Annotated in this window: 226 protein-coding genes, 8 tRNA genes and 6 pseudogenes (2 of these 240 only partly in view); 97 read left to right on the forward strand and 143 right to left on the reverse strand. The window is 49.9% G+C overall.

What is annotated here, in order from left to right; all coding sequences use genetic code 11:
- From F384_RS09080 to flhB, 4 genes are all read right to left on the reverse strand, one after another.
- On the reverse strand, positions 1 to 296 hold the start of the coding sequence (locus tag F384_RS09080) for an MFS transporter (RefSeq protein ID WP_046481197.1). The gene continues 1,288 nt to the left of window position 1, outside the view; 296 of the gene's 1,584 nt are visible here — the first part of the coding sequence; the start codon lies at positions 294 to 296; the stop codon falls past the left edge of the window.
- A 261-nt stretch (positions 297 to 557) separates the two neighbouring features.
- Positions 558 to 950, reverse strand: coding sequence for a flagellar protein FlhE (gene flhE / locus F384_RS09085; protein WP_046481198.1), 393 nt, complete (start codon positions 948 to 950; stop codon positions 558 to 560).
- The gene (gene flhA, locus F384_RS09090) at positions 950 to 3,028 is read right to left on the reverse strand and encodes a flagellar biosynthesis protein FlhA (protein WP_046481199.1); all 2,079 of its coding nucleotides are present in this window, start codon (positions 3,026 to 3,028) and stop codon (positions 950 to 952) included. The genes flhE and flhA overlap by 1 nt, the downstream gene beginning before the upstream one ends.
- Entirely contained in the window at positions 3,021 to 4,175 is a 1,155-nt protein-coding gene (gene flhB / locus F384_RS09095) for a flagellar biosynthesis protein FlhB (protein WP_046497969.1), read from the reverse strand. The genes flhA and flhB overlap by 8 nt, the downstream gene beginning before the upstream one ends.
- Positions 4,176 to 4,745: 570 nt before the next feature.
- Between flhB and F384_RS09100 the strand changes: the two genes are divergently transcribed.
- From F384_RS09100 to F384_RS09115, 4 genes are all read left to right on the forward strand, one after another.
- Positions 4,746 to 5,315: a fimbrial protein gene (locus F384_RS09100; RefSeq protein ID WP_162200238.1), complete on the forward strand. Its 570-nt coding sequence runs from the start codon at positions 4,746 to 4,748 to the stop codon at positions 5,313 to 5,315.
- A gap of 78 nt (positions 5,316 to 5,393) precedes the next feature.
- On the forward strand, positions 5,394 to 6,092 hold the full coding sequence (locus F384_RS09105) for a molecular chaperone (RefSeq protein ID WP_052746908.1): 699 nt from the start codon (positions 5,394 to 5,396) through the stop codon (positions 6,090 to 6,092).
- Between the two features lie 80 nt (positions 6,093 to 6,172).
- The gene (locus F384_RS09110; RefSeq protein WP_226991636.1) at positions 6,173 to 8,635 is read left to right on the forward strand and encodes a fimbria/pilus outer membrane usher protein; all 2,463 of its coding nucleotides are present in this window, start codon (positions 6,173 to 6,175) and stop codon (positions 8,633 to 8,635) included.
- A gap of 7 nt (positions 8,636 to 8,642) precedes the next feature.
- Positions 8,643 to 9,806 carry a fimbrial protein gene (locus F384_RS09115; RefSeq protein ID WP_046481202.1) on the forward strand — a complete coding sequence of 388 codons (1,164 nt, stop codon included), beginning with the start codon at positions 8,643 to 8,645 and terminating at the stop codon, positions 9,804 to 9,806.
- 39 nt (positions 9,807 to 9,845) lie between these two features.
- On the opposite strand, the gene cheZ is transcribed toward F384_RS09115, so the two are convergent.
- The 11 genes from cheZ to F384_RS09170 form a co-directional block, all read right to left on the reverse strand.
- Positions 9,846 to 10,490 (reverse strand): protein phosphatase CheZ, encoded by a 645-nt coding sequence (gene cheZ / locus F384_RS09120; protein WP_046481203.1) that lies wholly within the window; start codon positions 10,488 to 10,490, stop codon positions 9,846 to 9,848.
- A gap of 10 nt (positions 10,491 to 10,500) precedes the next feature.
- The gene (cheY, locus tag F384_RS09125) at positions 10,501 to 10,890 is read right to left on the reverse strand and encodes a chemotaxis response regulator CheY (RefSeq protein WP_042318379.1); all 390 of its coding nucleotides are present in this window, start codon (positions 10,888 to 10,890) and stop codon (positions 10,501 to 10,503) included.
- A 17-nt stretch (positions 10,891 to 10,907) separates the two neighbouring features.
- Positions 10,908 to 11,957 carry a protein-glutamate methylesterase/protein glutamine deamidase gene (gene cheB, locus F384_RS09130; protein WP_046481204.1) on the reverse strand — a complete coding sequence of 350 codons (1,050 nt, stop codon included), beginning with the start codon at positions 11,955 to 11,957 and terminating at the stop codon, positions 10,908 to 10,910.
- Positions 11,954 to 12,820, reverse strand: a complete 867-nt coding sequence (gene cheR / locus F384_RS09135) for a protein-glutamate O-methyltransferase CheR (RefSeq protein WP_046481205.1) — start codon at positions 12,818 to 12,820, stop codon at positions 11,954 to 11,956. The genes cheB and cheR overlap by 4 nt, the downstream gene beginning before the upstream one ends.
- A 19-nt stretch (positions 12,821 to 12,839) precedes the next feature.
- The gene (gene tap, locus F384_RS09140; protein ID WP_046481206.1) at positions 12,840 to 14,441 is read right to left on the reverse strand and encodes a methyl-accepting chemotaxis protein IV; all 1,602 of its coding nucleotides are present in this window, start codon (positions 14,439 to 14,441) and stop codon (positions 12,840 to 12,842) included.
- Positions 14,442 to 14,485: 44 nt separating this feature from the next.
- Positions 14,486 to 16,147 (reverse strand): methyl-accepting chemotaxis protein II, encoded by a 1,662-nt coding sequence (tar, locus tag F384_RS09145; protein WP_046481207.1) that lies wholly within the window; start codon positions 16,145 to 16,147, stop codon positions 14,486 to 14,488.
- Between the two features lie 81 nt (positions 16,148 to 16,228).
- Entirely contained in the window at positions 16,229 to 17,191 is a 963-nt protein-coding gene (locus tag F384_RS09150; protein ID WP_193388315.1) for a spore coat protein U domain-containing protein, read from the reverse strand.
- Positions 17,188 to 19,542, reverse strand: a complete 2,355-nt coding sequence (locus F384_RS09155) for a fimbria/pilus outer membrane usher protein (RefSeq protein ID WP_226991658.1) — start codon at positions 19,540 to 19,542, stop codon at positions 17,188 to 17,190. The genes F384_RS09150 and F384_RS09155 overlap by 4 nt, the downstream gene beginning before the upstream one ends.
- 11 nt (positions 19,543 to 19,553) lie before the next feature.
- Complete coding sequence (locus F384_RS09160; protein WP_413541464.1) at positions 19,554 to 20,309, reverse strand: molecular chaperone; 756 nt, start codon at positions 20,307 to 20,309, stop codon at positions 19,554 to 19,556.
- A gap of 16 nt (positions 20,310 to 20,325) precedes the next feature.
- A complete protein-coding gene (locus F384_RS09165) occupies positions 20,326 to 20,805 on the reverse strand; it encodes a spore coat U domain-containing protein (protein WP_226991659.1) in 480 nt (159 codons plus the stop codon).
- A gap of 76 nt (positions 20,806 to 20,881) precedes the next feature.
- Entirely contained in the window at positions 20,882 to 21,451 is a 570-nt protein-coding gene (locus F384_RS09170) for a spore coat U domain-containing protein (protein ID WP_046481210.1), read from the reverse strand.
- A 422-nt stretch (positions 21,452 to 21,873) separates the two neighbouring features.
- Between F384_RS09170 and F384_RS09175 the strand changes: the two genes are divergently transcribed.
- Positions 21,874 to 23,139 (forward strand): dicarboxylate/amino acid:cation symporter, encoded by a 1,266-nt coding sequence (locus F384_RS09175; protein WP_046481211.1) that lies wholly within the window; start codon positions 21,874 to 21,876, stop codon positions 23,137 to 23,139.
- Positions 23,140 to 23,245: 106 nt separating this feature from the next.
- Here the strand turns inward: F384_RS09175 and cheW are convergent, their stop codons facing one another.
- From cheW to flhD, 6 genes are all read right to left on the reverse strand, one after another.
- Positions 23,246 to 23,749, reverse strand: a complete 504-nt coding sequence (gene cheW, locus F384_RS09180; RefSeq protein WP_046481212.1) for a chemotaxis protein CheW — start codon at positions 23,747 to 23,749, stop codon at positions 23,246 to 23,248.
- 21 nt (positions 23,750 to 23,770) lie between these two features.
- Positions 23,771 to 25,792, reverse strand: a complete 2,022-nt coding sequence (gene cheA, locus F384_RS09185; protein WP_046481213.1) for a chemotaxis protein CheA — start codon at positions 25,790 to 25,792, stop codon at positions 23,771 to 23,773.
- A 4-nt stretch (positions 25,793 to 25,796) separates the two neighbouring features.
- Positions 25,797 to 26,726 carry a flagellar motor protein MotB gene (gene motB / locus F384_RS09190; RefSeq protein ID WP_046481214.1) on the reverse strand — a complete coding sequence of 310 codons (930 nt, stop codon included), beginning with the start codon at positions 26,724 to 26,726 and terminating at the stop codon, positions 25,797 to 25,799.
- Positions 26,723 to 27,616 carry a flagellar motor stator protein MotA gene (gene motA / locus F384_RS09195; RefSeq protein ID WP_046481215.1) on the reverse strand — a complete coding sequence of 298 codons (894 nt, stop codon included), beginning with the start codon at positions 27,614 to 27,616 and terminating at the stop codon, positions 26,723 to 26,725. Before motA ends, motB begins: the two co-directional genes overlap by 4 nt.
- A gap of 125 nt (positions 27,617 to 27,741) precedes the next feature.
- Entirely contained in the window at positions 27,742 to 28,320 is a 579-nt protein-coding gene (gene flhC / locus F384_RS09200; RefSeq protein ID WP_046497981.1) for a flagellar transcriptional regulator FlhC, read from the reverse strand.
- Between the two features lie 2 nt (positions 28,321 to 28,322).
- Positions 28,323 to 28,673, reverse strand: coding sequence for a flagellar transcriptional regulator FlhD (gene flhD / locus F384_RS09205; protein WP_042318359.1), 351 nt, complete (start codon positions 28,671 to 28,673; stop codon positions 28,323 to 28,325).
- Between the two features lie 795 nt (positions 28,674 to 29,468).
- On the opposite strand from flhD, the gene uspC reads away from it, so the two are divergent.
- Positions 29,469 to 29,897 carry a universal stress protein UspC gene (gene uspC, locus F384_RS09210; protein WP_046481216.1) on the forward strand — a complete coding sequence of 143 codons (429 nt, stop codon included), beginning with the start codon at positions 29,469 to 29,471 and terminating at the stop codon, positions 29,895 to 29,897.
- A 19-nt stretch (positions 29,898 to 29,916) separates the two neighbouring features.
- Here uspC and otsA read toward each other — a convergent pair whose 3' ends face one another.
- The 6 genes from otsA to F384_RS09240 form a co-directional block, all read right to left on the reverse strand.
- Positions 29,917 to 31,338 carry an alpha,alpha-trehalose-phosphate synthase gene (otsA, locus tag F384_RS09215; RefSeq protein ID WP_046481217.1) on the reverse strand — a complete coding sequence of 474 codons (1,422 nt, stop codon included), beginning with the start codon at positions 31,336 to 31,338 and terminating at the stop codon, positions 29,917 to 29,919.
- Complete coding sequence (gene otsB / locus F384_RS09220; protein WP_046481218.1) at positions 31,313 to 32,113, reverse strand: trehalose-phosphatase; 801 nt, start codon at positions 32,111 to 32,113, stop codon at positions 31,313 to 31,315. Before otsB ends, otsA begins: the two co-directional genes overlap by 26 nt.
- A gap of 165 nt (positions 32,114 to 32,278) precedes the next feature.
- Complete coding sequence (gene araH / locus F384_RS09225) at positions 32,279 to 33,271, reverse strand: arabinose ABC transporter permease AraH (protein ID WP_043000324.1); 993 nt, start codon at positions 33,269 to 33,271, stop codon at positions 32,279 to 32,281.
- A 14-nt stretch (positions 33,272 to 33,285) separates the two neighbouring features.
- Entirely contained in the window at positions 33,286 to 34,800 is a 1,515-nt protein-coding gene (gene araG / locus F384_RS09230) for an arabinose ABC transporter ATP-binding protein AraG (RefSeq protein ID WP_046481219.1), read from the reverse strand.
- Positions 34,801 to 34,885: 85 nt separating this feature from the next.
- Positions 34,886 to 35,875, reverse strand: coding sequence for an arabinose ABC transporter substrate-binding protein AraF (araF, locus tag F384_RS09235; RefSeq protein ID WP_046481220.1), 990 nt, complete (start codon positions 35,873 to 35,875; stop codon positions 34,886 to 34,888).
- Between the two features lie 319 nt (positions 35,876 to 36,194).
- A complete protein-coding gene (locus F384_RS09240) occupies positions 36,195 to 36,752 on the reverse strand; it encodes a DJ-1/PfpI family protein (RefSeq protein ID WP_046481221.1) in 558 nt (185 codons plus the stop codon).
- 517 nt (positions 36,753 to 37,269) lie between these two features.
- On the opposite strand from F384_RS09240, the gene F384_RS09245 reads away from it, so the two are divergent.
- A complete protein-coding gene (locus F384_RS09245) occupies positions 37,270 to 37,773 on the forward strand; it encodes a non-heme ferritin-like protein (RefSeq protein ID WP_046481222.1) in 504 nt (167 codons plus the stop codon).
- 128 nt (positions 37,774 to 37,901) lie between these two features.
- Here the strand turns inward: F384_RS09245 and yecJ are convergent, their stop codons facing one another.
- Both yecJ and azuC read right to left on the reverse strand, forming a co-directional pair.
- Positions 37,902 to 38,153, reverse strand: coding sequence for a DUF2766 family protein YecJ (gene yecJ, locus F384_RS09250; protein ID WP_046481223.1), 252 nt, complete (start codon positions 38,151 to 38,153; stop codon positions 37,902 to 37,904).
- Positions 38,154 to 38,274: 121 nt separating this feature from the next.
- Entirely contained in the window at positions 38,275 to 38,358 is an 84-nt protein-coding gene (azuC, locus tag F384_RS29820) for a stress response protein AzuC (RefSeq protein ID WP_014229869.1), read from the reverse strand.
- 219 nt (positions 38,359 to 38,577) lie between these two features.
- On the opposite strand from azuC, the gene F384_RS09255 reads away from it, so the two are divergent.
- The gene (locus F384_RS09255) at positions 38,578 to 39,996 is read left to right on the forward strand and encodes an MFS transporter (RefSeq protein WP_046481224.1); all 1,419 of its coding nucleotides are present in this window, start codon (positions 38,578 to 38,580) and stop codon (positions 39,994 to 39,996) included.
- A 47-nt stretch (positions 39,997 to 40,043) separates the two neighbouring features.
- Here F384_RS09255 and F384_RS09260 read toward each other — a convergent pair whose 3' ends face one another.
- Positions 40,044 to 40,682 carry an RpiB/LacA/LacB family sugar-phosphate isomerase gene (locus tag F384_RS09260; RefSeq protein WP_046481225.1) on the reverse strand — a complete coding sequence of 213 codons (639 nt, stop codon included), beginning with the start codon at positions 40,680 to 40,682 and terminating at the stop codon, positions 40,044 to 40,046.
- A gap of 262 nt (positions 40,683 to 40,944) precedes the next feature.
- Between F384_RS09260 and yecR the strand changes: the two genes are divergently transcribed.
- Together yecR and ftnA are read left to right on the forward strand one after the other, a co-directional pair.
- Positions 40,945 to 41,280, forward strand: coding sequence for a YecR family lipoprotein (yecR, locus tag F384_RS09265; RefSeq protein ID WP_046481226.1), 336 nt, complete (start codon positions 40,945 to 40,947; stop codon positions 41,278 to 41,280).
- Positions 41,281 to 41,462: 182 nt separating this feature from the next.
- The gene (ftnA, locus tag F384_RS09270) at positions 41,463 to 41,960 is read left to right on the forward strand and encodes a non-heme ferritin (protein WP_046481227.1); all 498 of its coding nucleotides are present in this window, start codon (positions 41,463 to 41,465) and stop codon (positions 41,958 to 41,960) included.
- A 33-nt stretch (positions 41,961 to 41,993) separates the two neighbouring features.
- On the opposite strand, the gene F384_RS09275 is transcribed toward ftnA, so the two are convergent.
- Positions 41,994 to 42,233 (reverse strand): YecH family metal-binding protein, encoded by a 240-nt coding sequence (locus F384_RS09275; protein ID WP_046481228.1) that lies wholly within the window; start codon positions 42,231 to 42,233, stop codon positions 41,994 to 41,996.
- Positions 42,234 to 42,485: 252 nt separating this feature from the next.
- Between F384_RS09275 and tyrP the strand changes: the two genes are divergently transcribed.
- The gene (tyrP, locus tag F384_RS09280) at positions 42,486 to 43,637 is read left to right on the forward strand and encodes a tyrosine transporter TyrP (protein ID WP_046497982.1); all 1,152 of its coding nucleotides are present in this window, start codon (positions 42,486 to 42,488) and stop codon (positions 43,635 to 43,637) included.
- A 48-nt stretch (positions 43,638 to 43,685) separates the two neighbouring features.
- Here tyrP and F384_RS09285 read toward each other — a convergent pair whose 3' ends face one another.
- The 4 genes from F384_RS09285 to F384_RS30745 all read right to left on the reverse strand — a co-directional run bounded on the left by F384_RS09285 (position 43,686) and on the right by F384_RS30745 (position 46,289).
- Positions 43,686 to 44,351 carry a YecA family protein gene (locus F384_RS09285; protein WP_046497985.1) on the reverse strand — a complete coding sequence of 222 codons (666 nt, stop codon included), beginning with the start codon at positions 44,349 to 44,351 and terminating at the stop codon, positions 43,686 to 43,688.
- A gap of 115 nt (positions 44,352 to 44,466) precedes the next feature.
- Positions 44,467 to 44,931: a hypothetical protein gene (locus F384_RS09290; RefSeq protein ID WP_052746910.1), complete on the reverse strand. Its 465-nt coding sequence runs from the start codon at positions 44,929 to 44,931 to the stop codon at positions 44,467 to 44,469.
- A complete protein-coding gene (locus tag F384_RS09295; protein WP_162200239.1) occupies positions 44,928 to 45,701 on the reverse strand; it encodes a winged helix-turn-helix domain-containing protein in 774 nt (257 codons plus the stop codon). Before F384_RS09295 ends, F384_RS09290 begins: the two co-directional genes overlap by 4 nt.
- A gap of 75 nt (positions 45,702 to 45,776) precedes the next feature.
- Positions 45,777 to 46,289 carry a LuxR C-terminal-related transcriptional regulator gene (locus F384_RS30745; RefSeq protein ID WP_046481230.1) on the reverse strand — a complete coding sequence of 171 codons (513 nt, stop codon included), beginning with the start codon at positions 46,287 to 46,289 and terminating at the stop codon, positions 45,777 to 45,779.
- A gap of 1,389 nt (positions 46,290 to 47,678) precedes the next feature.
- Between F384_RS30745 and F384_RS09310 the strand changes: the two genes are divergently transcribed.
- Complete coding sequence (locus F384_RS09310; RefSeq protein ID WP_046481232.1) at positions 47,679 to 48,041, forward strand: RidA family protein; 363 nt, start codon at positions 47,679 to 47,681, stop codon at positions 48,039 to 48,041.
- A 109-nt stretch (positions 48,042 to 48,150) separates the two neighbouring features.
- Here the strand turns inward: F384_RS09310 and F384_RS09315 are convergent, their stop codons facing one another.
- The 9 genes from F384_RS09315 to uvrY all read right to left on the reverse strand — a co-directional run bounded on the left by F384_RS09315 (position 48,151) and on the right by uvrY (position 54,538).
- Positions 48,151 to 48,777, reverse strand: a complete 627-nt coding sequence (locus F384_RS09315; RefSeq protein WP_046481233.1) for a LysE family translocator — start codon at positions 48,775 to 48,777, stop codon at positions 48,151 to 48,153.
- A gap of 85 nt (positions 48,778 to 48,862) precedes the next feature.
- A complete protein-coding gene (locus F384_RS09320; RefSeq protein WP_046481234.1) occupies positions 48,863 to 49,669 on the reverse strand; it encodes an AraC family transcriptional regulator in 807 nt (268 codons plus the stop codon).
- A 130-nt stretch (positions 49,670 to 49,799) separates the two neighbouring features.
- Positions 49,800 to 50,714, reverse strand: coding sequence for an alpha/beta hydrolase fold domain-containing protein (locus F384_RS09325; protein ID WP_046481235.1), 915 nt, complete (start codon positions 50,712 to 50,714; stop codon positions 49,800 to 49,802).
- Between the two features lie 285 nt (positions 50,715 to 50,999).
- Positions 51,000 to 51,086 (reverse strand) — tRNA-Leu (locus F384_RS09330).
- A gap of 12 nt (positions 51,087 to 51,098) precedes the next feature.
- Positions 51,099 to 51,172: transfer RNA gene (locus tag F384_RS09335), tRNA-Cys, on the reverse strand.
- A 49-nt stretch (positions 51,173 to 51,221) separates the two neighbouring features.
- Positions 51,222 to 51,297 (reverse strand) — tRNA-Gly (locus tag F384_RS09340).
- 150 nt (positions 51,298 to 51,447) lie between these two features.
- Complete coding sequence (gene pgsA / locus F384_RS09345; RefSeq protein ID WP_042318323.1) at positions 51,448 to 51,996, reverse strand: CDP-diacylglycerol--glycerol-3-phosphate 3-phosphatidyltransferase; 549 nt, start codon at positions 51,994 to 51,996, stop codon at positions 51,448 to 51,450.
- 56 nt (positions 51,997 to 52,052) lie between these two features.
- On the reverse strand, positions 52,053 to 53,885 hold the full coding sequence (gene uvrC / locus F384_RS09350; RefSeq protein ID WP_046481236.1) for an excinuclease ABC subunit UvrC: 1,833 nt from the start codon (positions 53,883 to 53,885) through the stop codon (positions 52,053 to 52,055).
- A complete protein-coding gene (gene uvrY / locus F384_RS09355) occupies positions 53,882 to 54,538 on the reverse strand; it encodes a UvrY/SirA/GacA family response regulator transcription factor (protein WP_042318319.1) in 657 nt (218 codons plus the stop codon). Before uvrY ends, uvrC begins: the two co-directional genes overlap by 4 nt.
- Before the next feature lie 460 nt (positions 54,539 to 54,998).
- Here uvrY and F384_RS09360 point away from each other — a divergent pair, with 460 nt between their 5' ends.
- Positions 54,999 to 55,223 carry a DUF2594 family protein gene (locus F384_RS09360; RefSeq protein WP_042318315.1) on the forward strand — a complete coding sequence of 75 codons (225 nt, stop codon included), beginning with the start codon at positions 54,999 to 55,001 and terminating at the stop codon, positions 55,221 to 55,223.
- A 66-nt stretch (positions 55,224 to 55,289) separates the two neighbouring features.
- Here the strand turns inward: F384_RS09360 and sdiA are convergent, their stop codons facing one another.
- From sdiA to F384_RS09400, 8 genes are all read right to left on the reverse strand, one after another.
- Positions 55,290 to 56,012, reverse strand: a complete 723-nt coding sequence (sdiA, locus tag F384_RS09365; protein ID WP_046481237.1) for a transcriptional regulator SdiA — start codon at positions 56,010 to 56,012, stop codon at positions 55,290 to 55,292.
- Positions 56,013 to 56,246: 234 nt separating this feature from the next.
- Positions 56,247 to 56,999: an L-cystine ABC transporter ATP-binding protein TcyN gene (gene tcyN / locus F384_RS09370; RefSeq protein WP_042318311.1), complete on the reverse strand. Its 753-nt coding sequence runs from the start codon at positions 56,997 to 56,999 to the stop codon at positions 56,247 to 56,249.
- The gene (gene tcyL, locus F384_RS09375) at positions 56,996 to 57,664 is read right to left on the reverse strand and encodes a cystine ABC transporter permease (protein ID WP_042318310.1); all 669 of its coding nucleotides are present in this window, start codon (positions 57,662 to 57,664) and stop codon (positions 56,996 to 56,998) included. Before tcyL ends, tcyN begins: the two co-directional genes overlap by 4 nt.
- A 15-nt stretch (positions 57,665 to 57,679) precedes the next feature.
- Positions 57,680 to 58,666: a D-cysteine desulfhydrase gene (gene dcyD / locus F384_RS09380; RefSeq protein ID WP_046481238.1), complete on the reverse strand. Its 987-nt coding sequence runs from the start codon at positions 58,664 to 58,666 to the stop codon at positions 57,680 to 57,682.
- A 168-nt stretch (positions 58,667 to 58,834) separates the two neighbouring features.
- Positions 58,835 to 59,635 carry a cystine ABC transporter substrate-binding protein gene (gene tcyJ / locus F384_RS09385; RefSeq protein ID WP_046481239.1) on the reverse strand — a complete coding sequence of 267 codons (801 nt, stop codon included), beginning with the start codon at positions 59,633 to 59,635 and terminating at the stop codon, positions 58,835 to 58,837.
- 87 nt (positions 59,636 to 59,722) lie between these two features.
- The gene (gene fliZ / locus F384_RS09390; protein WP_046481240.1) at positions 59,723 to 60,274 is read right to left on the reverse strand and encodes a flagella biosynthesis regulatory protein FliZ; all 552 of its coding nucleotides are present in this window, start codon (positions 60,272 to 60,274) and stop codon (positions 59,723 to 59,725) included.
- Between the two features lie 59 nt (positions 60,275 to 60,333).
- On the reverse strand, positions 60,334 to 61,053 hold the full coding sequence (locus F384_RS09395; RefSeq protein WP_042318303.1) for an RNA polymerase sigma factor FliA: 720 nt from the start codon (positions 61,051 to 61,053) through the stop codon (positions 60,334 to 60,336).
- A gap of 162 nt (positions 61,054 to 61,215) precedes the next feature.
- Positions 61,216 to 62,544, reverse strand: coding sequence for a FliC/FljB family flagellin (locus F384_RS09400; protein WP_046481241.1), 1,329 nt, complete (start codon positions 62,542 to 62,544; stop codon positions 61,216 to 61,218).
- A 309-nt stretch (positions 62,545 to 62,853) separates the two neighbouring features.
- Between F384_RS09400 and fliD the strand changes: the two genes are divergently transcribed.
- The 4 genes from fliD to amyA all read left to right on the forward strand — a co-directional run bounded on the left by fliD (position 62,854) and on the right by amyA (position 66,617).
- Entirely contained in the window at positions 62,854 to 64,272 is a 1,419-nt protein-coding gene (gene fliD, locus F384_RS09405) for a flagellar filament capping protein FliD (RefSeq protein WP_046481242.1), read from the forward strand.
- Positions 64,273 to 64,282: 10 nt separating this feature from the next.
- Positions 64,283 to 64,690, forward strand: a complete 408-nt coding sequence (gene fliS / locus F384_RS09410) for a flagellar export chaperone FliS (protein ID WP_046481243.1) — start codon at positions 64,283 to 64,285, stop codon at positions 64,688 to 64,690.
- A complete protein-coding gene (gene fliT, locus F384_RS09415; RefSeq protein ID WP_046481244.1) occupies positions 64,690 to 65,058 on the forward strand; it encodes a flagella biosynthesis regulatory protein FliT in 369 nt (122 codons plus the stop codon). Before fliS ends, fliT begins: the two co-directional genes overlap by 1 nt.
- 68 nt (positions 65,059 to 65,126) lie before the next feature.
- Positions 65,127 to 66,617 carry an alpha-amylase gene (gene amyA, locus F384_RS09420; protein ID WP_046481245.1) on the forward strand — a complete coding sequence of 497 codons (1,491 nt, stop codon included), beginning with the start codon at positions 65,127 to 65,129 and terminating at the stop codon, positions 66,615 to 66,617.
- 36 nt (positions 66,618 to 66,653) lie between these two features.
- Here the strand turns inward: amyA and yedD are convergent, their stop codons facing one another.
- A complete protein-coding gene (gene yedD, locus F384_RS09425) occupies positions 66,654 to 67,067 on the reverse strand; it encodes a lipoprotein YedD (protein ID WP_046481246.1) in 414 nt (137 codons plus the stop codon).
- 185 nt (positions 67,068 to 67,252) lie between these two features.
- Here yedD and yedE point away from each other — a divergent pair, with 185 nt between their 5' ends.
- The 4 genes and pseudogenes from yedE to F384_RS30215 all read left to right on the forward strand — a co-directional run.
- On the forward strand, positions 67,253 to 68,458 hold the full coding sequence (yedE, locus tag F384_RS09430) for a selenium metabolism membrane protein YedE/FdhT (RefSeq protein WP_046481247.1): 1,206 nt from the start codon (positions 67,253 to 67,255) through the stop codon (positions 68,456 to 68,458).
- Positions 68,455 to 68,688 carry a sulfurtransferase-like selenium metabolism protein YedF gene (gene yedF, locus F384_RS09435; protein WP_046481248.1) on the forward strand — a complete coding sequence of 78 codons (234 nt, stop codon included), beginning with the start codon at positions 68,455 to 68,457 and terminating at the stop codon, positions 68,686 to 68,688. Before yedE ends, yedF begins: the two co-directional genes overlap by 4 nt.
- A 530-nt stretch (positions 68,689 to 69,218) precedes the next feature.
- Positions 69,219 to 71,084 carry an acyltransferase family protein gene (locus F384_RS27910; RefSeq protein WP_052746912.1) on the forward strand — a complete coding sequence of 622 codons (1,866 nt, stop codon included), beginning with the start codon at positions 69,219 to 69,221 and terminating at the stop codon, positions 71,082 to 71,084.
- 240 nt (positions 71,085 to 71,324) lie between these two features.
- Positions 71,325 to 71,758, forward strand: a pseudogene (locus F384_RS30215) (integrase); the annotation flags it as partial.
- Positions 71,759 to 71,784: 26 nt separating this feature from the next.
- Here F384_RS30215 and fliE read toward each other — a convergent pair.
- Positions 71,785 to 72,099 carry a flagellar hook-basal body complex protein FliE gene (fliE, locus tag F384_RS09445; RefSeq protein ID WP_043000291.1) on the reverse strand — a complete coding sequence of 105 codons (315 nt, stop codon included), beginning with the start codon at positions 72,097 to 72,099 and terminating at the stop codon, positions 71,785 to 71,787.
- Positions 72,100 to 72,315: 216 nt separating this feature from the next.
- Between fliE and fliF the strand changes: the two genes are divergently transcribed.
- The 14 genes from fliF (at position 72,316) to rcsA (ending at position 83,817) form a co-directional block, all read left to right on the forward strand.
- Positions 72,316 to 74,010 (forward strand): flagellar basal-body MS-ring/collar protein FliF, encoded by a 1,695-nt coding sequence (fliF, locus tag F384_RS09450; RefSeq protein WP_046481249.1) that lies wholly within the window; start codon positions 72,316 to 72,318, stop codon positions 74,008 to 74,010.
- Positions 74,003 to 75,001, forward strand: coding sequence for a flagellar motor switch protein FliG (gene fliG / locus F384_RS09455; protein WP_046481250.1), 999 nt, complete (start codon positions 74,003 to 74,005; stop codon positions 74,999 to 75,001). The genes fliF and fliG overlap by 8 nt, the downstream gene beginning before the upstream one ends.
- Complete coding sequence (gene fliH / locus F384_RS09460; RefSeq protein ID WP_046481251.1) at positions 74,994 to 75,698, forward strand: flagellar assembly protein FliH; 705 nt, start codon at positions 74,994 to 74,996, stop codon at positions 75,696 to 75,698. The genes fliG and fliH overlap by 8 nt, the downstream gene beginning before the upstream one ends.
- The gene (fliI, locus tag F384_RS09465) at positions 75,698 to 77,068 is read left to right on the forward strand and encodes a flagellar protein export ATPase FliI (RefSeq protein WP_046481252.1); all 1,371 of its coding nucleotides are present in this window, start codon (positions 75,698 to 75,700) and stop codon (positions 77,066 to 77,068) included. The genes fliH and fliI overlap by 1 nt, the downstream gene beginning before the upstream one ends.
- Before the next feature lie 21 nt (positions 77,069 to 77,089).
- Positions 77,090 to 77,533: a flagellar export protein FliJ gene (fliJ, locus tag F384_RS09470; protein ID WP_046481253.1), complete on the forward strand. Its 444-nt coding sequence runs from the start codon at positions 77,090 to 77,092 to the stop codon at positions 77,531 to 77,533.
- A complete protein-coding gene (gene fliK / locus F384_RS09475) occupies positions 77,530 to 78,729 on the forward strand; it encodes a flagellar hook length control protein FliK (RefSeq protein ID WP_046481254.1) in 1,200 nt (399 codons plus the stop codon). The genes fliJ and fliK overlap by 4 nt, the downstream gene beginning before the upstream one ends.
- A 104-nt stretch (positions 78,730 to 78,833) precedes the next feature.
- Positions 78,834 to 79,298, forward strand: a complete 465-nt coding sequence (gene fliL / locus F384_RS09480) for a flagellar basal body-associated protein FliL (RefSeq protein WP_046481255.1) — start codon at positions 78,834 to 78,836, stop codon at positions 79,296 to 79,298.
- Positions 79,299 to 79,302: 4 nt separating this feature from the next.
- Positions 79,303 to 80,307, forward strand: a complete 1,005-nt coding sequence (gene fliM / locus F384_RS09485) for a flagellar motor switch protein FliM (RefSeq protein ID WP_042318275.1) — start codon at positions 79,303 to 79,305, stop codon at positions 80,305 to 80,307.
- Positions 80,304 to 80,717, forward strand: coding sequence for a flagellar motor switch protein FliN (fliN, locus tag F384_RS09490; protein ID WP_042318274.1), 414 nt, complete (start codon positions 80,304 to 80,306; stop codon positions 80,715 to 80,717). Before fliM ends, fliN begins: the two co-directional genes overlap by 4 nt.
- 2 nt (positions 80,718 to 80,719) lie before the next feature.
- Entirely contained in the window at positions 80,720 to 81,094 is a 375-nt protein-coding gene (gene fliO / locus F384_RS09495; protein ID WP_046481256.1) for a flagellar biosynthetic protein FliO, read from the forward strand.
- On the forward strand, positions 81,094 to 81,831 hold the full coding sequence (fliP, locus tag F384_RS09500; RefSeq protein ID WP_046481257.1) for a flagellar type III secretion system pore protein FliP: 738 nt from the start codon (positions 81,094 to 81,096) through the stop codon (positions 81,829 to 81,831). The genes fliO and fliP overlap by 1 nt, the downstream gene beginning before the upstream one ends.
- 9 nt (positions 81,832 to 81,840) lie before the next feature.
- Entirely contained in the window at positions 81,841 to 82,110 is a 270-nt protein-coding gene (gene fliQ, locus F384_RS09505) for a flagellar biosynthesis protein FliQ (RefSeq protein WP_042318268.1), read from the forward strand.
- Between the two features lie 8 nt (positions 82,111 to 82,118).
- Entirely contained in the window at positions 82,119 to 82,913 is a 795-nt protein-coding gene (gene fliR, locus F384_RS09510) for a flagellar biosynthetic protein FliR (RefSeq protein ID WP_046481258.1), read from the forward strand.
- A gap of 280 nt (positions 82,914 to 83,193) precedes the next feature.
- Entirely contained in the window at positions 83,194 to 83,817 is a 624-nt protein-coding gene (rcsA, locus tag F384_RS09515; RefSeq protein ID WP_046481259.1) for a transcriptional regulator RcsA, read from the forward strand.
- 55 nt (positions 83,818 to 83,872) lie between these two features.
- Here the strand turns inward: rcsA and dsrB are convergent, their stop codons facing one another.
- Complete coding sequence (dsrB, locus tag F384_RS09520; RefSeq protein WP_046481260.1) at positions 83,873 to 84,061, reverse strand: protein DsrB; 189 nt, start codon at positions 84,059 to 84,061, stop codon at positions 83,873 to 83,875.
- 129 nt (positions 84,062 to 84,190) lie between these two features.
- On the opposite strand from dsrB, the gene yodD reads away from it, so the two are divergent.
- Both yodD and F384_RS09530 read left to right on the forward strand, forming a co-directional pair.
- A complete protein-coding gene (gene yodD, locus F384_RS09525) occupies positions 84,191 to 84,418 on the forward strand; it encodes a YodD family peroxide/acid resistance protein (RefSeq protein ID WP_042318260.1) in 228 nt (75 codons plus the stop codon).
- Positions 84,419 to 84,707: 289 nt separating this feature from the next.
- Entirely contained in the window at positions 84,708 to 85,523 is an 816-nt protein-coding gene (locus F384_RS09530) for a mannosyl-3-phosphoglycerate phosphatase-related protein (protein WP_046481261.1), read from the forward strand.
- Here the strand turns inward: F384_RS09530 and dgcQ are convergent.
- The 3 genes from dgcQ to F384_RS09540 form a co-directional block, all read right to left on the reverse strand.
- Positions 85,520 to 87,214: a cellulose biosynthesis regulator diguanylate cyclase DgcQ gene (gene dgcQ / locus F384_RS09535; protein WP_052746913.1), complete on the reverse strand. Its 1,695-nt coding sequence runs from the start codon at positions 87,212 to 87,214 to the stop codon at positions 85,520 to 85,522. The genes F384_RS09530 and dgcQ overlap by 4 nt on opposite strands.
- 129 nt (positions 87,215 to 87,343) lie before the next feature.
- A complete protein-coding gene (locus tag F384_RS27915; RefSeq protein WP_052746914.1) occupies positions 87,344 to 87,520 on the reverse strand; it encodes a YodC family protein in 177 nt (58 codons plus the stop codon).
- 75 nt (positions 87,521 to 87,595) lie between these two features.
- The gene (locus F384_RS09540) at positions 87,596 to 88,513 is read right to left on the reverse strand and encodes a DUF808 family protein (RefSeq protein WP_193388321.1); all 918 of its coding nucleotides are present in this window, start codon (positions 88,511 to 88,513) and stop codon (positions 87,596 to 87,598) included.
- Between the two features lie 171 nt (positions 88,514 to 88,684).
- On the opposite strand from F384_RS09540, the gene yedA reads away from it, so the two are divergent.
- On the forward strand, positions 88,685 to 89,605 hold the full coding sequence (gene yedA / locus F384_RS09545) for a drug/metabolite exporter YedA (RefSeq protein WP_046481263.1): 921 nt from the start codon (positions 88,685 to 88,687) through the stop codon (positions 89,603 to 89,605).
- On the opposite strand, the gene F384_RS09550 is transcribed toward yedA, so the two are convergent.
- Genes F384_RS09550 through drpB form a run of 4 tightly spaced genes read right to left on the reverse strand, consistent with a single transcriptional unit; the run spans position 89,597 to position 92,549 of the window.
- Positions 89,597 to 90,064 carry a very short patch repair endonuclease gene (locus F384_RS09550; protein WP_046481264.1) on the reverse strand — a complete coding sequence of 156 codons (468 nt, stop codon included), beginning with the start codon at positions 90,062 to 90,064 and terminating at the stop codon, positions 89,597 to 89,599. The two genes, yedA and F384_RS09550, sit on opposite strands and share 9 nt — an antisense overlap.
- Complete coding sequence (locus F384_RS09555; protein ID WP_046481265.1) at positions 90,045 to 91,478, reverse strand: DNA cytosine methyltransferase; 1,434 nt, start codon at positions 91,476 to 91,478, stop codon at positions 90,045 to 90,047. The genes F384_RS09550 and F384_RS09555 overlap by 20 nt, the downstream gene beginning before the upstream one ends.
- Positions 91,479 to 91,528: 50 nt before the next feature.
- Complete coding sequence (locus F384_RS09560) at positions 91,529 to 92,227, reverse strand: phosphohydrolase (protein WP_046481266.1); 699 nt, start codon at positions 92,225 to 92,227, stop codon at positions 91,529 to 91,531.
- A 52-nt stretch (positions 92,228 to 92,279) separates the two neighbouring features.
- Positions 92,280 to 92,549 carry a cell division protein DrpB gene (gene drpB, locus F384_RS09565; RefSeq protein ID WP_046481267.1) on the reverse strand — a complete coding sequence of 90 codons (270 nt, stop codon included), beginning with the start codon at positions 92,547 to 92,549 and terminating at the stop codon, positions 92,280 to 92,282.
- A gap of 644 nt (positions 92,550 to 93,193) precedes the next feature.
- Here drpB and ompC point away from each other — a divergent pair.
- The 4 genes from ompC (at position 93,194) to F384_RS09590 (ending at position 99,561) form a co-directional block, all read left to right on the forward strand.
- Positions 93,194 to 94,381 carry a porin OmpC gene (ompC, locus tag F384_RS09570; protein ID WP_046481268.1) on the forward strand — a complete coding sequence of 396 codons (1,188 nt, stop codon included), beginning with the start codon at positions 93,194 to 93,196 and terminating at the stop codon, positions 94,379 to 94,381.
- Between the two features lie 591 nt (positions 94,382 to 94,972).
- On the forward strand, positions 94,973 to 97,816 hold the full coding sequence (locus F384_RS09575) for an autotransporter outer membrane beta-barrel domain-containing protein (RefSeq protein WP_046481269.1): 2,844 nt from the start codon (positions 94,973 to 94,975) through the stop codon (positions 97,814 to 97,816).
- A 7-nt stretch (positions 97,817 to 97,823) separates the two neighbouring features.
- Positions 97,824 to 98,063: a DinI family protein gene (locus F384_RS09580; protein ID WP_046497999.1), complete on the forward strand. Its 240-nt coding sequence runs from the start codon at positions 97,824 to 97,826 to the stop codon at positions 98,061 to 98,063.
- Positions 98,064 to 98,440: 377 nt separating this feature from the next.
- Positions 98,441 to 99,561 (forward strand): IS3-like element ISSen4 family transposase gene (locus F384_RS09590; RefSeq protein WP_096147877.1). Its coding sequence is split into 2 segments (ribosomal slippage): positions 98,441 to 98,699 and positions 98,699 to 99,561, totalling 1,122 coding nucleotides; the frame shifts between segments, so codons are not numbered across the junction.
- Here F384_RS09590 and F384_RS30750 read toward each other — a convergent pair.
- Positions 99,554 to 100,525, reverse strand: a complete 972-nt coding sequence (locus tag F384_RS30750) for an acyltransferase family protein (protein ID WP_046481270.1) — start codon at positions 100,523 to 100,525, stop codon at positions 99,554 to 99,556. The genes F384_RS09590 and F384_RS30750 overlap by 8 nt on opposite strands.
- Before the next feature lie 197 nt (positions 100,526 to 100,722).
- Positions 100,723 to 100,878, reverse strand: coding sequence for a tail fiber assembly protein (locus F384_RS30335; RefSeq protein ID WP_080949921.1), 156 nt, complete (start codon positions 100,876 to 100,878; stop codon positions 100,723 to 100,725).
- Here F384_RS30335 and F384_RS30680 point away from each other — a divergent pair.
- Positions 100,819 to 101,328: pseudogene (locus tag F384_RS30680) on the forward strand (tyrosine-type recombinase/integrase); the annotation flags it as partial. The gene F384_RS30335 and the pseudogene F384_RS30680 sit on opposite strands and share 60 nt — an antisense overlap.
- Positions 101,329 to 101,432: 104 nt before the next feature.
- Here the strand turns inward: F384_RS30680 and F384_RS09600 are convergent.
- Positions 101,433 to 101,522: transfer RNA gene (locus F384_RS09600), tRNA-Ser, on the reverse strand.
- Positions 101,523 to 101,615: 93 nt separating this feature from the next.
- Here F384_RS09600 and mtfA point away from each other — a divergent pair.
- The 7 genes from mtfA (at position 101,616) to F384_RS09630 (ending at position 109,371) form a co-directional block, all read left to right on the forward strand.
- Positions 101,616 to 102,413 (forward strand): DgsA anti-repressor MtfA, encoded by a 798-nt coding sequence (mtfA, locus tag F384_RS09605; protein WP_046481271.1) that lies wholly within the window; start codon positions 101,616 to 101,618, stop codon positions 102,411 to 102,413.
- A 100-nt stretch (positions 102,414 to 102,513) separates the two neighbouring features.
- Positions 102,514 to 102,589 (forward strand) — tRNA-Asn (locus F384_RS09610).
- Between the two features lie 161 nt (positions 102,590 to 102,750).
- Positions 102,751 to 104,013 (forward strand): tyrosine-type recombinase/integrase, encoded by a 1,263-nt coding sequence (locus tag F384_RS09615; protein ID WP_046481272.1) that lies wholly within the window; start codon positions 102,751 to 102,753, stop codon positions 104,011 to 104,013.
- Between the two features lie 498 nt (positions 104,014 to 104,511).
- The gene (locus F384_RS09620; protein ID WP_046481273.1) at positions 104,512 to 105,555 is read left to right on the forward strand and encodes a nucleotidyltransferase; all 1,044 of its coding nucleotides are present in this window, start codon (positions 104,512 to 104,514) and stop codon (positions 105,553 to 105,555) included.
- Entirely contained in the window at positions 105,552 to 107,288 is a 1,737-nt protein-coding gene (locus F384_RS09625; RefSeq protein WP_046481274.1) for a ThiF family adenylyltransferase, read from the forward strand. The genes F384_RS09620 and F384_RS09625 overlap by 4 nt, the downstream gene beginning before the upstream one ends.
- On the forward strand, positions 107,281 to 107,751 hold the full coding sequence (locus F384_RS28710) for a Mov34/MPN/PAD-1 family protein (protein WP_075212272.1): 471 nt from the start codon (positions 107,281 to 107,283) through the stop codon (positions 107,749 to 107,751). Before F384_RS09625 ends, F384_RS28710 begins: the two co-directional genes overlap by 8 nt.
- 27 nt (positions 107,752 to 107,778) lie before the next feature.
- Complete coding sequence (locus F384_RS09630; protein WP_046481275.1) at positions 107,779 to 109,371, forward strand: SAVED domain-containing protein; 1,593 nt, start codon at positions 107,779 to 107,781, stop codon at positions 109,369 to 109,371.
- A 122-nt stretch (positions 109,372 to 109,493) separates the two neighbouring features.
- Here the strand turns inward: F384_RS09630 and mobH are convergent, their stop codons facing one another.
- From mobH to F384_RS09650, 4 genes are all read right to left on the reverse strand, one after another.
- A complete protein-coding gene (mobH, locus tag F384_RS09635) occupies positions 109,494 to 111,308 on the reverse strand; it encodes a MobH family relaxase (protein ID WP_065366073.1) in 1,815 nt (604 codons plus the stop codon).
- A 12-nt stretch (positions 111,309 to 111,320) separates the two neighbouring features.
- Positions 111,321 to 111,533 (reverse strand): toxin-antitoxin system HicB family antitoxin, encoded by a 213-nt coding sequence (locus F384_RS09640; RefSeq protein WP_046481276.1) that lies wholly within the window; start codon positions 111,531 to 111,533, stop codon positions 111,321 to 111,323.
- 57 nt (positions 111,534 to 111,590) lie between these two features.
- Entirely contained in the window at positions 111,591 to 112,220 is a 630-nt protein-coding gene (locus F384_RS09645) for a ParA family protein (protein ID WP_046481277.1), read from the reverse strand.
- Between the two features lie 317 nt (positions 112,221 to 112,537).
- Positions 112,538 to 113,020, reverse strand: a complete 483-nt coding sequence (locus F384_RS09650) for a JAB domain-containing protein (RefSeq protein WP_046481278.1) — start codon at positions 113,018 to 113,020, stop codon at positions 112,538 to 112,540.
- Between the two features lie 271 nt (positions 113,021 to 113,291).
- Here F384_RS09650 and F384_RS09655 point away from each other — a divergent pair, with 271 nt between their 5' ends.
- Complete coding sequence (locus tag F384_RS09655; protein WP_046481279.1) at positions 113,292 to 113,633, forward strand: DUF3742 family protein; 342 nt, start codon at positions 113,292 to 113,294, stop codon at positions 113,631 to 113,633.
- A 4-nt stretch (positions 113,634 to 113,637) separates the two neighbouring features.
- Here F384_RS09655 and F384_RS09660 read toward each other — a convergent pair whose 3' ends face one another.
- Genes F384_RS09660 through F384_RS09680 form a run of 5 tightly spaced genes read right to left on the reverse strand, consistent with a single transcriptional unit; the run spans position 113,638 to position 118,182 of the window.
- Positions 113,638 to 115,134 carry a conjugal transfer protein TraG N-terminal domain-containing protein gene (locus F384_RS09660; RefSeq protein WP_046481280.1) on the reverse strand — a complete coding sequence of 499 codons (1,497 nt, stop codon included), beginning with the start codon at positions 115,132 to 115,134 and terminating at the stop codon, positions 113,638 to 113,640.
- Positions 115,131 to 115,448 carry a hypothetical protein gene (locus F384_RS09665; RefSeq protein WP_046481281.1) on the reverse strand — a complete coding sequence of 106 codons (318 nt, stop codon included), beginning with the start codon at positions 115,446 to 115,448 and terminating at the stop codon, positions 115,131 to 115,133. The genes F384_RS09660 and F384_RS09665 overlap by 4 nt, the downstream gene beginning before the upstream one ends.
- A gap of 2 nt (positions 115,449 to 115,450) precedes the next feature.
- A complete protein-coding gene (locus F384_RS09670) occupies positions 115,451 to 116,809 on the reverse strand; it encodes an integrating conjugative element protein (RefSeq protein WP_077259946.1) in 1,359 nt (452 codons plus the stop codon).
- A 33-nt stretch (positions 116,810 to 116,842) separates the two neighbouring features.
- Positions 116,843 to 117,772, reverse strand: coding sequence for a TIGR03756 family integrating conjugative element protein (locus F384_RS09675; protein WP_046481282.1), 930 nt, complete (start codon positions 117,770 to 117,772; stop codon positions 116,843 to 116,845).
- Positions 117,769 to 118,182: a TIGR03757 family integrating conjugative element protein gene (locus tag F384_RS09680; RefSeq protein ID WP_046481283.1), complete on the reverse strand. Its 414-nt coding sequence runs from the start codon at positions 118,180 to 118,182 to the stop codon at positions 117,769 to 117,771. The genes F384_RS09675 and F384_RS09680 overlap by 4 nt, the downstream gene beginning before the upstream one ends.
- 28 nt (positions 118,183 to 118,210) lie before the next feature.
- On the opposite strand from F384_RS09680, the gene F384_RS09685 reads away from it, so the two are divergent.
- Both F384_RS09685 and F384_RS27920 read left to right on the forward strand, forming a co-directional pair.
- A complete protein-coding gene (locus tag F384_RS09685; RefSeq protein WP_148675904.1) occupies positions 118,211 to 118,444 on the forward strand; it encodes a hypothetical protein in 234 nt (77 codons plus the stop codon).
- Between the two features lie 346 nt (positions 118,445 to 118,790).
- Positions 118,791 to 119,342, forward strand: coding sequence for a hypothetical protein (locus tag F384_RS27920; protein ID WP_049106081.1), 552 nt, complete (start codon positions 118,791 to 118,793; stop codon positions 119,340 to 119,342).
- Between the two features lie 108 nt (positions 119,343 to 119,450).
- On the opposite strand, the gene F384_RS09695 is transcribed toward F384_RS27920, so the two are convergent.
- The 19 genes from F384_RS09695 to F384_RS09785 form a co-directional block, all read right to left on the reverse strand.
- Positions 119,451 to 119,639, reverse strand: a complete 189-nt coding sequence (locus tag F384_RS09695; protein WP_046481285.1) for a hypothetical protein — start codon at positions 119,637 to 119,639, stop codon at positions 119,451 to 119,453.
- A gap of 265 nt (positions 119,640 to 119,904) precedes the next feature.
- Positions 119,905 to 121,062, reverse strand: coding sequence for a hypothetical protein (locus F384_RS09700; protein WP_046481286.1), 1,158 nt, complete (start codon positions 121,060 to 121,062; stop codon positions 119,905 to 119,907).
- A complete protein-coding gene (locus tag F384_RS09705; protein ID WP_046481287.1) occupies positions 121,052 to 121,978 on the reverse strand; it encodes a hypothetical protein in 927 nt (308 codons plus the stop codon). The genes F384_RS09700 and F384_RS09705 overlap by 11 nt, the downstream gene beginning before the upstream one ends.
- 194 nt (positions 121,979 to 122,172) lie before the next feature.
- Positions 122,173 to 124,875, reverse strand: coding sequence for a conjugative transfer ATPase (locus tag F384_RS09710; RefSeq protein ID WP_046481288.1), 2,703 nt, complete (start codon positions 124,873 to 124,875; stop codon positions 122,173 to 122,175).
- On the reverse strand, positions 124,875 to 125,276 hold the full coding sequence (locus tag F384_RS09715) for a TIGR03751 family conjugal transfer lipoprotein (protein ID WP_046481289.1): 402 nt from the start codon (positions 125,274 to 125,276) through the stop codon (positions 124,875 to 124,877). Before F384_RS09715 ends, F384_RS09710 begins: the two co-directional genes overlap by 1 nt.
- On the reverse strand, positions 125,276 to 126,697 hold the full coding sequence (locus F384_RS09720; RefSeq protein WP_046481290.1) for a TIGR03752 family integrating conjugative element protein: 1,422 nt from the start codon (positions 126,695 to 126,697) through the stop codon (positions 125,276 to 125,278). The genes F384_RS09715 and F384_RS09720 overlap by 1 nt, the downstream gene beginning before the upstream one ends.
- Positions 126,697 to 127,527 (reverse strand): TIGR03749 family integrating conjugative element protein, encoded by an 831-nt coding sequence (locus tag F384_RS09725; protein ID WP_046481291.1) that lies wholly within the window; start codon positions 127,525 to 127,527, stop codon positions 126,697 to 126,699. The genes F384_RS09720 and F384_RS09725 overlap by 1 nt, the downstream gene beginning before the upstream one ends.
- Positions 127,524 to 128,165, reverse strand: coding sequence for a PFL_4703 family integrating conjugative element protein (locus F384_RS09730; protein WP_046481292.1), 642 nt, complete (start codon positions 128,163 to 128,165; stop codon positions 127,524 to 127,526). The genes F384_RS09725 and F384_RS09730 overlap by 4 nt, the downstream gene beginning before the upstream one ends.
- Positions 128,162 to 128,521, reverse strand: a complete 360-nt coding sequence (locus F384_RS09735) for a TIGR03750 family conjugal transfer protein (RefSeq protein ID WP_046481293.1) — start codon at positions 128,519 to 128,521, stop codon at positions 128,162 to 128,164. Before F384_RS09735 ends, F384_RS09730 begins: the two co-directional genes overlap by 4 nt.
- Positions 128,521 to 128,859, reverse strand: a complete 339-nt coding sequence (locus F384_RS09740; protein WP_046481294.1) for a TIGR03745 family integrating conjugative element membrane protein — start codon at positions 128,857 to 128,859, stop codon at positions 128,521 to 128,523. The genes F384_RS09735 and F384_RS09740 overlap by 1 nt, the downstream gene beginning before the upstream one ends.
- 27 nt (positions 128,860 to 128,886) lie before the next feature.
- Positions 128,887 to 129,105 carry a TIGR03758 family integrating conjugative element protein gene (locus tag F384_RS09745; protein WP_226991637.1) on the reverse strand — a complete coding sequence of 73 codons (219 nt, stop codon included), beginning with the start codon at positions 129,103 to 129,105 and terminating at the stop codon, positions 128,887 to 128,889.
- Between the two features lie 11 nt (positions 129,106 to 129,116).
- Positions 129,117 to 129,428, reverse strand: a complete 312-nt coding sequence (locus F384_RS09750) for an RAQPRD family integrative conjugative element protein (protein ID WP_226991638.1) — start codon at positions 129,426 to 129,428, stop codon at positions 129,117 to 129,119.
- Positions 129,429 to 129,571: 143 nt separating this feature from the next.
- Positions 129,572 to 130,273 (reverse strand): TIGR03747 family integrating conjugative element membrane protein, encoded by a 702-nt coding sequence (locus F384_RS09755; protein WP_046481296.1) that lies wholly within the window; start codon positions 130,271 to 130,273, stop codon positions 129,572 to 129,574.
- Positions 130,266 to 132,377, reverse strand: a complete 2,112-nt coding sequence (gene traD, locus F384_RS09760; RefSeq protein ID WP_046481297.1) for a type IV conjugative transfer system coupling protein TraD — start codon at positions 132,375 to 132,377, stop codon at positions 130,266 to 130,268. Before traD ends, F384_RS09755 begins: the two co-directional genes overlap by 8 nt.
- Positions 132,374 to 132,862 (reverse strand): integrating conjugative element protein, encoded by a 489-nt coding sequence (locus tag F384_RS09765; protein ID WP_046481298.1) that lies wholly within the window; start codon positions 132,860 to 132,862, stop codon positions 132,374 to 132,376. Before F384_RS09765 ends, traD begins: the two co-directional genes overlap by 4 nt.
- 26 nt (positions 132,863 to 132,888) lie before the next feature.
- Positions 132,889 to 133,419, reverse strand: coding sequence for a transglycosylase SLT domain-containing protein (locus F384_RS09770; RefSeq protein ID WP_046481299.1), 531 nt, complete (start codon positions 133,417 to 133,419; stop codon positions 132,889 to 132,891).
- Positions 133,395 to 134,078 carry a TIGR03759 family integrating conjugative element protein gene (locus tag F384_RS09775; protein WP_077259939.1) on the reverse strand — a complete coding sequence of 228 codons (684 nt, stop codon included), beginning with the start codon at positions 134,076 to 134,078 and terminating at the stop codon, positions 133,395 to 133,397. Before F384_RS09775 ends, F384_RS09770 begins: the two co-directional genes overlap by 25 nt.
- Before the next feature lie 10 nt (positions 134,079 to 134,088).
- Positions 134,089 to 134,577: a hypothetical protein gene (locus tag F384_RS28715; protein ID WP_075212271.1), complete on the reverse strand. Its 489-nt coding sequence runs from the start codon at positions 134,575 to 134,577 to the stop codon at positions 134,089 to 134,091.
- 133 nt (positions 134,578 to 134,710) lie between these two features.
- Complete coding sequence (locus F384_RS09785) at positions 134,711 to 134,995, reverse strand: hypothetical protein (RefSeq protein WP_046481300.1); 285 nt, start codon at positions 134,993 to 134,995, stop codon at positions 134,711 to 134,713.
- Positions 134,996 to 135,328: 333 nt separating this feature from the next.
- On the opposite strand from F384_RS09785, the gene F384_RS09790 reads away from it, so the two are divergent.
- Positions 135,329 to 136,342, forward strand: coding sequence for a DUF4917 family protein (locus F384_RS09790; protein ID WP_046481301.1), 1,014 nt, complete (start codon positions 135,329 to 135,331; stop codon positions 136,340 to 136,342).
- Between the two features lie 292 nt (positions 136,343 to 136,634).
- Here the strand turns inward: F384_RS09790 and F384_RS09795 are convergent, their stop codons facing one another.
- From F384_RS09795 to F384_RS09895, 21 genes are all read right to left on the reverse strand, one after another.
- Positions 136,635 to 138,437 (reverse strand): DNA topoisomerase III, encoded by a 1,803-nt coding sequence (locus F384_RS09795; RefSeq protein ID WP_046481302.1) that lies wholly within the window; start codon positions 138,435 to 138,437, stop codon positions 136,635 to 136,637.
- 159 nt (positions 138,438 to 138,596) lie between these two features.
- Positions 138,597 to 138,770 (reverse strand): hypothetical protein, encoded by a 174-nt coding sequence (locus F384_RS09800; RefSeq protein WP_155403988.1) that lies wholly within the window; start codon positions 138,768 to 138,770, stop codon positions 138,597 to 138,599.
- Positions 138,771 to 138,932: 162 nt separating this feature from the next.
- Positions 138,933 to 141,167, reverse strand: coding sequence for a DEAD/DEAH box helicase (locus F384_RS09805; protein ID WP_306463071.1), 2,235 nt, complete (start codon positions 141,165 to 141,167; stop codon positions 138,933 to 138,935).
- Between the two features lie 85 nt (positions 141,168 to 141,252).
- A complete protein-coding gene (locus F384_RS09810) occupies positions 141,253 to 141,516 on the reverse strand; it encodes a hypothetical protein (protein ID WP_148675902.1) in 264 nt (87 codons plus the stop codon).
- A gap of 88 nt (positions 141,517 to 141,604) precedes the next feature.
- Positions 141,605 to 141,907 (reverse strand): hypothetical protein, encoded by a 303-nt coding sequence (locus tag F384_RS09815; protein WP_049106072.1) that lies wholly within the window; start codon positions 141,905 to 141,907, stop codon positions 141,605 to 141,607.
- A gap of 15 nt (positions 141,908 to 141,922) precedes the next feature.
- Positions 141,923 to 142,189, reverse strand: a complete 267-nt coding sequence (locus F384_RS09820; RefSeq protein WP_046481306.1) for a hypothetical protein — start codon at positions 142,187 to 142,189, stop codon at positions 141,923 to 141,925.
- Positions 142,190 to 142,233: 44 nt separating this feature from the next.
- Positions 142,234 to 143,337: a DUF6094 domain-containing protein gene (locus tag F384_RS09825; RefSeq protein WP_046481307.1), complete on the reverse strand. Its 1,104-nt coding sequence runs from the start codon at positions 143,335 to 143,337 to the stop codon at positions 142,234 to 142,236.
- A gap of 70 nt (positions 143,338 to 143,407) precedes the next feature.
- Entirely contained in the window at positions 143,408 to 144,022 is a 615-nt protein-coding gene (locus F384_RS09830; RefSeq protein WP_046481308.1) for a hypothetical protein, read from the reverse strand.
- 71 nt (positions 144,023 to 144,093) lie between these two features.
- Entirely contained in the window at positions 144,094 to 144,792 is a 699-nt protein-coding gene (locus F384_RS09835; RefSeq protein WP_162200240.1) for a DUF3275 family protein, read from the reverse strand.
- Positions 144,793 to 144,819: 27 nt separating this feature from the next.
- Positions 144,820 to 145,233, reverse strand: a complete 414-nt coding sequence (locus F384_RS09840) for a DUF3577 domain-containing protein (protein ID WP_046481310.1) — start codon at positions 145,231 to 145,233, stop codon at positions 144,820 to 144,822.
- A gap of 365 nt (positions 145,234 to 145,598) precedes the next feature.
- Positions 145,599 to 145,967 carry a DUF3085 domain-containing protein gene (locus F384_RS09845; RefSeq protein WP_049106069.1) on the reverse strand — a complete coding sequence of 123 codons (369 nt, stop codon included), beginning with the start codon at positions 145,965 to 145,967 and terminating at the stop codon, positions 145,599 to 145,601.
- A gap of 21 nt (positions 145,968 to 145,988) precedes the next feature.
- Positions 145,989 to 146,210: a hypothetical protein gene (locus tag F384_RS09850; RefSeq protein WP_046481311.1), complete on the reverse strand. Its 222-nt coding sequence runs from the start codon at positions 146,208 to 146,210 to the stop codon at positions 145,989 to 145,991.
- A 217-nt stretch (positions 146,211 to 146,427) separates the two neighbouring features.
- On the reverse strand, positions 146,428 to 147,435 hold the full coding sequence (locus F384_RS09855) for a phosphoadenosine phosphosulfate reductase family protein (RefSeq protein ID WP_046481312.1): 1,008 nt from the start codon (positions 147,433 to 147,435) through the stop codon (positions 146,428 to 146,430).
- A 145-nt stretch (positions 147,436 to 147,580) separates the two neighbouring features.
- Positions 147,581 to 147,979: a single-stranded DNA-binding protein gene (gene ssb, locus F384_RS09860; RefSeq protein WP_046481313.1), complete on the reverse strand. Its 399-nt coding sequence runs from the start codon at positions 147,977 to 147,979 to the stop codon at positions 147,581 to 147,583.
- Positions 147,980 to 147,999: 20 nt separating this feature from the next.
- Positions 148,000 to 148,491 carry a DUF3158 family protein gene (locus F384_RS09865; RefSeq protein WP_049106066.1) on the reverse strand — a complete coding sequence of 164 codons (492 nt, stop codon included), beginning with the start codon at positions 148,489 to 148,491 and terminating at the stop codon, positions 148,000 to 148,002.
- Positions 148,472 to 149,290 (reverse strand): PFL_4669 family integrating conjugative element protein, encoded by an 819-nt coding sequence (locus F384_RS09870; protein ID WP_046481314.1) that lies wholly within the window; start codon positions 149,288 to 149,290, stop codon positions 148,472 to 148,474. The genes F384_RS09865 and F384_RS09870 overlap by 20 nt, the downstream gene beginning before the upstream one ends.
- A gap of 292 nt (positions 149,291 to 149,582) precedes the next feature.
- On the reverse strand, positions 149,583 to 149,795 hold the full coding sequence (locus tag F384_RS09875) for a TraR/DksA family transcriptional regulator (protein ID WP_046498025.1): 213 nt from the start codon (positions 149,793 to 149,795) through the stop codon (positions 149,583 to 149,585).
- The gene (locus F384_RS09880; protein ID WP_077259937.1) at positions 149,785 to 150,369 is read right to left on the reverse strand and encodes a DUF2857 domain-containing protein; all 585 of its coding nucleotides are present in this window, start codon (positions 150,367 to 150,369) and stop codon (positions 149,785 to 149,787) included. Before F384_RS09880 ends, F384_RS09875 begins: the two co-directional genes overlap by 11 nt.
- Positions 150,366 to 151,835, reverse strand: a complete 1,470-nt coding sequence (locus F384_RS09885) for a ParB family protein (protein ID WP_052746915.1) — start codon at positions 151,833 to 151,835, stop codon at positions 150,366 to 150,368. The genes F384_RS09880 and F384_RS09885 overlap by 4 nt, the downstream gene beginning before the upstream one ends.
- A gap of 40 nt (positions 151,836 to 151,875) precedes the next feature.
- On the reverse strand, positions 151,876 to 152,061 hold the full coding sequence (locus F384_RS09890) for an AlpA family transcriptional regulator (protein ID WP_046481316.1): 186 nt from the start codon (positions 152,059 to 152,061) through the stop codon (positions 151,876 to 151,878).
- A 109-nt stretch (positions 152,062 to 152,170) separates the two neighbouring features.
- Positions 152,171 to 153,067, reverse strand: coding sequence for a hypothetical protein (locus F384_RS09895; protein ID WP_046481317.1), 897 nt, complete (start codon positions 153,065 to 153,067; stop codon positions 152,171 to 152,173).
- 594 nt (positions 153,068 to 153,661) lie between these two features.
- On the opposite strand from F384_RS09895, the gene F384_RS09900 reads away from it, so the two are divergent.
- From F384_RS09900 to F384_RS09910, 3 genes are all read left to right on the forward strand, one after another.
- A complete protein-coding gene (locus F384_RS09900) occupies positions 153,662 to 155,245 on the forward strand; it encodes a GMC family oxidoreductase (protein WP_046481318.1) in 1,584 nt (527 codons plus the stop codon).
- 17 nt (positions 155,246 to 155,262) lie between these two features.
- A complete protein-coding gene (locus F384_RS09905) occupies positions 155,263 to 156,696 on the forward strand; it encodes an aldehyde dehydrogenase family protein (protein WP_046498027.1) in 1,434 nt (477 codons plus the stop codon).
- Positions 156,697 to 156,771: 75 nt separating this feature from the next.
- Entirely contained in the window at positions 156,772 to 158,184 is a 1,413-nt protein-coding gene (locus F384_RS09910; RefSeq protein WP_046481319.1) for a sugar porter family MFS transporter, read from the forward strand.
- 51 nt (positions 158,185 to 158,235) lie between these two features.
- Here the strand turns inward: F384_RS09910 and F384_RS09915 are convergent, their stop codons facing one another.
- From F384_RS09915 to yidA, 13 genes and pseudogenes are all read right to left on the reverse strand, one after another.
- On the reverse strand, positions 158,236 to 159,015 hold the full coding sequence (locus F384_RS09915; protein WP_226991639.1) for a YdcF family protein: 780 nt from the start codon (positions 159,013 to 159,015) through the stop codon (positions 158,236 to 158,238).
- Positions 159,016 to 159,082: 67 nt separating this feature from the next.
- Positions 159,083 to 161,089, reverse strand: coding sequence for a transketolase (tkt, locus tag F384_RS09920; RefSeq protein WP_046498029.1), 2,007 nt, complete (start codon positions 161,087 to 161,089; stop codon positions 159,083 to 159,085).
- An 18-nt stretch (positions 161,090 to 161,107) separates the two neighbouring features.
- Entirely contained in the window at positions 161,108 to 162,058 is a 951-nt protein-coding gene (gene tal, locus F384_RS09925) for a transaldolase (RefSeq protein WP_046481321.1), read from the reverse strand.
- Between the two features lie 64 nt (positions 162,059 to 162,122).
- A complete protein-coding gene (gene deoC, locus F384_RS09930; RefSeq protein WP_046481322.1) occupies positions 162,123 to 162,866 on the reverse strand; it encodes a deoxyribose-phosphate aldolase in 744 nt (247 codons plus the stop codon).
- A 211-nt stretch (positions 162,867 to 163,077) separates the two neighbouring features.
- A complete protein-coding gene (locus F384_RS09935) occupies positions 163,078 to 163,896 on the reverse strand; it encodes a GntR family transcriptional regulator (protein ID WP_046481323.1) in 819 nt (272 codons plus the stop codon).
- Positions 163,897 to 164,017: 121 nt separating this feature from the next.
- A pseudogene (gene adhP, locus F384_RS09940) lies at positions 164,018 to 165,027 on the reverse strand (alcohol dehydrogenase AdhP).
- 81 nt (positions 165,028 to 165,108) lie between these two features.
- On the reverse strand, positions 165,109 to 167,538 hold the full coding sequence (locus F384_RS09950; protein ID WP_046498031.1) for a glycyl radical protein: 2,430 nt from the start codon (positions 167,536 to 167,538) through the stop codon (positions 165,109 to 165,111).
- Between the two features lie 19 nt (positions 167,539 to 167,557).
- Positions 167,558 to 168,388 (reverse strand): glycyl-radical enzyme activating protein, encoded by an 831-nt coding sequence (locus F384_RS09955; protein ID WP_046498033.1) that lies wholly within the window; start codon positions 168,386 to 168,388, stop codon positions 167,558 to 167,560.
- A 30-nt stretch (positions 168,389 to 168,418) separates the two neighbouring features.
- Positions 168,419 to 169,318 carry a PTS system mannose/fructose/sorbose family transporter subunit IID gene (locus F384_RS09960; protein WP_200056031.1) on the reverse strand — a complete coding sequence of 300 codons (900 nt, stop codon included), beginning with the start codon at positions 169,316 to 169,318 and terminating at the stop codon, positions 168,419 to 168,421.
- Between the two features lie 2 nt (positions 169,319 to 169,320).
- On the reverse strand, positions 169,321 to 170,160 hold the full coding sequence (locus F384_RS09965; protein ID WP_046481326.1) for a PTS sugar transporter subunit IIC: 840 nt from the start codon (positions 170,158 to 170,160) through the stop codon (positions 169,321 to 169,323).
- Positions 170,161 to 170,184: 24 nt separating this feature from the next.
- Entirely contained in the window at positions 170,185 to 170,679 is a 495-nt protein-coding gene (locus F384_RS09970) for a PTS system mannose/fructose/N-acetylgalactosamine-transporter subunit IIB (RefSeq protein ID WP_046481327.1), read from the reverse strand.
- A 13-nt stretch (positions 170,680 to 170,692) separates the two neighbouring features.
- Positions 170,693 to 171,139, reverse strand: a complete 447-nt coding sequence (locus F384_RS09975) for a PTS sugar transporter subunit IIA (RefSeq protein WP_046481328.1) — start codon at positions 171,137 to 171,139, stop codon at positions 170,693 to 170,695.
- 358 nt (positions 171,140 to 171,497) lie between these two features.
- Positions 171,498 to 172,331, reverse strand: coding sequence for a sugar-phosphatase (gene yidA, locus F384_RS09980; RefSeq protein ID WP_046481329.1), 834 nt, complete (start codon positions 172,329 to 172,331; stop codon positions 171,498 to 171,500).
- 147 nt (positions 172,332 to 172,478) lie between these two features.
- Here yidA and F384_RS09985 point away from each other — a divergent pair, with 147 nt between their 5' ends.
- The 3 genes from F384_RS09985 to F384_RS09995 all read left to right on the forward strand — a co-directional run bounded on the left by F384_RS09985 (position 172,479) and on the right by F384_RS09995 (position 176,149).
- Positions 172,479 to 174,038: an acyl CoA:acetate/3-ketoacid CoA transferase gene (locus F384_RS09985; RefSeq protein WP_046481330.1), complete on the forward strand. Its 1,560-nt coding sequence runs from the start codon at positions 172,479 to 172,481 to the stop codon at positions 174,036 to 174,038.
- 1 nt (position 174,039) lies between these two features.
- Positions 174,040 to 174,795 (forward strand): enoyl-CoA hydratase/isomerase family protein, encoded by a 756-nt coding sequence (locus tag F384_RS09990; protein ID WP_046481331.1) that lies wholly within the window; start codon positions 174,040 to 174,042, stop codon positions 174,793 to 174,795.
- Positions 174,796 to 174,871: 76 nt separating this feature from the next.
- Complete coding sequence (locus F384_RS09995) at positions 174,872 to 176,149, forward strand: MFS transporter (protein WP_046481332.1); 1,278 nt, start codon at positions 174,872 to 174,874, stop codon at positions 176,147 to 176,149.
- A gap of 371 nt (positions 176,150 to 176,520) precedes the next feature.
- Here F384_RS09995 and F384_RS10000 read toward each other — a convergent pair whose 3' ends face one another.
- Positions 176,521 to 177,582, reverse strand: coding sequence for a glycoside hydrolase family 88 protein (locus tag F384_RS10000; protein WP_046481333.1), 1,062 nt, complete (start codon positions 177,580 to 177,582; stop codon positions 176,521 to 176,523).
- A gap of 187 nt (positions 177,583 to 177,769) precedes the next feature.
- On the opposite strand from F384_RS10000, the gene F384_RS10005 reads away from it, so the two are divergent.
- Together F384_RS10005 and F384_RS27925 are read left to right on the forward strand one after the other, a co-directional pair.
- Positions 177,770 to 178,534: a GntR family transcriptional regulator gene (locus tag F384_RS10005; protein ID WP_046481334.1), complete on the forward strand. Its 765-nt coding sequence runs from the start codon at positions 177,770 to 177,772 to the stop codon at positions 178,532 to 178,534.
- Positions 178,527 to 179,384 carry an HAD-IIB family hydrolase gene (locus tag F384_RS27925; RefSeq protein ID WP_049106042.1) on the forward strand — a complete coding sequence of 286 codons (858 nt, stop codon included), beginning with the start codon at positions 178,527 to 178,529 and terminating at the stop codon, positions 179,382 to 179,384. The genes F384_RS10005 and F384_RS27925 overlap by 8 nt, the downstream gene beginning before the upstream one ends.
- Positions 179,385 to 179,559: 175 nt before the next feature.
- On the opposite strand, the gene F384_RS28720 is transcribed toward F384_RS27925, so the two are convergent.
- The 4 genes from F384_RS28720 to nac form a co-directional block, all read right to left on the reverse strand.
- A complete protein-coding gene (locus F384_RS28720) occupies positions 179,560 to 179,781 on the reverse strand; it encodes a helix-turn-helix domain-containing protein (protein ID WP_052746916.1) in 222 nt (73 codons plus the stop codon).
- Complete coding sequence (locus F384_RS10015; RefSeq protein ID WP_046481335.1) at positions 179,778 to 180,239, reverse strand: hypothetical protein; 462 nt, start codon at positions 180,237 to 180,239, stop codon at positions 179,778 to 179,780. The genes F384_RS28720 and F384_RS10015 overlap by 4 nt, the downstream gene beginning before the upstream one ends.
- A gap of 687 nt (positions 180,240 to 180,926) precedes the next feature.
- The gene (gene cbl / locus F384_RS10020) at positions 180,927 to 181,877 is read right to left on the reverse strand and encodes an HTH-type transcriptional regulator Cbl (RefSeq protein ID WP_046481336.1); all 951 of its coding nucleotides are present in this window, start codon (positions 181,875 to 181,877) and stop codon (positions 180,927 to 180,929) included.
- Between the two features lie 101 nt (positions 181,878 to 181,978).
- A complete protein-coding gene (gene nac / locus F384_RS10025) occupies positions 181,979 to 182,896 on the reverse strand; it encodes a nitrogen assimilation transcriptional regulator NAC (protein ID WP_046498039.1) in 918 nt (305 codons plus the stop codon).
- A gap of 327 nt (positions 182,897 to 183,223) precedes the next feature.
- Here nac and F384_RS10030 point away from each other — a divergent pair.
- Positions 183,224 to 183,299, forward strand: a tRNA-Asn gene (locus F384_RS10030).
- A gap of 56 nt (positions 183,300 to 183,355) precedes the next feature.
- Here F384_RS10030 and F384_RS10035 read toward each other — a convergent pair.
- The 3 genes from F384_RS10035 to F384_RS10045 all read right to left on the reverse strand — a co-directional run bounded on the left by F384_RS10035 (position 183,356) and on the right by F384_RS10045 (position 186,532).
- Positions 183,356 to 184,810 (reverse strand): AMP nucleosidase, encoded by a 1,455-nt coding sequence (locus F384_RS10035; RefSeq protein WP_046481337.1) that lies wholly within the window; start codon positions 184,808 to 184,810, stop codon positions 183,356 to 183,358.
- A 115-nt stretch (positions 184,811 to 184,925) separates the two neighbouring features.
- A complete protein-coding gene (shiA, locus tag F384_RS10040; RefSeq protein ID WP_046481338.1) occupies positions 184,926 to 186,242 on the reverse strand; it encodes a shikimate transporter in 1,317 nt (438 codons plus the stop codon).
- Positions 186,243 to 186,456: 214 nt separating this feature from the next.
- Positions 186,457 to 186,532: transfer RNA gene (locus F384_RS10045), tRNA-Asn, on the reverse strand.
- A gap of 193 nt (positions 186,533 to 186,725) precedes the next feature.
- On the opposite strand from F384_RS10045, the gene F384_RS10050 reads away from it, so the two are divergent.
- From F384_RS10050 to F384_RS30755, 4 genes and pseudogenes are all read left to right on the forward strand, one after another.
- Positions 186,726 to 188,180, forward strand: coding sequence for an EmmdR/YeeO family multidrug/toxin efflux MATE transporter (locus tag F384_RS10050; protein WP_046481339.1), 1,455 nt, complete (start codon positions 186,726 to 186,728; stop codon positions 188,178 to 188,180).
- 99 nt (positions 188,181 to 188,279) lie between these two features.
- Positions 188,280 to 188,355: transfer RNA gene (locus F384_RS10055), tRNA-Asn, on the forward strand.
- 161 nt (positions 188,356 to 188,516) lie between these two features.
- Complete coding sequence (locus tag F384_RS10060) at positions 188,517 to 189,770, forward strand: tyrosine-type recombinase/integrase (RefSeq protein WP_046481340.1); 1,254 nt, start codon at positions 188,517 to 188,519, stop codon at positions 189,768 to 189,770.
- A gap of 197 nt (positions 189,771 to 189,967) precedes the next feature.
- Positions 189,968 to 190,236: pseudogene (locus F384_RS30755) on the forward strand (IS66 family transposase); the annotation flags it as partial.
- A gap of 115 nt (positions 190,237 to 190,351) precedes the next feature.
- On the opposite strand, the gene F384_RS30685 reads toward F384_RS30755, so the two are convergent.
- The 3 genes from F384_RS30685 to F384_RS10075 are packed head-to-tail and all read right to left on the reverse strand — an operon-like array spanning position 190,352 to position 192,904.
- Complete coding sequence (locus F384_RS30685; protein WP_046481341.1) at positions 190,352 to 190,789, reverse strand: hypothetical protein; 438 nt, start codon at positions 190,787 to 190,789, stop codon at positions 190,352 to 190,354.
- 49 nt (positions 190,790 to 190,838) lie between these two features.
- A complete protein-coding gene (locus F384_RS10070; protein ID WP_046481342.1) occupies positions 190,839 to 192,227 on the reverse strand; it encodes a sensor histidine kinase in 1,389 nt (462 codons plus the stop codon).
- Positions 192,227 to 192,904, reverse strand: a complete 678-nt coding sequence (locus F384_RS10075; RefSeq protein ID WP_046481343.1) for a response regulator transcription factor — start codon at positions 192,902 to 192,904, stop codon at positions 192,227 to 192,229. Before F384_RS10075 ends, F384_RS10070 begins: the two co-directional genes overlap by 1 nt.
- A gap of 205 nt (positions 192,905 to 193,109) precedes the next feature.
- On the opposite strand from F384_RS10075, the gene F384_RS10080 reads away from it, so the two are divergent.
- The 6 genes and pseudogenes from F384_RS10080 (at position 193,110) to F384_RS10105 (ending at position 196,469) form a co-directional block, all read left to right on the forward strand.
- A complete protein-coding gene (locus tag F384_RS10080; RefSeq protein ID WP_046481344.1) occupies positions 193,110 to 193,946 on the forward strand; it encodes a MipA/OmpV family protein in 837 nt (278 codons plus the stop codon).
- 173 nt (positions 193,947 to 194,119) lie between these two features.
- The gene (locus tag F384_RS30345; protein WP_046481345.1) at positions 194,120 to 194,308 is read left to right on the forward strand and encodes a hypothetical protein; all 189 of its coding nucleotides are present in this window, start codon (positions 194,120 to 194,122) and stop codon (positions 194,306 to 194,308) included.
- A gap of 100 nt (positions 194,309 to 194,408) precedes the next feature.
- Positions 194,409 to 195,321: pseudogene (locus F384_RS28725) on the forward strand (hypothetical protein).
- Positions 195,322 to 195,474: 153 nt separating this feature from the next.
- Positions 195,475 to 195,669, forward strand: coding sequence for an AlpA family transcriptional regulator (locus tag F384_RS10095; RefSeq protein ID WP_039359985.1), 195 nt, complete (start codon positions 195,475 to 195,477; stop codon positions 195,667 to 195,669).
- A 16-nt stretch (positions 195,670 to 195,685) separates the two neighbouring features.
- Positions 195,686 to 196,270, forward strand: coding sequence for a DUF2857 domain-containing protein (locus F384_RS10100; protein WP_046481347.1), 585 nt, complete (start codon positions 195,686 to 195,688; stop codon positions 196,268 to 196,270).
- Positions 196,260 to 196,469 carry a TraR/DksA family transcriptional regulator gene (locus tag F384_RS10105; RefSeq protein WP_046481348.1) on the forward strand — a complete coding sequence of 70 codons (210 nt, stop codon included), beginning with the start codon at positions 196,260 to 196,262 and terminating at the stop codon, positions 196,467 to 196,469. The genes F384_RS10100 and F384_RS10105 overlap by 11 nt, the downstream gene beginning before the upstream one ends.
- 333 nt (positions 196,470 to 196,802) lie before the next feature.
- Here F384_RS10105 and F384_RS10110 read toward each other — a convergent pair whose 3' ends face one another.
- Positions 196,803 to 199,310 (reverse strand): DEAD/DEAH box helicase family protein, encoded by a 2,508-nt coding sequence (locus tag F384_RS10110; RefSeq protein ID WP_226991640.1) that lies wholly within the window; start codon positions 199,308 to 199,310, stop codon positions 196,803 to 196,805.
- A gap of 588 nt (positions 199,311 to 199,898) precedes the next feature.
- Here F384_RS10110 and F384_RS10115 point away from each other — a divergent pair.
- The 16 genes from F384_RS10115 to F384_RS10195 all read left to right on the forward strand — a co-directional run bounded on the left by F384_RS10115 (position 199,899) and on the right by F384_RS10195 (position 214,686).
- Entirely contained in the window at positions 199,899 to 200,120 is a 222-nt protein-coding gene (locus F384_RS10115; protein WP_046481350.1) for a hypothetical protein, read from the forward strand.
- 80 nt (positions 200,121 to 200,200) lie between these two features.
- Complete coding sequence (locus F384_RS10120) at positions 200,201 to 200,866, forward strand: lytic transglycosylase domain-containing protein (protein WP_046481351.1); 666 nt, start codon at positions 200,201 to 200,203, stop codon at positions 200,864 to 200,866.
- Positions 200,863 to 201,144 (forward strand): TrbC/VirB2 family protein, encoded by a 282-nt coding sequence (locus F384_RS10125; protein WP_155403989.1) that lies wholly within the window; start codon positions 200,863 to 200,865, stop codon positions 201,142 to 201,144. Before F384_RS10120 ends, F384_RS10125 begins: the two co-directional genes overlap by 4 nt.
- An 8-nt stretch (positions 201,145 to 201,152) precedes the next feature.
- Positions 201,153 to 203,900: a VirB3 family type IV secretion system protein gene (locus F384_RS10130; RefSeq protein ID WP_046481353.1), complete on the forward strand. Its 2,748-nt coding sequence runs from the start codon at positions 201,153 to 201,155 to the stop codon at positions 203,898 to 203,900.
- Between the two features lie 23 nt (positions 203,901 to 203,923).
- Positions 203,924 to 204,640 (forward strand): type IV secretion system protein, encoded by a 717-nt coding sequence (locus F384_RS10135; protein WP_046481354.1) that lies wholly within the window; start codon positions 203,924 to 203,926, stop codon positions 204,638 to 204,640.
- Positions 204,641 to 204,650: 10 nt separating this feature from the next.
- Complete coding sequence (locus F384_RS10140) at positions 204,651 to 204,875, forward strand: EexN family lipoprotein (protein ID WP_046481355.1); 225 nt, start codon at positions 204,651 to 204,653, stop codon at positions 204,873 to 204,875.
- A gap of 11 nt (positions 204,876 to 204,886) precedes the next feature.
- The gene (locus F384_RS10145) at positions 204,887 to 205,927 is read left to right on the forward strand and encodes a type IV secretion system protein (protein ID WP_046481356.1); all 1,041 of its coding nucleotides are present in this window, start codon (positions 204,887 to 204,889) and stop codon (positions 205,925 to 205,927) included.
- An 87-nt stretch (positions 205,928 to 206,014) separates the two neighbouring features.
- The gene (locus F384_RS30165) at positions 206,015 to 206,155 is read left to right on the forward strand and encodes a hypothetical protein (RefSeq protein WP_046481357.1); all 141 of its coding nucleotides are present in this window, start codon (positions 206,015 to 206,017) and stop codon (positions 206,153 to 206,155) included.
- Complete coding sequence (locus F384_RS10155) at positions 206,148 to 206,831, forward strand: virB8 family protein (protein ID WP_046481358.1); 684 nt, start codon at positions 206,148 to 206,150, stop codon at positions 206,829 to 206,831. The genes F384_RS30165 and F384_RS10155 overlap by 8 nt, the downstream gene beginning before the upstream one ends.
- Positions 206,828 to 207,721, forward strand: a complete 894-nt coding sequence (gene virB9, locus F384_RS10160) for a P-type conjugative transfer protein VirB9 (RefSeq protein ID WP_413541465.1) — start codon at positions 206,828 to 206,830, stop codon at positions 207,719 to 207,721. Before F384_RS10155 ends, virB9 begins: the two co-directional genes overlap by 4 nt.
- On the forward strand, positions 207,718 to 208,950 hold the full coding sequence (gene virB10, locus F384_RS10165; RefSeq protein ID WP_046481360.1) for a VirB10/TraB/TrbI family type IV secretion system protein: 1,233 nt from the start codon (positions 207,718 to 207,720) through the stop codon (positions 208,948 to 208,950). Before virB9 ends, virB10 begins: the two co-directional genes overlap by 4 nt.
- Positions 208,940 to 209,956, forward strand: coding sequence for a P-type DNA transfer ATPase VirB11 (virB11, locus tag F384_RS10170; RefSeq protein WP_046481361.1), 1,017 nt, complete (start codon positions 208,940 to 208,942; stop codon positions 209,954 to 209,956). Before virB10 ends, virB11 begins: the two co-directional genes overlap by 11 nt.
- A 43-nt stretch (positions 209,957 to 209,999) precedes the next feature.
- Entirely contained in the window at positions 210,000 to 210,302 is a 303-nt protein-coding gene (locus F384_RS10175; RefSeq protein ID WP_046481362.1) for a hypothetical protein, read from the forward strand.
- Between the two features lie 793 nt (positions 210,303 to 211,095).
- The gene (locus F384_RS10185) at positions 211,096 to 212,832 is read left to right on the forward strand and encodes a type IV secretory system conjugative DNA transfer family protein (protein ID WP_046481364.1); all 1,737 of its coding nucleotides are present in this window, start codon (positions 211,096 to 211,098) and stop codon (positions 212,830 to 212,832) included.
- Positions 212,833 to 212,840: 8 nt separating this feature from the next.
- Positions 212,841 to 213,644, forward strand: coding sequence for a MobC family replication-relaxation protein (gene mobC, locus F384_RS10190; protein WP_046481365.1), 804 nt, complete (start codon positions 212,841 to 212,843; stop codon positions 213,642 to 213,644).
- On the forward strand, positions 213,637 to 214,686 hold the full coding sequence (locus tag F384_RS10195; RefSeq protein WP_046481366.1) for a DNA-methyltransferase: 1,050 nt from the start codon (positions 213,637 to 213,639) through the stop codon (positions 214,684 to 214,686). Before mobC ends, F384_RS10195 begins: the two co-directional genes overlap by 8 nt.
- Positions 214,687 to 215,411: 725 nt before the next feature.
- Here F384_RS10195 and F384_RS28735 read toward each other — a convergent pair.
- Positions 215,412 to 216,324, reverse strand: a pseudogene (locus F384_RS28735) (IS5 family transposase).
- A 201-nt stretch (positions 216,325 to 216,525) separates the two neighbouring features.
- Here F384_RS28735 and F384_RS10215 point away from each other — a divergent pair.
- The 3 genes from F384_RS10215 (at position 216,526) to F384_RS10230 (ending at position 222,237) form a co-directional block, all read left to right on the forward strand.
- Positions 216,526 to 217,572, forward strand: coding sequence for a hypothetical protein (locus F384_RS10215; protein ID WP_046498041.1), 1,047 nt, complete (start codon positions 216,526 to 216,528; stop codon positions 217,570 to 217,572).
- Between the two features lie 970 nt (positions 217,573 to 218,542).
- Positions 218,543 to 220,576, forward strand: a complete 2,034-nt coding sequence (locus F384_RS10225) for an ATP-dependent nuclease (RefSeq protein ID WP_046481370.1) — start codon at positions 218,543 to 218,545, stop codon at positions 220,574 to 220,576.
- Positions 220,573 to 222,237: a UvrD-helicase domain-containing protein gene (locus F384_RS10230; RefSeq protein WP_046481371.1), complete on the forward strand. Its 1,665-nt coding sequence runs from the start codon at positions 220,573 to 220,575 to the stop codon at positions 222,235 to 222,237. Before F384_RS10225 ends, F384_RS10230 begins: the two co-directional genes overlap by 4 nt.
- Before the next feature lie 340 nt (positions 222,238 to 222,577).
- On the opposite strand, the gene F384_RS10235 is transcribed toward F384_RS10230, so the two are convergent.
- Positions 222,578 to 223,522 (reverse strand): ArdC family protein, encoded by a 945-nt coding sequence (locus F384_RS10235; RefSeq protein WP_046481372.1) that lies wholly within the window; start codon positions 223,520 to 223,522, stop codon positions 222,578 to 222,580.
- Positions 223,523 to 223,775: 253 nt separating this feature from the next.
- Here F384_RS10235 and F384_RS28740 point away from each other — a divergent pair, with 253 nt between their 5' ends.
- The 5 genes from F384_RS28740 to F384_RS10255 all read left to right on the forward strand — a co-directional run bounded on the left by F384_RS28740 (position 223,776) and on the right by F384_RS10255 (position 228,987).
- Complete coding sequence (locus F384_RS28740) at positions 223,776 to 223,988, forward strand: JAB domain-containing protein (protein WP_226991662.1); 213 nt, start codon at positions 223,776 to 223,778, stop codon at positions 223,986 to 223,988.
- A gap of 550 nt (positions 223,989 to 224,538) precedes the next feature.
- Positions 224,539 to 225,534: a restriction endonuclease gene (locus F384_RS10240; RefSeq protein WP_046481373.1), complete on the forward strand. Its 996-nt coding sequence runs from the start codon at positions 224,539 to 224,541 to the stop codon at positions 225,532 to 225,534.
- Positions 225,531 to 226,619 (forward strand): ABC-three component system protein, encoded by a 1,089-nt coding sequence (locus F384_RS10245; RefSeq protein ID WP_046481374.1) that lies wholly within the window; start codon positions 225,531 to 225,533, stop codon positions 226,617 to 226,619. The genes F384_RS10240 and F384_RS10245 overlap by 4 nt, the downstream gene beginning before the upstream one ends.
- Positions 226,604 to 227,110, forward strand: a complete 507-nt coding sequence (locus F384_RS10250) for an ABC-three component system middle component 2 (protein WP_226991641.1) — start codon at positions 226,604 to 226,606, stop codon at positions 227,108 to 227,110. Before F384_RS10245 ends, F384_RS10250 begins: the two co-directional genes overlap by 16 nt.
- On the forward strand, positions 227,107 to 228,987 hold the full coding sequence (locus tag F384_RS10255) for an AAA family ATPase (protein ID WP_046481376.1): 1,881 nt from the start codon (positions 227,107 to 227,109) through the stop codon (positions 228,985 to 228,987). The genes F384_RS10250 and F384_RS10255 overlap by 4 nt, the downstream gene beginning before the upstream one ends.
- Before the next feature lie 424 nt (positions 228,988 to 229,411).
- Here F384_RS10255 and F384_RS10260 read toward each other — a convergent pair.
- Together F384_RS10260 and F384_RS10270 are read right to left on the reverse strand one after the other, a co-directional pair.
- Positions 229,412 to 230,532, reverse strand: a protein-coding gene (locus tag F384_RS10260; protein ID WP_096147877.1) for an IS3-like element ISSen4 family transposase whose coding sequence is annotated in 2 segments (ribosomal slippage) — positions 229,412 to 230,274 and positions 230,274 to 230,532 — 1,122 coding nt in all. Because the reading frame shifts where the segments join, the coding sequence is not laid out codon by codon here.
- Positions 230,533 to 230,565: 33 nt separating this feature from the next.
- A protein-coding gene (locus F384_RS10270) for a nuclease-related domain-containing protein (protein ID WP_046481377.1) crosses the window boundary here: on the reverse strand, positions 230,566 to 230,686 show its end. The gene runs 1,943 nt beyond the window's last position; 121 of the gene's 2,064 nt are visible here — the last part of the coding sequence; its start codon lies off the right edge, out of view; the stop codon is at positions 230,566 to 230,568.

Here is a 230,686-nt window from a genome sequence, read left to right on the forward strand (position 1 = left end):
GAGTAGCTGAATACGCACGGGATCCCCAACAAGATAAAGAATTTACGCCGCCCAAAACGCTTGCCGAACCAGGTGGAGCCGAAGTTATCGGTCAAAAAGCCCATCAGCGGACTGACGACGGCATCCAGCACCCTTGCCGCGGCAAAGATAAAGGTCGCTTCGATGGGAGAAAGCCCGCAGAAGGTGGTATAGAAATAGAGCAGCCAGGCCGCCGTGAGCGCCGTAGTACCTGCACCCAGGAAATCGCCTGAGCCATAGGCGAAATAATTCACCAATCCAATTTTACGTGTCTTCATTACCGTTAACCCTGCAAATGGTTGGGAGACTCCCTGCGGTGGCTGCGCCAAAGGGAGTACTTACACGGCTACAGTAGAAGCTTACAAAGTGGGATACCTTTTCGTTTTTGCCATCGGTGAGAGTGAAATGGCAAAAACACAAAGAGACCGGCAACACGTGTCACCGATTTATAAAACAGCGTTTCTTTTCAATCAAAAGATAGGATTAAAAATGCGAGTCAGGCAGCAATTTAGCCTGCTGCCTGATGAGGGGAATAACCGTTACTGATAGTTCACAATCACCTGATTGCTCTGGACTTTTAATGCGGGAATTAAACGACCGCCACCGGGAACCTCCCAGATGAAACGCAGCGGTTCAACGGCGGGCACGTTGCTGAACGCCAGCGTGGTACCGCTCTGCCCCTCTATCTCCACGCAGCGGGATTGCGAACATAAGCGCACCCGCAAGCCAGCAGGCGTTGGGCCATTCAGCTCATAACGCCAGGCGACCAGCGTCATCAGGCCAGAGACGGGCTGGCTGGATGAAAGCGGCGCCGACGAGGCCGACACCCCGCGATGATTCAGGGTTATGCCGATACTGCTGGCCTGCCACGCCCCTTCCCCGGCAGCCTGTACCGTCAGCGGGAAGAGTAGTAGCCACAAAAGTTTGCGCATTATTTACCTCCAATGGTCGCCGTCATGCGGATGTTACGGTTATCGGACAACTCCATGTTCGACAGCACCACCAGTTGCGGCAAACTGCGGCGCAGGAAACGCGACAGCAACGGACGCAACGCATGGTTAACCAACAGCACCGGCGGCGCACCCAGCATCTCCTGACGGGACAGCGCCTCCTGGGTTTGTGCCAGCAACCGGTCGGCAAGACCCGGCTCCAGTCCGCCGCCGCCCTGTAGCGCCTGCAACAACAGACGTTCCAGCGCGGTGTCGAGGCCAATCACACTCACTTCATGGTTGCCCGGGAACCACTGCTGGGTAATAGCGCGCCCCAGCGCCACGCGAACCACCGCCGTGAGCTCATGCGGATCGCTCTGCAATGGCGCATGTTCCGCCAGCGTTTCCAGAATGGTGCGCATATCGCGAATCGGCACTTTTTCATCCAGCAGATTCTGCAACACTTTATGCAGCGTGGTCAGAGTCACCACGCCTGGCACTAAATCTTCGGTCAGCTTCGGCATTTCCTGCGACACGCGATCCAGCAGTTGCTGCGCTTCCTGGCGACCGAACAGCTCAGACGCGTACTGGCCAATCAGGTGGTTCAGATGGGTAGCGACCACGGTACTGGCTTCCACCACGGTAAAGCCCTGAATCTGCGCCTGCTCTTTTAAGGCGCTTTCAATCCAGATAGCGTCCAGACCAAATGCCGGATCCACCGTCTGCTCACCCGGTAATGTACCGGCCGCCGTACCAGGGTTGATCGCCAGCCAGCGTCCCGGATAGGCGTCGCCGCTGCCAATCTCCACCCCTTTCATCAGAATGCGGTAATGCGCCGGTTGCAGATCCATATTGTCGCGGATGTGCACCACCGGCGGCAGAAACCCCATGTCCTGGGCGAACTTTTTACGGATGCTGCGGATACGGCCCAGCAATTCGCCATCCTGCTGAAAATCGACCATCGGGATCAGGCGATAGCCCACTTCCATGCCGAGAGAGTCTTCCAGTTGCACATCGTTCCAGGTCGCTTCCACCACCGAGTTATTTTCCGGAACTTTAATTTGCTGCGGCTCGGCAGGCGCCTTCTGTTCGCGTCCCCGGATCCACCAGGCCAGTCCCAGCAGCGCGGCGGTAAACATCAGGAAGACAAGGTTTGGCATGCCCGGCACCAGACCCAGCAGACCCAGCACCGCTGCACTGAGCAACATCACTCTGGGGTTACTGAACAACTGCCCGACCATCTGCTCACCGACGTCCTGATCGGTACTGACGCGGGTGACGATGACGCCCGCCGCAGTGGAGATCACCAGCGCCGGGATCTGCGCCACCAGGCCATCACCGATGGTCAGCAGGGTATAGCTTTCCGCCGCATGTCCCATGCTCATACCGTGTTGCAGCACGCCCACCAGCAGACCGCCCACGACGTTGATCACCATAATCAGAATACCGGCGATGGCGTCACCGCGAACAAACTTACTCGCACCGTCCATCGACCCGTAAAAGTCAGCTTCCTGAGTCACCTCAGAACGACGCTTTTTCGCTTCCTCTTCGCCGATAAGACCGGCGTTAAGGTCGGCGTCAATCGCCATCTGTTTACCCGGCATCCCGTCAAGGACAAAGCGCGCGCCCACTTCGGCGATACGTCCGGCGCCTTTGGTGATGACCATGAAGTTGATGATGACGAGGATAACGAACACCACGATACCGATAGCGAAGTTACCGCCAACCAGGAAGTGGCCGAACGCTTCAACCACCTTCCCCGCCGCCGCCGCACCGGTGTGCCCTTCCATCAGAATGATACGGGTAGAGGCGACGTTCAACGCCAGACGCAGTAGCGTGGTGAACAGCAGAATGGTCGGAAACGCGGCGAACTCCAGCGTACGCTGGGTGAACATCGCCACCAACAGCACCATAATCGACAGCGCGATGTTAAAGGTAAACAGCAGGTCAAGGATGAACGCCGGCAGCGGCAGGACCATCATCGACAGGATCAGCAGGATGAGGATCGGCCCGGCAAGGATCTGCCACTGCGTGTTTTTTATGTTGTTGGGCAGGCGCAGCATCGCGACCAGATTAGCCATCAGTAGTCTTCTCGTTCATAAAATCCAGGGCTTCAGGCACCGGAAGATTTGCAGGTTGTGGTGGACGTTCCCCACCGGCGAGTCGCCAGCGTTTAAGCTGCCAGACCCAGGCCAGCACTTCCGCGACAGCGGCGTACAGTTGCCCCGGGATCTGCTGACCAATCTCAGCATGGCGATAAAGCGCACGCGCCAGCGGCGGCGCTTCAAGCGTGGGAATTTTGTTCTCGGCACCGATCTCACGAATGCGCAGCGCCACCAGTCCGGCCCCTTTCGCCACCACTTTCGGCGCGCTCATTTTGTTCTCGTCGTACTGCAGCGCCACTGAATAGTGAGTAGGGTTGGTAACGATGACATCGGCGTTGGGGACATCACTCATCATGCGCCGACTCGCCGCCTGGCGCTGCATCTGTCGGATGCGCCCCTTCACGTGCGGGTCGCCTTCGTTCTGTTTAAACTCGTCGCGGATATCCTGGCGTGACATGCGCAGTTTTTTCAGATGGCTCATGATCTGGAAAATCACGTCGAATCCGACCATCGGGATCACGCCCAGCACCACCAGCAGTGCACACAGCCCGACGAGATCCATCGCGTTGCCCATCGCCGTACGCGGGGACTCCGCCATCAAACGCATCATCTCCGGCCAGTTGTGCCACAGATACAGCGCCGTCACGCTGCCCACCAGCGTGGACTTCAGAATCGCTTTCAGCAGTTCCGCCCCCGTCTGCGCCGAGAACATACGCTTGATGCCAGGCAGTGGGTTGAGCTTGGAAAATTTGGGTTGCAGCGATTTACCGCTAAAGACAAGACCACCGAGCATCACCGGCGAGATCAGCGCAACGATCACCACGCCGGTTATCAACGGCAGCAGCGCGATCATCGCTTCTTTAATCAGCAATATGATTTGCCCGAGGATCAGATTGGGGTCATTGACCATGCTGTGGTCAAAGCGCAGTCCCGCTGACAGCATACCCGACAGCCGTCTGGCCAACGACTCGCCGCCAATCCAGATAATGCAAACGCCCACCAGCAAAATCAGCAGTGACGTCAGTTCTCTGGAACGGGGGATCTGCCCTTCTTCCCGCGCTTTTTCAAGTCGGTGGGGGGTGGGGGCTTCTGTTTTGTCGTCGCTCTCGCTTTCGTCCGCCACGGCCTGCATCTGTGAAGATTTACGATAGGCTCATTTTGCCCTTCCCGTCGCGAAGCAATGCGAGGAATAGAGGGGGGATTTCCTGCTTATTAGAAGATTTGACTCGGTGTCTAACGCTTTTAATGATTTATTAAATTTCATTTAATTTTATCATTCCTGGAATAGTCTTTTTTCCGACAAAAATAGAGCAACCATTTACGCATCAGTAAACAAAAAAACCAAATATTGCAAAGAAACACACACATTCCTCTTCCGTTCATTATTTTAATCACACTTTCACACACATAAATTAACATAAATACCCCAACAAAATAAATGCATTTATATAAATAATAATAACCACTTCAACAATGCGTTTTTAATATATTTAAAAACATTTATTTACCCCTCACAAAATACTATCCTGAGTTACAGAGAGTAGCCCATGGCTATTAACTCAATCGAGCGAAATGTAAATATACTATTTAAAACAGTAACCATTTAAAATATACATTGAATTTTTGCATGTATTTTTCACTCGTTTGATATGTTTTTATTTATTACAAGAATCGCTAACAACTCATGGAGGATATGATGCATTTAAATAAATCGTTAAGTGCCTTAGCACTGTTAACTCTCACCTCAACTTCAGCGTGGGCAGATGAAGGTCCTTCGGGTATCATTCATTTTACCGGTGATATTATTAACCCAAGCTGCAAAATTGTCGGAGAAGGTGGCACCACAGATAGCACGGTAAAACTCGGTTCTTACCCGCCCTCAACATTTTCCGCTATGGGCGAAAAATCGACCAACATGAAATTCGTTCTTACCCTTATAGACTGCCCTGTCGCCACCGATGGTTTAGATCAAATCCAGCTGACTTTCTCAGGTGATACAGTCCCGGGAGAGGATGACGTGTTGGCGCTTGATGCAACATCAACAGCCGCTGGCGTTGGGATCTCAGTCGTTAGCGAAAATGACAAGACGCTGAACCTCAATATGAAGGGAGAAGAAGGCCAGTTGTTCATTCCACTCATGACTTCTGCCGGCAATATAACAACAAATTTATTCGCCCGCTTTCAGTCGATTGTCGCCACTCCAGCAGAGATCACCCCTGGGACCGCAAGCAGTCAAATGATCGTCAACATTGTCTATCACTGATCTTTTGCCGTAATTCGCCCGATGAAGCATAACCTGTTTTGATATACAGGTTATGCTTCCTGCAAATGAAGAAAATATATGCGAACTTTGCTGTTTATCTGTTTGGTGGCATTGACATTATCTGGTGTGCAGTCGCAAGCCGTGGCTGGCGGCATTCAACTTGGTCGCACACGTGTTATTTATGATGCCAATAAGAAGGAGGCTGCACTTCCAATAACCAACGATGAGAAAGAGTTGCCGTGGCTAATTCAGTCGTGGGTTACGAATACCGATGGTAATTCGCGTGGGCCCTTTATCATCACGCCGCCGCTTTTTCGCCTTGATCCGCAATCAGAACAGAATTTACGCATTATGTGGGCGGGAACACCCCTCCCCACGGAAACAGAATCACTCTATTTTCTCGATATCCGAATGATACCTGCCGTAGATAAAGCCAGTGAGGACAAAAATACCCTGCGGATCATCTATAAAACGCGCATTAAGCTGTTCTATCGCCCCAGGGGATTGAGAGGCACCCCAGACTCAGCCTGCCAGAGTTTACGCTTTCAGCGTATTGGTGATCGGCTACAAGTTACCAACAACAGTCTTTTTTACAGCGTATTCGATTCCCTCACGCTGGGGATCAGCAAAGTACGCGCCGCAGATATGGTGGCCCCTAAGGCCAGCGTAACGTTATCGCTTCCCTCCCCGGCAACCGGGCAAACGGTGTCCTGGAGATGCATTAACGACTACGGAGGCCCTTCCGCCAAATACACGGCAAAACTGGATAAGGCATAGCACTGTCTATGGTGAGATCCCATTTCTGCCACCGCTGGTGCAGCAGCATACAGATCGCTTGTATAAGTGGTTTGCTACTGTTGGGTTCAGATACTCTGTATGCCCGCGATTTTTACTTCGCGCCCAACTCGCTGGAGGGAGGGGAAAATGCGCCGCAGGCCGCCGATCTGGCAATTTTCTCCAACCCCAAGGCCCAACTTCCTGGCAGCTACCCGACACAGGTTCTGCTTAACGAACACAAGGTTCAAAGCCTCACCCTCAGCTACATCAACGCTGATGATGGAAGCCTGGCTCCCCTGCTGACGCCAGCCATGCTGCGGCAATGGGGGGTGAAGGTTGATGATTACCCGGAACTGGCGAAAGAGCCCGCTGGTGAACAGCTGAAAAAAAACATTGGTGACTACATCCCGGATGCCAGCGCCCATTTTGATTTTAAACAGCAGACATTGCATCTCAGCATGCCGCAGGTCGCTGTCAGCGCCGTCAGCGCGGGGTATGTCGATCCCTCACGTTGGGATGCCGGCATACCGGTTGCCTTCAGCGATTACTCCTTCAGCGGTCAGCAGGATTTAGCCTCAGATCAGGATAAGAATCAGGATCGTAACCAATATCTGAACCTGCGCAGCGGCATAAATCTTGGCGGCTGGCGATTGCGCAACTATGGTACCTGGTCGAATTCATCCGCGAATCAGGGGTGGCAAACAATTAGCAACTGGTTACAGCATGATATTCAGACGCTGAAAGCCCAGTTTGTGGCAGGCGAAAGCAGTACTCGTGGTGAAGTGTTCGACAGCATTCAGTACAGTGGAGTCAACATTGCCTCAGATGATGAGATGCTCCCCGGCAGTGAGCGCGGGTATGCACCGGTGATCCGCGGCAGCGCTAATTCCAATGCGGTTGTCACCGTCAAGCAGAATGGCTACATCATTTATCAACAAAACGTTGCACCTGGCGCATTTGAAATCAGCGATTTGTACGCCTCCACCAACAGCAGTGATTTAGAGATAACTGTAAAAGAATCTGACGGTTCCGAGCACACGACCACCCAGGCATTTTCCAGCATTGCGCTTATGCAGCGCCCTCATCGTCTGCGATTTGAGGCCACCGTTGGCCGCTATCGCGCCGATAGCAGCAGCAATGACAAGCAGCCTGAATTCATGCAGGGCAGCGCCATTTACGGTTTAAATAACCGCCTTACCGCTTTTGGCGGCATCATCGCTGCGGAAAATTATAATGCCATCGATAGCGGACTGGGCGTCAGTCTTGGCAGTCTGGGCGCCCTCTCAGCCGATGTCACCTTCGCGCGAACAAAACTCGATAATGGCGAAACCGACGCCGGGCAATCCTGGAGAGTCCTCTACTCTTCAAATATCGCCCTGACCGGTACCCAGTTCTCACTGGCCAATTATCGCTATTCGAGCCAGGGATTTTACAACTTTGCCGACGCCAATCATCGCTACACAGAGGAGGACGACATCAATTATTACGATCACAAACGTAACCGTATCCAGCTAAATGTCAGCCAACCGTTAGGAAGTGGTGGCTTCTATTTCAATGGCTATCGGCAAAACTACTGGCAAAACGCTCGTACTGAACACAGCCTTTCTGCCGGAATGAATTATTCCCTGATGGGGATCAACTATAATATGTCTCTTACCTGGAGCCAAACCGGGACAAGCCCTGATGATCGTACCGTTTACCTTGGAATTAACATTCCGCTCAGCCGCTGGCTACCCGGCAGTTGGGCCTCGTACAGCCTCACCAATAGCCAGCATGGGGCGACCTCGCAAAACATCGGATTAAACGGTTCCCTGCTTGAGGACGACAGCCTTAGCTATTCACTACAGCAGAGCCACAGTAATCAATCCCCCGCCGACAGCAGCAGTTTGTACGCAACCTGGTATGCGCAATATGCCAGGCTGAACACGGGATATTACAGCGCTTCTGATGGCTCGCGGCAACTCAGCTATGGTGCTAACGGCGCGCTGGTTATTCACCCGCATGGCGTAACATTGTCACAACCACTGGGCGATCAGTTTGCCGTTGTTAATACCGATGACACGCCGGGCATTCACTTTCAGAACCAGCGAGGGGTCAGCACAGACTGGTTTGGCAACGCCGTCATCCCTTCTCTGACGGCCTATCAGGAAAACCGTATTGGCCTGGATACCACGCTGATGCCTGATGATGTCGACAGCAGCACCAGCGCATTAACGGTAGTTCCATCACGCAATGCCGCCGTACAAGCGCATTTTAGCGCTCGCAAAGGTTACCGGGTGTTGCTCACGCTGATACAGCCAGAAGGAAAACCTGTTCCGTTCGGCGCAATGGCAACCTCTGCGGACGGATTGATGAATGGCATTGTCGATGACCAGGGTGTCGTCTATTTATCCGGCGTCAATGAAGCCACCTCACTCAACGTCAAATGGGGTAATCAGCGCCAGCAACGCTGTACCGCCACCGTGCCAGCCCCTGCAGAAAGTTCCAATAATGCACCTTCCGGTATCAAAAGCATCACCGCCGTTTGTCGTCAGGGAGAATAAAAACACAATGATAACCTCACCGCATCACCCCTCTTTTAGTGTCTCACAGTACTGGCCGCTTCTGGTCCTCTTACTGCTGTTTTGCCAGCCACTCTGGCAAAACAAAGCCATCGCAGCGGGCTATATCTATAGCGGTTGCTTCCCGGCAAGCACTCATTACAGTGGGAGCATAAATGCTGAACTTTCCCCCAGCGATAATGCCGCAGGTCATACCATCACCGGGCAGTTCAATTACGAATTACCCGGAGACGCCGTTGTCGCACAATGCAGTAGCTGTACCGGCGTGTCGGCCAATACCAACGAGGTCATTAGCAGCTATGCCGCTACCTCGTTACCGGCAGGGGCTGCCAGTGGTTTCGGTAAACTGACGGATAAAATAAGTATCAAAGTCAGCTATTTTAGTGACACGATGACTGGAGGAAATGTCCAAAGTTCAATACAGAATTATCCTACTGAATTTCCCACCGTATCCATTTCTGAGCCGGTAGACGGCGACGAGAATACGCAATCACTGTGTGCTAAAAGCCCAGTCGCAGGTGTGCCCCAGCGGCAGTTTAAGTGGAATAAAACAGCGGCAAGTTTGTATATTGTTTCGCCTATACTCGGAGAAGAGGTGATCCCCCTGACAACGATATTAAGAACCTATGTTTGCATTGCCAGCACGAATATAGAGTGCCCCTTCGAAAAAGCGGCGTTTGCTTCGGATATTTCACTCTCCGGCGTCATTAGCGCCCCACTCGGTTGTGTCATAAATCAGGGTTCAAAAATCGATGTCGAGTTTGGCACCCTTGCCAGCTCGAATTTTACCGCCCAGGGCCATCCGCCCAGCGGATACACCTTAAGAGACGTGGATATCCAGTTCCACTGCGATAAACCTGCCGTTAGTAACAGTGACAAAATAAGACTGTCATTCTCCTCGGATCAGGGCGTCAGCGACACCGGTACGGGGTTCATTGCCAAAATGATTGGTCGGGATGACATCGGCGTTCGAATGTATGACGCAGATAATCAGAACGTGACGCTGGATGGGACGACCGAATTACCAATCACCCTGGATGACAACGGTGATGGCAGAATAAAAATGACAGCCGCCCCGGTAGCAACCACAGGCAGTAAACCCGCCCCCGGCAAGTTTGAAGGCAACGTCACTGTGAAGATGAATATCCGTTAGAGACCTGGAACAGATAATGGCCCATACGGGCCATTATGCTTAGAACCCTAAGCTGTCCAGCAAGTCGTCCACCTGGTCCTGGCTGGCGACCACACCGGCTTTACTGGTATCAACCTGCGGCCCATTCAGCAGGCTGTCGCTTTCACGTTTAGGTCGACCGCCCTGCTCCGGAATGTTTTCCAGCAGCACCATCAGTAATTGACGTTCAATCTCCTGAATCACATCCATCATGCGCTTGATAACCTGACCGGTCAGATCCTGGAAATCCTGCGCCATCATGATGTCGAGCAATTGCGCATTGGTGAAGCTGGTATGTCCGGGCACATCGCCGAGGTATTTGCGCGTATCCGTCACCAGTTCGCGGGCGTCAGAGAGCTCAATCGGGTTTTCGAACCACTCGTCCCAGCGCTTGCTCAGCGCCTTTGCCCCTTTCTCCATTTCATCCTGATGCGGCTGGGAGGCTTCAACGCTGTTCAGGGCGCGTTCAGCCGCCTGCGCGGTCATCTGTACCACATAGTCCAGACGGTCGCGGGCATCGGGAATGGCTTCTGCCGCTTCAGCAATGGCCTGGTCCAGTCCCAGTTCGCGCAGGCTGTCACGCAGCATGCGGGTCAGGCTACCAATGCGGGCAATGATATCCCCGGCAGAATGTTCATCTACGGGTTTAATCGATGGTTGCATCATGGTCAGCCCCTTACATGCCCAGTTTCTCAAAGATTTTATTAAGTTTTTCTTCCAGCGTCGCTGCCGTGAACGGTTTCACCACGTAGCCGCTGGCACCGGCCTGCGCCGCGGCAATGATGTTCTCTTTCTTCGCTTCTGCCGTCACCATCAGCACCGGCAGTGAAGACATCCCGCCGTCCGCGCGAATGGTTTTCAGTAACTCGAGACCGTCGATGTTCGGCATGTTCCAGTCAGAAATCACAAAGCCAAACCCACCTGCCTGCAGTTTATTCAACGCATCCGCGCCATCTTCGGCCTCTTCCACGTTGTTAAATCCCAGCTCCTTAAGCAGGTTACGCACGATGCGACGCATGGTGGAAAAGTCATCCACAACCAAAAATTTAAGCTCTTTATCCGCCATAAAAAATTACTCCTGATTCAAATACGTATTGCCTGTCCGGCACTGATTTTCGCCAACATCTGCTGGCTTACCTGACTAAGATCGACCACTTCGCTGACGCCACCCATATTGATGGCTTCGCGCGGCATGCCGAACACCACACAACTTGCTTCATTTTGCGCAATCGTCCAGGCGCCCGCCTGGTGCATCGCTAACATTCCGGCAGCGCCGTCGTTGCCCATCCCCGTCAGGATCACCCCAACGGCGTTGCGCCCCGCATGAATCGCGACCGAATGAAACAGCACATCCACCGACGGCCGGTGCCGGTTAACCGGCGGACCGTCATGAATTTTGATTTGATAGTTTGCCCCGCTGCGCGCCAGCTCCATATGCTTGTCGCCCGGCGCAATGTAGGCATGGCCCGGCAGAACGCGCTCGCCGTCCTCCGCCTCTTTCACGGCTATCTGACATAGTTTGTTCAGACGCTCAGCGAAGGAACGGGTAAAGCCTGGCGGCATATGCTGCGTAATAATGACCGCCGGACTGGAGAGCGGCAGCGGCTGCAGCACATGGCGAATGGCCTCGGTGCCGCCCGTCGAGGCACCAATGGCAATCAGCTTTTCCGAGCTGAGCAGCGGTCCCGCCTTTAAGGTCACCGGTGCCTCAAGCGGTTTATGGGCCGTCAGACGCGCGCGGGACGCCGTACGCACTTTCTCCGCAATCATCTCGCTGTAGGCCAGCATCCCTTCACGGATCCCTAACTGCGGCTTGGTGACAAAATCAATAGCCCCCAGTTCCAGCGCCCGCAGCGTCACTTCCGATCCTTTCCCCGTCAGCGACGACACCATCACCACCGGCATCGGACGCAGTCGCATCAGCTTTTCGAGAAAATCGAGGCCGTCCATCCGCGGCATTTCGACGTCCAGCGTCAACACGTCAGGGTTATATTTCTTGATCAAGTCCCGGGCAACGAGCGGATCGGGCGCGGTTGCCACCATCTCCATATCGCTATGGCTATTAATAATTTCAGTCATGATTTGGCGCATCAATGCAGAATCATCGACCGATAACACCCTGATTTTACTCATGCTTTACCCTTACTCAGCGCATATACCGTTTGCCCGCGCAGGCTAAAGTCGCGCACGAGGTTACTAAAATTCTCTGAATGCCCGGCAAACAGCAGACCATCAGGCTTAAGAAGAGGAACAAAACGGCGCAGGATGTCCTGCTGCGTCGTTTTATCGAAGTAGATCATCACATTGCGACAAAAGATGGCGTCGAATGGCCCCGGCACGTTGTACTGCTTATCGAGCAGATTAATGCCGGAAAACTCAACATGACTTGCCAGTTCCTGACGCACGCGCACCAGCCCATCATGAGGACCCGTTCCGCGCATGAAATAGCGCTGAAGTTGCTGTGGCGACAGGGTCTTCAGTTCGTCCAGACGATAAATTCCGCTGCGGGCCTTTTCCAGCACTTCGGTGTCGATATCGCTGGCAAACACCTTCCAGCGCCCCGGCGCCATACCCAGCGTATCAGCCAGCGTAATGGCGATACTGTATGGCTCCTCCCCGGTCGATGCCGCGGCGCTCCAGACACGGTATTCGCCGCTGTGGCGACGGGCGCTTTCCGCCAGCACCGGAAAGTGGTGCCCTTCTCGGAAGAAGGCCGTCAGGTTGGTGGTCAACGAGTTGATAAAAGCCTGCCACTCTGCGCTGTTTTGATCCGCTTCCAGTACGCTGAGATAGTGACCAAAATCTTCCAGCCCCAGCGTACGCAGTCGACGAACCAGGCGGTTGTAAACCATATCCCGCTTGTGGTCCGCCAGTACGATCCCCGCGCGCTGGTAGATTAATTGACATATCCGACGAAAGTGCGCGTCAGACAGCGCAAGGCGCTGGGTCATCTGTAACAATAATGACGTTTGCCCGTTGGGCAGAGATGATGTCATAGCGCCTTCTCAATCACATTCAGGATACAACGGGCACAGCCTGCGGCGGTGCCGATTCTTGGTGTGTTACAACGTGTTCTTCCAGTTTGAATACCGCCACACGGGCTGACAGCGTGTCGGCCTGATGCGCGAGTTGGTCGGTCGCGGCGGCGGCTTCTTCCACCAGTGCGGCGTTCTGTTGCGTCACCTGGTCCATCTGCGTGACCGCCTGCGCCACCTGCTCAATCCCTCTGCGCTGTTCGTCTGACGCCGAGGCAATCTCGCCCATGATGTCGTTGACCCGCGTCACCGAGCTCACGATTTCCGTCATGGTGTGTGCCGCGGTGTTAACGAGCTGCGATCCCTGGTGGACGCGATTCACCGACTCTTCAATCAATCCTTTAATCTCTTTCGCCGCCTGTGCGCTGCGGCTCGCCAGGTTACGGACTTCTCCGGCAACCACCGCAAAGCCACGCCCCTGTTCGCCGGCCCGCGCCGCTTCAACCGCCGCGTTCAGCGCCAGAATATTGGTCTGGAAGGCAATGCCGTCGATCACCCCGATGATGTCGCCAATCTTTTGCGAACTGGCAGCAATCGCCTGCATCGTACTGGCGACCTTCGTGGCCTGATCGCCACCGGTTTTCGCGGTGTCAGCCGCGCTTTTTGCGAGCCCGGAAGCCTGGCGCGCGTTGTCGGCGTTCTGACCGACAGTAGCGGTCAACTGCTCCATGCTGGCCGCCGTCTGCGCCAGCGACGCCGCCTGCTGCTCGGTGCGAGAGGAGAGATCGTTATTGCCCATCGCAATTTCGGAAATCCCGGTGTGCATCGCCAGACTGCCCTGACGCACGTCGCTAACGGTTTCCCGCAGCGCCTGCTGCATCGCCTTAAGGCTGGCGAAGATTGCCGAAATCTCATTACGCCCGTAGACCGCAATCGGACGCGCCAGGTTACCCTCGGCAATGCTGTCAAAATGACTGCCAATAATCGCCAGCGGCTGGACGATCATTTTGCGTGACCAGAGCAGCGCGCCGGTGGTTAACAGCGCGGCAATAATCACCATGCTGATAAAGATCGCCGCCGACATGTGATAGTTGTTTTTGCTCTGTTGCCCCGCCACCACCAGCACATGATTAATGTTCTGCTGCCAGGCGTTAAAATTAACGTCAAAGGCGTCCTGCGAAGCCTGTACCGGCGCGGTCAGAAAATCTGACAGCTGGTTGTTCTCAAGCCAGGTGGCCTGATGCTCCAGATCGCTGTGCCACTGGGTGAAGCTTTTTTCCGTTGCGTCCTGCAAGGCTTTTCCCTGCGGGGTATTCACCTCTATCGCCCTGAAGCTGTTAAACAGCGTGCCGGATTGCGCCAGGCTGTCGCGCGCGATGACCATCAGACTTTTGATGTCATCGGGCGGATAGCTCAGCGCCGTTAACGTTCCGGCCTTGTTCAGGGCGGTACTCGCCTGTAATAAAACGGCGCGCGTTTGCGCCAGCGCCGCGCGTTGCTGATTACTCTGCTCGACCTGATTCAGGCTCTGAAAACCGTCCCGAAATGCCCAGAAAGACAAGCCATTACTGCCAATCTGCAATACACCGCAGAGGATCAAAATCAAAAACAGCGTGGTCGAGATTCGAATACGATTAAACATCAACGCTCCCATCAGGCGGCAACGGCCGCAGTGTTAAAGTTCGGTCAAAATGTTTCCCAGTTAGTATCGTGCTCCATGCTTAACGAGGGCTTCTGCGCCGTGCGAGACGCGTCTGCAGAAGTCCGTTCTTCTTTGGTTTTTACCGCAAAGGGACGCGCGGCAAGACGAAATGCAGACACCGCCATCGTCAGACGGCTGGCCTGTTCTTCCAGCGCAGCGGCAGCGGCGGCAGATTCCTGCACCAGCGAGGCGTTTTGCTGCGTTACGCGGTCCATTTCAGAAACCGCCAGCGCCACCTGATCGATGCCACGACTTTGTTCATCAGAGGCCGAGGCAATTTCGCCCATAATGTCGGTCACGCGGGTCACTGCATTGACGATATCGTTCATGGTGTCGCCCGCGCTCTCGACCAGTACGGAGCCGGTATCCACGCGCGAGACAGAATCTTCAATCAGCGCTTTGATCTCTTTTGCCGCCTGCGCACTGCGACTGGCCAGGTTACGGACTTCGCCCGCTACCACCGCAAAGCCACGCCCCTGCTCGCCCGCCCGCGCGGCTTCCACCGCCGCGTTCAGCGCCAGGATGTTGGTCTGGAAAGCAATACCGTCGATGACGCTGATAATGTCGGCAATCTTCTTCGAGCTGCCGGCGATTTCGTGCATCGTCTTGACGACGTTATCCACGACTTTACCGCCGTGCTGCGCGGTTTCCGACGCGCTCTGCGCCAGTTGCGACGCCTGACGGGCATTGTCGGCGTTCTGTTTCACCGTCGCGGTCAACTCTTCCATGCTGGCTGCCGTCTCTTCCAGCGCCGACGCCTGTTGTTCGGTTCGCGACGAGAGATCGGTGTTACCGGTGGCGATTTCCGTCGTGCCGGAGTAAATAGCATCCGATCCTTCACGCACCTGGGTCACCGTCTCCACCAGCGAGCGCTGCATGTGATCGACGCTGCCAGCCAGTTCGCCAATCTCATTACGTCCGGCGACGGTCAGGGTGTTGGTCAGATTGCCGCCAGCGATTTCACGAATATGCGCGATGACCCTGGCAAGCGGGTTGAGCAGGGTATGACGAATGCCGTACCACACCACCACCAGGATCAGCACCAGCACCACCGCCAGGATGGCGAGTTGCCACTGCGCAAACTGGTAATCGCGTGCGCTTTCATCAAACGCCTGGCGATAGAGTTTTTCGCTGACGCTGGCGTACTTGCTCTTCGCGTCGCCAAGGCCGTTTTGCATCCCCTGCGTGGGCTGTGCGAAAAAGGCATCCATGTTGCCGTTTTCCAGGAACTGCACCAGTTCGGTTAAGCCAGCAAAATATTTCTGGTATTTTTCGTCCACATTACTGCTGACCTCCGCCATCTCCGGCAGAGGATCGATAGATTTAAACCTGGCGTAATGTTCTGCCGCCTGGGCAAGCGACGCTTTCGCGCCCTTCAGCAAGTCAGTTTTTGCGCTGCTCTGCTGGTTGTTCGCGTCCATCATCATGCGCGCAGAGGAACGGCTGAGGTTGATACGTGTTTGCAGCATCAGATCCCATGTCGAGGTCAGTTCACTTTGCTGTTGGCGTAGATCGTTGGAAATAACAAAACTTTTTTGATTCTGCTGTAAAGACGAAAACAGCAAACCACCAGATACAAGCTGTAGCAGTGCGAAAACCCCCAGCACCATCATCAGCATTGTGACAACGCGGATACGGTTAAACATAAGGCACCTTCCTGAAAACGAGTTATCAACGTTATCGGCACCCTTGATAAGAACTTTACGTTTGCGAAAGGGAAATCCAGCTCAGAAGGCGATATCCACCACCACCGTGTCGGTGTACGTCCCGGCGGGAGGTGTGGACTGGTTGGGCAACACGCTGGCGGTGTAGTTGTAGGTTCGTAGCAGACCATCGCTACTGGTGGAGGATGAGGCGCTGCTGGCCCAGCGCTCCGTGCCGACGCTCCCCCAGCGGTTGGTGGTACTCGCTTTGTAAATTTCGTAGCTCAGGCGATTGTTGCCGCTCGCCATATTGCGCACATTGCCGTTGGCGTAACTGCCGTTATTAATCCCTACCGTGTAGGTGCTGCCCTTGGTGCAGGTAATAGAAACCGCCTGCGAAATGGCGGGAAAGTTTTTAACCAGCGGCGCACTGCCGAAATTGACGTTCGGCGCGTTGATGGTGATGCAGTCATTAGTCACCGTCAGGTTAAGCTGCATGGTGGTCGCGACCGTATTAGTTTGCGTGGTGACGCACAGCCCCAGCGCGCCCACCTGACAGATGTTGTAATAAACGTTGAAATTGAGCGTCACCTGATACGGCCCGGCACTGACGTTCTGTCCGGTGCTGGTGCGAAAGAAAAGCGGTAACGTAAAGCGCGTGGAACCTAACAGCGCTAACAGCGTACTGCCACTCCAGGTGTAGCTGCCGCCGATGGCGATTTCGCTGTTGCTGGCGCAGCCAGACTGACCGCACAGTCGCACCGGCACCGCGTCCGTCACTGTCAAATTATCCGTGCGCTTGAGACTGGCTCGAGTGCCTGTTGACACCGTCGCCCCGGTATAGGTCAGCGTCACCGTATCGTTATTCAGTAGCCCCAGCACCACGTCGCATTGCACCAGCAGATTGGCGCTGGTCGCCTGTTCCGTACTGTTGACGGTAAACGAAGAGACGCTGCCAAATGCCCCCGTCGTGGTGTTTACGGTACAGGCCGCCCACGCTCCTGGCGCTGCCATCAGCAGTAACAACAACAGCGCGCGCACGATCATCCGGCCCTCTGACGGCAGACCAGCGGCCCGTAGGTCTGGAGCTTATGTTCAGGATTGGCCGTCAGCGTAAAGTGGGTTTCGCAGCGCTTTCCCTCTGGCGTGACAACCCGCAGTGGATTCACCTCGTCGAGATTCTCCAGCCAGACGATCCCATCGTAGCCAACCACGGCAGGTGATTTATGATCGCGCATGACCTGGCTTGCCACCGGCAGCGCATGTCCGTTTTCATCATGCAAAATGACGCTTGCTACCCGCTCCTGCTCCATCGGGAAATCGACCAGGAATCCACTCTGACGACGCAGCGCCACTTTACGTTCGGTCTCCTTCAGGCGGGTATCGGCAGGCAGATTGAGCGTGTTAATGCTGTAACTCGCCGGGTAGTAGGCGGAGACGCCGCTTATCAGTAAATAGCCCCGATCGTTGGTGTGACCAACCGGCTGATTTTCGTAGTTGACCGGGACATCAGGATGCCCGTCGGTGCTGACCAGCACAAAGGCATCGTTGATTTTATTAGCGGCAAACAGTTGGTTTTCCATGAGGACCAGCGATCCCATCGCCTCGCCCCACCAGGTCATGGCGTCGCTTTCGCCGTAGGCTCCGCCCTGTAATTCGATATTTCGATTACGCCAGCCCAGCGTCGCCTGCTGATAATCCCGCGCCTGAGACTGGCGCGCCCATGCCAGATTCCAGCTAAACCCGCCGTCAGTCGGCATTGAGTGATTGTAATTGATACGCTGGGTCTGACCGGCATCCGGCGTTTTCTCCATCGACACCGCCGCGCTGTCCCGCTCGCCCAGCGGGATCTGCACCGACATCGCCAGCGTCCAGTCGCCCTGTTGATTGTCGCGACTGGCAGACAGATAAAGACTGCTGCTTCCCCACAGATTCCGGCTCCAGGAGAGATTCAGCAGTTCTGTTTTTTGCGAGTCAAAACTGCGGATCCCAATCCACGCCGCGCCTATATTGCCAAACGCCCCCATGTTGAACGTCAGCGAGTACTGATCGCTGCGCTGGCTTAGCGAGGCCAGCGGCTGATTGTCGTTATCCACCAGCGGGGACTGATCGTACAGCGCCAGATTGCCAAAACCGCGCTCACGGCGGGAGTGCTGGGTGGCCACGCTAAATTCGGCGGTACTGTACTGATAACCCCAGTTAATCTGATTGCCGCTTTTACCGCGCATCCGGCTTTCCGTCCAGGCACCATTGACCACGCCAAGTCGCCCCAGCTTGACCAGCGATCCCACGCCGCCCAGCGCCAGTTCTTCCGCTCCCTCGTCGTGGCTTTCAAGCGTCAGATAATCGTTCACCCCGTAACGGTAGCTTGCGCTACCGACCGTCGGACCGTAGTCAAAATTGTCGACGCCGTAATTGCGGCGCAGGCTGCCCAGGGTAACCGCGCCGTCGCTGACGCCTGTTTTGAGCAGATTACTGGCGACATAAAACGGTAACGTCGTGCTCACCTGACGGCCCAGGGCGTCGCGGGTCACCAGCACCGCATCACCGGCACCATTAATGTAGGGCAGATTGGTGAGGGTAAACGGCCCCGGCTGAAGCTCTGTTGAACCGGCCCGGTAACCGTTGATGAACAGATCCACCGCCGTGGGCACCGCCGCTTCACCGGAGAATTCCGGCAAAGGCCAGGTCACCAGATCCGGGCGCAACGAGAAGTCGCGCCCCCACGACACGCCGCCTACCCGCACGCTGTTACTCCAGCTCAGGGCGTCGCTTATCACATCGCCCACCCGCCATTGCGTGGCATCTGCCTCATGGGTTGCGGTGAACACGGTATCGTAGCGCACGTATCCGTCCTGCTGATTGTCATCCCCGGTGAGATTTTGCCGCACGTAGCCCGTTGATGAGAGCGACCCCACATCGTTAAAAACGCGCAACTCGTGCCAGATGGAGGCCTGGCTGTCGCCGTTTTGCGAGTGACTGCTGTAGAAGTCGTAATTGAGCAGCGCCCCGCGGCCGTTGCGCGCCTCGTTTACTGTGGCTTCGCCGCCAAATGACGTGGCGCGTTCGGGTAGCCAGTCCTGCGGTACGCTCAGCAGCAGGCGCTGCCCGCTGCTGTCATACTGCGTGGTGACCTGTGGTAAGCGCGAGACATTCACCTCGCCCTGCGGAAGGTTTTCGCCAGGAAGCCCGGCCTGCTGGAGATCATCGCGGCTGACGTAGAACTCCCCCGCCCGCTGTATCACCGGCACCACGCGCTGCGTGTCGTAATGGTTTACGATCAGCGCCAGATGAAAAACCGCTTGTTGATCGATGGCGCGGGCATCGGGTGGCGGCGGGAGCGCATCATCCCCCGACTCCGCGCGACAGATCCCGCTGGTGATAAGAAAGGTCGTCATCAGTAAGCCGCTTAGTGGGCGGGACCAGACAACCATTTGCCACCCTGTGCGTTGATTGCAGCACTTACGTTGTCCGGATGGCTGGCCCCGGCGGGAAGCGGCCAGCGGCGCGTGCTGCCTGGCAGGACATAGCCCAGTAGGCCTTGTGCCATCGTGTGCTGCGCGCCGCCCTGACGCAACATCACTTTGCTTAACCGGACGTGCACATTGTTGTCATTACGCACTTCCAGTTGCGGCTGTCCGTCGGCGCGCACCACCCGCCAGCGCAATTTCGCGGTATCTACCCGTGCATGGTGTTCCCCCTGCGCCCAGGTCTGAATTCCCTGGCCGTAGACAAACAGCGGCAGCGAATAGCGCATTTGCACCTTCAGCCCCATTTGTGGTTTATCGCCGCTGTCGGGTTGCGGGATCTCATCAACGATAATACGGTAAGCCTGCTCAACGCCGGTGGGAACGGCTGACTGTTTAATCAGTCGAATCAGCTGTTTACTGCCCTTTTCGATACGGACAATCGGCGGGCTGGCGACCACATCCTGCTGTGGCTGGTAGCGTTCAAAACCCTCATCCTGCCGCCAGCGAACAATTCGCACCTGCATCGTCGTTGGGGCATCGCCCTGATTCTGGATCCACAATTCGGTGGCGTTGGTATCCGCTGCCAGCCAGGGATCGATCGGCCACAGCAGGATAGTTGCGGCACTGTTTGCTCCGGCTGAAACCAGCGCTGCCGTGAGGCCAAACAGCAGTCCCAAAGACGCTCGCATGTGCATATCACTTCTCCCTTCGCTACCATGACAGAGTCACCGTAAGCTGATCTGAATAGTTACCTGCGGGGCTAAACCCCGTCAGCGTTGCCGCACCAAACAGCGGTAACGCGATATTATTGCTGTCGGTGTAGACGACGGAGACCGGCTGATTCACGCCAATTTCACTGTTCGCCGCCAGCGATGACGAACTGTAGAGTCGATAGGCCACCCGCTCCGTTCCCCCTGAGCGTTGCATATTGCGCACCGAGGTATAGTTGCGCCCGCTGTCAATCGTCATGCTCAGCGCCACGCCCGGCGTGCAGGCCAGCGCCAGAGCGGCATTGGGGACAAATTGCGCGCTCACCTGTCGGTTTTCTACGCCGCTATAGGTGCCGAAGTTCAGGGTTCCCAGCGCCGCGCCGCTGCCGGTGGTCACCGAGCAGCCCGGCGTGATGGTGGCGTTCAGTTGAAAGGACTGCGTAGTGACGGCCATGACCGGCACCGCAGCCAGACCGAACATCGCCAGAAAAAGGCGTAGCCGTCCCCCGCCTCCGCACGGGAAGCTCACTGTGAGGATCCTCATTACATGGGACGGATCAGTAGATGACGCTGACGTTAATCGTATCGGTGTAGGTACCCGGCACCACGGTGACGCTATTTCCGCCGCCCTGGATCCGGCCATACAATGTGTAGTTGTCGACCCCGGCCGTCGTTGAGGCTTTCGGTATTGGGGTGTTATTGCTGACAACGTTGTTAAAGCCGCTGTCGCTATAGAGGCTGTAGGCCACGCCCTGGGTGGTATTGGCGGCATTGACGAGGTAACGGGCTGGCGTTCCCGGCGTGCCAACAACCGTGCCGGGCGCTGACGAGTTGGTATTACCGGTGATTTGCACGGTGTAGTCCGTGGTGGTGCACTGAATACCGAAACTGTTTCCGCCCGCGGCCCCCGTCAACTGTGTGGTGAGTTCCGAAAACGTGGCAGGATGGGTGCCGAAATCCAGCGTACCAAAGTTAATGCCGTTCTGGCTGGGAGAACCATTGATCAGGCAACCGTTGGTTAAGGTCAACGTCGCCCCGACCGTCCCGCTGCTGGTCACCGCTATTGCCGAAGGCAGTGGCAGAAGGAAAATGCCAGCCATACCCAGGAACCGGGATAATCTGTTCATCAAACACCTCCGAAAAATCGCCACGTTTAACGAAAGTCACGACTCGCATGGCGAGAAAGGTCACGCAGACCGGTAAAACAAACTGATAATCAGAAATTTAGTTTACGGATGAGAAAACAACCACTGCCGTCAGGTTTCATCCTACGAACGGGTGATTGACGGATAAAGCGCTTACATATCAATTCATTAACATTATTTGCATTCTGTTTTCCTCGCTATTTGAGAGGATATATTCCTTCTTATGCGATCCAGTTCACAAAATCGCCCTGATTAGAACATAACAAAATGAGTAAATATTAAAAAATAGTTGTAACCCCCGGTGAATTACGCCAGGTTAACCAGGTAATGATTCAGCGTCGTTAAATACATAAAACATATGTGTCGCTGATAAAAATGGTTAAATTCAGCCCGAGGGATTTTTAGTGGCAAATGCAAATAAGCTCACGATATTTATCGTGATTTTCATGCTGGCAGGTATTGTGTCAGGTGCGGTTATTCACTCGTATACCTCCGAAAGCGTTATTGCCGCCTGGTCGGATAACATCACCCTTCTCACCGACATCTTCTTACGTCTGATTAAAATGGTTATCGCCCCGCTGGTGTTCAGCACCCTGACCGTGGGCATTATGCGTCTTGGCGAGACGTCCACCATCGGGCGTGTGGGCGGCAAAGCGATGATCTGGTTCATTAGCTCCTCCATCCTCTCCATTCTGGTGGGGTTGTTTATTGTTACCCTGGAACAACCCGGCAGCGGACTCAATCTGGCTATCCCGAAAGAAGCGGTGGATACCGGCCTCGCCGTCGGCGGGATGAGCCTGAAAGGCTTCCTGTCGCATACCATTCCCACCAGCATTGCCGGCGCGATGGCCAATAACGAAATTTTGCAGATCGTGGTGTTCTCGATGTTCTTCGGGATTGGCGGCGCGTCGCTGGGCGAAAAATTCAATGCCCCACTGGTAGCCGCGCTGGACGTGGTTTCCCACATTATGCTGAAAGTGACCGGCTACGTAATGTACGTTGCGCCGCTGGCGATTTTTGCCGCCATCTCCTCGGTGATTGCCACCGAAGGGTTAGGCATTTTGCTCAATTATGCCTCGTTCATTGGCGGCTATTACGTTGCTATTCTGATGACCTGTCTGGTATTGCTGGCGGTGGGGTATCTGGTACTGAAAAAAGAGGTGTTTCAGCTGGTCAGTATGCTCAAGGATCCGGTACTGGTGGCTTTTACCACCAGCAGTTCTGAAGCGGCCTATCCGAAAACGCTGGAACAACTGACTCAGTTTGGCTGCTCGCGCAACATCGTCTCTTTCGTGCTGCCCATTGGCTACTCCTTCAACCTGGTCGGTTCAATGGTCTACTGCTCTTTTGCCTCAATGTTTATCGCCCAGGCCTACAATATCCACCTGTCGTTTGCCGAGATTAGCGTCCTGATGCTCACGCTGATGCTGGCGTCAAAAGGGATTGCCGGCGTTCCGCGCTCTGCGCTGGTCGTGCTGGCGGCAACCATTCCGAGCTTCAACATTCCGGTCGCCGGGATTTTATTGCTGATGGGCATCGACCATTTTCTCGACATGGGTCGTTCCGCGATTAACGTGTTAGGCAACGGCATTGCCACGGCGATGCTGGCACAAAATGAAGGTTTGCTGGAAGAGCGTAAAGAAGAAGCATCGCAGCAGGTCGAAGCATAACGGAGGCGGTAATTGCCGGATGGCGGTGTAAACACCTTATCCGGCCTACAACACATTCAAATTCAAACTGTAGGCCGGATAAGCATAGCGCCATCCGGCGGTCAGTTTATGCAACGTGAGAAGCGGCCATATCCAACAGCGCCATTTCGTCACTGTTCAACAGTTTCTCAATGTTCACCAGGATCAGCATCCGGTCGCCCAGCGCGCCAAGTCCGGTCAGATATTCTGTTGACAGCGTCACGGCAAATTCCGGTGCCGGGCGGATTTGCTCCGCGGTCAGCGACAGCACATCAGACACGCCATCCACCACGATCCCCACCACGCGCTGTCCCAGATTAAGCACAATCACCACGGTGTTCTCGTTGTAGTCGACATCGCCCTGGCAGAACTTCACGCGCAGATCGACAATCGGCACAATCACACCACGCAGGTTCGTTACCCCTTTGATAAAGGAAGGCGTGTTGGCAATGCGCGTCACCTGATCGTAACCACGGATCTCCTGCACTTTCAGGATGTCGATGCCGTACTCTTCCTCTCCCAGCGTAAACACCAGGAATTCCTGACCTGACGGCTCGCCGGCCAGTTTGCTTACATTAGTCATACCGGTCATATTTTACCCTTTCTTACTCAATCAGGCGGCGGTGATCGCCATACGTTGTTCGCGATTTAAACCCTGCAGGGCGGAGACATCCACAATCAGTGCGACGCTGCCATCGCCCAGAATCGTGGCGGCTGAGATACCCGGCACTTTGCGATAATTGCTCTCCAGGTTTTTTACCACTACCTGGTGCTGACCAATCAACTGATCGACCAGCAGGGCGTAACGGCGACCGCCGCTTTGCAGGATCACCACAATGCCCTGGGTGGCCTCGGTTTTCGCCCCTTCCACTTCAAAGACTTTCCACAGCTCGACCAGCGGCAGATATTCGCCGCGCACTTCCAGCACGCGCTCGCCCCCGGCCAACGGGTGCAGATCATCATCGCGCGGCTGCAGGGATTCCATCACCGCATTCAGCGGCAGAATAAAGACTTCGCCGGCGACGCGCACGGACATGCCGTCGAGGATCGCCAGCGTCAGCGGCAGCAAAATACGGATGGTGGTGCCGGTTCCCTGTTTCGACTGGATTTCAACGTGGCCGCCCATCTCCTGGATGTTACGTTTCACCACGTCCATGCCCACGCCGCGTCCGGAAACGTCAGTCACCTGCTCGGCGGTCGAGAAGCCTGGTGCAAAAATCAGCATCCCCACTTCGTCGTCGGTCATGTTTTCATTGACCGCCATTCCCTGGGAAATGGCCTTCGCCAGAATGCGTTCGCGGTTCAGTCCGGCCCCGTCATCGGTCACTTCGATGCAGATATTGCCGCCCTGATGCTCCGCCGACAAAGTCAGATTGCCCACCACATTCTTACCGGATTCCATGCGTTTTTCCGGCAGTTCGATACCGTGGTCAAGGCTGTTACGCACCAGGTGAGTTAACGGATCGATGATCCGTTCAATCAGACTCTTGTCGAGTTCTGTGGAGCTGCCGACCAGCGTCAGTTCGACCTGCTTGCCGAGTTTACCCGCCAGATCGCGCACCAGACGCGGGAAGCGGCTGAACACATACTCCATCGGCATCATACGAATCGACATCACCGATTCCTGCAGATCGCGGGCGTTACGTTGTAACTGACCCATGCTGGTGATGAGATCGCCGTGATTCACCGGGTCGAGTTCATTCGAACGCTGTGCCAGCATTGACTGGGTGATCACCAGTTCGCCGACCAGGTTGATAAGCTGGTCGACCTTCTCCACCGCCACACGAATGCTGGTGGATTCACTGACGCGCGCCGGTTTTTCCCGCTCCGCGCGCCCGGTTTGCCCGTCACCCGCCACCGCGCTCACCGCAGGAACCGCGGCGACAGGTTGTTCGACGGCAGCCAGGTCAGCCACTTCCGCCTGCGCCACAGGCGCCGTTTCTGTCGCCACTTTCTCAAAGGCAATCTGATCGGCTTCAATCACAAAGCACAGCACGGCAATGATGTCGTCCTCTGCAATGTCGCCGTCAAGCGTTGCCGCAAGGCTGTCTGCGCCTTTGACCACATCAGATAAGGTGGTCAGATTACCCAGTTCTTCTTCCAGCAGGGCCACTTCAGTGTCCTTCAGACGTGAGAGGACAATGCGCAACTTCTCTTCCTGGGCTGTAACAACCTCTTCGGGCGTCGTGTTGTCAACCACGCTCAGTCGGGCATTCGCCACCACCGTTGGCGCGGTTTCGCCTTTCGCTTCCAGCGCTAACTGGCGTAATGCCGTGCAGATGTATTCGAAGCTGGCGGCGTCCGGCTCTTCCGAACTTTTATAGGCATCGAGCTGTTCCTGCATAATATCTTTCGTTTCCAAAAACAGGTTGATAATGGCGGTATTGAGCTGCATCTCACCGCGACGCGCCTCATCCAGCAGGTTCTCCATCAGATGGGTGGTTTCCTGCAAGACGGTAAAGCCGAACGTGCCAGCTCCCCCTTTGATGGAGTGCGCTGCACGAAATATGGCATTCAGTTGCTCGGAATCCGGCGCTTCGGGCACCAGATCGAGCAGATGTTGCTCCATGTCAGCCAACAACTCGTCAGCTTCATCAAAAAAGGTCTGATAAAAATCGCTTATATCCATGCTCACGCTATCACCTCGGATTGGCTGGTGGCGATGTGGGAACGCTTACCTGCGGACTGGCCTCAGGCTGTTGTAATACACTTACCGGCTCGTTCTGGCTTTCAGCGTTTTCATGCAAAATGGCCTGCTCGGACTGTTTGTTCAGCACCAACAGACTGATTCGGCGGTTGATGGCGTCATCCGGACCGCGATCGCTCATACGCATCGTGGCGGCCATGCCCACCACCCGTAATACTTTTCCGTCATCCAGACCGCCCTGCACCAGCTCGCGCCGCGACGCATTGGCGCGATCGGCTGAAAGTTCCCAGTTGCTGTAGCCCTTTTCACCGCTCGCGTAAGGGAAATCGTCGGTATGTCCGGACAGGCTGATACGGTTCGGAATGCCATTGAGTACTGGCGCGATCGCCCGCAGGATGTCGCGCATGTAAGGCTCAACCTCGGCGCTGCCGGTCTTAAACATCGGGCGATTCTGGCTGTCAATAATCTGAATACGAAGCCCTTCCTGCACCAGATCAATCTTCAGGTGCGGACGCAGCGCCCGCAGCTTAGGATCCGATTCGATGAGCTGATCGAGGTCGCCGCGCAGTTTGCTCAGGCGATTTTGTTCCATACGTTTTTTCAGTTCATCGATGTCTGGCTGCTTGTTCACTTCGCCCTGTTGCTGGGTAAAGTCATCGCCACCGCCGGGAATCGCACTCTGACTGTTGGAAATTCGATTCCCTCCCGTCACCGCCGTCGCCAGCGGAGTACGGAAGTATTCGGCAATCTGAATCAGTTCTTTAGGGCTGGAGATGGAAATGAGCCACATCACCAGAAAAAAGGCCATCATGGCGGTCATAAAGTCAGCGTAAGCAATCTTCCACGATCCGTGTGCGCCGCCGCCATGTCCCTTATGTTTGCGTCGTTTAACGACGACGATAGGATGAGACCGATTCTTCATGCGCCCTCAGTCGTCGTCTGCTGCTGCTGGTTCGGGTTTTTCACTGCACGAACATGCTCTTCCAGTTCAAGGAACGACGGGCGCTCGCTGGAATACAGTGTTTTACGCCCAAACTCGACGGCGATCGGCGGGGCGTAGCCGTTCAGATTCGACAGTAACGTGATCTTCACGCACTGCATCATTTTGCTGGTTTCCGCACTCTTCTGACGCAGGACGCTGGCGAGCGGTGAAATAAAGCCGTAGGCCAGCAGAATACCGAGGAAGGTACCGACCATCGCGTGGGCTATCAGTGAACCCAGCTCTGCCGCGGGGCGATCGGCTGACGCGAGCGCATGTACGACCCCCATCACCGCGGCAACAATACCAAACGCCGGCAGCGAATCCCCCATCAGTGCCAGGCTGTTGGCTGGCACTTCTGATTCGCTTTCGTGCGTTTCAATCTCTTCGTCCATCAGCGCTTCGATCTCGAAGGTATTCATGTTGCCGCTGATGATCAGGCGCAGGTAATCGACGATGAACTCCAGCATCACCGAGTCGGCAAGGATTCGTGGATAGCTGGCAAAAATTTCGCTCTCTTTCGGGTTCTCGATATCGCGTTCAAGCGAGAACATCCCCTGCTGGCGGGACTTAGCCATCAGACGATAGAGCAGCGCCAGCAGATCCATATACATCGCTTTGGTGTATTTCGAACGGCGAAACAGTAACGGCAGCGCTTTCAGCGTCCCCTTGATGGCTTTACCGTTGTTGCCCACGATAAATGCCCCTATTCCCGCGCCGCCGATGATGACAAATTCAGCCGGTTGATAGAGTGCCCCCAGGTTTCCGCCGGTCATCACGTAACCACCGAAAACTGTACCAATAACCACCAGGTAACCTAATAAGATAAGCACGACATCATCCTTCCGCTGTTGACTATGACAGGACGTACAGTCGGGGCGTTAACACGTTGGCGAGGCAAAAAAAAGCAGCGGTAATTGCTTACCGCTGCTGGAGTGTTCCGTCCACACCGTATCGGTTAAACAGCCTGTTCGATCTGTTCATCCAGCAGTTGTGGAATAATATCGGCAGCATCCTGGGAAAGTTTACGTCTTTTTACCGCACGGGAAGGCGGCTGGCATAAACTGCAGGCAAAACTACCCGCCGGTTGGTGAGCATGGGTAATAAAATTACCGCCACAGCAGTTGCAGCTCGATAACTGAAGCAGTCCGCTTTCGACAAAACGCACCAGCGTCCACGCGCGAGTCAACGCCAGCAGTGGCCCCTGTTCACCCTGCGGACACTGCTCAAGGTACAGCCGATACGCCTTAATCACCGCATCAACGCCACTGCACAGACCCGTTTTTAGCAAGAACTGCCAGGCATTACAGAACATGGAAGCATGAATGTTTTGCTCCCAGGTCATAAACCAGTCAGTGGAAAACGGCAGCATACCTTTCGGCGGCGGGCTACCACGAAGTTCTTTGTAGAGCTTGATGAGGCGACCGCGGCTTAACTGCGTTTCGCTTTCCAGCATTTGCAAACGGGCACCCAGTGTGATCAATTCCATTGCTAACTGGATATCACGAGCTTCCTGAACAATGCTTTTTTCACTCATCATCAGGCCCTTTTCTTACGCGCGGTTTCATCAGCCTGATTGACATCACTTAACAGACGAGTGGACAGCATGATACCGGTGTGAATTTGCTGGAGATCGTCTACTCTGGAATCCTGAGTCAGACGCGTAATGGTTTGATGACTGTCGAAACGGAAATGACACACAAGCTGATTCGTTTCTGCCAGTTTTACCATCTGCGGAAGGGTCAGCGCCCCCAGTGAGACCGCCATTTCCTCATTGATCCCGAGGCGAAACATGGCGGACGCTTTGTCCTGAACGATTAGACGCTGTGCAAGGAGTAAATATGACAAGTTAATGTCATAAATGTGTTTCAGCAACTCGGATGTATGCATTATTCCCATCCAGAATAACCAACTTTTATTTTTATGCGGTAAAACCGCACCCCGTGATGTCGCCGGGAATTCCCGGTAAAAAAAAGCAAATAGGTCAAACACATACCGTTACTCAGGCGCAAAAAATATGGACACACGCGTCACGCTGGGCCCTTGCCAGGTTGTAACGCGAGCACATGATTTCTTACAAATGCCTAAGATTTTTCCTAATTCGACGCAACTGTACTCGTGACACCCGAGACATACAACAAAGCCACGCTGCGAATTTAGAAAATATGTGACGCACATCACATAAATTAACTTAATCGTTAACATAAATCCATCAGTTGAGCTTTTATTTTGCGGGTAAATTAACCAGTGAAACGCCACTTTATCCTCGCGGGTATTAAATCAAACGCCTGACACGGCGGAGGACATTAGGTTACTGACGTGAAAGTTACTTAATGGAAATAATTGAAATGAATCAATTTCATTTCGAACCGAAATTAGTTTTTATCCTTTTCAAACAACGCGTTAATTGTTACTCATTTTTCATCAACCAACTGTACTTATCATTGCATTGCAATTAATCACCAATGTGAATTTGTAAAACCGAATATTGATTAACTCAGTGATTTAATTTAAGTCAACCGATTTGGTTAACACTTTTGGTTATTCCTTAGATCCACTTATAAGGAATATTAATGAATAATTATGATAGTCTTCACATTATTGTCATATTGAAGCATTGCAGTTGTAAGCGAATCGGAGTAATGCTGAAGAACCACCTCATATTCTTGCAATAAGGAGCGAGTTATGAGCTACACACACATTCTTGTTGCCGTGGCGGTGACTCCGGAAAGCCAACAACTCCTGGCAAAAGCCGTCTCCATTGCCCGTCCCGTTAACGCCCGGATAAGCCTTATCACCCTCGCCTCCGACCCTGAGTTATACAACCAATTTGCCGCCCCTATGCTGGAAGATTTACGCGCGGTGATGCATGAAGAAACGAATGATTTTCTTGAAAAACTGGGGAAAGAAGCAGGTTACCCGATCGCACAGACCTTCATTACCTATGGCGAATTAAGCGAGCATATTCTGGACGTCTGCCGCAAGCACGATGTGGACTTGGTCATCTGCGGTAACCACAACCACAGCTTCTTTTCGCGAGCGTCCTGCTCGGCGAAAAGTGTGGTGAGTTCAAGCCAGGTTGACGTTCTGCTGGTCCCGCTTGAAGGGGATTAATGCCCCCTTAAGAGGTCGCTCAGGCAAGCTTTGGAAACGTCGCAACGTTGCGTGGCTGAAGAGTTTCAGCCCTGCGTGGGGTGAGCGTCTTTAGATCGCTGATAAACTGCTCCTGCCAGTGATTGATGTCGTTTTTCACAATCACTTCCAGCATCTCAGCATGACGCGACATTCGCTCGGCCAGCGGCATTGTGAGTGCGCGATCCAGCGCCGCCGCCACTTCATCGCGATCGTACGGGTTGACTATCAGCGCAGAAGTCAGCTCATTGGCCGCACCGGCGAATTGCGACAGCACCAGAACGCCTGGATTGGCGGGATCCTGGGCGGCAACGAACTCTTTCGCCACCAGATTCATGCCGTCGCGCAGCGGCGTGACCAGTCCCACATCCGATGCGCGGTAGACTTTCATTAGCAGTTTACGTTCAAAATGCTGGTTAAGATAAAACAGCGGCGTCCAGCCTAACTGCCCGTATTTGCCGTTAATGCGTCCGGCTTCCGTCTCAAGCTGATGACGGATATCCTGATACGCCTGCACTTCGCCACGCGAAGTGGGCGCAATCTGCGTATAACGAATTTTCCCGTGATGCTGAGGGAATTTCTCCAGCAGCGCCTCATAGGCCTGAAAACGCTCCGGAAGCCCTTTTGAGTAATCGAGTCGCTCAACGGAAAAGATATTCTTCAGGGTCTTTAACTCAGCCTTGAGCTGAGCCAGTTTCGGCGGCAGCGGCCCCGACGCCTGGCGGGCAATTTCCTGCGGTTCAATGCCGATAGGATAGACCGCCGTGTGAAAGTGTTTCCCCCACGCCGTGTGGTTGTGCGTGTCGCAGGAACTGACTCTTGTCAGGCTGGAGAGGCCGTCGAGGAAAGCCTGGCGGTCGTTTTCGGTTTGAAAACCCAGCAGATCAAAATCGCACATCTGCTCAAGGAGGATCTCTGATGACGGCAAGGCATTGAAAATCTCCGGCGTGGGAAAGGGAATATGCAGGAAAAATCCGATCCGGTTGTTCACGCCGCGCTTACGCAGTTCGCTGGCAAATGGCAGCAGGTGATAATCATGGATCCAGAGGATATCATCGTCTTTTAGCAGCGGCAGCAGCTTGTCTGCCAGTTGCGCATTCACACGCTGGTAGCCTTCCCAGGCAGTACGCTGGAAGTTTACCAGGTCAAGCCGGTAGTGAAAGGCTGGCCATAACACCGCGTTAGAGAACTGGTTGTAATACTCGTCGTGATCCTTCTCGCTCAGGTTAAACGATGCCCAGGTGATGTTGCCCCGGGTGACCTTTTTTAATGGCTTATCCTCGTTACCCAGTTCGCCACTCCAACCGAACCAAAGCCCCCCAGCCGCTTTCAACGCCCCCAATATCCCAACGGCCAGGCCGCCTGCACTGGTTTTGTTATCCGGAGGCGCTATTCGATTAGATACTACGACTAAACGACTCATTGCCATCTCTCCTGTCATTCATGTTTTTTTCTTGTTGTGCCGCGTAAACAGACTCCAGCCAGCGCCAGACATCTGGCACCCCGGCTAATCGCCATTGCGCCTGTGTCTCCCCCTCTCCGACTTTCACTGAAATGCCACCCGCCTTGTTCACGACACCAAACCCCGTCTCATCGGTCAGATCGTCACCCAGAAAAACAGGGACCCGCCCGGCAAACGGCGCTTCCCGCATAAACGCGGCGATGGCTTCACCTTTGTTAGTGCCTTTCGGCTTAATTTCGACAACACACTTCCCCTGCTGAAGCGCGAGCTGCGGCCAGGTTTGCGTGATACGCAACGCCAGTGCCTGCAGCGCGGCTTCATGCTCTGGCGCCTGTCGGTAATGCAGCGCAAACGCCATTCCTTTGGTCTCAATCTCTGTTCCCGGCAGCTGCGCCAGCGCCGTATGTAACTGCACGCTGATATCGCGTTCTATTGCCGAAGGGAGGTGCACGATATGCATTTTCCCATTGATGTCACGGCGTTCAGCCCCATGCACGCCTGCCAGCGGAAAGCGCCATGGGTGAGCCAACGCGTCAAGTTCAACCATTGAGCGCCCTGAAATCAATGCCAGAGCCCCTGCGTTGCATTCTGCAAGATGATGGAGCATCTGAAGGATCGTGGGAGGAATCACCACCTGGTCTGGATGCGGCTTGAGCTCCGCAAGGGTTCCATCGAGATCAAAAAAATAAGCATAGTGCACGGACTGTTCAGGGGTTACGGTTAACGGTTCTGTCACCCGATACTCCTCCTTATTGTCATGTATGAACCGCGCGGATCGCGCCTCATAAGCAACAATAAGTATAGACAGTGTGACAGTGCTCGCCATTTGGAAAGACAATTGCCAGCCGGGGTAGCGGCTGGCAAAGGAGAGGAACTAGACTAAAAAGTTGGGCTTTTTTTATCAGACTGTACGCTTCGCTTTTTGTTTGTAACGGTCGAAGATCACTGCGGCCAGCAGGATCAGACCGCGCACGACGTACTGGGCGAAAGGCGAAATGTTCAGCAGGTTCATGGCATTCTCCACGGTGCCCAGAATCAGGACACCCGCCACCACATATGAGATTTTTCCGATGCCGCCCTTCAGGGAAACGCCCCCTAACACGCAGGCAGAGATAACAATCAGCTCATAGCCAATGGAGGTCATCGGCTGCCCGCTTGTCATACGCGAGGCGAGGATAATCCCGGCTGCCGCAGAGACCAGTCCGGAGAGCACGAAAATAATGATTTTGGTACGTACCACCGGCACCCCAGCCAGACGCGCCGCCTCTTCGTTACCCCCAATCGCCAGCGTGTTGCGCCCGAAGGTGGTTTTGTTTAACAGCAAGCCAAAGATGATCAGGCAGCCCACCGTGAGCCAGATCGGTGCCGGTAAGCCGAACCAGTTGGCATAGCCGAGAGTAAAGAAGCGCTCGTCTTCAATCCCCACCGCTTTACCGTCGGAAATGATATACGCCAGGCCACGGACGATTTGCATCGTTGCCAGCGTGGTGATCAGGGCGTTGATTTTCAGTTGTGCAATCACGAAGCCGTTGACCAGTCCGCACAGCACTCCCAGCAGCAGGCCCGCCCCCACGCCGATCCACAGGCTTTCGGTCATATTGATGACCACCGCCGTGGTCACCCCGGCACAGGCGATCACCGACGCCACGGACAGGTCGAAATCCCCTGACGCCAGGCAGAACAACATGCCGCAGGCCACCATCCCGGACATGGAGATCGCCAGCCCCAGCCCTTTCATATTGATGAATGTCGCGAAGTTTGGCACAAAAATGGCGCAGGCCAGGAACAGGACGGCGAACACCACCAACATGCCATACTGGTCCCAGATACGTCCCAGGCTAAAAGGTGACGGCGACTTTGGCGCGCCCGATCCGGAAGTAGTTACGGAAGACATCATTCTCTCCTTTCTCAGGCGACAGCCTGGCTGACTTTAGGCATCGCGAGGCTCAGCGCCTGTCGCTCATCCGCCTGTTCGTGAAGTAATTCCCCGGCAATCTCTCCTTCCCGCATCACCACAATGCGGTCAGCCACGCCGAGGACTTCCGGCAGGTCACTGGAGGCGAACAGCACGGCAACGCCGCGCGCAGCCAGGGCATAGATAACGTTATAAATTTCATGCTTCGCACCAACGTCAATCCCGCGCGTCGGTTCGTCGAGTAAAATCACCTTCATCTCTTCCGACAGCCAGCGGCCGAGAATCGCCTTTTGCTGGTTACCGCCGGAGAGATTCATGATGAGCTGTTCGGCACCGGGCGTTTTGATGTTCAGCGAGCGAATGTGATGGTCGGCATTGGTCTCCTCCCATCCGTTGTTGATCACACATCCGCCCAGCACATGCTTACGCCGGGCGCTGATGTTGATGTTGTCGCGTACCGAATGTACCGGGATGATCCCCTCCGCTTTTCGGTCTTCCGGGCACAGCATCATTCCTGCCGCGATGGCATTCGCCGGCTTGCGAATATCAACGGGTTTTTCGTCGATATAGACCTGCCCTTCGCTGATGCGGGTGCCGCCAAACAGGCCTTTCATCAACTCACTGCGCCCCGCTCCCACCAGTCCAAACAGCCCGACAATTTCGCCACTGCGTACCGTGAGGCTGATGGGCGTGCGCACGCCCGGCGCTTTTACTTCATGCAGACGCAGGCGTTCTGCGCCATAGGGACGTGACTGCCAGCCGTAGATATCGCCCAGATCGCGCCCTACCATTGCCTGCACCAGCGCATCGTGGTTGACCTGCTGCATATCGGTAAAGGTTTTCACGTAGCGGCCATCTTTAAACACGGTAATCGCATCGCTGAGGGCGAAGATTTCCTCCATGCGGTGCGAGACATACAGAATGACCCGCCCTTCTTTACGCAGTTCGCGGATCACCCGAAACAGGTTCTCTATCTCTCTTGCGGAGAGCGAACTGGTCGGTTCGTCGAAGGCGATGATCTTGGCGTTACGCGCCAGCGCTTTGGCGATCTCCACCATCTGCCACTGACCGATCGAGAGATACTTCAGGGGGGTTGCGGGGTCGATATCCATCCCCAAATGTTTAAGTTGCAGACCCGCTTCATAATTGAGCAGTGTGCGGTTCACAATGCCGCCTTTGTGCGGAAGCTGACCGAGGTAGATATTCTCGGCAACGGTCATCTCTGGCACGAGATGCAATTCCTGGTAAATGATGGCAACGCCGGCATTCAGCGCGGCGGTGGTATCCGCGAAGCTCATTTCCTGCTCGCGAATCGCCAAAGAGCCCGTGGTTGGCGCATAGTTACCGCTGAGAATTTTTAAGAGTGTTGATTTCCCGGCGCCATTTTCACCCATCAGCGCATGCACCTGACCGGCGTAACAGTCAAAACTGATATCCGTAAGCGCTTTAACGCCGGGGAAGGTTTTACCAATGCCGCGAAATGAGAGATACGGGGTAGACTGTTGCATAACGTCTCCGTGAGTCAGTATCGTTCTAACCGGTTGCCGGATGGCAGCATGAGCGATGCCACCCGGCCTTTCACTTGCTGTCGTCTTACTTGCCGCCTAACCCTTTTTTCGCCAGCTCTTCTTTAAAGTTGTCACGGGTGATCAGCACCACGTCAGTCACTTCGGTGAATGCAGGTGGCTCAGCGCCTTTGGTCACCCAGTTGTAGAGCATTTCACTGGATTTATAACCGTGCACGTCCGGGCTTGGCAGCAGTGAGCCGAAGAAGCCGGTCGCCTGCGCTTTTGACAGTTCGCTCACTGCGTCAACGCCGTTGATACCCACGCCGATTACGTCCGCCGCTTTAAAGCCCTGACCTTCAGTGGCGCGCACGCCGCCCAGCACGGTGTTATCGTTCATACCGACAATCAGCCAGTGTTTCACTTCAGGGTGCTGAACCAGCATGGAGTTGGCGGCATCAAATGCGCCTGGGATATCGTTAGATTTGGTTGGGACCTGGTAGATCTGTTTTTCCGGGAAGCCTGCAGCTTTCAGCGCTTCCATCGAACCGGAAGTACGACGACGTGCGGTATCCAGTTCGTTAGCCGTAATCGCCATCACCGCGCTCTCTTTAACGTCCCAGCCGCGTTTCTGCATCTCTTTATACAGTTCCTGGCCCTGACGTTCGCCGATTTTGGTCGCCGCCATCATCACCAGCGGGACCGTATCCATCGGTTTGCCTTTGGCGTTAACGAACTGATCGTCCACGGCGATCACTTTCATGTCGTAGCCGCGTGCTTTAGCAACAATGGCGGAACCCAGTTTCGGGTCCGGGGTGCAAATCACAAACCCCTTCGCCCCACTTGCCGCCAGGCTGTCAATCGCATTCAGGGTCTTCTCGCCGTCCGGCACCGCAATTTTAATCACTTCAAAGCCCAGATCTTTCCCGGCTTTATCGGCAAATTTCCACTCTGTCTGGAACCAGGGTTCTTCCGGTTGTTTCACCAGAAAACCCAGTTTCATCGATTCTGCCATAGCGGATTGTGACATAACGGCGGCCAGACCGATGGCTGCCAGCGCTTTAGTGAATTTGTGCATGGTTAACTCCAGCTTTAGCGTCATTTTATGTAGAGTAATATTCAACGACTCAGTGTAATTCAGACGAAAAACAAGGCATTACCAAATGGACTCATGATAAATGCCAGTTCTGGAATAGTTGTAGCGGGAAATTGATTCTCCATAGGAGAGCGGCATCACACCGCAGAATTACAGTAATTGCGTACATAAATTCAGCGGAAAATGACATAAGAAAGAGGGGAATTGTCAGACAAATGAAAAGTGGAGTAGCACATTAATCCATAAGGTCAGCTCGCAAATCCTTGTTCCCGAATCACACCTGTGTTCGGGAACAAACGGATTACCACGGATAATAGATATGCTCGGCGTGATCGCGGACCGGTTTGTCATCGCCCAATAAACGGGCTGACAGCGTCAGGGCAAAATCAAAAATATGGCCTAATCCTTTACCGCTCAGGAGATTACCGTCCTCCACCACTGGCGCATCGATATAGACTCCGTCGGTCACCGTTTCATAGAGATCGCCTGAACAGACATAACGACGCCCCTTCAGTAAGCCGTTGCCGCCTAGCACGCGTGCAGCTGCTGAGCAAATAGGGCAAATTAATTTCCCGGCGGCATCATGACGCGAGATAAATTCGACAACCTGTGGATTCGCCGCAAGGTTCACACTTCCCTGTGGTCCCCCCGGCAACACCACCGCGTCATACAGGCTCTCCCGCTGCCCCGCCAGGGTGTAATCGGCCACCATTGGAACATCGTGGTAACTCACCACGGCGCGAGACGCCTCGCAGGCCAGTGTGTCAACATCGATATTCAGACGACGCAAGATATCAATGGTGACGATCGCTTCCGCTTCTTCGAAACCCGATGCCAGTAAGACTGCCACTCTTTTCATTCACCGTTCCTCATTTATTACATACTGATAACACCGAAAATGACGAATTAATCATTCGGTTATAATTAAATGGATGTCACTGCTCTGATTTTCCGCAAAAGATAAGCTGGACTATTTCAGCCAAAACGGTTTCACAGGATTATTATCGCGGCAGGGACGGTAGAAATTATCAATATTCTTATATTACCATGCGAAACCATTCTATTTTGTGACTTAAAACATCATTTCAAAACCAACAAATCATTTTCAAACCTTTAAAATCAATCAGATATATAATTTCACATTATGGTTACTAACGACACCTTGATGTATTACCTCCAGTAATATGTAAAAAAACATAAACAATGCCATTTAAGGATTTTCTTATTTCACTTATGCAGGTATGCTTATTTTCGATTCGCAACGAAATTGACTCTTCGATCACATAATGGACCGGCAGAATGGATTTATTCTGCTAACAGTAAGTTGTGCACACTCGTTTTGCACATCCCTTCTATCAGGAAATAAGGATATTGATATGGCTGCAGTTGGAATGGTTCACAAACTCAACAATCAAATGAATCTTGAGTTTTATGCTTCCAATCTCTACCTCCATCTGAGTGAGTGGTGTTCCGAACACCGTCTGATGGGTACTGCGACTTTCTTGCGTACTCAAGCTCAGAGTAACGTCACCCACATGATGCGCGTGTTTAACTTCATGAAAAATGCCGGGGCGAATCCGGTCGTTAAAGCCATCGACGTACCGGGCGAGGATTTACATTCGCTGGAAGAGCTGTTTCAGAAAACGATGGATGATTATGAACAGCGCGCCAGCACGCTTTCGCAGCTGACTGACGAAGCTGAAGCCTTGAATGATGCTCCAACCCTCGATTTTCTCCACGATCTGGAAAAAGAACAGCAGCAAGATGGACTGTTGTTGCAAACTATTCTTGATGAAGTGCGTAGCGCCAAACGCGCAGGCCTGTGCCCGGCACAGACCGATCAGCACGTCCTCAACGTGGTCAATTACCAACAGCATTAATTGACCACGTCATTGGCCTGCGTTTCACTCCCCTGCAGGCCAATTCGCAAAGCCCTTTCAGCCCGATGCCTCCCACTTTGGGGAGGTATCGCAAAAAGTATTTCTAAAATATAAAACAACGGTTTATTTTAGTGAGATTCGCCCTGCGGCGTGAACTTCAGTTCGATCAGCGCGATCGCTTTCTGGATAGCGCGCAACGTGACGGGATCGGCAGCAGCGGGATGCGTTGAAAAATCAATATTTTTCAGTTGGCTGGTCATTTTTTCACGAACTTCGACGGGCGCGATGACGTCGAGAACATCGAGGATTTGTTTGATGACAAGCTGGCAGGCGACAACGTCAGAGACCAGTTCCTGATCGGCATTCAGCGGTTGGGACATAGTAGGCGTTCCTGATAGTGTTGAAAGGCCGTCATAGTACCGATTCAGACGCCGAAACGATAGCCAGACCTGACAACGCAAATGACAGGCATAAAAAAACCTGCCGAAGCAGGTTTTTTTATCAGAACATAGCGCCTGGCGGTACGTCTTTGAAAGTTTTGCAATAATTTTCAAACATGCTTTTCAGGATTTTGCGCAGTTTCAGTTTCATGGCATGACTCCAGATATCTTGTTATGCAGGTGTTATTGTCTATGCGCACATAATATGACCGTCATCACAAAAATCAACTATTTTGTGATGAATATCACCTTTTAAAATTAACATATTCTTTGCTTTTTTATCTGTTTAGCTGATAAATCAGTTATCTACATCATTATCGGCTCCGGTAAAATTTTATAATTATTTTTGAATGGCAAGTACAACATGCAAGAAGATCGGATCATAGAAAGCAAACGCGGTATCTCTCCTGCCGCCCTGCTCGTCGCCGGGGCATTCTTTATGGAGTTTATTGACGGCACGGTGATCGCGACCGCCCTGCCCGATATGGCTAAAAGTTTCGGTGTTCAGGCGGTTGATTTAAACATAGGGATCAGCGCCTATCTGATTACCCTGGCGGTTCTCATCCCGGCCAGCGGTTGGATAGCCGACCGTTTCGGCGCACGTAAAATCTTCACGCTTGCCCTCGCCATTTTCACCCTCGCGTCAGTGTTGTGCGGTCTTTCCACAACGCTGGAGAGTTTCCTGGCGATGCGTATCCTGCAGGGCGTGGGGGGCGCGCTGATGGTTCCGGTGGGTCGTTTAGCGGTATTGCGCACCACGCCAAAGCATCAGTTGATTACGGCTATCGCCACCTTAACCTGGCCTGCGCTGGTTGCACCCATCATTGGTCCACCGCTCGGCGGCTTTATTACCAGCTATGCCAGCTGGCGCTGGATCTTCTTTATTAACGTGCCGCTGGGTCTGCTGGCGATCGCACTGGCGCTGCGATTTATTCCCAATATTCGCGATGACGAGCGACGTCCCTTCGATCTTCCTGGTTTCGTTGCTACCGCCATCGCGATGGTCAGCCTGGTCTATGCGATGGAGCTGCTGGGCGCGCAACATCCCGAAAGTGGTTTGACGATAGCCCTGCTGGCGCTTGGCGTGGGGACATTTGCCTTTTGCCTGCGCCATTTCCAGCGAGTCGAGCATCCGATGATTCGCCTCGACGCCATGCAGGTGCCGACGTTTCGCGTCACGATGTACGGAGGCTCGCTGTTCCGTGCGTCTATCAGCGCCGTGCCTTTTCTTTTGCCGCTCATGTTTCAGGTGGGATTTGGCATGAATGCCTTTCAGGCCGGTTCGCTGGTACTGGCGGTGTTTGTCGGCAATCTGACCATTAAGCCCGCGACCACGCCGCTTATCCGCTGGTTAGGCTTTAAAAAGCTGCTGCTGATTAACGGGGCGCTCAATGTGCTGTCGCTGCTTGCCTGCGCGCTGATCACCCCTGACACTCCCGTCTGGCTTATTCTACTGGTGCTGTACCTTGGCGGCGTGTTCCGTTCGATTCAGTTTACCGGCATCAGCACGCTGGCTTTTTCAGACGTCCCTTCCGCCCAAATGAGTTATGCCAATACCCTGTTCAGCACCGCGACGCAACTGGCCGTTGGGTTAGGGATTTCGCTGGGTGCAATCGGTATTCGCATTGGCGCGAATGTGAGTGAATGGCTGGGGATGAGCACAATTCCTGGCATCAGCTTTCGTCTGGCGTTTGTGGCCATCGCGCTTGTTTGCCTGATTGGCATGGTGGATACATTACGACTGACGAAAAATGCGGGAAGCGCGGTGTCTGCAAGGAAATGATATGTGAAGCCGGAAGCGCATCGCGCCATCCGGCTTTTCAGCAAAACTTAGCCGAGAATTTCGCGAACGAATGCTTCAATCTCTTTGCTCTGACCATTTTCAAAGAAGCACTGCTGGAAACGTTGACCGGATACCGCCGTCTTCACCAGTTCCGGATCGATCGCGTGCAGCGTATCAAGATAGTTGTCTTTAACAACTGCCGCTTTAACCTGGTTGAGGATCCCGGCGTTACGCACCTGCGGTTCTTTACGCTCTGGCGGATACCCTTCGCCGTTACGACCCGTAAAGGCTTTCTCAAAGATAAAGCGCACGTTCAGTTCCGCTCCCCAGCCAAATCCTTTCGCAAATGGCAGAGATAGCGCATTACCGTTGTTAATTTGCGCAAACAGGAACGCATCCGCCGGATCGATGCAGTAGCCGCACACCACCCCCGGATGAATATTCAGCGACATCAGCGCCCCCTGACCCGTACCGCAGCCGGTCACGACGAAATCAACCGCTTTTGAATTCAGCAGAATGCTGGCCATGATGCCAAGATGGATGTAGGTCAGGTGGTGGTCATTCTCGTCGCTCATCCCGACGTTGAATACCGGAAAGCCCTTTTCATCCGCAACCGCTTTAAGTTCGCGGTGAATGATGGCGTTTTTGCCCGCCTGGCTATTTTCCATCATCAATGCAATTTTCATTCTGTCTTCTCCTGAATGCGATGCGGGAAGCCCCGCCTTGAGTCAATCACGATACCGCACAGTACTACTTAGCAAACCATCTTTCAAATTTTGTGAAAAATGGTTTTAAAAATAAGGAGCCGTTTCACATTTTCGTCCACTGACCGCAAAACGTCACCTCCGTCGTGTGGATTAGTCGTTGCTGATCTATAAGTTATTCAGGCCATTGAAACGCCGATACGTGAATTAGGATAGCGTATCACCGAACATTCAGAGCGATACCATGAAGACTCTTTCTATTGCCCTCACACTGATACTCCTGACGGGATGTACGATCAACAGACAAGCGCAGGTGAGTGATGTCAGCGCGACAACCGGCGTGGTACGGTTGAACTACGATCAGGCAATATTGCAAAACGCCCATACCGATAGCTATTTCGCCCAGAGCACCGCCACGCGTGCGTGTCAGCAATTAGGCTATGCCAGCGCCCAGTCTTTCGGTCAGCCTGTCAGCACCTGTAGCGTTTATGCCGGATCGCTGTGCATGAACACCAAAATCACACTTTCCTGGCAGTGTCAGGGCGTCGCCATTTCACCTACGACGACGCATTATTATTAATTTACGGGCCAGTATTGGCTGGCCTGATTTATCACTCGCTGATTATTTTATAGCGCAAATGCGTTTTATTCCCATTCGTATTTTTAATAATTAAATTTATTATTTTACCTTTTGCAAATAATTAAATAACAAATTATAGTGACGCCACATCAACATATTTATAAATTACGTGGAGCGAAGCCATGCTGAAAACAGAAATGATCGACAAACTGAATGAGCAAATGAACCTGGAATTATATTCCTCCCTGCTCTATCAGCAGATGAGTGCCTGGTGCAGCTACCACAGCTTTGAAGGGGCCGCCGCGTTTCTGCGTCGTCACGCGCAGGAAGAGATGACCCACATGCAGCGCCTGTTCGACTATCTGACCGATACCGGCAGCCTGCCACGCATTAATACCGTGTCATCGCCTTTTGCTGAATATGCATCGCTGGATGAATTATTCCGTGTGACCTACGAACACGAACAGTTGATCACCAAAAAAATTAACGAACTGGCGCATGCCGCGATGACCAGCCAGGATTATCCGACCTTTAATTTCCTGCAATGGTATGTTGCCGAACAGCATGAAGAAGAGAAATTGTTTAAATCGGTGATTGATAAATTAACGCTGGCCGGGAAAAGTGGCGAAGGTTTGTATTTCATTGATAAAGAGCTGTCGACGCTCGACACCGCAAATTAATCGTCAACGGTGAGGAACGTCCTCACCGTTTTCTTAATGACGGCAGATCTTACTTTCGTGCGTAGAGAAACCGTCATCCCGAGCAATAAACTTCCCTTTCGCCGCCAGAAATGCCACCAGTTCACCCGCCGTCATGTCCGACGCTGAGCAAGTATGAAAACGCGCCGTTTCACCAAACCGGGTCTTAATCGCGGCTTCCAGGCTCGCCGTAGAATAGTGCTCGCCTGATTCAATCATCATATTCAACACTTCGTGACCGTGAACAGAATCCATCATTCCTCCTCAATAAAGTGCGTAGCCTACGGCGATACGCAATCCGCTGCTTTGCGCTAACGCAGGTTGCAGCCACTCAGCATTGTAAATATTAGTGTACAGTCGATGTAACGGTCATTTGACGAAAATAACGTTTTGCCTTACCCTGCGCCGCAGATCTAACCGTTATTTCTCTCTGGGATAGTGTAAAGCGTGAAGAATAGAACTCTGGGAAGTGTTTTCATCGTGGCGGGCACCACGATTGGCGCAGGGATGTTGGCGATGCCTCTGGCTGCTGCCGGGGTCGGTTTTGGCGTCACTTTTGCGTTATTGATTGGGCTGTGGGCGCTGATGTGCTACACCGCGCTGTTGCTGCTTGAAGTATATCAGCACGTCCCCGCAGACACTGGACTTGGCACGCTGGCAAAACGCTACCTGGGACGCTACGGTCAGTGGGTAACCGGCTTCAGTATGATGTTCCTGATGTACGCGCTGACGGCTGCCTATATCAGCGGCGCGGGGGAGTTGCTTGCCTCCAGTATCAGCGACTGGACCGGGGCACAGATGTCGCCCACAACAGGCGTCCTGCTGTTCACCTTTGTTGCCGGCGGCGTCGTCTGTGTGGGCACCTCACTGGTCGATCTGTTTAACCGTTTTCTGTTCAGCGCCAAAATCATCTTCCTGGTCGTGATGCTGGCGCTGTTGATGCCGCACATTCATAAAGTCAATCTCCTGACCCTGCCGCTTGAGCAGGGGCTGGCGCTTTCGGCTATCCCGGTTATCTTTACCTCTTTTGGCTTTCACGGCAGCGTTCCCAGTATTGTGAGCTATATGGAAGGTAACATTCGCAAACTGCGATGGGTATTTATCACCGGCAGTGCGATTCCGTTAGTGGCCTACATTTTCTGGCAACTGGCGACGCTCGGCAGCATCGACTCCACGACGTTTATGGGTCTGCTGGCAAATCATGCCGGGCTGAATGGTTTGCTACAGGCGCTGCGGGAAGTTGTTGCCTCGCCGCACGTTGAGCTGGCGGTGCACCTTTTTGCTGACTTAGCGCTGGCGACCTCCTTCCTCGGCGTTGCCCTGGGGCTGTTCGATTATCTGGCCGATCTGTTTCAGCGCCGCAATACGGTGCCTGGCCGGATGCAAACGGGCGCGATTACCTTTCTGCCGCCGCTGGCCTTCGCCCTCTTCTATCCGCGTGGTTTTGTGATGGCGCTGGGCTATGCCGGCGTCGCACTGGCGGTGCTGGCGCTGATCATCCCTTCACTGCTGGCATGGCAGAGTCGCAAACAGGATCCACAGGCGGGCTACCGCGTACGGGGCGGGCGTCCCGCCTTAGCACTGGTGTTTATGTGTGGCATTGTGGTGATAGGCGTGCAGTTTCTGATAGCCGCCGGACGACTGCCCGAAGTGGGATAAGATCATGGAGTGAACAGAAAAGGGGCTAGCGCCCCTTTTCTGTTCATATTAGTGCAGACAGCACTGCTTATATTTTTTACCACTTCCACACGGACACGGATCGTTGCGACCCACTTTCACTTCCGCTTTCACCGGCACTTGTATCGGCGTTTCCTGCGGATGTGCCATCCAGTAAGCGTGGAGATCCAGCGCAGCGAGGCGTATCGCCTCAACGCTCTCTTCAAATGCTTCCGGGGTCAGTTTCTCAACCACCTCGAAATTCTCTTCTGTGCCATGCAGCGCAATGGCGTCCAGGGCCGGTTTCAGGGTGTCAGGTAACGCAGACCAGTCGGAAAGCGCAACGCCGCGCATGTAGCCAAAGCACCACTCTTCCACAATGGTAATTTCACGCCCTTCAATTTCGCGCAGACCAAACAGCGGCTCAAACTGTTCCGGGAAATCATTCAGCCGGTCAGCGGTGTCCGCCATATGCTGGAAAGCGAGATTCATAAAGCGCGTCATCTCTTTTTCAGAGGACCAGCGCGGCACATATTGCGCCCCACCCCATACGGCAACCAGCCACTGCTCTGGCTCAATTTCACGTGGTGAACTGAGTACAGCCGTCAGCAGCCCATCCAGTTCTGCCACGTCCAGAATGGCATGTTCGGTGTTGTACTTGGTCAGTACATCATCCAGCCACTCCAGTTCACTTTCGTTCAACGGTCCCGTTTTCATCATGCTTGTCCTCGGTAAACACTCTCTCCAGCGGCTATCTTACATGGCGAGCGAGGAAACGGATACTGATTGCCGCGGGATCCGTTAAGGCTGTAAGTGATCCTTAATCCAGATATCATTTCTTTCTACAAAACAGATACGGCACATTGGCGTTTGAAAAAACATACGCGGACTGGTATTCATCCACGGTCAGAGTCAATTCGCCTCCTGTCTTCAGATAAAATTGGGATAACATCTTTTCGAGCTTTTCATCATTAACGGTATCGGAAAAGGTTTTGACAATGCGTACCGTATGTAAAATCCGCGTCCTGAACTGCTGGGTATAGTTAAAATAGACCAGCCGATTCACGTTAACACTGGTCTCCCCATCGACTTTTCCCGTAATGACAGCCAGCCCCTCCTTCTTATGCATCTGAAAGGAAACGGTACCAACAAAACGTGCATCATTAACATTCCAGTCTGCATCACCAATACACTCCAGGTATGAAGGTTTTAAAAGCAGGTAAAACAGAAAAATCCCGGAAAGTACCGTGGTACTGAAAAACACAATCAGGAGCAAGGCCGCTGTATTTTTATTCATTGGCTTAAGTTCCAGAAAAAATGAGATGAACAAAATGCCTCGGTGTCAGACCGAACATCTTTATTACAGACAAATACCGCAGTACGTCCCGTTTTAGAGTAGCCTGTAAGAAAGACATAGTTGTTATTTTGGCAAAAATGCGGGTGCTTTTTTATTAACGCATAGTAATTATCAGTGACTGGCTGCGTCACCTCATAATAGGCATAACAACCATTGTCTGCCTTTTTATCCATGGACATCGCCACAAAATTCTCAAAGGGCATTTTCAATCGATTCTGATACATAAACATGCAATTTATTACCGTCACAACAAAGAAAAAACCTGCTCCGATACTTAACCCACGAGATTTTTTTGTTGGCGTCTTTTCGGACAATGCATTTTCGCTGACCGTCGTCTTTATTGACGGACGTTCAGAAACGGCAATATTCTGGAGAGGAAGCGGTTCAACCACAATGGTTGATGACAATGTTAACCCTTGCCGTGAAATGGTTTTTACCATGTTTCTTGGTAAACCTATCTCTTCCAGTGCCTTACGCAGTGTTAAAATAGTCTGGTAAAACGTATTTGGCATGGTCACAACGTCACGCTCTTTCCAGCCTTCGGTTACCAACTCCTTTTGCGTGATAACCACACCCTGATTCAGGATCAGATAAAGGAAACATGTTGCGGCGGGCTGCTGTAAATAAACAACAGCGCCAGTCAATTGATTTTTCAGGCTTCGGGTCTGCGGATTGAACTCAACCGTTCCATTTATTAAATACAATTTCATCGCAATGTCGCCCCTGAGCATTATGCCCTGGTGATGTCGCATTAGAGATTCAGGATAATCGTTAATGCGTAAAATCTAAGACAGAAAAGTGATATTACATTCACAGGTATATTTAGCTCTGAATGCACACCAGTTACGCATAACTTGCAGAAACAATGGAATATTTTTCATGTTCATTTTCCGCAATGCTCTTAACTGGCTATTGCTGACCGCTCCCTCGCTGAGCAGCATGGTTCGTGCTATTGCCCTTTTTCCCAGTCCCGCCAGATAATATTCAATGATTACTCGTTCCCTTTTCGACAATGACCGTGTATGCAACGGGATTCGTTTATTCAGCTTGATCTGGTCCAGTACGTGAAAGTAATCCGTCAAAGGCGCGTTTCTGGTCAATGAGTAGCAACGTATCTGTGTAAAATGAGTTAACGTATCTGATGAACCCGCACGGAGGCATTCTGCTCGGTTTGTAATATACACAGTCCCTCCTCCCGGATCAAAAACGACAATATCAGGTGAGTTATCAAGACCGGTAAAGAACAGTATTTGCTGCAAGCCGGTAATAAAATACTGGTCATATGAAAATATATGCATTGTGCATCACTCCATTCGTAATAACGACATCTTAATGCTTAAAAGTGCATACGGAATATATCAATTGTACGTCACCAGGATATTGGCTTTCCAGGAAACCGGTCCGCTATCATTATGATCATCTGAAGTGATGGGACTGGACTGGATATAACTCGCCGTAAACATGGTCTGGCTAATGGATGTATAAAGTGGTATCGACCCCGCGCCATGACATACCTGACCATGACTTCCTGTACTGTTTCGGTTGCTTCGTCAATGTAGATCCGGTTGCCGCTGTACTTCAGTTGAATAGCAAGCCCGCCAACCGAATTTCTGCCACCCTCATACAGAATGACGTTCTTGTGTACTTATGTTGCCACCCGCCAGCCTGTCTCTACAGAGACTGGCGGCCATATTCGCGGTAACGTTAATGGTGTCATCCTCACCGGTGGTATGCGGACTGAACAGTGCAGTAATTGCAGATGCCGTCAGCAACCTTTTATTTATTACCGTTTTTACAGGCATAGTCGATTCCTTTCGCATAGAGTGACACGTCTGAAATTTTATTTTGAGAATAGATAAGCCAAGCAACAGAGACACTTCCTGTTCTTGTTACATTGATTATTGCTGTAGATATCTTAAATTGTCATTTTAAATAGCCTTAAACGACCTTAAATGAGAAATATCAGCAATCTCATGAAAAAGTGAAGTTCTTCAACCTCATGATTTAAAAGGGTATACTTCTGTAATATTAAGTCATCAATACACAAAACCATGACAAACAAGTGACAGAAAAAGCTTTCATGACTGCTAATTTAAGCCTGTTTGAGAAGACATTTAACACAATAAGCAGTAAAATACGCGGTCTGACACAAAACAATAACACAGAAAGAGCATAAATATTTACCCTGTTTTAATAACCTGATGCCAGTATCATTCCGTTTTCCGCTTTTTTACACGGCAAACCCCGTAGTCACCCCCGTTTACATAATGATGATTATTGCACGCTATAATAAGAACCAGAGGGTTACATTGCAGGATCTGATCATGCAAACCTGAGATATCATGTTTTCTGCCATTGCGTCAGAATAAGATTCAAGGCAGTGCTACAGGCAATTAAAAGCTTAAATTTGTTACTTTTACTTAACACAGAACTTGCTTGCTAAAATAAATTAATTCTACTTCATTAGCAAAATCAAGAATGCAAGGTCAGGCTTAACGAAATGACAGTCGTCTGGTCGCGTTCTCAATAAAAACACTGCCGTATTCATAAAGCACAACAACGACATGCGTTAGTCACCTTACTTTTTACTTTTCCGGCCTGAAATACTCCTTTATTACTACAATGCGTGAAGATAGTATGATGACAGAAAATAACCATGTAAATTTTAAGGATAATGGAGGTGCATTATGGCGAAAATAACCAGGTATGACATCAATGAAGACTGGGCACATGCCGGAATGGTTGAAGCTGGCGGGCTTGTCTTTGTGAGTTACTGTGTCGGAAATATCGGGCAACCCATTGAGGCACAAATCAATGGCGCTTTTGATAATCTGAGTGAAAGGCTCAACACTATCGGCCTGACGCTGGAGTCAGTCGTGAAAATTGACGCCCTGTTCCGCGACGTGTGGGATATTCCCGTCATGGAGAAAGTCATGAAACAACGATTCAACGGTCAATTTCCTGCCAGAAAATCCATTCAGACTGAATTTGCCCATCGCGGCGGAGCATCAGGAATGCTGTTTCAACTTGACGCCATTGCTTGCCGATAATATTCACCATCGTATTACAGACCGTTCTTGCGGCGTGATGAACGATCGCCCCGCAAGAACAGATCCCTACGAATACACTGCCCACAGAAATAGCACGTCATTGACATGACTATCCCAGGCCGCGTTGCGTTAAAAATAAATTCACTGCCAGACTCACGAAACTGCACGAAAACAAGATCCGTAATCCCGACAAAATTGTGGGATGATTAACTACTTTACTGCGCATAAAGGATGAAAAAATACCATAAAGCATAAATACGAGCAGCGTCATTAACATGAATATCAGGCTCAATATCAGCATGTCCGTTGCGGGTGTAATTGACGATGTTTGAATAAACTGGGGTAAGAAGGCCAAAAAGAAAAGTGACAGCTTAGGATTAAGTAGATTGATGAATATCGCATGCAGGATCACTTTCACACCTGACTGAGAAACGTCGCAGTCATCGGGTTGTAACGTCGATTTCTCCTTTATGATATTCCACGCCATGTACAACAACCACAAGACTCCGGCATATTTGATGACAGTGAATGCCATTTCACTGGAGTAGAATATGGCGGCTAATCCCGTGATAGCGGCCAACATATGCGGAATGATCCCCAGAGTACACCCCACGGCGGCCATCAGACTCAATGTTGCACCACGCGATAATCCCATCGCAATAGTGTAAATGGCCCCCGTTCCCGGTGAAATAACCACAATTATTGAGGTTAATAAAAATTCGATACTGATTGGCATAGCATTATCTCTGATAGACACATAACAGGAGCAGTCAGTGTTTATCAGGACAGGCTTACCGATCTTGTAATAAATTGCAGTACCGTTAATCAATCATAGCGGAGCGATATTGCCCTGGCGTTATGCCAGTCTGTTTCTGAAACGCACGAATGAGGTGGCTCTGATCGGAAAAACCCGTCATCAACGCAACATCAACCGTTCTCTTGCCCTGCGATAAGAGTTTTTTTGCCAGACGGACCCGGGACTGTAAAAGATAAGCATGTGGGGTTATCCCCACCTCTCTGGAAAAACGGCGAATGAGCTGGAATCGGGTGACGTCACACAGGCTGGCTAGCCCAGTCAACGTAATGTTTTCTCCCGGAGCATCATCGATGAACTCTTTGACAAGCCGTACCGTCGGAGAATGCGGGATACGCTGTGCACCAGAAAGAGTGTGGTGTTGCCCGGCTTGCATCAGACAGCACATGATCGTCTCTTCAATCGCCATGCTGTCAGGATCTGCGGCAGCCGATTGGCTAAAAAACTGTCGAATCATCAGGCCAAGAGTGGGATCGTTAGCCACAGGCTTCAGGGTCAGATTATCTGCCGGTAAGTCAGTATTCCATTCCTTTATAAAGGTGTCGGGATTGATATAGAGCATATGCCAGCCCCGGGGACCTGAGGTTGGGATCCCGTCGTGAATCTCGCCGGGATTGACCATAATGACATCCCCTGTCACTGCATTCACATTGCCGATACTACTCCATGAGCGTTGGCTACCCTGGATGAAGACCCCGATGCCATATTGATCATGTGAGTGGCGCGGGAAAGTACGCTCTGAATATAACGACAGTATTTCAACATCAGGTACCACACAGCGGTGCTGCTTTACCTGGTGAACTTCTTTTCTCATGGTCGTTCTCTCATGGCAACGGATGCAGGGAATCATCGATTCTTTTTCAAGATACCCTCTACTGAGACAGACGACCAATTTTTTAGGCTTTACCGCAAACCCATGCTTACCCGGTTTCCCTAAGCACTAGCTATAGCGCCTCAGGCGACTGAGAATGAATAAAGGATGCGATTCGTCTTATCGCATGGGTTGCTTCCGGTATTTTCCCTGCGGATGACTGGAAGACGTGCCACAAACCATCCCAGACTTCCATTTGAACGTTAACGCCAGCCGCTTTCGCCTTCTTCGCCAGGCGAGTCGAGTCATCGAGAAGTAATTCATCGCTTCCCGTCTGTATCAGAAGAGAGGGAAGTCCTGTCAGATCGCCATAAAGGGGGGAGACCAGCGGATTCAATGTTTCAGCATCAGCGCAGTAGTACGCGACGGTTTGCCGCAAATCCTCAATAAAGAGCATCGGGTCCTTCTTCGCGCAAGAAAAAATACTGTCACCTGATAAGGTGTAATCAAGCATAGGAGAAAGCAAGAAACCGGCGTGCGGCAACGGATAATGTTCTTTTTTCAGTAGCAGGAGCAGAGATAGAGCCAGGCCACCGCCGCTTGAGTCACCGCCTGGAATGATATCTTCAGGCCGATACGCCTGCTTTAATAGCCACTGCCAGGCATATTTTGCATCCATCAGACCGGCAGGAAATGGATTTTCAGGGGCTAGTGAATAATTGAGCGTGAGCGCATTCACTTTCGAATAATGGACAATATGACCAACCAGTTTCCTGTGCGTAATACTTGATCCCAGCGAGTTGCCCCCGCCATGAAGATACAGGATGACTTTACGACTTTCTGCCTGCGAATGTCGCACCCACTCGGCTGAAATCCCCTCTTCAGCGATCGTTTCTATGCTGACATTTTCGGGTAACGGAGCATTCACTGCCCCTTCTTCCCATATTCTTCTTTGCTCATGAAGCGGTGTGTTAAGCACAAAATCGATATTGCTCGCGTAATCCCTGAAAAGTTCTTCTCTTTTGCGCTTTGCTTCGTTGCTTAACATTATTTCGCCTCACTGAGTATTGACAGACAGGCGAGCAGTATACCGAATGCGATAATATCCTCGTCAGACTTTATGTTGAGACCTTATTAAGGAACCGATGGGCTCCCATTGAACTCAGCAATCGAGGTAAATCGGTTTATATTTCTCTTTATTCCGTTATTTTGCCCGGACAATCATCTGAGCAGGCTCATCATTGCTGCAGAACACGAATTTCAGGCACAAAAAAACCACCCGGAGGTGGTTTCACGACACTGCTTATTGCTTTGATTATTCTGCTTTTTCCCATGGTACCCGGAGCGGGACTTGAACCCGCACAGCGCGAACGCCGAGGGATTTTAAATCCCTTGTGTCTACCGATTCCACCATCCGGGCTCGGGAAGAAAGTGGAGGCGCGTTCCGGAGTCGAACCGGACTAGACGGATTTGCAATCCGCTACATAACCGCTTTGCTAACGCGCCTTAAATCTTTGTCTTGCGGCTGACACCCGCAACGGCCGATGTCATAAACTGGAGCGGGAAACGAGACTCGAACTCGCGACCCCGACCTTGGCAAGGTCGTGCTCTACCAACTGAGCTATTCCCGCATCATCAAGCAAATCGTTAATCACTTGATTTTACTATCGTCTGGCAATCTGTGCTGCCGTTCGATGCGTTGCATTCTACTTACCTGACGCAATGAGTCAACGATATTTTACGCCACGCAGGCTCGTTTGCTGAAATTTACGGCGAAACGATCACTGATCAAGCAAATCCCCGCGCGCGGCGTTCAGATACTGGAACATTGACCACAGTGTCAGGACTGCCGCGACGAAGAACAGCGCAATACCCGCGTACTCTACCCAAATATTCGGACGCCACAACAGCCAGGCCAGCGCCGCCATTTGCGAGGTGGTTTTGACTTTGCCTATCCAGGAGACCGCCACGCTGCTGCGCTTACCCAGTTCCGCCATCCATTCGCGCAGTGCAGAGATGATAATTTCACGGGCGATCATTGTGGCCGCAGGGAGTGTCACCCACCAACTGTGATAGTGCTCGGTCACCAGTACCATCGCAATCGCCACCAGCACTTTATCTGCGACCGGATCGAGAAACGCGCCAAAACGCGTACTCTGATTCCAGCGACGCGCCAGAAAACCATCAAACCAGTCGGTCACGGCAGCGATACAGAAGATCAGCGCGGCAACGAACGGTGCCCAGGTGAATGGCAGATAAAACACCACGACAAAGAATGGGATAAGTATGACGCGAAACAGCGTAAGCAACGTTGGAATATTAAATTGCATAGTGACGGGTAACTATCTGTTGTCAGAGAATTTACCCCTATGTTGCTACAGCGGACTCAATGTTTCAACGACCAGAAGATCTTTTCTGCCAGACCTTGCGAAATACCCGGCACTTTTGCAATTTCTTCAACGCTGGCGTTACGTAATCCTTGCAAACCACCCATATATTTCAACAACATTTGACGACGCTTCGGCCCGACGCCTTCGATGGTCTCCAGCGTACTGGTGTTTTTCACCTTTGCCCGTTTTTTGCGGTGACCGCCAATAGCATGATCGTGCGACTCATCGCGGATATGCTGGATCACATGCAGCGCAGGCGAATCCGGCGGCAGGCTGAACCCCTCACCTTCCGGTTCAAAGAACAGGGTTTCCAGACCGGCTTTACGGTCAGTCCCTTTCGCAACCCCCAGCAGCAAAGGGTGATTTTTATCCCAGGGAACATCCAGTTCAGCGAAAACAGCCTTCGCCTGCCCCAGTTGCCCTTTTCCGCCATCAATCAGGATCACATCCGGAATCTTACTTTCTTCAATGGCTTTACCATAACGGCGACGCAGTACCTGATTCATTGCCGCATAGTCATCACCCGGCGTGATGCCGGTGATATTGTAGCGACGGTATTCCGCACGCAGCGGCCCGTTCGCATCAAAGACTACGCAGGATGCAACCGTCTGCTCGCCCATGGTGTGGCTGATATCGAAACATTCCATCCGTTTAACCGCCGGCAACTTCAACACGGTTGCCAGGGCGGTCAGACGTTGAGTAATGGTCGACTGCTGCAAGAGTTTCGTGGTCAGTGCCGTGGCGGCATTGGTCCGCGCCAGTTTAAGATAGCGCGCGCGATCGCCACGGGGCTTGGTCTGCACATTGATGCGACGCCCTGCCAGTTCAGAGAGAGAATCCGCCAGCAGCGTTTTGTCGGCCAGATTGAAATCCAGCAGGATCTCGCCCGGCAATGTGCGCATCTGGCTGCCCTGGAGGTAAAATTGCCCAACAAAGGTTTCAACCACTTCGCCCAGTTCAGTTCCTCCCGGCACTTTCGGGAAATAACTGCGGCTCCCCAGCACTTTACCCTGGCGGATAAAGAGCACGTGTACACAGGCCATCCCGGCATCAAACGCGACGCCGATCACATCCAGATCGTCGCCCGCATTGGAGACGAACTGTTTCTCCGTTACCCGCCGCACGGCCTGAATCTGATCACGTATACGTGCGGCCTCTTCGAATGCCAGGTTTTGACTGGCCTTCTCCATCCGCGCGATCAGTTGGGTTAACACCTGGTCATCTTTGCCGGACAAAAACAGCCGGACGTAGTCAACCTGCTGCGTGTACTCTTCTTCACTCACCAGGCCTTCAACGCAGGGGCCAAGGCAACGACCTATCTGATATTGCAGACACGGACGCGAGCGATTGCGATAAACGCTGTTTTCACACTGGCGGACCGGGAAAATCTTCTGCAACAGCGCCAGCGTTTCACGGACGGCATAGCCGTTGGGAAACGGGCCAAAATATTCACCACGGGTATGTTTCGCGCCACGGTGCATCGCCAGTCGAGGATGGGTATCCGCGCTGAGAAAGATAAATGGGTAGGATTTGTCATCGCGCAGTAGCACGTTGTAACGCGGCTGATACAGCTTGATGTAGTTGTGCTCAAGCAGCAACGCTTCCGTTTCGGTATGCGTCACCGTCACATCGATTTGCTGAATGAGCGCAACCAGCGCTTCGGTTTTACGCGAAGCCAGGTTGCTGCGGAAATAGCTGGAAAGCCGTTTTTTCAGGTCTTTCGCTTTACCCACATAAATAACCGTACCGCCGGCATCATACATACGATAAACGCCGGGTTGACTGGTGACGGTTTTTAGAAACGCTTTCGCGTCAAACTGATCGCTCACTGGCTTGTTAACGTCTCCGCATTACACAGGCCATGGCGAATTGCCAGGTGAGTCAGCTCAACATCACCATGAATGTTAAGTTTACTAAACATACGATAGCGATAACTGTTCACCGTTTTAGGACTGAGATTCAACTGCTCCGAAATCTCATTAACCTTCTGACCTTTGGTGATCATCAGCATAATCTGCAATTCGCGCTCAGACAAACTGGCAAACGGAGTTTCCGTTTTTTCTGGTTCAATCTGGCTTAATGCCATTTGCTGTGCGATGTCAGAAGCAATGTATCGCTGTCCGGAATAAACCGAACGGATGGCATTCACCACTTCCTGAGGTGCAGCCCCCTTACTCAGGTAACCTGCGGCTCCGGCCTGCATCACTTTTGCCGGCAACGGGTTTTCCGTGTGGACGGTCAACATAATCACTTTAATATCGGCAGTCGAACGCGCAATTTTGCGCGTGGCTTCGAGGCCACCAATACCGGGCATGTTCATGTCCATCAACACAACGTCGACGGCGTTGGCGCGGCACCATTTCACGGCATCCTCACCGCAACCGGCTTCACCAACAACTTTTATGCCCTTTATATCTTCAAGAATGCGTCGTATCCCTGCGCGCACCAGTTCGTGGTCATCAACAAGAAGAACGTTGATCAAAGGAATATCTCCAGAATAGGGATAACGCTACTGATAGTGGATCCCCACTATATTAGCGGGTTTTATCTCAACTTTGAAACGTAAAAAACGTCCAGTTCCCGATTTTGCTCCCGTTTCTGGAAATTAGTCTATACGTTTTGTGGATACTTTTGCTCAGAACAGCCTGTTGCTCATGCTATTTCGGAAACGAGGTTTCACAATAGTGACAAAAACTCGCTATCCCCGGTCTAAATGCTAAATAGACGGGTAAGTTTGTAACAATAATTAACGAGTAAAATACTCGAAATAAACAATGAATGAAGAAAATATAGCCTTCTCATGTTGTTGTTTAATTTAACTGCGCTGGTGTGATTTCCGATCAAAAAACAACCACTGCTATTTTATCCTCAGCTTATGGTATACTCCGCGGCCTTAACATTTACCATCGCACATTTTTACTGAAACATTACGAGGAAAATAAATGAGTACGCCTGATTTTTCCACAGCCGAGAATAATCAAGAACTGGCTAACGAAGTCACCTGCCTGAAGGCACTGTTAACGCTGATGCTGCAAGCCATGGGCCAGGCCGACGCAGGCCGCGTGATTCTAAAAATGGAAAAACAGATCGCGCTGGTCGAAGACGACGCACAGGCTGCAGTATTTTCCAGCACGGTTAAGCAAATTAAACAAGCTTACCGCCAGTAAAACAAAACCGGCTGAGAGCATCGCTTTCAGCCGGTTTATCGTCTGCCACGCAGAACGCTCATGGTTTCAGATAAGACCCGTCGCCGCGGCATAGCACGCAATCTGCGTCTTATTAGGGGCGTTGAACTTCTTCTGCATATTCTTCTGGTGAAAGTTAACGGTGTTTTCTGATATCGACAGAATCATTGCGATTTCAGAAGAGGTCTTCCCTTCCGCCGTCCATTTCAGAATCTCTTTTTCCCGTTTGCTAAAGCGCATTTCCGGCGCCATTACCATCTCATCTTCGAGTCGGGAAAGTACCGTTAAGCTTTCGCGAACCAGCAACTGCAGCTTCAGTTCCACCTCATCACCCGCAAACGGCGTATTACGCAGACTCGACCGCGAGACCGAAAGAAAGCCCAGCGCGCGGTTCGGCAACATCAGACACTGCGTGACCCCTTTGCGTAATCCGTGCGTACGAGCGGCATCCCACATCGTCTGCGCATCACTGAATAAGGCGTCACTCCAGGGAAGATGCCCCTGAATGAAGTTTTCCGGCTTCAGCACCGGATCAATCGCGAAATAATTTTCCGCCTGATATTGCGAAACCCATGCTTCGGGATAAGTGGTATGGAGGGAAATTTTAGGGCGGGTAAACGGAACCGGATGTCTGACACACAGCGCGTAATAATCAAATTCCAGCAATTGTGTCTGCTGCTGTAATTCGTTATAGACGTCCTCTGCGCTTGTCATTTCGTGAAAGCGTAACAACATCGTCCGTCGCCAGGTAAAGAAATCTAAATCCTGCATACTCAGTATTCGCGCCCTTGAGAGTGATAATCATTTTGAATGTGAGAAATAACCTATCACATAAAATAAGGTAGATGTATAAAATATCGGTCAGGAAGCCAATTACTTGAGTGTTGTTTCAATAGGCGTATTTCGCCCAGGGAAATGAACTCATAGTCATGCGTATGATATTAATATTTATGCATGCCCACTCGCCCGAAATGGGATAATCCCGGGCGAGTGGCAGCAAACGGATTATTGCAGTAGAAACTTCTCAAGAAACTGACGCGTTCTCGGCTGCTGTGGATTAGCAAATAGCGCTTTGGCAGGCCCCTGTTCCACAATTCGCCCCTGATCCATAAATATCGCCCGGTCCGCGACATCGCGGGCAAAGCTCATTTCATGGGTCACAATCACCATGGTGCGTTTTTCCTGCGCCAGTTGACGGATAGTGCTCAGCACCTCGCCCACCAGCTCAGGATCAAGCGCAGAGGTCGGTTCATCGAACAGAATCACTTCCGGTCGCATTGCCAGCGCCCTGGCAATCGCCACACGCTGCTGTTGTCCGCCGGACAAGCGCCGCGGATAGCTGGTCTCCTTCCCGGCCAGCCCCACCTTCGCCAGCAGTTCCCGCGCCCGCGCCATCGCCTCCTCTTTGCCTTCACCCTTCACGATAACCGGACCTTCAATGATGTTCTCCAGCACTGTGCGGTGGGGAAAGAGATTGAAGCTCTGGAACACGAAGCCAACATGCTGACGCAACTGGCGGATGAGCGTTCGTTGCTGACTCAGCGAACGCGCCGTATCAATGGTGATGTCACCCACGGTGATCGTGCCCGCTTCTGGTTGTTCCAGCAGATTAATACTGCGCAACAGCGTCGTTTTTCCCGACCCGCTGGGACCGATAATCGCGACCACCTCCCCTGCCTGTACTTGCAAGTCGATACCGTGCAGCACCGTCTGACCATGGAATTTCTTGACCAGGTTTTTTACGTCGATCGCGCTCATTTCGGCTCTCTCTCCTGGCGGTTCAGTTGATTTTCAAAGTAGTTCTGCAACGAAGACAGTACGGTTGCCATGATCCAGTAGATCAGCGATGCCGCCAGATACATGGTAAATACCTCCAGCGTGCGCGAGGTAATCAACTGCGCCTGACGGAACAGTTCTGGCACCTGAATGGTTGCCGCAAGCGACGTGTCTTTCACCAGACTGATAAAACTGTTACTCAGCGGCGGCAGCGCCACCCGGGCAGCCTGCGGCAAAATGGCGCGACGCATCGTCTGCCACGGCGTCATCCCGATACTGGCGGCCGCTTCCCACTGCCCTTTATCAATCGACGAAATCGCCGCACGCAGGGTTTCAGCCGCATAGGCCGCCGTATTGAGCGACAGGCCAATCATCGCCGACGGAACCGGATCCAGTTCAATACCAAACTGCGGCAGACCGTAGTAGATCATGAACAGTTGAGCAATCAACGGCGTACCGCGAAAAATGGAGATATAAAAGCGCGCCAGCCAACGCAGGGGTAACAGCGGCGACAGGCGCATCAGCGCGAGGATAAACCCCAGCAGCAGGCCGAAGAACATCCCGCCAATACTGAGTTGCAGCGTAAACACCGCCCCTTTGAGCAGATACGGCAGGGAATCAATAACCAGTTGGATACTTTCTTGCATGAGCTTATCCGAAAATTACACGTGTGGATGGTAGGCAAACAGCGCGGGCGCCCCACCTGTATGGATAAAGAGGACTGGGCCTTCGTCTTTAAAGCGTTTCTGGCTGATTCCGTCAATCAACCCGGCCATCGCTTTTCCGGTATAGACCGGATCGAGAAGGATCCCTTCCAGACGCGCCAGCAACTTCACCGCTTCCATCCCTTCTTCATTTGGCGTGCCGTACCCGGGCGCAAAGTAGTCATCCCACAACAGAATCTCCGCCGCCGCAGTCAGTTCCAGTTCGCTGGCGATAGCCTGTTGCAGCGCCACCACTTTCGGTTTTTGATCGGCTACGCTGCGCGAAACGGTTACGCCAATCAGGTCCACATCCGGCATCAGTTGTTCCAGACCAATCGCCAGCCCGGCGTGCGTTCCCGCGCTGCCGGAGGCCACCACCACCGAAGAGAGTTGCACCGCGCCTTCACACTGTTGAGCAATCTCCAGCGCGCTTTCGACATAACCTAATGCCCCCAACGCGTTCGAACCGCCAACCGGTATGATGTAGGGACGAAAACCCTGCGCTTCGACGCGGGTGGCCAGCTCCTGCAACTGCGCGTCCGGCTGGTTTAGCGCATCGCACATTTCAACCTGCACGTTGAACAGATCCAGCAGTAGCCGGTTGCCGTTGGTGAGATAGTTTTCCGCCGTGGTGCCAATGGGGTTTTCCAGCAGCGCCACGCAGTGCAGTCCCAGCTTCGCCGCAACCGCCGCCGTCTGGCGCACGTGGTTAGACTGAATCGCCCCTGCGGTGATCAGCGTATCAGCGCCTTCGCGCAGTGCATCTGCGGCCAGGAACTCCAGCTTGCGCAGCTTATTACCGCCCATCGCCATCGGTGTCACATCATCGCGTTTGATGAAAATATCCCGTCCCAGATAGTCAGAAAAACGCGGCAGGTACTCAAGCGGCGTCGGCGCGCCGATAAATTCCAGACGCGGAAAGCGTGTCAGGTTGTGCAGTGGCATAACGCCTCCTGGTGTTGATTCATCGTCTTTCAGGTTGCGAGCGCGTTGGCTGCAACCCGAAATCCATGAAGTATTCGTTGTTGTGATGTTCTTTTTTATTATGCACGTTCAAACGCATGAAATAAAAAAGGCGCTGATTAAAGCGCCTTTTTTTTTGTCACTATCAGACTATTTCGTTACATCCGCGCCAAACCACTTCTCAGAAAGCGCCTTCAGCGAGCCATCCTTCTGCATTTCGGCGATGGCAGCATCCACCGCTTTCAGCAGGTCTTCGTTGCCTTTACGCAGCGCAACGCCGGACTCCTGACGGGAGAATGCTTCACCGGTGACCGCCAGCGTATCTTTAGTCTTTTTAACCAGATCTAACGCTGCCAGACGATCTACCAGAATCGCATCGATACGACCAACGCGCAGATCCTGATATTTCGTCGGATCATCATCATAAGTCCGAATGTCGACGCCCTGTACGTTCTGACGCAGCCATTCTTCATAGTTGGTTCCCAGACCCACGCCAACTTTCTTATCTTTCAGATCGGCGGCGGTTTTAATCGCGCCTTCATTGCCTTTTTTCACCAGCGCCTGGATACCGGAAACGGTATACGGGGTAGAGAAATCATATTTCTTCTTACGCTCATCGGATATGGTGACCTGATTGACAACCACATCGATGCGTTTAGAGTCCAGAGAGGCCAGCATCCCGTCCCATTTGGTCGGTTTCAGCGTCGCTTTCACGCCCAGATGCTTTGCCAGCTCTTCGGCAAATTCCACTTCAAAGCCGGTCAATTTACCGTCATCGCCCTGGAAACTGAATGGCGGATAGGTGCCTTCCAGCCCCACCAGCAGCGTTCCGCGCTCTTTGACCTTCTTCAGCAGGCCTTCATCTGCAAACGTTTTTGCGCTCATTCCCGCGACAAGAGCCACTGCCATCACGCCCATCAGCGCCTGGCGTCCCAGAAGTGCTAATTTCATATTTACCCCGAATGTTGTTATGAATGCCCGTAGTGTAGAGCGTTTATCGATAACGACATAAACCACTCTGCTACATCTTATTCATTTTTAATATATATCAGAAGTCATCCGGAGGGAGGATTTCTGTTGCTGTTCGGGATAAGCATGCGCTTTGTATTGCGCGTACTTACGCAGCGCAATGCGATAGTTGTTGGTGCTGGTCTCTGGCAGCCACGGCGCCAGGTTTTCATCAAGGTAACCCTCCTGGAGCAGATCGTGAGAAATCTTCTGCTCGCTAAGATGATTGCCGAGACGGCGCAAACGAACAACATACTCGCGCACGGTCCCGTGGCTCATTTCGGTCTGTTCAAACAGAAATTGTTTAAAGCCAATGATGTCGAAGAAATCACTTTGCGTCTTGCAGTGTAAATCACCGCAGAAACGACAGAGCGCCACCCACTCTTTCTGCTCCTGCTGCCAGGCGGCTTCATCCATGAGCGTGTCGAGGCGGGAGATAGCGATTTTGTTAACGATCTGCCCTTTGCGCACCAGCGTGATGCGATCCAGTAACTTATGGCAATGGGCGCAATGCGTCTGGCTGTGTTTAAAGTCTTTGAGGTAGCGGCTTAGAGGCCGTCTTTTTGATTGCTGCACCGTCATGAGAACTCCTGGTAGTCAATACGTTGTGCGGCATTTTTCAGCGCCGACAACGTCGTTCGCTATAACTTACCCAGTTTTGTGCGTAACCGTTTTATGGCCTGACTGTGCAACTGGCTGACCCGTGACTCCCCGACATCCAGGACGGCGCCAATCTCTTTGAGATTGAGTTCTTCCTGGTAATAGAGCGTAAGCACCAGTTGTTCGCGTTCCGGAAGTGCTTCAATGGCATCCATCACGCGCTGGCGCAAATTGCTCTCAAGGAGCTGTTGTAACGGGTTTTCCTGCTGGTGTTCTTCTGTCACCAGCTCGATACTATCGCCATGCTCTTCCCGCCACTCGTCATAGGAGAAGAGTTGGCTGTTGTTGGTATCAAGCAACATCTGACGATATTCTTCTACAGGAATCGCCAGCCGCTCCGCCACCTCAGTTTCCGTCGCGTTGCGCCCTAATTCCTGTTCCAGTTGCCCCATCGCCTGTGCCACTTCGCGGGCATTACGCCGGACACTACGCGGCACCCAGTCACGGCTGCGTAGTTCATCCAGCATCGCCCCACGAATACGCTGCACTGCGTAAGTGGTAAATGCCGTTCCTTGCAGAGCGTCATATCGGTCAACTGCATTCAATAACCCGATACCGCCCGCCTGTAGCAGATCGTCCAGTTCAACGCTCGCGGGCAAACGCACCTGCAGGCGCAACGCTTCGTGACGCACCAGCGGTACATAACGCTGCCACAGCGAGTGTTTATCCATTACACCTTCAGCGGTATACAGTGAATTCACGATAAACAGCCCTGCGTTAAATGAGTTATCGGCATGATTATCCGTTTCTGCAGGGGTTTTAATCGGGTGAATAGTGGGTGAAATGAGGGGTTATTTAGGGGTTACCGGTAAAGCCAGAACGAAAAAACCCCGCCGGAGCGGGGTTTGTGCAAGAAGCGTAAATTAACGCAGCAGAGACAGCATGGTCTGCGGAACCTGGTTGGCCTGGGCCAGTACAGAAGAGCCAGCCTGCTGCAGGATCTGCGCGCGAGACATGTTGGACACCTCGGTCGCGTAGTCAGAATCCTGAATACGGCTACGGGCATCGGTCAGGTTGTTAACGGTGTTGTTCAGGTTAGTGATGGTAGACTCGAAACGGTTCTGGGAAGCACCCAGGATACTACGCTGAGTATCAACCGCTTTCAGCGCGGCATCAATATCAGCCAGCGGGCTACCGTCAGTTTTGCCGTCAGAATCAACGGTACCGTTCAGTACGTCAAAACCTTTCGCTGCAACGGTACGCAGGTTGCCGTTAACAACAGAGCCAGGAATAGCTTCCGCGTCTTTAAGAGCAGCAGCTTTAGCAGATTCTGTAGCACTAACTTTCGCTGCATCGACAACTGATGTTGATGCCTCGGTCAGAGCCAACAGTGCTGTATCTGCAGCGGTTTTATCAGCAGCATCAGCACCAGTAGCATAGCCTGTTCTAATTAAACCAAGGTTAGTGGCATCAATAGATTGTGTAGAATCTAAGCCTAATTTCTTGGTCAAAGTTGCAACTGCAGCAGTTTCTTCTGCAGATCCTGCTGTAGTGGCAGCAACTGCACTCAATTCAGCAGATGCGTCTGTAATTGCCTTTGTACCCAGTTTAGTCAGTGCTGCAGTATTATCAGTAGCGAAGGTAGTGGCATATTTTGTGTTGTAAGCTTCCGTTGCGGTAGCTACGCTCTCGTCAATATTGATAGTAGTACTGGAAGTACCACCCGCACCTGCAGTCGCCAGGTTCCAACCAGCGCTTGAGCCGATCTGAATGCTGATCTGCTCGCCGTCTTTAGAGCCGACCTGGAAGTCATAACCCTGATCGGTACCAGTACGGTTATCCAGAACTTTGATACCGTTAAAGTCAGTTTGTTTGGTGACGCGGTTGATCTCTTCCATACGCTGGTTAACTTCAGACTGGATGGAGTCGATATCGGATGCGGAGTTGGAGCTGTTCTGCGCCTGAACGGTCAGGTCACGAACACGCTGCAGGTTGTTGTTGATTTCGCTCAGCGCGCCTTCAGCGGTCTGAGACAGAGAGATACCGTCGTTGGCGTTACGTGCAGCAACGGTCAGACCGTTGATGTTAGAGGTGAAACGGTTGGCGATTGCCTGGCCAGCGGCGTCGTCTTTAGCGCTGTTGATACGCAGACCAGAAGACAAACGCTCAATAGCGGTACCCAGAGCAGACTGAGATTTGTTCAGGTTGTTCTGCGTCATCAGCGACAGGCTGTTAGTATTGATTACTGCCATAATTGAGTTTCCTTCATAAAGTGTTTAGTTTCAGGCCTCTGGCCCACGGCTCCTGCGCCGTTATCCTGATTATCGACACCCTCAAACGAACCTTTAGCAATTTTTATCACTCTTTTTTTGCCGCTTTTTTATCACCTGAACAATTTCAAATAAGTCTTCATCCCTGTCTCTGGCTTATTTTACCGAGAAGCAGAATACCTTCCTAAAAAGCCTCTTTATTGTGCAATTGCCATCGCTATCTTTTCGCTAAACTTCTCGCGTTAAGTGCCGATACCCTCTCCATTGGTTCTTATTCAAAAGGAAAATGTAATGGCGAGTGTTAGTTCTCTTGGCGTCGGTTCGAATCTGGATCTGAGTGCTCTGCTGGATAAATTAAATGCCGCAGAACAGCAAAGACTCACACCGTTAACCACTCAACAGACGTCTTATAAAGCACAGCTGACGGCCTGGGGCGTGGTAAAAAGCGCACTGCAAAAAGTGCAGACGGCATCTGATGCATTGGTCAAAGCGGATAAGATCGCAACCACTGCGGTAACCAGTAAAAACACCGCCTTTAGCGCCACTGTGGATGGTGGCGTGCCAGCTGGGAATTACACGGTTGAAGTTCTCAAGATGGCGCAGTCACAGACGCTGACATCCCAGGAATTCTCCAGCAATAAAGATAAAATTGGCGGCACAACGGGATCGGACTCTCGCACCATTACCATTAGCCAGCCGGGTCAGAAAGAACCGATGACCGTCACGTTAACTGACGATCAAACCTCGCTGACCGGGATTCGCGACGCAATTAATAAGCAAAATGGCAGCGTCACCGCCACGATTATCAAAGCAGATGACGACTCTTATTATTTGTCACTGACATCCAAAGAGACGGGTGTGAGTAATGCCATGACGGTGACAGTGACGGGTGACGATACTCTGAAGCAGAAACTGGCTTATGATCCGACCGCAACGTCTGGTAATGGGTTAAAGCAGACGGTTCAGGCATCCGATGCCGAAGTAAAAATTAACGATATCACCATCACGCGCAGCAGCAATACGATCAAAGATGCGCCGGAAGGCCTGACGCTGACGCTGCTGAAAGAAACAGAAGCCGATAAGCCAGAACAGCTCACAGTTACCCGTGATAACACGGCAATGAAAACGGCGATTCAGTCTTTTGTTGATGCCTATAACTCATTGCAAACGACCATTTCGTCACAAACGAAATACACTGCCGTCGATCAGGGCAGTGACAGCCAGGATTCAAGCAATGGCGATCTGATGGGCGACGGCACGCTGCGCAACATTCAGACGCGCCTGCGTTCCATGGTGATTAGCGCGCAGCCTTCTGACTACGCCACGCTGTCATCCATGGGGATCACCCAGGATATCAACGGTAAACTGACCGTTGACAGCACTAAACTGGATAAGGCGCTGAATGATAAACCAGGTAGCGTGACTGAGTTCTTTGTCGGTGACGGTGAAAAAACCGGATTCGGCGTACAAACCAGCGCCCTGCTGAAACAATTTTTGGCCGATGACGGCGCGGTTCAGAGCGCAACGGACGGTATCAACAATTCGCTGAAAAAATTAAAAACGCGCATTGATGACACCACGCTCAGCATCAATAACACCATCGAGCGTTATAAAAAGCAGTTTACGCAACTCGATACGCTGGTAAACAAGCTGAACAATACCGGTAGTTATTTGAGCCAACAATTTACCGCTATGTCTTCATCGTCGTAAGGATTTTTGCATGTATAGCCGTGCAGGTATTAGCGCCTATGCGCAAATCGAAGTGGAGAGCGCCGTAATGAGCGCCTCCCCTTATCAACTAGTAAACATGCTTTTTGATGGCGCGCTCAGCGCCTTAAAAAAAGCGCTGATCTTGCTTGAACAGGGCGATATTCCCGGTAAGGGAAAAGCACTGACCAAAGCCATTAATATTATTTCGAATGGTTTACAGTCCGGACTTGATCGCAGTGTCAATCAGGAATTATGCGACAACCTCGATAACCTGTATGACTATATGACTCGCCGTTTATTACAGGCAAACTTGCACAATGACGCGTCAGCCATCCTCGAAGTTCATGCCCTACTGAGCAATATTTCAGAAGCATGGAAAGAAATTGATCCGTCTTCAAAAGCACAGGATATAAAATAATGAGCGCTTCCTTTTCATCCTTGCAGCAGTGGCTATTACTTCGTTCTGTGAGCCAGCAAATGCTCAGGCTGGCGAGTGAAAACAAATGGGATGAATTGGTCGAAGGAGAGATGGAGTATATTCGCCTGGTCGAGTCTCTGGCTCAAGACCCAAACCCGCCAGGCGATCCGTCGACGCAAAGCCAGATCAGAGAGTTGCTCCACACAATTATCGATAATGAGAACGAAGTTAAGCGATTGCTGAACATTCGGATGGACGAGTTAAAAGTGCTTATCCAAAACGGAAACCAGCAAAAAACGTTGACCTCTACCTACAGCAATCTTTCTGGCATGCTGCTGGTGCCCGACGCCCCCACTGCCCCGCAATAATTCCCGCTACGTTGGCAAAAATCTTCCATACTCCAGAGGTCGTCTAAAAGACTTCTGGAGCACGGAAGATGAAAAACCCCACCTTACTGCAGTTCTTCCACTGGTATTACCCCGACGGCGGCAAACTCTGGCAGGAAGTGACAGAGCGTGCAGATAGCCTCAACGATATCGGTGTCAATATGGTCTGGCTGCCACCCGCTTATAAAGGCGCGTCAGGCGGGTATTCCGTCGGCTATGACTCTTACGATCTGTTTGATCTCGGCGAGTTCGATCAAAAAGGCACCCTTGCGACCAAATATGGTGATAAGGCCCAACTGCTGGCGGCTGTCGACGCGCTGAAGAAAAACGACATCGCGGTGCTGCTCGACGTGGTGGTGAATCACAAAATGGGGGCGGACGAGAAAGAGGCCATCCGCGTACAGCGGGTCAACGAAGAGGATCGCACGCAGATTGCTGATGAGATCATCGAATGCGAAGGCTGGACGCGTTACACCTTCCCGGCGCGCGGCGGCCAGTACTCTCAGTTCATCTGGGATTTTAAATGCTTTAGCGGCATCGACCACATCGAAAACCCTCACGAAGACGGTATCTTTAAGATAGTCAACGACTACACCGGCGAGGGCTGGAACGACCAGGTCGATGACGAGCTGGGCAATTTCGATTACCTGATGGGCGAAAATATCGACTTTCGTAATCACGCCGTCACCGAGGAGATTAAATACTGGGCGCGCTGGGTGATGGAACAAACCCAGTGTGACGGCTTTCGCCTCGATGCGGTCAAGCACATTCCGGCCTGGTTCTATAAAGAGTGGATTGAGCATGTTCAGGAGGTGGCGCCAAAGCCGCTGTTTATCGTCGCCGAATACTGGTCGCACGAAGTGGATAAGCTGCAAACCTATATCGAACAGGTGGAAGGCAAAACGATGCTGTTCGACGCCCCGTTACAGCTTAATTTTCATGAGGCGTCGCGCCAGGGCCGTGATTACGACATGAGCCAGATCTTCAGCGGTACGCTGGTGGAAGTCGATCCGTTTCACGCCGTCACGCTGGTCGCCAATCACGACACCCAACCGTTACAGGCGCTGGAGGCGCCGGTTGAAGCGTGGTTTAAACCCCTGGCCTATGCGCTCATCCTGCTGCGGGAAAATGGCGTACCGTCGGTTTTCTATCCCGATCTCTATGGCGCACATTATGAGGATACCGGGGGCGACGGGGAAACCTATACGATCGACATGCCAGTCATTGAGCAACTCGACGAACTTATTCTTGCCCGCCAGCGTTTCGCCCACGGTATTCAGACGCTCTGGTTTGATCATCCCAACTGCATTGCGTTTAGCCGCAGCGGGACGGACGACGATCCCGGTTGCGTGGTGGTGTTATCCAATGGCGACGACGGCGAAAAGACGCTTGCGCTGGGCGCAAACTACGGCAATAAAACCTGGCGAGATTTTCTCGGCAACCGGAGCGAAAGCGTGGTCACCGATGAAAACGGCGACGCCACGTTTTACTGCAACGCCGGCAGCGTCAGCGTATGGGTTATTGAAGAGGTGATCGCGTGAAGCGCCCCGACAGGAATGGCTGTCGGGGACAACACATTACGGTAGTGGCGACGGCAGCGGGGATTTCTCCAGCGCAGCGGCACATTCCACCGTTGGACGATCCACGCGTCGCAAGGTCATCCCGTCATATTCCAGGGTGTTCCCTTCCCGTTCGATCTCATAAAGTTCACGTTTGACCGTCACGTTAGTTAAGTCACCGGACAGCATTGTCAGCTTACCCGGCAGCGCAATCACCCTCTGCCACTGGCGGCAGTCGAGCGTATCGCCCTCTTTGGTCACCACCAGACTGGCAATCGCTTCCGGGCTCACCAGTTTGCGTTGCGGTCCGTCAGTTTGCCAGTACCCTTCCAGCCCTGCGGGCGCTGGCGTTCTGACGACATCATTGTAATTTTCCACCTCGGCGCATCCCGCTAACATCAGTAACGCCCCAACGATTACACATTTTTTCATCATTCATCCTGCATGCGAAGAAAAGAGGATTGTGGCATTAAAGCCCTGCTGTCGCCAGCCTTTCACTGTGCCAGCAGAACTTTGATCCATTTGGGATTACCGCTTAATAGTACCAGGCAAAATTGCCGCAGTGGTGTACTATCCGCATTCTTGTATCACACCTTCTGAGTTCAGAGGCAAAGCACATGTCATGGCAACAATTCAAACAAGCCTGGTTAATTAAATTCTGGGCACCTGTCCCCGCGGTCATCGCAGCAGGTATTCTCTCCACTTACTATTTCGGCATCACCGGCACCTTCTGGGCCGTCACGGGTGAATTTACCCGCTGGGGCGGACAAATCCTGCAACTGTTTGGCGTCCATGCGGAAGAATGGGGCTACTACAAGCTGATCCATCTGGAAGGCACCCCGCTCACCCGCATCGACGGGATGATGATCCTCGGTATGTTCGGCGGTTGTTTCGCGGCAGCGTTATGGGCCAATAACGTCAAACTACGCGTTCCACGCAGCCGCATCCGCATTATGCAGGCGGTAGTGGGCGGGATTATCGCCGGGTTCGGCGCGCGTCTGGCGATGGGTTGCAACCTGGCGGCGTTCTTTACCGGTATTCCTCAGTTCTCCCTGCACGCCTGGTTCTTTGCCCTGGCAACCGCCATCGGTTCGTGGTTTGGCGCGCGATTCACCCTGCTGCCGATGTTCCGCATCCCGGTTAAAATGCAGAAAGTCTCCGCTGCGTCGCCGCTGACGCAAAAGCCGGATCAGGCGCGCCGCCGTTTCCGTCTCGGCATGCTGGTGTTTATCGGTATGGTAGGCTGGGCGCTACTGACCGCCATGAACCAGCCGAAACTGGGCCTGGCGATGCTGTTCGGCGTGGGCTTTGGTCTGTTAATCGAGCGCGCACAAATTTGCTTCACCTCCGCTTTTCGCGATCTGTGGATAACCGGACGCACCCATATGGCAAAAGCGATCATCTTCGGGATGGGCGTCAGCGCGATCGGTATTTTCAGCTACGTGCAGCTTGGCGTGGAAGCCAAAATCATGTGGGCGGGCCCGAATGCGGTGATAGGCGGACTGCTGTTTGGTTTTGGTATCGTGCTGGCTGGCGGGTGTGAAACCGGCTGGATGTATCGCGCGGTGGAAGGCCAGGTACACTACTGGTGGGTGGGGCTCGGTAACGTCATCGGCTCAACGATTCTGGCTTACTACTGGGATGACTTTGCCCCTGCGCTTGCCACCAACTGGGATAAAATCAACCTGCTCAACACCTTCGGTCCGCTCGGCGGCCTGCTGGTGACCTATCTGCTGCTGTTTGCCGCATTGATGTTCATCATCGGCTGGGAAAAACGCTTCTTCCGTCGCGCCGGGCTGACCCCTGCTAAGGAATCCGCATGAAACAAATTGTTCCTGATTATCGCCTTGATATGGTCGGTGAACCCTGCCCTTACCCTGCCGTGGCAACGCTGGAAGCGATGCCACAACTGCAGAAAGGGGAAATACTGGAAGTGGTCAGCGACTGTCCACAGTCCATCAACAACATTCCGCTGGATGCGCGCAACCACGGCTACACCGTGCTGGATATTCAGCAGGACGGGCCGACGATCCGCTATCTGATTCAGAAGTAATCTCCTAACTCCCGTTGCATTCGGCAGCGGGCGAGGCGTTGTATCCGGATACTGTATTCTGGGATACGTGCCTGGACAACCCGCCATTGATACACACGCGTCGAGATGGCTGCCACTAGTATAATATTTAAGCCACAGTGGCAGCCATGTCTGGTCTCTCGTGTTTACCTATGGTTGGTTCGAATGGGAGAAGGAAGGCGACAAGAGAAAGCCGTATCGTATACATCTATCCTATGGCCAGATGATGTTCGAGAAGCTACGAGTGGATGGATATGACAGGATATTGGTGAAAAGGAACCACATAAAGAGCGTATACAACCATCAATGAGAGCAATCAGCATATTGCCCTGACATGACTACATGTAACACGTCGATTACTACTCAAAATGGACTGTATGCATGACCAGCGTTTCATAATTCATTGTTAATCAAGTGCTGATCAGAGTCATCCGAGGTGCTAGAATCCAGCGTAACTTTGCCAAGCGCGTCGAATGTTATGATATGCGCATTAATTAAAGTAAGAGAGATCCATGCAATTCAGAAAAGACATAAATGGACTAAGAGCATTAGCAGTTATTGGCGTAATACTATTTCACTTTGATAAAAATTGGCTACCGGGTGGATTTGCCGGCGTAGATGTTTTCTTTGTCATTTCAGGTTTTTTGATGACTAAAATAATACTCACCGGTCTTGATTCTGATTCATTTAGCATATGGAAATTTTATTTAGCCAGGGCTAAACGTATTATTCCCGCTCTATGTGCAACATGCATTATATGTCTGTTTGTTGGATGGTGCATTCTTTTGCCAAAGGATTACGCTGAGCTTGCTGCAAACGCTGTCAGTAGCATATTGTTTTTTTCTAATTATTGGTACGCATCACAAACAGGTTATTTCGACACATCATCACTGGATAATATATTACTGCACACATGGTCTCTTTCCGCAGAATGGCAATTCTATTTGGTGTATCCTTTAGCTTTGTCATGCATATATTATTTTTTAGGGGGGAAGTTAACACGCAGGGCTATATACATTGGCGTGATTATTTCACTTGGTTTGTCAATTTACAGAACACCAATTAATCCTACAGACTCTTACTTCACACTGGCAACACGTGCGTGGGAAATGTTGGCTGGTGGATTGGCATTTACCATTAGTGAGGCTGGAATTATTAAAAGGGGGTCGAGGAGTTCTCAGTTATGCGAGATAGTAGGCCTTATGATGATTGCTTCGAGTTATCTTCTTTTCAAAGAAGATACTTTGTGGCCTGGTTATAACGCTATGCTTCCGGTATTAGGAACGTTACTTGTTATCGTTGCATCAAGAAATGAATCCATAGTTACTTCAAATATTGCATTTCAATTAATCGGCAAGATTTCTTATTCCATATATCTTATACACTGGCCTTTAATTGTATTCTCCAGAAAAATAAATTTAGATATCAATCCATTTTTATATTTTTTCTTAACAGTAGTAATCGCATCTGTAATCTATTTCACGGCAGAAAAAAATAATAAACTATCATTAACAAATATATCTATTTTCACATTTGCATTACTTGGATCTTACTATGTCAAAAATACAAATGGTGCTGAACAAAGAGTTCCTGAAGAATTAAGACTTACCAAAGAGCAGTTCCAGCGCGTTTATTATGGCGGTTACGGTTATAAAGCAAATGAGCCATATCTTTCTCATGCTGATAAAGGTGTTGATTTTATAATATTTGGGGATTCGTTTGCAGCTCAATATGCAAAGTCTATTGATGATAAAAAAATAAAATCTGTAAATATGTTTTTTCATGGATGTCCAATAATGCCTAATTACAGTAGATTTAAGGACAATAAAGAAGATAAAAATTGCTCAAAGGCTTACGGAATACTGCTTGATGTTTTTCAGAAATATAAAGATGCTGATGTTATATTCGCGTCTGCGTGGGATAAATATAAAGACTCACTCATCAAGCGGGGAGGTAATCATGCAGAAAAACTATCCATGGAGAATTTTTATAACATTTGGATTGATGAAATAAAAAATATTATCAAAACTGGAGGCGACCGACATTACTACATTATCGGCGTACCCATGTCAACAAACCCAAATTCTTATGGTTGTTTGGCTCAAAACATTTTACCGGGTTACGCTTTGTTTGGAAATTGTAGTGCTACCATTTCAAAATCAAAAATTGAAATAAACGATAGAATAAAACATGCCTTCGCAGAAGATAGAAACGTCACTTTCATAGATCCAAACGAAGCGCTATGTGAAGACGATAAATGTCTTGTCACTATTGAAAAGTCACCAATTTATATAGACGGTTCTCATTTATCTGTATTTGGTTCTAAGATTGTGTTTGATAGTGTATATGACACAATATCAAATAATAGCGCCAACTAAATTTAATAGCGCACCAAAACACGGTGCGCTCCTTATATTTTATCAGACAAAATACCCTTTCATGTTAATTCGACCAACTACTGGTAACGAACTAAACGAAATTACTACTTGCGCCAGAAACTAACAGCATCAATCCTGCCCCCTGTATTTGATTAGTTAGCATTTCACTTGCATAAGTGTTGAGTGACATTACCACCAACAGTTAATACATATTCAAACCCACTAAACGAACGCAATAATATAGATGTGCTGAAGAACCAGGCTGAAATGACCAGGTTGGGAGAGCAGTATCAGGTTGAGGCGAAGTTGCGTGAATACGGTCGTACTGATGTGCACCCATGCACGTTCGTGTTCAACCCGCAGATCGTATTGCGTAATGGCCGGGCCAGGCATCATTACGCAATGGGGTTGTTCAATCAGTTATGGGAGGCGGCAATGCGACGCGCCGGGATTCGCTATCGCAGGGCATACTAATCCAGGCACACGTATGCATGCTGGTCATTGACTGTGGGTGCTAACCCAAACTTTATCGCTAAGCAAATGGGCCACACCGACGCGCAAATGGTTTACCGGGTGTACGAATCATGGATGGCTGAAAATAACTCTTCCTCAACCAGGAATTGAGTGAGTTTGCCCCATCCATGCCCCACGCAGTAGGATCGGATGGGTATTAATCATAAATATCATTAGGTTAGATAACCTAAACCTGCATGCTCATCACTTCCTGATAGGCCGATACCAGTTTGTTACGCACCTGGATCCCCATCTGCATAGAAACTGAGGCTTTTTGCATATCGGTCATCACATCGTTAAGCGCAATCCCCGGTTCACCCAGCGTGAATTTTTCCGCCTGCACGCGGGCGGCGGTTTGCGTATCGCTGATGCGGTCCAGCGCCGCGTGCAGTTGACCGGCAAAACTCACGGTCGGCTGCGGCAGTGTCTCCTGCGCCCGGGCGCTCATTGCCGTGGCCTGGAGCTGGCTGATGACCCCTTCAATCCCCTGTATCGCTGACATGATAATCCTCTGGATGGTTTTCTACGCAGCAGAGATTACCAGTTTGTCAATAAGATAAAGGCGCTAAATAACGCTATAAAACCCCGGTTTTTACCGCATAGAAAAAAACGAAACCGCAAATAATGAGACCGTCAATTTTTCGATTTTGCTGACCCGGGAGTGAGTCTTGTTCCACTTTGCAAATAAAGCCGTCCACGAACAGTCACGAGGTGCGAGATGAACGCGACTGCATCGGCTGCAACCCAATCTAAACCTCTCGAGTGGCTTAATCGCCTGCGTGCGAATCCCAAAATTCCTCTGATTGTTGCGGGCTCTGCTGCCGTCGCCATTATTGTGGCGATGGTGCTGTGGGCCAAAGCGCCTGATTACCGCACGTTGTTCAGCAATTTATCCGATCAGGATGGCGGGGCTATCGTCACCCAACTGACCCAGATGAATATCCCGTACCGCTTCTCGGAAGGCAGCGGTGCGATTGAAGTTCCGGCCGAAAAAGTCCATGAACTGCGCCTGCGTCTGGCGCAACAAGGGCTGCCGAAAGGCGGTGCGGTGGGCTTTGAACTGTTGGATCAGGAAAAGTTCGGCATCAGCCAGTTTAGCGAGCAGGTGAACTACCAGCGGGCGCTGGAAGGCGAACTGGCGCGTACTATCGAAACGCTTGGACCGGTTAAACGCGCTCGCGTGCATCTGGCGATGCCCAAGCCGTCTCTGTTCGTGCGTGAACAGAAATCCCCTTCTGCCTCGGTGACCGTCAATCTGGAACCGGGACGTGCGCTGGATGAAGGGCAAATCAGCGCCGTCGTACACCTCGTTTCCAGCGCGGTAGCGGGTCTGCCGCCGGGTAATGTGACGCTGGTCGATCAGGCCGGCCATCTGCTCACTCAGTCAAACACCAACAGCCGCGATCTGAATGATGCTCAGCTGAAATACGCCAGCGACGTGGAAGGCCGCGTCCAGCGCCGTATCGAATCCATCCTGTCGCCGATTGTCGGTAACGGGAATGTCCATGCGCAGGTGACCGCGCAGTTGGATTTCGCCAATAAAGAGCAGACGGAAGAGCAGTATCGACCAAACGGCGATGCCTCTCAGGCCGTGCTGCGCTCGCGGCAACTGAACGAAAGCGAACAAATTGGCTCAGGTCTGCCTGGCGGCGTGCCGGGTGCGCTGTCCAACCAGCCTGCGCCTGCGAATACGGCGCCAATCACCGCGCCCCCGGCGAATCAGCAAAATGCACAGAATGCGCAAAACGGGCAGAACACACAGCAGCAGGCAACCACCAGCGCCAGTGCCGGTCCGCGCAATACTCAGCGTAACGAAACCAGCAACTATGAAGTTGACCGCACCATCCGCCACACAAAAATGAACGTCGGCGACGTACAGCGTTTGTCCGTCGCGGTGGTCGTGAACTACAAAACGTTGCCGGATGGCAAACCGCTGCCGCTTACCGCCGATCAAATGAAGCAGATTGAAGATTTGACCCGCGAAGCAATGGGCTTCTCGGATAAGCGCGGCGACACCCTGAACGTGGTCAATTCACCGTTCAGCGCCACGGATGACAACGCGGGCGAACTGCCGTTCTGGAAACAGCAGCTGTTTATCGAACAATTGATCTCTGCCGGTCGCTGGTTACTGGTGCTGTTGGTGGCGTGGATCCTGTGGCGTAAAGCGATTCGTCCGCAGCTGACACGTCGTGCTGAAGAGGTGAAAGCCCTGCAGGAACGCGAGCAGATCCGTCAGGAAACCGAAGAAGCCGTTGAAGTTCGCCTCAGTAAAGATGAGCAGACTCAGCAGCGTCGGGCGAATCAGCGTCTGGGCGCAGAAGTGATGAGCCAGCGCATTCGCGAAATGTCAGATAACGATCCGCGCGTCGTGGCGCTGGTCATTCGCCAGTGGATGAATAACGATCATGAGTAATGCTCTTTCCGGTACCGATAAAAGCGTCATCCTGCTGATGACCATTGGCGAAGATCGCGCGGCGGAGGTGTTCAAACACCTCTCCCAGCGCGAAGTACAAACGCTGAGTGCGGCAATGGCAAACGTCCGCCAGATCTCCAACAAACAACTGACCGACGTGCTGGCGGAGTTTGAGCTTGAAGCCGAGCAGTTTGCCGCCCTGAACATCAACGCCAATGAATATCTGCGTTCGGTGCTGGTGAAAGCGCTGGGCGAAGAACGAGCCTCCAGCCTGCTGGAAGACATTCTCGAAACCCGCGATACCGCCAGCGGCATTGAAACGCTCAACTTTATGGAGCCACAAAGCGCCGCCGACCTTATCCGCGACGAGCACCCGCAGATTATCGCCACTATCCTCGTGCACCTCAAACGCGGTCAGGCGGCGGATATTCTGGCGCTGTTCGACGAACGTCTGCGTCACGATGTCATGCTGCGTATCGCCACCTTTGGCGGCGTACAGCCCGCCGCGCTGGCGGAACTGACCGAAGTGCTCAACGGACTGCTCGACGGCCAGAACCTCAAGCGCAGCAAAATGGGCGGCGTAAGAACGGCGGCAGAAATTATCAACCTGATGAAAACGCAGCAGGAAGAAGCGGTTATCTCTGCCGTGCGCGAATTCGACGGCGAGCTGGCGCAAAAAATTATCGACGAGATGTTCCTGTTCGAAAACCTGGTGGATGTGGACGACCGCAGTATCCAGCGTTTGCTGCAGGAAGTGGATTCCGAGTCGTTGCTGATCGCCCTGAAAGGTGCGGAGCAGCCGCTGCGCGAGAAGTTCCTGCGCAACATGTCGCAACGTGCGGCAGACATCCTGCGCGACGACCTCGCCAACCGTGGCCCGGTGCGTTTGTCGCAGGTGGAAAACGAGCAGAAGGCCATTCTGTTGATTGTACGTCGTCTGGCCGAGACCGGCGAGATGATGATTGGCAGCGGCGAGGATACCTATGTCTAACGAGCTGCCGTGGAAAATCTGGACCCCGGACGATCTCGCGCCGCCGCTGGCTGAGTTTGTGCCCATGGAGCACAACGATGACCCCATGCCAGAAGAGGATGAGCCCGAGATCAGTGCGGAACAGCAGCTCGAGCAGCAGCTAGCGCAACTGAAAATTCAGGCCCACGAGCAAGGTTACCACGCGGGTCTCGTGGAAGGTCGGAAGTCCGGTCACGAACAAGGCTATCAGGAAGGGCTGGCGCAGGGACTGGAACAAGGCCAGGCGCAGGCGCGCTCCCAGCAGGCGCCGCTTCATGCGCGGATGCAGCAACTGGTCAGCGAATTTCAGCACACGCTGGACGCGCTGGACAGCGTGATCGCCTCGCGCCTGATGCAGATGGCGCTGGAAGCCGCACGTCAGGTGATTGGTCAGACGCCCACGGTGGATAATTCCGCCTTAATCAAGCAGATCCAGCAGCTCTTACAGCAGGAGCCTTTGTTCAGCGGCAAACCGCAACTTCGTGTCCACCCGGACGATTTACAGCGCGTCGAAGAGATGCTCGGCGCCACCCTCAGCCTGCACGGCTGGCGTTTGCGTGGCGATCCGACCCTGCACCACGGCGGCTGTAAAGTCTCTGCGGATGAAGGCGATCTTGATGCCAGCGTGGCGACCCGCTGGCAAGAACTGTGTCGTCTGGCCGCACCGGGAGTGATCTGATGACTTCACGCCTGACCCGCTGGTTAACGACGCTGGATAACTTCGAAGCCAAAATGGTGCAGCTTCCGGCCGTTCGTCGCTATGGGCGACTGACCCGCGCCACCGGTCTGGTCCTGGAGGCCACAGGGTTACAGCTGCCGCTTGGCGCGACCTGCGTGATTGAGCGTCAGGAGGGGACGGAAACCCGCGAAGTGGAAAGTGAAGTGGTGGGCTTTAACGGTCAACGGCTGTTTCTGATGCCGCTCGAAGAGGTCGAAGGCATTCTGCCCGGCGCGCGCGTCTACGCCAAGAATATCGCCAGCGAAGGGCTGCAAAGCAGCAAGCAACTGCCGCTGGGTCCGGCGCTGTTAGGTCGCGTGCTTGACGGCAGCGGCAAACCGCTCGACGGTCTGCCCTCCCCTGATACCACAGAAACCGGGGCGCTGATTACCCAGCCGTTTAACCCGCTGCAACGTACGCCGATTGAGCATGTGCTGGATACCGGCGTGCGCCCGATCAACGCCCTGTTAACCGTTGGTCGCGGCCAGCGTATGGGGCTGTTCGCCGGTTCCGGCGTCGGGAAAAGCGTCCTGCTCGGCATGATGGCGCGTTATACCCGCGCCGACGTTATCGTCGTCGGACTGATTGGCGAACGTGGTCGCGAAGTGAAAGATTTTATCGAGAACATTCTCGGTGCCGATGGTCGCGCGCGTTCGGTGGTGATAGCCGCCCCGGCGGACGTTTCGCCATTACTGCGCATGCAGGGTGCCGCGTATGCCACCCGTATTGCGGAAGATTTTCGCGATCGCGGTCAGCATGTGCTGCTGATCATGGATTCCCTGACCCGTTATGCCATGGCCCAGCGTGAAATCGCACTGGCGATCGGTGAACCACCGGCCACCAAAGGCTATCCGCCTTCGGTGTTCGCCAAACTCCCGGCTCTGGTTGAACGTGCGGGGAACGGGATCCACGGCGGCGGCTCTGTCACTGCATTTTATACGGTGCTGACCGAAGGTGACGATCAGCAGGACCCGATTGCCGACTCGGCGCGAGCCATCCTTGATGGTCACATTGTGCTGTCGCGCCGTCTGGCGGAAGCCGGGCACTACCCTGCTATCGACATTGAAGCGTCGATCAGTCGTGCGATGACGGCGCTGATTACGGAACAGCACTACGCCAAAGTGCGTCACTTCAAGCAGTTACTGTCGAGCTTCCAGCGCAACCGCGATCTCGTCAGCGTAGGCGCGTATGCCAAAGGCAGCGATCCGATGCTCGATAAAGCCATCGCGCTGTGGCCTCAGCTGGAGTCGTTTCTACAGCAAGGTATTTTCGAACGCGCTGACTGGGAGGATTCCCTGTCGGCGCTCGATCTGATTTTCCCGACGGTGTGATAAAGCAGGAGGGTAAGGGTCATGGCTGAACAGGGTGCACTGGCAACGCTCAAGGATCTCGCCGAAAAAGAGGTGGACGACGCGGCGCTGCTGTTAGGTGAAATGCGCCGCGGTTTTCAGCAGGCGGAAGAGCAGCTCACGATGCTGCTCGACTACCAGAACGAATACCGCAGCAACCTCAACAACGATATGAGCCAGGGGATTGCCAGTAATCGCTGGATTAACTACCAGCAGTTTATTCAGACGCTGGAAAAAGCGGTGGAGCAACATCGCCAGCAGTTAACGCAGTGGACGCAAAAAGTGGATGTGGCGCTGAACAGCTGGCGAGAAAAAAAACAGCGACTTCAGGCCTGGCAAACCTTACAAGACAGACAGAACGCGGCAGCCTTACTGGCTGAAAACCGCCTGGATCAGAAAAAAATGGATGAATTTGCGCAGCGTGCAGCAATGAGGAAACCAGAATGATCACTTTGCCCCAACTGGTCACCACTGACACAGACCTTATCACCGGCTTATCGTCCGGGAAAACGGCGGACTCCGCCCAGGATTTTCTTGCCCTGCTGGCAGGCGCGTTAGGCGCAGGCGATGCGCAGGGTAAAGACGCGCCGCTGACCTTAGCCGATTTGCAGGCTGCCAGCGGCAAGCTGCAAAAGGGCCTGCTGGCGCAGGACGGCGACTCTTCGCAGGCCGTTAAGCTGGCCGACCTGTTGGCAGGCAAAGAGGGACCGTCTGAAGAGATGCAAAAAGGGTTAAGCGATGCGCAGGCTCTGCTGTCCACGCTGACCCCCACGCAGAAGAACAGTGCGCTGGCCGCTCTGCGCCAGTCTGTACAAAAGGATGAAGACACCTCAGCCCTCAGCGATGACGATCTCGCCAACCTGAGCGCCCTTTTCGCCATGTTGCCGGGTCAACCGGGAATGACGACACCGCCGGTAACCGCCGGTGAAAAAGTGAGTGCGCTAAGCGCCGATCTCCGCTCGCTCGCGCAGGGTGCGAGCAGTGCATTGACCCGTGACGATGCGAAAAAGAGCAAACCGGACAGCGCTACGCCAGCTTTCGCTGTGGAAAGCGCTAAAGGTCAGGCGGTCACCTCGCCGGTGGTGGCTGCCGCTGCCGCAAACGCGGAGATCGACAGTACGCCTTCCCCCGTGACGCCGGGCATTGCCATGACCACCGCCACGCATTCCGCCTCACAGCCGCCGCCCACCAGCGCGGCACCGGTTCTGAGCGCACCGCTGGGCAGTCATGAATGGCAGCAATCCCTGAGTCAGCACATCACGCTGTTTACCCGCCAGGGCCAGCAGAGTGCGGAACTGCGTTTACATCCGGAAGATCTCGGTCAGGTACAAATCTCGCTTAAGCTTGATGATAACCAGGCACAGCTACAGATGGTTTCAGCGCATAGCCACGTTCGCGCGGCGCTGGAAGCCGCTCTGCCGACTCTGCGCACACAACTGGCAGAAAGCGGCATTCAACTGGGACAAAGCAGCATCAGCAGCGAGAGTTTCGCCGGACAGCAGCACTCCTCTTCCCAACAGCAGCAAACGGCTCGCACACAGGGACAAGCGCTGCACATGGCCGATGACGAGAGTGAGCTGGCGGTTCCCGCGTCGCTCCAGTCCGCCGCACGCGGTAACGGCGCCGTCGATATCTTCGCCTAACGCCAGAGGTAGCATGATTATCCGCGTCTTTTCCACGCTTTGCCGTGGTCAGGACACGGGATAATCAGCCGATAAGCTGTACCGAAACAGGAAGCCCGTATCAGATGACTGATTCCGCGATTAGCAAAAAGAGCAAACGCTCAATTTGGATCCCGCTGCTGGTAATCATTACCCTTGCCGCCTGCGCAACCGCAGGCTATAGCTACTGGCGCATGCAGCAGCATCCCACTGCGGCGGCCAATGAGCCACCGCCACCACCGGCCCCGGTGTTCTTCGCCCTGGATACGTTTACCGTCAATCTGGGCGATGCGGATCGCGTACTGTATATCGGCGTGACGCTGCGTCTGAAAGATGACGCCACGCGCGCGCGCCTGAACGAATATTTGCCAGAAGTCCGTAGCCGCCTGTTGCTGCTGTTCTCTCGTCAGGACGCTAACGCGCTGTCTACCGAAGAAGGTAAGCAAAAATTGATCGCGGCGATTAAAGAGACGCTTTCCCCTCCGCTCGTTGCCGGACAACCCAAACAGGACGTCACCGACGTGCTGTATACAGCTTTCATTCTGCGGTAAAGACATGGGCGACAGTATTCTCTCTCAGGCTGAAATCGATGCGCTGTTGAATGGCGACAGCGACACGAAAGACGAGCCGACTCCGGGTATCGCGGGCGAAAGTGAAATTCGCCCGTACGATCCCAATACCCAACGTCGCGTGGTGCGTGAGCGTCTACAGGCGCTGGAAATCATCAACGAACGTTTTGCCCGTCAGTTCCGGATGGGGCTGTTTAACCTGCTGCGTCGTAGCCCGGATATTACCGTGGGCGCGATCCGCATTCAGCCGTATCACGAGTTTGCCCGCAACCTGCCGGTGCCGACCAACCTGAACCTGATCCACCTTAAGCCGCTGCGCGGTACGGGTCTGGTAGTGTTCTCGCCAAGCCTGGTGTTTATCGCCGTCGATAACCTGTTTGGTGGTGATGGACGCTTCCCGACGAAAGTGGAAGGCCGCGAGTTTACGCACACCGAGCAGCGCGTCATCAACCGCATGCTGAAACTGGCGCTGGAAGGCTATAGCGACGCGTGGAAGGCTATCAATCCGCTGGAAGTGGAGTACGTGCGTTCTGAGATGCAGGTGAAGTTTACCAACATCACCACGTCGCCGAACGATATCGTGGTCAACACCCCTTTCCACGTCGAGATTGGCAACCTGACCGGTGAGTTCAACATCTGTCTGCCGTTCAGCATGATTGAACCGCTGCGCGAACTGCTGGTGAACCCGCCGCTGGAAAACTCCCGTAATGAAGATCAGAACTGGCGTGACAATCTGGTGCGTCAGGTTCAGCACTCCGAGCTGGAGCTGGTGGCGAACTTTGCCGATATTCCGCTGCGCCTTTCTCAGATATTAAAACTACAACCCGGCGATGTGCTGCCGATTGAAAAACCAGACCGCATTATTGCTCATGTGGACGGTGTGCCTGTACTGACCAGCCAATACGGCACGGTTAACGGCCAGTACGCGTTACGCGTGGAACATTTGATTAACCCGATTTTGAATTCGCTGAATGAGGAACAGCCCAAATGAGTGACATGAATAATCCGTCTGATGAGAACACTGGTGCATTGGACGATCTGTGGGCTGACGCGTTGAACGAGCAAAAAACGACTACCAGCAAAAGTGCTGCCGATGCCGTTTTCCAGCAGCTTGGCGGTGGCGATGTCAGCGGCACGCTGCAGGATATCGACCTGATCATGGATATTCCGGTCAAACTGACCGTCGAATTGGGCCGTACGCGCATGACCATTAAGGAGCTGCTACGCCTGACGCAGGGTTCTGTGGTGGCGCTGGACGGTCTGGCGGGTGAACCGCTGGATATTCTGATCAACGGCTATCTGATCGCCCAGGGTGAAGTTGTGGTCGTGGCCGATAAATACGGCGTACGCATTACCGACATCATCACCCCGTCCGAGCGTATGCGTCGTCTGAGCCGTTAGTCATGAAAACCCAGGCCACTGTTCAACAGCCTTCTGCCGTCCCGGGCTCCCCCCTGATGCAGGTCAGCGGCGCGCTGTTGGGGATCATCCTGTTGATTCTGGCGGCCGCGTGGGTCATCAAACGTCTGGGCTTTGCGCCGAAAGGCAGCCATGCGCGTGGACTGAAAATCTCCGCCAGTACTTCGCTGGGTCCGCGCGAACGCGTGGTGATTGTCGACGTTGAGGACGCGCGGCTGGTGCTTGGCGTCACGGCGTCAAACATCAGTGTGCTGCATACCCTCCCCCCGGCCCCTGTTGTGCCAGAAGAGACGCCGTCTGCTCCTGCCGATTTTCAGGCCATGATGAAGAGTTTGCTTAAGCGTTCCGGGAGATCCTGATGCGCCGTTTGTTATCCCTTACGCTGACCGGTCTATGGCTTATCAGCCCTGCCGCACTGGCGCAACTTCCTGGTCTGGTGAGCCAACCCCTGCCTGGCGGCGGACAGAGCTGGTCGCTTCCCGTGCAGACGCTGGTCTTTATCACCTCGCTGACCTTTATTCCAGCCATTTTGCTGATGATGACCAGCTTTACCCGCATCATCATTGTCTTCGGCCTGCTGCGTAATGCGCTTGGCACACCGTCCGCACCGCCAAACCAGGTGCTGCTGGGGCTGGCGCTGTTTCTGACTTTTTTCATCATGTCTCCGGTCATCGACAAGATTTATGTCGAGGCGTATCAGCCCTTCAGCGAAGAGAAAATCTCGATGCAGGAAGCGCTGGATAAAGGTGCGCAACCGCTGCGTGAATTTATGCTACGCCAGACCCGCCAGGCCGATCTGGCACTGTTCGCCCGTCTGGCAAACAGTGGCCCGCTTCAGGGGCCGGAAGCCGTGCCGATGCGCATTTTGCTGCCTGCCTATGTGACCAGCGAGTTGAAAACTGCTTTTCAGATTGGCTTTACGATATTCATCCCTTTCCTGATTATTGACCTGGTGATCGCCAGCGTGCTGATGGCGCTGGGGATGATGATGGTTCCCCCGGCAACCATTGCCCTACCGTTCAAACTGATGCTGTTCGTGCTGGTTGATGGCTGGCAACTGCTGGTGGGTTCGCTTGCACAAAGTTTCTATAGCTAGAGGCAAAAAATGACACCCGAATCGGTCATGATGATTGGCACCGAGGCCATGAGAGTTGCTCTCGCCCTTGCCGCCCCCCTGCTGCTGGTCGCGCTGGTAACAGGGCTTATCATCAGTATTTTGCAGGCCGCCACGCAGATTAACGAAATGACGCTGTCGTTTATCCCGAAAATCGTGGCGGTGTTTACGGCGATCATCGTGGCCGGGCCGTGGATGCTGAATTTGCTGCTGGATTACGTACGCACGCTGTTCACCAATCTGCCGTACATCATCGGGTAAGGCGACAGATGTTGCAGGTCACCAGCGATCAATGGCTGCACTGGCTGAGCCTCTATTTCTGGCCGCTGCTGCGCGTACTGGCGCTGATCACCACCGCACCTATCCTCAGTGAGCGCGCGGTTCCTAAACGGGTGAAACTGGGGCTGGGGATCATTATCACCATCGTCATTGCCCCTTCTTTACCGCCTAACGATGTGCCGATTTTTTCGTTTAACGCGTTATGGCTGGCGATGCAGCAAATCCTGATCGGCATCGCGCTGGGCTTTACCATGCAGTTTGCCTTTGCGGCGGTGCGTACGGCGGGTGAGATTATCGGTTTGCAGATGGGGCTTTCCTTTGCCACCTTTGTCGATCCGGCAAGCCATCTGAATATGCCAGTGCTCGCCAGAATCATTGATATGCTGGCGATGCTGCTGTTCCTGACCTTTGACGGTCATCTGTGGCTGATTTCACTGCTGGTCGACACGTTTCACACCCTACCAATAGGCGGCAATCCGGTGAACAGCAACGCGTTTCTGGCGTTGGCCAGAGCGGGGAGTCTGATTTTCCTCAACGGCATGATGCTGGCGTTGCCGGTTATCACCATGCTGCTAACGCTGAACCTCGCGCTGGGATTACTAAACCGTATGGCGCCGCAATTATCCGTATTTGTTATTGGCTTCCCACTCACCCTGACCGTGGGTATCACATTAATCGCAGCATTAATGCCGTTGATTGCGCCGTTTTGCGAACACCTATTTAGTGAAATTTTCAATTTATTAGCTGATATTGTTAGTGAATTACCCGGTAATAATAGTCCATAATGTTTATCGTGTTTTTCTAAGGATTATCCGAAAGTCATTCAGTAAAAACATCTACCAGCATAACTCTCACGCGCTTTATTTGTTTTTATCTCTCTCACATAACGCAACATTTACTTTACTTTAAGACAATTCCAGGCAAATTATACGTAACTTTACGGGATAGTAAGTCCGCCTGAAAACCGCATACGCGTCTCATTAGGTGAAGCATTCGGTTCCGTTAAGTTGTGATGAGATATTCAGGTAAGGGGAATTATCGTTACGCATTGAGTGAGGGTAAGCCATGTCAACGATTATTATGGATCTATGCAGTTACACCCGGCTAGGTTTGACCGGGTATCTGGTAAGCAGAGGGGTGAAAAAAAGGGAAATCAACGACATCGAAACCGTTGACGAACTCGACATCGCTTGTGACACACACCAACCTTCTGTGGTGTTTATTAATGAAGACTGTTTTATCCATGATCCAGCCAACAGTCAGCATATAAAGCAAATCATTAATCAGCATCCCAATACGCTATTTATTGTTTTTATGGCAATTGCCAATGTCCATTTTGATGAATATCTATTAGTCAGAAAAAACTTATTGATCAGTTCAAAATCAATAAAGCCGGAATCACTGGACGATCTCCTTGGCGATATTCTGAAAAAAGAGACGGACTCCGCCGGGGTAATAAATTTACCGACGTTATCATTAAGTCGAACTGAGTCCAGTATGTTGCGCATGTGGATGGAAGGCCAGGGAACAATTCAAATTTCAGATCAAATGAATATCAAGGCAAAAACGGTGTCATCCCATAAGGGGAATATAAAACGAAAGATCAAGACGCATAACAAACAGGTTATCTATCATGTCGTCAGACTGACCGATAACGTGACCAACGGTATATTCGTTAACATGCGATGAGACGTCCCGACTGGTGGATGTCCCACCAGCCGGGTTTACATCGGCCATCGTGACCCTACTCAACCTTCTCCACAAAGATACCATCCTGATGCCCTGACTCGTTAAAGAACCAGATGCCGAGCGGGTAGTCTTCCAGCGAAACCAGGTACATTGTGCCTTCACTAAACTCTTCCACTGCCAGTACCACGCCAGGGCGACGAGAACCGCCGTCCGTTTTGACTGTCACCCGATCATTCACCTTCATCATTATCCTCCTGTGGCTTTGTGCCAGTGTAGAACAAAAACCGCCGCCTGACAGCGTTTGACAGGTTCGATTGCGGGTTTTCTCAACGGTCTATACTTAGTCTGTGACACGGTTAATGACGAGGTTGCAATGAAGACCGCGAAAGAGTACAGCGATACCGCAAAACGTGAAGTCAGCGTCGACGTTGACGCGTTGCTGGCGGCAATTAATGAAATCAGCGAGAGCGAAATTCATCGTAGCGGAAACGACCCGGACAGAGTCAGCGTGGACGGTCGTGAGTATCATACATGGCATGAATTAGCCGAGGCGTTTGAGTTGGATATCCATGACTTTAGCGTGACGGAAATTAATCGCTGACCGGCAGCGAAAAAAATCCCGACCCTGACGGGTCGGGATGAAACTTGCTTATGCAAGAAGCACTTGAAAATTCGTTACACCAGGAAATCTGATGTACGCTAAACCTTATCCGCAATTTTTTTGCATGACAAGCAAATATTTTTCAGACAAATGATTAATCCTTCTAATGGTTAGGGCGCACACGCTGTCAGCACGCATGATGACGGAACCGATCCCAATCTCCTGTCAGGCAAAATGCCCTGTTTTTAGGATTTATCCAAATACGGCGACTTACGTGACGAGAATAAAAATGCTATCACTTGACGCTCCACTGCTGATTTTTACCGATCTCGATGGCACACTGCTGGACAGTCATACCTATGACTGGCAACCCGCTGCCACCTGGCTCGCTCGCCTGCGTGAGAAAAATATCCCCGTGATCCTGTGCAGCAGCAAAACCGCCGCTGAAATGCTGTACATCCAGAAGTCGCTCAGCCTGCAAGGACTGCCGCTGATCGCTGAGAATGGCGCCGTGGTTGAACTGGACAGCCGCTGGCAGGCGCATCCTGACTTTCCGCGCCAGATCTTCGGAGCGTCTCATGCTGAAATCAGCGCCGTACTGAATAAACTCCGTACCCGATCCGCGTTTAAATTCACGACGTTTGATGATGTCGATGAGTCCATCATCGCCGAATGGACCGGCTTGTCGCCTGCCCAGGCCAGCTTAACGCGCCTGCATGAAGCCTCTGTCACCCTGATCTGGCGCGACAGCGACGAGCGCATGGACGAGTTCGCCCGACAACTCAACGACCTGGGATTGCAGTTTGTCCACGGCGCACGCTTCTGGCATGTCCTGGATATCGCATCAGGCAAGAACCACGCGGCAAACGGACTGATTGATCTCTATCGCCGCCAGTGGAAGAAACGCCCGGTCACCGTCGGTCTGGGCGATGGCCCAAACGACGCCCCGCTGCTTGAAGCGATGGATTACGCGGTCATCGTCAAAGGACTGAACCGCGACGGGGTGGTTTTACGCGCCGGCAGCGCGGTGCAGGTTTATCGCACCCAGCATGAAGGGCCCGAGGGCTGGCAGGAAGGCATGACCTGGCTGTTTGCCGCGCCTTAATTCTGATCCGCCGCGCAAACCCGGTTACGTCCCGCCTGTTTCGCCTGGTAGAGTCTGCGATCCGCCAGCGACTGGAGTTGCTCAAAATCGTAGTCCCCGGTTTCCTGGGTACTACTCACCCCGAGTGAGGCGCTGATCCGCAGCGTGGCGCTTTTCGCCACCAGAATCTCTTTCTCATTCAGCCGCTGACGGATGCGCTCAGCTATCTGCTCCGCCTGCGCCAGAGACGTTTCCGGTAAAACCACGCAGAACTCCTCGCCGCCAACACGTCCGGCAACATCATAAGACCGTAATGTGCCGCTGATTAAGCCTGCGGCATGTGTTAGCACCCGATCCCCGGCCTGATGCCCAAAACGGTCATTGATGCTTTTGAAGTGGTCAAGATCGATCTGAATAACCGACAGCGGTTGTTTTTGCACCCGGCAACGCTGGGTCAGCTGTTTGGCTTTTTCAAACAGCGCACCGCGGTTATACAGGCGGGTCAGCGTATCGTGCCAGGCCTGCCACTGAAGTGAACTTTGCAGCACAAACATATTGCTGACCATATGGCGGATAACCACCCAGGAGATAATCAGCATCGCGGTGAACAGCGCCCACAATAACGCCAGCGCAATGCTGATACTGCCGAAATCGCCGTGTACCCCTTCACTTAAGGTATGTACCCGTACCAGCACGCCGTCGAAATGGTCCAGCCGTTCCCAGCTAATATAGCGGCTCCCCATGCGCAAGCCGCCTACCGTATCCTGTTCAATATCGTGCGCCAGCATCGCCAGTTCGCGCTCGTCAAACATCTTTGCATTTCTCAGTTCCGGCGTTGAAGCTGCCAGCAGTTGCAGTTTGCTGTCGTAGAGCTGATATTCCCCTTCCACGTCCTTGTCGATAGCCTCATCCATAAACCGTTCCACCGCTGAAACGGGAATGGTCATCGCCAGCACACCGAGCCAGTAATGGTCGTTATCCAGCGGCACACTGACGGTGACGCGCTGCTGATCGTAGTTGAGCCCGGGTAACGGCGATGTGAACCAACGCACGCCGCGCATCCGGTTTTTTCGCTGCGACTGCTCAGTAAACCAGGGTTGAATCACGTAGTCGTAGTAACGGGTAGTAATTTCGCTGGAAAGCGATGTCGACAGCGTGGAGACGTAAAAACCTGCGCGCGAGACGTACATTGCCTGTTGCGACAGGGACGTGCGGGTGATCGCCAGGCGCAGCAGATACCCCACTTCCAGCGCGGCAGTCAGTTCGTTATCCAGCGATTCGCTGTCACGAGAGAGCACCTGAGTTTGATTCACAAACGAGTCAGAAACGCCATTCAGCGGCAACGTCCGTCGCTTATCCAGTTCAAGCTGCCAGACGCGCGAGTGGCGTAACTGTTCAAAATGGGTAACCGCATCTTTTAACGCGGAAAATCCCAGTGGGGCGATCAGCGCCTCGTGCATCCCGTCACGCAGAAACAGCAGTTTATCCACGTTGAATTGCAGTTGCTTATCGAGGGCGTTGGCGACATTTTCCAGATGATTGCGCTGGCTGGAGATATACGCGTCTTCCAGGACGACCACTTCCCGCCAGGTCAGCAGGGTTGAAAAAAACATGACGATCAGAAAACAGAGATTCACGACATGGCCAGGGCCGAGTCGCCGCGCCAGCGTTTTCAGCCAGCCCCAGTTTTCCATCGTTGTTTCGTGCGGCACTCTGACCACTCCCTACTCGCGATTGCTTTCCTAATCCTGGCATAACTCAGTACGTTACGTATCGTAGCCGTCACGTATTTTTGCATTTAAGAAAACGCCCGACGGTCGCCGGGCGTTCAGGCATCAGGCTTATTCACACCGTTGTCTGGCATCACCGGCAACGAGTTCATTCTCATGGAATGCTTCTCGCCTGACGCCAAACCCATCATACCACCGACACTCCACCATACCGCTGGAATAGCCGGTAACAATCATGCGCGGACCGCCCTCTTTCACAGTCACTTCCTCACTGACCGAAAAAACCATGTTACCTCCTGTATACAGTGAACGTTTTCACCTTAGACGAGGATGTCTGGTTTTGCCGCATTGTGGGGAAGACTTTTAGTGCGCAACCCCGCGCACTCTGGCCACCACTTTCACCAGCAGCACGACGATCGCGCCGATGATAAAACCCAGCACCAGGTTCAGAAGCGTCGGCAAAATCAATGCCACCACGGCACTTTGCTGTTGGGCGAACTGTTCAATGGCATGATGTAACGGCGCAACGCCGTGCACCACGATCCCGCCGCCCACCAGGAACATCGCCAGCGTGCCAACCACCGACAATGATTTCATCAGCCACGGCGCGACAACCAGCAATCCTTTACCTAACGCCTGCGCCAGCACGCTGGTTTTTTCCGCCAGCCAGTAGCCCATATCATCCAGCTTAACAATAAGTCCGACCAGACCATAAACGCCAATCGTCACCACCAGCGCAATCCCCGACAGGACCAGCACCTGATTGAGCAGCGGTGCCTCGGCCACTATCCCCAGCGTGATCGCCACAATCTCCGCAGAGAGAATAAAGTCGGTTCGCACCGCGCCTTTGATTTTATCTTTTTCAAACGCCAGCGGATCCTGCGCCGCCAGCGCTTCCAGCCGCCGTTGTCGTTCAGCCGGATCTTCTTTGTGTTTTCGCGATTCGAGGGTGTGCAGGACTTTCTCCACACCTTCAAAACAGAGGAAGGCACCGCCAATCATTAACAACGGGGTAATGGCCCAGGGAATAAAGGCACTGATGAGCAACGCCAGCGGCACCAGGATCACTTTGTTGACGAGCGAGCCTTTCGCCACGCTCCAGACCACCGGCAACTCGCGATTCGCTCTCACCCCCGTCACCTGCTGCGCGTTAAGCGACAGGTCATCTCCCAGTACGCCAGCGGTCTTCTTCGCGGCCAGTTTGCCCATCATCGAGATATCATCCAACAGCGTGGCGATATCATCGAGTAAGGTCAGTAAGCTACTTCCTGCCAAAATTATTCCCTCATTTTTTTCTTCTTGAAGCGTTAAGTATGGAGTAAAACGCATAAGGCTGAAACTGGCATCATTCGTCAACATTTTTCTAACAAGATGCGTGAATTATATCGCTCGCCAGCCCGATAGTTTTCGCGTTTACTATGTCGCTTGTTAGCGTTTCTCACGTGAGGGATTATGCGTTTCAGGCAGTTGTTACCGCTTTTCAGCGCACTGTTTGCGCTGTATATCATCTGGGGTTCCACCTATTTCGTTATCCGTATCGGCGTGGAAAGCTGGCCACCGCTGATGATGGCTGGCGTCCGCTTTCTCGCCGCCGGGGGAGTGTTAACTGCCTTTTTACTGCTGCGCGGCCATAAACTGCCACCGCTTCGTCCGCTGCTTAACGCGGCGCTGATTGGCATTTTACTGCTGGCCGTCGGCAACGGGTTGGTCACGGTGGCGGAACATCAGGACGTCCCGTCCGGCATTGCGGCGGTTGTGGTGGCGACGGTCCCATTGTTCACCCTGTGCTTCAGCCATTTCTTTGGCATCAAAACCCGCAAGCTGGAGTGGATGGGGATTGCCATTGGGCTGGCGGGGATCGTGATGCTCAACAGCGGTGGCAATCTGAGCGGCAATCCGTGGGGGGCAATATTAATTCTGATTGGCTCGATCAGTTGGGCGTTTGGCTCCGTCTACGGTTCCCGCATTACGCTGCCAGTGGGAATGATGGCCGGCGCCATTGAGATGCTCGCCGCCGGGATCGTACTGATGGGTGCTTCGCTTATCAGCGGTGAAAAGCTGACCGCGCTGCCGTCACTGTCAGGCTTCCTGGCAGTCGGTTATCTGGCGGTGTTTGGATCCATCATCGCCATCAACGCCTATATGTATTTGATCCGTAACGTCAGCCCCGCACTGGCAACCAGTTACGCCTATGTGAACCCGGTCGTTGCGGTGTTGCTAGGGACGGGACTGGGCGGTGAACGTCTGGCGCTGATTGAATGGCTGGCGTTGGGGGTCATCGTCTTTGCGGTGGTTCTGGTGACGCTGGGGAAATACCTTTTCCCGGCTAAACCGACGCCTGAACCGGCGGAAAACGAAAAGACGTTACAGTAAATGCATTCCCTGAGTGTCGATCTGCGCGGGCGCGCCTCCGCCGCAGATCCACTCTTCAAGACGTTCAGACAGCGCAACGTCGCTAAGCCTTTCCCGCCCGCGCAGCGCACATTCCCAGACAATCAGCACCCGCCAGCCCAGCTCTCGTAAATGCTGGATATCGCGGCGATCGCGCGCCACGTTTTTACCGATCTTATCCAGCCAGAAATCGGTGCGTGTGGCCGGCACTTTAAACAGGTAGCAATGGTGGTGATGCCAGAAACAGCCGTGGGTAAAAATCACGCAGCGGTATTCATCCAGCACAAAATCGGGGCGTCCAGGCAGCGACGCATCCTGAACGCGATAGTCGAGTCCCTGCTCTGCCAGCAGTCCTGCAAGCCGTTTTTCGATGGCAGTATCGCGGGTCGCGATGGCCCGCATGTTTTTACTGCGCGTGGCCTTATCGTGAACGTCCGCCATGCACAATCTCTTGCTGACGTAACGCGACCGCCGCTTTAATTTTCTCTTCCAGCAATTTCGCCACGGCGGCAAACGCGGGCACCACCACCGAGTTACCAAACTGGCGATAGGCCTGGGTGTCAGAAACGGGGATACGGAACTGGTATCCCTGCGGCGACTCAAAGCCCATCAGTCGCGCGCACTCTCTCGGCGTTAAGCGACGCGGACGATGCTGCTGGTTTTGCGGATCGTCGAAGTTTACTTCCCCGACAGCAAAATCCCAGCCACGGTCGATGAGGATTTCTGCGCCATCTTTGTAATAGCGCGCGGAAAGCGTGCGCGTCACACTATTCGGATTTGCGGGATAGACCATGCCGTAGCCAAAACCGTTGCCTTTCGCCTGATGCTTTTTCGCGTAGCGGTAGAGATATTTCCACAGCACGGGCGTCAGTATATATTTGGCTTCCACTACCGGTTCCAGCAGCTCCGCCAGGGTAGTGCGTCGCTGCGGATAACGCGTACTGATATCACGCAGGGTAAAATCACGCTTCAGATTCAGATCGCGGCGAAATCCGACCAGCACAATCCGTTCCCGGTGCTGCGGCAAGAAATGTTTGCCATCGATAATTTTCGGATCGTCCGGGCCGTTATCCTCCGCATCGGCGACGTCATAACCCAGTTCATCCAGCGTTTGCATAATGATGCGGAACGTTTTGCCCTGATCGTGACTTTTCAGGTTTTTCACGTTTTCCAGAACAAAAATCGGTGGACGGCGGGCGTCAATGATGCGCACGACGTCAAAGAACAGTGTCCCCTGGGTATCACAGGCAAAACCGTGGGCTCGTCCCAGCGCATTTTTCTTCGACACGCCGGCAAGCGAAAATGGCTGACACGGGAAGCCTGCCAGCAGGACATCGTGCTGCGGCACATGTTGGCGGATATGCTCTGCCGCCTGACTGTCGCTAACGCCTTCGCGATGGCTGAGCGTGATATCGCGAATGTCTTCATTAAAGTGGTGACTCGCCGGATCGCAGTAATAGTTGGCTTTATAGGTACGCACCGCATGTCTGTTCCACTCGCTGGTAAACACGCACTGCCCGCCTATCGCCTCAAAACCGCGACGAATACCGCCAATGCCCGCAAAGAGATCAATAAACCGAAAGGCATAGTGAGGATGGTGCGCAGGCGGCGTAGGCAGCAGGGAGTGCAAAAACGCCGACTCTCTTTCACTTAGTCGATGCCATGCTGAGGCATTCGCCGCCACGCGCTTTAAAATGGCCGGACTCCAGTGGTTCTCGCCGATTCCATTCAGGTGAGCCACCAGCGTTTTAACATCATAAATTTCCAACAATTTCGCCAACAACCCCTGCGCAACGTCTGTATGACTGTCTGTCGCGGGAACCAGCGAACCTGTTACTGAAAGATTTTGCTGCATATCGTCAACCGGCCAAAAAAGAGTGTCGTCAGGTTAACATAAAATTGGCGTTACGAGTGGCTGGGGCGAAATGCGCGGATCACCGCAGGATCGACAGACTCATACTCCCCGTTTAGCTCAGCGCTCAGCTTTGCCATGTAGTTCACCAGGAACTCAGCATTATGCCGGGCCAGTTCGCGTCCGCGCTCGGTTTGCATAGTGCCAGGCAATGTCAGTAATTTGGTCTGGAAGTGATCGAGGGCGAACTGTTTGTCATTGAGCACACGCCGCTGTGCTAAGGGATCTTCAGCATCAAAAAGCGCCACGCCTAACGCGCCGGAAACCGCAAAGACGCGCGCCAGCCCTATCGCGCCCAGCGCTTCAAGCCTGTCAGCATCCTGAACGATTTTTGCTTCCAGCGTGAGGGGGGCAATGTTCGCGCTAAAACTGTGGGCTTCGATCGCGTGGCAAACCGGTGCCAGTCGCGACGCGGGGAAGCTCGGGAAATCATGGATGAGGATACGGCGGGTTTCAGCGGCAGCCAGAACCGACGAGCGATGACGCTCCGGATGATTTTTGGCAAGACTGACAATGTCATGAAAATAACAGGCTGTCAGCACGACCAGCCCATCCCCTTCCAGCCCTTCCATCAGCTGCCGGGATGTTGCCCAGACGCGGCGAAAATGAAAGATATCATGCGCGGCATCCTGCCGGGTGTGATGGTTACATAACCACGCTTCAAATTGTGATTGCCAGTGCTGAAGATCCACATTGCCTCCCGTACGTTAAGAAACGCTACAGTAGCAAGTTTCTCTCGCGTCTTCACGTTGGCAGACGGCGTGGGCGTGTATACCAGGCGATGCCGCCGAGGATCAGTCCCACCAGCCCGAGAACCAGAAAACCCAGCAGAGCGCCCATCCATTTTCCGCTGGTTGAGCCAAGTGAACTTTCGAATCCGGCAACCGGAATCGACTGAATGTGGCTGATCACCCACGCGTAGCGAAGCATGGCCCAGACAAAGTAGACGCAGAAAGCGTAAAACACCCACAACGCCAGTTTTCCGCCCAGACTCCGTGTTGCTCTTTCTTCCATACTGCTCAAAGGAAACTCCATTTTTGTCATATAACTCAAAAAATCTTACTCATTTTTGTGATTATAATCACATTTTTATGTTGTGTGTGTCACAATGCCACCGCCAGTCATTGATTTTGCATATGTATTGATCCAGGGCAATTTTAGTTATGTCACAAAAATCCTCTGTTACTTCAACTCGTATTAATCATCCCCCAGGTTTCCGTTTATTTACGCATATTGAAAACAGATAAAACATTCACCCCATCAACCCGTTTTCTATTTTATATTAGCTATATCATTATGAACGTGACATTAGCCTTTTATCGTTACGTTAACTTGTTTCTTATAACCAACACTCATGCCGATTTTTTATTATCACACCAGACTTACCGATCCATTTTCCTTCAGCAATCATTCAAGTTATCAATGCCACCTACAAAGTCATAATTTCATGATATAAAACCATAAAAAACACGAATAATTTTTAAATTAATCATATAGAATGAATTATAAAAGACCAAATAGAAACATTTAGAAATATTTAAAATATAATTGTTACATGTTATTTTTAAAATAAAATGAACTCTATGGAATAGTATCCAGCATGTTCTTTTGGAAAGAAGAGCTTATTCACGCGAATTATCATCATAAGGGAAACCATAATGAAAAGAAAAGTATTGGCAATGCTTGTCCCCGCATTACTTATTGCTGGCACGGCACATGCAGCTGAAATTTATAATAAAGATGGCAATAAATTAGACCTCTATGGAAAAGTGGATGGCCTGCACTACTTCTCTGACGACAGCGGCAGCGATGGCGATCAGACCTATGCCCGTCTTGGTTTCAAAGGCGAAACCCAGATCATGGATCAACTGACCGGTTACGGTCAGTGGGAATACAACATTAAAGCCAATGGAACCGAAGGTGACACAGGCGACTCCGCAACTCGTCTGGCCTTTGCTGGTTTAGGTTTCGGCCAGAACGGTACCTTTGACTATGGTCGTAACTATGGCGTGGTTTACGATGTAGAAGCCTGGACCGATATGCTGCCAGAATTTGGCGGCGACAGCTATACTCAGACCGACGTCTATATGCTGGGTCGTACTAACGGCGTTGCGACTTACCGTAACAAAGGTTTCTTCGGTCAGGTTGATGGCCTGAACTTTGCGCTGCAATATCAGGGTAACAATGAAGGTTCAGGCGGCTTCGCTGGACAGGAGGGTTCGGGTAACAGCGCCAACCGTAAACTGGCTCAAGAAAACGGCGACGGTTTCGGTATGTCCACCTCTTATGACTTTGACTTCGGTCTGAGCCTGGGTGCAGCCTACTCCAATTCCGATCGTACTGATAATCAGGTTACTCGTGGTTATGGCGATCGTTCCCATGCCAACAACTACGCCGGTGGTGAAACCGCGGAAGCCTGGACCATTGGCGCGAAATATGACGCGAACAATATCTATCTGGCCACGATGTATGCCGAAACCCGCAATATGACTTACTACGGCGGTGGCAAAGGTGAAACAACTGGCGGTATTGCAAACCAGACCAAAAACTTTGAAGCGGTTGCACAGTACCAGTTCGATTTCGGTCTGCGCCCGTCCATCGCTTATCTGGTATCTAAAGGTAAGGACCTGGGCGGTCAGGATCACGACGGTGATAGAAACTCACGCTACACCGACAAAGATCTGGTGAAATACGTTGATGTGGGCATGACCTACTACTTCAACAAAAACATGTCTACCTACGTTGATTACAAAATTAACTTGCTGGACAACGATGATCACTTCTATGCAGACAACGGCATCGCGACTGATGACGTTGTTGCTGTGGGTTTAGTGTATCAGTTCTAATCTCCAGAATAATTTCAGGCCCGCTTCTGGCGGGCTTTTTTGTGCCTCTGATACTCAATCCACGACGAAATTTCCGCTCAGGCCGTACGTGGAACCGCACCTGAACAGGGGTTCATAAAACACCCGTTCAAAAATTCACTCACCAAAATAAACTGCTAATGCTTTTCTTCATTTTCTTATTATTGATAATATAAAAATAGCCGGCATTCTACTGTTTCCGTTGAAGACAAAATGGCCACCAGGAAAAGTCGATATACAAATAAGACTTTTACCGAAAATACTTTCCAGATGATATAATCGAACTTTTGACAACATTTTATGACCTATTTATAGTCGCTGAGTCGAATAAAGCGCGACCGCAGGCATGAGAACAGTTCATTCTTAACTCACTCTCGCAAGAGGGAAGCTAAATATCCCTTATTTTTCAGCCTTTCTGATTGCTCCCGACAATAGAGAATTACTCTCCGGCCTCTCGTTTTGACGACATCCTATAAATAATCTGGTGATGATGAGAGAGAACATTATCCCCCCCACTTATGCAAAATGACAGAGCTCATAGTACTCACCATCTGGGTACTATACAGGAGTGGTATGGGCATCAAACAACACAATGGAAATGCTGGGGCCGATCGCCTCATTGAATTAAAAATACGTTCTGCCTCAATTCAACTGGCGACGATCGGCGCTATTGGTTTGAATGCCATTGTCTTTTCACCATTAGTGGTTGCTGTTGATTTAGGCAGTCAAAATGGTACCCATATTACCGTTAATGATGGTGACAGAATTACAGGTGATAGCGTCGATCCCAACGGGGGCATCTATGGCGTAATGACCCCAACAGGCAATACTCCCGGCAACATCAACCTGGGTAATAATGTTACCGTCAATGTCAACGACCCCTCTGGATATGCAAAGGGGATCATTCTTCAGGGTAACAACAGTACCCTGACAGCGAACCAACTGACAGTAGACGTTGTCGGTCAAACCGCTGCCGTCGGGATTACTTTAAATGGTAATTACGCACATGCTGACTTAGGCACAGACAGCAGCATTAAAAGTAACGGTAACGGCATCATTGTTGGACATGGCTCCGCGCTATTAGCCAGCCAACTCTCTATTGAAAACTCGAACGGAACGGGTTTAAGCATCAACGACTATGGCAGCAGTGCCGATCTGGGTAGCGGAAGCCAAATCAAAACCAATGGTGGCTCAGGGGTTTATATTGGTGGTCTCAACGGCAATTCAGCCGACGGTGTCGCACGTTTTACCGCGACAGATCTGACTATCGATGTTCAGGGTTACAGCGCCTCAGGGATAAATGTACAGAGAAACTCTGTGGTCGACCTGGGAACAAACAGCATCATTAAAACCAATGGCGGCTATGCACACGGCATCTGGAGTTTCGGCGAGGTGAATGCAAATGCACTCACTGTTGATGTGAATGGTACTGACGCCAATGGAATCGAAGTGCGTGGTGGAACGACCACTGTCGGTGCAGGCAGCCACATTTCATCCGCCCTGGGGGGTGGACTCGTGACCAGCGGCACAGGTGCTACGATCAATTTTTCTGGCACGACAGCGCTGCCCAACAGCATATTCTCTGGCGGCTCTTACGGTGCTTCTGCCCAAAGCGCAACGGCCGTTATCAACATGCAAAACACCGACATTACGGTCGATCGTAATGGCAGTCTGGCGCTGGGGTTGTGGACGCTTGGCGGCGGAAAAATAACCGGAGATAATCTGAGTATCACTGGCGCGGCAGGAGCCCGGGGGGTTTACGCCATGACTAACAGCCAAATCGATCTGACGAACGATTTGGTCATTAATATGAGCACACCCGACCAGATGGCCATCGCGACTCAGCATAACGATGGCTATGCCGCCAGCCGAATTAACGCCTCGGGGCATATGCTAATCAATGGCAGCGTATTTTCTAAAGGTGGGTTGATCAATCTGGACATGCATTCTGGATCGGTCTGGACGGGTTCCTCCCTCAGCGACAATGTCAATGGTGGGAAACTGGACATCGCAATGGATAATAGCGTCTGGAACGTGACGAGTCATTCCAGTCTCGACACGCTGGCGCTGACCCATTCAACCGTCGATTTTTCCAGCCACGCCTCAACAGCCAGCGGATTTACCACGTTAAACGTAGCAAACCTGAGCGGCAGCAGCACCTTTGTTATGCGTGCCGATGTCGTTGGCGAGGGAGGTGGCGTTAATAACGCAGGGGATTTACTGAATGTCAGCGGAAGCAGCGCCGGTAATCATGTCTTGGCCATCCGCAACCAGGGCAGCGAGGCGACAACGGGAAATGAAGTCCTGACGGTGGTACAAACCCCCGACGGTGCGGCCTCATTTACCGCCTCTTCTCAGGTTGAGCTGGGGGGATATCTGTATGATGTCCGTAAAAATGGGACCAACTGGGAGCTTTACGCTTCCGGTACAGCGCCGGAACCCGTTCCTGATCCAATACCGGATCCGGCTCAGCCCCCCGTAGTAAACCCCGCTCCCGCCCCTAAACCAACCACAACCGCAGATGCTGGCGGCAATTATCTCAACGTCGGTTATCTGATGAACTATGTCGAAAACCGTACGCTGATGCAACGAATGGGCGACCTGAGAAATCAGAGCAAGGAAGGTAATATCTGGCTTCGCGGTTACGGGGGAAAGCTGGACTCTTTCGCCAGTGGCAAACTGAGCGGCTTTGACATGGGTTACAGCGGTATACAGTTTGGCGGTGATAAGCGTCTCTCTGATGAAACACCGTTGTATGTGGGTCTGTTTATTGGCTCAACACGTGGGTCGCCAGACTATCGCGAAGGCGACGGCACTGCACGTTCAGACTACATGGGAATGTACGCCAGTTACATGGCACAAAGCGGCTTTTACAGCGATCTGGTTGTGAAAGCATCACGCCAGAAAAATAGCTTCCATGTGATGGACAGTCAGAACAACGGTGTTAGCGCCAACGGTAGCACCAATGGGTTCAGCGTCTCTCTGGAAGCCGGGCAGAAGTTCAGCCTGAATCAGCCCGGTAATGGCTTCTATATTGAGCCACAGACCCAGTTCACTTACAGCCACCAAAATGGCATGGATATGAAGGCGAGTAATGGCCTCAACATTCATCTGAGTCACTATGGCTCGGTGCTGGGGCGTGCCAGCATGATACTGGGGTATGACATCGCCGCAGGCAACAGCCAGTTGAATATGTATGTGAAGACCGGAGGCATCCGCGAGTTTTCAGGGGATACAGAGTATCGACTGAATCGCTCCCGGGAGAAGCACAGTTTCAAAGGTAATAGCTGGAACAACGGCGTGGGCGTGAGTGCACAGTTCAACAAACAGCACACGCTCTATCTCGAAGCCGATTACACGCAGGGAAATGCTTTTGACCAAAAGCAAGTCAACGGCGGATATCGCTTCAGCTTTTAAGCTCAACGTGAGTAGTGAAGCCGGGACGGACAGGAGAAACATTGCCGGGTTGCCAGGTGCAAGTAGCATCATTCTGGCAGAACTAACAAAGCGGGTGCACCGGATTTTTCCCGATGCCGAGGTGAAGGTAAAGCCAATGCAGGTTAATGCTTTAAACAGCAACTGCACAAAAACGGAGAAAGAAAAACTGAACCGCATGCTTGAGGAAAAGTTCGAAGAATCTGACATGTGGCTGGTGAGCGAGTGAACTATGGACAGCTTGATCATATCGAGGATCAGAATCTATTTCCCTAAACCCGATGAGCGTCTCCCCACCTTACCGGGTAACATGCGCAATTTGACCATCAAGGATACCGTAGGTGACGGCAAAATAAGACACCACCACGTTGATAACACGATCTATCTTAGAAAATAAAACACACAAAACCTTGCAATCCTATGCAAAATTTTGTGTGCAACACTTCTTTCTCATATCATCTGAAAGTATCGACAAAGGTGCGCTTGTAATACCTCCCCTTTAATTTTTCTGTTAAATTCCTTTCGATATACTTAATGACCTGCTCCCCGTTGATTAGTACACCCCGATGTTAGTAATGTCTTCATAAGCCACATGAGGACATCCCCATGAAGAAGCGTTTTTCCGACGAACAGATCATCAGTATTCTCCGCGAAGCCGAAGCTGGGGTACCCGCCCGTGAACTCTGCCGCAAGCATGCCATTTCCGATGCCACGTTTTACATCTGGCGTAAGAAGTATGGCGGTATGGAGGTGCCTGAAGTTAAGCGCCTGAAGTCGCTTGAGGAAGAGAACGCCAGACTCAAGAAGCTGCTTGCCGAAGCCATGCTGGATAAAGAGGCGCTTCAGGTGGCTCTTGGGCGAAAGTACTGACGACAGACCAGAAGCGGGAAGCCGTGATGTTGATGTGTGATGCGACCGGTCTGTCGCAACGTCGTGCCTGCAGGCTTACAGGTTTATCCCTGTCGACCTGCCGCTATGAGGCTCACCGTCCGGCTGCTGATGCGCATTTATCAGGGCGCATCACTGAGCTGGCACTGGAGCGCAGGCGTTTTGGCTACCGTCGTATTTGGCAGTTGCTGCGCCGTGAAGGGCTTCATGTTAATCATAAGCGCGTGTACCGGCTTTATCACCTCAGTGGCCTGGGCGTAAAACGCAGAAGACGTCGTAAAGGGCTGGCAACAGAACGTCTGCCGCTGCTCCGTCCGGCGGCGCCCAATCTGACCTGGTCGATGGATTTCGTCATGGACGCACTTTCCACCGGTCGCAGGATCAAGTGTCTTACCTGCGTCGATGATTTCACAAAGGAATGCCTGACGGTCACTGTTGCCTTTGGGATTTCAGGCGTTCAGGTCACGCGTATTCTGGACAGCATTGCACTGTTTCGAGGCTATCCGGCGACGATAAGAACTGACCAGGGGCCGGAGTTCACTTGCCGTGCACTGGATCAATGGGCCTTTGAGCATGGTGTTGAGTTGCGCTTAATCCAGCCGGGCAAGCCAACGCAGAACGGATTTATTGAGAGCTTTAACGGACGATTTCGCGATGAATGTTTGAATGAGCACTGGTTCAGCGATATCGTTCATGCCAGGAAAATTATTAATGACTGGCGGCAGGATTATAACGAATGCCGCCCGCACTCCACGCTGAATTATCAGACACCGTCTGAATTTGCAGCGGGCTGGAGAAAGGGTCATTCTGAGAATGAAGATTCCGACGTTACTAACTGAGTGTTGTATCTAATCGTGGGGGCAGGTCATTAAAGCTATATAGGGAGATTATCACACTCAGTAAAACAGAAGAGATTACAAGCAATTCAGTATATGGTGACATGCCGAACGACCAAATCATAAGAGAAATAACTATCCGATGTAGTAGATAAAGTGAATATGAAGAAGCACCCAATAGCATCATAAATGAACTCACTTTGAATTGATTGTCAAAAAACACCAATGTCAGAACCATTATAAAGGAAGGTATCCCCCAAAAAACAAATCTATTCGGTATATCACCAAAGTACATTACAAACAAACACACACACAAGATAAAATAAATGTAAATTTTATTTAGTCTAATTTCTCTGACATACGTTAATCGCAAAAACGCAATTAGCATACCAAGAGCAAACTCAAACATAATTTCATTATGATAAAAAATTAAACTTGGAATATATCCACTTATAACAAACAAGCAAACAACAAAAAATGATGTAAGTAAACCAGTCCATTTTCTTGTAATGACAATGGAAATCGAAAATAAGACGTAGAATACAACCTCGAAATTCAGCGTCCATCCAACACTATGAATTGGTAGGTATGAGCCTTGTAAGTTCTTAACCGGTATAAAGAGAATGCTTTGTATAAATGTATAAATATTAACTTCACTTATTGGGTAAAGTGAGTGATTTATGAGAAGTATCAGACTGAATATCAAGGTTGAAATCCAATACATCGGAACAATTCTGATGGCACGATCAAAAAGAAAATCATAGAACGTTTTTTTTGTCGCACAAAATGAATGGTAAATAACAAACCCACTAATAACAAAGAATATGTCAACACCAAACGCCAATTTTTCTCTCAAAAAAAAATCTAAGTAAGCATAGCCTGTGTGCAGTGGGTATTGCCTGCATGCGTGGTAAATTACTATTGCTATTGCCGCATAAAAACGCAGCGCTTGTAGGCTTCTTATCATAATTGATAGTCCACATAAAAGATTTAATGATAATGTGGAGAATTGACAAAGTCAATATGAATGCAAATGAAATGCTGGTGATACTGGCGGCTTTTATAATACTTAAGTTGAAAACCCGTACAATACTACAACGCGAAATAATAGCACAAAGAAAATAATTAAGTTAAATTAACTCATTTCATTTTTGACGGAGTAGGCTAGTTAATTTCTGGTGCATTGGAGGTATCAACGGCTTCCAGTATATCTAGATATTCCAGCCACAAAGAGTACTGCACTTTCTCTGTATCGCTGACCCGAAACCGCAGCGTTTTCGTTACATTACCGATGAAGAATACCTGACGATTTATGAACACGCCAGTGAGTCGGTTAAAGCCGCAATGGAAATAGCTTATTTATGTGCAGCGAGGGTATCCGATGTCCTGAAAATGGACTGGCCGCAGATAATGGATAAGGGAATTTTTATTCAGCAGGGCAAGACGGGAGTTAAGCAGGTTAAAGCATGGACAGATCGCCTGCGCGTGACAGTTAATATTTGCAGATCGTAGGGGGAAACGGGGTCAGTTATTAAAACCATGTATGGAGAGCATTACTCTAACAAGAGGTTTAATGAGGCATAGCGAAAAGCAAGAATAGCGCAGCAAACTATCTCGGAAGGCCTCTGGATTGCACTTTCCATGATCTGAAGGCTAAAGGCATTTCTGACTACAGATAAACAGAAATTCAGTGGGCATAAAACAGAATCTCAGGCTCTCGTTTACGACAGGAAGGTAAAAATAAGCCCCACCCTGAACAGAAAAATGTGATTTACACCATAGCGTCAGACATTACTCTGGCGCTATTTTTTCTCACTAGATTTTCTCAACGGGATATGTGTCACTGACAACAGGAAGGGTAAGTGCTTGAATAGTGGCGGAGAGAGGGGGATTTGAACCCCCGGTAGAGTTGCCCCTACTCCGGTTTTCGAGACCGGTCCGTTCAGCCGCTCCGGCATCTCTCCGTTTTGATGGTTGCCATCATGCCAGGTAATTTGGCATTTTAACAGACCCTGTCCCTTCAATTTTGTTCAAGTGACGAGTTTGCGAGCAAAACGATGATTAAGTGGCCCTGGAAAGCACAAGACACCGCGCAAAATGAATCTGCTCAGTGGGAGGAAGCCCTTGCAATCCCCCTGCTTGTGACGTTGACTGCGCAAGAACAAGCCAGACTCATTGCGCTGGCAGAGCGATTCCTGCAACAAAAGCGACTGGTAGCCCTACAAGGCTTCGAACTTGATTCACTGAAAAGCGCGCGCATCGCTCTGCTTTTCTGTCTACCGGTTCTGGAACTGGGAATCGAATGGCTGGATGGCTTTCATGAGGTACTCATCTACCCTGCCCCCTTTGTTGTCGATGACGAATGGGAAGATGATATTGGCCTGGTCCATAACCAGCGCGTTGTTCAGTCCGGACAAAGCTGGCAACAAGGGCCGATCATTCTGAACTGGCTGGATATTCAGGACTCCTTCGACGCATCCGGTTTTAACCTTATTATTCATGAAGTTGCGCATAAGCTCGACATGCGAAATGGCGATCGCGCCAGCGGCATTCCGCTGATTCCCCTGCGGGAAGTCGCCAGTTGGGAACATGATCTGCACGCCGCGATGAACAATATTCAGGATGAAATTGATCTGGTGGGTGAAACCGCATCGAGTATTGACGCCTATGCGGCTAGCGATCCAGCAGAATGTTTTGCCGTTCTGTCGGAGTATTTCTTCAGCGCTCCGGAGCTCTTTGCACCACGGTTCCCTGCGCTGTGGCAACGTTTCTGCCAGTTTTATCAGCAGGACCCTCTGCAACGCCTTCGTGATAGTGAAGACGATGATTCTTATAACCCCGCGCAGGTTCATTGATCCCTCGCATTGAGGATTAATTAACCACTTGAAAAGGCGTGCTAATTATACTGTTGACACGCCATAGCGAGGTCAGTATCATGCGCCTCGTTCACACAATTCCTCTGTAGTTCAGTCGGTAGAACGGCGGACTGTTAATCCGTATGTCACTGGTTCGAGTCCAGTCAGAGGAGCCAAATTCTTGTTTTCAGGCGTACTTAAAAGTACCTATATGATTAGGTTTCAATAAGTTAGCGTGAAAACCTTTCCCGATGCGTATCTGGTTTCCCCTGCGCATCCGGCGAAATTGGTGGTCTGATTTGGGGTCATTTCAGTTCGATAATGGAGTGACCACCATATGTCCCTGTCCGACGCGAAAATCCGCAGTATTAAGCCTTCCGATAAACCCTTTAAACTGACTGATTCTCAGGGCCTGTATCTGCTTGTCAATCCGGGCGGTTCACGCCTCTGGTATCTCAAATATCGCTTCAACCGAAAAGAATCCCGTATAGCATTAGGTGCCTATCCGCAGGTCTCCCTTTCTGACGCCCGCCAGCAGCGCGACGGTATTCGTAAACTGCTGGCGCAGAATATCAATCCCTCACAGCAACGCATGACTGAAAAAGCCGCTGCTTCACCAGAAAAATGCTTTGAAGTTGTCGCTCTGAAATGGCACAAAACCAACAAGAAATGGTCGACTGACTATGCGGAGCGCATCCTCGCCAGTATGAAAAATCATATCTTTCCGGCAATCGGTCATCTGCCCGTCACGATGCTGAAAACGCAGCATTTCACGGCACTGCTGAGAGTTATCGAGGATAAAGGCTTTCTGGAAGTCGCGTCCCGAACCCGGCAGCAACTCTGCAACATCATGCGCTACGCCGTGCAGCAGGGACTGACCGAAAGCAACCCAGCGCAGCATCTGGAAGGCGTCACCGCGCCGCCGGTGAAAAATCACTATCCCGCCCTGCCGCTGGAGAGGTTGCCCGAATTGTTTGAGCGTATTGGCGACTATCAGCAGGGACGGCAGCTTACGAGACTGGCGGTGGTGTTGACTCTACACCTGTTTATCCGCTCCAGCGAACTGCGATTCGCCCGCTGGAGCGAGATAGATTTCAGACACAAAATCTGGACCATCCCCGCCACCCGAGAGGCGATAGATAAAGTTCGTTTTTCAGGTCGTGGGGCAAAAATGCGCACTCCGCATATTGTGCCATTGTCCCGGCAGGCTATAGCTATTCTGAAGCAAATACAGGAAATCTCCGGTCATCTGGAGCTGGTCTTCCCCGGCGACCATAACCCATATAAGCCGATGAGTGAAAATACCATCAACCGGGCGCTGCGTCTGATGGGCTACGATACCAAAACCGACATCTGCGGGCATGGCTTCAGGGCAATGGCTTGTAGCGCACTGGTGGAATCTGAACTCTGGTCGCGGGATGCCGTGGAGCGGCAGATGAGCCATCAGGAGCGCAATAGCGTGCGTGCGGCGTACATTCACCGCGCTGAGCACCTCGACGCCCGCAAAGCTATGATGCAGTGGTGGTCGGATTATCTGGACGTCAGTCGTGACGGGTACACTGCCCCATATATTTATGCACGACTGCATGGGATGGTCTAAGTAAGGTGACTGCTCCTGTAATAGTTTAGCCCTGCAACACCCGAAAAATCTCATCGGGTGTTCTCATTGCTGCAACAGATTTAGGTACTCTATGCTAGCTTACTCCACCACCTCGCTGACCCTTTTTCTTGTTGTTCGAAATTTCCCAGGCTCCCGAGCAGGCATTCCATTTTTGATATAACTCACCTACTCGGCCTATGACTTCTGATGAAAATCACGCCTGTCAATCATTGATGGCATCATGACATGTCATTGATAAAAATGATTATTCCCCTATAGTCGTTACGTCACACCTCATATTTCCTCAGGTTTGTCGTACAATCCTTCATCACGGGGATATCTCACTTATAACTGTCGGCGTTTTACCTATTTGAAAGTTTAGCTTTATACAAATTCGCGATATGGCAATCAGAACTGACTTATTTTTTCGCATTAGTACTTGAAAACAAGCGAAGCGGCCTCACTATCGATCCTGTTCACAACAAATGTGGGGTTACTATGAGTCTTCAAAACAAATTCATGAATTTTCATGATGCTATCAAGTTAGGCAGACAGGATCTAGAGTACACAACGGCACGTCTGAAGGACGACAGCATCACAGCGGATATCAAAAAACGCTTCAAAGAAGATGGCTATCCAGTCGTTGAGGATTTCATTCAGGGCTCATTGGCGACCAGCACAGGTATCCGGGAAAAAGGTCAAGATTTTGATATTGATCGTGCTATCGTCATTGAAGCCGATTTAGCGCCAGAAAATCCCATTACACCTAAGTTGGCTGTTTTGGAAGTGCTTGAGGATCGGGGCTTTAAAAACGCTAAGATAAAAAAGCCTTGTGTCACAGCTGATTACAAAGCCGATGACCTTCATGTTGACATCCCCATTTATCGTAAATACGAAAACGGACAGTACGAGCTTGCGGTTGGTAAAAAACATTCTGATGAGAACAATCGAGAGTGGTCCCGGTCTGCACCCCACGAACTGATCGATTGGGTAAATAGTTACGATAAAAATGGGGTATATGGTTCCAAAAAACATGACCAATACCGCCGCATTGTCCGGTATCTTAAGCGCTGGAGAAACGTCACATTTAGCGAGGATGTTCGGCGCAAAATCTATTCAATAGGTATTGCTGTTATGGTCAAAGAGTGCTTAGCCTCTTCAATCAATGATGAAGGCTTCCCGAATGATCTTTCTGCTCTACGTTCGACCATAAATAACATTCTGAATTATAGCAACTATTTTACTTTGGTTGATGTGGATAAATACAAGGTTAAAGTTGCTCTGCCGGTCAGCCCTTTCAGAGACATTTTTCATAGTAGTAGCACTGCTACGGGCACGCAACTCCGTAACAAGTTTAGCTCGTTATCAAAAACACTTGGTAAAGTTGCTGATGAAGAAGATGAGTCCAAACAATGTGAGCTGTTACGCAGTGTATTTGGAGATGATTTCCCTAAGTGTGCTTCGTCATCATCTGCATCGTCGGTTGCTAAAAAAACAGTGTATGCGTCCGCAGGCGCGGTAGGGACATCTCAGGGCGCATGAATTATTCAGAAATTCAAACACATTTAACAGAATGCGGATACAAAGTATCCGTCTTCCCTTACGGCTCTGCGGGAAATGATTCTTTCACCGTCGAACTTGAGATTAATAATTTTTTAGTTACTTTGCTTCATATTGCCGTCCCTGAATTAACCCAAATGCCCAGCTTTCTTTTAGGAGACCCATCGGCATTGCCTAGGCTCGCGCATACTACAATTCATGCAGATAAACGCTACGCGAGTATCTGTGTAAATGTTCCTGATGCTGTATCCGTAAACTATGAACGCCCAGAACTGGCATTTGAGGAGTCACTCACAAGGCACATCGCATTGCTGACTAATGCTTTATCAGATAGCGAATGGAATAATTCTGAGCTAATTAGAGAGTTTGAAGCTGGTTGGCTAAATATAGTTGCCCAAAACACTGCTCCATTTCTCTGCTTGACTGAAAGCAAAAAGATGGAAGAATTATGTGTTTTAAAGCCACGTAAAAATATTGTCAGAGGACTGGGATCATACTATGTGGGATATGCAGCTGAATGTGTACCAGACAACATTTTTTCACCGATTAATCAGCTCATAACAGATCGAGAAGCAACTAAGGGACGAGGATTTGTTATACCCCTTAGTATCGCGACACCTGCACCTAAGCAGAGAGAAGACCTTGCCGATTGGTATCTTTCCCTATTAGCTGATTTACCGGTGGCAGTTCGAACCAAATTGACGCAACAATTCTCTCAGCAACGCTCCCATGAATTTTGGCTCATTTTTAATTCCCCTACCCCATCAGGAATGACATGGTTTGGTATTTATTTTTCACTAAAAAGCTCTGTAAAAGGCAGGAAACACCTACCCTTTAAAGGATCTCATTTAGTGGAGTGGGAGCTAACGCCCTTAGAAGTATCAACTTTTAACCAAGATAGACTTATGCCAAGGAGTGGTGCCGAGCAATGTCTTCTTCGTAAAAAGGTGTTGCTTGTAGGATGCGGCTCAGTTGGTGGTGAAATTGCAGACAAACTTGCAGCCTCTGGTATCGGTCATATTACGTTATGTGACCCTGATTATCTTTCGCTGAATAATCTTTATCGGCATATTCTTCCTCCTGCATATGCTTTATCTCGAAAATCACTCGCGCTTTGGCACAGCCTGACAAGTAAATACCCCTGGATTGCGATCGAACATTATACTGACAGATTACTTGAGTTAAGGCATAGGGCATTTCTGTCGCAATTTGATATTATCATCATAGCGATAGGCTCACCTACCCATGAACGATTATTTCATGACTACTTGCTTAAGGAAAAAATTGGTACTCCAGTTATTAATACTTGGGTTGAAGGATATGGTATTGGTGGGCATGCAGTTCTGGATATTCCCGCCCAAAAAGGCTGTTTGCGGTGTGCATATGTTGACCCTTCCGACTTCTCTCGAGGACTCGCATCAAACCTGAACTTCCTGGCACCCAATCAGGATTTGACAAAAAATCATGCTGGATGCGGAGATGCTTTTTTGCCATACACTTACATCGCATCAACTCAGACAGCCCTTATTACTGCAGATCTTGCTGTTAAATATCTTCTTGGTAAAGTCCATGATTCATCAAAAATTAGTTGGAAAGGAAGTCCAGTTGATGCGAGCGAGAATGGATTTAAGCTAAGCGATAGATATCAAGCATTTAACCGCTCATTAGAAATATTACCCCTGTACAATACTGAATGTGATATTTGCAATGAATAATTCTGAATCAATTACTATTGACACTACAAACTTCAGGATTAACATCCCAAAGACAGTGAGTGATACCTGGCTAAGTTACCGGCAAAGTCGCTCAACGGCCCCCGAAGCATTTGGTGTCCTCATTGGTAATAAAGATCTTGGAGTGGAACATTATCACTTAGTCGAAGTTACCGTTCCTCAGAATGGGGATCGATGTTCCAGATTGAGTTTTACGCTTCAAGATCCTGAACATCAACGCAGAGTTGATCATCTGCATCAAAGCTCCAGCGGTCAATTGATCTATCTTGGTACATGGCATACTCACCCGGAAAAAGTACCCCATGCTTCATACACAGACATTAGGGACTGGAAAGAGTGCAATTCACGGAATAAAGAGAGGCAACTTTTTTTCGTAATAATTGGAACAGAACAAAATGCATTATATTATTTCTTAGAGGGAAATCTTCTACGGCAAGAGTTCTAATATACAATCATAAAAGAAGGTAGAACAATGAATACTATTGATAAAGAATTTTTCAACCAAACTCACTTTCCTCCTTTTGATACGATAATCAATGTTAATGAATATATTAGACTTCTTGATGAGAAAGTAAAATGGGATGAAGTTATTTACTTCACTGATGACAATAATAAAAATTCACTTATCGCTCTCCAATTTGAATCGAATGTAGTGTCTGCAATGCGTTTTAATTTCCCTTTGGATGAACTAATTTTAATAATTCAACGTTTATGCCAAGGAAAGAAGCCTCTTAAGTTGGCTATTCTTCAGGGAATATCATTAGAAAGTGCACATGTAGCCAATTTGAGATCAATTCAGCAAGTTCTTCAACTATGCCAATTTCAGACAATAAAAATTACTACAAATGAGATCAGGAGATTCCTGAAATCCACGGGTGGAACTAAAGCAAAGGGACGCGGCGAAAATTTTAGCAAACTAACGAAGGATGAAGTATGGAAAGATAGTCACGGTCGATGTATGTTTACCGGTTGTGGACTGCGTCTGAATATGGATGAATTAACCGGTGCGCATGGAAACTTTAGTTATCTAGCACATAATGTTGCGTCATCAGAAAGGGGGGAGCGTGGGGTAGCTGTTCTATCAGAAAAATTATCCAATGATCCCAGCAACGTACTTTTACTCTGTGACAAGCACCATCGATTGATTGATAAAATTGCTGGATGCGATTATCCTGCTTCTCGCCTTTCCGAAATGCGCTCAAGACATTGCCACACATCTGAGCTGTTGTTAGATGGCTTAAGCTATGAACCAGTAGATGTCTATGTCCTACTTTGGCCTGTCAATGCCCAGGTTATTTCTGCTCCTGGTTCAAAAGAAATAGCAGCCTCGCTATCATCAATGCGGCTTAGAGCTTTAGGTGCTTCTAATATTATTGAAACTTGCGGAGAAAGTTTTTTCCTTCAACATGGCTCTGACAGGGAACAGATAATTTCTCTGATTGAGAATTCAGCTCAGCAGATTCGAAATCAGACACGTAATAAAAATTTTAAAGCTGCATTATTTGCGTTTGGCCCTATGCCTGCTCTTGTTGGGCTCGGTGCCCTTTTAGGGAATAAAGGACAATTTTTCCCAATGCTCCGCTACAGAGATGGCGGATGCTGGATGTGGCCTAAACCTGAACCTGTTGGAAATTTTTACTCTGTTGAGGGCTTGGAATCACTTATTGTTCATGATGAAATTGTTGTTTGTATAAATTTTACTGCCATAGTTCCCAAACTTGTAAGCAAAGCACAAGAGCTAAAATCCTTAAAGGGTTGCTGTATTGTCAGCTACACTTCAACAGTAGATTTCATGGGAAATGGCGCAATACCTCATCCAGAAGATGGCATAGCATTCTGTGCACGATTACAACAAGATTTGCATAATTTTAAAAACCAATATGGGGTAAATCGAGTCCATCTTCTGATTTGTGCATCCAACGCAGCCTCAGTTTTTGTCGGTCAGGCATGTGATTTACATCATCCAGATATTCTTGTTTATGATTTTTCTGAGGAAGGGATGGAACCAGCATTGTTGATTCAGAACAATTCAGTAATAACAAAAGTGTCACATCCCGGTGTTTGATATACTATCTAGTCCTGTTGCGCCTATTCAGGCGCAACAGGATCGACTTAATTAGTCTGTAACTAATTTTTCGATAATCATCACCAAAATTTGCGATACACCGCCAGCAGAGACAATCAATATTAGGTTCCAACAAACATAGATAAATATGGGTTATCCTCCGGAACAACATCACCAAAAATAAACTCTGGTTTTTCCAGAAAGTACCCTTTCAGCCGCCGTGTTTTACGGGGCCCCTTCACTTCACAGGTAAAAATATTTGTACCATCATTGTCGTAATAGTGAAGTGACAGTCGCTGAAACGCCCTCTGAACAGGTTTCCACTGTTCTCCAGTCTCTCCCGTCGTGGACTGGATATACAGCTTAAAAATTCCCGGTGAGACCAGGAATACCCTACCGGCAACCATATGAACTGGCGCACCGGATTCATTAATCATCATCTTCCGGGTCCGAATACCTTCCCGCAACCAGTCGACAAACCCCTGGCCTGATACGGAACGGCTAGTAGTCCTTGGCTCCGCACCAGTCAACTTTTCTTCAGTGATGTCTGTTCGCTGAGTCAGAGAAATTCCGCCCATCGGCTCTTCTATCGGCGAGACAAAGTCATTGATAATTTCCTCATCCGATAGTGCAGGTGCAAATAGAGAAAGTGTCAAATCTGCCAGAGATTCCCCTTTTCCGGTAATCTGTCCAACGGGAATCTCTAATGCTATCTCTGGTTCGGCGTTTTCATCCAGGTTGGAAGTTTGCGGCGCTGTCGCGTCTGGAATAACCTGACCAGCAAACAGTGTCGGCCGCTCCTCCTGCGTCCCCCAAATTCGTGACGGCGATAATCGCAGTAACGTTAACGGGCAGCCCGGCGCCCAGCCACCGTCAGCTTTAATCTCACATGACCAGACAGCCTTATCTTCCGACGTCGGGATAATCAGCCCATGCGCCTGCATTTCATCAAACAGCCGAACATTGCTATCAGGCACGCTGGTCACCCCCTGTTGTAGCAGCCAGGCCCGAACCCTGTCAGCAGTAGTTTTACTGATAAGCCACAGGGCATCTTCAGTCAGCCAGCCGTCTGAGCCTGAATGGGGATTACTTAGTTTAAACTGAGTCTGTACCAGTTGACGCAAAGCCGTCAGCATCTGCTTCGCTAGCGACGGTTGCGGACGTTCCAGTGCGGTGCTGGCATTCGCCCCCATAAACTGAGCCACCGATGCTCGATCTGCTTCCTGTACCAGTTCGCCCATAATACCCGCCCGGTCGTAATGCCCGTTGATACAATATAAAAATGACGTGTATAACTCCTGATACTGTGCCAGCCAATTAAGAGCAGTAATGGGCAGAATATGAGTTGCCAGTAATCCCCCAACTACCGGATGAAGCTGATGATCACGTTTCTTGTGGTACTTCAATCGGTACGGTTTACTAAGTACTCCTTGCCACGGATACCAGGGCTGCTCATCATCCGTCGTCACCAAGATATCTGTGGCTATCTTCCCGACATCATGCAGTAATGCCGCGTAGATAACCCCCGCCGTCCACGCCTCCGCTTCTCGGGCCTGATCTTCAGGCGCAGCACCTGCCGGGAGAAGATGGCGCTGACGTAATTTCGCGGCAAACGCCATAACTTCCAGAGTGTGGTCCAGTAGACCACCGGGATGGGAATGATGGTGGTATTCCGAAGCGGGTAGTTGCTGCACCAGTTCTGCAAATCGCCTGACCGGGATCTGATACAACTCCGTGAATAACGCCCCGGAGAGTGAGGTTCGCTGCCAGATAATTCGCATCAGTTGCTGCCGTAATGGGCTTGCCAGCAGGCTCTCAGCCGACATGGGATTCATCCAGCCTGGTCTGGTTTCCGGTACCATTGCTGCGGCAACCGGTCCAGACGGAATATCTGATCTTCTGAGCCATCTCAGCTTTGCATGAATGCCTGTTTTCATGAGTCCAGCCTTTCATTTATTCATTCTGCTCCAGAACTGATAGCACTCCAGCAGGAATGCCGTGATTGTTTTACCCTGCTCTGTCGCTGCAATCTTGATTTCGCGATGTAATAGCGGATTGATACGGATCTGGATCGGTTTTGTTTCGCCGGTTTGATGATCGGTAGTCGTAACTTCAAGCGGACGGGGCGTTACGGGAGATAATTTCAGTGGTTTCTTTGCCATAAGGGATCCGGAGTCTGAAATCATGAAATGCAATGTTCATGATTTCAGTTTGCTGGTTCAGGGACGGCTACTGACGCGAGTGCCAATTTCGTTGATGACATTTCTGGCCTGCTGATTAAGCGTTTTCCAGGGCGTTTCAGTAATAGAATATCCGGCATCCAGCGCAATACTGTAGCCCGGTTTGAACATAAGGAACGACGTGGCGCAGGCAAACTGCCAGGCGGAAATCGTCTGAATGGCGCTGCGACCTTCGGCCTGACTCGGCGCTTTACCGACCACATAGAACAGGCGACTATGGGGAATCCCTTTATGCACCAGCTCACGCCCCAGCAGCAGTGAGGGTTCCAGATCGTCGAGTGAGGTTCCGGTAGCAATCACCACAAGATTTGACTGACGGGAAATATCAAGAGAGGAAATATCGACAAACGGTCGGGTATCAACAATCAGGAACTGGTAATTGCTGGCGGCTTTGAGTGCCACATCATGTCGGCGATAAACCCCCGTTTCTACAGCAGGATAAATCCCTGCGTTATCGCGACGTTCCGACCACTTTGCGGAAGTCTGTTGCTGGCTGTCGAGGTCTGCCAGATGCACTTTTTTGCCGGAACGGGCAAATTCAACGGCAGTCGCACGGGCGAGAGTGGAGCGGCTGACACCGCCTTTCTGGCTGATGAAGCTGATAATCATACTGCCTCCTGACGCAAAATAATGAATGCAGGGGGAACATTGCCGAAAAATAAACCGCATGGCGGCAATAAACTGTATTCACGTCGGACATAATTTTATGAAAACACACTTTCATGAAAATCGGTTTTCTTGTTCAGTGAGATATCCTTTATCTCCAGGTCTTTTCTGGTAAAGCCTGTTACCTCTTAACCCCCTTTACCCTTGCCCTTTCCTTTAAATCCTTTCCTGCGAGGAATAAATTCATGAATATCTGTTTTCATGAAAAAAAAATGGCAAAAAAAACCCTCCGTAAAGAAGGGTATTTCGGTAATAATGAATCACAACAAACCATGTTCAGCGAACGAATAATGATTCTCACCAGGGGAGACAATCATATGGTCCAGCGTTTTAATATCCAGCATAGAAAGACATTTCACGATATGCTCTGTCACCGTTTTATCTGTCTGACTGGGATTAACTTCACCTGATGGGTGATTGTGGGCCAGAAGAACTGCCGCAGCATTTCGCAGCAATGCTTTGCGAGCAATAATACGGGGATGAATGCTTACATGATCCAGCGTGCCGCTGAATATAATTTCAGCTTCAATAATCCGGTTCTGATTATCGAGGAATATTACGCAGAAATGCTCCCGTTCATGATCGCTTAACTGCAGACGCAGATAATCAACAAACATTGCCGGACTCACAATTCCTGGTTCCGACTCTGCTGCCATAAAATCACTTTTTATCGCTCTGAGGGCGCGTTCAACCAGTTCTTTTGTTGCTTGAGAAGTTGTGTATTGCAGTGTAATTTCGGACATAGTAAGACTCCGGTGTAAAAAAGAGGGATTGAGTTGGAATAAGGAGGACACCACGCGTGATGCGTTGCTCGTTTTCAGGTGCGTGAGCATTAAAGGGCGTGAACTGAGTTCACCAGGGCGCTGCTACAGCAGCAATATGCAGAGCCAGTATGCTGATGGCTGTATAGAGTAAATACCGGGAATTAATTCTCAGTAATAAAAGAAACCGTTGTCTGATTTTTGTACCAGTGATAACCTGTGTTCATATTTTATTCAGTACAGGAAGTGCAGAATGAAACAGCAGAATATTGGATATCGTCTTGGTTTCCGGACCCGTCAGTTTGTACGCTGGCTCAGCGTACAGGAAATCCGACTGCAGCAGCGTGGCGTACCGTACTGGATAACAAAACTTCCTCTGTATCTTTGCATTGCCGCTGCGGTGGGATTGCTGCTTGCTGGCGCACTGTTTGCCGCGTTATGCCTGGCACTGATGATATTTATGGCTTGGTACCTGAATACTGCGGCTAATGGAAGAAGCGAAGGCCCAAAGGGAGACGAACCTTCGGATGGTTATAATGCAACAGGACCCGAAGGCCCTGGATTTTATTACAGCGGTAGGAGAATCGACGACTAAGAAGTTATCTTCCTACTTTCCGTGCGATAACATCACCCATCCTTCCACCTGATTTATTGGCGTCGGCTGATCCTGTAATAGCAGCCCGTTCGATCACCCCTCCCAGTTGAACTCCAGCCCATCCCAGCGCCCCCATCCAGAATGCAGGGAGCACGATAAACATCGTTCCCATCACAAACTGCATAATCAAATCGTCCTGGGTATTCTGTATCCCGGCCAGATTCCATGAACTGTGGGCATCGCCATCGTACAATAACGTCAGCATCCAACCGTCCAGCCAACGAGCCAGCTCCCACCAGAAAGTCAGGAACATCAGACCGAACTGCGCGAACGTCAGCGTCAGCACCGTTTTGATGCTGTAGGCAGAGAACACCGTCACCAGGGGGATGCAAATCACCAACACCATTAACAGAATAGCCTGCACCATTGGTAATGCCTGACGTAGTGAATCAAAAGCCGGAAACGCCGCCAGTGATGCCAGCGAATGGCCCAACGCCGCCCCCGTTCTGGCAAGACTATTGGTCAGAGTCGGGTCAACGTTACCGCCATAGCCCCTATACACCAGCCCGTCCTGCGATACCGTCATATTGCGCGGACTGATCAGCGCTCGCAGTACCGCCTCTTCATAGTTTTCCTTGCTGTAAGCCATTTTCTTAAATGACTGCCAGACATCCGGCTTAACCTGTGCCAGCAGTCGGGGTTTCAGTCCCACATCCGCATCAGACCACCACTGTTTGCAGGTCGGGTAGCCACCATTTCCCGTATTCACCAGTCCTGCATCCCGATTACTGTCATACGGCCAGGCGCTTCGTGGCGAACGGGCATGGTCAGTATCGTAATACCCTACCTGCGTCATAAATCGCGAGGAACCCGGCCAGGCCACATCCAGACTTTCGCCCAGGGTAAGTTCACCACCGCGCTGCTTCAGCCGTGAAAGTGATGGGGAATAGCACTCCATTACAAAATCACGCAGTTCCTGCCCTAACACCGGGTCGCTGATGCGGGTATGCTGCACTTCAAACCTGAGTTGTCGCAGGTCCGGTTTACACGGCAGCGTGGCAGTGGCAGCGCTGACCATCCCTTTGGATACAGCATGGATCAGATACCACCACACCGGCACCGCCGCCGTCTGACCGGAAATATCACTCACCAGTGGCGCATAACCTGACTGCTCCGGCGCGACAGGCATGGTGAAATTGCACTGTTTCGAGCGGTCGGTGTTGTACTTCATTTGCGTGATATCGATATTCAGCAACGGAACGCAGGTAAACATAATGACCAGTAGCGCCACATAAATCGTATTCTCCATCCAAGCCAGCGTCAGCCCGCCCGCATCACCTTCATCGGCACCCTGTTCCCGCGCTTTCAGCCAGAGGGATAACAGTTTCATCAGCAGCGGCAGCGCAAACAACCCCGTCGCCGTAATGGTGTCCCATATTCCGTTACTGATAAGCCAGCCCAGCAGCGTCAGGGCATACTCCAGGTAGCTGTATGTCGTCATGCGCCGTTCCCCTGTTGCAGCAGGTTACTGACTTCATTAACCGCCAGCAGAACCAGCGACCAGCCAGCAATGCGTTTCAGATGCGCCCTGCTCTGAACAGATAAACGCCGGTACAGAGAAAAACCAATGACGATACCCGAGATGTAGAGGCTTAACCGCCAGGCCAATAATCCATATCTCACCTGATACAGCGTATTTTGCAAAGACATCTCCGGGGACGTGAAGCGAAGTGTCAGTCCAGCGATAATCGCTACCCCGGTTAGCAGACCCACAGCCATCAGCGTAGATCTTAAACGTATCCATATAACATACATGGTTACTCCTCCCCGGCGGATTTGCTGAGATCATTCACTCGTTTGCTACCATCATCCTCCACGCTGACAGCCTCACCACGGGTGGCATCACGCAGCGTCTTACGTGTCAGAACGGAAGTACTGGCGTTATCTGCCAGCATTCGCCGCATCTCAAGTTCGAGCCGAAGCTGGTTCAGTTCCTGGTCAAGCTGCATCGTGGTCTGATTCAGTTGCGTTTGCGCCTCTTTTTCCGCCGCAATATTGGGTTCCCGCGCCCCAGCCAGAAGTGTGCGCCGGGCCATCAGCGCCTGTTCCATCACGCGGGCCAGCGCCATCTCACCAGATAAACGCTGTACCAGTACCGCTGCATCAGGATCGTCACGCAACGCCTCCACTACGCCACGTGTCAGTTGCAGGCTACCTCCAGAAGCTTTGCCGAGGTTCTCATAAGTGGGTTTTATGCTGCCGTTAACCAGTTCGGTCAGTACCTCTGCAATTTTTTCCTGCTCTTCGGCAATCAGTGGCGACAGCCCCACCCCAGCCTGCGCACCGGTTTTATCTTCACTGCTGCCAGAAACATCGTTATCCGGCGCGACGTTGATGGTCTGTTCACCGACGACTCTGGTCATCCAGGACGCCGCCTCTTCTGGTTTGCTCCAGACCTGACAGAGCTCTCCCTGGCATTGTGACGGAGAAATACTGCCGGTATCGGTCACACTGCGCTGGTTCAGGATGTTGTACCCAACCCTGGTCGTATCGCCAACCAGCCTGATGGGTTGCTGCCCGCTCCCCCCTCGCTTCTGTCCTCCTACCCAGGTTTTTCCCTTACTGGCAGCTTCCTTCGCCACCTTCTTTTCTGCCCGCACCGCATCTGCTTCACTGACAGCAACACTCTGATAGTTTTCCGCCTTTGCACTTTGAGTCCATGCCGAACCGTAGGCAAAATCGGTCATCTTCTCGGCCATTTTCTGGCAGGTCAGCTGCGATTTATCAAAATCAATACGCCCCTGTAGCACCCCGTTAGTTAGCAGGTCGTAAAGCTGGGGATTAGCACGCTGAATGATCATCGCGGGGAGACTGGCAACAGCAGAAGTGGCAGACTGAATAACGTTGCCCATTAAATCCTGAAACCCCTCAGTTACACCATTCAGTTGGTTACGCACTGTGGTGCTGATATCGAAATTTCCGCACATCAGGTCGGCATTCCAGCCAGCCCGTACATTCAACAATTGCGTGTTACGCCGCGTCAGCGCCGGGGTTATCACCGAGCCTCCGCCAATCTGATAGTAAAGTGCGTCAGCAATCGCCCCCTGCTGATCCACGCTGTAGTTGTTCTCTGCCGCCAGCGCTGTATGGCAGAAAATGCTGGTCAGCATAGCCATCAGGACCGGTTTTATTTTTGATGCCATAGTGATTTAACCTCCGGTACTGCCAAGAAGAGTCTGCCCACGACGCTGACAGCATGAATACGGACGCCAGAGCGTCCAGGCGTAACTGCCATTTGTTGACAGCCGGTCGGCATAGGTATTGATTAGGGTGCGGTCAGGAAAAATGGCGCAGCTCATGCTTATTTGTGGGGTAAGTATCTGCCAGGTGTGATTTCCGGACTTGACTTCCATTACTGGCGATGGCGGCCAGTAACCTGGGCGGGAAGAAGCAACCAGCGGCAGGTAAACATGAAGCTGCCCGGCGCGGGTGACAATATCGGCAGTGCGCTGAGCGACAACGGCCCCGGCCTTATAATCATGCGTTTGCCCCAGCGCACCGGCCCGTGGATAAACATTGCCCCACAGATCACCAGGCTGACCGACTTCACGCAGGCCCGGCGTTAATGCTTCGGGATACAACATCTCCGGTACGCCACTGCGCCACGCCAGCATATCCAGCGTGCTGACAAAATAAGGCTGGAACGGCACGACATTGCTGCTGCAACTGTAGCCGTATGAACTCAGGAGCTTAAAAAAGGTGGCATCTGCCGGGTGACCGAAAGCATCCGAATTTTTGAAACGGATTTTGGTTTTGCTATTTCCGATGCGCGGGTTAGTGTCACCGCCTCCTTCTGCACCAGAAATGGCACTACCGGCAAACGCCATTTCACGCCATGGACTATCACCGGGCGTGTTATAGGCCGATACCACCAGCTCCGGCAGATTGTGTTTCACTCGTACCGAGGTTTTGACCGTACAACCGAACGGTGTACACAGGAGCCAGTAACAGATGCCGACAACACGATACTGCAGGCAGTCCGGAGCAAGAGCGGAGGCAATTATTTGCGGCGTGGTGATGGCGGTGGCTGGCAAAGTCACAGCCAGCAATGACGGAATAAGCGAGCGCAGTGCTTTCATGGCTGCTGCTCCCGCCACATTTCCAGCTTCTGCTGTGCCAGAGCGACATCAGTCGTGCCGTAGACCACAAATTTGTCATCGAACACCACTGCCGGAACCTTTGCGATATCCAGCATCCGGGCATCAAGCAACGCCTGATACGCGCGGTTCAGTCGAGCCTCCTGTAACTGCCAGTCAGGTTGTTGCATTCTCTGCTTTGCCTGATGCTCGGCAACTGCCGGATTATCAGACAGTACCGGAAACAGCGACTGCTCCAGTACCTGAACATTTTCCAGAATCTGCACCAGCACGCCGGGCTGCGGGTCAGCTACCAGAAGTTTTGGTGTGGAATAAACCACCGTCTGAGCCAGTGCGCCGGAGGCCACCAGCGCAGCAGACAGCATAAAAAAAAGGTGTATTCGTAAACGCATTTTTCTCCCTCAAATCATGAAGCGATCTGTGGGATTTAATGCTCAAGAGGCGCAGGCAACAGCAGAGAACTCAAATCCTGAAACGAAGGAAAATTCACAAACAAGTGAACCCGGAAGGGAGATACACTACACCATCGTATTTACCAGCAGAGAACAAACTGCTTTTGCTGAAACGGAAATGAAATTCAAAATATTACTATTATTTTCCGGGTTGGCCGGTCAACCTGAACGAATGATATGCAAAGTTCTGACAGGTAGCTAAGAGCGAGGAACGGCTATTCTTGTACAAACTTCGTCGCTAAATAGCTGCGTCTAATCCCGCTGCACTTGCCATTTATTGACTTGTGGCAGTTACACAAGAGCAACACATCGCGAGATCGGCGTAGTGCCGCTTAGCGGGGAAAACAGCTCCAATCCCTTGTCCTGCAAGGGCTGGAAAAAGTGTAGCACTATTGCGCGCAGCTATTTAGATTGCAGTGAAGCCATTGATTGACAAGTGAGCCGAATCAGACGAGTAGCCAATGAAAGTAAAACTTCGCCAACGATGATATTCTCAGTAAGTCATTTTACTATAAATTTTCCATCTAGTTCGAATATAAGGGAATACTATGCACCACCCAATACCCTCACAGCTAAATGCGCCTGAAACCCTGGATTTTTGTCTACAAGTTGTTCCTGATGCTCACGCAGTATTGATTAACAATGAACCTTTTCCGGGAGCGGAAGTTATGGACTGCTTTCCGAATGTTGAAATGGTAATTGAACAGAATGGTGGCAGGGCTGTTTACGGTTGGGCTATCTGGCAGGTACCAGGAGTTTATATTGAAGCTGAGTTCCACTGTATTTGGGAGAGTGATGATGGTGAAATGCTGGATATTACCCCATATCCTTATCGTACGGACAACATTCTTTTTCTCCCTGATAGTTCGCGGATTTATAAGGGTCAGCAGGTAGATAATATCCGTCAGGCTCTGGTAAATGATCCTGAGGTGATCAGGTGGTTGTACCTTGCCAGAAAACGTTTTGAAATCTTAAATACAGGTGACCTAGCGAACAAGCATGGACGTATTGAATTGCCACCAAAATTAGCCAAAGAGTTCAGTAAAGTTATTGAAGAGACAGAAAGGCTGGATTCCCGACTAAAACGACGGTATTCATGACGAGAGGACATCACTATTACCAGTAACCATTGGGAAAATAATACATACGGAGGTGATGTACGAGTTAGTTGTGTTATGGCGGCCTATGCCGCCATTTTTAATCAGTGATTAGCAAACCCACGAAGTCATACCCGTAATTACGGCTTTAGTTAATGCAATTAACTCCTCGTCAGAAAGATCTTCTAGCTCCTTTCCCGGGTATAGGGCTGGCATCATTCTATTAGCAACATGTTCCAGTTCAATATATTTCCCTAAAAGTAAGGCGTCTTTGTATAGTTCAATCAGTTCTGCTTTCATCAATAAATCCATCATTATATTCAAAAAAACAACAGCCAGGGAAAATTATGTAACTAGGCGATACTGCCTGGCACCGTGATTTCTGTATGTAAACAGTTGGCCTTTCTCTAATTGATTAACTTACAGTGATGTTAAAAATATCGGCTCTTGGCACTTAGCGGTTGGGGTGCAGGCCCGCTAAGACTACAATGAGCGAGGAGCGGAAGGTCGCTTTTGCTCCCGTATTAATAGTGGGTATTAATCAATCGGGAGCAGAACCATAGAGTTAGCTGTTTGATTCAGTATCAGCAACTCTTCTATATTTAGTAAGCAATTCTACTTTACGTAATTCAATCTCACGCATAATGTTTGATTGAATATCATGTATTTTAGAGGGCGACGCACCTTTAACCTTTATATTTATAAAGGTAATGCACAATTCAGGATTCACAGGGGTTTTTCTTCCATATTCACTAAACTCGTATGCAACCTTACATTCACCTGAATAGGATTCATAGCTAATTGTATAACTAGCGACAACCTTAGTAACACGTACATACGGGTGTATGTGTTTCCATTTGACAGATATTATATTCTCTAGATTTCCTTTGACTCTATACTGGTCAATATCTTTTTCGAGGAAATTAGTCACAGCATCTGATTGTTTTTCATAACCAGTAGAATGATCAGGATTAAAATGAACATCATCTATTTTTTGATGGTAGAATAAGTATCCAATATGAAGGGAGGCTAATTCATTAAGGAATTTCACTCTATTTTCATTTTCAAAATCATCCATCAGAACTCTACCTCGATGAGGCGAATGCTCAATTATATTATTGCTTTCCAAATGCCCCTCTATCAAGGTTATGACATTTTCAGCTATTTCTTTAGTTTCCGGAGATGTGTGATTTAGTTTGACATTCATTAAAAGCTGGGAGTTACCAGTGATGCCATTAAAGTCTTTCTTGATTTCCACAGATCCTTTAAAGAATTTCTCAGTTATATACCAATCATCTAGAATATCTGTTTTACAAATTTCGAACTCCATTATTACGGAATTATTACTTCTACCATCTAGGGATGTAAAATCGCTAAAATCTGATATTTCATAATTAATATAACCATTTTTTGTAATTTTACCAACATCTACAAAACCACTAACTTCCTCAAGTAAATCAACATCTTGCTTAAGATCGAAATTCCTAAAATTTACTTTATCTAGTTTTTCCTTTGTTTTAATGCTGCTTAATAAATCATAAGATTCATCAGGGCTTAGTAAAGAGGTGATCAAGTTTGGAACTGTGCCTGATTTTTCAGACACTCCGCAAAAAAGCCCTCTTTCTTTAAGTAGATTATTGATCATTGTAGAGCTACAGTTCTGCTGGCTCACAAGATTTTTCAGTTCATCTCCGGAGGGAATGAAATCAATATCATTTTTCATCAGAAATGCTCCTGAAAGTGCTATTATAAGAATCAACGATTAATGTAATATCCCCTACGACATCCTCAGTGCCATCTTCAAAACCCTGTGCCATTTTGACTTCATCAACTGAAGGGGAGTCTGTGAGTTTATTATATTTATTGAAATAAATCTCATAATGATTTGCGAAATCGGAACAAAGTTTTCTAGCTAATTTATATACCAACCCTAGTGATTCCTTACTATAATTAAAATCGCAAAGTAATATAAACTTTCGCCCATTATCATCAGGCACAGAAATAGGAATTATTGGAGAGGTAATGTATTCAACAGGCATTATCTTAGAATGTCTTGTTGAAGATGAAACATTTAAGGTAGTGTTAAGGCAGAAAAAAGATATTTCACCATGCTTTTTCTTGATAAAGCTTATCGAGTTGTATAAAAATTTAGCTCTTGCGTTATCAACGAGATGTATGGCGTTGAACTTGAGGGTAGAATCGATTCTATGATTGATGATTTCACCTTTAATATTATCATTTGAATCGCTTTCATCATTATTTAAATAAAACAAAACCCCAATATCTTCTTTTCTTGAACTACCTGGAAATTGTTTTGTTATGGTTCTTTTAAACTGGGATTTTGAATAACATTCAATGGTATGTGCCAAGTCTCTGAAATGTGAACGAAAAGTAGTTTTGACTTTATCGTAAGGTACTGATGAATATTTTGCAGAAACAACAACGCTTACTAATGATTGTTTTTGAAGCATAGAGTTGTAGACATACAAAGCATCTATTCCATGTGTCTTTTTAGCATGCTCTCCCACGCAGCAATCTAATTGCTTGTTACTACATAGGTTTTTCCATCCAAAGAGTTTCAGAAAGTCATTGACTATCTCTTCTCCCACCTCTCCGACATATTTTGAGAACTCGCCCATTACCTAAACCGCCGTCTATTAAATTATAATTCTTTATAGTATTAATCTTATTCACATTTATCAACATTAGGAGTAAGCAAGACGAATTTGTAGTGAGTCATCAATCGACTTCTGCCTCTGGCACAGAGCAGCCTGTCAGATTAGGTTTCGCCCTGTGCCGTAACAATGTCAGCTCTTACATGAGCTAATACAATTTATGCGAAAGTATTCAGCCCTCTCAGACTGTCAATCCGCTTGGCAACCTGAATAGCCGCATCCAGTTCACTTATCTCCTGCTCACGCATCAGCTGCGCACGTTCGGCTTTCTCGTGCTTTTCCGTCATCCCCAGCGCCAGAAATAAACTCGGGGGAACGACCCGAAATAGCGCTTCAATTTTCGTCGCCAGCACTACGCCTTCGGTATATTTCCCGGACGCTTTCGTGGCAGACAACAGCAACTGCTTCTGCTCCTGTGTCAGGTTTTTAAACCGCTCCAGTTGCTCAACTTCCTCCGGGGGCATAACCAATAGCTCCCACCATTCAATCATGTTGAGTAGCTTCTTCGCATCGTCCGGGAAGTCCGACAGATTCTGTGTAGCAAGCCATAGCCAGATACCGAGCTTGCGCCACATCTTGGAGCCTTTAGTCAGGAACCGCGCCAGCAACGGGTTAACAGTGATGATGTGCGATTCATCGGTAATATTGACGATGGAGCGGGAGAGATGCTGGTCACGCTCGCCGATATTGTTGATATGGTTAATCAGCGAGATATAGGCAATTGCCAGTTGCGCTTCGTAGCCCTCGCGGGCAAATGTCGCCAGGTCCACCAGCGTGATATCAGCATCCGGCCAGGGTTCACCTTCCCGGTTGAATAGTTCCCCTTCAAAACCAGAGCAAAACATGTTCATACTTTCCGCCATCTCATAGGCACGGACACGGCGGTTCTCTGGCAACGTCGGGGCTTTTGCCAGAGTAAACAGCGCATCGCGCACATCCTGCGTCAGCGTCTGGCGTTTTGCCTGGTGGCAGATCCGGGCCGCATCCAGAATTGCCTGACGTATCATCGCCCGATCCGGACGGGTCAGACGCGCATCCTCCTTCACCTCACCACCAGTTATCATCAACCGGGCCGTGATTTCCATCTCACCCAGAATGTCGCGCTGATCATCGCCATCCTGTTCAGGCTGATCCTCATCATCAGGAATATCGGCGCTGACGGGCTCCTCCACCAGCCGCCAGGCATCAGCAAACAACGGCAGAGTCACGCCACTGCCCGGTTTCAGGCTGATCTTGTTGACGGTCAGGCCATAACGCTTTGCATAATCCGCAGTCAGACCAAAGGAGTTACCGGCTTCAACAATAAACAGACGAGGGCGATGTAATGCCATCAGTTGCGCGATTTTACCGTTGAGCGTGGCAGATTTACCTGCACCGGTCGGCCCCAGCAGAAGCAGGTGACCATTTTTGGAGCGATCGTCTTTATTCAACGGATCAAAATCCAGTGGCGTGCCGCCCCGGTTGAAATAGCTGATGCCTGGATGCCCGGTACCGGTCTCCCGCCCAAAGACTGGCAACAGGTTGGCGATATGCTGGACAAAATTAAACCGTGTATAAAGATTGCGTTTATCCCGCGCCGGATCGAAGTTCGCAGGCAGCCAGCGCAAATAACTGCTCAGCGGTACAACCTCGTCACCGTCCTGTACCGGCACCAGCCCAGCGTTAAGCAACACGCTGTTCAGTTCACGGTTCTGTTTGTTCAGCGCAGAAATATCAGAAGCTGAAAGATAGAATGCCAGCGTGCTGCGATACATCTTATGACCGTCTTTCAGCCACGTTTTCACCTCCTGGCAGTCGGATTTGGTGTATTCAGAGTCCACATTTTCACCGATGGCACGATCTGCCAGGCGGTTAAGATGCGCCTCCAGTAAGTCCTGGGGGTGCACTACCATTGTCAGCGACATCACCGTGGATTCCGGCAGCAGATCAAACAGCGCATTAACAGCATCTCCACGCCGGGTCTCTCCCGTCAGATGCCCCGGTTGCGGCGCTTTTCGCAGGCGGTCAACGACAATCACTTTGTGCGGCAGATTATCAAAATACCAGAGGCCTTTCTCAGCATCCGACACCGGTTCGCTAAACAACAGATTCTCGGCGAAGTCATTCAATATGGGAGGGACGCCCGTTTCCTGCACATCAGGTTCGGTCACTGTATTATAAAACGCCAGTCGGTCATCCTTTACCGGAGCCGGGTTCAACCAACGAACCAGCCAGCGTGAAATGTCGGTTCTGTTCTGGCGACAGGCAGTCAACCCGGCCCCAGCCAGCGCAGAAACCAGACGTTCACAGGCATTATTCAGCGCCTGTTCCGGGGATTGTTCACCATGTGCCATTTTTGCTGGCAGGTAACGATAAACTACCATCCGGGTACGACGTATCTGCCCGCGCCACGGCGTTTTTGTCACTACGTCATCCAGAAACAAACCACCTGATCGGGTAATACTTCTCAGGTGGCGATCCATCTCATCGAGCCATGCTTCACTAAAGGCAGAACCTTTTGCCTCAGGTGTAACATAATCACGCAGCTTCTGCATATAACCACTGAAATCATCCTCGTTCTGGCAGAAAAACTGTATCACCCATGGATGCATGTCAGTTTCGTCAAATGAGTCCTGGAGGGCATCTTTAACGATATCGCGTACGTCCTCCAGATAATGCCGGGAGCGGCCTTCGGTACCCACTGGCGTAATATCGTAGATCGCGGCAACTGAGCATCCGTCATCCAGCAGCAGCGTCTGGCTGTCATCCTGAAACTCCACCCACGGCAATAAATCGGCGAATGAAGGACCTTTCTGATATGCCGCATTTGCTGCCTGCTGCGTCAGTTTTCCGCTGCGTGGTCGGCTTGCATTCTCTCTCATCACAGCGCCTCCGTGCGTTCGCCAGGAAGCGCATAATAAGTGCGGGAATGAAGTGGGAAGACCGTGGTATAACCGGGCACCGGCACCCCCTCACCTTCGGTCAGGTGTGGAAATACATACATAACCATATCGGGGTTAGGCAGACGTTTGAACTGTGTCTGGATCTCATTCTCCGCTGTGCGGGTGTACTTATGTTGCTCCTGGACTGAAATCTCTGTCAGCGGGCGACGTAACTGGCTGCGCTGGTCGTGCAGTGTGGCGCTGCCGCCGGTCTGGCGGCCCCACAGTGATAGCATGGTGGTGTTTTTATCCACGGGTAACAGCGTTTCCTGGGATGTACTGCATCCAGTGATCATCAACACCAGCAGCAAGGGCGTAAGGTGTATAAAGTGATTTTTCATCAGTCCAGCTTCCTTTTGTTCGCTGAGGATTGCGCATATTTCACCTTACGACCCTGAATCTCATAATCAACGGGGATTTGTCGGGTGATATGGATAGCGACGGGGTGACCGGGAGGAACATAGATGGCATCGAACATCTGGCCGTAACGCTGTTTAAACCAGTCAGCGCTCTCTTTCAGCCCGCCACCGAGCGCTTGCCCCAGGACGTATTGACCGCTGCTACCTGTAACTGCAGACGTGACCGAGCCACCATCCACTGTCGTGGTGGTCTGCCCGTTGGAAAAAGCGTCTGCAGCAGCGGAAGAACCCGCCAGCAGGAATTGCGAGCCGATATACTCAGCCGCGTTGGATTTTCGTTCACCGGGAATACACGGCAGACCGTGCGGATCGGATAGCCAGCCAATTTCGCTGCCCTGCCCTTTGTTGCTGTCACTATTAGCTTTGTTACCCGCTGATGGCACAGTGCGAATGGTGCCATCGCGAAAAACAAACGTCATGCTGTGAACCGTGCCACGCACGCAGGAGAGCGTCCAGTCGCCGGAAGCCGTGCCGGATATCACCGCGCCCTCAACATCCGGTAATTCGATACCATTGGCAGTGAGGTTATCCCGGCCAATCAGCACTTTAAACGGATACGGATCGCTCACCGTACCGTTGACCGGTACCCGTCCCAGCAGTGCTGTCATCGCCACTGACCCCGTAAGCGTGCTGTTTTCCGGCAGAGTATAAACGGGTGTTGCTTCGTCAATAGCACGCTCGCCTTTTGCCACCGCCAGAAATTCTTTCTTCTGCTTGCTGATGGCATTTTCTCCGGCATTGCCAAAAGACGATGGAAACTGCACGCCAGAGGCAGCAGATTGCCCGTGTTTGTCTAACGGCCTGGCATCTGCAGGCTCCACCCAGCGTACCGCACCAGCCGGAACATCCTGGTTATCCAGTCCCAGCCCCGGAGGAATATCACCGCCCACGCCAGCACCGGCCAGTGTGCCGGACTTCTGGCTTAGCTGGTTCAGCTTCTGCTGAAAGCTGTCCAGCATTGAAGTCTGTTGTTGCTTCAGCTCTTTGTTAAATGTCTCCCGTTCCCGGTTAAGGGCACTGTTGATTCGCCCTTCAACACTAGTGTCGCGCTCCCGCAGCCGCTGATTTTCTTTCACCAGCGCAGCGCTGTTAATGCGCATTTCCTCCATCTCTGCCCGATATTGCTTCATTTGACCCACCAGCGTAGCAACCGTGTCACGTGGGGTATCGCCATCGATACCCAACGCCTTCATTTCATCACCAGTGAGATCAGCCACCACGTTGCGGTCCACGGTCTGTGTTTCATTGCCGGAGGTACGACAGGCTTTCAGACCAATGAAACCCGCGCCGAGCAGAAGTGACGGGACAAGGATTTTCAGCAGGCTATTCGCTTTAAGCTGCATCACTTATCCCCCTTCGTCTTTTCCAGCACGGGCTCGGGCACAATGGCGCTGTCGGCGCTGCCATCCGTCACCAGATACACGACGGTGGTGTCCTCCGGCGTGCCGTGCGCACCCAACCAGCGGTGCTGAAATGTTGCTGTCAGAAAATTGCCCTGCAATGTGCGAGGATCGAGGTCAATGCGTCCGCGACTCTGGTTTTGCAGCTTAATCGCAGTAACCGTGACGTCTCCCAGTCGCCAGGCATTCAGCGGTGTAGCGGTAGCCAGTTCACCGGGCAAAAGAGTGGTGACAGCGGTGGGCAAACGTACCGGCACTGGCGTGATCCCCGCCACCGGCTCCACTGTGCGCAGCGGTGCATAGAGCATCTGCGCGGCATAACGAGTGAGCACCACCGGGAGCGGACCGGCGAATTCTTCCGGCGTTCCTGGCTTAACCTGATGTTCCGTGTCGTCTGGCATGACGGTATCGCTGCGCCAGACCGCATCGTTATAACGCAGCTCCAGCGGCTCCAGCTCATCACCCGCTGTCGCACGAATATCCAGCAAAATCAGCTCACCGCTATCTATATCAAACAGTTGCAGACGCGTATCAGGAAAATCTTCGGCGGCACGCAGGTAGACCGTGCCGCCGCTACTTTGAATGCGCAGTTTGCCGTCCAGCGCTACCGGATAACCCACCCGCACATTTTTGTTAACGAAGACCACCCGTTCATGTCCGGTATGTAGTTCAACCTGCAGCGGCAGGCGTTGCCATTGCACCAGTTCAGTGGCCTTAGTTGCACAGTGACAAAGCATGAAAGTCAGGAACAAAAAGAATCTGAATGGCTTCATGATTTTGCCTCCGTTGTTGCTGCTGCTTCCAGTTTCTGCGGGTGTCCAGCGAAACAGTCGAGCGCCATTCCCCAGGGATTTTTCTCTGCATCGACGTCATAACGCACAATATTCAGCGGGTAACGTACCAGTGCCCTTTTGACTGGTTCAGCGCGGTAGTATTCATCCACACTCAAATCGAGCGTCACTGTCCAGCGGTCACGACCAAGCACCTGTACCCGCTTGTTATGAAATCCACGCCCAGGGATTTCGTATACACCACGTACACGGTCGCGCAGTTCCCCACGGTCGCGACGCTGGCGATAATCATCTTCAAGCTGTAGATAGCAAGCAGGCGTCAAATAGGCCGTCAGCGCATTGAGGTTACGCGAGTAGTCTTCCTCACCATTAGTTGGCCAGCGGTTAATTTGCTGAAAGATATAAAAACTGAAGGCATAAACCTGTCCGGGCGGGATTTCCCACCACGGACGGGTACTACCCGCTCGTAAATCGGGGGGATTATGGATGGTCAGATGACGGGGTGCGCTCTGCCAGCCATACCACAAGGCAATACTGACCAGCAACATCAGGCCAATCACCAACCGTAGCGTCATAATATGGGCATCCCGCGCCGCCAGCGCATGTTTGAACTGGCTCATACTCTCTCACTCCTGCGTATCACCCATACGGCGCTTTCCTGCACCAGTTTCGGATCGCCAAAGCCGTAGCGTGCAAACCGGGCCCCCATCATCCGATACAGCCACGTATCCGGACGCCCGCGCTTAAGGCGTGCCAGCCACTTACCGCCGACCATAATAGCCAGCGCGGCACCCGCCAGTGCGCCTGTAGGGATCAACGCCCAAATCTTCAGCAAAACAGCGGGAAAAATTCCCCCCACAACACCAGTGACCAGGCCACCTCCCAGAGCAATAAACAACTCGGTGGTGGTCATACCCCGGAAAACAACCGGCTCCCGGTTCAGTCTGTCAGGCAGAAATTCAATAGTCTGTGCCATTACAGGACATCCCCCGCCTGAGTGAGCAACCAGATGATGATCACCAACAAAATCGCCCCAACACCCGCCATCGCGCCCAGGTCTTTCCACTGCTTTTTACCCGCCTGAATCTCGGAATAAGTGGAAATACAGCTATTGGCGACCACCAAAAAACCAACGGCACAAATCCCCAGCGACAGCAGGATCACGATGTCATAGCCATAATTTTTCAGGGTATCCATGATACCGCTGCCTTTGCCACGTGAAGGGTCTTCCATCGTTGGCAGATCGGCTCGCGCAGAAAGGGAAAATGCGAATGCAGAAGTCATAAGAGAACGCAGAACCGCTTTTTTCGTCATGGGGTTGTTCCTTTGCAGAAGAGATAATTAGCTGAGCACCAGCCAGAAGCTGACCAGCAGAAGGAGCACGGTACGGGCAACAATGCTGCCGAGTTGTTTCAGGGAAAGATTTCCGGTTGAGAAGGCGCGAAGTGAGCGCATACAGACCCACGCAGCCCAGAGAAAAAGCGCTGCGCACAGCAGACTGAGAAACAGCAGATTAACTTCGGCGGGTTTTGCCGAACTGCCTGCCTGAAAAGCCGTCATCTGGGCATCCGTCACTGCGCATTCTCCCGCCGGTAGTGCCCTGCAAGCGGCAATACGGGCTGAGGCTGGGCGCGGGAAGGTGTCAGGTATTGTCCAACACCTGAACGGATCGCACGGATATCGGCATATGCCTGCGGGTAATCGAAGAAAAAGCGCTGTTCAGGTGCAACAGATGCCTGCTTCTCGGCGCGCTGCAGTGTGGATTCAAACTGATTTAACTGATTCAGCAACAGCGACAAATTTTCCCGCTCTGTTGCCGGGGCTGCTATTGGATGACCTGCCAGCAAACATCCGCACAGGCACAAATATGAAAAACGTTTCACGGTACTCTCCATAAATGAATAGCAAGGAGAGCACCAGCATGCCGGGACCATTATATTCATTCCGCAATGAACTGTTTTCCCGGTAAAAACAAAAAATCCCTTCTGCGGAGAAAAGGGATTATAAAATTACCCCCCCCGGTTGACTACATATATTTCTTGAAGAGACCAAACATAATACTGACCATCAGACCACAAAATGATGCTGCCGGTAATAAAATAAAGCAGGGGTTAACGGAAAATGGCAGAGACAGATAAACCACCCACGCCAGAAAAAATACTGGCATAACCGATCTTTTAGCATGGTGATAAATAAATCCGGACTCATAGCCGCAGCCAAACCGACGAATATCACGCCGCACCAGCCCATCAACGATTCCCACCAGAACCGCCAGAATAAATAAAGGAGCAGTGAGCAGCAGAATAAAAACCCGCAGCACAAACGTCAGAGTGATCCAGACCGAAGCCTGAATATAGGTGTCGATCCAGTATATCCAAGCGTTATCTGGCCTGTTTCGCAATTTTTCCAGCCAGGGGATAAATCCGGTGTCGATAAAAACCCACTGCCAGGTCTGGTGCAGAATAATTTCCAGTTTCCCGGCAGGGTCAGTCATCAGCAGACTGTGTGTGACATTTTCAGCAAACCAGCTTAACTCTTCGTTCATCATCAGATGGCTGTGTTCTGCCCCCTGTTCGGGCCAAATAAAAGCAATGCCCAGCCACTCAACCGCCAGGCTGAAAAACAGGGAACCAATCAGCGTAGCGCTGGCCTTCCCCAGCCAGGACAGTGGCGTGCTAATCAGTCCCTTCTTCGGCGGATTGTTGTTCTGAACCGGTGCATCACTCATTCAGTCCCTCCTGCAGGGCGGTAAGCAGAGCAGAATGGTCCACAGGGATATCCGGCATGGCTGTATTATTCCACCACTGTTCGCCGGTGTGGTAATTCGTCTGCATATATTCCGCGAGCTGCGCGATACTGTCTGGCATCAGCTTATCGTTATCCGCAGCGGGCAGCGGCATGCGGATTTTCCACAGTTGTCCCCCTTCCAGCAGGGCAAATGCCTGGCCCTTCGGAAGCTGTATCAGTGCAGCCGGATCAATCAATGGTACGCTGACAGAACTTACCCTGTCCTGGGTGTTGCTGGTGAAGTCCGTCCCTGTTTCCGGGTTTGAGGAGTCCGTAACGCCGGAAATCACCGTATTCGTCAGCACATCCACTTCATGTAATTGTCCCGTCATCAGTTCCGCCGTGGCGGTTTCGCGCACGCGCAGCATAATCAGGTTGTTGAAGTTGCCTATGACCTGGCCTGCTTTCGCTGCATTGCCTATCCGCGCCTCAATATCACTCAGCGTCTGGGTATAGGCGGTCACCTGGATGCCTGCACCACCGCCTTTGTTGATCAACGGAATAAACTCATCCCCCATCAATTCGTTGAACTCGTCACAGTGGAGGTTTATGGGGATTTTTGCAGGATTATCTCCGCCCGGCAGGCCGTCATTGACACCGAATTTATAGATATAACCAGCGATGGAGACCAAATCGGCGAACATACTGTTACCGACAGCGGCTGCGATTTCGCTATCAGACAATGCATCCAGACCCACATACACAACACCACGTTTGCGGATAATCTGCTGCCAGTCGAAAATCGGACGTGGATCTTCCAGATCACTGTAAGACGGGGCCAGAAGCTGCGCAGTTTTTCCGGTTGTCAGTTTTTCCAGTAAGGGCAGCAGGGAGGCCACAATTTTGTCGAAATAGGTCTTGTCATAGCGCACAGCAGAACGCAGGCCATCAAGGATCGGGTCGTAAATTTTTGTGGCGGCCAGATACTGTTCCAGCGCGACCACATGTTTATCCCGCCCCTGCAAATTTCGCGGCGTATTTTTCTCGTTCACCTTCCCGGCGATCTGCGCAATGATTTCCCACGCTTTCGGCTCGTGCTTTGGCAGGTAGTACTGGGCATAGCTGATAAACAGATCATCAATGTTAATAACGTGGCGGCTGATTTGCAGATAATCCGGACGCTGGCCCAGCTCAATGAGTGCGCGAGAAATGATATTGACAAACCGCCAGGCAAATTCTTTAAACGCGGCAGAGTTTCCTTCCCCGGAAAGCTGACCGGCTATGCGGCTCGCCACTTCCGAAATTCGTCCGAAACGGCCTACAGCGTTATAGCGGGCACTGATATCCGGCCAGCCAAGGTGAAAGACATAAAACTCATCCTCTCTCCCCGCCCGTTTCGCCTCCGCATATGCTCGTTTCAGCAGGTCGGCATCGCCTTTCGGATCAAAAATAATGACCACTTCTCCACGTCGGATATCCTGGGTGATAAACAACTCCGCGAGCCGGGTTTTACCGACGCGGGTGGTACCCATAACCAGCGTATGCCCAACGCGTTCACCCAGCGGCAGGGTGACATCAGCCTCATCCAGTTCAATACCGTGCAACAGCGCACTACCGCCGACGGGCGGCAACGGGCGTACCGGATTCAGCGGGCTGTCGCAGGACAGAATACGCCGTATGGCCGGCAGGCTTGCTTCAAAGTTTTTTTCCAGGCTGCGGGCCTGACGATAAAACCAGCCGGGGTGGATATAACCCGCCACCTCCGGGCGGCGGCAGGTATGCAGACGCTGAGTATGTTTCTGCTCCCAGCGAAAACCAAGCCCGATAAAAAGGTTGTGGCGGCTGACAGGTACCTGGCTGCTTGTCATTACATAACGCGGCAGGCGGCGAATATTGCGACGGTAGCGCAAAATCGTCATTCCCTGTCGGGCACGAATACCGGCGAACAACAAAAATCCCCCTGCCAGCGGATAACTGACGGAAGGGGCCAGCATCACCGACCACGGCGCAATCAGGCAGACAGCTCCCGCAGCCAGTCCGGCTGTGGCACTGTATAGCTCCACAGCCGGGCGTAGCAGCGCTTCAATCACATGGCGGTTACTCATTGAGACAGCCCGGTATCTGTGATCAGCACCGGGTATGTATCCAGTTGCAGGCGCTGCGCCAGATCGTCGCCGCTGACCGGCAACAGCGGCAGTCCCTCTGCCTGCTGGCGCAGTGCATTCAGATCCGCTTCTGACGCCACGTTCACCACCAGCCCGGTGGCATTCAGCGATTTAAGCCGGGACTTATGCTCTGTCAGCCAGCGTACCGACAACGGATCGTCGCCCAGAATAAACAACGGCGTCATTCCTGGCAGCGACAGCGGGCGGGATGATACGACTCCGGGACGCAGAAGAGTGGTCACCACAGGGAATACGGCGCTTTCCAGCGGAATAACCTGCGAAGGTGTCTGTTCTCTCTCCGGTTCCGGTGCAATGACCTCAAATAATGGAGCGGTTGACTCGCCGCCCAGGTCGGCCACTACGATCAGCGCCTGAGTGGCACAGGAGAATGCAAGCAGTAAAGCAGGAATAGCTATTTTCAGCATGTCATGAATTCCTTCTTTATATTGGTTCATGAGGAAATTTTTTGCAGATAGCGAAGCACTTCAGTGCGATAGCGCTGTGCAGGTTTACCCCCTGCCGGATGGTGATAGCGACCAGCCGCTTCCTGCCAGCTCTGCCATTGATCGTAATGACCACGTAGCAAACGGGCTGCGACCTGCAAATTGAGGTAAGGCGTCAGTGCATCACACGGCGTGGTGAAGTGATGCCCGTTCCAGCCAAGATTGATTTGAGCCAGCCCCGCATCAATACGCTTTGGATTGATGGTGCGCATAAACTGATTCAGTGCCGCACAGGCATCCTGACGAGTTGAATAGCGGTAGCCTTTCCCGGCGATATTCAGCGTCCACGGCCACGGTCGGATCCCCTGCGGTACGTGGGAACCGCTTTCGGTCAGCGCCATGGCATACAACAAATCAGCGGGAACGCCAGCCTGCTGAGCTACCCGCCGGTAACCTGAAGGAACATCCTGCTCAGCGTGAGCAAAAGGCAGAGGCGACAGCAGAATCAGCCATATCAGGGAGCGGTAATGGGTAGCCATGTGTCCCCCTGCTTTTCCAGAACCACGGGCATTTTTCCCTGCCCGTAGTGCAGCCAACGACCAGCGTCATGGTTCAGCGTGACTTCCCGGCGCTGTACCCGCGTATTATCTATATGCTGTGAAACCGCCCAGCGCCGCAGACGACTGTCGTTGTTATCGCTGCCTACCAGCCAGATATCCAGTGGGTTTCCGGCATTAAGCAGCGTTTTCAGACGAGTATCGCAGGCGGTGCAATCTTCCCGGACAAACACCGCCAGTCGCGAAGTCCTGTCCGGCGTGGTTGCCACAGCGGGCATCAAACCAGGAAAGCGGCGTTTCCAGGCTGCATCATAGGCTCGCTGAAATGCGAGTTCTTTCTCCACCCGCTGAGACTCTTTTTCCACCAGCAGATCGGCGTATCTCTGGCGTTCGGCATCCGTTGTTGCCTCTACTCCTAGCAGGGTCAGCGGATCAAGCGACGGTGACCAGATGCCGCGCTCGCTATGTTTCAGCGTTTCATAGCGACTCCACTCTTCCAGAGTCAGCCCCCACTGCTGTGCTGCGGGATGGGAGGAAAGCGGCGTTTCAGTGCTGTTCTGCACAACGGAGGTCGTTTCGTTTCCGGCCTGCGCAAGAGGTGTTGCCAGCGTCAGCAGAAGTGCCAGATATTTACCTTTCATCAGGCTCACCTCAGCTCAGGTTATGAGTGGCAGATGAAGGGGCAAAACAGACCGTACGGGTGACTTCGTCAACTGCCATTGTCCACGCCGGACCGGCAATAATTTTCAGGGCATCGTCAATGCGAATCGGTCCTGCCGAGCGCTGAATATCCGGCAGAGGACTGCTAAACAGTTGTCTGGAATCATCTGTTACGGGCAGGCATAAGCCGTAGCCGGTTCCCGTCAACCAGAGCTGCAGGGCGTCACCGCGCGTCGGCAATTTCCCGTTTTTTTTCGGTGCAGGAAAAGAATGGCTGGCAACCTGGCGCAGTGGATAACGCAGCACCTCATCCTGAGTGAGGCTGACCAGCGTGTAGCGAGCTGTATGGACTACTTCAACGGGTGTCGGTGAGGCAGAAATAACAGGGGCGGACTCTGGTCTGGTGACCGATTTAGGGGCGCAGGCTGTCAGCAAAATCGTAGTAATAACTGCTACGGGCCAAAATAGATATTTTCGCATAATAAACTCTCCGGCTAATAAGACCGGGACAGCATGAGAAAATCAGTCTGAAAAAACCGCAGTAAACTGAACAGAGATAATGACAAATAAAAAATGACGCCCCGGAGAGCGTCAGCGATACAAAAAATTGTTATTACTGATACCACCAGGTATCAAACTGCTCAGCAAAATCATTTGCCTGCTGGTAATGAACGCCAAAGTTATGGGTAAAATACCCGTCAGAAGTAGCATAACTGACAAAACAATCACCATTACGGTGTTCCATCAGTGCCGCACTGGTCTGATATTTTTGTGCCAGCGTAATAAGTTCATCAAGCTGAAAACCATGCTGTAATGCCGTCAGCAACATAGACTGAACCGCCTGCATCTCTGCATTACGCATGAAATTCAATTGAGCCTGGTAACTTTCATCATTCATATCATGCTCCGGGAAATAAAAGGGCTTACTCAAAGGGCGCCGTCAACGACAGCAAATTGCCGAAGCAATAAAAACAAACTACAGCTGATGAAATAATAAAGAACTCACTTTCCATAAAATAAGAAGACTACCGATTCTGACCGGTAGGCTATTTAAAAAATAATGTAGAGTGATGATTAACTCATCATCGTATTGGTATGAAATGAGTTGATGCCCCAGTGCTATTGGAGTTGCACCAATTTAATCTTATATTTTTGCCTATTGGATCACATTTCATAAAGCCATAACAAATAAAATACAACAGTTTGCTTACACAATAAATTGGAGTCTGATATGCCATATCCCATTATGTCATGGGCACAGATTGCACCAGCCTACTCACGAGGAACGATTCTACTGGGCAACGGTGCCAGTATTGCCATATCACCAAGCTTTAGTTATGGCTCATTACTTGAACATGCCCAAAATACACATCAACTTTCAGAAGATGTATATCGTTTATTTGATTTTTTTGGAACACACGATTTTGAACTCATACTTCGGTTGGTATGGCAGGCATCGAATGTTAATAGGTCTCTTCGAATACCAGACGCTCAAACACATCAAGCCTATCAGAATGTCAGAGAGTGCCTGATTCAGGCTGTACGTAATGTGCATCCTGCGTATGATCAGATAAGTCATCATTTACCTAACATGTACCAATTTCTTAAAGGATTCGACACGATCTTTTCATTGAACTATGACTTATTGGTCTACTGGACAATGACATATGGACTAGACATCCCTGATGGCCATATGTTTAAAGATTGTTTCATCCGCAGCATGTTCGACGATGACTGGCGGAGATTTCGTGAACGTTACAGAGAGCGGAGCAATACTCTTGTTTTCTACCCGCATGGCAGTCTGGCTTTATGCCGAAATAGGGTTGAACAGGAGTTCAAAATATCCAACGATGGAGAAGGACTATTAGAGGCTATCCTTGACGAATGGCGCAGTGAAAGAGTCGTTCCACTGTTTGTTAGCGAAGGCAGAATGGAACAAAAGATTTCCTCGATTCAAAATAGCTATTATTTATCAACAATATACAGGGAGGTTTTGAAATCACAGAGATCTTCGTTGACACTCCTAGGCTGGGGACTTGGGGAGCATGACCTACATTTACTGCATCGAATGCAAGGAACTGGAATCCAGCGGGTAGCTGTCTCCGTTTTTCGCCGTGATCAGGTCTATTGTAACTATGCGTATCAAACCATTCAGGATGCACTAGCTCAGCTTGAGCCTGTCCAGGTTGACTTCTTTGATAGCGAAAGCCCTGGATGCTGGATTCACCCTATGCCTCAAATATAGGTAAGTATAAAAGGAAAGCGCCGCAGGGCGGCGCTGACAGGTATTCACCTGAATGAGAATGAATAAGAAAACAGACAATTAAACCATCCCCCGGTATGGCCTGACTGACCATACCGATCCGCTATGGGGAAACGGATCGACAACATGGCGCTTTCGCACAAACGGCTCCGTTTGATTGCCGGTCGGCCCCGGCACAAGGCAGGATGCTGCATCAGCCATGTCTGCACATTCTGCCTGACAACTGGCGGCTGAGAGGCCATCAATTCGTTACCGGCATAAAAGGAAATCGATATCATCGGGCCTGCTCGACCATCGTAGCGATCCATACTGACTGTTTTTGCAAAAATACTGCCAGCGGCAGTTTACCGGCGGCAATATCATCCAGCGCCTGCTCCCACAACGCTGTCATTCCAGGGTCTTTGACAATATCCGGCAACATCGCCATCAGCGTGACAGCATTGTCTGTGGCAATAAGATAGTGCTTCTCTTTGCGGATATAGCCACGTTTCAGCAGGGTTTCAATAATGCCTGCGCGGGTCGCTTCTGTTCCCAGCCCGGCACTTTCTTTCAGTCGCTGTTTCAGTCGTTCATCTGTCACAAAACGGGACGCATTTTTCATCGCCGCAATCAGCGTCCCTTCGGTGTAATGTTCAGGCGGGCGGGTTTTCTGTGCCCGGATTTTTGCGCCGGTAACAGTACATTGTGTATTTTCCGCCAGTCGCGGAAGTGACTGTTTCTCATCAGTCTCAACTGTATCTTCGCTGAACAGCATCTTCCAGCCCGGCGTGACAACCACGTTTCCGGCGGCGGCCAGCGTATGCCCGGCACATTCCAGCCGCATCTTCGTTTTGTCCGCCTCATACAACGGCAGAAACTGCGCCAGATAATGACGGCGTATCAGGTCATAAACGCAACGTTCATCCTCACTCATTTTGCTGATATCCGCAGGCTGCATTGTCGGAATAATCGCGTGGTGAGCGGTGATTTTTTTATCGTCCCAGACGCGGGATTTTTGCTGAATATTGCACTGTGCCAGCAACGGTTTTAACGCCGGGTCTGTTTGTTGCAGGGCACTGAAAACCTGTGACACTTCGGCCTGCATGGACAGAGGAAGGTATCCACAGTCGGTGCGCGGATAGGTTGTCGCTTTGTGGGTTTCGTACAGACTCTGGGCGATATCCAGCACCTGCTGCGCCCCCATCCCCCATTTTTTCGAGCAGACCTGTTGCAGAGTGCCGAGGTCAAACGGCAGGGGGGCGGATTCTTTGATGCGCTTCGTTTCCGTGCTGATAACGCGGGCCTGCCTGGTTCGGTCAATATCCATCGCTGCCTGTTGCAGAACTGACTGATTAATACAGCGCCCTTCTTCATCGCATATTGCTTCAGATGCCAGCCACTGTGCCTGAAACGGAGTATTCTGCCCGGTCAGTGCAACGGTCAGCGCCCAGTAGTCGCGGGGGATAAAACGGGCTATCTGCTGGTCACGATTAACAATCAGATTCAACGTTGGCGTCTGTACTCTCCCGACCGAAAATACGCAGCCCTTCTGCCCAGGCGTTTGCCCTTTGAGGGTATACAGCCGAGTGAGATTCATCCCGCACAACCAGTCCGCTCTGGCGCGTCCCAGTCCCGCCTGGTACAACGACTCGGTAGCTTCGCCGGGTTTAAGCGATGCCAGCGCTTTACGGATGCTCGCATCGTCCAGCGCAGAGAGCCATAAACGGGAAACCGGCCCCCGGAATTTGCATGCATCGAGAATTTCACGCGCAATCATTTCGCCTTCCCGGTCTGCATCCGTTGCGATAGCAACTGAGGAGGCTTTTTTTAGCAACTTCTGAATAATGGTAAATTGTTTTTTTGTCGCTGGTTTTACCATGTTTTTCCACTGTTCCGGAATAATGGGTAAATCTTTCAGCACCCATTTTTTATATTTTAAGTCATACCCTTCTGGTGACTCCGCTTCCATTAAATGACCAAAACCCCAGGTAACAATAATATCTTTACCAATAAGACACCCATCACCTCTTTGCGTTGCACCAAGAATGCGGGCAATATCTCGCCCCTGAGACGGTTTTTCGCACAGAAATAATTTCATACGGCACTCCTGAAAAAAAAGGGCATCAGAAGATGATGCCCTAACGGGTTGGGAACCCATGTATGACGGGAAGGAAGATCAACCGCAGGATAACGTGATGAGAATTATTCGGGCAGGGGAAACTGTTTTCAGAATACGAAATTAAAGTAAGGAGATAGTTCAGATATGTGTCCAGGCTATCAGTCGGGCAAACTTAACCAGCTCAGGGTCATATATATGACTTTCAATATCACCGATTTCTGAACATCGGGACATCACCGTCATCACCTCATAACCGCAATCCACCAGCCACCATGTAATATGCTCGTCAAACCGGGTAATTAATTCGTCCATAATATATGCCTGATATTCAGCCAGAATTATATTATTCTCTCGTTCAGAACCTGTATATTCCATAAATAACCTCATGGTTAACAAAAAACGATGACGGTTTCCGCAAAAGCAGAAACCATCGTTGTGGGTTAATAAAAGTGTCAGAAAGATATGAAGAGGACATTATTTCATCAACTGTTTCGCGAGAGCGATTTCAACTGAGTCACCGTCTGAGTTAAGAATATCAAGCCCCGACTCAGGTAAATCGCCAGCCGTACTTTGCGCCACAGCAATTTTTCGCGCCATCAGGTCAAGGCAGGCCATCTGGGAGCTTCCGGCATAGCCGAGAAAAATCACCCTGACAGCCAGTTTTTGACCGATACGCCAGGAGCGACGAGCCGCCTGCAACAATGTGTACAGGTTAAATCCCGTCTGCATAAACACGATGGTCGGAAACTCCAGGAGATCCAATCCCGTTTTTACGAGCTCAGGATTGGTGACGATGACATCAATACCCCGCTCTACTTGCTCTGCCACCCAGTCTTCCCGTTGTTCAGGGGAAACCGTAGCGCGCAAGACGGCAACTTTAAGCTCGGCCTGTGTCAGCAGGGCTTTCAGCCGTGAAGTGGTATCACGCGTGCCGCTGTATGTGGAATAGGCCAGTACCTTACGGCCAGCAACTTTTTCTTCAAGACAGAGATTTATCAGCTCCTGCTCTTTCGGCGTGGCCTGCAGGTCCCCAAACAGCGAAGGCACAAAGGCCAGCGTCTGCCGGGTGCGCGGATGTTTCACCGTTTCCGGACGGAAACAACATTCTGGCCATGCCAGTAACACGTTGAGCACAACGCCGAGTAGCGTGGTATCACGCTTTCTCAGCGCCTGCTGCAGCGTTGCTGTCAGCGTACCGGACAGCTCCTGATAAGCATCATGCTGCACTGGTGTCATCTCCACTTCCCGGAACTCTTCCTGGTACGGCGGCAGAACACCGCTGCCCAGGTCTTTGAGCTTGAGAAAAACAGTGTATGGCAGGAGGCAACGCAATACTCCTTTCGGCCCGAATCCTGGCGCTTTAGACACACGTACGGACGTTTTTTTGCCCTTCGCGGTTTTATGCGCGTCGGTACTTTCAGACAGAACCTCTCGGAGCACACCGTGGTCGCGCATAAACTGCATGGCTGCGGCATTCAGACTACCATTGCGACCGGGGCGATAACCTTCCTCCAGCATCCGCTTTGTAAGAACCCGGAACAGAAGAAAGAAGATATCGTCGGCATAGCCCCCTATTAGCGTTCCCGTTAACAGCAGGATTTTTCTTACCTGTGATGCAAGGACTCCCATCGCCTGGCCCTGAGCAGAAGCGCCGCCTTTGTATTCGTGGCCTTCATCTATCACCATCAAATCGAACGTATTTTTAGGCAGGTGCTTTTTGATGAACTCACTGGCCTGGTAATTCCCCTCGCCGAAGCCAAACTCCATATTTGCCATCGCCCGCTCCATTCGGTTTGCCTGGCGGTCAGAGAAGACCAGTTCGCCATTGCTGTCCATCAGGTTGATAAACTCATACAGGTTATCGCCCAGCATAGAAGCCAGAAACTCATCACCAAAGGTGGTTTTCAGTTTCCTGGCAGTGGCCTCTCCTACTGTCGGAATTCGCTTCAGCGCCTTACTGACCATCTGCGACTGTAAATCCTCCGACAACCGGTTCGGGCGCATCAGCGTCCAGAGTGAAGTACGACAGTGCGCACATTTACGGGGGTTTTCTTCCTGTTGCAACCTGGAGGCAGAAATCCAGTGTCCATCAGTATCAGTGATGTGCTGCCCACAGTCAGGACAGACCCCAAAAGCAAATTCACCCCGGTGTCTTGTCGCAAATGCAGGTTTCCAGTGCCAGCCCATGCGCATCCGCACACGACCGAGGATAAAGAACTCCGGTCCGGTAGCGGGCGCATGAAGCTGATCGCGCAGAGCCATCAACTTAATCAGCGTATCAGGGCCGTTGAGAACCCAGACGCGTGCATTTTTGACAGTAGTCTGAATTTCCCGACGCCATTTATAAACCAGATGCGGAGGGGAAAGTACAAGAGTACGGCGGTAACCTTCATGATACAGGACTGTAGCTGTAGCAATCGCCATCAACGTTTTGCCCGTTCCCATTTCGGCATTAATGACAGCCGCACTCTCATTGCGATCGATAAGTAATCGGGTCACCGCCTGAACAACTTCAGCCTGTGCCGGGAAGGGCTTACGTATCAGCCCGTCCATCACAGCTTGACGTTTCGCATCAGGCGTTCCGTCATAAACAGGCGGGTGAGACAGATTCAGGGAATCCAGGAGGCTGTCACCGAATTCATCAATAAACGCATTCAGGGACAGAATGTTCGAAGGAATATCGGGTGTGGTCAGGTGCGTTACGGTCATGGTCATAATCCTTAATAAAAACGGGACAGACCATCCCCTGCGGGGAATGTTGTCCCGCTTGGGTAAATAACAGTAGAGGAATAATTTATTTCATCGGCAGCATAATGACTGTCTGCCCTGCTTTCGTGGTGATCCAAATAGTTATTTCCGGCGTAACCTGATGTATGGATAAAACGTGGCCTATATTATTTTCAAGAGATTCAATATTTCTAACTCTTTCTGCCTCGTTAATACCGCCCCAGTCACCACGAAGGTGCATGGCGACAAAAGGCCCAAAGTTTATTCCCTCAAGCATAAGGTCATGTACTTCTGGTGTGACACTTACCTGTGTGGATGGAACGTGAATCATAAATATATTCTCCGCAATGATGCGACAGTTAAATAGTATGTGTGGGTTTATTATCCGGAAGTGAAATTATGACTGAACAAAAAACTCATCAGGCATGAACAGAAATTATCGTCTGGCTACGATCCGCACTGGTGCTGATTGTCACCATTCGTATGCCGCCGAAAGGATGAAAGTAGCAGGACAACAGGCTGTTGCTGTACTCCAGCGCATACCGGTTAGTCTGGCGCAAAGTCCGCGGAACGTCGCCCCAGTCACCGGAGGTATGTCTCTTCAGTAATTTCTGTATATCATCACCGCTGAGTTTATTTTCACTGTCATCCAGCAATAGATTTCCGAATAAAAAGGCAGTTTTATGCGTAAATTGTGGAAGTTCAAAAAAGCGAAGTTTCATAACAACAACCCATAGCTATCGTTCAGAAGATAACATGATCGTGGTGCTTCCACCTGCGGTCAGTATCCAGACTTCAGTTTTCGGAGTGACGTAATAAACCGAAAGAATTGTACCACCAGAACTAACTGCGCGGTTATTGGCATCTTTAGCCTCATCGCAGATATCTCCCCAGTCACCACATAAATGCCGGTTCAGGAAAGGTGGAATATCTGCACCTTCTATAATCATTTCGCTGATGCCAGGGGTAATACACAGACAACCGGGGGAAAATAAACGTGTCATAAAAAGTTCCTTAATAAATGACGGATTAAATAATTCAGAGTGATTTAGCGAATGGAAATCAGTTCACCGAAGGTTTGAGAATCCTGTGTCATATCCCATGCCGAAATAGCTGGTATAAAGCGGTCGGTCATAATGATGGTTTCAGTAATATTACCGTCATCATCTTCGGTAAATTCCGTTTTCCTGTTTTTCGTCTTGTAAGTGTCACCGCGTACAACCAACGTGCGGCCTGCCGGAGAGGTGATAACACCAGTAATAGCGCCAGCAGCGAGTGCCAGTGCAAGATGCCAGCGTGAAAGCTGCCGGACAGGCGGACGTGGAGGCTGAGGCTGAACACAAAGCTGCGTGGAGAATGACGGCCAGAGTCCCTGAACATGCAGGATCTCTTCTGCAAGTTGCACCGGCTCCATTGTCACACGGTAAAAATGTTTCAGCTCTTGTCGGACAACGGGGACGGTATAGGGAACAGACCACATTTCGGGAAGTGGCACCGCCGTTTCATCGCCTTTGCCAATAGCAATCAGACTCTGATAAATCTGTCTGACGCTGTTCTGGTTCTGTTGATTCTGACGAATACGCCGACCAAAGATCACCACCTGTTTGAACTGGTCTGTCGCTGCAGAAAACACCTGTACATCAGTGAAGCTGTTTGCCAGCCAGCCGGAAAATTCCTTATCGAGCGTGTAAAAAGGAATAACCATTACCAGAATACCGTTGTACATCAGGTTATCCACAACGCGCCGGTAGAACTGCTTTTCCAGACGGGCACGACCTTTTTTACTGAACTCAGGATCATTATCCTTCACCAGATCGCCGTAGGGTGGGTTAAGAAACAGTAATGAAAACGTCTGCTGCGAAATAATGGTGTCCATCAGATCGCTGTGCAACGTCACATCAGCCATCGTGGCACAATGGGCGGCGCGTTCTGCATCGTACTCTACGGCGTAAGCCTTCGCCTGTTCACCGAGGTGGCTGGCGATTTCCGTCACAGCGACGCCCTCTCCTGCACAGGGGTCCAGGAGCCGAATAGTACCGGAAGAGTCATCAGGAGACAGCGCAGTAAGAATGTGTTCCAGCGTGGTGTCATCGGTGGGAAAATATCCATTGCGTATAAAATTTTGTGCAAGGCGGGGAAACATCAGAGCCATAGTGAGTTGTCCTGAAATAAGAATAAGAAATCGGAACGTACCCGTGGTACAGGTACGTCCGTGATTACGGTCAGGCGGCACGAAAATAATAATCAGAGGCATGTGGTGTGGTGGAGAGTTCTCTCATAACAATAGCTTCGCTGATAAGTCTGGTCAGCACAGGCGTATCAAGAGAAAGCTGCCACCCCGTGAGTTCGCCGTAACCCCCAATGGGGATTAACATCTGCGAGGTCTGTATCAGCGTCAGTACCCGATCCCGCCAGTGTTCCAGTAAAGGCAGCGTGGTGGTTTCATTCAATAACGTCCAGACACGTTCACGCCAGTACGGATCATCACGCTTAAGCAGCAGGAATGCCTGACCATTCGCCCTGTCAGGTATCAGACAGCGCTTATCGAATAACCAGGCATGAACCAGCGTTCCGAAGCGAGTTTGCTGATGGCGGGAAGAACGTTTGTCGAAATTATCGTTATTGCCGGGGAAAAGAATGTGCTCGTTGATTGAAGCGTCTGTCAGGGTGAACTGCGTCAGCGCATCTTCGTTTTTCAGCGTCATAAGGGCCAGCAGTTCCTGCACGGAAGTATCTCTGCCCCAGACGGAAAGAAAAAGCAAAGAGCGCCGCTCATCGCAGATATAACCATCAGACATAATATGAGGTACTTCGCTAAGCTGAAGCAGTGAGGGCATGGAAAACTCCTTAAATTAACGGGGCTTTCCCTGTCGGGAAAACCCGACAGTGGGGTAATAATCGGTGAAGATCAGTACTGCGCGGCAACAGCCGGTACGCCTGATTTGATAAAATGTTGCTCCTGCGCGGAAAAGTCGTAGCCCAGTTGTGTCAGGCGTGCTTTTTGTTGGCGCAGAATCTGACGAGGTACCGTAGCATCAAGTTTCACGATATTTGCCAGAGGCCAGAGTGGACCAAACAGCGTCTGATCACCGGACTCCTGCTCGGCGGGTGTCGGTAAGGTGAACTGCAGACGTTTTTTCCCCTTAGTTTCCGGGGCTTTTGCTGCTGGCGCTGATTTCGTTTTTTCCGGAAACGGTCGTTCTGATACAGGTTCTTTCGGTGTTTCTTCCTCCAACGGATCGTTAACCGGAGGAAGAAGCTTCCGCTCTTCATCCGGCGTCAGTTCAGTGTTGCTGGCAATATTCATAGCATCGAGACGGACGCGAATTTCAGAACCCGAGTTTGCTCCATAACTCCATGAATGCATGAAAATTCTGCCAATGACAAACTGACCTTCATAAGTCCCGGCGCTGTATTGTTCCAGCTCCCTGTCTTTGACCGAGAAACTACCAATGTCTGTTTCCAACAGTCCAACGTTAAAGGCACCATTGCGGCCATTAATTGTTCTCACAACCAGTTTTCCGGTCACAATAACCGGGGAGTGTTGAGCGGTATTCATTGTTCGATTCCTGATGAGGTATAAGATGGGATGGAGAATAAAAGCCACAAGGACTTCCATTCTCCGTGAATAATATCAGGCATCCACAGGCTGATTTTCAGCCGCGTTTTCCCGGTAAAATTCATGCCCGTCAATCTTCAGCGTGGTAATTTTAATCAGGCGACCTTTAATACCACAGCCGCACTGACCTTTTTTCTCACCCTTCTCATAGGTAAAACATTCGGGGTAAATATCGCCAACGCTGAAAGAAATCAGTACCTTCTGTTTTTTACTCAGCGCATCCTGACAGCTTTCCAGAAGTTCAACGGCTTTCTCGTTATAAACGCGCACATCAATATAAGTATATTCAGGAGAATCAGTTGTTCCCCGTAATGCGGCAATAGTACAGGCCAGAAAAGGATTCCCTTTTTTGGGTGTAACCTGACGCAGACGATTAACATAGCCAATACCACGAGTATGCAGGTCAAAATATTTACGTTCAGTATTCATGAGATATCTCCACAAAAAAATAAGCGGAGACAGTCCCAACGGGATTGTCTCCCGCAGGATGAGTGTATAAATGAATGGTCAATAATAACGACACTATACCGGAGGTACATTGCCTGTTTGCAGTCGTATCAGGCATTAAAGGGCAGGCATGACACTGAGACTCAGTGCGACAGCTTACAGCCTGGCTGTCAAAAGGCCCATCACAGGGATGGAAAGTGCAGGCTCAGTAAATAACAGGCCAGGTAGTTTCGCAAAGAGAAAACTGTTTTCATAATATAATTAAAAACAGCACCAGCCTGATGAAATCAGTATTTCATGAAATGTTCATTAAAAAAATCCTCTGCCATATGACAGAGGATTTGAGGTTAATAATTAACAGTATGGTATCTGAACTGAGTAGGTGTAAACGAAACTTCCAGGTCAGCGCTGTGACGGATAACCTCCTGAAGAACGTTATCCGTCACCGGCAATGTTTCACAAAAATCATCACCACCACAGACATCCCTGAGTTCATAGTACCAGTCGTCAAACTCAGCCAGGTCAGGATTGAAACCTTCTGCATAAGAAAGCGTTAATACTCTTCCAGTTTTTGGGTCAGACATACCGTTTTCCGGCATCATATACAGACCATGATCCTTAACAAGAAAAACAGCACATTGATTTTTCATCGCTTCCTGAATAACCGGAATTAACGTTTCAGCTTTAAAAATAACGCTACGGGCACCTTTCATCATAATCAGTTCCTTTGTTAGATTTCAGTCCGAGAAGACAAGATCCAGTTCATATATTTGTTGATGCAGCGTGGAACAGGATATTTCGGCAATACGTAATGTTTGCCCGGCAAGACCATGAACCAGACTGTCACTGTCCCAGCGGTACTTTTGCTCCAGTAACTTTATTCGCTGATGCAACTCATTCACATCATTCGCCAGCCGGGCAATATCCATTCGCAACTCTTCATTACCAGGGTAATTCATGATTTATTCTCCGGGAGGAATTTAACGACAGCACGGCATCAACCGGACACCTGTTTTCAGTCGCTGGCAGGTGTAAAGGGCTCGGGCGTCGCAAAACTGCGGATAACTTTCAGCCCTGTTACCTGGGCGCCATAAAGGCAATCAAGCCTGTTCATTACACGCGAAGATGGAGGAAGCGAGCAGTGAAAACTCTGTTTTGCCCCATCAGAAATAATCGCTATTCACAGATACCGGTATAAATACCGTAGCAGGGCTGGCTGTCATTAATGGCCGCAATTTCATCGAATAACTTTCCACCGTGAAGGGAAAACACCCATCGCCGATAGGTTTCAATACCGTGACTGTCCAGACTGATTTTGTTGATATCTTGTTCGGCTTTTAACGGGTCGCGGGTTGAAGGAAAAAAGGTGGAATTCCCGCGCGTGGAGCACGCAGCAACAATCCGCTCCCATTCTGCAACGCGCTGTATCTGCTCCGGGAAGCGCCGGAATATCACGCCCAGCTCTTTTTTCCGCGCATGAATACAGGGCATACAGCCGACGCGTGAACATCCCTGCTGATACAGCGGATTGGGCGGAATACCGTGACGTTTCGCCAGCGCAAAAACATCATCATGCGTCCACTGCAATAAAGGCCGGTAAACATGCAGGCCAGGCTGATTATCCGCATCCAACTCCAGTTCCGGCAAACGGGCACGTGACGCTGATTCCTGAGCTCGCACTCCTTGCCAGCTCACCACATCATCATACTGTCCCAGCAGCGGCTGAATTATCTGTTCATCAATCGGACGGTGCTTTAGCTCAAACGTGCAGAACCGGGCGCGGGTGCTGGGAAAACGGCCTTTCCAGATACATAAATCCAGGAAGGGAATGCCACGGGGGTACATCTGTTCCAGCGTTTCAGCGACACGTTGTTCTGCACCCTGCGGCGTATAACCATATTTTTCAACAAGCTTAATGGGCCAGATATTCTGGATATAATTTCGCTTATTTATAATTCGCTGACTGAAATCTGCACGAACACGAATAACCGGTCCCAATTTCTGCTCCAGCAGGGAAATATATTCATACGTCAGGGGATGTTCGTGCCCGGTGTCAGCAAATATCACGACTGAATCAATATCCCACTCGCGGGATAATAACCAGAGTGCCAGTGAGTCTTTCCCACCCGACAAACTAATAACATGCCGGACTGCACCATCGGAAATTTTATTTTCTGGAAACATGACAGCAACCTCATTGTGATAAATGAAGTTGCTAATTAATGCTCAGATAAACCAACTGTCCTTACAGAAACAAATATGTATAAACAGAAGAATGACGCCATATTTCGACGTCATTCTTAATTATGACAACCAGCAGAAAAAGATATTACTCGCCCGCATTATCCGATGAATGATCACCCGGCGCTTTATCCGGTTCAGGTTTACCCAGCATCTGTAACATCCCGTTGATATCGACCACGATTTCAGTGGACTGGCGTTCTGCACCGATACTGTCCAGCCATTTCCTGACCTGTAATCGTCCCTCAAGATACACCTGGGTGCCCTTCTTAAGATGTGCGGCAGCTATTTCCGCAAGTTTGTTATACACTACAATCCGGTGCCACTGCGTCCGTTCTTTCGTTTCCCCGGTCTCTTTATCTTTCCATGAATCGCCCGTCGCCACGGAAAATACTGCCACAGGTTGTTTATCCGCAGTATAACGAACTTCCGGGTCTTGCCCTAAATATCCAATCAGGCAAACTTTATTCAGTCCTCTCTGGGCCATAATTTCATTTCTCCGGTTATTTATTTTGTTGCAGAGAAAACAGATGCTGAAATATTTCCCGCATCCATCATTTTTACTGAGCACTCACGTATCTGGCGCAGGATAAAAGTCAAAACAGACATCTGCATATTAAACACAATACGATCCCGCTCAATAGCAAGGAGTGCATCGCGCACCGTTTGTGGGACCGAGGGCTCCTGCACCAGTGCCTGCCATGCCGCAGTACCTGAACGATTATTCTGCTGGTTGCGCCAGCGCAGGAAATCTGCACCAGAACGGGCTGGCCCACGACATAACATTAAGGGTAAATACTGTAACGGCCAGCGCCACGCCCGGTGCAGTACAAGAGTCTGTATCTGGTGCAGGTTCGCCTTCGCGTCTGTCGCGTACCGCGCCAGCCTCTCCGGCTCTCTTACCCTTAAAAGATCCTTTGTACAGCTTTCGTAAGCAAGCCAGTCAGAACCCGTGAGCGCCCGATATTCCGTGACAGCATCAGGTCTCTGACTCATCATCTTCTGCCTCTGTTGCAGAATCCGACGAACGGGTTGATGCCGTTTCGGCGTCATCATGCGGATCTGGCGCAGTTACCGAAGTTTCGTCCACCTGAACAGGTACCGATGGTTGTTCATCAACAGCCTGGCGCAGCGGTGGTGCATACACTGAACGGCTGGAACCGCTGAATACCTCATCTGGCACCGGCCCGACCTGCTCTTCTGCTGCAATCGCTCTGGCATTATGATCACGGATATCCTGACGGGTGACCGGAATACGGCGGTATTTCTGGGCCAGTACCAGAATACTGCGAATCAGATTGCCGCCCTTCTGGCGCAGAGCGTTCATCTCCACACGATTAATCAGAGCCATATGCTGGGCCAGCAAAGCTTTACGCATCAGTTCATCAAAATCTGTCAGTAAATAGACTGCAATAAAGCCAAGTTGCGAGCTGGCAAAAACCGGGAATCGTGCAGGCTGGATACTGGCGCAACCCTCAACGGTCATCATTTCCGGTAACTGACTGAATACCACCTTCATGTTGTCGATAAGCGTGTTCATTTCAGCGCGGGCAAACAGAAGGCGTTCCTCCAGGCGCAGCATCCACAAATCGGCATAAGGGTTATCCGCCTGAGAATCCAGACGGATGATATTCATGATATTAAGGAAGCGTGGTATACCGATAATGCCGTGGATCTGCTCTGCGGGATCAGGTTGTCGGCCAGTCCAGGTTCGGGTCGCAAGGTGGGTATGCAGTTCGATAGTCACAGTGCTGCGTAAGGGGCCAGTGGTCAGCTGGACAGGGGTCATATCACTCATGGTGTTCACTCCGGCTGTGGTACGGGGAGTAATGAGAATGAAGCAGGACCATGTGGTGAACAACGAAAAACCAGAACCAGTAAACCGCAAGTATCTGAAGGCAACTTGGGAACATTACAATTGATTTTATCTACTGTTTCTCCGCATATTGATAGGGAAGCGCCCATCGATATTTGAGGTCAAATATCGATGGGCGCTTCCCTATCAATTATAGCTTTTTAATTGTCAATTTCTATAATATGAACTCACGCTTGTATACACCACAAAGATGTCATTTCCTGACAGGCTGATATCAGACGTGATATTTACGCTCGAGCTCTGTCTGGCACTCGATACACAACGATACTCCCGATATAAGTAATCGCCGTTTCTCTGGGATCGCCTCGCCACATTTACGACAGAAATACAATGATGAAGAGCCACTGGCAGCTATGCGTGAACGTGCGATCATGTTTTCAAGCTGCAGCTCATTAAATTCCTGGTCGCGATCTATCTCATCCATTATGTAATGCTCCCTGCGTCTCTTTTTCACACAACGTAATGCGGTTCCAGACAACAGTAAGTGAGAGGGAATCTCCCGCAGCCTCGCCGGAAAAAGATTCAGTTATATCCATCATCACATCCAGCGCATCCATAGACAGCAGGTTATCCGGGCGACGAGGTTTCCACAGCCGCCAGATCCTGGCATCCATATCCTCATCCGGTATTCGCGTTCTGCCTTGTGAAATACTAATTCCAATAAACCGGCGTCTTGCACTGATTTCAGCGGATGACAGGCCAAAAAAATCGCCGAGTAACTCAATCGAACCACCCAACGCGATAGCCCGGTTTATCCTTTGTTGTAGCTGAATTTCCTGCCTTGTCTGGGCAAGAAGCTGGCGCAGGACTTCATGATGAATAGTGACATTTAGAAACTGGGCAGAGGCACGACTCAGAATAAAAAGTTCATCCACAGATAAATTATTAATGGCTTCCAATTCGTTATAGGTAAAACCAAGCGATTCACAATGACGGATATTTCCTTCTTTCAACGCATGTAATGCATCTGTCAAAACGGCATAATTTAATGACGGGATCATAATAATTCTCCCTGACGTTGTTTATCGTATAAATGGCGGATATGGAGTGTTAGCTGGAAAATTTTGATCAATGTTTCCTCACTAATTCCCGCAGAAATATCAGGAGAGCCAGTTAACATTTTTCGCCAGATAACAGCACTACCAGGCAACTTCCCGGCAAGAAAAGATAATATTTGCCAGTAAATTTTACCTTCGTTTGACAACTCACCTTCCGGGGAAGCAATATCAAATATCCCATCAGAAGCAGGTGAAATAAGGAACTCCAGTCCGGCGTTACCTGCCAGTTCCCAGGCCATCTGATCAATTAGCGCCGATAACGCCTCCTGAGTATCAAATTGCCGATCCCTGCCAAGAAATAACTCATCAGTCGGTAGTGCAGAGGTAACCTGGTGATCAGATAAAAATCCCGGTTCAGAATAATGAGTGTTGGATGCAGGAGTAGTCACCCTATCAGAGCTAATTGTTTCCCTTTCTCCAAAATCAGAAAGTGACTGATCTGACGGTGTATCTGTTTCACTGTGATCCCGACCTTGAGAAGATTCTTCGGGCGATATTCTATCCCGGTATTTTTGCTCCACCCAGCGCTGTTCGCTGATATCGGGGAGTTCAGGAACAGGTTCACTACCAAGAATAGTATTACATTTTTGTGCTCTGGCATCGGTCACCAGTGCAACAGTATTATAATCAATATTCAGCGTCTGGCTTACCAGACCAGTCAGTTCATCCTGAATATGTTCAAGCGAGAAATCTGCTGTCGGTTCATTAAACGATGTCAATGCCATTGCAAAGATATCATCAAATAAAGGAACCTGATGTGCCGACGCCGGAAGAAATTCCTGGCAATATTTATCCCAGAACCGTTCCGTATTAGAGCGCAATGTCAGCAACCTCTCAGTATTCTTTCTTGACATCCCACTATAAAGTAGCTCAGGAATATAAGGAAGAAGATACTGGATAGTCGATGACATAATACTCAACTGGGTCTGTGAAACAGAATAACCGGCCTGACTCAGCATGCTAACCAAATCCCGCTGATAGCATTCACTATTTAATTTCTTGTATATTTCGACAGCATTTTGAACGCCAAGCGCCCGCTCAATAAAAGTCAGCGCCCCTCGCTTATCATTTTCTACAAGATGCCCCAACAGGCAATCAAGATTACCTTCTTCAATACTCCTGTCTGTATGCCATTCGCGATAATGGCAGATTATATTCCAGTATTTTTTGTCATGAGTTTCCAGCCAAAGCTCATTGAGTATCGCCAGACGCGTATTGCCGCCGCTGGCGATAATATAAAAATCCTCGCCAGGTCGACGGGTAATTTGTGGTAACTGTTCAAGTCCGCGATGACGGATAGATTCTTTAATTTCATCATAGTTCGGGTTACGGGTAATACGCGGATTTAAATCAAATGCCCGCAATTGTTCCAGTTCAACAGGCATAAGTATGCCCTGATCATTTTTCATTGATATGATCCTGAATAAGTCAATTAGTGATGGAAATAATTTAACGTTTATTTACTTTCGCATTAATCCAATCATCAATCTCGGATTCAAGCCATGCTACGCTGGCTGGGCCAATCTTGATGGACTTAGGGAATCCTTCTGTTTTCATGTAAGTGTAAACCTGAGAACGTTTCAGACCTGTTTTATCCATTACCTGTTTCAAACGCAAGAATCGGTAGGTTGTCATGATGTACCCCGTAGTGGTTTATCGGATAAGGTTACAACACCATGCTTTTCTTACGAAGAATAGCAGCAGCATCCGCATTACGGGTTCTCGTTACAGTAACGATGATTTATTAAAATGGGGCCCCCCTCTTTAAGGCTTTTTTTAGAGTATCACCACTTAACCGATCGGTAATGCCATCACACCTAGCCCATTCTTCAAAAATTGAGATTAACTTATAAGGATGATTGATTAATGTTCCCGTGATGTCATTGTGCTTACAGGCAAGCCATAGAAGTCGCGAGAGGGGGGTAGAAATTTGTGAAGAAGGCTTACTTACGATGGGGAAAAAAGTGTCTGTAAATTTTTCCAGATTATCTCTTTTCACCACAAAGTAGGCATCTCGCGGAAAATCATAAACAGGGAAATAATTTACCTCATTCATTATTAAACTATCCATATCAATCTCAGCACGATAACTGCCAACTTGATTCTCTGGAATGCAGTTTAATCTTTGAGAGATTCTTTGTCCTAAAGTTGTATATTCTAATATCTGAAAAATGTTAGTTTTATCTTTGACCAAAACACCACAGCACGTATTAAACTGTCCTTTTTCAGGGAGAGGAAACCCTAAAGATCGAGCCAGGAAATTTTGAGCGACCAAGCACTCACACCCTATTAATGGGGTATCCATGACATGGCAATGTGGGCGAATTATTTCATTTTCCGCTTTTAATTTCCAGCTCCACCCTGACTGTAAGCAATCATTACTTAGAAAACATAACTTGCTTATAATACCTTTCTTCTCCTCCACTAAGAAAAGTTTATTTTTTTCAGACTTAATTTTTTGGACTATAATCGGGGACTGAAAATATATTGATAGTGTTAGATACCCATAGAATGCATAGCGCCATACATCGCTACTGGTAATTGCAACACTACATTTTTTATTTATTATATTTGCGGCCTCATTTATTGTAACCCAAACTGGCATAGAGATATTTCTACTACAATATGGTAAAGCTTTCATTTTGTTTCCTCCTTTTATATTTAACAAACGCAAATAAAACAGATAACAGCACTTTAGGCCAATGAAAAACTAATTATAGGTATTAGACTTTTATTTCATTTGTGGCCACAAAACAATAAACTCATTAAAATCATAGAAATGCCAACTTAGATCTGGGTTGTTATATATATTCAAACTGGTAAGGTATTAATAAGTCTATTTTCTGATAAAATATTTTCATGACGAACACAAACACTCTTCAGAAAAGAGCTTTTTACTAATAAAAATTCATAAGTTAATTTAAAAAACTCTTATCTCTAAATGCCTCTGTTAAAGTCATATGGCAAACTAATCAAAAATGTGATCAAAGACTCATTTTGAGTGTGAAATCATTTATAAACGTAATTTTTTTGTCGTGATCCTCATCACAACAACAACACACAAATTTAATTAAACACATATATATCAATACGTTATTTATTTTACGTTATGAAAAACAAGCAATTGATCTCTCAATGTTATTAGTTTATAACATCATATCATTGATTGTTAAGTTAGCTTAAGGCTTTCAGGTAGGCCAACTTATTCCCTGTTTCTTAATATGTTGGAGATTATATGGATTATGATTTTATTATCGTCGGAGCTGGCTCGGCAGGTTGCGTGTTGGCCAACCGATTGAGTGAAGATCCTGCGGTCAAGGTTCTGCTATTAGAGGCCGGTTCAAAAGATAATAATCTGATGATCCACATCCCCGGCGGCGTTGGGAAACTCTTTGGGCCAAAAGTTAACTGGCGTTTTCATACCGAGGAGCAGGAACATCTTGATAACCGTCGCATCTGGTATCCCCAGGGTAAAACGTTGGGCGGTTCTAGCTCCATCAACGCCATGATCTATATTCGTGGCCAGCGTGATGATTACAATCATTGGGCGTCACTGGGTAACGAAGGCTGGGATTATGACAGTGTACTGCCTTACTTCCGCAAGGCAGAAGATAACGAGCGTTTCTCTAACCATTACCACGGAACGGGCGGTCCGCTATGGGTATCCGATCAACCTACGCCACACGTGCTTTCTAAATCCTTTGTTCGCTCAATGCAGACATGGGGCCTGCCGTTTAACCATGATTTCAACGGCGATACCATGCACGGCTGCGGTTTCTATCAGGTCACCTGTCGGAGGGGACGCCGCCGTTCTGCAGCAGTGTCTTACCTGAATCCTGTTAAGCAACGCAATAACCTCACAATAATGACTGGCGCGCGAGTCACCCGCATTGTCACTCAAAACGGTCGCGCCACCGGGATTGAAGTTGCAGAGGGCAGGCAACGGATTGTCTATCGCGCTACCACTGAAATCGTCCTCTCCTCAGGGGCAATCAATTCTCCGCGTTTATTGATGCTTTCAGGTATTGGCGACCCGGTAGATCTTCAAGCTGTTGGCATCCAGACGGTCCACGATCTGCCGGGTGTGGGTAAAAATCTTCAAGATCACCTGTGCACTAATCTTCATGTGGGAATTAAGGACCCTATCAGCTATGACCGGCAGGACCGTTATCCACAGGCGCTGGGGCATGGTTTACAGTGGCTACTCTACAAAGGTGGCCCTGCAGCCGCTTGTATTGTTGAGGGCGGCGGGTTCGCTACGGTAGCAGGGGCAACGAGGCCGAATTTGCAAATTCATATGGCTCCCGCTTTTGTGGTTCGCGGTGGTCAAACGGCAATGCCCGGCCACGGTTTTACCATCAATTCAACGTATCTGCGCCCTCGCAGTCGTGGGTATGTAAAGCTGCGCTCATCAAACTTCATCGATGAACCGATGATTAATCCACGTTATCACAGCGATCCTCGCGACCGGGAAATGTCTCTGGAGTCCGTAAAGACTATCCGCGAGATCCTTTGCCAGCCTGATATCGCTAAATATATCGATAAAGAAGTACTGCCCGGGCCTCAGGCAAAAACAGATAAAGAAATAATGGATTACGTCAGGCAATACGCCTGCTGTGACTACCACCCCGTGGGCACTTGCAAAATGGGCCTCGATAACATGGCAGTGGTCGATTCCCGGCTCAAGGTCAGAGGTCTTGAAGGGCTGCGCGTGGTGGATGCCTCCATCATGCCCAAGCTCATCAGTGGCAACACTAATGCTCCGGCCATGATGATTGGCGAGAAAGGAGCGGACATGATCAAACAGGATCATTGTTAATTTTGAATGAGGTCAACATGAGAAAGTACACACAACATTACCAGGGATTTGAAGCTACCGGTGCGCTGGAATACATTCAGCGTAAGAGTCCGGACGGGAAAACAGTTCACGCTGAATTTGTAGCTGGCACCCGTGAGCACGCTGAGCAGGCTATTGCATGCGCTGTTGAGGCTTTTACTGCCTGGTCAGAACTGCCTGGTACTCAGCGTGGCCTTATACTTAATCGCTGGGCCGATCGTGTAGAGGCGCATGCTGAGCAACTCGCCATCATTGATGCCGAAGAGGTACGAAAACCTATACGCCTCGCCCGTGGTGATATGAACGCCGCAGTATCCCTGATCCGTTATGCGGCATCTCTGGCAAGCCAGTTGGAAGGTGAAGCCTTTACGGATGCAGGCCCAGATAAAATGGGGATCACTATTCGCGAAGCGATTGGCGTTGTAGGCGCAATCCTGCCGTGGAACTTCCCGGGATTGATTTTTTGTCAGAAGGTTCCCTTCGCACTGGCTGCCGGATGCACGGTTGTGGTGAAACCGTCTGAGTTTACCTCAAGTTCTGCACTTGAACTGGCTAAACTGGCTGAAGAAAGCGGCGTACCTGCCGGTGTCATTACTGTAGTGACCGGTTACGGCGCTCCTGTGGCCGAAACTATCACCCGCCATCCGGACGTAAAACTCGTGACGTTTACCGGCTCAACGCAGACCGGACAAAAAATCATTGAAAGCTCTGCCAGCACCATTAAACCGTTATCTCTGGAACTGGGAGGAAAAGCAGCAAGTATTGTGTTTGAGAATGCTGATTTGCAAAAAGCAGCAGAGAAAGTTGCGTTCGCAGCCTTCTTTAACCAAGGAGAATGCTGCGTGGCCCAGTCGCGCCTTCTTGTCCAGCGTGGTGTGGCCGATCGATTCACAGAAATGGTTGTTGCTGAAACGCGGAAAATTACCAGCGGCGACCTGTTAAATCCAGAAACGGAAATCGGTTCGCTAATCCACAATGGCCATTTTGAGAAAGTGAAAGAAATGGTAGCGAAGGGCGAATCCCACGGTGCGCAGGTTATTACCGGTGGTAACGCCGACGCCAATGCGGAACAGGATTATTACCCCCCTACCATTCTGAACAATGTTGCGGCAAATAATCCGGCATTTCTCGAAGAAATTTTCGGACCAGTACTGACCGTAACGCCTTTTGATACCCTGGAAGAAGCGGCATATCTGGCGAACCTGCCGGGATATGGCCTGTCCAACAGCATCTGGTCGCAGGACATCACCACCTGTCTGCGTCTGGGTAAAAAGCTTCTCAGCGGTACTGTATATGTCAATACGGCTATTGATGGCCAGCCGCAGTTTGCATTTGGCGGTTATAACAAGAGCGGCTATGGCCGTGAAATGGGTAAGCATGGATTCGAAGAATTCACGCAGGTTAAAACCCTTTCAATCGATATCACACGTTAATTACCTGCCGTTAGACACTCCCCCGAATTGCGTCGGGGGATATAAAAAATAATCTCTGATCCTGAGGGGACTGCTATGAGTCAAACCCTGAGTAGTACAGTTGCGCCTAAAAATCGCTACGTGCAAATTACTGGCTTTCTTGCAGCATTAGGAGGCCTTTTATTCGGCCTTGATGTCGGCGTTATTGCCGGGGCTTTACCCTTTATAGAGAAGGAGTTTCTTGTTAGCGATCACACGCTTGAATGGATAGTCAGCGCATTGCTGGGCGGAGCGGCCATTGGCGCATTGCTTGCTGGTTGTTTCTCACCCGCTTTGGGTCGCAAAAAAGTATTGCTCTTCTCAGCAGTCATTTTTCTACTCGGCGCTCTCTTCTGCGCGTTCGCCTGGTCTCCCGGTTCACTGATTTTAGCCCGATTCGTGCTAGGGCTCGCCGTCGGAGGGGCATCATTTACGGCTCCCGTGTACATATCAGAAGTCGCCCCCCGTCAGTATCGGGGCGCCATGATTTCCGTTTATCAGTTAATGGTCACCATCGGCATTCTCTGCGCATTTTTGTCTAATACTGCCCTGAGCTATTCTGGAAGCTGGCGATGGATGCTGGGTGTTATCGCTATCCCAGCAGCATTGTTCCTGATAGGCACCGCTCTATTACCTGAAAGTCCACGCTGGCTACTGATGCGCAAGCGAGAGGTAGAAGCGAAATTGATCCTGCTTAAGCTTCGCAACAGTGAGAGTATTGTTGCAGATGAAATCAGTGAAATTAACGAGCAACTACGCGTTCCACAGCAGGGCTGGTCGCTATTCAAGTCAAACAGCAATTTCCGCCGTTCGGTATGTCTGGGTATTCTGCTGCAGGTTATGCAGCAGCTTACAGGAATCAATGTCATCATCTATTATGCACCGCGCGTATTCGAGCTTGCAGGATATAGCGACACCACCATGCAAATGTGGGGGACGGTCATTGTAGGTGTTACTAACGTGCTTGCAACGTTTATAGCGGTAGGTTTTATCGATCGCTGGGGCAGAAAACCTATTCTTTATATCGGTTTCCTGGTAATGGCAGCGGGTCTGGGTATTCTTGGTTATCTCTTTGAATCCGGTCACACTGTAAGCGGTGCAATTATCCTGAGTGCGCTGGAGCAAAAGGTGGCAGTGCTGAGCCTTCTGGGCTTTATTGTTGGTTTTGCCATGTCGGCAGGACCTTTGGTATGGACGCTTTGCGCCGAAATCCAACCTATAAAAGGCCGTGATTTTGGTATCACTATCTCAACGATTACCAACTGGGTAGTTAACATGATGGTTGGTGCAACCTTCCTGACCTTACTTAATACGCTGGGCGGCGGTCAGACATTTATGCTTTATGCCGCAATGAATCTGTTCTTTATCATTCTGGTGGCGCTCTATGTCCCGGAAACAAAAGGCGAGTCGCTGGAAAATATTGAAAAACGGTTACTCGAGGGCGTTGCGCTAAGAAAGCTAGGACGTTAACCACACCACAGGCACGCTACGCTGACTGCGTGCCTGTGATTTTCCATGCGCTTAACGGACTATCCCAGCCAGATTAGTACAATACGTGAGTCGCTGCCACGCCTCTTCCACTGCGTCTGGAACCGTAACATGACCAATAAAACCGGCTCCTTTCGGCCCATATCCACCAGCATCATCACGCAATCGCTTCACTTCGCCCAGGGTCATGGATATATAGCGATTGAGATCCCAAACTCCTGGGAGCTGGCCCCCAGTAATCATATACCGCCCATTGACCTGTTTCAGTTTCGGCTTAAAGACCGGCCAGTTAATAAAATTTGCTGACAGATTTTGCTGTTGCCAGCAAAAGCGAAAAGACTCATAAGTACGCCGCTGCATCAATGGGTCTTGGACTAGTATGACATTCTGTGCCGTTAATTTTTCTTTCAAAATGAGATTACGTGTGAATAAAGCATTGAGGCCACAATTAGTTGATTTATCCTCAAGATAAATTTTATCCGCACCAATACCAAAAACCATCTTCGCAATGTCAGCCAGAATTTTAGCTTCACTGTCATTTAACGAATATTTCAATGAGGCTGAGATATAAGCATTGCATTTTACCGCCTCTTTCAGTAATTCGGTTGAATGCCCTATTCCGCCACTAAAGATCACCGGAATATCAGCATTAGCGGCAAAATTCACCGCACCAACAATATTAGGCATGATCGCATGACCAGCAAGAATAAGCATCTCGGGTTGAAGATTATCCTGGGAGGAAAAGTCATCAATGGAAAGCCAGTCAGAAATTGTATTCAAGTCCTTTACCGTAGGATCGGTTAGCTTCATCATTTATTTTCGCTCGAATCACTAATGCAGCCATAGTCTATGGCTGCATTATTATTGAATAGCTAATTCATTAATTCAGCAATGTTTTAGCCTGGGAATAAACATTCTCTACGGTAATATTGAAATGCTTATACAGCTGGTCGGCCGGTGCTGATTCACCAAAGGTGGTCATGCCAACAATAGCGCCGTTCAGGCCCACGTATTTGAACCAGTAGTCAGCGATGCCCGCTTCCACTGCTACGCGAGCAGAGACGGCTTTCGGCAGCACGGCTTCACGGTAAGCCGCATCCTGCTTGTCGAATGCATCAGTGGACGGCATGGAAACAACGCGCGCCTTCACGCCTTCGGCAGTCAGTTTTTCGTAAGCGGCAACCGCCAGCTCCACTTCAGAACCTGTAGCGATGAAGATCAGCTCCGGCTGGCCAGCGCAATCCTTCAGCACGTAACCGCCGCGTGCGACGTTCGCCAGCTGCTCTTCGGTACGTTCCTGCTGCGCCAGGTTCTGACGGGAGAGGATCAGCGCGGTCGGGCCGTCCTGACGCTCGACACCATATTTCCAGGCCACTGCAGACTCCACCTGGTCACACGGACGCCATGTGGACATGTTCGGGGTCACGCGCAGGGAAGCAACCTGCTCTACAGGCTGGTGCGTCGGGCCGTCTTCGCCCAGACCAATGGAGTCGTGGGTATACACCATCACCTGACGCTGCTTCATGAGAGCCGCCATACGCACCGCGTTACGCGCGTATTCCACAAACATCAGGAAGGTGGAGGTGTACGGCAGGAAGCCGCCGTGCAGCGCGATACCGTTAGCGATCGCAGTCATACCGAATTCACGCACGCCATAGTGGATGTAGTTACCGGCAGTGTCTTCGTTAATCGGCTTAGAACCGGACCACAGGGTCAGGTTGGACGGCGCCAGGTCAGCAGAACCGCCGAGGAATTCCGGCAGCAGCGGGCCAAACGCTTCAATCGCGTTCTGCGATGCTTTACGGCTGGCGATTTTCGCCGGATTCGCCTGCAGCTTAGCGATGAACTCATTCGCTTTCGCATCGAAGCCAGACGGCATATCGCCTTTCATACGACGGGTGAATTCTGCCGCTTCCTGCGGGAAGGCTTTGGCCCAGGCAGCGAATTTTTCGTTCCACGCGGACTCTTTTGCCTGACCGGCTTCTTTCGCATCCCATTGAGCATAGATATCAGACGGGATTTCAAAGGCCGGGTGTTTCCAGCCCAAAACTTCGCGGGTCAGCGCGATTTCAGCATCACCCAGCGGTGCGCCGTGGGAGTCATGGGAGCCCTGTTTGTTCGGCGAACCGAAACCGATGATGGTTTTACACATCAGCAGGGACGGTTTGTCGGTAACTGCGCGCGCTTCTTCCACTGCGCGTTTAATCGCCTCAGCATCGTGGCCGTCCACGCCGCGCACCACGTGCCAGCCGTAAGCTTCAAAACGCTTCGCGGTGTCGTCGGTGAACCAGCCTTCAACGTGACCGTCAATGGAGATGCCGTTGTCGTCATAGAAAGCGACCAGTTTACCCAGTTTCAGGGTACCGGCCAGGGAGCATACCTCGTGAGAGATACCTTCCATCATGCAGCCGTCGCCCATAAAGACGTACGTAAAGTGGTCAACAATGTCATGGCCCGGGCGGTTGAACTGCGCAGACAGGGTTTTCTCCGCAATAGCCATACCTACCGCATTGGCAATCCCCTGCCCCAGCGGTCCGGTGGTGGTTTCGACACCCGGGGTGTAACCCACTTCCGGGTGGCCCGGCGTTTTAGAATGCAACTGGCGGAAACTCTGCAAATCGTTCAGCGAAACATCGTAGCCCGTCAGATGCAGCAGGCTGTAAATCAGCATCGAGCCGTGACCGTTGGAGAGAATAAAGCGGTCACGATCGGCCCATTCCGGGTTGTTCGGGTTATGGCGCAGGAAGTCCCGCCACAGGACCTCCGCAATATCCGCCATCCCCATAGGCGCACCGGGGTGACCAGAGTTTGCCTTCTGCACCGCGTCCATGCTCAGCGCACGCAGCGCATTGGCGCACAGTCGGCGGGTATTATTTGTTGTGTTCATCAGGATATTCCCCACGCCTTACAGCATCTGTCGGATCTGGTTTTCCAGTTTGACCTGGTCGACCGCAAACAACCGGATACCTTCTGCCAGTTTTTCCACCGCCATCGGATCCTGATGGTGCTGCCAGAGGAATTCTGCCGGGGTCATCGGGCTGGGACGCGTTTCAGTGACGCAACCGGGTACCAGTTGGCGGGTCAACGCGCCTTCGCTGGCAGCCAGCTCATCAAGCAGCGCCGGAGAGATAGTCAAACGATCGCAGCCTGCCAGTGCCTGGATCTGCTCAATGCGGCGGAAACTGGCGCCCATCACCACGGTGTCGTAGCCGTGGGACTTGTAGTACTGATAAATCTGACGTACGGAAACCACGCCTGGATCACTGTCCACCTGATACTCCGCCTGCGCCTGATTTTTCTGATACCAGTCGTAAATACGCCCGACAAACGGCGAGATTAAAAAGACGCCCGCTTCGGCACAGGCCCGTGCCTGAGCAAAAGAGAACAGCAGGGTCAGGTTGCAGTTGATGCCGCTTTTCTCCAGCTCTTCAGCAGCGCGAATGCCCTCCCAGGTGGCGGCAAGCTTGATTAAAATACGCTCTGGACCGACACCGTTCTTTTCGTACATCTGGATAAGTTTGCGCGCTTTCGACACGCACATCCCGCGATCCCAGGCAAATCGGGCATCGACTTCTGTCGAGATACGCCCCGGTACGTGGCGCAGAACTTCGGTACCGATATCCACCGCCACCTGATCGCAGGCGTTAATCAGCTGAGTTTCCGCGCTACCGCCCTGCTGGCGAGCTTTGCCGATAGCGTCGGCAATCAGCGCCTGATACTGCGGCAGCTGTGCGGCCTTGAGCACCAGCGAAGGGTTAGTCGTGGCATCCTGAGGGGCAAATTTTTTAATCGATTCAATATCACCGGTATCGGCGACAACCGTGGTGTATTTTTTCAGCTCGTCTAATTGGCTCATGATTATCGTCCTGGGTAAGAGGTAAAACAGGCCTGGGAACGCCAGCGGCATCCCAGGCGGGCAATCAGTAAGAACTTTTAGAATCGGCGCTGGTACTCTGAGCACTTAGACCCAGCACTTCCGGAGTGGAACGGTAGCCAATCCCCATCCGGTCGATGCCCATATCAATCAGTTGCAGGAAGTGTTCGCGGGTGCGAATGCAACCAGATCCTTTAACCTTGCAGCGACCTTCTGCTGCTTTCATCATGACGGCAATAATTTCAGGCGTTGCCCCTTTGCTTTCCCCGCCGGTATAGAAGCCGGTTGAGGTTTTCACGAAATCAACCCCGGCGCGGCAGGAGTATTCTGTCGCTTTTGCTACCTGCTCAGCGGTCAGCGCATCAGTCTCGAAAATGACTTTCACCAGCGAGCCGTGGCGATGAGCAACATCCACAACCGCACGAATATCCTGTTCAAACTCTTCCCACATGCCGCTACGGATAAAGCCGTAGTTAGCGACAATATCCAGGTCTTCTACATCGCCCTGATTACAGATAACCTCGGCCTGCGCCGCTTTGGATGCTGTTGAAGATGCACCAAATGGGAAGTCGCAGACGACGCAAATACCCGTTCCCGTGCCTTTACACATTTCGCGGGCAACATCCAGGTACGCAGGATTAATGCAAACCGTTTTGCATTTGTAATCAATCCCTTCCTGAATGTATTTGCGGACTTCTTGCAGGGTAAACTCAGGTTTCAGCACCGACTGGTCAATGTACTGGCCCAATTCAGCAGGGGTCATATCAGCAGCTTTTTTATTCGGTTTCATAGCATGGTTCCTTTTAAGTGCATGTTTGTCTCATTTGTATGATACATACTATGCAATAGAAACTACCCACTCTGGGTTGATCCAGATCAGATTTTTGCAACGATCCCGGTATAAAAGATTGAAAATGGAAGGCAGGCTGCATACTAAGCAGAAGAGCTGGCGCAGAAATGAATTAAGTAGATAGGTTTTGGGTAAAAGGGCCAGAACGGCCCTAACGTTTTAGATGACGGGAAAAATCTATTCTCGACTTGCCCGCATTTTGATTGGCATTAAAAAGATCGATTCTGAAACTACATTTATCAGCCCGAGTTACTGATGTAGTGTATTCAAATACAAAACCCGTTTCGAGGAAGGAAATGCGCTCTATCTGATAGCCCGCCATTACTTTATCGTTGCATTGTAAATGGTGTGCAGCTGGTTTATTAATGATGATGGCATCTATATTTTCTGTAGCATGTGCGATATTCAGTCCAAACTGGTTTTTCAGCACATCATAAAGAGAACTTGCTTCAAAATCATGCAGCTCTATGCCCTGGCAGAGATTATAGGGAATCGCCGTCGTTTCAAGCAGTAACGGCGTGTCGTCACCATAGCGAACACGCTTGAGCAGAAAGATTTTCCGCTGCCCTTCTGGAAGGTTCAATTTGGTTGCGATGACTTCATCAGCCTCAATAATCGCAGATTGCAACACTACCGAGTGGGGTTTAATTCCCTGCTCGCGCATACTATCGGAAAAATTATACAGCGAGTTTAATTTGCGATTAATTTTCTTATCCGCAATAAATGAACCTTTACCACGCTGACGAACGATAAGCCCCTCTTCCAGGAGCTCATTCATTGCCAGCCTGACAGTGGTTCGGCTAATTTTCAAAATATCACATAGTTCGTTTTCAGTTACCATTTTGTCATTCACCCGGAATACACCGAGTCGAACCTGATGCCTGATAAAAGAGGCTAACTGAGAGTACATTGACGTTCCGGCATCATCATTGAAGCGAAAGTTCTCTTTGATATAGAGTCCCGTGTCCATAGATTTCCTGTAATGTTAAAAATATGCTTTATATGTATCATACAATACATAGTGCAAGCAGGAAACCGGAACGGCGAAAAGGAGGAGTTTCCTCCTCCTGTGTCACAGTATCGGCCCAAGGTTAACGACGCAGATCGATAACCATGCGACCGCGAATTTTTCCCTGCTCCATCTCGCTAAAGATAGCATTGATATCGTCCAGTGGACGTAATGCCACTTTCGGTACAACTTTACCTTCTGCTGCAAACTGGAAAGCCTCAGTCAAATCCTGGCGAGTACCAACCAGGGAGCCGACAACCTGAATACCATCCAGCACCAGCCGGGGAATATCCAGATTCATTGCCTCAGGTGGTAATCCCACCGCAACCACACGGCCACCGGCGCGTACCGCATCAACCGCAGAGTTGAACGCAGCTTTCGCCACTGCGGTGACTACCGCCGCATGAGCGCCACCAGTTTTCTCCTGCACTATTTTAGCCGCATCTTCGCTGCGTGAATTGATAGTCAGATCGGCGCCCATCTCCGCCGCCAGTCTCAGTTGCTCATCGTTGACATCCAGCGCAACAACTTTAGCGTTGAAGACATTCTTCGCATATTGCAGAGCCAGGTTGCCCAACCCACCAAGACCGTAAATTGCGATCCACTGGCCGGGTTTGATATTCGATACCTTGACCGCTTTGTAAGTAGTAACGCCTGCACAGGTGATACTGCTGGCAGCAGCCGAGTCGAGCCCGTCCGGCACTTTAACCGAATAGTCGGCGGTGACAATACATTCTTCTGCCATACCGCCATCAACGCTGTACCCGGCATTTTTCACAGAACGGCAGAGCGTTTCATTGCCGCTGTTACAATACTCACAATGGCCGCATCCCTCGAAGAACCATGCAACGCTCGCGCGCTCGCCAGGCTTTAGAGATGTGACTCCCGGGCCGACTTCTTTCACAATCCAACACCTTCATGGCCGAGGATCACCCCGGTCTTGTCGCCAAAATCACCGTTTTTTACATGCAGATCGGTATGACACACACCACAGCACTCCATTTTAAGTAGAGCCTCACCATGTCTCAGTGGACGCAGCGTTTTTTCGGTGACATTTACCTGATGGTCATGAGTGACGACAGCAGCCTTCATTTTTTTTCCTTAACAATCTATTGAATGAAAAACCGGGAATTTCACCCGGTTTAATTGATCTTCAAACCTGGCACTAATCCCTTAACGCCACTGGTTTGTCGTTCGCGCAATAATGGCGTCCTGAGCTTCCGGCATTAAAGAGATGTACTGGGCGCAATAACCTGCCACCCGGACAATCAGATCGGCATAGTTTTCCGGGTGCGCTTTAGCGTCTAATAACGTCTTGCTATCAATAACGTTAAACTGGCAGTGGTAAATGCCTTTCATCACCAGCGCCCTGAGGAACGAGACGAATTTATCCAGATTTTCCTCACCCGCCAGCGAACCCGGCGAAAAGCGCATATTTAATAACTGCCCAGCGGCAACTTTAACGTTCGGCAGTTTCGCCACAGAATTGATAACCGCTGTCGGCCCCTGAGTGTCCGTTCCCTGAGTTGGCGAACAGCCCTCATTTAACGGCGTCTTCGCCCGTCGACCATCCGGCGTTGCACCGACATCAAACCCGTTGGGGATATAGGAAGTGATATTACTTGTCGACATCGTATAGCAGCTCACTTCCGGCCCTTTCCCGGTTCGTTCCGTCGTGTACTGAGGCAGAAGTTTGATATAGGAATCAAAAACATCCTTAACGATCATATCGACATAATCATCATCATTACCAAACTTAGGTACTTTCTTCACGAGTCGCAAAATGCGTTCGGCATCCTGCCCCTGCCAGTCCGTATTCATGGCTGCCATTATTTCGTCCAGGGAAACGGTTTTCTCTTCAAATACCAGTTTTTTGATAACCGCCAGGGAATTGCCGACTACACTTGGACCGATGTTAGATTGGGAAATAACATCATATTTGCAGCCGCCATCCTTAAGCGCTTTACCCAGCTTCAGGCAGTTGTCAATAAAGCAGGAGGCAAACGGCGATGTATCATAAACGGCCAGCGAACGGTCGCAGATTGCATCGCACTCCACAGCTAAATCCGAATAGTATTTCAACAACGTTTCCCATGCGGACCACAGCTGTTCGTAATACTGGTAGTTTGTTTTATTGCCTTCTTTGCCGTTTACGCTAATCAGCTGTATCCCAGAAGCCGGATCCATACCATTATTAAGTACCAGCTCCAGCATTTTGCCCCAGTTAACATAGGTCATGCCGGTGGCCCGATGGCCATATTTACCCGGTACACCGGTTTCAACGCATCCAATGGCGCAATAGTCCAGGGCATCTTCGGTTGGTATCCCCAGGTCTTCGAGCCCTTTCACCGCCACTTCATCATTGAACATCGACGGCATACCGCAACCGGTTCTGATCAGTCGGGCTGCGAGTTTTAATAGCCCCTTCGGCGTATCCTGGTTAAAGCGCATCGAGAAGTTTGGCTCTGCCATCGCCGTCAGGTTCATGGCTTCAATACATAAATAAGAAAGCGCATTGGTCCCATCCTGTCCATCGCGTTTTCTGCCGCCGACCATCAGGTTTGAATAAAGAGGATAACCTTGCGAAAACTTCGTGTGTCCATAAGGACGAACCTTGTTATTACCACTGTTCATCAGGAATAGATGGGTCAGGATTTCGAGTGCCTTCTCCTGAGTTAAGGTACGGTCAGCAATGTCTTTTAAATAGAGCGGGATCATATATTGATCAAAACGACCATAGCAGAACGAGTGACCGTTGCTCTCAATCATTTGCAGAATATGTACCAGATAGCAGGCCTGACAACCCTCATAGAAGTGCTCAACCGGCTTTTCAAGTAAGGTTTCGCACATTCCGGCGATCGCGATAAGTTCCTTCTCACGCCGAGAATCAGGCTCAATTTCGGCCTCTTGGGAAGCAAGTCGTCCGTATCTTTTAATAAATTCAAGACTTGCTTCAAGCGTAATTATGGCCGCCTCATAGAATTGCCTTTGCTGCACATCTTCCGGGGCCAGTTGACGTAATTTTTCTGCTGCTTGGTCGATTAAACCGCGAAAGCCATATTTAAAAATCATTTCATGGTCGGGAACAATATGCCCATCGCCGGACATCGAGATTCCCCCTCGATGTAAAACCCCCTGTTTTTCTGCCAGGACGATGTTCTGCGGCGAAGTCCTTTTGACTTCATCGGCATGCGTTTTCCCTAACCAATAATCCTGAATGCTACGTAATTTCTCTTTAACATCTTCAGTGATATAGAAGATATCACCAGTGCGTTTATCAAATTGATCCAGTTCATCAATTACCCACTGGTATGAGTATTCAGGGAAAATCGGCGCAGCAAAATTGGCGCTCGCCTGATTACCGAAAATCAGACTATCCTTTTCAAAATAAATCGACATATTCTTTAAGGTATGCGCAAACGCTTTTGCTTTACGCAAAATATATGCTTCACCTTCTGTCTGCTTAAATGACTCAGTATAGAGTATGGCCCTTTCGCTACAGATGCTGGCGCGCCTTGTTTGCATCTTATGTCTTAACCGATTAATTCTCGCCAGATCTATATCATCATGATTGATTACTTTAAATTCCAGGAAGTCTTTCATAATTTCTCCCATGACTTTGTCATTCAACGTATACATTTAAATTTTTGCTACAGGCATAGTCATAAATATCCTTTATCAGCATTTCATCGCAGACGGCATCATCTGATATTGGATTGACAAGACCTAACCTAGTGTATTTACCAGCGCCAAGATTATGATATCTAAGAATATCAAGGCGTTTAATCGAGCTTCCCAGTTCTGCAATAAAATCAATTCTCTTGATTACATCAGAGTAATCGTCGTTATGCCCTGGAATTATTACCAAACGAATAATAACATCAGTCCCCGCATCAGCAATTAACCGCAAGTTTTCAATGACATGGTGATTACCAACACCGGTACACTTCTCATGAATACGGTTATCAAATGCTTTTATATCATACAGAAACAAATCAAATTCTTTGGCTAACCCCAACGCATGTTCTCTTGAGTAATGGCCCGCAGTGTCTAAAGCAACATGTACCCCGGCGGCACGTAGTTTTCTGGCTAACTCTATAACAAAAGGATAAAACAGCGCAGGCTCGCCACCGGACAAGGTTACACCGCCACCAGAGGCATCAAAGAAAACCTTATCTCTCAGTAATTTTTCCAAAAGAGTATCAACAGTAATCTCATATCCCACCGTTTCAAACGCGTCGGGGTATATCAGTTCACACTCCTCTTTTGTTTGAAAAGTCCCATGGCAGCGTTCTTTAAAGAACATGGTCTTAATATTTGGATACATCAACTCGGGGTTAGAACACCAAAGGCAACGTAAATTACAACCAACAAAGAAAACCGTTGATCTTAATCCAGGTCCATCTTTCGTCGCATATCCCTGTATTGTCGATATTAATGCTTTAGTTTCCATGTTTACCAACCGAGTTGATTTATGTGTCATTTAATAAGATATTTTCGGGTCAAAAATGCCCAGTAGCACGCCAGCGAAGGCAATCAACACCAGCAATCCCATAACTTTTGTCGGCCCCATTTTGCGCTTGGTCATTAACCACCAGCAGAGTAGAACTGTCAACGCGGTTAATATTTTGGGGAAAATCGAGTCCAGCGTGTGCTGAAGATTAACAATAGTGCCGCCGCTATCATTTAGCATCACAAAAGAGGTCTGGATATTGACCCATAGCGCCGCCACCGCACCAATAACAATTGTACCTAGCATCGCTATCGATTCGCGAATGGCGCTGGCTTTATTACCGACGATAAAATCAACAGCTTTCCAGCCCAGCTTGTAACCTTTATAATACAAATAGCGCATACCGAAAATTGCAATCAGGTTCCACATCACGATATAGAATATTGCTCCCAGCGGCGAGCCACCGGTAGATAATCCCAGACCGATCCCCAGTAAAATAGGAATGAGCGTCCCGATAATCAGCGAGTCACCGATCCCGGCGATAGGCCCCATCAGCCCGGCACGAATACCTGCAATCATATCGTTATCAATTTTTTCGCCGTTAGCTCTGGCTTCTTCCAGACCCACGGTCACCCCTACGATTACCGTCCCTAACTGCGGTTCGGTATTAAAGAACGTAGAGTAAGTGTTAAGCGCGTTCTTTTTATCCTCATCATTATCATAAAGTTCATTTATAATAGGATTCATTGCCGTCATATAGCCCAGTGTTTGCATCAACTCCAGCGAGTAGCAAACCTGGTGACCGTAAAACCATAACCAGAATGATTTATTTAGCGTTTTAGCCGATAATTTTCTTTGTGATTGAGATATCTCATCAACTTCTGTCATTGAATATGAGACACCCTTTGTTTGTTCAACCGTCAGGCTCATGATTAGATATCCTCTTCATCCATAGCAGCCGCACCCGCTGTCGGTTCACTATTCATTCGCGACATACGTATTTTGTAATTCATTACGCCGAGGAATCCGCCAATAATCGTCGCGCCAATCAGATTAACGCCCATCATTGCTGCCAAAGTAAACCCCATCAGAAACGTAAGAATATCAACGTAGCTTTCAACAATTTGTTTTAGCAGCAGACCGATCCCCACTGCAGGTAAAAGGCTGCCAACGGTAAACAGTGTTTTCATCGTAATACCGTCCATGGGTAGACTGACCTTGATAAAATCCACCATACTTGATCCCATCAGGGTCATAAAAACTGTCGGGATAAAACTAGTTATGATATGGCTTATCCAAGGTAAACCCATATCAATAAAACTTAACCGATGAAATTGATGATTATTGACCGCCCGCAACCCCATATGCTGCCATATAAGGTTAATCATCACTGTACCGTAATAAAGCACAGTACCAACTGTACCCACAGCCGCACCAAAAGCCACTGCCATCTGGATGGCGTTAGGTGAACTAGGATCAATACCTAAATTATGTATGGCAATAATTGAAAGAGGAATGCCGATATAGCTAATGGCGCGTGAGTCAGCAGCGACTGCCCCGCCGGGTGTGATCAAGGCGATATAGACAACCTGAATAGCAGCACCGACAATGATACCGGTTTTAAGGTCGCCCAGAATTAAACCACATAATAAGCCACCGACCAGTGGTCGACCCAGCGTATAGTTACCAATGGTTGTCCCTGCCATCCCCGGCATGCTCGAAAGACATGCCAGAAAACCAAGGATACAGGCTTGGGTAAGATTAATGTCCATGATTAGCAAGTCCTATTTTATTTATTAATAACCAAACTTACTACGATACTTATCCCAGAAACCGATGGATTCCTCTTTGATTAATGCAAACTCAACTTTGAATCCAGCGTTGTGCATTTTTTCAATGGCGGCAGCTTCATCGGCGGTCAGGGATTGATTTTTTCCGACATTAGTCGTGCCGGGCCGCTCGTTACATGGGCCAACAACGATATTTTTCATTCCATCAGGATCAAAGCCATCGTCAACCAGCATTTGCGCCATAAGGATAGGCTCTTTAGTAATCAAGAAGTAATTATCCTTACTCGCGACGACTTTTTCTTTTTTTGCTTTCCATTCCTCATATGTCCAGACAAAAGTTTTTCGGTTACTGGCACCGATGAGGGCATTCTTTAGTACCGGCGTATTAGCAGCGGCATCATTGACCAGAACAATCCCCGTACAGGGGTATTGTACCGTCCATGCAATACATGTTTGACCGTGTATCATCCGGTCATCAATTCTTATAAATGTGATAGCCATTGAGAAGTCCTCGTTAAATTGTTTCAGCAGCTTTACAGCATTTTGTTAAATCTTCGGCAGTGACATCGATTAATGACACCGTGTCTTTTAAATTAGCCAACAATTCCTGCACCAATTCATGAGTCGTCACTTCATCTTTCAGAAAAGCCGCCCCCAATACCATGGGCATATTGGCACCACCAAAAATGGTGGCGTTGCTCAGTAAATTTCTTTCATCAAGATGGCAGATAGTATTAACCAGCGGTGAACCGCCGATAATATCGCCAAATAGCAAAATATCATCACCAGCCGTTATATGTGCAGTTTTCTCAGCGAGTTCACTTTTGAATTGATCTGAGGCCATGCCATCTTTCAGGCTCACGCTAATAATATCCTCGCGCTCTGAACCAACCATCATATCCAGAACGCTGTGTATACCCTGCGCATAATGGCCATGGCTGACTATCAAAATGTACTTCATCTACTTTTCTCCTCAATCGTAAAAATTAATCACAAGAAGCACTTGTGCAGATGTGCTATACCTTCTGGATTAATCACAAGCATCATTCATCACATAAGTACCATTTGTATGGTACATTTTAAGCAGATTAAAGAATCCTATTCAGTGATGTAAGTCGCAGAAATTCGCACTGAACAAAATGGCTTTCGAGAAGTGGAGACAAGGAGATAAAATTGATGTCGGCAGAGGGAAAATGAACCGTAAGTAACGACGGTCTGCAGAAAAAATCCTGCAGTCTGTACAAGATAAATGCGGCGCGTTAAATCGCCGCATACAGTGCTCGCGATGGTACCAGGCTGCGTTATCACAGGGAAGTCTGCTATACGACCTTCAGGTGTGTGGTCAGCGCATAACGCTCAATAGCTAACGCGACACCATCACTGTCGTTATCAAATGTAACGATGTTGGCTGCTTGAGCAGCTGCCGGAACAGCATTCCCCATCGCCACTCCAAACCCTGCACGCTCAAGCATGGAGACATCATTCTCATGATCGCCCAGGCACATCACCTGTTCCATTTTTATCTGGCAATAATTAGCCACCCACTCAACCGCGTTCCCTTTACTTGCCTTTGTGTTCAGAACTTCAAAGAAGAATGGTGAGCTTTTTACCATGGTAAAGCGCGTGTACAGCTGTTGAGGTATTCGTTGCAATGCCTCTGACAAAAGTTCGGGCTCGTCTATCAGCATTATCTTTGAAAAACGCAGAAATCTGTTCATCTCACTGACCGGGCAATATTCCAACGGCATATTTGTCAAAAAGGCTTCGCGAACCGTATAAGGGCTGATATCTCGATTCGGCGTGTAGATCTTCTCTGCCGTTACCGCATGGCAGTGCGCGCCAAGCTGTTGAGCCAATGTGGCAATCTGGCAATAGTCCTCAATGGAAAGCGTATGTGAATTGACAATGCTCCCACTGTCAGCCTCATGAATCAGTGCGCCATTATTGCTGATGCAAAAGTTACCCGGTCGATCCAGGCCTAATTCCTTTACGTAAGGAGCAATTCCCGGCCAGGGTCTTCCAGATGCTATGACAAAACGAATCCCTCGCTCTACTGCGGCCTGAATACTTTTCAGGGTTCTATGGGAAATAACGTGTTGACTGGTCAGTAAGGTTCCATCCATATCCGACGCGATGAGAGTGACAGGCTTCATACGCTTACCTCTTTAGTGTGTTTTCTTATCTGTTTTGCCCTGGCCGACGATTGTGAGGTACTTCACAGATGCATCAACTGGCATAAAAACGTTCTTCATGTATCTATGTCATATGTGTATAACATTAATACACCTAAGGAGACTACTATGTCAAAAATCAAGATTTGCACATCCGATGAGGCTGTATCGAAGATCCCTTGTGGAGCCACCATTCTGGTGGATGGTTCCGGAGGTGGAGTCAATGAGCCGGGACATATTCTTGCAGCACTGAAACAGCACTTTGCCACGAATAACACTCCGCGCGAGCTTACCGTCGTTCACCCAAGCGGTATGGGTGACGGTCATGGTGGTGGTATCGATTATCTTGCCAATCCGCAGATGGTGCGCAAAGTCATCGGTGGTCACTGGAGCTGGTGTCGTCAGATGCAGGATCTTGCCGTCAACAATGAGATCGAAGCCTGGTGCCTTCCACAAGGCGTCATGTCGCACCTGCTGCGTGTTATCGCTGGCAATGGGCCAGGGCTGATTAGTCGCGTCGGTCTCGGTACATTTGTCGATCCGCGAATTGATGGCGGTAAGATCAACCAGCGAGCCACCGGTGAACATGTTCGCCTGATGTCACTCGAAGACGAGGATTTCCTGTTTTTTAAAGCCTTCCCTATTGATGTCGCCATTATCCGTGGCAGCGTTGCCGACGAAGATGGCAATCTAACCATGGAAGATGAGGGACTGTATGCGGAAACGCTTTCTGCCGCACAAGCGGCGAAAAACTCCGGCGGCATAGTTATTGCTCAGGTGAAATACCTGGCCGGACGCGGAAGTCTGGACCCACGGACAGTCAAAGTGCCAGGTGTGCTGATCGACGCGGTTGTCGTCCACGATGCGCAACGTCTCTCTTTCGCCACTGAAGCCGACCCAAGTCTGACAGGCACGTTGAAAATCCCCGGCGGTAGCCTGCCGGTGTTGCCGATGAATGCCAGAAAAGTCATTGCTCGCAGAGCGGCTCAGGAACTTCGTCCTGGCGACGTCGTTAACCTTGGCTATGGAATGCCGGATGGCGTCGCGTCGGTTCTTGCGGAACAAGGACTTGGTGACTCTGTCACCTTTACCCTGGAACAGGGTCACATTGGTGGCATACCGGCAACTGGATCCGACTTCGGCATGGTTCGCAACCAACAGGCGATGCTGGATGCAGGTTATCAGTTCGACTGGTACGACGGCGGCGGTCTGGATATCGCGATCCTCTCATTTGCAGAAGTAGATCAGAACGGCAACGTAAACGTCAGTAAGTTTGGTGGTCGCGTCGCCGGAATTGGCGGGTTTGTAAATATTTCCCAAGGTGCAAAACGAGTGGTATTCGTCGGTACCTTCAAAGCCGGTAAACAGCAGCAGCAGTTCGGAACCCATGGCGTCACTATCGAAACGGAAGGTCACGCACGCAAGTTCGTGGATACCCTTGAGCAAATCTCCTTTAGCGCGGTTTACGCACGTAAACGTAACCAACCGGTGAGCTATGTCACAGAGCGTTGCGTTTTTGAGCTAAGCGATAAAGGTATTGTGCTCACTGAAATCGCACCAGGTGTTGACCTGGAAAAAGACATCCTGACGCAGATGGATTTCCGTCCACTTATCTCAGCAGAGCTGCGCAAAATGTCTCCACATTTATTTGAATCGCTAACTCGCGAAAAATCGGCTGTGGAGGCCTGAAATGAGCGTATTAAACATAGACCGTGCTGGTCACTGTTTCACACTGACCCTCAATCGCCCGGAAAAACGCAACGCGTTAAGTAAAGCCTTACTTCAGGAATTGCGCGATGCGTTACGTACTCTGCGCGATGAACCCGAGCTTAAAATATTGCTTATTCGCGGTGCAGGTGACAAGGCATTTAGCGCGGGGGCAGATATTAAAGAACAGATCGGATTTACCCCTGCACAAGCCTACGACCATATGCGCTGGGGACAACAGATCTTCGATGAAATCGAATTTTTCCCGATGCCAACCATCGCAGTAGTTGATGGCTTTGCCCTCGGCGGCGGGCTTGAACTGGCATTAGCCTGCGATATGCGCTTCGCCTCAACGCGTGCCAGCTTCGGTAACCCGGAAATTAATCTTGGCAACCATCCTGGCTGGGGTGGCACACAGCGCCTCCCGCGTCTCGTAGGTCAATCTCTGGCGAGAGAAATTATGTTTAGCGGGCTGCCAGTCACTGCCGAGCGGGCCTTACAGATAGGCCTCATCAACCAGCTATTTTCTCACGAACATCTGGATGATGGCGTAAATCAATATGTCGCTGCGGTGTGTCAGCACTATTCACCCGCACTGCGTACCCTGAAGGAAGTTGTTCAGGCGGCGGATAGCAGCGACCTTGAACAAGGCCAGCAGATCGAAGCCAGCGGCGTTAGCCGCCTCTGGGGAGCTGCAGCGCAAAAAGAGGCACAGAACGCTTTCTTTAATAAATCCTGATTGCTTCAAACCTTCACCCATTGCCGGGTGAAGGCTAAAAAACTAAAATCTACCCATCTATTTCAGAGGTACTGATATGGAAAGCTCCGTGCTATCCCCTCGCCGCTGGTGGTTTATTATGCCAGTGGTATTTATTACATACAGTTTAGCCTTCCTTGATAAAGCAAATTATAGTTTCGCCGCTGCGGCGGGGATTAATGACGACCTGGGTATTAGTAAGGGTCTGTCATCTTTAATTGGCGCTTTATTTTTCTTAGGTTATTTTTTATTTCAGGTTCCAGGCGGTATTCTGGCCGAACGAACCAGCGTGCGAAAACTATTAGCTTTTAGCCTGGTCGTCTGGGGGATTTGCGCGACGGCAACCGGGATGGTGCATAGTATTCCGGCGCTGATTGCCATTCGTTTTGCACTTGGCGTAGTGGAAGCGGTTGTCATGCCCTCTTTGCTGGTACTGACCGCCCGCTGGTTTAGCAAAAAAGAGCGATCGAAAGCGAATACTATCTTCCTGCTTGGCAACCCGATAACTATTCTGTGGATGTCTATTCTTTCAGGCTACCTGATTGATAACTGGGGCTGGCGACATATGTTTATCGTACAGGGCGCGCCCGCTATCGCCTGGGCGGTAGCCTGGTACCTGTTGATTCGCGATCGCCCGGCGGATGTTTCATGGTTAAATAAGGATGAGAAACAGGCTATTGAACAAACGTTACAGGCTGAGCAACAGCAAAAACCAGCGATGACCGGTTACGGGATGGTTTTCCGTTCAGCAAACGTCATCAAGCTGGCTGGCTGGTTATTCCTGCAAAGTATCGGCTATTACGGCTTCCTGATGTGGTTGCCGTCGATTATCCGTGCCTCATCGACGTCAATGTCTCATACCGGTTGGCTGGCTTCGCTGCCTTACGGTCTGGCCGTAGTCTTTATGCTGCTTGCCGCTTGGTTAAGCGATAAATATCAGCAGCGCGTGCCGTTTATCGTCTGGCCGATTGCTGTTGCCGCAGCTTGTTTTGCTATTTTGTCCGCGACTGGCACCGAACATTTTTGGCTCTCTTATTCGCTGCTGACTATTGCTGGCATTTGTATGTATATTCCGTTTGGCTCGTTCTTCGCCTCGATTGCCGATGTCCTGCCAAGCTCAATGGTTGGTGGCGCGACAGGTTTGATTAACTGCTGCGGTTCACTCGGAGCATTCCTCGGCGCTTATCTTGTGGGATACCTGAATGCATTAACTGATTCAACAACCACTTCTTACATTCTGATGGCAGTGTGTCTGCTTGGTTGTGCAATCTTAGGTAAGTCTATTCGTATGCCTACAACGCAAAAAACTGCTTCTGCGAAGCAATTTTCTGTATAAGAAAAGACTCACAAGCTCTGATATGAGTTGACACTTTTCAACCTTAAAACGCCTGATGAATTTCATCGGGCGTTTTAGATTTCTACTGCTCCTGACGACCTAATGCTAACCTACCCGCTGCGTTTTTATCATCGTATCGCCGATACTTAGCATCCATCATCTCCGACCGCTTTAAAATTCCAGGCTTTGACTTATGATTCGGTGAATCGGTTTCCAGGTATCTAATTAGTCAGTCGAGGAGAAAGTGGTAGATTGGACATGTTAAGAAAAAAGAGGGGGAGTAAAATATTCTATATGTTTTTCAGGACGATTCAGACGAAAAAAAAGGCCTGATTCACAGACCTTCCCGTTAAATATTGGCGACTTAAATATTACAGACTCTTCAATTCCATCAACGCTTTGATGAAGTAATAATCCCCGTATCCAGTAGCCTGATCAATACCCAGACCATGCGGTAGATCGGCAGTCGAATGCGCCAGCAATCCTTCATGTTCTTCCAGTAAACAATGCTCACTAAGCGCCTTCAGCATCAGGGTCGCAGCCGACTTATACAGCTCTTTACCTGTCAGCTTATACAGTCTGAGCAACCCATACGCACTAATCGCACCTGCTGACGCATCCTTGGGGGAATTAGCATCGGCATCATAATCCCACTGTGGAATATGGTCGGAAGGCATGTTTTCGATAATGAAATGCGCCACTTTCTCCGACGCTGCCAGATAAGTAGCATCATCCAGTTCAGCCGCGAGCATGGCGAGACCAGCGACTGCCCACCCCTGCCCTCTAGCCCAACTTGTATCTGCGCGCAACCCTTGATAAGTATCGCCGCGCACCCCGTTTCCGTTCTCATCAAAATGGAAAACATGATATACGGAGCCGTTTGCTCGCTGATGGTGGGAAAGCGCCTTTTGCGTATGAATGCGTACCACGTTAAGCAATTCAGGATCAGCTCCCTGCTTAACCGCCCAGACCAATAGTGGCAAGTTCATCAGAGTGTCAATGAGGACGCTATTAGACCACTCCTGACCACCGAAGAATCCCCAACCAGGAATAAATCCGCCCTGGGGGTTAAACTGACCCGCAAGACTGTGCGCAGCCTGAATAGCCGCCTGCTTCCACTCATCATTCCCCGTCAACCGCCAGCCTGTGATAGCACTGGGATAGAACATAAAGCCTAAGTCATGGTTACAGGTGTCCTGCGCACGCGGCAATAAACGTTGGGTGAAATGCGTTGCCCGTTCTAACAATTTCGGATCCTGTGTGTGTTGCCAACTCAACCACAGCACGCCCGTCCAGAAACCACCAGTCCATACTCCATCCGGCGTAAAACCATATTTCTCCTGCTCTGTCACATGCGGAAAGTCAGTAAATTTTTCTGCATTACGCAGTGCCTTACGTGCACAAGCGTTGATAGCCGTGTCTAACCAGTCCATTTTTTTCCTCTCGTATCAATAAGAATGCGATAACTCAAATCAAATGTATTGATGTTATGACATTGAGTCAAACAAAGAGAAAAAAAATGTGATCCAAGTACTTCTTACGCTAATTTCATTTTTTCTCCGGTTGAATGTGCTATACATATAACATTAGTGTATTGGAGAATAATGTTGAGGACTTACTTTGTCGTTACCAAATGAATTTGAAGGTAATTACTCTCTGCTGGATGTTGCAAGCCCGGTTCCGCTCTTCCATCAACTGCGCGATCTGTTGGAGAGTTGGTTCCAACAAGCCTTCACCGTTGACGATGACCTTCCAACGGAAAAAGAGATCACTGAGAAATTTGGCGTCAGCCGTATCACTGTCAGACGTGCCCTGGATGAGATGATTAGCGAAAATATTGTTGTACGGCCAAAATCACGTGGTCGTCTGCGATTGCGAAAATTACCGCCAGTTCAGCGTTTAAATCGTCTGCGAGGCTTCTTTACCGACGATCTTCTGGCTGCAGGCATGAAACCCTCAACTAAAACCATCAATTTCAGTCGAGTTGTCAATGAACGTGTTAACGCTGAGCTAAAATTATCCCCTAGCGCGGAGTGCTTCTGCATTGAGCGATTGCATTACGCTGCTGAGCAACCCATCGCTCATCAGATCTCCTGGATCCCGGTAGATTTATTGCCTGAACTTGAAACTTATGACTTGTCTCAATCGTTGATGGCCTTGTTCGATAAATCACTTCCTCATCCAATTTACAAAGGCGAGCAGCAGTTGCTGGTGAGGAACTCAACTATCGAGGAGTCCCAGCATCTTGGTTTGTCTGTCGGCACAGCCATCATCTCAGTCTCGCGAGTAGCATTCATGGATAACAACCAGGCAGCTGAGTACTTCGTTGCAACCATGAATCCAAAGTTTTATCAGTTTTCCATGACGGTATATGCCGATGAATAAGATGAAAAAAACCCTCTATGTCAGCGATCTTGACGGAACACTACTTAATACTGAAGGTAAACTCTCAGACTATACCAGAGATGCTATCGGCAATTTTGCCAAAAACGGAGTCTTATTCACCTGCGCGACAGGCAGAACATTAAGCTCCGTAAAAATGCTAATGGGAGATGTTAAATTTTCCTGCCCCGCAATTTTAAGCGATGGGTTGCTAACGTTCGATATGCAGAATGAAAGAATTATTCAGGCCTCTGTTCTTCCCAATCAACTTATCAGACAGGTAGAGGAAAAACTGAATAAGCTCGATAAAGATGGTTTTCTGTATTGCATCAAAGGTAATCAGTACGCCCTTTTTTATACCTCAGAAAGCAACGCCTTAAGTCAGCGTTTTATCAAGAGCAAAGCACCATTTTTAAAAGATAATATTTTTAAAATAGATAGTTTTTCAGCCCTCCCGCAAGAATATCTCCCATTATATTTTGTCGTCTATGATGAGTATGACAATCTGACGCTGTTGCAAAAAGCGGTTAATACAATTCAGAATGTTCATTGCTTGTTAAATCGTGATGTCTATCACGAGCAAAATAACATCTATTTTATGAACATCCTTACCGATTCCACCTCTAAACACTCGGCAATTCATAGCCTTAAAAAGTATTTAGGTGTCGATGAAGTTGTGGCCTTTGGCGATAACTATAACGATTTGCCTATGCTGGCAAGCGCAGACAGATGTTATGTTCCAGAGAACGGCATCCCGGAAGCAAAAAAGATAGCTACACAAGTAATCGCTTCATGCGATCTTGATTCTGTCGTTAAATTTATTGAAGAAGAAACAAATTCGCAATGTGGTTAACGACCAGAGGAAACACAAAGCGGTATGTTTTTCTGCCTTTTAATTACTCTATTATGTTGCGTCTTGTGATTCTTTCTCGCTATAAATTTTCTGAGCATAATTTTATTCAGTGAATTGTTTCTTCTCCTGAACATCAACTCGTGATGATTAGCTGATGTTCGGGAGATACATTTCCTTATCTATGTACCTGCTTTTGATACCGAGATGGCCAGATTTTCTCAGGTAAAACACCTAACCTATCTGCAATTAATTTTTCACCTTTAGGCCAATGACGTGTAAGTGCATTCGCCAGCGTGGAGGACGCTAATCCCGACTGACGTGAAAGCGCCGCTAAAGATGTACCACGTTTTTTCAACCCGGCAATAATATCTGCCGGATGCCAGTCATGTTGCATCATGCAGGCACCTCACTGATAAATTTTACGCCATCGTCAGTGCGCATCCATCGCGGTGATTTGAGCCCCTCGGTAAAGGACCAGACCAACTCGCATAACAAACCGACCAGGGTTTGCTCCGATTTTGGATCCATAGTGCGTTCCATCAGAAGTTGGAGTAATGCGAGGCAGTATTCGCACAACAAATCAGGCTCAGGATCAAAGAGCAAAGGTGCAGAAGAACAAGTATCAACAGTCAGGCTCTCGGCCAAGTGTGGTGGGATACTATCGTTCAGCGTTAACTGCAGCAAGGAAAGGCTGGCACGAAGCCGCCCGCAGAGTGCCAGTCGCAATGCCGAATCATCGCTTTCAATTAGGGTTTCGGCGAAGCTTTCGCAGTAATCGGCCAATACGGTGAAATCTGTGTTCGCGCTGAAGGGAACGGTAAGTAACGGGTGTGCTTGAGCGAGGATTGTAGCCATAAGGCTGCCTCCAGTGAGTAGAAATTGACGCCCACCACTGGAGAGGTCAATCCCACTGGTGGTGGAACCGGACGAGGTTGACCTTACCGGCCTCACTGACACCGGCGCGTCTTGCGACGCCCCCGCCCGGCCCACCATTGAGGTGTAGCCAAGCGCACGACACAAAAAAAAGCGCAAACGCGCCTGTGTCGTCAGTGAGGTAGTTTCAGGAGGTCAAGCCCGGCACCTGATTTTGCAGGTGCGTTAGTAGGATACTGCGGTTGATGAAAAGCGGCAAGGATTCAGATGAAGATGGCTAGCGACAAATTGAAATAATTAGGTCGTCGCATCAATACGTAGGGATTAACCATTCATGTGAAAAGGACATAACAACGCTTACTTTTTCCAACCTAAAGAGACAAGGATTGAGATCAACGGACAAGGCATTCGAGCAGTTCGCAGCCAAAAACGGTTGGGGCCCTTCAGAGCAAATGAGTTGGCGAGTTTTGCTAAGAGGTAGATGGATTAGTTGGACCTATAACGCCAACACCTAGCCGTTTCCACTTCAACTAAATTGGTGGTCATTTTGGTGGTCTTGACAACCCAAAATTTTAGGTTTAGCTTACCAATCAGCCAGTTAATGGCAAAGGCGATCCCAGTCAGAGGAGCCAGATTTAAAAAAGCCCGCTTTTTAGCGGGCTTTTTGCTTTATATCTGGTAATCAATCGCGACGTCATCAGGCTCCATCACCTGTCGCTTAATATCCTCCACGGACAATCCCGCATTGCACAGTTCAATAAACCGCCAGACATAGTTGCGCTGGAGTTGTCCACGCTTCAATCCCAGCCAGACGGTGTTGGCGTCAAACAGATGCCGGGTATCCAGACGCGTCAGCGTCCCCTCTTCCTGTTCACCACTGGACTGCTCCGCCACCAGACCAATCCCCAGTCCCAAGGCGACATAGGTTTTAATCACATCAGAATCCTGGGCGCTGAGGACAATATCAGGCAGCAACCCTTTGCGAGCAAAGGCTTCATCAATGCGGGAACGCCCGGTGATCCCTTGTCGGTAGGTGATCAGTGGCCAGTGGGCGATCGACTCCAGCGTAACCGGCGAAACCTGGAGCAACGGATGATTGCGCGGCACTAACAAGCTATGATGCCAGCGGAACCAGGGGAATGCGACCAACAGAGGATCGTTGCTCAGACGTTCACTGGCGATACCAATATCCGCCCCGCCATTTTGCAGTAACGTCTCTATTTCCTGCGGCGTCCCCTGGATCAATTCCAGACGAACTTCCGGGAACAATTCGCGAAAAGCTTTAATCACACCCGGCAGGCTGTACCGTGCCTGCGTGTGCGTCGTGGCGATGGTTAACACGCCAGAGGTGTCATTGGTGAACAAATCCGCCAGTCGGCGTACGTTACTGGCTTCATTCAGGATGCGCTCGGCAATGACCAGTAGCGCTTTACCGGGTTCGGTCATTCCAAGCAGACGCTTGCCCCGACGGATAAAAATCTCGATCCCAAGCTCATCTTCTAACTCACGAATATGCCGGCTTACCCCTGACTGCGAGGTAAAAAGCATATTAGCGACTTCCGTCAGGTTGTAATCCTGACGGGCTGCCTCACGGATAATTTTAAGCTGCTGGAAATTCACTTGTTACTCCGGATACATCAGACATGTTGCTATTGTTAGAGTCTGATGCCCGGCATAACAAATAATAAAAACCTGCATCTTATTCCATCATGGAATAACACTTAACTGACCAACTGCAATTCGCGGCTATCCAATGCCGGATTGCTGACCAGCGACATCAGGATCTCTTTCACCGCCTGTGCCTGCGGCGACAAACTTCCTCTTGCCGACATATTCAGCGATAGCGACAGACTCATCGACGGCGAGGTGATTCGCGCCATCCAGCCATTTGCTGCACCACACAGGGAACGCGCGGCAGATTCAGGCAACACCGTCACGCCCATGCCGCTGGCAATCGCCGCGGTCAGCGTGGCTATCGACTCAATTTCGCCGATGACTTTCGCCGTTAAACGACGCAACGAGAAGGCTTCATCGACCCGCAAACGGACCGCGCTGTAGTCGCGAGGGAGAAAAAGATTCATCTGTGCGACAGCGGTAAGATCCACGCTCTGTCCAGGGCAGTCACGAGTGCCCACAAGGAAGAGGTCTTCTTTTAGCAGGGGTTGACTGGTGATACCTGCCAGCGGGGAACGCTCATAAAGCACCGCCATATCCAGTTGACCATTCAGCAGTTTATCGTTCAGTACGGCGCCGCTGTTTTCATGCAGATACACCAGCACCTCGGGCAATTCTGCGCGCACCGCCTGCAAGAGCGGCATGGTGACCGACGACGCGGCTGTCCCCGGCGCAAGGCCAATCGACACTTGCCCCGTTAAGGTCTGTCCGACATTATAGACGGCTAACTGTGCCTGTTCACACTGACGAAGGATCGTCCGCGCATGCGTGTAGAGAATTTTTCCCGCGTCGGTGGGCGTCACACCCCGTTTGGTGCGAATTAACAGTTGCTGATTGAGCTCACCTTCCAGTGTGGCAACCTGCTGACTCAGCGCGGGTTGTGCGATGTGCAATACTTCAGCGGCCTGCGTCAGGCTACCAATATCGACAATTTTCACGAAATATTTCAATCGTCTGAAGTTCATTTTGCCTCCTGTCCGGAATGCCAGAACCCATGCTGGCAGTGATGTCAGGAGAGAACTGCAAGATGCTTGCCAGTTTCGGATAAGAAGAAAAGTTTGTGTTAACACCCCGTAAAATAAGCATTTATGATTGTTATCGGTAATATCGATTCCAGTCAGCGTTTTCCGATCTGCCCCATCCGGGGTAGACTCGCACCAGAATGGGGCAAAACCCGCTGGAGATCGAAAGTTCGCCGCTTTGCTGGTTTTGTCAGCAAACAGACGCGCAATCGTATTTCCCCCTTTGACAACCCCCATCGTCGTCGTTAATATGCGCCTCGTTCACACGATTCCTCTGTAGTTCAGTCGGTAGAACGGCGGACTGTTAATCCGTATGTCACTGGTTCGAGTCCAGTCAGAGGAGCCAGATTTAAAAAAGCCCGCTTTTTAGCGGGCTTTTTGCTTTTCCGTCTTCAGATCTCCTTAGCGGAACGGCGGCTCGTTGAAGGTTCGCAGTTTGCGGGAGTGCAGACGGTCGCCTTCAGCACGCAGCAGATCAATAGCGCGAATACCTATCTGCAGATGTTCGGAAATTGCCCCCTCATAGAAACGGTTTGCCTGTCCGGGAAGTTTGATCTCGCCATGCAGTGGCTTATCAGAGACGCACAGCAAGGTGCCATATGGCACACGGAAACGGTAACCCTGCGCAGCAATGGTGGCACTTTCCATATCAATCGCTACTGCTCGGCTCAGGTTAAAGCGTAGCGCCGAGGCGGAGTAGCGCAGTTCCCAGTTGCGATCGGAGGTGGTCACCACGGTTCCGGTACGCAGACGCTGTTTGACCTCTTCACCGGGCATGCCGCTGACCATTTTTGTTGCGTCATACAGGGCGCGCTGTACCTCTGCGATGCTCGGAATCGGGATATCCGGCGGCAGTACCGCATCGAGCACTTGATCGTCACGCAGATAGGCATGGGCAAGCACGTAGTCGCCAATCGCCTGGCTTTCACGCAGTCCACCGCAGTGACCAATCATCAACCAGACATCCGGACGCAGTACCGCCAGGTGGTCACAGATCGTTTTGGCGTTGGATGGGCCCACGCCAATATTCACCAGCGTGATCCCCTGCCCATCGGCAGTGATCAGATGCCATGCTGGCATTTGATGCTTCTTCCATGCCAGATCGGAAATCGCTTCTTCGGGTGCTTCTGTTTCTGCGGTGATCCAGATCCCGCCGGCGCAGGAGAGCGCAATATACGGGCTGTCTGGATCCAGAATCTGGCTGCATCCCCAGCGCACAAACTCATCCACATAGCGGGTATAGTTGGTGAATAACACGAACGGCTGAAAATGTTCCACTGGCGTCCCGGTATAGTGGCGCAACCGTGCGAGCGAGAAATCGACCCGACGTGCATCGAAGTGCGACAGGGGAGAATATTCGACCGGATGATAGATGCCATCTGCGGTTTCATCGCCAATTTGCGCCAGCTCAGTGGTTGGGAAATGGCGGGTTAACCCGGCGCTCATGGAACGATCGAGTGTCAGCTCGGAACCGTCAATCACGTAGGGATAGGGGATTTCATGCTGTGAAGGCTCTACGGTGATCTGTGCATCGTAATCCTGATACAGCAGCGTGAGTTGCTCTTCCAGATAGGGACGGAATAGCCCCGGACGTGTGATGGTGGTGGTGTAGCAACCCGCATGGGTAAAGCGTCCATATGCACGGGTTTTGGGGGGATTGGTGGCATTGCCATCCCAGGTAACAGAAAGCGATGGGTAAACAAAAAGACCTTTACTCCGGGCGATGAGATCGGGAAGTTCCCCCGTTTCAATGTACTTGCCAATGGCACTGCGTAGCGCCTGAACTGACTGCTCGTAGAGTGCATCAAGTTTTTCCAGCGCTTGCGCAGGCGTCAGGCTGGAGCCCTTACTCTTCATCTGTGTCTCCTTGTTCTACAGGTGTACTGCTCACCCGATAGTATGTCACCAGAATGTGAAACAAAAGCCAGAGTTTTAGCGAAGAGACGAGAGCCGAATGGCCCTCGCAGAGAGTTCAGGCGTGTTGCTTGTCTTTCATCAACAATGCGGTGGCGGCCGAGATCAGGCAGCCGGCCAGTAGATAGATAGCCACACTGTGCCAGTCACCGCCAGAGAAAGTCACCAGTGCCGCAGCGATGAAAGGGGTAAATCCGCCGCCCACCACGCTGGCGACCTGATAACCCACGCCAGCCCCGCTGTAGCGATATCCCGCGCCAAACATACCGGTGAACATGGGCTGCTGTACGCAGACCACCATGTCATGGGCGATATTGGCGAGCATGATTGAGAAGAAAACAATCCAAAAGATCGACTGCGATTCGAGTGCCATAAAGAACGGAAATGCGCTCAGCGTGCCAATCAACGCGCCGGTAATATAAACGCGTCGACGGCCAAAGCGGTCTGCCATCCAGGCAAAGCAAGGGATAGTCAGGCAGCTAAGCCCACCGACCAGCAGGCCGATATTCAGAAAGAGCTCACGCGGTAAACCGAGGTTTTGCGTTGAGTAATTCAGGGCGAAAGCGGTAACGATGTACATGGTCAGCAGTTCACACAGGCGAAGCGCAATAATCTTTAAAAACGCCCCCGGATGGCGGGCGAGCGCTTCCATCACCGGCAGCCGTTTTTTCTCTTCGAGTGGCTGCTGTTTCTGCTGTTCAAATTCAGCGGACTCTTCCATCCCGTTTCTCACCCACAGCGCGCCGAGCACCAGAACGATGCTGAAAAGGAACGGAATACGCCAGCCCCAGCTCAGAAACTGCTCGTCGGTCGTCAGATAACTGATCAATGACACGAGACCGGTGGAGAGAAGCAGACCGACGCCGTAACCCACCTGTACTCCGCTGCTATAGAACGCTTTTTTGTTTTCTGGCGCACTTTCTACGGAGAGTAACGCGGCCCCGCCCCATTCACCGCCGACGGCAAATCCCTGAATCGCGCGCAGCAGTACCAACAACACTGGCGCCCACCAGCCGATAGCGGCGAATGAAGGAAGAATGCCAATCAATGCTGTGGCAATCCCCATCATCCAGACGGTGAGCATCAGCATCCGCTTACGGCCTAAGCGATCGCCGAAGTGTCCGAAGATCACACCGCCCAGCGGGCGGAACAGGAAGCCGACACCAAAGGTGGCAAATGCGGCAAGCGTGCCCATTGCCGGGCTGACCTGCGGAAAAAACTCACGGTTGAATACCAGGGCTGCGGTAATGCCATAAAGCAGAAAATCGTACCAGTCGACAACGGCACCGGCAAAGCTTCCCAGCGCAGCGCGTCGGGCGCGATTAAGCGATGGAGCGTCCTCCGCGGAGGGGGTGGAGATGAGGGTGGAATCCATAGTAATCCTGTCTGTACTGATTTTATTATTAGTATGGGAATGAGAGTTACACACATTGCGGCCAACATATAAGTGGCTATTATGAGACTACCCCGACAAGCAGGAAGAGAAAACGATTTTTAATCCGTTGAGAGCAGAATAGGAAAATTAAGCGGATGTGGCGTCCGGAAAAAGAAAAGCAAAAAGCCCGCTAAAAAGCGGGCTTTTTTAAATCTGGCTCCTCTGACTGGACTCGAACCAGTGACATACGGATTAACAGTCCGCCGTTCTACCGACTGAACTACAGAGGAATCGTTGTGGAGGCTTATCTTAGCGGCGAAAAATCTTTTGTCAAACCCCATTTCCGACATTAGCGGTTAACTGGTGCTTCTCTCAACAATTTGTTGCAATTGCAGTGATTTTATCGGGAAAAAACTTTGCAGCTTTTCCGTTTCTCCCTCATCATTTGAAATGAAGTTTTAACTTTCTTCTCTAAGGTCCATTTTGAACGTCTCCGCAGCCCTACGCCAGGCCGTCGCTCGCACGCCCTGGTATGCTAAACGCAAGCGTTATAAGGTACTTTTCTGGCGCGAAATTACCCCGCTTGCTGTGCCTATTTTTCTCGAGAATACCTGTGTTTTGCTGATGGGCGTACTCAGTACGTTTCTGGTCAGTTGGCTGGGGAAGGAGGCGATGGCCGGCGTCGGTCTGGCCGACAGTTTCAATATGGTGATTATGGCCTTTTTTGCTGCTATCGATCTGGGGACGACGGTCGTGGTGGCTTTTAGTCTCGGTAAGCGCGATCGCAGACGCGCCCGAGCCGCGGCCCGGCAATCTCTGGTGATTATGACGCTGTTTGCCGTGATTCTGGCGGCGGTGATTCACTACTTTGGTGCGCAGATTATCAATGTTGTGGCGGGAGAAGCGACAGCGGAAGTGAAAGAGTTGGCGCTGACTTATCTGGAATTAACGGTCATTAGCTATCCCGCAGCGGCAATTGCCCTGATTGGCAGCGGTGCGTTGCGGGGGGCGGGCAATACGAAAATCCCACTGTTGATTAATGGTGGGATGAATATCCTCAACATCATCATCAGTAGTATCCTGATTTACGGGATTTTTTCCTGGCAAGGGGTCGGCTTTGTTGGCGCTGGACTGGGCCTGACCATATCGCGTTATATTGGCGCGGTCGCCATTATCTGGGTGCTGATGATTGGATTTAATCCGGCTCTGCGCATATCACTGAAAAGTTATTTTAAACCACTTAACTTCGCCATCATCTGGGAAGTCATGGGGATTGGTATCCCTGCCAGTATTGAATCGGTACTGTTCAACGGCGGCAAGTTGTTAACGCAGATGTTCGTCGCCGGGATGGGGACCAGCGTTATTGCCGGCAATTTCATTGCTTTCTCCATTGCCGCGCTAATTAATCTACCGGGGAACGCGCTGGGATCTGCATCCACCATCATTACCGGAAGACGTCTGGGGAACGGACAGATTGCCCAGGCAGAGATTCAACTGCGCCACGTGTTCTGGCTTTCCACCATTGGCCTGACGGCTATCGCCTGGTTGAGCGCACCGTTTGCCGGGCTGATGGCATCGTTTTACACCCACGATCAGGAGGTAAAAGACGTTGTTGTCATCCTGATTTGGCTCAACGCGGCATTTATGCCGATCTGGGCTGCTTCCTGGGTTTTACCTTCGGGGTTTAAAGGCGCGCGCGATGCGCGTTTCGCCATGTGGGTATCGATGCTGGGAATGTGGGGCTGCCGTGTGGTTGCTGGCTATACGCTGGGGATCGTGCTTGGCTGGGGTGTCGTGGGGGTCTGGATGGGGATGTTCTTCGACTGGGCAGTACGTGCAGTGCTGTTTTATTGCCGTATGGTCAGTGGTCGTTGGCTGTGGAAATACCCGCGAGCGAAACATGAAAAGGTGACAAAATCCCCCGTTGTGTCTGAATAAACGACGAAATGGAGAATATTTCGGCAAACAGACGCGATAGCGCATTCAGGCTTTGACAACGACGGTGGGCGTCGCTAATATGCGCCTCGTTCACACAATTCCTCTGTAGTTCAGTCGGTAGAACGGCGGACTGTTAATCCGTATGTCACTGGTTCGAGTCCAGTCAGAGGAGCCAAATTCTTGTTTTCATGCCGCTCTGCGAATCCTTATACGATTTGGATTCAATAAGTTAGCGTGAGAATTCTTCCCGATGCATTTTCAGTTTACCCTCCGCATCGGGAGAATTTGGTGGTCAGATTTGGGGTCAAGTTGGTTCGATGACGGAGTGACCCCCAAATGTCTCTTAACGACTCAAAAATCCGCAACTTAAAACCATCCGAAAAACCCTTCAAAGTCTCCGACTCTCACGGTCTATACCTTTTAGTTAATCCAGGCGGTTCACGTCTCTGGTATCTCAAATATCGTATCAATAGAAAAGAATCCCGCCTCGGCTTAGGTGCCTATCCTGATGTCTCTCTGGCTGATGCTCGTCAACAACGTGACGGTATCCGTAAATTGCTGGCGCAGAATATCAATCCAGCTCAACAACGTTCTGCTGAAAGAACCACTAACTCACCCGAAAAAACCTTCAAGCATGTTGCACTGGACTGGCATAAAAGCAACCGAACATGGTCGGAGAACCACGCAACTCGTCTGCTTGCCAGCATGAACAATCATATCTTCCCGATAATTGGACACCTGCCAGTCACAGAACTGAAAACCCGCCATTTCATCGACCTGCTGAAAGGGATTGAGAAAAAAGGTCTGCTGGAAGTGGCGGCACGCACCCGGCAGCATATGTGCAATATAATGCGCCATGCCGTGCATCAAGAGTTGATAGAGCATAATCCGGCGGCCAATCTGGACGGTATCATCGCCCCTCCCGTTAAACGCCACTACCCTGCCCTTCCTTTGGAGCGACTATCGGAGCTGTTGACTCGCGTAGAGGACTATCAGCAAGGACGAGAATTAACCCGCCTCGCGGTATCACTCACCCTGCACCTGTTCATCCGTTCCAGCGAGTTGCGCTTTGCCCGTTGGTCTGAGATCGATTTTAGAAACAAAATCTGGACCATTCCGGCTACCCGTGAATCCATTCCTGGTGTGCGTTATTCCGGGCGTGGTGCCAAAATGCGCACGCCACATATCGTTCCCCTCTCTCGCCAGTCCATCGCTATACTGAAACAGATACGGGATATATCCGGGCATCAGGAACTGATATTCCCCGGTGACCATAATCCATATAAACCAATGTGCGAAAACACGGTCAACAAGGCGCTGCGCTTGATGGGTTATGACACCAAAGAGGAAATCTGCGGCCACGGATTCCGCGCAATGGCCTGTAGTGCCCTGATGGAATCTGGACTGTGGGCGCAGGATGCGGTTGAGCGCCAAATGAGCCATCAGGAACGCAATAGCGTTCGAGCGGCTTACAACCATAAAGCAGAATATCTCGATGCCCGAAAAGCGATGATGCAATGGTGGTCAAATTATCTGGATACGTGCAGGGAAGCCTATGTGCCACCGTATATCTGGGGATCAAGGGGATAACATTAAGACGGCATAATCTTAGATATGAGGCCGTATCATTCCATCCGGCCTCATTGAGGATTGTGTACTTTTACCTGTTCAGCTAACAACGCTAATAGATGGCGAAACCGCTCCTGAAGGCGTAGGAAGGTTAGCTGCGGGAAAGTTAAAACGCTGTCGCGCACTCATAATTTGCAGAACTAAACCAGTGACTGGTACTTACGTACTATGCAGAAAATGGCTGACGGAATTGGATAACAACGTCGCGGGAAATGCTCTGCGGCTGGTGAGTCTGGGGCGAAAAAATAAACTGTTCTTCGACTCTGATCACGAAGGTGATCAGGGAACGGACGGATAGGCCGTTTGTCGACTGAACGGCATAGATTCGGATCACTACCTGTATCATGTGCTGAATGACATCGCCGACTGGCTGGTGAGTTGTGATAAGGAACTGCTGCCATGGCGGGTAAAACTATCTCCGGAATAACCCTTTCAAAACGGCTGTACACTTATGAATATGCAAGTTAAGCGTGGAAAAATTCAATTTCAGTGTAATTGCTAATTTTCAGGCGGAATGCTTGGTCATATGGCTAAGTGTTATATTAGCAGGCTCTATCGCCGTCAGCCCATCGCTTTATATCACTTATATTCGGTGACCTGATACCTGTACTCAAGATATTCTTAGTTGTATACAGACTAATCTTAGCTTTGTCGCCACCATGGTTTTCTATCTCAATTAGCGTGTTGTTGATAAATAATCCCTCTGAAAGAAGCTTTTGATTGATCTCACCTATTTTTCGATCACTGTCGAACTCGCTTAATACAATGACCGGATTTCCTGAATATGACTGATATTCCAGACACTGCCTTGCCATGTGCCTTAGGGTTCGATAAGTATCGGAGGACCTCGTCTTGCTAATGAAACTGCCGTCTAAAGATGATTTGCTATTTTTCAAATCGCTTACGGTTATGGCACATCCGCTAATTGATATAGAAAATAATATTGTAGCTAGGGACAAATATTTCAATTTATGCTCCATTATTCTGGTAAATGTCCTACTCAGGTTAGGATCAAAATTGCGTTTTCTTTCAGACGGAATTTTGATTTGGTATATCAACAATAACCATGAGCCCACCTTCTGCAGACGTACTTAGGAAAACACTGCTGTTATGTTGCTGCGCAACCGCTTTGACTATTGCAAGCCCCAATCCGCTCCCGCTTTGTATCTGATTGGGATCACGGAAAAATCTGTCGAACACCCTCTCCCTCAATTCAACCCTGATTCCGGGCCCTGCATCTGAGATACGCAATTGAGTGGATTTATCTAATGATCGTACCTCTACCTCAACCCGCCCGCCCTCAGGACTGTACTTCACAGCATTTTCAATTAAGTTGTCGATCAGCGACATTAGGCGTTCCCTGACACCTGTAATCCAGACTTCATCATGAGCGTAGAACTCAAGCTCAATTCTGTTCTCAGCAGCTAGCGGTGCCAACTCAGCCATTCGCTCTTGTATTAGCGTCGTCAGCGGTACAGGCTCCATAACAGTGTCAATGCGTGCTTCACTGTGCATCAGCACCAGCAACTGATTGACGAGACGAGCAGCACGGCTATTGCTACGAATAATCCCTGCAAGCAATTCCTGTTGACTAAAGTTGCTTACATCGGACTGCAAAGCCTCAACATTGACTCGCATTGCAGCCAGCGGAGTACGCAACTCGTGAGCGGCATCTGCAATGAAAGTCCGTTCCCTTTCAGTGCTTTCTCTTACCCTAGCAAGGAATATATTAATCGCGTCCACTATTTGGCGAAGCTCCTTATGCTTTGGCACTGCTTTTAAGGGAGAAATATCTTCTGGCGTTCGTAAGGAAACTTCATTTGCCACCTTGTTCCAAGGACGCATTGCAATGCGGATTGACAGCCACGCTGGAAACAAAAGAAAGGGAATGCATACCAGCAGCGGTAATATGTAATATCCGCGCGAGTTCAGGTATATGAAGAAGTTCCAGCCTCCAGCAGGAGTGAGCAGTGTCACCTCTGTGTCGGAGCTCCTAGACTTCAGAGTACGGCTAGTCCAAGTGCGACCGTTACTCTGAATATTTTGAATCATCCCATAACCGGTGTTTGCCACTCCTACCGGAGCGCCATCAGATGAATAAATTATCTCTTTATTTTTCCGAACGATTAGGCTGATTGACATTTTTGGGTCTTCGCCTCCGCCATAGCCTTCCCGCAATGCTTTGCTGAATTTTTCCAGCACATCGGTTAGATCGTGCGGGCGATCCCCCATACGATCCACCACTGTCAGAATGGTTTCATAGGTTTTGCTGCCTGATAGCATTGGAGGGCTACGTAAGTTATCCCATAAAATGTAGGTCAGAAAAATACACCAAATCAGCGTGAGTAATAGCATCTGGGCGATCATAATTCGCCGTACTAGCGTTGGGATTCTCAGATAGTGCCAAAAATTACGCATCAACCTCCCCCCTTCTGAATGGGTACGGTATCAATGACAAACCCAACACCTCTCACCGTTCGCACATAGCCGTCACCGATTTTGCGACGCAAATTTCCCATATGTACATCGAGCGCATTACTCATATTTTCTTTTGCACCGAAGATTCTTTCTTCCAGAAAACTACGTGTCATAACACGGTCAGCACGCGACATTAACGTTTCAAGCAGCGCGTATTCACTTGCCGTCAAATCAACATGCCTTTCGCTCACGGTCACGCGACGAGTCGGCACATGGAGAGTTAGCCCTCGAATCTCTATCACCTCATTCTGAAAACCATAACTGCGCCGCACAAGTGCTCTTACCCTAGCCAATAACTCGGCGAGAACAAAAGGTTTGACGAGATAGTCGTCAGCACCAGCATCCAGCCCAGTCAAGCGATCTTGCAGCGTGCCTCGAGCAGTCAGGATGATGACGGGGATCCCCTTGAACTGCTGACGCAGACGCGCCATCAAGCTCATGCCATCACCGTCGGGCAGGCCGAGATCGAGCAATACAAGTTCTGGCACCCATACATCGAGTTGATGCAGAGCATCCACTTTACGGCGAACCCATATGACATCTAATCCCTGGTCTGTGAGGGCAATACGTACACCATTGCCGAGATCTATGTCGTCTTCGATTAGGAGAATTTTCACAATAGTTACTTTATCAACAGTGAATGAAGAACGTCTGAAGAAAAAAACGGTATCAGTAAATCTATCAGGTTTGCAGAACTGGAACTTACTTCAGTATTTCTTCATTTTTGGCTCATGAGAACTTCAGGGTCAGCATTCAAACTGAGCAATCTGGCGTTTAAAACCACTTGTATCGTAGTCAGTTGAACCCACAAGGATTTCCTTAATGAGAAAGATCGAACTGAGTCATAAGTTCCGCCATTCACTCTTGGGGCATACCCTGGGAAAATTGTTGTCAGGATTTGTCCTAGCGTTACTGGCAACCCCAATATTGGCAGCAGAACAGAAACAGGGCAACGAGTTGACCCTAGGAGGAGGAGTGGAGGTTGCGCCACGTTATTCTGGTTCAGATGAAAACCGAGTCACGACGGCCCTAGTGATTGATTATTCAATGGTAAATGGTTTCTTCGTCAGCTCCACGCGTGGTATCGGTTACGGTAACAACATCGGCAAATTTGATTACAGCGCTGCGCTGAGTTATCGCGCTGGCCGAAAGGATCGTGACGTGGACAGCGACTCACTCAGCTACGGTAGCGACTACCTGCGCGGTATGGGTGACGTTAAAGGCTCAGCTATCGGTATGCTTGGTCTTGGATACGAGGTAACCGACTGGCTTAATTTGCAATTGCAGGCTGAGGTACCAGTTTCTCAGCGAAGCAATGGTGAGGCTCTGCATTTCAGCATTGTCAGCCCGCTTTATACGTCATCGAAAAACTCTGTGACGCTGTCGCTGACCAGTAGTTGGGGAACCAGTAAGTACATGCAGACTTACTACGGAGTAAGTGCTTCACAGTCGGCCGCATCGGGGTTTACTCGATATGATGCCAAGTCTGGAATTTATGCCTACTCACTGAATATGGACTGGACACACAAGCTTAATCAAGACTGGAGCGTAGTTGCCGCAGCAGGTTTTACGCAGTTGGCTGGTGATGCACGAAATAGTCCAATTGTTCAGCGAAAAACATCGCCCACGGGCAGCCTGAAGGTGACATATAGCTTCTGATCGTTGTTCGACGTGTACTTCGCGGTAGCTTGTGGCTAGGCACTGTCAATAAATACAAATTCGCCCCCGCCCCAGTTCAGATGATGGGGCGCTACTCAACTCACCATATCGCCTCGATTATGTCATGTCACTCAGCGCTATGTTATTAACGGTACTTATTTGAGGAGCAACAAATGAATTTAAAACTGACGATGAAAGCGGCTCTAGTAACTCGAGCCCAAACCAGAATTAGTTTTAGCATTTGCGAAGAACTAGCCGCGAATTTTGAGTACTGGATTAGCTTAATCTGGTATTTATTCTTCTTTTTTCCTACAGCCAGACATGGTCCGGAAACGCAGTCTGAGGCGCTAATCATTCAATAAAATTCAGACATCATAACGTTGTATGATCCCGCACCCTGAAAAAATCACTGAACAATTTCGTGCTTTTTTTGAAAAGCCCAATAAAATGATGGGGTTTACCATGTCAAAAAAACAAACACTTCCAAGTACAAACTCTAATTCTCCTGACTGGATGACTATAAGCGAAGCAGCTGAAATGACAAATAAAAAAGGGCTGGGAATTAAAAAAAAATGACATTTACAGACATGCATTACATGGTAGCATTCGTCTTTCCATTTACTTTCAATCGCCAATAGCATTACGAAAAATCCAAAGATCAGACAACAAAGTAAAGCTTAGGGAATCAGAACCTTCATTAATTAATCGATTATGTTTTTTTGATAAAACAACCTTCATTAACGAATGTAATTTTATTGTTAGCACTAACGGTGCATATATAATACCCACGCAGAGAATTCTTGACACCCAATTATTGGGATATGAACATGTTCTAATACAGAAATTACTTGCCTATTCTCTTAGAATCCCTCTACCGGTAACAGGAGCCATAGAATTTAATCATGGCATAACAGTAATCTTACAGGGTGAAATATTTCAACTATTCGAAAGGGTAACATGGAAGAAAAGGATAAAACAACAAATCATGAAACTTCCTAAGAGTATTGCACAAGATGTACACAAAGAAATATTCTCTCAGAGAATAAACTGTTACTTGGAAAAAGAGTATTTTCCTGCTCATGTTCTACCCCGTGATGCCTGTTTTGTCATTAGAAAATCTGAACTTGATAAATTAATTAACATCGTAACCAATAACAAAATGGACCCATTATCTTCAACACGAATATCGACACCGCTATCTCGACTTTTCTGGCTTGCCTGTAAAAACAATGAGTCTATCAGACCATTAATCAGGCAACCTTATAAGCTTCTGTCCATCTTTGAACAGTGGGCATCAGCCGAAGGCATGACCGACCGATTCAGCGGCGATACCTTAAAAACAGCGCTTGAACGTGGTTCACCTACGTCCATTTAGGTCCCCAATTAAAATGATGTTACACGCTCCAATCTGAAAACCCGTATTAAGGATTGTGGTGTCCGTAATACGGGCTCTTCTACTTTCACTCCTTCCCTCACTGTGTTTTTTTGTCATCTCCGGGGATATCCCATTTCTGCACTGGAGGTATTTATGACATCTCATCAGTTATTACGTCTGAAGCAAGTAGAAGTAAAAACCGGTCTGAAACGCTCACAAATCTACCTGTACATGAAAGAAGGCACCTTTCCCTCTTCAATAAAGATTGGGCCAGCCAGCGTCGCCTGGCTGGAATCCGAAATTGATGAATGGATTAACTTCAAATTAGCTAACCGTTTAACGCGCTGAAGGGGGATTGAAAATTATGTTTCCCTCACTAAACTATGCGGTATTAACAAACGCCCTAGCCGCGCTCAAGGAAGGCAATTTTCGTTATTGTGAAACGTTAGGATTCACATTCGACGAATTGAATGCCCTCAATCAACTATCCCTCGACGAACTGTTTATCGTCAGTCGGGCATCGGCACAGTTTATGTCGATCACTGTCCGTCACGACGTTCTACAACAGATCCTGACGCTATCCCACCAGGAAGCGCAGCGCCAGCAGCAGATAAATCGCGCCGTCAGATTGGGAGGGTCTATTGCACTCCTGAATCACTTTTTTGGCCTCACCTCGAATGAGGTCTGCACTCGCCGCCGCTTGCTGGGTGTCACCATCCCTTATGGCCGAACGCCTATCCCAGATGAAGCCATTGATGCAGAAATTTGGCTGTCATGGAAAAAGAACCGCTCTGAAAACCTTGATACACCTGACGCACTAGAAGCCATGATGCAGGTCACTGAATCGTTGTCCTCTAGAGAAAAAGGGCCTTCCCTGACCACAGTGTGGAACCGTATCACTCTTTGTGAGAAAGAAACACTGAACAGGAGGACATCGCATGCCAGATGAGATCGATCGCGATCAGGAATTTAATGAGCAACGCCTGGAGGAGATGATTGAACAGAACCGTTTCAAGCCAGGAACATCGCCCTCATTACATTACTGCCGTTTGTGCGGTGAACTCATTCCCGAGAAGCGGAGAGAAACCCTGCCGGGCGTGACAACCTGTACGGAATGCCAAACCATACTTGAGCGTCGTCAACGCTGATAATATGCAAGGATACGCGCAGAGAGACGCTCTTCTTTGCGCGTTCTTCATTATACGAGCAAACACCATCCGTATTATAAGTAGTGAAATGTTGAACAGAAAACCATCACTATTATTGTTACTTATCCAGCTTGTTCCAGACTTGCTCTGGAAAATCTCTATGTTAGAACACGATTAAATCGGATAACCAGCAACGAGCGAGAGTCGGATTAATTTCCCTTGATCTACCTAAAGAATATTATTCTGCCATCAAGAGACTAAATAACAGAATCCATCTATAATAAACCAATTTTATACATATCAGGAAGGTGTTACCCTTCCTGATAAAAACACTTAACTTTTGTTGAAGTTTTCCAAGTAATTATGAACTAATTCTTTCATGCGAACTTTAGATGCCATCAATAATTGAGAGGCTAAATTGGGCAACTCCTCTTTTTGAAGTTGACTTTGACTAATTTCCTTAATTATTTTGGAAGCATCAGTTCTTAATTCTTTTATCTTTGCCATTGTAAGTACAAAACTATCCGTGGCATAAGCATTATGAGTTGCCTTATCATCATGCTGAACTGAAACGCGTAATATATTATATTCCCTTCCATAATTAGCTATGAACCATAGCTCAGCGATCAAAAGTTGGCCATGTTCTTTTTTATTTAGAGGATTCCTCTCCTTTTTTCCACTTTTCGCTTCGATAAGATAGGCAGTTTTATCATGAGTAATCCACATGACATCCGGACCATCACCATTATTATCGAATCTTTCTGAGCTAAAACCCAAATATTTTCCTAGATTGCACAAAGACTCTTCAAATTGATTGGAAGAGGCATTCTCATGTAAAAAAGAGGTATTACTTTCGAACTCTCTATATACACCCAGCCTTGCCCTATATCCGTCAAATAAGGAGGATATAGATTTACTTTGCTCATCTGGAATATTCATTTTTATATAAGGCGGTTTTACTTGAGGTCTCTGCAAGTGAATATTGCACGCAAAAGCCTCTTTTTGTAAATCAGCGGATAACTCTTCCTGCCCCCAATGATGAGATATTTTCGCAGCTAACTGCAATAACCATCCCTTAGATTTTTGGTCAACTATTTTGTTACTTGTAAACTCCCTTATTCTGGCAATTGCTTTTTCTGAGTGACCATTCAACCATAATTCTAAAGATTTCCTCTCGGTCAATGAGTATTCTAAATCTGAATTATTTGTATGATTTTTACCGACACTTTCAGCTAAAGTTTCTGCATGATATTCGACCCATTCCTCGTCACGATTCAGACTTTTTCTCATCGTTTCCGCTAATTCTTTTGCTGATGATATTTCTTTACTGACAGTATTCCCCATATCTATCTGCGCACGAGTTGCATTTGTCAAAAGACTAAAGTTACTTTCTCGCGCGATCCATGACGACAATGCTTTACCTGCCATAATAATAATACAATAATCGCCGCTACCTCTTGCCCCTCTACCGATACCTTGCTCGATTCTTTGGGCAAGCAATTGATTAATAGCAGCACCTCCAGCTAAAGCCATAGCCCTGTAATTGTCGTAATCAGAGGTACCTTTAGGTAACTCATCCATTACAACTAGTCGACATGCTTCTCCTGGCAAATCAATACCATCATATCTATTAATTAATGTTAAAGGTCTATCACTGGTTCCATTGATTAATTCTTTGATAAATGTATCAACTTCACCATTGTTCTTGGGTATCTTTGATACATCTCTCCATTTCTCAGCCTGAAGAGTTGAAGGTGTCAATATTAAAACCCTTTTCTTATTCTCTGAAAGCCAGATTACAAGTTTTTTAATTGTATCATCAATATTAAATTGAAATGGCATTAGCTCAGGGATTAATATCATCCTTTCGCTAATTCCAGCCAGTGAATTTGATTTTAATTGGTTGCTTAAGGAATTAATTGATATATTAAAAGTTCTAACTAACTCGCTATCATCTGCTATAGTTGCAGACATGTATATTCTGCGTTGTGCATTTTGGAATGAAGGGAAAAGATGAATTAAAGGTAAAACAGGGGTAATAGTAAACCCTTTCTTCGTTAAGATAGCATGACAGTATGAAAGATAATCGCTTATAAGTGGCCAAGACATTGAGTCTCCAGTCAAACTTCGCACTATTTGCCTTACTTCCTCTTTTCTCAGATTCCAAGCCCAATATGGGATTTCTAATATACTATTACTCTCACCTGACATTATAGAGTCAAATGTTCCCTCTTTTTCAAGAGCAACAAAATCTGCTCTAAACAAAGAGCTTATTTCTTCAAAAACGATCCTATTTTTTTTTGATAAAACTTCAAAAGTAAAACACTCTCTTACAACAGAGAACGATGAATGGGCATCGTCTAATATTATAGTACCTGTTTCAATTAATTCTTTCCCATCTCCCAGAACTCCAAACTTACTTCTTCCATTGAATAAAGCACTGTATGTTGCGACCATTATAGCTTTGCTGTTTATAAAATCTTCATGCAATGCTGTTCCAGGAACATAACTTACAGTTTGTATTCCTATATCCTTCGCTTTTTCTCTAGTTTGAGATACAAGGTTTTTGTTAGGGGCAAGATACAATACGGGGCCTTTCTTCTCATTCAAAGAAGACTGAGCCATTAGGAGACCGACTAAGGTTTTACCTCCACCAGTGTGGAGTTTAAATATTATATCCTTTTGATTTCTAATATTAAACCAATTTTCAAGCACATCAGATTGGCTTGAGTAAAGATCGTTCATACCTGCTGGTTTAGGAAGTCTTCTGAAAATCTCTAACGGTTCTATAGGTGCGGGTTTTCTTTGGTTATCTCTTAACTTTCCGAAATCAACCATCATATGCTCCTTATATAGATAAATATATACAGTTATGACAACGTTTTATTATAACTACTAAAATGAAAAGCAAGTATTTTTATCTGCCCACCTCCGAATATAAAAATTTAAAGTCAGTGGTTATCTTCCCATATGAAATAGCGATTTCATAATTATGCGGGATACCTGCACTCCGTATACTGATGTGAATCTCAAAGCTGATAGTATCGTTAGGTCTCTTCTGAAAAATTTTGCCATTCATATCAGGTATGAACCAAAACTGTAAAAGTACCAACTAGAGGCAAGCTAACATAACAATCAATTCTAATTATTATCACGCTATTCATTTTCTCTCTCATTTCAATTTTGATTTGATCATTTCCCGCCTGTCGCTGATATCGCATGCTAATCACGCCACCTTCCACTGGCGAGCTTTAGGGACGTTTATTCGTCCGGGGCGGGTATTGCTCTTTAACAATATAAGTCGGGCTGTCACACAACCACAATTCAGGGTGCCGCTGAATGTTCTCGCTAACCCGTTGAAACCGGAATGCAGAATCGGGATGTGATCGATTGAGTTATTCACCATGACTTTTTATTGAAGGAAATAGCATGAGAAAACCCACCTATCACGTATTTGTTACTCAGGAAAGCCAACCCGATGCCAGCAGAGAGAAAAACACGTACTGGACAAAGGTCGGCGTGGCGTTCGCTCATAACGGCAAACCCGGATTGAATATCGTACTGACACCCGGTATTGCTGTCTCCGGTAAGCTGGTACTCCTTGAACCGAAAGACGATAGCGAGATGCCGCAAACACCTCAGCACGATTAACCCACAACCCTCGCGCACCTTTTCCCCTGCCACCGACAGTCTGATAGCTACGCGTGGCTCGATTTTTTACCGAGGCAACCATGCTTTCCCCCACTGTTTTTCTGGCGGCAGCCATGCAGTGTGCCGCCACGATTCCCCCCTCCACCGCGTTTGATGTAGCTAAAGTGGAATCCAGCTTTAATCCTTACGCTGTCGCTGAGATTGTACCAAAGAAGGAGAGAATACCCGGCAGTGCAGGTGTCATCTCTCATCAGCCCACCAGCATGCAAACTGCCGTCAACATCATCGAGCAGGTGGCAGCAAAAGGTCGCCGTTATTCGGTCGGGCTGATGCAAATCACCAGTACCAACTTCCGGCATTACGGCGTGACGGCCCATGACTTGTTAGACCCCTGCACTAATCTGTCTATTTTTGAGCGAATACTCACCGACTGCTACCAACGAGGTGGCACGCTGAAAAGAGCGCTCAGTTGTTACTATTCTGGCAATTTCAATACAGGTCAGCAGCCAGAACCCGCCTTAAATCAAACCAGTTATATCCAGCGTATTGGCTATACGGTCCCGTATACGCGGGAAGACCTCAAGCGCAGTACCACCAGCCAATCCACTCCAGATATCCATTATCCAGCCACCATCCTGCGCGGTGAACTTACCGATAAAACCACACCTGTTGTGACCTCCTTGCGCTATCCCGACGCCATCCTTCGCGGCGATGTATCCCTACCTGTAATTAATGAGGAGCAATGACGATGCAAAAACGTAAACACTGGCCTGCGTTTTCTTCACTGTTGATATCAACCCAAACGCTGGCAGCCGGGAGTGGGTTTAACAAAGCCAACGATACGCTGAGTAAAACCTCCACCGGCTTGCTCGGGCTGGCCGCCGTTACGATCACACTGGCAACCATGTGGGTGGGTTACAAGGTGCTGTTTGACGGTAAAAGTCTGCATGACATGCGCAACGTCATTATCGGAGCCATCCTGATCGTCGGTGCATCGGGCTTTGGTGCCTACTGGGCATCCTAGGGGAAGCGATGACTACCCTGAACAAAGCACTGACCCGCCCTGCCGCCATTATGGGTATCCCTCTTGTCCCGTTCGTGATCGTCAGCGGGGCTATCGTCCTGCTGTCGGTTTACACCAGCTATTACCTTTCACTGTTACTGATCCCTGCCTGGCTGGAAATGAAAGCAAAGGCTCGAACGGATATTCATTATTTCGGACTGCTGTGGCTGGCCTTTAAAACCCGTGGGCGATTTGCCACGGATCGCCATTTCGGTGCAAGTGCCATGCTGGCAAGCCACTATGACGCCGTCGATGTTTCGGAGTTTACCGCTAAGATGAAATTAAACGAGCGCATCACGCTGGATAAATATATTCCCTACTCCTCCCATATTCACCCTCACATCATAAGAAATCGCGCCGGTGATTTAGTCGCTACCTGGGAATTGGGTGGCACTGTGTTTGAATGTGAGGACGAACATCATCTGACATTGCTGGCAAGCCACCTCAACAACCTGATCCGCTCGTATGAAGGGCTACCAATCACCTTCTATATCCACCGCATACGGGAGAAATATCAGGATGGCTTTGAGGCCAGTTCGGGCATTCCCTTTTCGGATGACGTCACGGAACGCTATTACCAGCCAATAAAAGAGAAACCGCTCTGGCGACATCGGCTGTTTTTCACCGTCTGTTACGCCCCTTTCTCCACGCTGGAGAAAAAAATCATGAAGACACAGCCTGTCGGAAAAAGGAAAGCGGCGCTGGATGATGCACTGAAAAGGATGCTTGAACACCATGAGGCAATCAACACAGCCCTGTCCCGTTACATGGTAACGCCATTGGGTCTTTATGAGGAAAAAAGCCGGGTTTACTCTTCACAACTGGCTTTCTATCATCGGCTGATTACGGGCAAATGGCAGAACGTGGCGGTAACACGAGCACCGTTTTATCACGCACTCAGTACGCCGGATGTGTTCTTTACCACAGATACCGCCGAATGTCAGACGGTCGGCGGTTCCCGCTTCTTCCGCAGTCTGGAAATTAAAGATTACTCACCAGAAACCTATACCGGCCTGCTGGATGCGCTGCTGTATGCCGAAAGCGAGTATGTCCTGACGCAATCTTTCACCTGTATGGCACGAGATGAAGCGCAAAATCATATCCGACTGGCAGAAAAACGGCTGAACTCAACCGATGATGACGCCATTTCACAGCGAGAGGAATTGATCGTCTTACGCGACCTGCTCCAGTCCGGGCATGTGTCTTGCGGCAAGTATCACTTCTCGCTGCTGGTCTCGTCCGCCAGCGCCGATCAGGTAGTCAAGGAGACCAATGCGCTGGCTCAGCCTTTTAACGATCTCGGCATAATGACATCCCTGTCTACCATGTCGTTACCTGCCGCTTATCTGGCTCAACTTCCCGGCGTGTATACGTTACGCCCCCGTCTGGTGGTGGTCAGTAGCCAGAATTACGTGGATATGGGGAGTCTGCATAACTTTCATCCCCACAAACGTCACGGCAATCCGTGGGGTGAGGCTATTGCTATCCTAAAATCCCCCGGTGGTGGCGGTTACTATCTGAATCTGCATGACAGTCAGGCAGGACGGAATGACTTCAATGAGAAAACGCCGGGGAATACCGCCATCATCGGTAAAACAGGTTCAGGAAAGACCCTGCTGATGACGATGATGAAACAGTTGATGCAGAAGTACCGTAATCCGGCGACATTTTCCGCCTCTGCCACTCTCAAACGGCTGACCACCGTTTACTTTGATAAAGACAGAGCAGCAGAGATGTCTATCCGCCAGATGGGCGGTCGCTACTTCCGTATCCGGACCGGTATTCCTACCGGATTCAACCCGTTTTCACTTGCGCCAACTCGACGAAATATCAGCTTTATCAAGCGACTGATCCGGATGCTGTGTCGTCGTGACGGTAAGCCACTCGATCCCCGCGATGAAGAGCGCATCAGCACAGCTGTGGATACCATTATGCTGGACTACCCGCCGGAATACCGCCGTTATGGTATTACCCGGCTGTTAGAAGTCTTGCCAGAGCCACCGACCAAAGAGGCCCGGACTAACGGCTTACGAATCCGACTGAAACAGTGGGCGCAGGGCGGTGAATTCGGCTGGGTGTTCGATAACGAGAAGGACACATTCAATATCAGTAATATTGATAACTTTGGTATCGATGGTACGGAATTCCTGGATGACGACGACATACGCGGGCCGATCACCTTTTACCTGCTATACCGCGTCACCAGCCTGCTGGATGGTCGCCGACTGGTGATGTTCATGGATGAGTACTGGAAATGGCTGGCTGATGTCGAGTTTTCTAAATTCTCCCTCAATATGCTCAAGGTGATCCGCAAGCTGAACGGCATTTTTATCCCCGCCACCCAGTCGCCCGATGAAATCGTCAGGCATCCTATCGCTCCGGCGATTATTGAGCAGTGCAGTACCCAGATTTTTCTCGCCAATCCCAAGGCCAGCCATACGGATTACGTGGAGAAAATGAAAGTCCCGGAAAGCGTTTACGACATGGTTCGTAACCTTGATCCGAGCGAGCACTATTTGGTCGTCCTGAAAACACCACTGCGTACTGGTGAAACTCGCCCGTTTGTCGCCATGGCAAGAATGGATTTATCGGGTCTCGGAAACATCACAAAAATCCTGAGCGGCAGTGAAGACAACCTGAAAATATTTGATGCCATTTATCAGGAAGGTATGTCACCCACCGACTGGAAAGAAACGTTCCTTAACCAGGCTATCTGATATTCACCTCGGAGGTTATCACCATGCAAACCAGAAAGATGTTTCTGGCGTTATCGCTATTGATGTCTACACCAGCGATAAGCGCCGGTATCCCGGTATTTGATGCCGCCAGTAATACCGAGTCGATTAACCAATGGATACAGAAACTCCAGCAATGGCAGGAAACGGTCACGCACTATAAAAGTGAGCTTGATGCCTATAAGCAGCAATTAGCGACCGCAACAGGCATAAGGGATATTCAGGGATTTCTCCGCGAGGCAAAATCCCTGAAAAACGATATCGAACATCTGCGCAAAAATGGTATTTCACTGGATGACCTGCTGACCAACCCAAGCGGTTATTACTCTGCAGACCTTCAGCGCCTATATAGCAAATATCAATCGTTTGATATTTGTAATCAGTTCAGTTCATCGCAACGGTATCTGGAAAGTTGCAAACAGCTTGTCCTCAATCAGGCGGTATCGATTGAGAATACCAGTGAAGTCCAAAACCGGATTAATAGCACATTAAACGATATATCAGACTTATCCGACCGCATAGCCAACGCCAAAGACTCGAAAGAGTCACAGGACCTAGCTAACGCAGTGGCAGCCAAAAGCGTACAATTGAACGCATTAACCAGCCATTGGGAAATGTCAGTCAAGCAGGCTGAACAGCGCGCCGCGCTGTTGACTCAACAACGGCAAAAAGCATTCAATGAACAACAACTCACTTCTCCAATTCCTGACTTTAATCATTGAGAGGGTAATAATGAAAATGTTATTTTGCATTTTCCCGATTATTTTAGGCTCATTATTTCTGGCGGGGTGTGACAACCCGAAATCAACGCAGTGGTACAAAGAACATCCGGATGAACTGAGTCAACGATATAAAGCGTGTGAATTATACGGCGATGACTCCCAGGATTGCAAAAATGCACGAGAGGCGCGATTTGAATTCCGTCAGGAAAATGCCAAGGTTCCCGATTTGAATTAAAGGGGTCATCTATGTCAGGTGGTATGTTTGTTGGAATGAACAATACAATCACTGACGGTTTGCATGCCGTACTGCGGGGGCAAACCTCCGTGTACGGCGATATGGTAAGTGTTATCGCCGTCAGCTCCTTCACGTTATTTGTCACGTATCGGGGTTATCAAACCCTGGCTGGAAAACTCCAAACACCAGTAGAAGATGTCATATGGGATGTCGGGCGAATGCTATTAATCATGACATTCGTTTTAAATCTCGATGGCTGGCTGGATTTAGCCATTTCGGCCATTAACGGATTAACTGACGGCGTCAGCGGGGATGACAATGTCTGGGTGTTACTGGATACCGTCTGGGCGAAAGCGCAAACGATAGGACAAAAGCTTTATCAGCAGGATGACTCCACCTATGTAAAGCTCAACGGCGGTATTGCCCAACTTCTGGTCTGGGGAGGCGCAATCGTCACCCTGCTATTTGGTTCGGCGGTTAACCTGTTAGCCGGAATTATCATTGTATTAATGACTACCACCGCACCGCTATTTATTTTCTGCCTTCTGTATGGATTCCTTATTCCGATGTTTAACAACTGGCTGAAAATTATCTTCACGGTGATCCTGACGATTATGTTTTCCGCGTTATCTATCAGGATTGTCATCAACTATCTTAATGGGCTATTAGATAAAGCGGTTAATTTTGCAGATAGCGCCAATATCATCACACTGGGTGTTCAGTGCTGCGTTGCGGGTGTTATTTCAGGCATCATTATCTGGTTTTCAGCAAAAATTGCGAACGCATTAGGAGGCGTCGCCGTTCAGGCCGCACTACAGGGTGCCGCTATGGGCGGTCTACGTGGGCTGGCGAAACCGTCTTCTGACGCAGCGAAACCCGCCATGAAGGCCTGTGCGGCGGGTGCCCGGTTAGCGGCAAAAGGCAGCACCAGCGCCGCTAATGCCGCAGGTACACTTATCGCCACAGGCACCAGCAAAGCCCTCTCCGCATGGCAAAAACGTGCGGCGTCTATCGATAGCATGAAGCGTTTCAACCAACAGCGTAACCGCTAATCCCCTTCTAACGCAGTCTCTCCACCCCGCGCCGTGGCAACCGCCATCGGTATGGCATTTCTGTCTTCGACAAACACAGGAATCAATATGAAATCCAGCCTCATCTTTCTGATGCTGTGCGTCCTCATGGGTTGCGCACAGCGTCAGCACGATTTGACGCCAGTCTCTGGCGATCCTCAACCGGTTAATTCCCACGCGATTATTCAGGAGCTGACAAAACATGTCTGAAACAGAAAACATCATTGCGTCATCCCGAACCTTTGAATCTGTCCTGCTGGAAAAGGATGAACGGGAAAAAAAGCTGGCGTGGCGAATAGCGGCCATAGGGTTTACTTTGGCCGCAATGGCGATCACCGCACTGATTATTCTGCTGCCGCTGAAAAACACCGAAATCGAATTATGGTCGGTGGATAAACAGACCGGACGTTATGAATATATGACCCGGATTAAAGAGCAGAGCATTTCCACAGAGAAAGCACTAGCTCAGGCGTTAGCGGCACATTATGTCAGGCTCCGCGAGGGCTATAACTATTTTGCTCTCCAGCGCGATTATGACGATGTGCAGTTATTCAATAGCGACAGTGTGAACCGGGATTATCTCGACGGGTTTAACAGCGATCAGGCACCCGATGTCACTTTCAATAAAGCGGAATATGTCGTGTCTATCGACATTATTTCCAATGTTCACGCGACTGCTACAGCACCTGACCATCTGGCGACCTTACGCATTAAACGGACTATCCGCCGGATTGTCGATAATTCGGTTAAAACAGATGTCTGGAACATTCGCTTAACTTATCGCTATCTCCCCCGCAAACAACTGACAGACAGCCAGCGAGAAATCAATCCGCTGGGGTTCATCGTAACCAGCTACCAACGCGATAAAGAACTGAGGGGTGAATGATGCTGAAAACAACAGTGATCTTGTGGCTTCTTTTGGGTTCATCCACAGCCTGGAGCGCGGCGATACCGCGCAGCAGCACGTATGACAGCCGAATGCAAAATGTCACCTATAACAGCCAAAATGCGACCATCGTCAACACCCGCCCCGGCTACCTCACCACACTCCTGTTTGATGACGATGAAGAAGTCATCGACGCGCAAGCGGGTTTTCCAAAGGGCTGGAAAGTCACAAAAAGCGATAACCGGGTCGGTATCAGCCCAAACCCTATCACCCAACCGGTAACCGATGATAATGGCAACAACATCAATAAGGTGTTTCTGCCAACGGCGAGCGAGTGGAGAACCAATCTCTTTGTCGTAACATCAAAGCGCGATTACAGTCTGGAACTGAACGTACTGGAGAATGACTCGTCTTCCCAGGCCTTTATTATCCGTTTTCGCTATCCGGATGACGAGCGCAGGCAATCCGAGGCAGCCAGCGCAGCGCGTCTGAAACTCATGCGTGAAACACAGGAAAAGCAGCAGATAACGACAGCCTTCGAGCAGGTAACCACGCCGCGTAACTGGCTTTACACCAAGCGGGTCGCGACGAGTTCAGCCTCCATAGCACCAGATTTTACTTACGATGATGGCCGCTTTATCTATCTGGGTTTTTCTCCCGCCAAAATCCTTCCGTCGATCTTCCGGGTCGTTAACGGACAGGAACAGACCGTAACGCCTCGCATAGCCAAACAAGGAAACTACACAGTCGTCGTCGTGCGGGCAATGTCACCACATCTAGTGTTGCGCTACGGCAGCGCAGTGGTCGGGATTGAGAATACGTCATTTGGCAACGCTACCGTTGGCAGCGATGACACCGTTTCATCTGTCGTTACGCTGGAGGCTAAATGACTGATAAATCCATCCCAGACACAACGGAAAAAACCGTGGCGGAGCTGGAGGCTGAAGCCCGTGAACGCGCCCGTTCAGCGATGGCGAGCCAGGCACACGAGCAAAACACGCCTCCCGGCCAACCTGAAGTGACCCGCTTCAAAAAAGCCTCCAGCCGCCGGACACTGCTGGTCAGCCTGCTAAGTCTAGGCGCCCTGATTGCGCTGGCATTGGGTGGAGATCGCTTCCTTGCAGCATTAAAGCAAAGCGATGATAAGGCGGCTGAAACCACAATCCCGCCATCAGCCAGTACGGGGCAACATGAGCGTAAAAACCTCGGTATGGACAACAATCCGTTCGGCCTGTTCGGTCAGGACAAACAGGAAACCGCAACAGATAATCATCCAATACAGACGGCACCACCGTCAGAGCCTACCGTTTTAAATAAGGCAGCAGCACTGACCGATGGGTCAAATAGTGCCGTTGATTCCGCACAGAGCGGTCATGCTCTGGCTTCACAAACAGCACCTTCCGGCACACAACGCAATCAGAGCAAAGACACGCCTGCAACCACATCTGGCACAGAGGCTAACGACGCCAATCCCGGTATTGCAAAAGTGACCAGCGTCAGGCGACTGGGTCTCGATCCCAATCTCTATCTTCCGGTTGATCTTTATATTCCGTGCTCAATGATGCGACGTTTTGTCTCTGACGTAGGTGGTCGTATTTCGCGCCTCATCGGTGAAGATATCTACAGCGCCAACCATTACGTGAAGTTGCTCCCTGCCGGAACCGTCGCCAGAGGGTTCTACCGCACCGGGGCGCTGCAACATGGCCGGAGCCGGATGTTTGTCATCTGGACGGAATTACGCACACCAGAACCCGGTAGCCTGCAAATCCCGCTGATTGATACCGAAGCCACTGGTCCATTGGGTGAAGCCGGGATTAGCGGCTGGATTGATACCCACTTCTGGGAACGGTTCGGCAATGCGTTGATGTTGAGCACTGTACAAGATGTAGCCGCCGCCGCATCAGATTCAGCACCGGGGAAAGACCGCAATACCGATTACACCGAAAACACCCGCGCTGCCGCGTCAGAAATGGCGAAAACGGCGTTAGAAAACAGTATCACTATCCCGCCCACGATGTACCTCAATCAGGGCGATGTGATCGGCATCATGACCGGTACGGATATCGATTTCTCTTCCGTTTATCAACTGCGTTTAAAAAAGAGGTGGTATGAACGCTGAAAACCTGTCGCTGGATTTTATGAAAAACCAGTTATTTGGTGAATTTCTGCCACTGGCAGGCCTGACGGAAATCGCCATCAACCGCCCCGGAGAGATCCACACCAAAATAAACGGTCGATGGGGGAAGCATGATTCTCCGGTTACGTTGCGTCAGTGCCATGCGTTTGCCAAAGCACTGGCCTCATGGAATGAGGACAATATCGATGATACCTCCCCCATCCTTTCCGCTACATTAGGATCAGGTGAACGTGTCCAGACCATTATCCCCCCAGCCTGCGAGCGGAATACCGTATCGATTACGCTGCGAAATCCGTCATTTGAGCAGAAAACACATCAGTCCTGGATTGATGCCGGTTTTTATAATCGGATAGCGAGTAAGGAGAGAAACGAAGGTAAAGACGATGAACTGACTCGCTGCTATAACAATGGCGATATTCCCCACTTTATCGAAAAGGCCGTTGAGTACGGCAAAACGATCTTTATTGTTGGTGAAACCGGCTCCGGTAAAACCACCTATATGAAGACGTTGCTGCACTATATTCCGCCACATCTCAGGCTAACCACGATTGAAGACAATCCTGAAATCCGGTTTTATCACCACGCTAATTATGTCCATCTGTTTTACCCGGCAGATGCCGGAGACGAGGCGATTATCACACCCGGCAGACTTATCAGAGCGAATTATCGAATGAATCCAGATCGGATTCTGCTGGCGGAAATTCGTGGGCGGGAAGCGTGGGATGCGCTGAAAATTATCGGCTCCGGCCATGAAGGCCTTATCACCTCCCTGCACGCAGGCAGCCCGGAAGAGTGTATTGAAGGGATGATTGACCGCTGCTATGAGAACCCTGATTGCAAAAATATCCCGTTCGGTGTGCTGTTACGCAAAGTGCTTAAATGCGTGGATATCATCGTCAGCGTAGATATTCACGGCGATATTCGCCGGATGGGGGATATTTATTTCAAACCGATACACCTTCATCAAATGAAGAAAGTATTCAGATAGACGAACAGTTAAAGCCCGCTCATTCTCAATAAAGGTATTTGATATGAGAACAATCATATTCACCGCCTGCATTTTCTGCATGAATTTTTTACTGCCCTCTTCCGTAATGGCCGCTGATGCCTGTAAGATTGTTTTATGTCTGTACGGTAAAACAACCGATAACGGCGGAGGAAATGGATGTCAGTCTGCTGAAAGCTCTTTCTTTAATGTTGTAAAAAAGAACAGACACGGATTTCACCCCAACCGTACCGCCGATGCCCGAAGAGACTTATTGCTCGAATGCAAATCAGCCGACCCGAAAATTATCGACCAGATAATTAATAAATTTGGCCGCGTGCGTAATTGAAATCAATGAAAAACGGTAATAACAATATCTGGATGATTAGCCCCCCTGTCAAATCGAGATGGCGAACTCGGCACCGGTCGTGACGGTTTTAGGCTTTTAAATTTATGCGAATAGCAGAAATTTAAAAGTGGCGTAAGGTGAGTAAATTCTATTTCGCAGAAATAGCTAATTTGCGTCGCCGAACCCATCTGCAAACAGCCGCGCCCACGCGGATTTTGCAGGCCGGGGGGAGCCGAATAAATTTCGCCGCCCCAGCGAGCGAAAAGCTATCGCCCACGATAGCGGTTTATTTGGGGGGCTTGCCCCGCACACCGTCGCCGCTAAGTCTCCGGCCAAAAGCCGGTAGCGTGGCGCGACCACCCCCTTTAAAGGTCAGCTTCCCTTTTATTCACGCTGCGAGGAACGAGCAAAGGGAATAAAAGGGCGAAAGCGACCGTCTTAAAGGGGGTGGTCGCGCGTAGCGGACGACGGTGTGCCGCCGTTGACCCTGGGGTTTTGGGGTGGCGTCCAGCCACGACATTACCCCCATGTGACATGCAGGGAGAGCGTCCAGCCCGAGCGTAATGTCACACGCCGTTGCCCGTCATTCGGGCGTTTCAGGAGACTGACGACCATGCGTCGGCTGTTTTCTGAAAGCGCAGATAACGGTCATGAGCGTCGGAGACGTTCAGTGCTTTTCATCTGTTTATGGGCGTCATCAATAGGCGTCGCGCGTGGGCGTGGGGTTTAACGTCCATCGGTGACGCTCATGTGATGCGCCCGTCACACCGAAATCAGACCGGAGATCACTGCGATGGGAACTCATCTGATGCAAAAGCTGAATGCCTTTTCGGATGCCTTTTCTGTTTTTCTGCTGTGGCTGCAACATAACCCGGTAATACTGTCCATATTTGCCGGGCTGACACTGCCATTTATTTTTCATCTGCCACGTGAAGAAAGAAAAAATGCCCCCTTCTGGTTAAAACTGGTGGCGGGTGTATCCACCTTCTTTCTCATATTTGGCACCCTGTCACCGCTGACCATTCAGGGGCTGAGTTTTGTCTTCAAAGTACTCGACAATAACATTCTGCCCAGATTATCACTCTGGATACTGACGGTCGGATTTACCCTTGCCGGTCTGGCTTTTCATATTGCAGGCCGAAGGCTGCTGGCGGGTGAAATCGACAGTTTAAAACATCGGATGATTAAAAAAAGTAAACTGGAAAGAAATGTCAGAACAGATGTTCGTGAAGTCAGAGACATGTTACCTGACAGCACTGCGTATAATCCGTTGGATTATATTGCCCTGAATAACGGTATTTTTATCGGGCTGGATAAAGATGACCAGCCGCAATATATTACCGCCGAAGAATTTCAAGCTCAACACGCAGATCTTATCGGCACCACAGGCTCTGGTAAAGGCGTCAGTGCCTGTGTGCTGCTTTATCAGGCAATACTTGCAGATGAAGGCGTATTTGTCGAAGATCCTAAAAATGATGAGTGGGCACCGCATGTACTGCGGGAGGCTTGTCAGAAAGCCGGAAAACAATTCGTCATTATTAACCTGAATGACCTTAATTTTCAGCTTGATTTACTGGCTGATATTTCTCATGAACAACTGGAGGAATTGTTTAATGCCGGTTTCAGCCTGGGTAAAAAAGGCGAAGGGGCTGACTTTTACCGTATAGCCGATCGCCGCGCAGCCAGAAATACGGCAGCTATTTATGAAAATGGTATGACATTACGTGATTTATTTAACACTGACTTTGTGAAATCCATCAGTGAAGATGTGCCTGCTTTTTATGGCGAGCTTGAGGAAATCGCTTTAGTGAATTCCATTAATGCCCGCAACGGATTTTCCTTAAAGACCATTTTTGATGAAGGCGGATGTTGCTACATCATCGGCTCGATGCGTAATCAGAAAATCATATCGGCTCAGCGAATGATTTTAACCCGCCTGATTCAGATAGCTGAAACCCGTGACCGGATAAAAGGCAAACCTCGCCCGGTCGCTATTTTTCTTGATGAACTCAAGTATCACCTGTCCCGCCCTGCGCTTGAAGGACTTGGCGCAGCGCGGGATAAAGGAGTGCATATCATCATGGCTCATCAGTCGGTAAAAGATTTATATGACTGTCCGGCAGATCTGGAGGGTGATGCCGTTGCCGGTTCGGTGATTGAGAACTGCAAGTTTATGCTGGTTTATCGCCTTCGTGATCCGGACACCGCCGACTGGGTGGCAAGGATGACCGGCTCTATTCTGGTAGACGATGAAATGAGGAAAGTTAAAACGGATATATCCCTGACAGAGAAAATGGAAACGGACAGGATGATCCGCCAGGCTGAACGATATTATATAGACAGTAACATGTTGCTTAACCTCCCCCAATTTGTTGGTTTTGTTTTTACCCAGAATGATCTGGCGAAGGCAACCAAACTATTTCACATACCGGCAAAAAAGCAATATATCGACATTCTTTCATTTGAGAATAAAAACCCTTCGCACACCGAAAAAGAAAGCCAGATCCACAAACCCTCCATTAACCTGTGAGACTATCAATGCTTATTCATAACGTTGCTGAAAGAAATGAAGCCGCAAAACGGAGAATGCGCGCATTGCTGTATTTTCTCAAGGAAGAAACGTTCTCTGATTTTCGGACCTTAAAAAAAGTTGTCGGCTACAAAGGAAAACATAATCATGCGATGTATAACCTGCTTAATAAAGCAGTTGCAATGGGCCTCCTGAATAAACATGAATACCCGGTATTGACCGGGAAAAAATCATTGTGGGGGATCAACATGCAGGGACTGGCAATGGTGGTTAGCGCTAATGACAAGGTTTTCCCCACCTATTTTGAGCCGGGAAAACTCAGACATTGGACACTAGAGCATCGCCTGTTAAACCAGCGAGTTAGAATCGCACTTGAGGAAAAAGGCGGTACGGGCTGGCTTAACGGCGATCGGGGAGAGTTCATCGCGCGGTATACGGGAGTCCGACACCGACCGGACGGCATTATTACCTTAAGCAGCGGTGCCATCGTTGCGGTGGAAACAGAGCGAACGATGAAAACCCGTGCCCGTTACATCAGCATAATTAACAGTCATCTTACCGCCAGCGACTCTGGACGCTGGCACTATGCGATGTATGTTATGCCGGATGATAAAACCAAAGAATCGCTGGTCAGGCTGTTTGACAGCATCAGGACGGTGATGAGGAACAACGTTCCCGTCCCGTTTGATGCAAAGAACCGGGAGATGTTTCTCTTCCGTACCCTTGATGAACTGGAAAATAGTGTCAGTGATAAGCAGGTGTCCCCCTCTTCATCAGCTGATGGTGATGACGGGAGGGAAAGCCATGTATGACATTTTGACTCATGGCGACTGCCTTGACGTACTCGGTGATATGCCGGGCAACTCTGTGGACAGCATTGTGACCGATCCGCCATATGGTATTAAATTCATGGGGAAAGCGTGGGACTATGATGTCCCTTCACTGGCGATCTGGGAAGAATGTCTGCGAGTACTCAAACCCGGTGGTCATTTGCTGTCGTTCGCGGGCTCCCGTACTCAACACCGGATGGCAGCGCGTATTGAGGATGCGGGGTTTGAAATACGTGACATGATCGTATTTCTCTACGAGACCAGCAATATTGCGCAGGTCCTCATTGAAAGTTTGTCTCCGGACCAGCTCAAATTGCTGGACGCGGCATTTGGGCGTGATGGAATGCTGTGCTGGGTATACGGTTCGGGCTTTCCTAAATCTCACCACGCGTTAAAACCTGCTCTGGAGCCGATTACCCTTGCCCGCAAGCCATACAAGGGATCCATAGCATCCAACGTAGGTGTGTATGGTACCGGAGTTCTTAACATCAGCGAATGCAGGATCCCTCTGGCAGAAGGAGAATCACCCTATGATTATCCAAATGGACCGGGAGGTTCCGATCCCAACCACATGTGGCGAGGCAGAAATAAAGGTGATGGCGGTATCGCCAGGCAAGGAAGCCCAGATGGTCGCTGGCCTGCCAATCTTATCCATGATGGCAGTGACGAAGTACTTGGTATGTTCCCGGATCCCCTTCAGCAGGCAGAAATTAGTAGTACCAGTCGTTTCTTTTATTGTGCGAAAGCCAGCAAAAAGGACCGCGGTGAGGGGAACAATCATATGTGTGTAAAGCCTACAGAACTGATGCGATACCTCTGCCGTCTGATTACCCCCTCAAGCGGCACTGTACTTGACCCCTTTATGGGGAGTGGAAGCACCGGCAAAGCTGCGGCGATGGAAGGATTCAATTTCATCGGTATTGAGCGAGAAGAGGGTTATGTGAATATTGCTCGCAGGCGTATTGCGACAGCACGTAGTACCACTGTTCGTTCTGGTGACGTAGGAAGACACATTGATAAATGAAGCCGGGTTAAATGCCTCCAAGAGTAGTTGGCTAAGATTTGAGCTAACATTTTTATGGCTCAGGGCATAACCTAATCTGACAGTCAGCTTTGTGCCCAAGCTGTGTGAAAACCCTGACCTAAAACTGAAGTGCGCGCATCTACGCAAAATCTGGGAATGCTCGACTGATTAGCTGAGAAAAATTTTACGTATGAGCGCTGTTTTCAGCCTTCTTTTTGGCAATTTAAGCGACCAAAACAGTTTTCAAACAGCCTGTGCCAAAAGTTGACATTCGGCGTTGTGGTAAATGCCTGATCATTAATTCTTTTACTAGGAGCAGTTTATGTTTGTTGATGGTTTTTTGTTCCGTTTGAAAGTGTTTTATGCACGACGCGAGGAATGTAGCTTAGTTATTCTAAGTGACTGACGAGCAAACAAAGCCTAAAACGCTTTCAAAAGAACCCGCAGGGCAGCATTTGTCTGGTATTTCTACGGCGTATACCAGTTTATGTAGAATAACTACACAGGCTTTTCCTTGCATAAATACTAGACAAATAGCTGCAAAATTCATCACCCTTGCACAAACCGCTGTATAAATTCCCAAGTCTCCAGCTTGAGTAAATTCAAGAACAACTAGCATACTGTCTGTATAAATTTTGCCGGACACAAATTTACTGATTTCAGAAAAGCTTGGGCTTTGTTGAATAAGTAAATTTCGTGGTACAGTAAAGCCGCTCCCATACCTTTTAAGCAATGCGCACGCTGTGCGGCATATCCAGTAACGTCATAATTTTGAACGCTTTCACTAACGCCATCGATTCACCCACCTGCCCATCGTAGTTCCGCAGCTTCATCCGTCCCCCACACACTTTCTTTACTCGCGACATCGCTGTTTCCGCCACTGAACGCAGGTGATAACCATTTTTTCTTTCCGTGACTTGTTGCTGCCCGTCTGTCGCTGATGCGCCACCGCCTGATCCGGTCCGGGTACATGGCCAACGGCCAGTAGACCGCCCCATTGCGCGGCGGGATTACGGGCTTGATTTTCTTCCTCTTCAGGCTGTCGTGGCAGTAGCACGCCGTCTGCCAGCGCTTTCATTATTCGCCGGAGCGTCTTACTCATCAGCCCCAGCAACGCCTGCGCGTCCTTAGTGTTGCTCAATGACAGGTCGGCGCACACTATTTCATGCGTCGCCGCGTCCACTGCCAGATGCAACTTGCGGCCACACCCGGCGTTTCTCCGCTCCGTGCTTTTTGACCTTTCATTCCCCCTCCCCGAACATCTTCAGCCCTGTGGAATCGATGACCAGATGCGCTATCTCGCCGCGCGTCGACGTCTTAATATTGACGTTAACGTTCTGAGCCCGCTTGCTGATGTTGGTGTAATCCGGGCAACTTAATGACACCAACATCATCCGAAAAACTGAGTCGATAAACCTTTGCAACGCCCGCAGCGTAAGGCTGAAAACGCTTTTAGCATCAATGCAGTGATGATTGCCGTATCGGTGTAGCACCGGGTCTGCCACGCCGTTCTGGTTCAGCAGCGTCGTACCATGCAGCGGTGGCGTCATCGCTGAGCCGGACCGTCAACGAACCCCGTTGCCGGAGCGCCTAGTTATAAGTTTTCCAATTGGTGGTTCTGAACTTCTGCTTTGCCAAGGGACGACCTGTGTTGAAGATGATGAGTGATCTAATCCTTCAAATCAGCAAAAGTTCGATTTATTCAACAAAGCCAAAAGCTTGTTGAAATAGAGGTACATTAGCGTTATTTTGGGATGAGTTAAATTCCGAAAAGAAGGTATTAAAATGTTCGACTTGCGGGCAGGCTACCTTTGAAAATGGATTGTTATGGGGATTGAAATGGATCTATTCGAACTAAAAGTATCAGAAGGAAATTTACATCAAAATTTTAGAAATATTTTAGTACCAGAAAGAGAGATAGAGCGTAGGTTATTTCAATCATGGGCTGATGGATTTTTTGATCGAGATAAAAAGTTTGTGAATGAATTTCAAACCACCTTTAACTCTAGTTTTTGGGAAATTTACTTATTTAAGGTAATCAAAGACTTTGGATATTCGGTAGACTGGACTAATTCAGCTCCCGACTTTGATATTGCATCTCCATTCTCTAATTTTACTTTAGAAGCAACAACGGCTAATGCGGCAAATGGTAAAACAAATGAATGGGACAAAACATTTTCCCAAGAAGAGCTGAAGAAACTCAAGCGCTTCACTGAAATCAACAAGGAAGCGATGATACGGTTGGCAAATTCATTCTTGAGCAAATCAAAAAAGTACATAAAATCATACTCAAATTTAGAGCATGTGAAGAGAAAGCCCTTTGTACTTGCTATTGCTCCGTTTGAACAACCACATTTTAACCTACAATATAATCGACCAATTAATGCAGTATTGTATAACCAGTATGTTGATGAGGATGCATATTTAGACAACCCTCAAAAATACCCAATAGGCCCGCCAACTGTAGAGCTTGATTTTATTGAAAAAGATAATGGTTCTGAAGTGCCGCTAGGCTTTTTCTCTACGAATGAATTTGAACATATAAGTGCTGTTATTTTTTCTTGTACAGCGTCATGGGGAAAGCTCAGCGCAATGAGTCTGGATTTCGGCTCAAATGTAGAAGTTCGTTCTGTTTGGTCGAGCTCAAAAGATGGTGTTCCCTCAAAAAGAGTCTTATTAAGTCAAGAGCACTCAGAAACAGTGGTTGATGGTTTACAGGTTTATCATAACCCTTATGCTTTAAATCGATTGCCGTATGAAGTGTTTGATAAAAAAGGGGTTGTTCAAACATATTTTGATCCACAAACAAAAGACATTACCCGACATGGGCTTGAACATGCGTTGTATTTTAGGCAGGTTATTCGTCTGACGCAAAAAAAAATCTAGAACAATGTGCTAATTGCACTGAAAACACCATCGATGTGCAAGCGCGACTTACTACTCGTTGCAAATTCACTGCACAACATTCAAGTTTTAGGCTGGTTGAAATTCAAGGAGTTAAAATGCTTATAGCAAGAATCCCGGAGGATATTTTGTGGTCGCTGAATGTTTTATTTCCAATAAATAAGGGGGAATGCTTTTCAAATAGTGGCGTGGCCACAATTTGCAATTTGGGTGACTATGAATATTCTAAAATAATAAAAAGCCATCAGCTCTTGATTCAATATGCACTTGGCTTTTTAAGCCCTCCAGGTAACGACACAGTCCCTCATGCGTGGCTAATTTGTACGAAAGATAATAAGACCACTTTCTATTGGGATCCTACTCTCCAATTGAATTCGCCACTATGGAACCAGAAGAGCCAAGAATTCAGGTATGCAACAAGGTACGTCCTAACCTCTGATGAATTACGAAACTGGTTTCGAAATAAATATCCTGACAGGAAGTTGACTATTGATGGCATACCTGATGGGAATACTAGATTTCCCATAATCAATCAAACAGGACTTATTGAGTGAGCGCGCAGCCTGACAAGCGCCACTACATCGCGCCTATGGCGTTGGACTGCCTCTGTAGCGAACGTTAATGTCCGCATTTCGCTCGTAGCTGGCAAGAAGCTATCTCGAGGACAAATTAGTGAAGCGGACGTTCATTCTGGTTAATCCTCCATTTTTCCTGCACTGTACAAATCAGCTTGTGTTGTTGATCAAGTCCGTGATTGGAAGATCGCAGAAGGGAGAGATGCGGCGCAGGGTAACAGTAAGCAATTGGTTGTTCAAAAATTTATGTGATGAGCGTGTAGTTATGCTCATTTTGTTGACAGTAAGCATGGTAAATTATTGCTTTTAATAACAAGATTATTATGATGAATTGATCTTTTTCAGGTTTACGTGTTTGTATAATCAGGATGTGATATATGCAGCTTAAGAAAATTTTCATCTCCGGTTTTAAAAGCATTTCGAATGAAAATCCTCAAATCATTAACCTTGACCATGAATTAACTACATTTATCGGCCATAACGGAACTGGAAAAAGTACGGCTATGGAAGCGCTAAATAAGCTCTTCTCGGTGGATCATTCACTACGTGGTATATCAATAAATGACTTCCATAATGCGGATGGTGGGAACGATGAAAAGAGCAAAAGTTTAATAATAGAAGCCTGGTTTAGCTTCCCTAAACCAAATGAAGGAAAAATTTCGATCCCTCCTTTAATTGAACACCTCACCATTGATAAATCTGATGGGGTCATTCTTTTTAGGGTGCGATTAGAGAGTAAACTTTCCTTTGAAGCAAACCCGATGGGGGATATTGACGAAGACGTCTGGGTGGTTAACACCAGTGACGACGTGGTTGAGGAGAGCAGTAAACAGAAGCTTTCCGCTGCAGTAAGAAACTCCATCCAGGTAAGTTATGTTCCAGCCAATAGAGATCCCTTATTGCAATTGAAGTATTCATCAAAGGCGGTGCTTGGTCGTTTGCTAAAGGCGATTGAGTGGGTTGGAGGTAGTCAGGAAGTCATAGAGGAGCAAGCGGCACAACTAAACGCATTAACGAAGAGCAATCCTGCAATGAATGAGATTGCGGTGGCGATTAACGCCAGTTGGGGTAATATCTACAAGGGGCGTTATTTGTCCCAAGCATCACTTAACTTTCCACTCGCTAATATCGATGAAATACTGAAACTGATTCAACTTCAGTTTAATCCTGATGAAACTGGCAACACGGTAAATGTAGATCGATTAAGCGATGGACAAAAATCATTGGTCTATTTTTCTCTTATAAAGGCGATGTTTGATATTGATAAGAAGACCAGGGAGTTGATTTCCTCTGGAGAAGCTTCTAATTTTAACCCTGAAAAAATGAGATTGCCGATTTTTAGTATGATATCCTTGGAAGAACCCGAAAACCACCTTTCGCCTCATTACTTAGGCAGAATAATTAAGTTGGTGAAAGATTATAGTCGTAATGAATTGTGTCAGGTTATTATTTCTTCCCATTCTTCTTCCATTTTAAGCCGAATAGAGCCTGAGCAAATACGTCATTTCAGACTGGATAAGGATTCAAAAAGCACGGTGGTGAATGCGTTAACGTTGCCGGAAAAAGAAGATGAGCTTTCTAAATTCATTAAAGAAGCTGTAAAAGCGTATCCAGAGATCTATTTTTCTAAACTAGTGATATTTGGTGAGGGAGATAGCGAGGAAATCATAATACCTAAGGTACTTGAGCTACACTCAACGGAAATTGATAGTCACTCCATCTCTGTTGTTCCTCTTGGCGGACGTCATGTGAATCACTTTTGGCGTCTGTTGAAGTCGTTGCAGGTCCCCTTTATTACTTTGCTGGATTTTGATATTGATAGAAATGGCGGTGGGTTTGGACGACTTAAATATGCCATTGAACAATTAGCTATGTTTAGTGAAAGTGGAAGCACCTATATCCATAAAGATATTGCTGGGCTTATACCGTCATGGGATGACGCACGGAACCCAATAGATTTCACCATTAAATATAACGACGGAGCGACAATAAATATTGTTAATGAATTAGAAAAGTGTAATATTTATTTTTCTTCTCCGATAGATATTGACTATGCCATGATTGAAGCTTTCCCTGACATTTTTTGTGAGAAAGATGAAGTTTATGGTGAAAGAGGCCCCCAAAATACCAAGAAACAAGAAGGTAAAGAAGAACAAGATGAGCTAATAAAAGCAGTATTGAAAAAAGGAAACTCCGGTATTCGTTACGGATTTTCAGCTGATTATCTAAAATATTTTCTGTGGTATCGCTATCGCTTTTTATCCAATAAAAGTAAACCTGCATCACATATCAGAATGTTTTCTAAAATTGAAGAAAAGTATACGTCAGAAGAAATGAGAGCAAAATTGCCCTCAGAGCTAATTAGAGTTGCTGAAAAGACAGTGACATTATTGGCGGGGGTCATTGAATGACCATACAATGGCAACCTTCAGAAGGAATTACACCAACACTGGAGTTAATGGATATTATTCTGTGTGATCAATCCATTTCTGTACTTGCCGGTGCAGGAGCGGGTAAAACAGAACTTATAGCTCAAAAATCGAATTACTTGTTGCAGACAGGAAAGTGCATGTGGCCTAAACGCATATTATGCCTTTCTTATAAAAAAGAGGCGCAGGAAAATATTAAAGAGCGAGTAAATAAAAGATGCGGACAAAAAGGCGAGCGTTTTGATTCGTATACTTTCGATGCTTTTTGTAAGAGCATTGTTGACCGTTTTAAGGATATTTTACCTGAGCATAAAAGGCCTTTAAATAGTTATGACCTAGTGTTCAACGCCAAGGCCAGTAATGGTAAGGATAAGTTATCTTTTGATTTAATCAGAAATCTGGCTGTAGAGATTTTAAAAAATAGAGCAGATATTGTTGATCTTTTTTCTTTTACCTATCCACATGTTTTTATTGACGAGTTTCAAGATACACGTTCTGATCAGTATGAGTTGATTAAAATTCTTTTTAAAGATAGAGGAACACAATTGCTAGCTGTGGGCGATATCAACCAGAGCATCATGTTATGGGCTGGCGCCAGAAAAACAGTGTTTGAAGACTATGAAAGAGAATTTAACACTACCAGGAAACTACTGGTGCAAAATTTTAGAGCCAGTGATGAAATTCAGGAAGTATTGAGATGTTTTATTCACTTTGTGCAAAATGATGCCAATTTTTCTCCAATAACAAAGAATGTCGATAATTGCACTATCCATTGTTATGATGATGAGATTTCTGAGGCTGATGGCATTGCTGATAAAATAGAAAATTTTATAGCTTCCGGCATTAAAGAAAAAGAGATATGTGTGCTAGCTAAACAGCAGTCAGAACAATATACGGAAAAACTCCGAGATAAGTTAACGACGAAAGGGATTAGAAATCTTGATATGTCAGAACTGCAAGACTTCTTAAAAGAGCCATTAGGGCGAATATTTGCCGCTCTGTTCAAGGTTTATACATCACGATCATCATCAAGCTATACAGAGCTCTGCGATTTATACCTTAATTTACATAGAGTTACCCGTGGCGATGAAAAAGAAGACTCGTTGATTAAAGGGCTGTCGGATAAAATAGCGGCAAATAGAGAAATGTTGGGTGACTCGCCCAACCCTGATTTATTAATATCCTATATTAAAGATATTATAAGTTTTTTTGGGTTAAAAAAAATGATGGGGCGATGGAATCAATACAAGTCCACTCATTATTGGAGTCAGGTCTGGCTCAGTCTTGAACGACACTTGCGCAACACAATAGGCGCAACGCACTCTCTTAACGAAGCTGCACTGATGTTTCAGGCAGAAAATTCCGTACAAGTTATGAATGTGCATAAATGCAAGGGGTTAGAATATAAGGTGGTTATTTTTCTTGGTTTAGAGGATCAGGCCTTCTGGAACTATAATAAAGAAAAATTTGAAAATGACTGCGTTTTCTATGTCGCGTTATCCAGAGCGAAGGAGAAAATATTAGTCACGACAGCTAAACATAGAGAACACAGAATAAATAATGGATATGACAATAGAAAATCTAACTATCAGATGGTTATGCCGGTATATTCATTTTTGATAGATCATTGCAAGTTCAAATGAATGTATAGCAGTGGTGTCTTGCACAATAAAATTTTCACCAGATTGCAGGAGCAGTCTAGAAATTCGTTCAAGTCGACGCCGCTTCGTGGCGTGATAAATTTAAGTTTTAACGTCAACTGCTCGCTCGTTGCCGGCTGTCATGCTGAATCGTGTGGTCAGATTAAGTCTGAGCCAACACATCTCGGGCTCTTTGCCGCCCGCCCCCGCAGCCTGCGAATTTCTCCTGACACACTGTGCCACGAAAAATTCGCAGGGAGGTTATACCTTTAACGCCATCGCGACCCTGCCCACAGAAATATATAGTCAAAGCCGCATTCCTTTGCGGCTTATTACCCTGCCCTCAAGCTTTACCCATCAAATAACGATGCGCTTTTGACGCCGCACTAGCGGCTTTGAAAATATATCGTTTGTCATTCTTCAGTGCTTTCAGCCAGGAAGCAATATAGCTTTCGTGATGGACCTCTCCGACAACCCCCAGATCCGCCATCATGAACGCGCTTCCCAGTTCGGCGATCAGCTCCTCAAAAGCATAATCCTCACTGCCAAATTTCCCTTTCATCTCACGATTCAGGCGGCCTTTACCACCACTCCAATGCATCAGTTCATGCAGCCCGGTGGCGTAGAAATTGGCAGCATCAGAGAAAAGGTAACGCTCTGGCAGCCAGACTTCATCAGTTGATGGTCGGAAGAAGGCGTTTTGTCCTTTCTCAATGATCTTTGCGCCACTACTCTGGAAAAGATTTTCAACCTGCGGCAACGGCTCAAACTTCTCAGCATGACTAACTGTCTCAGCAACCAGTGGCAGACCGTCGATCTGCTCAACGTTAAAAACGACGAATGTTTTCAGCATCGGAATATAGTCGATTTCCCCAGCATCGTTTTCCTTCTCCAGAGTGGAATAGAAAATAGCGGTTGTGCCATGCTCCCCCTTGCGCACCTGCCCGCCTTCCGCTTGCGCCTGTTTGTAAGTCATCCAGCGTGAATCGCAGAATCCCTGTTCTGACGCACTGCTCCATAGCAGCATAATATTCATCCCGCTGTAAGTAGCGCCAGTCGCATAGTTTGAAGGTAATCCTGACATGCCCGGGACTCTCTGCCACGGACAGGACCAAGGCTTAATGCCTGCTTCAAGTGCAGAAATGATGCTATCCGTTACGATCTGATTAATATCGGTTTTGGATTTAGAAAATTTCGTTTTTGAGGAGCCAGACTGCTCCAGCGGGGATACGCTGGTCGCCGCTGCGGTGTTAGGGGTGCTAGTCTGGGTATGCAGGGAAATCATCATGGTTTTTCTCCGTCTGTGGTGTGATTTTCGTCTTCGTATCGCCTGACGGTTCGCTTTCCCGGCATCGTTCTGGCCAGCAAGGGCGCAGAATGCGTGCCATTTACCCTTGCGGGACGGGTTATGTTGGGAAACGATTAACCGGAAGCTGATACAGGAAGAAGAATCACGCGGGAGAAAAAACTGCCTCTGCATAGTCGGGCGTAGCGCCCCTTGGTTCGCAGCGGTGAAATGGTTTGGGGTTTACACTACAGCGGTGATACTTGCAAATAACCATCCGAGTGGTATCCCTGAGCCCAATGATGTTGACAAGGTGATGAGGGTGCGGATTAAAAAAGGATTGGCAATGGTTGACATGCGTACATTGGCTCACTTTACTTCGGCGGTGAGCCCACGGTGTCCTTTGCCGAATGGGGGTTGTTTTGATCGAAGAGAGCTTCGGCCCCCTTTTTGCTGTGATCTATGTTAAACTCTCCGTGGCAGCATGTTCCTTACTTTTTGTAATAACGACTGTATGCGCTGCTCACTTTTATTGTTTATGATTATACTCATTTTATGTACGATTGACGTACATCCTCAAAACCCTTACCGTTGGGTAATAGCCTGTCTATTTTGTGGCGTAATATGACCGCAACAGCCCATCCCCTAGGTGAAGCTATCACACAATGGCATGAGGCTGGTGGTGTGTTAACGACTGAGCTAGCGCCCCAACTTGGCTCCCCAGCCAATGGATCACCCAGATCATCAACGGCAAACGCAGTATTACCAGCGACTCAGCACTACGGCTTGCTCATTGGTTCAGCGATTACTCGCGGTTCTGGATGCACTTGGTAGGCACTGTACGATTTGGAGCTTGTCGAAGCTGAATCAGGAATGGCTATCAGATCGCTCCCTACTGGCCCAATTGTTTAATGTTGTAAGATTAACCAGTATATGAAGCCTTGATAGGGAAGCTTGATGACAGAAGGGAATAAATCCTTTGCTTACATTGATGAGTGTATTTGGAGGGGAAGTAGCGCATGACTGATGCACCCTCAGACATCATATTCCACTACCCACCGGAGCTGTTCAACCTCCTAGTGGATGTTGTGCCGTTGCTCAATCGCTCTAAGCAGGATGTGCTGGTTTTCTTCCGGGGCGCTGGAGTTCCTGACAACATAACTTCTGACATTGCAGTTCACTTGAGGGCAGCACCAAAGGATGTTAACAAGTACCAGATGGTCCGCACGGTGCTTGAACGCCTCAACGCGAAGGGGGAACACACTCTCCGTGAGCGGCGCGAGGTGCTGCGGCGCGTGGTGGACTTTGCGAACTTTGATTCGTGCTGGCCCGCTGACCAACTTAAGGCTAAGGGTCTTGTCGCCAGTATCCGCGAAGTCGTCAACCAAAAAGACGCTTTCACGCGTATGAACAATGCCCGCGAAGAGGAACGGAAAATCCGCCTCGCTGAGTCACAGCGGATCGCAGCAGAAAAACGTGATCGTATCGACAGAATCGAGAATGCCAAGCAGGGTTTATATACATTGTTTGGCACTACTACGACTGCACAGGAACGCGGAAAATTGCTGGAAACGGCTCTCAATAATCTTTTTCAAGCCTACGGTGTTCTCATTCATAAATCCTTTCATTTGGTTGGTGATGCTGGCGAAGGCATCGTCGAGCAAATTGATGGGATCATTGAACTCGGTGGTGTTCTGTATTTCGTTGAAATGAAGTGGTATCGCAATCCAGTGGGTAAGCCTGAGATTTCAGAGCATCTTGTTCGCCTCATGTCGCGTGCCGAGGTCCGAGGGATCTTCATTTCTGCCAGTGACTACACAGAACCAGCCATTCATACGGTACGTGAATTTCTGCAACACAAAGTTTTAGTTCTCTCGACGCTTCATGAGATCGTCCGTCTGCTTGAGCAACAAGGCGACCTCTCGGAGTTCTTCGCAAAGAAAGTCCAGGCTGCTCAGATACACAAAAACCCGTACTTCTGCCCACTTGATAACCAAGGACAAGGTGCGTTATGACGGCGAGTTGGATGGACATCAATAAGCCGCCGAGCCCAGCAACCGCTGTTACGGCAGCTCAAGTGGCGAACGGCCCCATCATGCCGCCGCAGCAAAGGCTGCTGACCTACTCACCAGACGAGTGGGAGGGATTCGTCGAGGAATGGGCTTATTACTGCCTCACGACGAAGTATGAACACGTCCTGCGTTTCTCTGGTGCTGGCGATATGGGTATTGATGTCGCCGGGTTCGTTGGCAATGAACGCCTTCAGGGTGTGTGGGACAACTTCCAATGCAAGCACTACGGTAATGCCATCAGGCCTAGTGATGTTTGGGTTGAGTTCGGCAAGATCATCTGGTACTCGTACAAAGGTGAATACACGGTCCCTCGTCGCTACTACTTTGTTTCGCCACGAGGTGCTGGTACGTCGCTTAGCCGCCTATTGTCTAATGGCACGAAGTTGCGTGAGGAATTGTTAGCTAACTGGGATAAGCATGTGAAAGATGCAATCACTAGCACACAGGAAGTGTTGCTCGACGCGAAGCTCCGTGCCTATGTAGACTCATTCGATTTTACCATCTTCGACGCCAAGACTGCGCTTCAGCTTGTTGACGATCACAGAGCCACGCCGGTTCACACAGCGCGCTTTGGTGGTGGACTACCAACGCGGCCTGCATCTGAAAAGCCGCCCCAAGAAGTTGCAGCCACCGAGAGTCGCTATGTGACGCAGTTGTTCGGCGCATACAGCGAGCACACAGGAACAATAGTGACTGACCCTTCGGCCTTGTCCGTGACCAAACTCAAGGATCATTTCCGCCGCCAGCGCGAGGCGTTCTACGAGGCTGAGTCACTGCGCGTCTTCGCACGTGATAGTGTCCCGCCTGGCACGTTCGAAGCTTTGCTGGATGACATTCATGATGGCGTTATTGATACACATGACGGGAACCATGCTGACGGCTACGAAAAAGTCTGCGCTGTCACCAAGGCTGCCCGCGACATGCAGATTACGGCAAACGCCCTCATCATTTGTACGAACCCCAAGGATAGAGATGGAATCTGCCACCAACTTGTGAATGAGGAGCGCCTTCGGTGGACAAGATCATGAGCCAAGAACATAAGCCAATTACCTTCAATAGCCCACTTGAAGCTGGTATCCGTGCGGTCTCGATTCTGGGTGCTGCCTATCCGCAAACCTACGACCTCCAGCGGCTTGTGGCCCTTGACTACCTTCTTGTTCATACAGGCGATATTGGCGGACCAGACAATTTGCACCCACCGACGCCAATGCGCTCTGCTGAATTGCTCGTGCGCCGCAAGTTGGTTGAGCAATCACTGCTTCTGATGATGACCCGTGACCTCGTTGAGCGCGAAGTCACATCCGAGGGGATCAAGTACAGCGCGGGCGAAAATGCTGCACCGTTCCTGTCATCAGTATCTTCCAACTATCTGCTGTCCCTGAAGGTTCGCGCTGTATGGCTTGTCGAAACCATTGGTGATCTGACTGATGAACAGTTCAAAGGCATGATGCGCCGTTTCTTCGATAAATGGGTCGAACAGTTTCAGAGCATTGAACAAAGCTTGGGGGGTGAGGCATGACGGCAGTAACTCCCGGCTTACGCTTACGCTTTCTCGGTTTTTTTGGGCCACAAAAGCCACCTGCAAAAGTGACCTTCGGTGCTGGCCTCAATGTCATTTATGGCGCATCGAACACTGGAAAATCTTTCATTGTCGAAGCCATCGACTTCATGCTCGGTGGAAAGCCCCCCCTGCGCGATATCCCTGAGCGCGTTGGCTACGACCTTGTTCTATTGGGGTTTGAAACCCTTGATGGGAAGTCATTTACACTCTGGCGCAGCATAGATGGCGGTGGTTTTCGGCTATATGACGACTTGCACCAGACGCCACCAACGACCGAAATTCCGTATGCGCAGCTTGACGAAAAACACAGCGATAAGAACAACACGAACCTTTCATCATTTTTGCTAGATCTATGTGGCCTTGGTGGCAAGCGTGTCCGCAAAAACTCCCGGAACGAAACCATCAGCTTGAGCTTTCGCAACATTGCGCGATTGATGCTCGTCGATGAAACGGAGATCACACAACAAAGCTCTCCGCTTATTGATGGCAATCCCACCGCCAATACACCGAACTTGGCAACATTCAAGTTACTTCTAACCGGAGCAGACGACTCCGCATTGGTCGCCAGCAGTAATAAGAGTGAGCCGGAAGAGTTATCGCGCGAGGCACAATTGCGTCTTCTCGATCAGCTTCTTGACGACTATCGTGACCGGCTCAAGGAGTTGACAAAGAGTCCGAAGGAATTGGAGGAGCAGCTAGAGAAGATCGACACCTCACTTCGTCAACAGGCGGCCCAGGTAAACACCACAGAAGATGAGTTTCAGGAGGCTGCTGGGAAGCGGCGAGAATTGCGCAAAAAACTGGAAGAAAGCCGAGAGCGACGTGCAGAGATAAGTGCGATGCTTGAGCGATTCAGGCTGCTCGATAGACACTACTTGTCCGATATTGAAAGGCTACGTGCCATTGAAGAAGGTGGGACGCTCTTTAGCGTACTGAGTGCCGGGCATTGCCCTCTTTGTGGAGCGGACCCCAATCATCATCCCGCCGATATGGGGTGTAATGGAGATACTGATGCCGTCGTTCAGGCTGCACGAGTGGAGATTGCCAAGATCGAAGTTTTGCGCGCGGAACTTGTAGCTACCGTCCAAAGCCTTGAGCGCGAAGGTGCCAGCTTTGATCGCAGAATGCCTACTGTTGTTCGAGAACTGGAGTCGATTTCGGAGTCAGTTGAAGAATTGCTCGCACCCAAGCTCTCGACCCTTCGCAAGTCCTATTCAGACTTTGCCGACAAGCGGGCCGAGGTACGCGAAGCGCTGGCACTCTATGCCACTATTCAAGACATGGAGCGCCGTCGGGCTGATCTTGAAAAGGGCAATGAAGACGAGAAGGCTGGGGTGGTTGCTAACGCAGATCTCTCAAGCACTGTGGCCAATAGTTTTGCTAAGACTGTTGAAGGCATACTGACTGATTGGCACTTCCCAGAGGCTGGGGATGTGTACTTCGATTCCAAGTCTCGAGACCTTGTCATTGCTGGAAAGTCGCGTAGTGCTTTTGGTAAGGGCCTTCGCGCCATTACGCATGCAGCTTTCACCCTCGGGCTGCTTGCTTTCTGCCGTGAGCGCCACACACCACACACGGGATTCGTTGTACTCGATTCTCCATTGCTGGCATACAGAGAGCCAGATGGAACAGAATATGATTTGACCGGTACTGACCTTAAAGATCAGTTCTACGCGTACCTTGAAGCGCTGCCTAGGGACACCCAAGTCATCGTTGTTGAGAACACCGATCCGCCTGATGCAATCATGAAGCGTGAGCAGTCTCTTATGTTTGGTAAGAACCCGCATCATGGCCGTTACGGTTTGTTCCCTTTTATAGCGGACCCTGCACAATAAATTAGTATAAAGTCACCCGATTCACGAAGCTCAAGAAGGGCGATATTCCCAGTTAGGCCGAACGGCTGGCGAAAGAAACAGACTGGATGTCTGCCATCTTCCGAGCTGAAAACTAACAGCAAGATGTGGTTGAAGAAGATTCATAACTCAAGTAATCGGAGAATGACACCATCGGAGCAGGTGAACAGTTATTGGCTAAAACGATTGCCGCGTAACGGTTCGCACAGCAGCCACGGCCCGAGATCAGAAGAGATAGAGGTCATGCGTATAAAACGCATTCGCTTGATAAAAAATTTAGTTTGATGTTGCAGAAACGCATTTAAAAAGGTGTCTACAACATCATTTCAAAATTCGATTTGTTTTATAATTGAACCATTGCAATCATTAAGCTATACTGACCTGCCCCCACGATTAGATACAACACTCAGTTAGTAACGTCGGAATCTTCATTCTCAGAATGACCCTTTCTCCAGCCCGCTGCAAATTCAGACGGTGTCTGATAATTCAGCGTGGAGTGCGGGCGGCATTCGTTATAATCCTGCCGCCAGTCATTAATAATTTTCCTGGCATGAACGATATCGCTGAACCAGTGCTCATTCAAACATTCATCGCGAAATCGTCCGTTAAAGCTCTCAATAAATCCGTTCTGCGTTGGCTTGCCCGGCTGGATTAAGCGCAACTCAACACCATGCTCAAAGGCCCATTGATCCAGTGCACGGCAAGTGAACTCCGGCCCCTGGTCAGTTCTTATCGTCGCCGGATAGCCTCGAAACAGTGCAATGCTGTCCAGAATACGCGTGACCTGAACGCCTGAAATCCCAAAGGCAACAGTGACCGTCAGGCATTCCTTTGTGAAATCATCGACGCAGGTAAGACACTTGATCCTGCGACCGGTGGAAAGTGCGTCCATGACGAAATCCATCGACCAGGTCAGATTGGGCGCCGCCGGACGGAGCAGCGGCAGACGTTCTGTTGCCAGCCCTTTACGACGTCTTCTGCGTTTTACGCCCAGGCCACTGAGGTGATAAAGCCGGTACACGCGCTTATGATTAACATGAAGCCCTTCACGGCGCAGCAACTGCCAAATACGACGGTAGCCAAAACGCCTGCGCTCCAGTGCCAGCTCAGTGATGCGCCCTGATAAATGCGCATCAGCAGCCGGACGGTGAGCCTCATAGCGGCAGGTCGACAGGGATAAACCTGTAAGCCTGCAGGCACGACGTTGCGACAGACCGGTCGCATCACACATCAACATCACGGCTTCCCGCTTCTGGTCTGTCGTCAGTACTTTCGCCCAAGAGCCACCTGAAGCGCCTCTTTATCCAGCATGGCTTCGGCAAGCAGCTTCTTGAGTCTGGCGTTCTCTTCCTCAAGCGACTTCAGGCGCTTAACTTCAGGCACCTCCATACCGCCATACTTCTTACGCCAGATGTAAAACGTGGCATCGGAAATGGCATGCTTGCGGCAGAGTTCACGGGCGGGTACCCCAGCTTCGGCTTCGCGGAGAATACTGATGATCTGTTCGTCGGAAAAACGCTTCTTCATGGGGATGTCCTCATGTGGCTTATGAAGACATTACTAACATCGGGGTGTACTAATCAACGGGGAGCAGGTCAATACCTGCTGTACCGATTGTGTTTTAACAAAATAATCACTTTGATCTACATTCATCTTATCGTAATCTGTTTCAGTCACTACA

The sequence above is a fragment of the Citrobacter amalonaticus Y19 genome, from assembly GCF_000981805.1.
In the GTDB taxonomy this organism is placed as follows: Bacteria; Pseudomonadota; Gammaproteobacteria; order Enterobacterales; family Enterobacteriaceae; genus Citrobacter_A; species Citrobacter_A amalonaticus_C.

Excerpts from the sequence above, each read along its gene's own strand:
- tyrP (WP_046497982.1), top strand. The coding sequence starts at position 42,486 with ATGTTGGCGATGCCTCTGGCTGCTGCCGGGGTCGGTTTTGGCGTCACT.
- fliS (WP_046481243.1), top strand. The coding sequence starts at position 64,283 with ATGTATAGCCGTGCAGGTATTAGCGCCTATGCGCAAATCGAAGTGGAG.
- F384_RS09360 (WP_042318315.1), top strand. The coding sequence starts at position 54,999 with ATGAGTACGCCTGATTTTTCCACAGCCGAGAATAATCAAGAACTGGCT.
- F384_RS30165 (WP_046481357.1), top strand. The coding sequence starts at position 206,015 with ATGAAATCCAGCCTCATCTTTCTGATGCTGTGCGTCCTCATGGGTTGC.
- virB10 (WP_046481360.1), top strand. The coding sequence starts at position 207,718 with ATGACTGATAAATCCATCCCAGACACAACGGAAAAAACCGTGGCGGAG.
- F384_RS09735 (WP_046481293.1), bottom strand. The coding sequence starts at position 128,521 with ATGGCACAGACTATTGAATTTCTGCCTGACAGACTGAACCGGGAGCCG.
- F384_RS09880 (WP_077259937.1), bottom strand. The coding sequence starts at position 150,369 with ATGATCCCGTCATTAAATTATGCCGTTTTGACAGATGCATTACATGCG.
- F384_RS09675 (WP_046481282.1), bottom strand. The coding sequence starts at position 117,772 with ATGAAAGCACTGCGCTCGCTTATTCCGTCATTGCTGGCTGTGACTTTG.
- ftnA (WP_046481227.1), top strand. The coding sequence starts at position 41,463 with ATGCTGAAAACAGAAATGATCGACAAACTGAATGAGCAAATGAACCTG.
- flhD (WP_042318359.1), bottom strand. The coding sequence starts at position 28,673 with ATGCATACATCCGAGTTGCTGAAACACATTTATGACATTAACTTGTCA.
- F384_RS09975 (WP_046481328.1), bottom strand. The coding sequence starts at position 171,139 with ATGAAGTACATTTTGATAGTCAGCCATGGCCATTATGCGCAGGGTATA.
- F384_RS09290 (WP_052746910.1), bottom strand. The coding sequence starts at position 44,931 with ATGAATAAAAATACAGCGGCCTTGCTCCTGATTGTGTTTTTCAGTACC.
- virB9 (WP_413541465.1), top strand. The coding sequence starts at position 206,828 with ATGATGCTGAAAACAACAGTGATCTTGTGGCTTCTTTTGGGTTCATCC.
- F384_RS10155 (WP_046481358.1), top strand. The coding sequence starts at position 206,148 with ATGTCTGAAACAGAAAACATCATTGCGTCATCCCGAACCTTTGAATCT.
- fliG (WP_046481250.1), top strand. The coding sequence starts at position 74,003 with ATGAGTAATGCTCTTTCCGGTACCGATAAAAGCGTCATCCTGCTGATG.
- tcyL (WP_042318310.1), bottom strand. The coding sequence starts at position 57,664 with ATGCAAGAAAGTATCCAACTGGTTATTGATTCCCTGCCGTATCTGCTC.
- yedF (WP_046481248.1), top strand. The coding sequence starts at position 68,455 with ATGAAACAAATTGTTCCTGATTATCGCCTTGATATGGTCGGTGAACCC.
- F384_RS09990 (WP_046481331.1), top strand. The coding sequence starts at position 174,040 with ATGAGCGTATTAAACATAGACCGTGCTGGTCACTGTTTCACACTGACC.
- F384_RS09845 (WP_049106069.1), bottom strand. The coding sequence starts at position 145,967 with ATGATGAAAGGTGCCCGTAGCGTTATTTTTAAAGCTGAAACGTTAATT.
- F384_RS09260 (WP_046481225.1), bottom strand. The coding sequence starts at position 40,682 with ATGAAAATTGCATTGATGATGGAAAATAGCCAGGCGGGCAAAAACGCC.
- F384_RS09700 (WP_046481286.1), bottom strand. The coding sequence starts at position 121,062 with ATGAAAAATGATATTGATTTCATTCCCTCCGGAGATGAACTGAAAAAT.
- fliI (WP_046481252.1), top strand. The coding sequence starts at position 75,698 with ATGACTTCACGCCTGACCCGCTGGTTAACGACGCTGGATAACTTCGAA.
- F384_RS10095 (WP_039359985.1), top strand. The coding sequence starts at position 195,475 with ATGACATCTCATCAGTTATTACGTCTGAAGCAAGTAGAAGTAAAAACC.
- mtfA (WP_046481271.1), top strand. The coding sequence starts at position 101,616 with ATGATTAAGTGGCCCTGGAAAGCACAAGACACCGCGCAAAATGAATCT.
- F384_RS09825 (WP_046481307.1), bottom strand. The coding sequence starts at position 143,337 with ATGGCTCTGATGTTTCCCCGCCTTGCACAAAATTTTATACGCAATGGA.
- F384_RS30750 (WP_046481270.1), bottom strand. The coding sequence starts at position 100,525 with ATGATAAGAAGCCTACAAGCGCTGCGTTTTTATGCGGCAATAGCAATA.
- traD (WP_046481297.1), bottom strand. The coding sequence starts at position 132,377 with ATGAGTAACCGCCATGTGATTGAAGCGCTGCTACGCCCGGCTGTGGAG.
- tcyN (WP_042318311.1), bottom strand. The coding sequence starts at position 56,999 with ATGAGCGCGATCGACGTAAAAAACCTGGTCAAGAAATTCCATGGTCAG.
- F384_RS09955 (WP_046498033.1), bottom strand. The coding sequence starts at position 168,388 with ATGGAAACTAAAGCATTAATATCGACAATACAGGGATATGCGACGAAA.
- rcsA (WP_046481259.1), top strand. The coding sequence starts at position 83,194 with ATGTCAACGATTATTATGGATCTATGCAGTTACACCCGGCTAGGTTTG.
- fliH (WP_046481251.1), top strand. The coding sequence starts at position 74,994 with ATGTCTAACGAGCTGCCGTGGAAAATCTGGACCCCGGACGATCTCGCG.
- tap (WP_046481206.1), bottom strand. The coding sequence starts at position 14,441 with ATGTTTAATCGTATTCGAATCTCGACCACGCTGTTTTTGATTTTGATC.
- F384_RS09315 (WP_046481233.1), bottom strand. The coding sequence starts at position 48,777 with ATGCCAATCAGTATCGAATTTTTATTAACCTCAATAATTGTGGTTATT.
- F384_RS09655 (WP_046481279.1), top strand. The coding sequence starts at position 113,292 with ATGAAACAGCAGAATATTGGATATCGTCTTGGTTTCCGGACCCGTCAG.
- F384_RS09745 (WP_226991637.1), bottom strand. The coding sequence starts at position 129,105 with ATGACGGCTTTTCAGGCAGGCAGTTCGGCAAAACCCGCCGAAGTTAAT.
- F384_RS09985 (WP_046481330.1), top strand. The coding sequence starts at position 172,479 with ATGTCAAAAATCAAGATTTGCACATCCGATGAGGCTGTATCGAAGATC.
- F384_RS09725 (WP_046481291.1), bottom strand. The coding sequence starts at position 127,527 with ATGAAGCCATTCAGATTCTTTTTGTTCCTGACTTTCATGCTTTGTCAC.
- F384_RS09840 (WP_046481310.1), bottom strand. The coding sequence starts at position 145,233 with ATGAATACTGAACGTAAATATTTTGACCTGCATACTCGTGGTATTGGC.
- F384_RS09800 (WP_155403988.1), bottom strand. The coding sequence starts at position 138,770 with ATGGACGAATTAATTACCCGGTTTGACGAGCATATTACATGGTGGCTG.
- cheR (WP_046481205.1), bottom strand. The coding sequence starts at position 12,820 with ATGACATCATCTCTGCCCAACGGGCAAACGTCATTATTGTTACAGATG.
- F384_RS09400 (WP_046481241.1), bottom strand. The coding sequence starts at position 62,544 with ATGGCAGTAATCAATACTAACAGCCTGTCGCTGATGACGCAGAACAAC.
- F384_RS09555 (WP_046481265.1), bottom strand. The coding sequence starts at position 91,478 with ATGCAGCAAAATCTTTCAGTAACAGGTTCGCTGGTTCCCGCGACAGAC.
- F384_RS10110 (WP_226991640.1), bottom strand. The coding sequence starts at position 199,310 with ATGATGGTTGATTTCGGAAAGTTAAGAGATAACCAAAGAAAACCCGCA.
- otsA (WP_046481217.1), bottom strand. The coding sequence starts at position 31,338 with ATGAGTCGTTTAGTCGTAGTATCTAATCGAATAGCGCCTCCGGATAAC.
- F384_RS27915 (WP_052746914.1), bottom strand. The coding sequence starts at position 87,520 with ATGGTTTTTTCGGTCAGTGAGGAAGTGACTGTGAAAGAGGGCGGTCCG.
- fliR (WP_046481258.1), top strand. The coding sequence starts at position 82,119 with ATGTTGCAGGTCACCAGCGATCAATGGCTGCACTGGCTGAGCCTCTAT.
- yidA (WP_046481329.1), bottom strand. The coding sequence starts at position 172,331 with ATGAAGCCTGTCACTCTCATCGCGTCGGATATGGATGGAACCTTACTG.
- F384_RS09730 (WP_046481292.1), bottom strand. The coding sequence starts at position 128,165 with ATGAGCCAGTTCAAACATGCGCTGGCGGCGCGGGATGCCCATATTATG.
- F384_RS10255 (WP_046481376.1), top strand. The coding sequence starts at position 227,107 with ATGACGGCAGTAACTCCCGGCTTACGCTTACGCTTTCTCGGTTTTTTT.
- F384_RS09320 (WP_046481234.1), bottom strand. The coding sequence starts at position 49,669 with ATGAGAAAAGAAGTTCACCAGGTAAAGCAGCACCGCTGTGTGGTACCT.
- F384_RS09960 (WP_200056031.1), bottom strand. The coding sequence starts at position 169,318 with ATGAGCCTGACGGTTGAACAAACAAAGGGTGTCTCATATTCAATGACA.
- F384_RS09970 (WP_046481327.1), bottom strand. The coding sequence starts at position 170,679 with ATGGCTATCACATTTATAAGAATTGATGACCGGATGATACACGGTCAA.
- F384_RS09870 (WP_046481314.1), bottom strand. The coding sequence starts at position 149,290 with ATGAGTGATATGACCCCTGTCCAGCTGACCACTGGCCCCTTACGCAGC.
- F384_RS09740 (WP_046481294.1), bottom strand. The coding sequence starts at position 128,859 with ATGACGAAAAAAGCGGTTCTGCGTTCTCTTATGACTTCTGCATTCGCA.
- tcyJ (WP_046481239.1), bottom strand. The coding sequence starts at position 59,635 with ATGAAATTAGCACTTCTGGGACGCCAGGCGCTGATGGGCGTGATGGCA.
- F384_RS10195 (WP_046481366.1), top strand. The coding sequence starts at position 213,637 with ATGTATGACATTTTGACTCATGGCGACTGCCTTGACGTACTCGGTGAT.
- F384_RS09100 (WP_162200238.1), top strand. The coding sequence starts at position 4,746 with ATGATGCATTTAAATAAATCGTTAAGTGCCTTAGCACTGTTAACTCTC.
- F384_RS09625 (WP_046481274.1), top strand. The coding sequence starts at position 105,552 with ATGAATTATTCAGAAATTCAAACACATTTAACAGAATGCGGATACAAA.
- dsrB (WP_046481260.1), bottom strand. The coding sequence starts at position 84,061 with ATGAAGGTGAATGATCGGGTGACAGTCAAAACGGACGGCGGTTCTCGT.
- tal (WP_046481321.1), bottom strand. The coding sequence starts at position 162,058 with ATGAGCCAATTAGACGAGCTGAAAAAATACACCACGGTTGTCGCCGAT.
- F384_RS09905 (WP_046498027.1), top strand. The coding sequence starts at position 155,263 with ATGAGAAAGTACACACAACATTACCAGGGATTTGAAGCTACCGGTGCG.
- fliK (WP_046481254.1), top strand. The coding sequence starts at position 77,530 with ATGATCACTTTGCCCCAACTGGTCACCACTGACACAGACCTTATCACC.
- mobC (WP_046481365.1), top strand. The coding sequence starts at position 212,841 with ATGCTTATTCATAACGTTGCTGAAAGAAATGAAGCCGCAAAACGGAGA.
- F384_RS10225 (WP_046481370.1), top strand. The coding sequence starts at position 218,543 with ATGCAGCTTAAGAAAATTTTCATCTCCGGTTTTAAAAGCATTTCGAAT.
- amyA (WP_046481245.1), top strand. The coding sequence starts at position 65,127 with ATGAAAAACCCCACCTTACTGCAGTTCTTCCACTGGTATTACCCCGAC.
- F384_RS09295 (WP_162200239.1), bottom strand. The coding sequence starts at position 45,701 with ATGAAATTGTATTTAATAAATGGAACGGTTGAGTTCAATCCGCAGACC.
- F384_RS09150 (WP_193388315.1), bottom strand. The coding sequence starts at position 17,191 with ATGATCGTGCGCGCGCTGTTGTTGTTACTGCTGATGGCAGCGCCAGGA.
- F384_RS09895 (WP_046481317.1), bottom strand. The coding sequence starts at position 153,067 with ATGAAAGCTTTACCATATTGTAGTAGAAATATCTCTATGCCAGTTTGG.
- araH (WP_043000324.1), bottom strand. The coding sequence starts at position 33,271 with ATGTCTTCCGTAACTACTTCCGGATCGGGCGCGCCAAAGTCGCCGTCA.
- F384_RS10245 (WP_046481374.1), top strand. The coding sequence starts at position 225,531 with ATGACGGCGAGTTGGATGGACATCAATAAGCCGCCGAGCCCAGCAACC.
- F384_RS28715 (WP_075212271.1), bottom strand. The coding sequence starts at position 134,577 with ATGCGAAAATATCTATTTTGGCCCGTAGCAGTTATTACTACGATTTTG.
- F384_RS09550 (WP_046481264.1), bottom strand. The coding sequence starts at position 90,064 with ATGGCGGACGTTCACGATAAGGCCACGCGCAGTAAAAACATGCGGGCC.
- cheW (WP_046481212.1), bottom strand. The coding sequence starts at position 23,749 with ATGACCGGTATGACTAATGTAAGCAAACTGGCCGGCGAGCCGTCAGGT.
- cheZ (WP_046481203.1), bottom strand. The coding sequence starts at position 10,490 with ATGATGCAACCATCGATTAAACCCGTAGATGAACATTCTGCCGGGGAT.
- F384_RS09795 (WP_046481302.1), bottom strand. The coding sequence starts at position 138,437 with ATGAAATTATTTCTGTGCGAAAAACCGTCTCAGGGGCGAGATATTGCC.
- F384_RS10240 (WP_046481373.1), top strand. The coding sequence starts at position 224,539 with ATGACTGATGCACCCTCAGACATCATATTCCACTACCCACCGGAGCTG.
- F384_RS09670 (WP_077259946.1), bottom strand. The coding sequence starts at position 116,809 with ATGGCTATGCTGACCAGCATTTTCTGCCATACAGCGCTGGCGGCAGAG.
- virB11 (WP_046481361.1), top strand. The coding sequence starts at position 208,940 with ATGAACGCTGAAAACCTGTCGCTGGATTTTATGAAAAACCAGTTATTT.
- ompC (WP_046481268.1), top strand. The coding sequence starts at position 93,194 with ATGAAAAGAAAAGTATTGGCAATGCTTGTCCCCGCATTACTTATTGCT.
- fliN (WP_042318274.1), top strand. The coding sequence starts at position 80,304 with ATGAGTGACATGAATAATCCGTCTGATGAGAACACTGGTGCATTGGAC.
- F384_RS09790 (WP_046481301.1), top strand. The coding sequence starts at position 135,329 with ATGCCATATCCCATTATGTCATGGGCACAGATTGCACCAGCCTACTCA.
- F384_RS09805 (WP_306463071.1), bottom strand. The coding sequence starts at position 141,167 with ATGACCGTAACGCACCTGACCACACCCGATATTCCTTCGAACATTCTG.
- yodD (WP_042318260.1), top strand. The coding sequence starts at position 84,191 with ATGAAGACCGCGAAAGAGTACAGCGATACCGCAAAACGTGAAGTCAGC.
- F384_RS10080 (WP_046481344.1), top strand. The coding sequence starts at position 193,110 with ATGAGAAAGATCGAACTGAGTCATAAGTTCCGCCATTCACTCTTGGGG.
- ssb (WP_046481313.1), bottom strand. The coding sequence starts at position 147,979 with ATGGCCCAGAGAGGACTGAATAAAGTTTGCCTGATTGGATATTTAGGG.
- F384_RS09660 (WP_046481280.1), bottom strand. The coding sequence starts at position 115,134 with ATGACGACATACAGCTACCTGGAGTATGCCCTGACGCTGCTGGGCTGG.
- F384_RS09695 (WP_046481285.1), bottom strand. The coding sequence starts at position 119,639 with ATGAAAGCAGAACTGATTGAACTATACAAAGACGCCTTACTTTTAGGG.
- fliJ (WP_046481253.1), top strand. The coding sequence starts at position 77,090 with ATGGCTGAACAGGGTGCACTGGCAACGCTCAAGGATCTCGCCGAAAAA.
- F384_RS10035 (WP_046481337.1), bottom strand. The coding sequence starts at position 184,810 with ATGAAGAGTAAGGGCTCCAGCCTGACGCCTGCGCAAGCGCTGGAAAAA.
- F384_RS09830 (WP_046481308.1), bottom strand. The coding sequence starts at position 144,022 with ATGCCCTCACTGCTTCAGCTTAGCGAAGTACCTCATATTATGTCTGAT.
- F384_RS09785 (WP_046481300.1), bottom strand. The coding sequence starts at position 134,995 with ATGAATGATGAAAGTTACCAGGCTCAATTGAATTTCATGCGTAATGCA.
- F384_RS10230 (WP_046481371.1), top strand. The coding sequence starts at position 220,573 with ATGACCATACAATGGCAACCTTCAGAAGGAATTACACCAACACTGGAG.
- F384_RS09530 (WP_046481261.1), top strand. The coding sequence starts at position 84,708 with ATGCTATCACTTGACGCTCCACTGCTGATTTTTACCGATCTCGATGGC.
- sdiA (WP_046481237.1), bottom strand. The coding sequence starts at position 56,012 with ATGCAGGATTTAGATTTCTTTACCTGGCGACGGACGATGTTGTTACGC.
- F384_RS09865 (WP_049106066.1), bottom strand. The coding sequence starts at position 148,491 with ATGATGAGTCAGAGACCTGATGCTGTCACGGAATATCGGGCGCTCACG.
- F384_RS30745 (WP_046481230.1), bottom strand. The coding sequence starts at position 46,289 with ATGCATATATTTTCATATGACCAGTATTTTATTACCGGCTTGCAGCAA.
- F384_RS09950 (WP_046498031.1), bottom strand. The coding sequence starts at position 167,538 with ATGAAAGACTTCCTGGAATTTAAAGTAATCAATCATGATGATATAGAT.
- F384_RS10235 (WP_046481372.1), bottom strand. The coding sequence starts at position 223,522 with ATGATGATTTCCCTGCATACCCAGACTAGCACCCCTAACACCGCAGCG.
- fliZ (WP_046481240.1), bottom strand. The coding sequence starts at position 60,274 with ATGACGGTGCAGCAATCAAAAAGACGGCCTCTAAGCCGCTACCTCAAA.
- F384_RS09770 (WP_046481299.1), bottom strand. The coding sequence starts at position 133,419 with ATGGCTACCCATTACCGCTCCCTGATATGGCTGATTCTGCTGTCGCCT.
- F384_RS09245 (WP_046481222.1), top strand. The coding sequence starts at position 37,270 with ATGGCTGCAGTTGGAATGGTTCACAAACTCAACAATCAAATGAATCTT.
- fliE (WP_043000291.1), bottom strand. The coding sequence starts at position 72,099 with ATGTCAGCGATACAGGGGATTGAAGGGGTCATCAGCCAGCTCCAGGCC.
- F384_RS09885 (WP_052746915.1), bottom strand. The coding sequence starts at position 151,835 with ATGAAAAATGATCAGGGCATACTTATGCCTGTTGAACTGGAACAATTG.
- fliF (WP_046481249.1), top strand. The coding sequence starts at position 72,316 with ATGAACGCGACTGCATCGGCTGCAACCCAATCTAAACCTCTCGAGTGG.
- F384_RS09285 (WP_046497985.1), bottom strand. The coding sequence starts at position 44,351 with ATGAAAACGGGACCGTTGAACGAAAGTGAACTGGAGTGGCTGGATGAT.
- uspC (WP_046481216.1), top strand. The coding sequence starts at position 29,469 with ATGAGCTACACACACATTCTTGTTGCCGTGGCGGTGACTCCGGAAAGC.
- cheY (WP_042318379.1), bottom strand. The coding sequence starts at position 10,890 with ATGGCGGATAAAGAGCTTAAATTTTTGGTTGTGGATGACTTTTCCACC.
- F384_RS09720 (WP_046481290.1), bottom strand. The coding sequence starts at position 126,697 with ATGCAGCTTAAAGCGAATAGCCTGCTGAAAATCCTTGTCCCGTCACTT.
- F384_RS09155 (WP_226991658.1), bottom strand. The coding sequence starts at position 19,542 with ATGACGACCTTTCTTATCACCAGCGGGATCTGTCGCGCGGAGTCGGGG.
- yedA (WP_046481263.1), top strand. The coding sequence starts at position 88,685 with ATGCGTTTCAGGCAGTTGTTACCGCTTTTCAGCGCACTGTTTGCGCTG.
- fliL (WP_046481255.1), top strand. The coding sequence starts at position 78,834 with ATGACTGATTCCGCGATTAGCAAAAAGAGCAAACGCTCAATTTGGATC.
- F384_RS27910 (WP_052746912.1), top strand. The coding sequence starts at position 69,219 with ATGCAATTCAGAAAAGACATAAATGGACTAAGAGCATTAGCAGTTATT.
- F384_RS09715 (WP_046481289.1), bottom strand. The coding sequence starts at position 125,276 with ATGAAAAATCACTTTATACACCTTACGCCCTTGCTGCTGGTGTTGATG.
- F384_RS10145 (WP_046481356.1), top strand. The coding sequence starts at position 204,887 with ATGTCAGGTGGTATGTTTGTTGGAATGAACAATACAATCACTGACGGT.
- pgsA (WP_042318323.1), bottom strand. The coding sequence starts at position 51,996 with ATGCAATTTAATATTCCAACGTTGCTTACGCTGTTTCGCGTCATACTT.
- shiA (WP_046481338.1), bottom strand. The coding sequence starts at position 186,242 with ATGGATTCCACCCTCATCTCCACCCCCTCCGCGGAGGACGCTCCATCG.
- F384_RS09900 (WP_046481318.1), top strand. The coding sequence starts at position 153,662 with ATGGATTATGATTTTATTATCGTCGGAGCTGGCTCGGCAGGTTGCGTG.
- F384_RS09910 (WP_046481319.1), top strand. The coding sequence starts at position 156,772 with ATGAGTCAAACCCTGAGTAGTACAGTTGCGCCTAAAAATCGCTACGTG.
- F384_RS10215 (WP_046498041.1), top strand. The coding sequence starts at position 216,526 with ATGGATCTATTCGAACTAAAAGTATCAGAAGGAAATTTACATCAAAAT.
- fliT (WP_046481244.1), top strand. The coding sequence starts at position 64,690 with ATGAGCGCTTCCTTTTCATCCTTGCAGCAGTGGCTATTACTTCGTTCT.
- F384_RS09325 (WP_046481235.1), bottom strand. The coding sequence starts at position 50,714 with ATGTTAAGCAACGAAGCAAAGCGCAAAAGAGAAGAACTTTTCAGGGAT.
- yedE (WP_046481247.1), top strand. The coding sequence starts at position 67,253 with ATGTCATGGCAACAATTCAAACAAGCCTGGTTAATTAAATTCTGGGCA.
- F384_RS09160 (WP_413541464.1), bottom strand. The coding sequence starts at position 20,309 with ATGCACATGCGAGCGTCTTTGGGACTGCTGTTTGGCCTCACGGCAGCG.
- F384_RS09710 (WP_046481288.1), bottom strand. The coding sequence starts at position 124,875 with ATGAGAGAGAATGCAAGCCGACCACGCAGCGGAAAACTGACGCAGCAG.
- F384_RS09575 (WP_046481269.1), top strand. The coding sequence starts at position 94,973 with ATGGGCATCAAACAACACAATGGAAATGCTGGGGCCGATCGCCTCATT.
- F384_RS09935 (WP_046481323.1), bottom strand. The coding sequence starts at position 163,896 with ATGGACACGGGACTCTATATCAAAGAGAACTTTCGCTTCAATGATGAT.
- deoC (WP_046481322.1), bottom strand. The coding sequence starts at position 162,866 with ATGAAACCGAATAAAAAAGCTGCTGATATGACCCCTGCTGAATTGGGC.
- F384_RS27925 (WP_049106042.1), top strand. The coding sequence starts at position 178,527 with ATGAATAAGATGAAAAAAACCCTCTATGTCAGCGATCTTGACGGAACA.
- F384_RS10135 (WP_046481354.1), top strand. The coding sequence starts at position 203,924 with ATGCAAACCAGAAAGATGTTTCTGGCGTTATCGCTATTGATGTCTACA.
- F384_RS09170 (WP_046481210.1), bottom strand. The coding sequence starts at position 21,451 with ATGAACAGATTATCCCGGTTCCTGGGTATGGCTGGCATTTTCCTTCTG.
- F384_RS09665 (WP_046481281.1), bottom strand. The coding sequence starts at position 115,448 with ATGTATGTTATATGGATACGTTTAAGATCTACGCTGATGGCTGTGGGT.
- fliP (WP_046481257.1), top strand. The coding sequence starts at position 81,094 with ATGCGCCGTTTGTTATCCCTTACGCTGACCGGTCTATGGCTTATCAGC.
- cheB (WP_046481204.1), bottom strand. The coding sequence starts at position 11,957 with ATGAGTAAAATCAGGGTGTTATCGGTCGATGATTCTGCATTGATGCGC.
- fliM (WP_042318275.1), top strand. The coding sequence starts at position 79,303 with ATGGGCGACAGTATTCTCTCTCAGGCTGAAATCGATGCGCTGTTGAAT.
- yedD (WP_046481246.1), bottom strand. The coding sequence starts at position 67,067 with ATGAAAAAATGTGTAATCGTTGGGGCGTTACTGATGTTAGCGGGATGC.
- F384_RS09705 (WP_046481287.1), bottom strand. The coding sequence starts at position 121,978 with ATGGGCGAGTTCTCAAAATATGTCGGAGAGGTGGGAGAAGAGATAGTC.
- F384_RS09815 (WP_049106072.1), bottom strand. The coding sequence starts at position 141,907 with ATGAAACTTCGCTTTTTTGAACTTCCACAATTTACGCATAAAACTGCC.
- F384_RS10115 (WP_046481350.1), top strand. The coding sequence starts at position 199,899 with ATGAGAAAACCCACCTATCACGTATTTGTTACTCAGGAAAGCCAACCC.
- fliO (WP_046481256.1), top strand. The coding sequence starts at position 80,720 with ATGAAAACCCAGGCCACTGTTCAACAGCCTTCTGCCGTCCCGGGCTCC.
- F384_RS09240 (WP_046481221.1), bottom strand. The coding sequence starts at position 36,752 with ATGAAAAGAGTGGCAGTCTTACTGGCATCGGGTTTCGAAGAAGCGGAA.
- F384_RS10100 (WP_046481347.1), top strand. The coding sequence starts at position 195,686 with ATGTTTCCCTCACTAAACTATGCGGTATTAACAAACGCCCTAGCCGCG.
- F384_RS30685 (WP_046481341.1), bottom strand. The coding sequence starts at position 190,789 with ATGGAGCATAAATTGAAATATTTGTCCCTAGCTACAATATTATTTTCT.
- F384_RS28710 (WP_075212272.1), top strand. The coding sequence starts at position 107,281 with ATGAATAATTCTGAATCAATTACTATTGACACTACAAACTTCAGGATT.
- tar (WP_046481207.1), bottom strand. The coding sequence starts at position 16,147 with ATGTTTAACCGTATCCGCGTTGTCACAATGCTGATGATGGTGCTGGGG.
- F384_RS09890 (WP_046481316.1), bottom strand. The coding sequence starts at position 152,061 with ATGACAACCTACCGATTCTTGCGTTTGAAACAGGTAATGGATAAAACA.
- F384_RS10175 (WP_046481362.1), top strand. The coding sequence starts at position 210,000 with ATGAGAACAATCATATTCACCGCCTGCATTTTCTGCATGAATTTTTTA.
- F384_RS10125 (WP_155403989.1), top strand. The coding sequence starts at position 200,863 with ATGACGATGCAAAAACGTAAACACTGGCCTGCGTTTTCTTCACTGTTG.
- F384_RS09310 (WP_046481232.1), top strand. The coding sequence starts at position 47,679 with ATGGCGAAAATAACCAGGTATGACATCAATGAAGACTGGGCACATGCC.
- F384_RS10120 (WP_046481351.1), top strand. The coding sequence starts at position 200,201 with ATGCTTTCCCCCACTGTTTTTCTGGCGGCAGCCATGCAGTGTGCCGCC.
- motB (WP_046481214.1), bottom strand. The coding sequence starts at position 26,726 with ATGAAGAATCGGTCTCATCCTATCGTCGTCGTTAAACGACGCAAACAT.
- F384_RS09995 (WP_046481332.1), top strand. The coding sequence starts at position 174,872 with ATGGAAAGCTCCGTGCTATCCCCTCGCCGCTGGTGGTTTATTATGCCA.
- tkt (WP_046498029.1), bottom strand. The coding sequence starts at position 161,089 with ATGAACACAACAAATAATACCCGCCGACTGTGCGCCAATGCGCTGCGT.
- F384_RS09115 (WP_046481202.1), top strand. The coding sequence starts at position 8,643 with ATGATAACCTCACCGCATCACCCCTCTTTTAGTGTCTCACAGTACTGG.
- F384_RS10070 (WP_046481342.1), bottom strand. The coding sequence starts at position 192,227 with ATGCGTAATTTTTGGCACTATCTGAGAATCCCAACGCTAGTACGGCGA.
- F384_RS09810 (WP_148675902.1), bottom strand. The coding sequence starts at position 141,516 with ATGATTCACGTTCCATCCACACAGGTAAGTGTCACACCAGAAGTACAT.
- F384_RS09850 (WP_046481311.1), bottom strand. The coding sequence starts at position 146,210 with ATGAATTACCCTGGTAATGAAGAGTTGCGAATGGATATTGCCCGGCTG.
- yecJ (WP_046481223.1), bottom strand. The coding sequence starts at position 38,153 with ATGTCCCAACCGCTGAATGCCGATCAGGAACTGGTCTCTGACGTTGTC.
- dcyD (WP_046481238.1), bottom strand. The coding sequence starts at position 58,666 with ATGCCACTGCACAACCTGACACGCTTTCCGCGTCTGGAATTTATCGGC.
- F384_RS09275 (WP_046481228.1), bottom strand. The coding sequence starts at position 42,233 with ATGGATTCTGTTCACGGTCACGAAGTGTTGAATATGATGATTGAATCA.
- F384_RS09650 (WP_046481278.1), bottom strand. The coding sequence starts at position 113,020 with ATGTCCGAAATTACACTGCAATACACAACTTCTCAAGCAACAAAAGAA.
- F384_RS09630 (WP_046481275.1), top strand. The coding sequence starts at position 107,779 with ATGAATACTATTGATAAAGAATTTTTCAACCAAACTCACTTTCCTCCT.
- flhA (WP_046481199.1), bottom strand. The coding sequence starts at position 3,028 with ATGGCTAATCTGGTCGCGATGCTGCGCCTGCCCAACAACATAAAAAAC.
- F384_RS10140 (WP_046481355.1), top strand. The coding sequence starts at position 204,651 with ATGAAAATGTTATTTTGCATTTTCCCGATTATTTTAGGCTCATTATTT.
- nac (WP_046498039.1), bottom strand. The coding sequence starts at position 182,896 with ATGAACTTCAGACGATTGAAATATTTCGTGAAAATTGTCGATATTGGT.
- F384_RS10185 (WP_046481364.1), top strand. The coding sequence starts at position 211,096 with ATGGGAACTCATCTGATGCAAAAGCTGAATGCCTTTTCGGATGCCTTT.
- F384_RS10000 (WP_046481333.1), bottom strand. The coding sequence starts at position 177,582 with ATGGACTGGTTAGACACGGCTATCAACGCTTGTGCACGTAAGGCACTG.
- F384_RS09620 (WP_046481273.1), top strand. The coding sequence starts at position 104,512 with ATGAGTCTTCAAAACAAATTCATGAATTTTCATGATGCTATCAAGTTA.
- fliD (WP_046481242.1), top strand. The coding sequence starts at position 62,854 with ATGGCGAGTGTTAGTTCTCTTGGCGTCGGTTCGAATCTGGATCTGAGT.
- yecR (WP_046481226.1), top strand. The coding sequence starts at position 40,945 with ATGAAGACTCTTTCTATTGCCCTCACACTGATACTCCTGACGGGATGT.
- F384_RS09615 (WP_046481272.1), top strand. The coding sequence starts at position 102,751 with ATGTCCCTGTCCGACGCGAAAATCCGCAGTATTAAGCCTTCCGATAAA.
- F384_RS09765 (WP_046481298.1), bottom strand. The coding sequence starts at position 132,862 with ATGCTGAAAATAGCTATTCCTGCTTTACTGCTTGCATTCTCCTGTGCC.
- araF (WP_046481220.1), bottom strand. The coding sequence starts at position 35,875 with ATGCACAAATTCACTAAAGCGCTGGCAGCCATCGGTCTGGCCGCCGTT.
- F384_RS09105 (WP_052746908.1), top strand. The coding sequence starts at position 5,394 with ATGCGAACTTTGCTGTTTATCTGTTTGGTGGCATTGACATTATCTGGT.
- F384_RS09855 (WP_046481312.1), bottom strand. The coding sequence starts at position 147,435 with ATGTTTCCAGAAAATAAAATTTCCGATGGTGCAGTCCGGCATGTTATT.
- F384_RS09165 (WP_226991659.1), bottom strand. The coding sequence starts at position 20,805 with ATGTTCGGTCTGGCTGCGGTGCCGGTCATGGCCGTCACTACGCAGTCC.
- F384_RS27920 (WP_049106081.1), top strand. The coding sequence starts at position 118,791 with ATGCACCACCCAATACCCTCACAGCTAAATGCGCCTGAAACCCTGGAT.
- F384_RS28720 (WP_052746916.1), bottom strand. The coding sequence starts at position 179,781 with ATGATGCAACATGACTGGCATCCGGCAGATATTATTGCCGGGTTGAAA.
- flhC (WP_046497981.1), bottom strand. The coding sequence starts at position 28,320 with ATGAGTGAAAAAAGCATTGTTCAGGAAGCTCGTGATATCCAGTTAGCA.
- F384_RS09640 (WP_046481276.1), bottom strand. The coding sequence starts at position 111,533 with ATGGCAAAGAAACCACTGAAATTATCTCCCGTAACGCCCCGTCCGCTT.
- F384_RS10060 (WP_046481340.1), top strand. The coding sequence starts at position 188,517 with ATGTCTCTTAACGACTCAAAAATCCGCAACTTAAAACCATCCGAAAAA.
- F384_RS09680 (WP_046481283.1), bottom strand. The coding sequence starts at position 118,182 with ATGCGTTTACGAATACACCTTTTTTTTATGCTGTCTGCTGCGCTGGTG.
- F384_RS10105 (WP_046481348.1), top strand. The coding sequence starts at position 196,260 with ATGCCAGATGAGATCGATCGCGATCAGGAATTTAATGAGCAACGCCTG.
- F384_RS09965 (WP_046481326.1), bottom strand. The coding sequence starts at position 170,160 with ATGGACATTAATCTTACCCAAGCCTGTATCCTTGGTTTTCTGGCATGT.
- F384_RS09915 (WP_226991639.1), bottom strand. The coding sequence starts at position 159,015 with ATGATGAAGCTAACCGATCCTACGGTAAAGGACTTGAATACAATTTCT.
- F384_RS09755 (WP_046481296.1), bottom strand. The coding sequence starts at position 130,273 with ATGAGTGATGCACCGGTTCAGAACAACAATCCGCCGAAGAAGGGACTG.
- drpB (WP_046481267.1), bottom strand. The coding sequence starts at position 92,549 with ATGGAAGAAAGAGCAACACGGAGTCTGGGCGGAAAACTGGCGTTGTGG.
- F384_RS09820 (WP_046481306.1), bottom strand. The coding sequence starts at position 142,189 with ATGACACGTTTATTTTCCCCCGGTTGTCTGTGTATTACCCCTGGCATC.
- F384_RS09645 (WP_046481277.1), bottom strand. The coding sequence starts at position 112,220 with ATGATTATCAGCTTCATCAGCCAGAAAGGCGGTGTCAGCCGCTCCACT.
- F384_RS10130 (WP_046481353.1), top strand. The coding sequence starts at position 201,153 with ATGACTACCCTGAACAAAGCACTGACCCGCCCTGCCGCCATTATGGGT.
- mobH (WP_065366073.1), bottom strand. The coding sequence starts at position 111,308 with ATGAAAACAGGCATTCATGCAAAGCTGAGATGGCTCAGAAGATCAGAT.
- flhE (WP_046481198.1), bottom strand. The coding sequence starts at position 950 with ATGCGCAAACTTTTGTGGCTACTACTCTTCCCGCTGACGGTACAGGCT.
- araG (WP_046481219.1), bottom strand. The coding sequence starts at position 34,800 with ATGCAACAGTCTACCCCGTATCTCTCATTTCGCGGCATTGGTAAAACC.
- fliQ (WP_042318268.1), top strand. The coding sequence starts at position 81,841 with ATGACACCCGAATCGGTCATGATGATTGGCACCGAGGCCATGAGAGTT.
- F384_RS30345 (WP_046481345.1), top strand. The coding sequence starts at position 194,120 with ATGAATTTAAAACTGACGATGAAAGCGGCTCTAGTAACTCGAGCCCAA.
- F384_RS09255 (WP_046481224.1), top strand. The coding sequence starts at position 38,578 with ATGCAAGAAGATCGGATCATAGAAAGCAAACGCGGTATCTCTCCTGCC.
- F384_RS09775 (WP_077259939.1), bottom strand. The coding sequence starts at position 134,078 with ATGAAAGGTAAATATCTGGCACTTCTGCTGACGCTGGCAACACCTCTT.
- F384_RS10015 (WP_046481335.1), bottom strand. The coding sequence starts at position 180,239 with ATGGCTACAATCCTCGCTCAAGCACACCCGTTACTTACCGTTCCCTTC.